The organism is Leclercia sp. 119287, from assembly GCF_009734485.1.
GTDB lineage: Bacteria > Pseudomonadota > Gammaproteobacteria > Enterobacterales > Enterobacteriaceae > Enterobacter > Enterobacter adecarboxylatus_C.
The window spans coordinates 2,636,089-2,865,148 of the sequence record NZ_CP046445.1 but is presented as its reverse complement, the minus strand read 5'-3'; the positions used below and the strand labels follow the sequence as shown (position 1 = coordinate 2,865,148).

The 229,060-nt window shown below is 57.3% G+C and carries 212 protein-coding genes, 2 tRNA genes, 2 other RNA genes, 5 pseudogenes and 1 other annotated feature (2 of these 222 running past the window's edge); of the genes and pseudogenes, 133 read left to right on the top strand and 88 right to left on the bottom strand.

Features of this window, described 5'->3' with window-relative positions; genetic code table 11:
* Positions 1-423: the beginning of a sodium/proton antiporter NhaB gene (gene nhaB, locus GNG27_RS13765; RefSeq protein ID WP_156264026.1), read on the bottom strand. It extends 1,116 nt beyond the left edge of the window; the window shows 423 of its 1,539 coding nt (coding positions 1-423); its start codon is at positions 421-423; its stop codon lies off the left edge, out of view.
* Positions 424-621: 198 nt separating this feature from the next.
* Here nhaB and fadR point away from each other — a divergent pair, with 198 nt between their 5' ends.
* Positions 622-1,341 carry a fatty acid metabolism transcriptional regulator FadR gene (gene fadR, locus GNG27_RS13760; RefSeq protein ID WP_142489916.1) on the top strand — a complete coding sequence of 240 codons (720 nt, stop codon included), beginning with the start codon at positions 622-624 and terminating at the stop codon, positions 1,339-1,341.
* Between the two features lie 102 nt (positions 1,342-1,443).
* Here the strand turns inward: fadR and GNG27_RS13755 are convergent, their stop codons facing one another.
* A complete protein-coding gene (locus GNG27_RS13755; protein ID WP_156264025.1) occupies positions 1,444-2,976 on the bottom strand; it encodes a SpoVR family protein in 1,533 nt (510 codons plus the stop codon).
* Positions 2,977-3,299: 323 nt separating this feature from the next.
* On the opposite strand from GNG27_RS13755, the gene GNG27_RS13750 reads away from it, so the two are divergent.
* Entirely contained in the window at positions 3,300-4,598 is a 1,299-nt protein-coding gene (locus tag GNG27_RS13750) for a D-amino acid dehydrogenase (RefSeq protein WP_156264024.1), read from the top strand.
* A gap of 12 nt (positions 4,599-4,610) precedes the next feature.
* Complete coding sequence (gene dadX, locus GNG27_RS13745) at positions 4,611-5,681, top strand: catabolic alanine racemase DadX (protein ID WP_142489913.1); 1,071 nt, start codon at positions 4,611-4,613, stop codon at positions 5,679-5,681.
* A gap of 85 nt (positions 5,682-5,766) precedes the next feature.
* Here the strand turns inward: dadX and GNG27_RS13740 are convergent, their stop codons facing one another.
* Together GNG27_RS13740 and ldcA are read right to left on the bottom strand one after the other, a co-directional pair.
* Positions 5,767-7,500, bottom strand: coding sequence for a potassium/proton antiporter (locus GNG27_RS13740; RefSeq protein ID WP_156264023.1), 1,734 nt, complete (start codon positions 7,498-7,500; stop codon positions 5,767-5,769).
* Between the two features lie 98 nt (positions 7,501-7,598).
* Entirely contained in the window at positions 7,599-8,513 is a 915-nt protein-coding gene (ldcA, locus tag GNG27_RS13735) for a muramoyltetrapeptide carboxypeptidase (RefSeq protein WP_156264022.1), read from the bottom strand.
* Positions 8,514-8,626: 113 nt separating this feature from the next.
* On the opposite strand from ldcA, the gene emtA reads away from it, so the two are divergent.
* Positions 8,627-9,238, top strand: coding sequence for a membrane-bound lytic murein transglycosylase EmtA (gene emtA, locus GNG27_RS13730; RefSeq protein WP_142489910.1), 612 nt, complete (start codon positions 8,627-8,629; stop codon positions 9,236-9,238).
* A gap of 36 nt (positions 9,239-9,274) precedes the next feature.
* On the opposite strand, the gene GNG27_RS13725 is transcribed toward emtA, so the two are convergent.
* Positions 9,275-10,006 (bottom strand): flagellar brake protein, encoded by a 732-nt coding sequence (locus tag GNG27_RS13725; RefSeq protein WP_156264021.1) that lies wholly within the window; start codon positions 10,004-10,006, stop codon positions 9,275-9,277.
* Positions 10,007-10,214: 208 nt separating this feature from the next.
* Between GNG27_RS13725 and GNG27_RS13720 the strand changes: the two genes are divergently transcribed.
* Positions 10,215-10,469, top strand: coding sequence for a GlsB/YeaQ/YmgE family stress response membrane protein (locus tag GNG27_RS13720; RefSeq protein ID WP_142489908.1), 255 nt, complete (start codon positions 10,215-10,217; stop codon positions 10,467-10,469).
* A gap of 202 nt (positions 10,470-10,671) precedes the next feature.
* Here the strand turns inward: GNG27_RS13720 and treA are convergent, their stop codons facing one another.
* Positions 10,672-12,513: an alpha,alpha-trehalase gene (gene treA, locus GNG27_RS13715; RefSeq protein WP_156264020.1), complete on the bottom strand. Its 1,842-nt coding sequence runs from the start codon at positions 12,511-12,513 to the stop codon at positions 10,672-10,674.
* A 228-nt stretch (positions 12,514-12,741) separates the two neighbouring features.
* Here treA and GNG27_RS13710 point away from each other — a divergent pair, with 228 nt between their 5' ends.
* From GNG27_RS13710 to GNG27_RS13700, 3 genes are all read left to right on the top strand, one after another.
* Positions 12,742-13,539: an OBAP family protein gene (locus GNG27_RS13710; RefSeq protein WP_156264019.1), complete on the top strand. Its 798-nt coding sequence runs from the start codon at positions 12,742-12,744 to the stop codon at positions 13,537-13,539.
* A gap of 12 nt (positions 13,540-13,551) precedes the next feature.
* Positions 13,552-14,388 (top strand): MBL fold metallo-hydrolase, encoded by an 837-nt coding sequence (locus GNG27_RS13705; RefSeq protein ID WP_142489905.1) that lies wholly within the window; start codon positions 13,552-13,554, stop codon positions 14,386-14,388.
* A 128-nt stretch (positions 14,389-14,516) separates the two neighbouring features.
* The gene (locus GNG27_RS13700; RefSeq protein WP_142489904.1) at positions 14,517-15,266 is read left to right on the top strand and encodes a phage antirepressor KilAC domain-containing protein; all 750 of its coding nucleotides are present in this window, start codon (positions 14,517-14,519) and stop codon (positions 15,264-15,266) included.
* A 16-nt stretch (positions 15,267-15,282) separates the two neighbouring features.
* Here the strand turns inward: GNG27_RS13700 and GNG27_RS13695 are convergent, their stop codons facing one another.
* Positions 15,283-16,239 (bottom strand): AraC family transcriptional regulator, encoded by a 957-nt coding sequence (locus GNG27_RS13695; RefSeq protein ID WP_156264018.1) that lies wholly within the window; start codon positions 16,237-16,239, stop codon positions 15,283-15,285.
* A gap of 115 nt (positions 16,240-16,354) precedes the next feature.
* Between GNG27_RS13695 and GNG27_RS13690 the strand changes: the two genes are divergently transcribed.
* Positions 16,355-17,551 (top strand): MFS transporter, encoded by a 1,197-nt coding sequence (locus tag GNG27_RS13690; protein ID WP_156264017.1) that lies wholly within the window; start codon positions 16,355-16,357, stop codon positions 17,549-17,551.
* A gap of 84 nt (positions 17,552-17,635) precedes the next feature.
* Here GNG27_RS13690 and hpaX read toward each other — a convergent pair whose 3' ends face one another.
* Positions 17,636-19,018, bottom strand: coding sequence for a 4-hydroxyphenylacetate permease (hpaX, locus tag GNG27_RS13685; protein WP_156264016.1), 1,383 nt, complete (start codon positions 19,016-19,018; stop codon positions 17,636-17,638).
* Between the two features lie 278 nt (positions 19,019-19,296).
* On the opposite strand from hpaX, the gene GNG27_RS13680 reads away from it, so the two are divergent.
* The 19 genes from GNG27_RS13680 (at position 19,297) to GNG27_RS13590 (ending at position 34,499) form a co-directional block, all read left to right on the top strand.
* Positions 19,297-19,761 (top strand): MarR family winged helix-turn-helix transcriptional regulator, encoded by a 465-nt coding sequence (locus GNG27_RS13680; RefSeq protein ID WP_156264015.1) that lies wholly within the window; start codon positions 19,297-19,299, stop codon positions 19,759-19,761.
* A 334-nt stretch (positions 19,762-20,095) separates the two neighbouring features.
* Positions 20,096-21,220, top strand: a complete 1,125-nt coding sequence (locus GNG27_RS13675; protein ID WP_156264014.1) for an amidase — start codon at positions 20,096-20,098, stop codon at positions 21,218-21,220.
* Positions 21,221-21,326: 106 nt separating this feature from the next.
* The gene (locus tag GNG27_RS13670; protein WP_156264013.1) at positions 21,327-22,454 is read left to right on the top strand and encodes an acyl-CoA dehydrogenase family protein; all 1,128 of its coding nucleotides are present in this window, start codon (positions 21,327-21,329) and stop codon (positions 22,452-22,454) included.
* Positions 22,455-22,475: 21 nt separating this feature from the next.
* Positions 22,476-22,832: an IacB protein gene (locus GNG27_RS13665; RefSeq protein ID WP_142489897.1), complete on the top strand. Its 357-nt coding sequence runs from the start codon at positions 22,476-22,478 to the stop codon at positions 22,830-22,832.
* 11 nt (positions 22,833-22,843) lie between these two features.
* Positions 22,844-23,395 (top strand): nuclear transport factor 2 family protein, encoded by a 552-nt coding sequence (locus GNG27_RS13660; protein ID WP_156264012.1) that lies wholly within the window; start codon positions 22,844-22,846, stop codon positions 23,393-23,395.
* Positions 23,385-24,698 carry a Rieske 2Fe-2S domain-containing protein gene (locus GNG27_RS13655; protein WP_156264011.1) on the top strand — a complete coding sequence of 438 codons (1,314 nt, stop codon included), beginning with the start codon at positions 23,385-23,387 and terminating at the stop codon, positions 24,696-24,698. The genes GNG27_RS13660 and GNG27_RS13655 overlap by 11 nt, the downstream gene beginning before the upstream one ends.
* Positions 24,698-25,177 carry an aromatic-ring-hydroxylating dioxygenase subunit beta gene (locus tag GNG27_RS13650; RefSeq protein WP_156265145.1) on the top strand — a complete coding sequence of 160 codons (480 nt, stop codon included), beginning with the start codon at positions 24,698-24,700 and terminating at the stop codon, positions 25,175-25,177. Before GNG27_RS13655 ends, GNG27_RS13650 begins: the two co-directional genes overlap by 1 nt.
* Positions 25,178-25,187: 10 nt before the next feature.
* Positions 25,188-25,928, top strand: a complete 741-nt coding sequence (locus tag GNG27_RS13645; protein ID WP_156264010.1) for an SDR family NAD(P)-dependent oxidoreductase — start codon at positions 25,188-25,190, stop codon at positions 25,926-25,928.
* Positions 25,929-25,937: 9 nt separating this feature from the next.
* A complete protein-coding gene (locus tag GNG27_RS13640; RefSeq protein ID WP_156264009.1) occupies positions 25,938-26,870 on the top strand; it encodes a PDR/VanB family oxidoreductase in 933 nt (310 codons plus the stop codon).
* Between the two features lie 10 nt (positions 26,871-26,880).
* Complete coding sequence (locus tag GNG27_RS13635) at positions 26,881-27,375, top strand: flavin reductase (protein WP_142489892.1); 495 nt, start codon at positions 26,881-26,883, stop codon at positions 27,373-27,375.
* A gap of 24 nt (positions 27,376-27,399) precedes the next feature.
* The gene (locus GNG27_RS13630) at positions 27,400-28,725 is read left to right on the top strand and encodes an MFS transporter (protein ID WP_156264008.1); all 1,326 of its coding nucleotides are present in this window, start codon (positions 27,400-27,402) and stop codon (positions 28,723-28,725) included.
* Positions 28,722-29,408, top strand: a complete 687-nt coding sequence (locus tag GNG27_RS13625; RefSeq protein ID WP_156264007.1) for a 3-oxoacid CoA-transferase subunit A — start codon at positions 28,722-28,724, stop codon at positions 29,406-29,408. The genes GNG27_RS13630 and GNG27_RS13625 overlap by 4 nt, the downstream gene beginning before the upstream one ends.
* Before the next feature lie 9 nt (positions 29,409-29,417).
* On the top strand, positions 29,418-30,080 hold the full coding sequence (locus GNG27_RS13620) for a 3-oxoacid CoA-transferase subunit B (protein WP_156264006.1): 663 nt from the start codon (positions 29,418-29,420) through the stop codon (positions 30,078-30,080).
* A complete protein-coding gene (gene pcaD / locus GNG27_RS13615; RefSeq protein WP_156264005.1) occupies positions 30,081-30,860 on the top strand; it encodes a 3-oxoadipate enol-lactonase in 780 nt (259 codons plus the stop codon).
* Complete coding sequence (locus GNG27_RS13610) at positions 30,844-31,959, top strand: muconate/chloromuconate family cycloisomerase (protein ID WP_156264004.1); 1,116 nt, start codon at positions 30,844-30,846, stop codon at positions 31,957-31,959. Before pcaD ends, GNG27_RS13610 begins: the two co-directional genes overlap by 17 nt.
* A gap of 11 nt (positions 31,960-31,970) precedes the next feature.
* Positions 31,971-32,258 (top strand): muconolactone Delta-isomerase, encoded by a 288-nt coding sequence (gene catC, locus GNG27_RS13605; RefSeq protein WP_156264003.1) that lies wholly within the window; start codon positions 31,971-31,973, stop codon positions 32,256-32,258.
* Between the two features lie 45 nt (positions 32,259-32,303).
* Entirely contained in the window at positions 32,304-33,230 is a 927-nt protein-coding gene (catA, locus tag GNG27_RS13600) for a catechol 1,2-dioxygenase (RefSeq protein WP_156264002.1), read from the top strand.
* 252 nt (positions 33,231-33,482) lie between these two features.
* Positions 33,483-34,043, top strand: a complete 561-nt coding sequence (locus GNG27_RS13595) for a hypothetical protein (RefSeq protein WP_156264001.1) — start codon at positions 33,483-33,485, stop codon at positions 34,041-34,043.
* A 99-nt stretch (positions 34,044-34,142) separates the two neighbouring features.
* On the top strand, positions 34,143-34,499 hold the full coding sequence (locus GNG27_RS13590; protein ID WP_156264000.1) for a DUF4440 domain-containing protein: 357 nt from the start codon (positions 34,143-34,145) through the stop codon (positions 34,497-34,499).
* Positions 34,500-34,664: 165 nt separating this feature from the next.
* Here GNG27_RS13590 and GNG27_RS13585 read toward each other — a convergent pair whose 3' ends face one another.
* Complete coding sequence (locus GNG27_RS13585; RefSeq protein WP_231600457.1) at positions 34,665-35,051, bottom strand: hypothetical protein; 387 nt, start codon at positions 35,049-35,051, stop codon at positions 34,665-34,667.
* A 301-nt stretch (positions 35,052-35,352) separates the two neighbouring features.
* Here GNG27_RS13585 and GNG27_RS13580 point away from each other — a divergent pair, with 301 nt between their 5' ends.
* The 4 genes from GNG27_RS13580 (at position 35,353) to GNG27_RS13565 (ending at position 38,132) form a co-directional block, all read left to right on the top strand.
* Complete coding sequence (locus tag GNG27_RS13580) at positions 35,353-36,420, top strand: FUSC family protein (RefSeq protein WP_197090528.1); 1,068 nt, start codon at positions 35,353-35,355, stop codon at positions 36,418-36,420.
* Between the two features lie 142 nt (positions 36,421-36,562).
* Positions 36,563-37,297, top strand: a complete 735-nt coding sequence (locus tag GNG27_RS13575; RefSeq protein WP_142489879.1) for an AzlC family ABC transporter permease — start codon at positions 36,563-36,565, stop codon at positions 37,295-37,297.
* 1 nt (position 37,298) lies between these two features.
* On the top strand, positions 37,299-37,622 hold the full coding sequence (locus tag GNG27_RS13570; RefSeq protein WP_142489878.1) for an AzlD domain-containing protein: 324 nt from the start codon (positions 37,299-37,301) through the stop codon (positions 37,620-37,622).
* Positions 37,623-37,730: 108 nt separating this feature from the next.
* A complete protein-coding gene (locus GNG27_RS13565) occupies positions 37,731-38,132 on the top strand; it encodes a DUF4440 domain-containing protein (protein ID WP_142489877.1) in 402 nt (133 codons plus the stop codon).
* A 9-nt stretch (positions 38,133-38,141) separates the two neighbouring features.
* Here GNG27_RS13565 and GNG27_RS13560 read toward each other — a convergent pair whose 3' ends face one another.
* The 4 genes from GNG27_RS13560 to GNG27_RS13545 form a co-directional block, all read right to left on the bottom strand.
* Positions 38,142-38,831 (bottom strand): RES family NAD+ phosphorylase, encoded by a 690-nt coding sequence (locus GNG27_RS13560; protein WP_156263997.1) that lies wholly within the window; start codon positions 38,829-38,831, stop codon positions 38,142-38,144.
* Positions 38,828-39,235 carry an MbcA/ParS/Xre antitoxin family protein gene (locus GNG27_RS13555; RefSeq protein ID WP_156263996.1) on the bottom strand — a complete coding sequence of 136 codons (408 nt, stop codon included), beginning with the start codon at positions 39,233-39,235 and terminating at the stop codon, positions 38,828-38,830. Before GNG27_RS13555 ends, GNG27_RS13560 begins: the two co-directional genes overlap by 4 nt.
* A 106-nt stretch (positions 39,236-39,341) precedes the next feature.
* On the bottom strand, positions 39,342-41,615 hold the full coding sequence (locus tag GNG27_RS13550) for an FdhF/YdeP family oxidoreductase (RefSeq protein ID WP_156263995.1): 2,274 nt from the start codon (positions 41,613-41,615) through the stop codon (positions 39,342-39,344).
* On the bottom strand, positions 41,608-42,180 hold the full coding sequence (locus GNG27_RS13545) for a HutD family protein (protein ID WP_156263994.1): 573 nt from the start codon (positions 42,178-42,180) through the stop codon (positions 41,608-41,610). The genes GNG27_RS13550 and GNG27_RS13545 overlap by 8 nt, the downstream gene beginning before the upstream one ends.
* Positions 42,181-42,447: 267 nt before the next feature.
* Here GNG27_RS13545 and GNG27_RS13540 point away from each other — a divergent pair, with 267 nt between their 5' ends.
* The gene (locus GNG27_RS13540) at positions 42,448-43,833 is read left to right on the top strand and encodes a cytosine permease (RefSeq protein ID WP_197090604.1); all 1,386 of its coding nucleotides are present in this window, start codon (positions 42,448-42,450) and stop codon (positions 43,831-43,833) included.
* A gap of 44 nt (positions 43,834-43,877) precedes the next feature.
* Here the strand turns inward: GNG27_RS13540 and GNG27_RS13535 are convergent, their stop codons facing one another.
* Positions 43,878-44,273: a rhodanese-like domain-containing protein gene (locus GNG27_RS13535; RefSeq protein WP_142489871.1), complete on the bottom strand. Its 396-nt coding sequence runs from the start codon at positions 44,271-44,273 to the stop codon at positions 43,878-43,880.
* A gap of 109 nt (positions 44,274-44,382) precedes the next feature.
* Here GNG27_RS13535 and ftrA point away from each other — a divergent pair, with 109 nt between their 5' ends.
* Complete coding sequence (gene ftrA / locus GNG27_RS13530) at positions 44,383-45,345, top strand: transcriptional regulator FtrA (RefSeq protein WP_156263992.1); 963 nt, start codon at positions 44,383-44,385, stop codon at positions 45,343-45,345.
* A gap of 58 nt (positions 45,346-45,403) precedes the next feature.
* Here ftrA and GNG27_RS13525 read toward each other — a convergent pair.
* Positions 45,404-46,393, bottom strand: a pseudogene (locus tag GNG27_RS13525) (LacI family DNA-binding transcriptional regulator); the annotation flags it as partial.
* A 342-nt stretch (positions 46,394-46,735) separates the two neighbouring features.
* Between GNG27_RS13525 and GNG27_RS13520 the strand changes: the two are divergent.
* Positions 46,736-47,968, top strand: coding sequence for an oligosaccharide MFS transporter (locus tag GNG27_RS13520; protein ID WP_156263990.1), 1,233 nt, complete (start codon positions 46,736-46,738; stop codon positions 47,966-47,968).
* Positions 47,969-47,979: 11 nt separating this feature from the next.
* Positions 47,980-50,037, top strand: a complete 2,058-nt coding sequence (locus GNG27_RS13515) for a beta-galactosidase (RefSeq protein ID WP_156263989.1) — start codon at positions 47,980-47,982, stop codon at positions 50,035-50,037.
* A 68-nt stretch (positions 50,038-50,105) separates the two neighbouring features.
* On the opposite strand, the gene ychF is transcribed toward GNG27_RS13515, so the two are convergent.
* Entirely contained in the window at positions 50,106-51,200 is a 1,095-nt protein-coding gene (gene ychF, locus GNG27_RS13510) for a redox-regulated ATPase YchF (RefSeq protein WP_032611353.1), read from the bottom strand.
* Positions 51,201-51,326: 126 nt separating this feature from the next.
* Positions 51,327-51,911 (bottom strand): aminoacyl-tRNA hydrolase, encoded by a 585-nt coding sequence (pth, locus tag GNG27_RS13505; RefSeq protein WP_156263988.1) that lies wholly within the window; start codon positions 51,909-51,911, stop codon positions 51,327-51,329.
* A gap of 275 nt (positions 51,912-52,186) precedes the next feature.
* On the opposite strand from pth, the gene ychH reads away from it, so the two are divergent.
* Both ychH and GNG27_RS13495 read left to right on the top strand, forming a co-directional pair.
* On the top strand, positions 52,187-52,462 hold the full coding sequence (ychH, locus tag GNG27_RS13500; protein ID WP_142489866.1) for a stress-induced protein YchH: 276 nt from the start codon (positions 52,187-52,189) through the stop codon (positions 52,460-52,462).
* A 120-nt stretch (positions 52,463-52,582) separates the two neighbouring features.
* A complete protein-coding gene (locus tag GNG27_RS13495) occupies positions 52,583-53,626 on the top strand; it encodes a MerR family transcriptional regulator (RefSeq protein WP_156263987.1) in 1,044 nt (347 codons plus the stop codon).
* On the opposite strand, the gene dauA is transcribed toward GNG27_RS13495, so the two are convergent.
* The 4 genes from dauA to lolB all read right to left on the bottom strand — a co-directional run bounded on the left by dauA (position 53,612) and on the right by lolB (position 57,957).
* A complete protein-coding gene (gene dauA, locus GNG27_RS13490) occupies positions 53,612-55,288 on the bottom strand; it encodes a C4-dicarboxylic acid transporter DauA (RefSeq protein ID WP_197090527.1) in 1,677 nt (558 codons plus the stop codon). The genes GNG27_RS13495 and dauA overlap by 15 nt on opposite strands.
* Positions 55,289-55,408: 120 nt before the next feature.
* Positions 55,409-56,356: a ribose-phosphate diphosphokinase gene (gene prs, locus GNG27_RS13485; RefSeq protein WP_003856663.1), complete on the bottom strand. Its 948-nt coding sequence runs from the start codon at positions 56,354-56,356 to the stop codon at positions 55,409-55,411.
* Positions 56,357-56,479: 123 nt separating this feature from the next.
* Positions 56,480-57,349: a 4-(cytidine 5'-diphospho)-2-C-methyl-D-erythritol kinase gene (ispE, locus tag GNG27_RS13480; protein WP_156263986.1), complete on the bottom strand. Its 870-nt coding sequence runs from the start codon at positions 57,347-57,349 to the stop codon at positions 56,480-56,482.
* Positions 57,346-57,957 (bottom strand): lipoprotein insertase outer membrane protein LolB, encoded by a 612-nt coding sequence (gene lolB, locus GNG27_RS13475; protein ID WP_142489863.1) that lies wholly within the window; start codon positions 57,955-57,957, stop codon positions 57,346-57,348. The genes ispE and lolB overlap by 4 nt, the downstream gene beginning before the upstream one ends.
* 221 nt (positions 57,958-58,178) lie before the next feature.
* On the opposite strand from lolB, the gene hemA reads away from it, so the two are divergent.
* From hemA to kdsA, 6 genes are read left to right on the top strand one after another with little or no spacing between them, the layout of a single operon-like run.
* Positions 58,179-59,435, top strand: coding sequence for a glutamyl-tRNA reductase (gene hemA / locus GNG27_RS13470; RefSeq protein ID WP_142489862.1), 1,257 nt, complete (start codon positions 58,179-58,181; stop codon positions 59,433-59,435).
* 42 nt (positions 59,436-59,477) lie between these two features.
* The gene (gene prfA, locus GNG27_RS13465) at positions 59,478-60,560 is read left to right on the top strand and encodes a peptide chain release factor 1 (RefSeq protein ID WP_106993217.1); all 1,083 of its coding nucleotides are present in this window, start codon (positions 59,478-59,480) and stop codon (positions 60,558-60,560) included.
* Positions 60,560-61,390, top strand: a complete 831-nt coding sequence (gene prmC, locus GNG27_RS13460) for a peptide chain release factor N(5)-glutamine methyltransferase (RefSeq protein WP_156263985.1) — start codon at positions 60,560-60,562, stop codon at positions 61,388-61,390. Before prfA ends, prmC begins: the two co-directional genes overlap by 1 nt.
* Entirely contained in the window at positions 61,387-61,779 is a 393-nt protein-coding gene (gene sirB2 / locus GNG27_RS13455) for an invasion regulator SirB2 (protein WP_142489860.1), read from the top strand. Before prmC ends, sirB2 begins: the two co-directional genes overlap by 4 nt.
* A 3-nt stretch (positions 61,780-61,782) precedes the next feature.
* Positions 61,783-62,592 (top strand): invasion regulator SirB1, encoded by an 810-nt coding sequence (sirB1, locus tag GNG27_RS13450; protein ID WP_142489859.1) that lies wholly within the window; start codon positions 61,783-61,785, stop codon positions 62,590-62,592.
* A gap of 35 nt (positions 62,593-62,627) precedes the next feature.
* A complete protein-coding gene (gene kdsA, locus GNG27_RS13445; RefSeq protein WP_142489858.1) occupies positions 62,628-63,482 on the top strand; it encodes a 3-deoxy-8-phosphooctulonate synthase in 855 nt (284 codons plus the stop codon).
* 122 nt (positions 63,483-63,604) lie between these two features.
* Here the strand turns inward: kdsA and chaA are convergent, their stop codons facing one another.
* Entirely contained in the window at positions 63,605-64,705 is a 1,101-nt protein-coding gene (gene chaA, locus GNG27_RS13440) for a sodium-potassium/proton antiporter ChaA (RefSeq protein WP_142489857.1), read from the bottom strand.
* Between the two features lie 268 nt (positions 64,706-64,973).
* On the opposite strand from chaA, the gene chaB reads away from it, so the two are divergent.
* Both chaB and GNG27_RS13430 read left to right on the top strand, forming a co-directional pair.
* Complete coding sequence (chaB, locus tag GNG27_RS13435) at positions 64,974-65,204, top strand: putative cation transport regulator ChaB (protein WP_142489856.1); 231 nt, start codon at positions 64,974-64,976, stop codon at positions 65,202-65,204.
* Between the two features lie 193 nt (positions 65,205-65,397).
* Positions 65,398-66,093 (top strand): gamma-glutamylcyclotransferase, encoded by a 696-nt coding sequence (locus GNG27_RS13430; protein WP_156263984.1) that lies wholly within the window; start codon positions 65,398-65,400, stop codon positions 66,091-66,093.
* A 42-nt stretch (positions 66,094-66,135) separates the two neighbouring features.
* Here GNG27_RS13430 and GNG27_RS13425 read toward each other — a convergent pair whose 3' ends face one another.
* The 3 genes from GNG27_RS13425 to ychN form a co-directional block, all read right to left on the bottom strand.
* Positions 66,136-66,378, bottom strand: coding sequence for a DUF1883 domain-containing protein (locus GNG27_RS13425; RefSeq protein ID WP_142489854.1), 243 nt, complete (start codon positions 66,376-66,378; stop codon positions 66,136-66,138).
* Positions 66,379-66,589: 211 nt separating this feature from the next.
* On the bottom strand, positions 66,590-68,374 hold the full coding sequence (locus GNG27_RS13420) for a methyl-accepting chemotaxis protein (RefSeq protein WP_156263983.1): 1,785 nt from the start codon (positions 68,372-68,374) through the stop codon (positions 66,590-66,592).
* A 107-nt stretch (positions 68,375-68,481) separates the two neighbouring features.
* Entirely contained in the window at positions 68,482-68,835 is a 354-nt protein-coding gene (ychN, locus tag GNG27_RS13415) for a DsrE/F sulfur relay family protein YchN (protein ID WP_142489852.1), read from the bottom strand.
* 72 nt (positions 68,836-68,907) lie between these two features.
* Here ychN and nasR point away from each other — a divergent pair, with 72 nt between their 5' ends.
* From nasR to GNG27_RS13380, 7 genes are all read left to right on the top strand, one after another.
* On the top strand, positions 68,908-70,062 hold the full coding sequence (nasR, locus tag GNG27_RS13410) for a nitrate regulatory protein NasR (protein ID WP_156263982.1): 1,155 nt from the start codon (positions 68,908-68,910) through the stop codon (positions 70,060-70,062).
* Between the two features lie 228 nt (positions 70,063-70,290).
* Entirely contained in the window at positions 70,291-71,538 is a 1,248-nt protein-coding gene (locus GNG27_RS13405) for a CmpA/NrtA family ABC transporter substrate-binding protein (RefSeq protein WP_156263981.1), read from the top strand.
* A gap of 1 nt (position 71,539) precedes the next feature.
* Positions 71,540-72,418: a nitrate ABC transporter permease gene (ntrB, locus tag GNG27_RS13400; RefSeq protein WP_156263980.1), complete on the top strand. Its 879-nt coding sequence runs from the start codon at positions 71,540-71,542 to the stop codon at positions 72,416-72,418.
* A 9-nt stretch (positions 72,419-72,427) separates the two neighbouring features.
* Entirely contained in the window at positions 72,428-73,216 is a 789-nt protein-coding gene (locus GNG27_RS13395) for an ABC transporter ATP-binding protein (protein ID WP_142489848.1), read from the top strand.
* Positions 73,217-73,227: 11 nt separating this feature from the next.
* Positions 73,228-77,208 carry a nitrite reductase large subunit NirB gene (nirB, locus tag GNG27_RS13390; RefSeq protein WP_156263979.1) on the top strand — a complete coding sequence of 1,327 codons (3,981 nt, stop codon included), beginning with the start codon at positions 73,228-73,230 and terminating at the stop codon, positions 77,206-77,208.
* Positions 77,205-79,715: a nitrate reductase gene (locus GNG27_RS13385; RefSeq protein WP_156263978.1), complete on the top strand. Its 2,511-nt coding sequence runs from the start codon at positions 77,205-77,207 to the stop codon at positions 79,713-79,715. The genes nirB and GNG27_RS13385 overlap by 4 nt, the downstream gene beginning before the upstream one ends.
* Positions 79,716-80,144: 429 nt before the next feature.
* Complete coding sequence (locus GNG27_RS13380) at positions 80,145-81,548, top strand: YchO/YchP family invasin (RefSeq protein WP_142489845.1); 1,404 nt, start codon at positions 80,145-80,147, stop codon at positions 81,546-81,548.
* 2 nt (positions 81,549-81,550) lie between these two features.
* Here GNG27_RS13380 and narL read toward each other — a convergent pair whose 3' ends face one another.
* Complete coding sequence (gene narL, locus GNG27_RS13375; RefSeq protein ID WP_142489844.1) at positions 81,551-82,201, bottom strand: two-component system response regulator NarL; 651 nt, start codon at positions 82,199-82,201, stop codon at positions 81,551-81,553.
* Entirely contained in the window at positions 82,194-83,990 is a 1,797-nt protein-coding gene (narX, locus tag GNG27_RS13370) for a nitrate/nitrite two-component system sensor histidine kinase NarX (protein ID WP_142489843.1), read from the bottom strand. The genes narL and narX overlap by 8 nt, the downstream gene beginning before the upstream one ends.
* 309 nt (positions 83,991-84,299) lie before the next feature.
* On the opposite strand from narX, the gene GNG27_RS13365 reads away from it, so the two are divergent.
* The 5 genes from GNG27_RS13365 (at position 84,300) to narI (ending at position 92,734) form a co-directional block, all read left to right on the top strand.
* Positions 84,300-85,694 (top strand): NarK family nitrate/nitrite MFS transporter, encoded by a 1,395-nt coding sequence (locus GNG27_RS13365; RefSeq protein ID WP_156263977.1) that lies wholly within the window; start codon positions 84,300-84,302, stop codon positions 85,692-85,694.
* Between the two features lie 380 nt (positions 85,695-86,074).
* Positions 86,075-89,818: a nitrate reductase subunit alpha gene (locus GNG27_RS13360; RefSeq protein WP_156263976.1), complete on the top strand. Its 3,744-nt coding sequence runs from the start codon at positions 86,075-86,077 to the stop codon at positions 89,816-89,818.
* Positions 89,815-91,350, top strand: coding sequence for a nitrate reductase subunit beta (gene narH / locus GNG27_RS13355; protein ID WP_142489840.1), 1,536 nt, complete (start codon positions 89,815-89,817; stop codon positions 91,348-91,350). The genes GNG27_RS13360 and narH overlap by 4 nt, the downstream gene beginning before the upstream one ends.
* Entirely contained in the window at positions 91,347-92,057 is a 711-nt protein-coding gene (gene narJ, locus GNG27_RS13350) for a nitrate reductase molybdenum cofactor assembly chaperone (protein WP_156263975.1), read from the top strand. Before narH ends, narJ begins: the two co-directional genes overlap by 4 nt.
* Positions 92,057-92,734, top strand: coding sequence for a respiratory nitrate reductase subunit gamma (gene narI, locus GNG27_RS13345; protein ID WP_106993195.1), 678 nt, complete (start codon positions 92,057-92,059; stop codon positions 92,732-92,734). Before narJ ends, narI begins: the two co-directional genes overlap by 1 nt.
* On the opposite strand, the gene GNG27_RS13340 is transcribed toward narI, so the two are convergent.
* Complete coding sequence (locus GNG27_RS13340) at positions 92,731-93,627, bottom strand: DMT family transporter (RefSeq protein WP_142490112.1); 897 nt, start codon at positions 93,625-93,627, stop codon at positions 92,731-92,733. The two genes, narI and GNG27_RS13340, sit on opposite strands and share 4 nt — an antisense overlap.
* 107 nt (positions 93,628-93,734) lie before the next feature.
* Here GNG27_RS13340 and GNG27_RS13335 point away from each other — a divergent pair.
* Positions 93,735-94,177 (top strand): annotated as a pseudogene (locus GNG27_RS13335) (Lrp/AsnC family transcriptional regulator).
* Between the two features lie 141 nt (positions 94,178-94,318).
* Here GNG27_RS13335 and GNG27_RS13330 read toward each other — a convergent pair.
* The 6 genes from GNG27_RS13330 to GNG27_RS13305 form a co-directional block, all read right to left on the bottom strand.
* Positions 94,319-94,445, bottom strand: a non-coding RNA gene (locus GNG27_RS13330) — RtT sRNA.
* A gap of 45 nt (positions 94,446-94,490) precedes the next feature.
* A tRNA-Tyr gene (locus GNG27_RS13325) sits at positions 94,491-94,575 on the bottom strand.
* Between the two features lie 35 nt (positions 94,576-94,610).
* A non-coding RNA gene (locus GNG27_RS13320) (RtT sRNA) lies at positions 94,611-94,737 on the bottom strand.
* A gap of 43 nt (positions 94,738-94,780) precedes the next feature.
* Positions 94,781-94,865, bottom strand: a tRNA-Tyr gene (locus tag GNG27_RS13315).
* A gap of 156 nt (positions 94,866-95,021) precedes the next feature.
* Positions 95,022-95,864: a formyltetrahydrofolate deformylase gene (purU, locus tag GNG27_RS13310; protein ID WP_142489837.1), complete on the bottom strand. Its 843-nt coding sequence runs from the start codon at positions 95,862-95,864 to the stop codon at positions 95,022-95,024.
* Between the two features lie 46 nt (positions 95,865-95,910).
* Positions 95,911-96,369, bottom strand: coding sequence for a YchJ family protein (locus GNG27_RS13305; protein ID WP_142489836.1), 459 nt, complete (start codon positions 96,367-96,369; stop codon positions 95,911-95,913).
* A gap of 114 nt (positions 96,370-96,483) precedes the next feature.
* Between GNG27_RS13305 and rssA the strand changes: the two genes are divergently transcribed.
* The 3 genes from rssA to galU all read left to right on the top strand — a co-directional run bounded on the left by rssA (position 96,484) and on the right by galU (position 99,602).
* On the top strand, positions 96,484-97,386 hold the full coding sequence (gene rssA, locus GNG27_RS13300) for a patatin-like phospholipase RssA (protein ID WP_156263974.1): 903 nt from the start codon (positions 96,484-96,486) through the stop codon (positions 97,384-97,386).
* A gap of 92 nt (positions 97,387-97,478) precedes the next feature.
* A complete protein-coding gene (gene rssB, locus GNG27_RS13295; RefSeq protein ID WP_142490111.1) occupies positions 97,479-98,492 on the top strand; it encodes a two-component system response regulator RssB in 1,014 nt (337 codons plus the stop codon).
* A gap of 201 nt (positions 98,493-98,693) precedes the next feature.
* Positions 98,694-99,602, top strand: a complete 909-nt coding sequence (gene galU, locus GNG27_RS13290; RefSeq protein ID WP_142489834.1) for a UTP--glucose-1-phosphate uridylyltransferase GalU — start codon at positions 98,694-98,696, stop codon at positions 99,600-99,602.
* A gap of 198 nt (positions 99,603-99,800) precedes the next feature.
* Here galU and hns read toward each other — a convergent pair whose 3' ends face one another.
* Complete coding sequence (gene hns / locus GNG27_RS13285; protein ID WP_039030686.1) at positions 99,801-100,214, bottom strand: histone-like nucleoid-structuring protein H-NS; 414 nt, start codon at positions 100,212-100,214, stop codon at positions 99,801-99,803.
* Between the two features lie 548 nt (positions 100,215-100,762).
* On the opposite strand from hns, the gene tdk reads away from it, so the two are divergent.
* Positions 100,763-101,377 carry a thymidine kinase gene (gene tdk / locus GNG27_RS13280; protein WP_156263973.1) on the top strand — a complete coding sequence of 205 codons (615 nt, stop codon included), beginning with the start codon at positions 100,763-100,765 and terminating at the stop codon, positions 101,375-101,377.
* A gap of 82 nt (positions 101,378-101,459) precedes the next feature.
* Here tdk and adhE read toward each other — a convergent pair whose 3' ends face one another.
* A complete protein-coding gene (adhE, locus tag GNG27_RS13275; protein ID WP_156263972.1) occupies positions 101,460-104,141 on the bottom strand; it encodes a bifunctional acetaldehyde-CoA/alcohol dehydrogenase in 2,682 nt (893 codons plus the stop codon).
* A gap of 477 nt (positions 104,142-104,618) precedes the next feature.
* Here adhE and GNG27_RS13270 point away from each other — a divergent pair, with 477 nt between their 5' ends.
* The 6 genes from GNG27_RS13270 (at position 104,619) to oppF (ending at position 111,626) form a co-directional block, all read left to right on the top strand.
* Complete coding sequence (locus GNG27_RS13270) at positions 104,619-105,266, top strand: YchE family NAAT transporter (RefSeq protein WP_106993184.1); 648 nt, start codon at positions 104,619-104,621, stop codon at positions 105,264-105,266.
* A 773-nt stretch (positions 105,267-106,039) separates the two neighbouring features.
* A complete protein-coding gene (oppA, locus tag GNG27_RS13265; RefSeq protein ID WP_156263971.1) occupies positions 106,040-107,671 on the top strand; it encodes an oligopeptide ABC transporter substrate-binding protein OppA in 1,632 nt (543 codons plus the stop codon).
* A gap of 85 nt (positions 107,672-107,756) precedes the next feature.
* A complete protein-coding gene (oppB, locus tag GNG27_RS13260; RefSeq protein WP_032611266.1) occupies positions 107,757-108,677 on the top strand; it encodes an oligopeptide ABC transporter permease OppB in 921 nt (306 codons plus the stop codon).
* A gap of 14 nt (positions 108,678-108,691) precedes the next feature.
* Positions 108,692-109,600 carry an oligopeptide ABC transporter permease OppC gene (gene oppC, locus GNG27_RS13255; RefSeq protein WP_142489830.1) on the top strand — a complete coding sequence of 303 codons (909 nt, stop codon included), beginning with the start codon at positions 108,692-108,694 and terminating at the stop codon, positions 109,598-109,600.
* Positions 109,601-109,611: 11 nt separating this feature from the next.
* Complete coding sequence (locus GNG27_RS13250; protein WP_156263970.1) at positions 109,612-110,625, top strand: ABC transporter ATP-binding protein; 1,014 nt, start codon at positions 109,612-109,614, stop codon at positions 110,623-110,625.
* Positions 110,622-111,626 (top strand): murein tripeptide/oligopeptide ABC transporter ATP-binding protein OppF, encoded by a 1,005-nt coding sequence (gene oppF, locus GNG27_RS13245; RefSeq protein WP_142489828.1) that lies wholly within the window; start codon positions 110,622-110,624, stop codon positions 111,624-111,626. Before GNG27_RS13250 ends, oppF begins: the two co-directional genes overlap by 4 nt.
* Positions 111,627-111,685: 59 nt before the next feature.
* Here oppF and GNG27_RS13240 read toward each other — a convergent pair whose 3' ends face one another.
* Both GNG27_RS13240 and cls read right to left on the bottom strand, forming a co-directional pair.
* A complete protein-coding gene (locus tag GNG27_RS13240; RefSeq protein ID WP_142489827.1) occupies positions 111,686-112,015 on the bottom strand; it encodes an HI1450 family dsDNA-mimic protein in 330 nt (109 codons plus the stop codon).
* A gap of 37 nt (positions 112,016-112,052) precedes the next feature.
* Positions 112,053-113,513, bottom strand: coding sequence for a cardiolipin synthase (cls, locus tag GNG27_RS13235; protein WP_142489826.1), 1,461 nt, complete (start codon positions 113,511-113,513; stop codon positions 112,053-112,055).
* 142 nt (positions 113,514-113,655) lie between these two features.
* Between cls and GNG27_RS13230 the strand changes: the two genes are divergently transcribed.
* Both GNG27_RS13230 and leuE read left to right on the top strand, forming a co-directional pair.
* Positions 113,656-113,829 (top strand): YciY family protein, encoded by a 174-nt coding sequence (locus tag GNG27_RS13230; RefSeq protein WP_098946243.1) that lies wholly within the window; start codon positions 113,656-113,658, stop codon positions 113,827-113,829.
* Between the two features lie 70 nt (positions 113,830-113,899).
* Positions 113,900-114,535 carry a leucine efflux protein LeuE gene (gene leuE, locus GNG27_RS13225; RefSeq protein WP_156263969.1) on the top strand — a complete coding sequence of 212 codons (636 nt, stop codon included), beginning with the start codon at positions 113,900-113,902 and terminating at the stop codon, positions 114,533-114,535.
* A 35-nt stretch (positions 114,536-114,570) separates the two neighbouring features.
* Here leuE and GNG27_RS13220 read toward each other — a convergent pair whose 3' ends face one another.
* Positions 114,571-114,867: a YciI family protein gene (locus GNG27_RS13220; RefSeq protein ID WP_032611245.1), complete on the bottom strand. Its 297-nt coding sequence runs from the start codon at positions 114,865-114,867 to the stop codon at positions 114,571-114,573.
* A 221-nt stretch (positions 114,868-115,088) separates the two neighbouring features.
* Here GNG27_RS13220 and tonB point away from each other — a divergent pair, with 221 nt between their 5' ends.
* Positions 115,089-115,820 carry a TonB system transport protein TonB gene (tonB, locus tag GNG27_RS13215; RefSeq protein ID WP_156265141.1) on the top strand — a complete coding sequence of 244 codons (732 nt, stop codon included), beginning with the start codon at positions 115,089-115,091 and terminating at the stop codon, positions 115,818-115,820.
* A gap of 42 nt (positions 115,821-115,862) precedes the next feature.
* Here tonB and yciA read toward each other — a convergent pair whose 3' ends face one another.
* The 4 genes and pseudogenes from yciA to GNG27_RS13195 form a co-directional block, all read right to left on the bottom strand.
* Positions 115,863-116,258, bottom strand: a complete 396-nt coding sequence (gene yciA, locus GNG27_RS13210; RefSeq protein ID WP_156263968.1) for an acyl-CoA thioester hydrolase YciA — start codon at positions 116,256-116,258, stop codon at positions 115,863-115,865.
* 104 nt (positions 116,259-116,362) lie between these two features.
* Positions 116,363-116,902 carry a septation protein A gene (locus tag GNG27_RS13205; protein WP_142489823.1) on the bottom strand — a complete coding sequence of 180 codons (540 nt, stop codon included), beginning with the start codon at positions 116,900-116,902 and terminating at the stop codon, positions 116,363-116,365.
* A gap of 56 nt (positions 116,903-116,958) precedes the next feature.
* Entirely contained in the window at positions 116,959-117,702 is a 744-nt protein-coding gene (locus GNG27_RS13200; protein WP_142489822.1) for a YciC family protein, read from the bottom strand.
* A 25-nt stretch (positions 117,703-117,727) separates the two neighbouring features.
* Positions 117,728-117,817 (bottom strand): annotated as a pseudogene (locus GNG27_RS13195) (YkgJ family cysteine cluster protein); the annotation flags it as partial.
* Between the two features lie 225 nt (positions 117,818-118,042).
* On the opposite strand from GNG27_RS13195, the gene ompW reads away from it, so the two are divergent.
* The gene (gene ompW / locus GNG27_RS13190) at positions 118,043-118,675 is read left to right on the top strand and encodes an outer membrane protein OmpW (protein ID WP_156263967.1); all 633 of its coding nucleotides are present in this window, start codon (positions 118,043-118,045) and stop codon (positions 118,673-118,675) included.
* Between the two features lie 31 nt (positions 118,676-118,706).
* Here ompW and GNG27_RS13185 read toward each other — a convergent pair whose 3' ends face one another.
* The 9 genes from GNG27_RS13185 to trpL form a co-directional block, all read right to left on the bottom strand.
* Positions 118,707-118,979 carry a YqjD family protein gene (locus tag GNG27_RS13185; protein WP_103179906.1) on the bottom strand — a complete coding sequence of 91 codons (273 nt, stop codon included), beginning with the start codon at positions 118,977-118,979 and terminating at the stop codon, positions 118,707-118,709.
* A gap of 106 nt (positions 118,980-119,085) precedes the next feature.
* Entirely contained in the window at positions 119,086-119,319 is a 234-nt protein-coding gene (gene yedF / locus GNG27_RS13180; RefSeq protein WP_039030671.1) for a sulfurtransferase-like selenium metabolism protein YedF, read from the bottom strand.
* Positions 119,316-120,527, bottom strand: a complete 1,212-nt coding sequence (yedE, locus tag GNG27_RS13175) for a selenium metabolism membrane protein YedE/FdhT (RefSeq protein WP_156263966.1) — start codon at positions 120,525-120,527, stop codon at positions 119,316-119,318. Before yedE ends, yedF begins: the two co-directional genes overlap by 4 nt.
* A gap of 156 nt (positions 120,528-120,683) precedes the next feature.
* Entirely contained in the window at positions 120,684-121,493 is an 810-nt protein-coding gene (gene trpA / locus GNG27_RS13170) for a tryptophan synthase subunit alpha (RefSeq protein WP_142489819.1), read from the bottom strand.
* Positions 121,493-122,686 (bottom strand): tryptophan synthase subunit beta, encoded by a 1,194-nt coding sequence (gene trpB, locus GNG27_RS13165; protein WP_156263965.1) that lies wholly within the window; start codon positions 122,684-122,686, stop codon positions 121,493-121,495. The genes trpA and trpB overlap by 1 nt, the downstream gene beginning before the upstream one ends.
* Positions 122,687-122,696: 10 nt before the next feature.
* The gene (gene trpCF / locus GNG27_RS13160; protein WP_156263964.1) at positions 122,697-124,055 is read right to left on the bottom strand and encodes a bifunctional indole-3-glycerol-phosphate synthase TrpC/phosphoribosylanthranilate isomerase TrpF; all 1,359 of its coding nucleotides are present in this window, start codon (positions 124,053-124,055) and stop codon (positions 122,697-122,699) included.
* Between the two features lie 3 nt (positions 124,056-124,058).
* Positions 124,059-125,654 (bottom strand): bifunctional anthranilate synthase glutamate amidotransferase component TrpG/anthranilate phosphoribosyltransferase TrpD, encoded by a 1,596-nt coding sequence (gene trpD, locus GNG27_RS13155; protein ID WP_142489816.1) that lies wholly within the window; start codon positions 125,652-125,654, stop codon positions 124,059-124,061.
* Positions 125,654-127,216: an anthranilate synthase component 1 gene (locus tag GNG27_RS13150; RefSeq protein WP_142489815.1), complete on the bottom strand. Its 1,563-nt coding sequence runs from the start codon at positions 127,214-127,216 to the stop codon at positions 125,654-125,656. Before GNG27_RS13150 ends, trpD begins: the two co-directional genes overlap by 1 nt.
* Before the next feature lie 24 nt (positions 127,217-127,240).
* Positions 127,241-127,335 (bottom strand) — a sequence feature (Trp leader region).
* The gene (trpL, locus tag GNG27_RS23880; RefSeq protein ID WP_106993556.1) at positions 127,312-127,356 is read right to left on the bottom strand and encodes a trp operon leader peptide; all 45 of its coding nucleotides are present in this window, start codon (positions 127,354-127,356) and stop codon (positions 127,312-127,314) included. It overlaps the preceding feature by 24 nt.
* Positions 127,357-127,494: 138 nt before the next feature.
* On the opposite strand from trpL, the gene rnm reads away from it, so the two are divergent.
* From rnm to rluB, 5 genes are all read left to right on the top strand, one after another.
* Complete coding sequence (gene rnm / locus GNG27_RS13140) at positions 127,495-128,376, top strand: RNase AM (protein ID WP_142489814.1); 882 nt, start codon at positions 127,495-127,497, stop codon at positions 128,374-128,376.
* Entirely contained in the window at positions 128,373-128,993 is a 621-nt protein-coding gene (locus tag GNG27_RS13135; RefSeq protein ID WP_142489813.1) for an L-threonylcarbamoyladenylate synthase, read from the top strand. The genes rnm and GNG27_RS13135 overlap by 4 nt, the downstream gene beginning before the upstream one ends.
* A 198-nt stretch (positions 128,994-129,191) precedes the next feature.
* Positions 129,192-129,713 carry a DUF2778 domain-containing protein gene (locus GNG27_RS13130; RefSeq protein WP_156263963.1) on the top strand — a complete coding sequence of 174 codons (522 nt, stop codon included), beginning with the start codon at positions 129,192-129,194 and terminating at the stop codon, positions 129,711-129,713.
* A 248-nt stretch (positions 129,714-129,961) separates the two neighbouring features.
* A complete protein-coding gene (locus GNG27_RS13125) occupies positions 129,962-130,453 on the top strand; it encodes a type VI secretion system tube protein TssD (protein ID WP_156263962.1) in 492 nt (163 codons plus the stop codon).
* 276 nt (positions 130,454-130,729) lie between these two features.
* Positions 130,730-131,608 (top strand): 23S rRNA pseudouridine(2605) synthase RluB, encoded by an 879-nt coding sequence (gene rluB, locus GNG27_RS13120; RefSeq protein WP_142489810.1) that lies wholly within the window; start codon positions 130,730-130,732, stop codon positions 131,606-131,608.
* A 31-nt stretch (positions 131,609-131,639) separates the two neighbouring features.
* On the opposite strand, the gene cobO is transcribed toward rluB, so the two are convergent.
* On the bottom strand, positions 131,640-132,230 hold the full coding sequence (gene cobO / locus GNG27_RS13115) for a cob(I)yrinic acid a,c-diamide adenosyltransferase (RefSeq protein WP_156263961.1): 591 nt from the start codon (positions 132,228-132,230) through the stop codon (positions 131,640-131,642).
* Positions 132,227-132,988, bottom strand: coding sequence for a YciK family oxidoreductase (locus tag GNG27_RS13110; protein ID WP_142489808.1), 762 nt, complete (start codon positions 132,986-132,988; stop codon positions 132,227-132,229). Before GNG27_RS13110 ends, cobO begins: the two co-directional genes overlap by 4 nt.
* 249 nt (positions 132,989-133,237) lie before the next feature.
* Here GNG27_RS13110 and sohB point away from each other — a divergent pair, with 249 nt between their 5' ends.
* On the top strand, positions 133,238-134,284 hold the full coding sequence (gene sohB / locus GNG27_RS13105; protein ID WP_156263960.1) for a protease SohB: 1,047 nt from the start codon (positions 133,238-133,240) through the stop codon (positions 134,282-134,284).
* Positions 134,285-134,318: 34 nt separating this feature from the next.
* Here the strand turns inward: sohB and GNG27_RS13100 are convergent, their stop codons facing one another.
* Positions 134,319-134,570, bottom strand: coding sequence for a YciN family protein (locus GNG27_RS13100; RefSeq protein WP_142489806.1), 252 nt, complete (start codon positions 134,568-134,570; stop codon positions 134,319-134,321).
* A 396-nt stretch (positions 134,571-134,966) separates the two neighbouring features.
* Here GNG27_RS13100 and topA point away from each other — a divergent pair, with 396 nt between their 5' ends.
* The 6 genes from topA (at position 134,967) to acnA (ending at position 142,448) form a co-directional block, all read left to right on the top strand.
* Positions 134,967-137,561: a type I DNA topoisomerase gene (gene topA / locus GNG27_RS13095; protein ID WP_156263959.1), complete on the top strand. Its 2,595-nt coding sequence runs from the start codon at positions 134,967-134,969 to the stop codon at positions 137,559-137,561.
* A 187-nt stretch (positions 137,562-137,748) separates the two neighbouring features.
* Positions 137,749-138,723, top strand: coding sequence for an HTH-type transcriptional regulator CysB (gene cysB / locus GNG27_RS13090; RefSeq protein ID WP_106993152.1), 975 nt, complete (start codon positions 137,749-137,751; stop codon positions 138,721-138,723).
* A gap of 318 nt (positions 138,724-139,041) precedes the next feature.
* Positions 139,042-139,203 (top strand): YmiA family putative membrane protein, encoded by a 162-nt coding sequence (locus tag GNG27_RS13085; RefSeq protein ID WP_156263958.1) that lies wholly within the window; start codon positions 139,042-139,044, stop codon positions 139,201-139,203.
* A 2-nt stretch (positions 139,204-139,205) separates the two neighbouring features.
* Positions 139,206-139,376 (top strand): hypothetical protein, encoded by a 171-nt coding sequence (locus GNG27_RS23515; protein ID WP_197090526.1) that lies wholly within the window; start codon positions 139,206-139,208, stop codon positions 139,374-139,376.
* Positions 139,377-139,502: 126 nt separating this feature from the next.
* Positions 139,503-139,604, top strand: coding sequence for a small membrane protein YmiC (gene ymiC, locus GNG27_RS23715; RefSeq protein ID WP_231312181.1), 102 nt, complete (start codon positions 139,503-139,505; stop codon positions 139,602-139,604).
* A 168-nt stretch (positions 139,605-139,772) separates the two neighbouring features.
* On the top strand, positions 139,773-142,448 hold the full coding sequence (acnA, locus tag GNG27_RS13080) for an aconitate hydratase AcnA (RefSeq protein WP_156263957.1): 2,676 nt from the start codon (positions 139,773-139,775) through the stop codon (positions 142,446-142,448).
* Positions 142,449-142,496: 48 nt separating this feature from the next.
* Here acnA and ribA read toward each other — a convergent pair whose 3' ends face one another.
* Positions 142,497-143,087 carry a GTP cyclohydrolase II gene (gene ribA / locus GNG27_RS13075; RefSeq protein ID WP_106993149.1) on the bottom strand — a complete coding sequence of 197 codons (591 nt, stop codon included), beginning with the start codon at positions 143,085-143,087 and terminating at the stop codon, positions 142,497-142,499.
* 197 nt (positions 143,088-143,284) lie between these two features.
* Here ribA and pgpB point away from each other — a divergent pair, with 197 nt between their 5' ends.
* The 5 genes from pgpB (at position 143,285) to yciH (ending at position 146,931) form a co-directional block, all read left to right on the top strand.
* Complete coding sequence (pgpB, locus tag GNG27_RS13070; RefSeq protein ID WP_156263956.1) at positions 143,285-144,049, top strand: phosphatidylglycerophosphatase B; 765 nt, start codon at positions 143,285-143,287, stop codon at positions 144,047-144,049.
* 151 nt (positions 144,050-144,200) lie between these two features.
* Complete coding sequence (locus GNG27_RS13065) at positions 144,201-144,509, top strand: LapA family protein (RefSeq protein ID WP_106993147.1); 309 nt, start codon at positions 144,201-144,203, stop codon at positions 144,507-144,509.
* 6 nt (positions 144,510-144,515) lie between these two features.
* The gene (gene lapB, locus GNG27_RS13060; protein WP_156263955.1) at positions 144,516-145,685 is read left to right on the top strand and encodes a lipopolysaccharide assembly protein LapB; all 1,170 of its coding nucleotides are present in this window, start codon (positions 144,516-144,518) and stop codon (positions 145,683-145,685) included.
* Positions 145,686-145,867: 182 nt separating this feature from the next.
* On the top strand, positions 145,868-146,605 hold the full coding sequence (gene pyrF, locus GNG27_RS13055; protein WP_156263954.1) for an orotidine-5'-phosphate decarboxylase: 738 nt from the start codon (positions 145,868-145,870) through the stop codon (positions 146,603-146,605).
* On the top strand, positions 146,605-146,931 hold the full coding sequence (gene yciH, locus GNG27_RS13050; protein WP_156263953.1) for a stress response translation initiation inhibitor YciH: 327 nt from the start codon (positions 146,605-146,607) through the stop codon (positions 146,929-146,931). The genes pyrF and yciH overlap by 1 nt, the downstream gene beginning before the upstream one ends.
* Positions 146,932-147,044: 113 nt before the next feature.
* Here the strand turns inward: yciH and osmB are convergent, their stop codons facing one another.
* The 3 genes from osmB to GNG27_RS13035 all read right to left on the bottom strand — a co-directional run bounded on the left by osmB (position 147,045) and on the right by GNG27_RS13035 (position 148,527).
* Positions 147,045-147,260 carry an osmotically-inducible lipoprotein OsmB gene (gene osmB / locus GNG27_RS13045; protein ID WP_106993143.1) on the bottom strand — a complete coding sequence of 72 codons (216 nt, stop codon included), beginning with the start codon at positions 147,258-147,260 and terminating at the stop codon, positions 147,045-147,047.
* 260 nt (positions 147,261-147,520) lie between these two features.
* A complete protein-coding gene (locus GNG27_RS13040) occupies positions 147,521-148,276 on the bottom strand; it encodes a DNA-binding transcriptional regulator YciT (protein WP_156263952.1) in 756 nt (251 codons plus the stop codon).
* 68 nt (positions 148,277-148,344) lie between these two features.
* Positions 148,345-148,527 carry a hypothetical protein gene (locus tag GNG27_RS13035; protein ID WP_106993141.1) on the bottom strand — a complete coding sequence of 61 codons (183 nt, stop codon included), beginning with the start codon at positions 148,525-148,527 and terminating at the stop codon, positions 148,345-148,347.
* A gap of 192 nt (positions 148,528-148,719) precedes the next feature.
* Between GNG27_RS13035 and GNG27_RS13030 the strand changes: the two genes are divergently transcribed.
* On the top strand, positions 148,720-149,589 hold the full coding sequence (locus tag GNG27_RS13030; protein WP_156263951.1) for a crotonase/enoyl-CoA hydratase family protein: 870 nt from the start codon (positions 148,720-148,722) through the stop codon (positions 149,587-149,589).
* On the opposite strand, the gene pdeR is transcribed toward GNG27_RS13030, so the two are convergent.
* From pdeR to pspF, 10 genes are all read right to left on the bottom strand, one after another.
* A complete protein-coding gene (gene pdeR, locus GNG27_RS13025) occupies positions 149,586-151,577 on the bottom strand; it encodes a cyclic di-GMP phosphodiesterase (RefSeq protein WP_142489796.1) in 1,992 nt (663 codons plus the stop codon). The two genes, GNG27_RS13030 and pdeR, sit on opposite strands and share 4 nt — an antisense overlap.
* A 324-nt stretch (positions 151,578-151,901) precedes the next feature.
* Positions 151,902-153,836: an exoribonuclease II gene (locus GNG27_RS13020; RefSeq protein WP_156263950.1), complete on the bottom strand. Its 1,935-nt coding sequence runs from the start codon at positions 153,834-153,836 to the stop codon at positions 151,902-151,904.
* 88 nt (positions 153,837-153,924) lie between these two features.
* Positions 153,925-154,932, bottom strand: a complete 1,008-nt coding sequence (locus GNG27_RS13015) for a CMD domain-containing protein (RefSeq protein WP_156263949.1) — start codon at positions 154,930-154,932, stop codon at positions 153,925-153,927.
* A 161-nt stretch (positions 154,933-155,093) separates the two neighbouring features.
* Positions 155,094-155,882 (bottom strand): enoyl-ACP reductase FabI, encoded by a 789-nt coding sequence (gene fabI / locus GNG27_RS13010; RefSeq protein ID WP_142489793.1) that lies wholly within the window; start codon positions 155,880-155,882, stop codon positions 155,094-155,096.
* Between the two features lie 123 nt (positions 155,883-156,005).
* The gene (gene sapF / locus GNG27_RS13005; RefSeq protein ID WP_142489792.1) at positions 156,006-156,812 is read right to left on the bottom strand and encodes a putrescine export ABC transporter ATP-binding protein SapF; all 807 of its coding nucleotides are present in this window, start codon (positions 156,810-156,812) and stop codon (positions 156,006-156,008) included.
* Position 156,813: 1 nt separating this feature from the next.
* Entirely contained in the window at positions 156,814-157,806 is a 993-nt protein-coding gene (gene sapD / locus GNG27_RS13000) for a putrescine export ABC transporter ATP-binding protein SapD (protein WP_142489791.1), read from the bottom strand.
* Positions 157,806-158,696: a putrescine export ABC transporter permease SapC gene (gene sapC / locus GNG27_RS12995; RefSeq protein ID WP_142489790.1), complete on the bottom strand. Its 891-nt coding sequence runs from the start codon at positions 158,694-158,696 to the stop codon at positions 157,806-157,808. Before sapC ends, sapD begins: the two co-directional genes overlap by 1 nt.
* Positions 158,683-159,648: a putrescine export ABC transporter permease SapB gene (gene sapB, locus GNG27_RS12990; protein ID WP_142489789.1), complete on the bottom strand. Its 966-nt coding sequence runs from the start codon at positions 159,646-159,648 to the stop codon at positions 158,683-158,685. The genes sapC and sapB overlap by 14 nt, the downstream gene beginning before the upstream one ends.
* Positions 159,645-161,285, bottom strand: a complete 1,641-nt coding sequence (sapA, locus tag GNG27_RS12985) for an ABC transporter substrate-binding protein SapA (RefSeq protein ID WP_142489788.1) — start codon at positions 161,283-161,285, stop codon at positions 159,645-159,647. The genes sapB and sapA overlap by 4 nt, the downstream gene beginning before the upstream one ends.
* A gap of 88 nt (positions 161,286-161,373) precedes the next feature.
* Positions 161,374-162,351, bottom strand: a complete 978-nt coding sequence (gene pspF / locus GNG27_RS12980) for a phage shock protein operon transcriptional activator (protein WP_142489787.1) — start codon at positions 162,349-162,351, stop codon at positions 161,374-161,376.
* Positions 162,352-162,518: 167 nt separating this feature from the next.
* Here pspF and pspA point away from each other — a divergent pair, with 167 nt between their 5' ends.
* From pspA to tyrR, 7 genes and pseudogenes are all read left to right on the top strand, one after another.
* The gene (gene pspA, locus GNG27_RS12975) at positions 162,519-163,187 is read left to right on the top strand and encodes a phage shock protein PspA (protein WP_156263948.1); all 669 of its coding nucleotides are present in this window, start codon (positions 162,519-162,521) and stop codon (positions 163,185-163,187) included.
* 54 nt (positions 163,188-163,241) lie between these two features.
* Positions 163,242-163,466 carry an envelope stress response membrane protein PspB gene (gene pspB, locus GNG27_RS12970; RefSeq protein ID WP_106993128.1) on the top strand — a complete coding sequence of 75 codons (225 nt, stop codon included), beginning with the start codon at positions 163,242-163,244 and terminating at the stop codon, positions 163,464-163,466.
* Entirely contained in the window at positions 163,466-163,825 is a 360-nt protein-coding gene (gene pspC, locus GNG27_RS12965) for an envelope stress response membrane protein PspC (protein ID WP_142489784.1), read from the top strand. The genes pspB and pspC overlap by 1 nt, the downstream gene beginning before the upstream one ends.
* Before the next feature lie 14 nt (positions 163,826-163,839).
* Positions 163,840-164,058 (top strand): phage shock protein PspD, encoded by a 219-nt coding sequence (pspD, locus tag GNG27_RS12960; RefSeq protein WP_142489783.1) that lies wholly within the window; start codon positions 163,840-163,842, stop codon positions 164,056-164,058.
* 111 nt (positions 164,059-164,169) lie between these two features.
* A complete protein-coding gene (locus tag GNG27_RS12955) occupies positions 164,170-165,567 on the top strand; it encodes a YcjX family protein (protein ID WP_156263947.1) in 1,398 nt (465 codons plus the stop codon).
* Positions 165,564-166,613, top strand: a pseudogene (locus GNG27_RS12950) (TIGR01620 family protein). The gene GNG27_RS12955 and the pseudogene GNG27_RS12950 overlap by 4 nt, the downstream one beginning before the upstream one ends.
* 128 nt (positions 166,614-166,741) lie before the next feature.
* The gene (gene tyrR / locus GNG27_RS12945) at positions 166,742-168,283 is read left to right on the top strand and encodes a transcriptional regulator TyrR (protein ID WP_106993113.1); all 1,542 of its coding nucleotides are present in this window, start codon (positions 166,742-166,744) and stop codon (positions 168,281-168,283) included.
* Between the two features lie 53 nt (positions 168,284-168,336).
* On the opposite strand, the gene GNG27_RS23510 is transcribed toward tyrR, so the two are convergent.
* The gene (locus GNG27_RS23510) at positions 168,337-171,084 is read right to left on the bottom strand and encodes a nucleoside hydrolase-like domain-containing protein (protein ID WP_197090525.1); all 2,748 of its coding nucleotides are present in this window, start codon (positions 171,082-171,084) and stop codon (positions 168,337-168,339) included.
* Between the two features lie 242 nt (positions 171,085-171,326).
* On the opposite strand from GNG27_RS23510, the gene GNG27_RS12930 reads away from it, so the two are divergent.
* The gene (locus GNG27_RS12930) at positions 171,327-172,478 is read left to right on the top strand and encodes a DNA-binding transcriptional regulator (RefSeq protein WP_197090524.1); all 1,152 of its coding nucleotides are present in this window, start codon (positions 171,327-171,329) and stop codon (positions 172,476-172,478) included.
* Positions 172,479-172,586: 108 nt separating this feature from the next.
* On the opposite strand, the gene tpx is transcribed toward GNG27_RS12930, so the two are convergent.
* The gene (tpx, locus tag GNG27_RS12925; protein ID WP_032611112.1) at positions 172,587-173,093 is read right to left on the bottom strand and encodes a thiol peroxidase; all 507 of its coding nucleotides are present in this window, start codon (positions 173,091-173,093) and stop codon (positions 172,587-172,589) included.
* A gap of 105 nt (positions 173,094-173,198) precedes the next feature.
* On the opposite strand from tpx, the gene ycjG reads away from it, so the two are divergent.
* The gene (ycjG, locus tag GNG27_RS12920; protein WP_156263946.1) at positions 173,199-174,164 is read left to right on the top strand and encodes an L-Ala-D/L-Glu epimerase; all 966 of its coding nucleotides are present in this window, start codon (positions 173,199-173,201) and stop codon (positions 174,162-174,164) included.
* Here the strand turns inward: ycjG and mpaA are convergent.
* On the bottom strand, positions 174,155-174,868 hold the full coding sequence (gene mpaA, locus GNG27_RS12915; RefSeq protein WP_142489777.1) for a murein tripeptide amidase MpaA: 714 nt from the start codon (positions 174,866-174,868) through the stop codon (positions 174,155-174,157). The two genes, ycjG and mpaA, sit on opposite strands and share 10 nt — an antisense overlap.
* 185 nt (positions 174,869-175,053) lie before the next feature.
* Between mpaA and GNG27_RS12910 the strand changes: the two genes are divergently transcribed.
* From GNG27_RS12910 to GNG27_RS12890, 5 genes and pseudogenes are all read left to right on the top strand, one after another.
* Positions 175,054-176,670 (top strand): ABC transporter substrate-binding protein, encoded by a 1,617-nt coding sequence (locus GNG27_RS12910; RefSeq protein ID WP_156263945.1) that lies wholly within the window; start codon positions 175,054-175,056, stop codon positions 176,668-176,670.
* Positions 176,671-177,044: 374 nt separating this feature from the next.
* On the top strand, positions 177,045-177,536 hold the full coding sequence (tssB, locus tag GNG27_RS12905; protein ID WP_156263944.1) for a type VI secretion system contractile sheath small subunit: 492 nt from the start codon (positions 177,045-177,047) through the stop codon (positions 177,534-177,536).
* 36 nt (positions 177,537-177,572) lie between these two features.
* Positions 177,573-177,887, top strand: a pseudogene (locus GNG27_RS12900) (type VI secretion system contractile sheath large subunit); the annotation flags it as partial.
* Positions 177,888-177,997: 110 nt separating this feature from the next.
* Entirely contained in the window at positions 177,998-178,453 is a 456-nt protein-coding gene (gene tssE / locus GNG27_RS12895) for a type VI secretion system baseplate subunit TssE (RefSeq protein ID WP_156263943.1), read from the top strand.
* Positions 178,454-178,679: 226 nt separating this feature from the next.
* Positions 178,680-180,065 carry a VasL domain-containing protein gene (locus GNG27_RS12890; protein ID WP_156263942.1) on the top strand — a complete coding sequence of 462 codons (1,386 nt, stop codon included), beginning with the start codon at positions 178,680-178,682 and terminating at the stop codon, positions 180,063-180,065.
* 159 nt (positions 180,066-180,224) lie between these two features.
* Here the strand turns inward: GNG27_RS12890 and GNG27_RS12885 are convergent, their stop codons facing one another.
* The 3 genes from GNG27_RS12885 to GNG27_RS12875 form a co-directional block, all read right to left on the bottom strand.
* On the bottom strand, positions 180,225-180,791 hold the full coding sequence (locus tag GNG27_RS12885; RefSeq protein ID WP_142489752.1) for a DJ-1/PfpI family protein: 567 nt from the start codon (positions 180,789-180,791) through the stop codon (positions 180,225-180,227).
* 44 nt (positions 180,792-180,835) lie between these two features.
* On the bottom strand, positions 180,836-182,068 hold the full coding sequence (locus GNG27_RS12880) for a sensor domain-containing diguanylate cyclase (protein ID WP_156263941.1): 1,233 nt from the start codon (positions 182,066-182,068) through the stop codon (positions 180,836-180,838).
* Between the two features lie 293 nt (positions 182,069-182,361).
* Positions 182,362-183,636: a diguanylate cyclase domain-containing protein gene (locus tag GNG27_RS12875; RefSeq protein WP_156263940.1), complete on the bottom strand. Its 1,275-nt coding sequence runs from the start codon at positions 183,634-183,636 to the stop codon at positions 182,362-182,364.
* Positions 183,637-184,235: 599 nt separating this feature from the next.
* Between GNG27_RS12875 and GNG27_RS12870 the strand changes: the two genes are divergently transcribed.
* From GNG27_RS12870 to dbpA, 4 genes are all read left to right on the top strand, one after another.
* A complete protein-coding gene (locus GNG27_RS12870; protein ID WP_231312205.1) occupies positions 184,236-185,204 on the top strand; it encodes a methyl-accepting chemotaxis protein in 969 nt (322 codons plus the stop codon).
* 169 nt (positions 185,205-185,373) lie between these two features.
* Positions 185,374-186,357, top strand: coding sequence for a zinc transporter ZntB (zntB, locus tag GNG27_RS12865; protein WP_142489748.1), 984 nt, complete (start codon positions 185,374-185,376; stop codon positions 186,355-186,357).
* A gap of 281 nt (positions 186,358-186,638) precedes the next feature.
* On the top strand, positions 186,639-186,815 hold the full coding sequence (locus GNG27_RS23830; RefSeq protein ID WP_285111870.1) for a hypothetical protein: 177 nt from the start codon (positions 186,639-186,641) through the stop codon (positions 186,813-186,815).
* Between the two features lie 28 nt (positions 186,816-186,843).
* Positions 186,844-188,217 (top strand): ATP-dependent RNA helicase DbpA, encoded by a 1,374-nt coding sequence (gene dbpA / locus GNG27_RS12860; RefSeq protein ID WP_156263938.1) that lies wholly within the window; start codon positions 186,844-186,846, stop codon positions 188,215-188,217.
* A 45-nt stretch (positions 188,218-188,262) separates the two neighbouring features.
* Here the strand turns inward: dbpA and ttcA are convergent, their stop codons facing one another.
* Entirely contained in the window at positions 188,263-189,198 is a 936-nt protein-coding gene (gene ttcA / locus GNG27_RS12855) for a tRNA 2-thiocytidine(32) synthetase TtcA (RefSeq protein ID WP_156263937.1), read from the bottom strand.
* A gap of 211 nt (positions 189,199-189,409) precedes the next feature.
* Between ttcA and GNG27_RS23710 the strand changes: the two genes are divergently transcribed.
* From GNG27_RS23710 to GNG27_RS12845, 3 genes are all read left to right on the top strand, one after another.
* The gene (locus GNG27_RS23710; protein ID WP_225759512.1) at positions 189,410-189,487 is read left to right on the top strand and encodes a hypothetical protein; all 78 of its coding nucleotides are present in this window, start codon (positions 189,410-189,412) and stop codon (positions 189,485-189,487) included.
* A 239-nt stretch (positions 189,488-189,726) separates the two neighbouring features.
* A complete protein-coding gene (locus GNG27_RS12850; RefSeq protein WP_156263936.1) occupies positions 189,727-190,233 on the top strand; it encodes a hypothetical protein in 507 nt (168 codons plus the stop codon).
* Between the two features lie 96 nt (positions 190,234-190,329).
* Positions 190,330-190,743: a GFA family protein gene (locus tag GNG27_RS12845; RefSeq protein WP_142489687.1), complete on the top strand. Its 414-nt coding sequence runs from the start codon at positions 190,330-190,332 to the stop codon at positions 190,741-190,743.
* Positions 190,744-190,788: 45 nt separating this feature from the next.
* Here GNG27_RS12845 and GNG27_RS12840 read toward each other — a convergent pair whose 3' ends face one another.
* The 3 genes from GNG27_RS12840 to nifJ form a co-directional block, all read right to left on the bottom strand.
* Positions 190,789-191,001 carry a KTSC domain-containing protein gene (locus GNG27_RS12840; RefSeq protein ID WP_142489686.1) on the bottom strand — a complete coding sequence of 71 codons (213 nt, stop codon included), beginning with the start codon at positions 190,999-191,001 and terminating at the stop codon, positions 190,789-190,791.
* A 135-nt stretch (positions 191,002-191,136) separates the two neighbouring features.
* Positions 191,137-192,258 carry a porin OmpC gene (gene ompC / locus GNG27_RS12835; protein WP_142489685.1) on the bottom strand — a complete coding sequence of 374 codons (1,122 nt, stop codon included), beginning with the start codon at positions 192,256-192,258 and terminating at the stop codon, positions 191,137-191,139.
* A gap of 402 nt (positions 192,259-192,660) precedes the next feature.
* On the bottom strand, positions 192,661-196,185 hold the full coding sequence (gene nifJ, locus GNG27_RS12830) for a pyruvate:ferredoxin (flavodoxin) oxidoreductase (RefSeq protein WP_156263935.1): 3,525 nt from the start codon (positions 196,183-196,185) through the stop codon (positions 192,661-192,663).
* A 267-nt stretch (positions 196,186-196,452) separates the two neighbouring features.
* Between nifJ and GNG27_RS12825 the strand changes: the two genes are divergently transcribed.
* Positions 196,453-196,719, top strand: a complete 267-nt coding sequence (locus GNG27_RS12825; RefSeq protein ID WP_142489683.1) for a DUF333 domain-containing protein — start codon at positions 196,453-196,455, stop codon at positions 196,717-196,719.
* Here the strand turns inward: GNG27_RS12825 and hslJ are convergent, their stop codons facing one another.
* Together hslJ and GNG27_RS12815 are read right to left on the bottom strand one after the other, a co-directional pair.
* Positions 196,720-197,133 carry a heat shock protein HslJ gene (gene hslJ, locus GNG27_RS12820; RefSeq protein ID WP_156263934.1) on the bottom strand — a complete coding sequence of 138 codons (414 nt, stop codon included), beginning with the start codon at positions 197,131-197,133 and terminating at the stop codon, positions 196,720-196,722.
* 135 nt (positions 197,134-197,268) lie between these two features.
* Positions 197,269-198,258, bottom strand: a complete 990-nt coding sequence (locus tag GNG27_RS12815; protein WP_142489681.1) for a 2-hydroxyacid dehydrogenase — start codon at positions 198,256-198,258, stop codon at positions 197,269-197,271.
* A 458-nt stretch (positions 198,259-198,716) separates the two neighbouring features.
* Between GNG27_RS12815 and GNG27_RS23505 the strand changes: the two genes are divergently transcribed.
* The 5 genes from GNG27_RS23505 to GNG27_RS12795 all read left to right on the top strand — a co-directional run bounded on the left by GNG27_RS23505 (position 198,717) and on the right by GNG27_RS12795 (position 203,688).
* Entirely contained in the window at positions 198,717-198,890 is a 174-nt protein-coding gene (locus GNG27_RS23505) for a hypothetical protein (protein ID WP_185902361.1), read from the top strand.
* Between the two features lie 83 nt (positions 198,891-198,973).
* Positions 198,974-200,331 (top strand): IS3 family transposase gene (locus GNG27_RS12810; protein ID WP_105318584.1). Its coding sequence is split into 2 segments (ribosomal slippage): positions 198,974-199,436 and positions 199,436-200,331, totalling 1,359 coding nucleotides; the frame shifts between segments, so codons are not numbered across the junction.
* A gap of 204 nt (positions 200,332-200,535) precedes the next feature.
* On the top strand, positions 200,536-203,172 hold the full coding sequence (locus GNG27_RS12805) for a YdbH family protein (protein ID WP_156263933.1): 2,637 nt from the start codon (positions 200,536-200,538) through the stop codon (positions 203,170-203,172).
* The gene (locus GNG27_RS12800; RefSeq protein ID WP_059307766.1) at positions 203,169-203,360 is read left to right on the top strand and encodes a YnbE family lipoprotein; all 192 of its coding nucleotides are present in this window, start codon (positions 203,169-203,171) and stop codon (positions 203,358-203,360) included. The genes GNG27_RS12805 and GNG27_RS12800 overlap by 4 nt, the downstream gene beginning before the upstream one ends.
* Before the next feature lie 7 nt (positions 203,361-203,367).
* Positions 203,368-203,688: a YdbL family protein gene (locus tag GNG27_RS12795; protein WP_156263932.1), complete on the top strand. Its 321-nt coding sequence runs from the start codon at positions 203,368-203,370 to the stop codon at positions 203,686-203,688.
* Here GNG27_RS12795 and feaR read toward each other — a convergent pair whose 3' ends face one another.
* The gene (gene feaR, locus GNG27_RS12790; RefSeq protein WP_156263931.1) at positions 203,689-204,597 is read right to left on the bottom strand and encodes a transcriptional regulator FeaR; all 909 of its coding nucleotides are present in this window, start codon (positions 204,595-204,597) and stop codon (positions 203,689-203,691) included.
* A gap of 236 nt (positions 204,598-204,833) precedes the next feature.
* On the opposite strand from feaR, the gene GNG27_RS12785 reads away from it, so the two are divergent.
* A complete protein-coding gene (locus GNG27_RS12785; protein WP_142489677.1) occupies positions 204,834-206,333 on the top strand; it encodes an aldehyde dehydrogenase family protein in 1,500 nt (499 codons plus the stop codon).
* A gap of 122 nt (positions 206,334-206,455) precedes the next feature.
* On the opposite strand, the gene GNG27_RS12780 is transcribed toward GNG27_RS12785, so the two are convergent.
* The 3 genes from GNG27_RS12780 to paaZ form a co-directional block, all read right to left on the bottom strand.
* Positions 206,456-208,432 carry an alkyl/aryl-sulfatase gene (locus GNG27_RS12780; RefSeq protein ID WP_156263930.1) on the bottom strand — a complete coding sequence of 659 codons (1,977 nt, stop codon included), beginning with the start codon at positions 208,430-208,432 and terminating at the stop codon, positions 206,456-206,458.
* A 323-nt stretch (positions 208,433-208,755) separates the two neighbouring features.
* The gene (gene tynA, locus GNG27_RS12775) at positions 208,756-211,023 is read right to left on the bottom strand and encodes a primary-amine oxidase (RefSeq protein WP_156263929.1); all 2,268 of its coding nucleotides are present in this window, start codon (positions 211,021-211,023) and stop codon (positions 208,756-208,758) included.
* Positions 211,024-211,199: 176 nt separating this feature from the next.
* Positions 211,200-213,245 carry a phenylacetic acid degradation bifunctional protein PaaZ gene (paaZ, locus tag GNG27_RS12770; protein ID WP_156263928.1) on the bottom strand — a complete coding sequence of 682 codons (2,046 nt, stop codon included), beginning with the start codon at positions 213,243-213,245 and terminating at the stop codon, positions 211,200-211,202.
* A 282-nt stretch (positions 213,246-213,527) separates the two neighbouring features.
* On the opposite strand from paaZ, the gene paaA reads away from it, so the two are divergent.
* The 13 genes from paaA (at position 213,528) to paaY (ending at position 224,703) form a co-directional block, all read left to right on the top strand.
* Entirely contained in the window at positions 213,528-214,457 is a 930-nt protein-coding gene (gene paaA, locus GNG27_RS12765; protein ID WP_231600397.1) for a 1,2-phenylacetyl-CoA epoxidase subunit PaaA, read from the top strand.
* Between the two features lie 11 nt (positions 214,458-214,468).
* Positions 214,469-214,756, top strand: coding sequence for a 1,2-phenylacetyl-CoA epoxidase subunit PaaB (gene paaB / locus GNG27_RS12760; protein WP_032611057.1), 288 nt, complete (start codon positions 214,469-214,471; stop codon positions 214,754-214,756).
* Positions 214,757-214,764: 8 nt separating this feature from the next.
* Entirely contained in the window at positions 214,765-215,511 is a 747-nt protein-coding gene (gene paaC, locus GNG27_RS12755; RefSeq protein ID WP_156263926.1) for a 1,2-phenylacetyl-CoA epoxidase subunit PaaC, read from the top strand.
* Between the two features lie 14 nt (positions 215,512-215,525).
* Positions 215,526-216,023: a 1,2-phenylacetyl-CoA epoxidase subunit PaaD gene (paaD, locus tag GNG27_RS12750; protein WP_156263925.1), complete on the top strand. Its 498-nt coding sequence runs from the start codon at positions 215,526-215,528 to the stop codon at positions 216,021-216,023.
* Positions 216,024-216,030: 7 nt separating this feature from the next.
* Positions 216,031-217,101 carry a 1,2-phenylacetyl-CoA epoxidase subunit PaaE gene (paaE, locus tag GNG27_RS12745; protein WP_142489670.1) on the top strand — a complete coding sequence of 357 codons (1,071 nt, stop codon included), beginning with the start codon at positions 216,031-216,033 and terminating at the stop codon, positions 217,099-217,101.
* Positions 217,098-217,865 (top strand): 2,3-dehydroadipyl-CoA hydratase PaaF, encoded by a 768-nt coding sequence (paaF, locus tag GNG27_RS12740; RefSeq protein ID WP_156263924.1) that lies wholly within the window; start codon positions 217,098-217,100, stop codon positions 217,863-217,865. The genes paaE and paaF overlap by 4 nt, the downstream gene beginning before the upstream one ends.
* A 2-nt stretch (positions 217,866-217,867) precedes the next feature.
* Positions 217,868-218,653, top strand: coding sequence for a 2-(1,2-epoxy-1,2-dihydrophenyl)acetyl-CoA isomerase PaaG (paaG, locus tag GNG27_RS12735; RefSeq protein ID WP_156263923.1), 786 nt, complete (start codon positions 217,868-217,870; stop codon positions 218,651-218,653).
* A 1-nt stretch (position 218,654) separates the two neighbouring features.
* On the top strand, positions 218,655-220,079 hold the full coding sequence (gene paaH / locus GNG27_RS12730; protein WP_156263922.1) for a 3-hydroxyacyl-CoA dehydrogenase PaaH: 1,425 nt from the start codon (positions 218,655-218,657) through the stop codon (positions 220,077-220,079).
* Positions 220,069-220,491, top strand: coding sequence for a hydroxyphenylacetyl-CoA thioesterase PaaI (gene paaI, locus GNG27_RS12725; protein WP_156263921.1), 423 nt, complete (start codon positions 220,069-220,071; stop codon positions 220,489-220,491). The genes paaH and paaI overlap by 11 nt, the downstream gene beginning before the upstream one ends.
* Positions 220,491-221,696 carry a 3-oxoadipyl-CoA thiolase gene (gene pcaF, locus GNG27_RS12720; RefSeq protein ID WP_156263920.1) on the top strand — a complete coding sequence of 402 codons (1,206 nt, stop codon included), beginning with the start codon at positions 220,491-220,493 and terminating at the stop codon, positions 221,694-221,696. The genes paaI and pcaF overlap by 1 nt, the downstream gene beginning before the upstream one ends.
* A 39-nt stretch (positions 221,697-221,735) precedes the next feature.
* A complete protein-coding gene (paaK, locus tag GNG27_RS12715; protein ID WP_142489664.1) occupies positions 221,736-223,073 on the top strand; it encodes a phenylacetate--CoA ligase PaaK in 1,338 nt (445 codons plus the stop codon).
* Positions 223,074-223,160: 87 nt separating this feature from the next.
* The gene (gene paaX, locus GNG27_RS12710; protein WP_142489663.1) at positions 223,161-224,096 is read left to right on the top strand and encodes a phenylacetic acid degradation operon negative regulatory protein PaaX; all 936 of its coding nucleotides are present in this window, start codon (positions 223,161-223,163) and stop codon (positions 224,094-224,096) included.
* Between the two features lie 10 nt (positions 224,097-224,106).
* Positions 224,107-224,703, top strand: a complete 597-nt coding sequence (paaY, locus tag GNG27_RS12705; RefSeq protein ID WP_156263919.1) for a phenylacetic acid degradation protein PaaY — start codon at positions 224,107-224,109, stop codon at positions 224,701-224,703.
* 657 nt (positions 224,704-225,360) lie between these two features.
* Here the strand turns inward: paaY and nadS are convergent.
* The 3 genes from nadS to azoR form a co-directional block, all read right to left on the bottom strand.
* Entirely contained in the window at positions 225,361-225,645 is a 285-nt protein-coding gene (gene nadS, locus GNG27_RS12700) for a NadS family protein (RefSeq protein ID WP_156263918.1), read from the bottom strand.
* Between the two features lies 1 nt (position 225,646).
* The gene (locus GNG27_RS12695) at positions 225,647-225,979 is read right to left on the bottom strand and encodes a type II toxin-antitoxin system RelE/ParE family toxin (RefSeq protein ID WP_156263917.1); all 333 of its coding nucleotides are present in this window, start codon (positions 225,977-225,979) and stop codon (positions 225,647-225,649) included.
* A gap of 237 nt (positions 225,980-226,216) precedes the next feature.
* Complete coding sequence (gene azoR / locus GNG27_RS12690) at positions 226,217-226,822, bottom strand: FMN-dependent NADH-azoreductase (RefSeq protein WP_142489659.1); 606 nt, start codon at positions 226,820-226,822, stop codon at positions 226,217-226,219.
* Positions 226,823-227,025: 203 nt separating this feature from the next.
* Here azoR and hrpA point away from each other — a divergent pair, with 203 nt between their 5' ends.
* On the top strand, positions 227,026-229,060 hold the 5' portion of the coding sequence (gene hrpA, locus GNG27_RS12685) for an ATP-dependent RNA helicase HrpA (protein WP_142489658.1). The gene runs 1,868 nt beyond the window's last position; the window shows 2,035 of its 3,903 coding nt (coding positions 1-2,035); its start codon is at positions 227,026-227,028; its stop codon lies off the right edge, out of view.

Sequence of the window (229,060 nt, the reverse complement as noted above, 5' to 3'; positions counted from 1 at the left end):
TAAAAAAGCGGCCGCGATGCAAAAGGCCAGCGACAGCATCGTTTTCGAGGGGATACTCAGCAGCAGGCGGGTGAAGATAAACAGCAGCAGCTGCTTCATAAAGTAGATCCCGGCCACCATAAACATTAGCAGCAGGAGCACTTCCAGATTATTCGCCAGCTCCTCTTTCACATGCTCTGCGCTGGTCATGCCGATCGCCACCGCCTCAAAGGCCAGCAGGCCACCCGGCAGCAGGGGGTAACATTTCAGCGCCATCGCCAGGGTAAATATGAACTCGGCGACCAGTAACCAGCCTGCAGCATACGGGCTCACTAGAAAGATAAGAGGATTGATAACCAGAAAAATAATAAGGGTCAGTTTGTACCAGTCAGGCGACTGGCCTAAAAAATTGCGCCAGAAGGCGCGGCTATAAGACATTTCCACAACAGATTTCCTTGCCCGTCACATAATTACGTTTTAAGTATACGCAAACTGACACATGGAGGGGGCGTCAGGCCTGACTTTTAAATGATAAAAATAAAACGGCGATCCCTTTTTTCTCGCCTCGCTGCGCTATCTGCCTCTGCCTGCCTCTGGTATGATGAGTGAATTTTGTAAAAAGCAGTTAATGGAAAACTCACTATGGTCATAAAGGCGCAAAGCCCGGCGGGTTTCGCGGAAGAGTACATTATCGAGAGCATCTGGAATAACCGATTCCCCCCTGGCTCGATACTTCCCGCAGAACGCGAACTCTCTGAACTGATTGGCGTCACACGTACCACCTTACGTGAAGTGTTGCAGCGACTGGCCCGCGATGGCTGGCTGACGATCCAACACGGCAAACCGACCAAAGTGAATAACTTCTGGGAAACGTCGGGCCTGAATATTCTTGAAACGCTGGCGCGCCTCGATCACGAGAGCGTACCGCAGCTGATCGATAATCTGCTCTCAGTGCGTACCAACATCGCCACCATCTTTATCCGTACGGCGTTTCGCCAGCATCCGGATAAGGCGCTGGAAGTGCTGGCCCGTGCTACCGCCGTGGAAGATCACGCCGATGCCTTCGCCCTGCTGGATTACAACGTCTTCCGCGGCCTGGCTTTTGCCTCCGGCAACCCGATCTACGGCCTGATCCTCAACGGCATGAAAGGGCTCTATACCCGCATCGGTCGTCACTACTTCGCCAACCCGGAAGCCCGGAGCCTGGCGCTCGGCTTCTACCATAAGCTGAGCGAGCTGTGCTCTGAAGGGTTGCACGACCAGGTGTACGAAACCGTGCGTCGCTACGGTCGTGACAGCGGCGAGATCTGGCACCGGATGCAGAAGTCCCTGCCGGGCGACCTGGTGATTCAGGGGCGTTAAAATAAAAAACCTCTCGCTTGAGAGGTTTTTTTTCGCCCGATGTCTGGATTTCGTAGGCCGGGTAAGGCGTAGCCGCCACCCGGCAAAACAGGCCGCACCGAACTACAACATATTGCCTTTCACCGGGCACCGCTCCAGCAGCTCCACGCTGCCGTCTTCGTTCTGCTGCTCAAGCATAATGTCAAAGCCCCACAGGCGGTGCACATGCTTCAGCACTTCCTTGCGCCCTTTATCCAGCGGCGCGCGGTTGTGCGGAATATAGCGCAGCGTCAGGGAGCGATCCCCGCGCAGATCCACATTCCAGACCTGAATATTCGGCTCAAGGTTGCTTAAGTTGTACTGGGCCGAGAGGCGGGAGCGGATCTCACGATACCCCTCTTCATTGTGGATCGCCGAAATCTCCAGGTAGTTGTTGTGATCGTCATCCAGCACCGTAAACAGGCGGAAATCACGCATCACCTTCGGCGACAGGAACTGGCTGATAAAGCTCTCATCCTTGAAATCGCGCATCGCGAAATGGAGCGTCTCCAGCCAGTCGGACCCGGCGATATCCGGGAACCAGTATTTATCCTCTTCCGTCGGGTTCTGACAGATACGCTTGATGTCCTGAAACATGGCAAAGCCCAGCGCATACGGGTTAATCCCGCTGTACCACGGGCTGTTGTAAGGCGGCTGGAATACCACGTTGGTGTGGCTGTGCAGGAACTCCAGCATAAAGCGTTCTGTCACTTTGCCTTCGTCATACAGGTGGTTAAGGATGGTGTAGTGCCAGAAGGTCGCCCAGCCTTCGTTCATCACCTGAGTCTGTTTTTGCGGATAGAAGTACTGGCTCACCTTACGCACGATGCGCAGGATCTCACGCTGCCACGGCTCCAGTAGCGGGGCGTTCTTCTCCATAAAGTAGAGCAGGTTCTCCTGCGGCTCGGAAGGGTAGCGGCGCGCTTCCACTACCGTTTTCTCTTCTTCACGTTTCGGCAGGGTACGCCACAGCGTATTCACCTGGCTTTGCAGATACTCTTCGCGGCTTTTCTGCCGGGCTTTCTCCTCCTGCAGAGAGATCTTCTGCGGACGTTTGTAGCGATCCACGCCGTAGTTCATCAGCGCATGGCAGGAGTCCAGCAGCTTTTCGACCTCATCCACGCCGTAGCGCTCTTCACACTGGGTGATGTAGTTACGGGCAAAGATCAGGTAGTCGACAATCGAACTGGCATCGGTCCAGCTGCGGAACAGGTAGTTATTTTTGAAAAACGAGTTATGTCCGTAGCAGGCGTGGGCCATCACCAGCGCCTGCATGGTGATGGTGTTCTCTTCCATCAGGTAGGCAATGCAGGGGTTGGAGTTGATAACGATCTCATACGCCAGCCCCTGCTGACCGTGTTTATACAGCCGTTCGGTTTCAATGAATTTTTTGCCAAACGACCAGTGGGTATAGTTAATGGGCATCCCGACGCTGGAGTAAGCGTCCATCATCTGTTCGGAGGTAATGACTTCAATCTGATGGGGATAGGCATCCAGACGGTAGAGTTTCGCCACCCGGTCAATTTCCGCCAGATAGGTGTCCAGCAGCTCGAATGTCCAGTCGGGTCCATCGCTCAGACGTGTGGTGTCCTTATTCATGGAATCAATAGTAGCCATTAGCGCGCCCTCATTGTTGGTAGCTCTCTCTGTCTGGAGAACCTCTTTTCAAGCATAGAACACGCCATTCAAAAGCGTGCTGGCACGCTATTTTTTTCTTTGCGATTTCCCGTTTTCCACATGACGAAAAAGGGGTGTCTCGCAGAATAATATGCTGGTTAAAAATGCCGCGCAGCAGGAGATGCCAAAACCGCGCTACCCGCGTCAGCAGGGGAAGGTGTGAGTTATGTCACCATAAAAAAGGCCTATGTTGAATAATATTTTCAGCTGGGTTATCAATATGTAATCAGAAGATTGTTCTTTTGCTTATTAAGGGAGTGGCTATGCGTGTTGTCATACTGGGAAGTGGCGTCGTTGGCGTAACCAGCGCCTGGTACCTGAGTCAGGCCGGGCACGACGTGACCGTCATCGATCGTGAGCCGGGTCCGGCGCTGGAGACCAGCGCCGCCAATGCCGGGCAAATTTCTCCGGGCTATGCGGCGCCCTGGGCGGCCCCGGGTGTGCCGCTGAAGGCGATTAAATGGATGTTCCAGCGCCATGCGCCGCTGGCGATCAGTCTCGACGGCACCCAGTTTCAGCTCAAGTGGATGTGGCAGATGCTGCGCAACTGCGACACCTCACACTATATGGAAAACAAAGGGCGGATGGTGCGTCTGGCGGAGTACAGCCGCGACTGCCTGAAAGCGCTGCGCGCCACCACCGGCATTCAGTATGAAGGCCGCCAGGGGGGCACGCTGCAGCTGTTCCGCACCGCCCAGCAGTACGAAAACGCCACCCGCGATATCGCCGTTCTTGAGGATGCCGGAGTGCCGTATCAGCTGCTGGAAGCCAGCCAGCTGGCGCAGGTCGAACCGGCGCTGGCGGATGTTGCCCACAAGCTCACCGGCGGTCTGCGTCTGCCCAATGACGAAACCGGCGACTGCCAGCTCTTCACCCAGAATCTGGCCCAGATGGCCGAGCAGGCGGGGGTCAAATTCCGCTACAACACCTCAGTCGATAAGCTGCTGTACGAAGGGGAGAATATCTACGGCGTGCTGTGCGGCGACGAGGTGGTAAAAGCCGACGCCTACGTGATGGCGTTTGGCTCTTACTCCACGGCGATGCTGAAGGGCATTGTAGATATTCCGGTCTACCCGCTGAAGGGTTACTCGCTGACGATCCCGGTGAAAGAGGACAGCGGTGCCCCGGTTTCAACTATCCTTGATGAAACATACAAAATCGCGATCACCCGTTTTGACAATCGGATCCGCGTGGGAGGAATGGCGGAAATCGTCGGCTTTAACACCGAGCTGCTGCAGCCGCGTCGGGAAACGCTGGAGATGGTCGTGGGCGACCTCTTCCCGCGGGGCGGTTTTATCGAACAGGCGACCTTCTGGACCGGGCTGCGCCCGATGACCCCGGACGGCACGCCGGTAGTGGGCCGCACCCCGTTTAAGAACCTGTGGCTTAACACCGGGCACGGTACTCTGGGCTGGACGATGGCCTGCGGTTCAGGGCAGTTGCTCAGTGATTTGATCTCCGGGCGCACACCGGCTATTCCGTTTGATGATTTAAGCGTCGCGCGCTACCGTCCGGGGTTTACTCCGTCACGTCCACAGCATTTACACGGCGCGCATAACTAACAAGGAGTCGTCATGTCCCGTCCTGTTGTGGCTCAGCTGGATCTGCAGGCCCTGAAAGATAACCTGCACATTGTCCGTCGCGCTGCGCCAGCTTCCCGGGTCTGGGCGGTGGTCAAAGCCAATGCTTACGGCCACGGTCTGGATCGCATCTGGAGCGCATTAAGCGCGACCGATGGCTTTGCGATGCTGAATCTGGAAGAGGCGATCCTGCTGCGCGAGCGCGGCTGGAAAGGGCCGATCCTGATGCTCGAAGGCTTCTTTAACAGCGATGAACTGCCGCTGTTTGATAAGTACCGCCTGACCACCAGCGTGCACAGCAACTGGCAGGTCAAGGCGTTGCAGAATGCAAAGCTGCACGCTCCGCTCGATATCTACCTGAAAGTGAACAGCGGCATGAACCGTCTCGGTTTCCAGCCGGATCGAGTTCACAGCGTCTGGCAGCAGCTGCGGGCGGTGAAAAACGTCGGCGAAATGACGCTGATGGCCCATTTTGCCGATGCAGAAAAGCCGGACGGCATCACGGAGCCGATGATGCGCATTGAACAGGCGGCGGAAGGGCTGAACTGTCCACGGTCGCTCTCTAACTCAGCGGCGACCCTCTGGCACCCGGAAGCGCATTTTGACTGGGTGCGACCGGGGATTATTCTCTACGGCGCGTCACCTTCCGGCCAGTGGCAGGATATCGCCAACAGCGGCCTGAAGCCGGTGATGACCCTGCGCAGTGAAATCATTGGCGTCCAGACCCTGAAAGCGGGGGATACCGTGGGCTACGGCAGCCGCTATCGTGCCTCGGGCGAGCAGCGCATCGGCATTGTCGCCGGGGGCTATGCCGACGGCTATCCGCGCATTGCCCCTTCCGGTACCCCGGTCTGGGTGGACGGCGTGCGCACCGGCACGGTGGGCACCGTGTCGATGGATATGCTGGCGATCGATCTCACCCCCTGCCCGCAGGCCGGGATCGGCACGCCGGTTGAGCTGTGGGGGAATGAGGTGAAAGTGGATGATGTCGCGGCAGCGGCGGGCACAATAGGGTACGAGTTGTTAACCGCGTTAGCCCCGCGGGTGCCCGTCATTACGGTGTAAAGTCGTTGTAGGCCGGGTAAGGCGTAGCCGCCACCCGGCATGAACGCCGGAGCCAAACGCCGGGTGGCGCTTACGCTTACCCGGCCTACTCCTCGATATCCTCCGCCACGCGCACGCCCACTTTCCGCACCCTGTTATCTTCTTTCTCCGCCACCGTCCAGATCATCCCGGCAAACTCCACCTGATCACCCACGACCGGCGCGGCACCGAGCAGCTTCTGGATAATTTCGCCCAGGGTCTGCTGGTTATCCCGATACTCCAGCCCTTCATCCAGCCCGTAGATCAACGCCACGTCGGCAAATTTGGCGCTGGCTTCGAGAATAAAATCCCCAAAGAAGCGCTGATCCAGCGCCACCGGCGGTGACTGGCTGAACAGCTTACCGAGGGCAGGGAGGTCGCGCTCGCGGCCAATCACGCAGAGAATATCCCCCTCGCGCAGCCGGGTGCTCCCGGTCGGGTGCAGCAGGGCATTATCTCGGAACAGGGCGGCAATGCGCGTCTCTTCAGGCATATGCAGATCCCGCAGCGAAGCCCCCACGCACCACTTGTCGGCGCTGAGCTGGTAGACAAACTGTTCCCACGGATTCTCCGGATGCAGATCCAGCCCCACGCGTGAGACCGGCCAGCCCACCGGCGGGATCACCACTTTGGCCTTTTTCGCTGCCCACGACAGGGAAGTCCCCTGGAACAGCAGCGACACCAGCACCACGAAGAAGGCCACGTTGAAGAACAGGCGGGCGTTGTCCAGCCCGGCCATCATCGGGAACACCGCGAGGATGATAGGGACCGCGCCGCGCAGCCCCACCCAGCTGATAAACACCCGCTCGCGCAGGTTAAATCCCTTAAACGGCAGCAGGCCGGCAAACACCGATAGCGGACGGGCAAAGAAGATCATCCATATCGACAGCAGCAGCGCCGGAATGGCAATCGGCAGCAGATCCGACGGCGTCACCAGCAGCCCCAGCACCAGGAACATGCCGATTTGCGCCAGCCAGGCGAGGCCGTCAAAGTTCTGCAGAATGCCAAAGCGGTTGCGGATCGGCCGGTTCCCGAGAAGGAAGCCACACAGGTAGACCGCCAGAATGCCGCTGCCGTCCATCGCGGTGGTGAGAGCGAAAATCAAAATCCCGCCGCTCAGCGCCAGCAGCGGGTAAAGCCCGGCAGGCAGTGAGATACGGTTGATCATCTGTTGCAGCAGGTAGCCGCCGGCGAGGCCAATGATAATCCCGAGGCCAAACTGCTGAATGATGTGCCAGGCGAACATCCAGCTCAGGCTGGTTTCATGCTGCTGGATCATCTCAATCAGGGTGATGGTAAGAAACACCGCCATCGGGTCGTTGCTGCCGGACTCAATCACCAGCGTCGAGCCGACACGTTCGTTCAGCCCTTTGCCGCCCAGCAGCGAGAAGACCGCCGCGGCATCGGTCGAGCCGACAATGGCGCCAATCAGCAGGCCTTCCATGATATCCAGCTTAAACAGCCACGCTGCCATCATCCCGGTCAGGCCGGAGGTGATGAGCACCCCGACCGTCGCCAGCGACAGGGCCGGCCCCAGCGCCACGCGAAACGAGCTGGCCTGGGTGCGCATCCCGCCATCCAGCAGGATCACCGCCAGCGCGAGGTTACTGATCATGTAGGCAAAGGGGTAGTTATCGAAGGGGATCCCCCCGACGCCATCAACGCCCGCCAGCATGCCGATGGCGAGAAAAATAACCAGAATGGGGATGCCGAGACGAGAAGAAAACGAACTCAATAATATACTGCAGGTTACAAGAACTGAACCCAGGATAAAAAGACTGATTATTGCTGCGGCATCCAATGTGTGCGTACTCCCTGCGTGACGCGATGACTGTTATTAAAACCCTAACATATTAATGCCCCTTACAGCGTGCTAATCCGGCGCTTAAGGGGCTTTTTTTATGCCTTAATCACCGGATGTCCGCTCAGGGTTAAACAGGTCTTACCTGCGGCATGAACAAGCGTAGCCTGCGCACCCAGCGGCAGAGTGACGGTCTTCTGTTCGTGGCCGAAATCGAGCCCGCTGATAATCGGCACCGACACCCGGGCGCGCAGATAATCGATCATGGTCGCCAGATCGTAGCCGGCATCGTAATCATTGGCAGTCGCGCCGCTAAAACTGCCGAGCACAATCGCCTGCTGACGGTCGAGAATGCCCGCGTGATGCAGCTGCAGCAGCATGCGCTCAACGCGGAACGGGTGCTCGTTGATATCTTCCAGCACCAGAATGCCGTTCTCAATGGCGGGCAGCCAGCGGGTGCCGATCAGCGACACGACCATCGCCAGATTGCCGCCCCACAGCTGGCCTGCGCGTTCACACGCCGGGCCCTCGCCCTGCCACTCCACGGAATAAGTGCTGTTTTGCAGCGCGCGCCAGAAGTGATCCAGGGTAAAAGCGTTCAGCTCCGGTGCGCCAAAGTTGCCCGCCAGCATCGGGCCGCTGAAGGTGATGACGTTATGCAACGCCAGCAGGCCGAGCAGGATGACGGTGAAATCGCTGTGGCCGCAAATCAGCAGCGGGTCCTGCTGCTGGCGTTCGGCCAGCCCCTGCCAGTCGATCTGCTCCAGCAGGCGGCTGGCGCCGTACCCCCCGCGCACCGCCAGTACAATCTGGTTGGCACCCGGCAGGCGAGCGAGGGCGTTTATGTCGCTCAGGCGCTGCGCCTCGGTTCCGGCAAATCGCTGCTGACGGCGGGGTATAATTATCTGATTTTGCACCTGATGCCCGTCGTCCAGTAAACGCGCAACGCCCCGGTGGGCCGCTTCCTGATTAATGCAGTAACCTGATGGTGCGATGAGATGAAACTGAGACATGGCATTTCCTTGCTGACTTATAAATCTAAATGTATATATCATGCCGCCTGAGCGCGTCCTTCATCAAGCGGAGGATAGGGTAACAGCGATGAATGACCATAAGGACAGATGACGTGAAATTGAGATGGTTTGCTTTTTTGATTGTGTTGCTTGCAGGCTGTAGTTCAAAGCAGGATTACAAAAAACAGGAATGGAACCCGGAAGTCCCGGTGAAACGGGCGATGCAGTGGATGCCGATCACTGAAAAAGCCGGTGCTGCCTGGGGCGTCAGCCCGCGTCTGGTGACCGCCATCATTGCGGTTGAGTCGGGCGGGAACCCGAATCTGGTCAGTAAATCGAACGCGGTGGGCCTGATGCAGCTGAAAGCCTCCACCGCCGGGCGGGAAGTCTACCGCCATATGGGCTGGAGCGGACAGCCATCCACCAGCGAGCTGAAGAACCCGGAGCGCAATATTTCGATGGGTACTGCCTATCTGAGCATTCTGGAGCACGGGATCCTGCAGGGAATTGAGGACCCGGAAGTGATGCAGTATGCGCTGGTGGTTTCCTACGTTAACGGGGCAGGCGCGCTGCTGCGCACCTTCTCCTCGGATCGCAAAAAGGCGATTGCCGAGATCAACGACCTGGACAAAGACGAGTTCTTTGAGCACGTTGTCAACAATCACCCCGCTCCGCAGGCGCCGCGCTATATCTGGAAAGTGCAGAAGGCGATGGACGCCATGTAATCCGTTGCCGGGCCGCCACGCGCTGCCCGGCCGCGATTAACGCACCTTGTTGGCGCGCTCCCGCGCTTCACGCTCGAGCGAGTAGATAATCCGCTGCAGTTCCCGCTCCGGGCCCGGCCCGACATTGAGAAAACGGAAGCTCAGACGCGGCGTGGTGATGGTTTCGTTTTTGCTGTCCACCACCTTACGTTCGCTCACCGTGATCAGCTGCGCATCGAAGAAGAAGCGACCCCAACCGCCCATATCCAGTTCGATTTGCGAGAAGCGCATCCCTTCGACCAGCGCGTCGGGTTTAGCGCTATCCATCAATGCCCCCATGCCGCCCAGGGAGAGATCGTGCAGGCGAAAACGGATCACGCTCTTGTCCGGCATTTTGGCTTTACAGAAGTAGGCCGGATGCAGCGGAGCATTGATGCGGAAATATTCCCGTCGCTGGATACACCATACCGATGCCGGCAGCGAGGTGATAAAGGCGGGCAGCCCCTGCCAGGTTCCCTGTTCCAGCCGCGGCAGATCGAACTCCACTTTCGCCCCCTGGGTGTCGGCGGCCACGGTGATGGTTTCTGCGCGCAGCACCGCACGGTTTTCGTACTCCTGGCTGCCTAAATCCATCACCAGCCGCTCTGGCGTTGCATCCAGAATTTTGCTGATGAACTGGTTGTTCCCCCAGCTGATACGCACGGGAACATTCTGTTTTTGCAGATCGCGTAATACCCCTAATACAGCCAGCGGATTAGTTTTCAGGAACTGCTCACTGTAATTACTCACGCCCCAGGGCTCCTCGATAAATGACAGTCTGTGGTTGCGTTATCGGCAGGCAACGGCGGAACTTAATACAAACCAGCAATTATTTTTTTTCGCCACAGCCGCAATTAAGTCAGTGTCCTCAATATGGTTTTCCGGCTATTGCCTATACTTATATGACTTGCGCGGGCGGGTGTTCTGCGCAAGCTTAACTCTGCAAGAGGGCATCACTATGGGTATTATCGCCTGGATTGTATTTGGTCTGATTGCTGGTGTTATCGCAAAATTCATCATGCCGGGACGGGATGGTGGCGGTTTTATTGTGACCTGTATCCTTGGGGTCGTAGGTGCGGTTGTCGGCGGCTGGCTGGCAACGATGTTTGGCATCGGCGGCAATGTATCCGGATTTAACCTGCAAAGTTTTCTGGTCGCCGTGGTGGGCGCTATTCTCGTGCTACTGGTTTACAGGATGGTACGACGCGCCTGACACACGTAAAAACGGCTCTTTTGTAAGAGCCGTTTTTTTGTGCGGTTTTCCCTGCAACATCGCCGGGTGGCGGCTACGCCTTACCCGGCCTACGTCCTGCCTTTGAACTTGTAGGCCCTGCAAGCGTAGCGCCGCCGGGCAGCAGGCCGCACCGGGGCCACATCGCCGGGTGGCGGCTACGCCTTACCCGGCCTACGACACCTTACTGCCCGACACTCTTCTGCGTTTCCGCCGGTTCATCGTTAGCGGCTGGCTGCGACGTGGCGTTGCCGCTGGTCGCCGGTGGCGTCGTTACCGAGGGTTGATCGCTTGTTGCCGCAGGTTGGTTACTGGTGGCCGGTGCGGGAGTGGCTGCCGGTTGATTGCTGGTGGCCGCCGGGGTGGTGGTAGTCGCCGGTTCATCATTAGCCGCAGGCTGCTTGGCTGGCAGTTTGTCGCAAGGGTTGGCCTGCGGGCAAACCAGATCCAGCATCTTCAGCGTTACGCCGTTAGTCCAGCCAAAGCCGTCCTGCAACGGATATTCGCCGCCACCGCCGCCCGTGCCGGTGGTGGACACATCATATTTCTCCACCAGCTTCTGCTCGCGATCGTAGGTGTGCTGGACGTTAGTAAGGAAGCGCCAGGTGACGTCCATCGCCACTTTTTTATGCCCGTAATTCTGCAGGCCTTCGGTGGCGACCCACTGCAGCGGTGCCCAGCCGTTTGGCGCATCCCACTGCTGGCCGCTGTTGACGTTGGTCGTCGCAATCCCGCCGGCTTTCAGCAGCTGGGCCTCGGCGGCCGTGGCCGTTTTGTCCGCACGCTCCTGCGAGGCCGCCTGCACGTACAGCGGGAACAGCGCCGCGGCGGTCAGCTGATCGCGCACCTGTTTGGTTTTCAGATCGTAATCCGCATACCAGCCTTGTTTGTCGTTCCACAGATAGCGCTCCATCGCTTTCTGGCGATCGGCTGCCAGACCCTCGTAACGGCTGGCCGCCGCGCTGTCCCCGCCGTCCTGACTGGCCTTCGCCAGCAGTTTTTCCATCTTGAACATCAGGGCATTCAGATCCACCGGCACGATGCTGGTGGTGCGGATCGTCCCCAGCTGCTGCGGATCGTCCATCCAGCGTGAGCTAAAGTCCCAGCCGGAGGCGGCGGCGGAACGCAGATCGCGGTAGATCTCGGTCGCCGGGCGGTTGGGGTATTTTTTCGCCGTGTTGATATCATCCAGCCAGGATTCCGGGCGTGGGGTATCGCGATTGTCCCAGTAGCGGTTCAGCACGGCACCATCGTCCAGCTTCACCACCCGCTGGCTGGCCTGACCCGGCTGGAGGGCATCCACCCCTTCCATCCAGTAGGCGTACTCTTTTTCCATCTGCGGACGGTATTTCTTCAGCGCCTCGCTGTCGTGGGTCGCCAGCAGCTCGACCATCAGGGAGAAGAACGGCGGCTGGGAGCGGCTCAGGTAGTAACTGCGGTTGCCGTTGGGAATATGGCCCCAGCTGTCCAGCTCATAAGCGAAGTTCGCCACCATATCGGCGACTTTGTCCCAGTGGCCGCTCTCGGCCAGACCCAGCATGGTGAAGTAGCTGTCCCAGTAGTAGATCTCGCGGAAACGCCCGCCCGGCACCACGTAAGGTTTCGGCAGCGGCAGCAGCGAATCCCACTTCCCGGCGCTGGAGGTGGTGCGCGTCAGCACCGGCCACAGGCCGTCGATATGCGCGCGCAGGCTCTGTCCGGCAGGCGGAACGTACTTTTCCTTTTCCGTCGGCAGGGTAAAGTTCATGTCAACAAAGTGACGCAGGTCGAAGCCGGACTGTTTGCGCTGCATGTGGTAATCGGCAAGGATCGCCTGGGGATCGTTTTTCGGTACGGCATCGGCAAAGGTTTTTTGATCGGGGAAGAGTTTGGCGCTTTGCACGTCGTTAAACAGCGGCCCGAACAAAATGTCCGGGGGTTGTTTCTGGGCGCTGGACGAGTCGTCCGCATAGCTGAAGGCGGTGATCCCAAGCAGGATGCCGCCAATCGCCAGCCGCAGTGTGGCGGGGCGTTGAGGTCTCATCATGGTTGTTCTCCTAAGTTCGCTGGGCAGCGTGGCCGCTGTCATCAATCACCTGAAAACCTTAGACGAATCTTAGCCATTTCGCGTGTCGGATAGCGCATTTTGCGCATATCCAGACAATTTACCGTTGCGGATGGATCGGAGCGAAGCCGCTGTTTTTTCACATATATGCCGGAACAATCCTCACATCTGCACTACCTTCATAACCAGGCTAAGTGAAAGGGAGTGCCAATGAAATCTTTACCTTTGATCGTTCCAGCCATCCTGCTTCTTGTCGGCTGCGGGGCAAACAACTCACCGCCGCAGGCCCCCATCCCCGGTGAAAGCACCTCCGCCAAAATGCGCACCCTGGAAACGGGCGCCCAGGTGATTCAGTCCCGCCCGCCGGTGGAGGCCATCAGCGCTTATCTCGACGGCTTTCATTTTTACAGCGGGGATAAAAACGGACAGATGGAGGCCCATCACTACGTGACGGTGCTCAATGAAGACGTGATGCAGGCGGTTATTTATGACGGTAATACGAAGGATGCCCGGCTGATGGGCGTCGAGTACATCATCAGCGAGCGCCTGTTTAATACCCTGCCGCCGGAGGAGAAAAAGCTCTGGCACAGCCATCAGTATGAAGTGAAATCGGGCAGCCTGGTGGCTCCCGGCCTGCCGGCGGTGGCGGACAAGGCGCTGATGAGCAAAATCGTCAACACCTACGGCAAAACCTGGCACACCTGGCATACGGATCGCGACAAAACCCTGCCGCTCGGCATCCCGGCCCTGATGATGGGCTTTACCGGGGAAGGGCAGCTCGACCCGGCGCTGCTGGCGGATCGCGATCGGCGTCTGGGGATCGATACGCAGGAGATTAAACGCCAGCGTGCCGATATCGTTGCCCACCCGGTGGCGAAGGGCGCCAATGCCTGGCAGCAGGGCGAGGTCATCCAGCTCCGGCGCGTGCAGGGCAGCGGTGAACACGGTCACGGCGACACTACGCATTTTGGCACGTCAGAGCAGAATCAGCAGACGCAATCACCTTGATGAGGAGGCGATATGAAGATCCATCACCTTAATTGTGGGTGCATGTGCCCGCTGGGCGGCGCGTTTTACGACGGTTTCAGCAAGGGGCTGCATGCGCACCTGGTCTGCCACTGCCTGCTGATCGAAACCGAGCGCGACGGGCTGGTGCTGGTGGATACCGGCTTCGGCCAGGGGGACGTGCGCGAGCCCTCCCGGCTGTCGGGCTTTTTCCGGGTGCTGAATAACATCCAGCGCCGGGAGTCGCTCACGGCTCGCGCCCGGGTCGAGGCGCTGGGCTTCAGCGTGGCGGACGTCCGCCATATTATTCTGACGCACCTCGATTTCGATCATGCGGGCGGGCTGACCGATTTCCCCCACGCGCGCATCCACTTAATGCAGCAGGAGATCGACACCGCGCAGCAGCGCCACAGCTGGCTGCAGCGGGAGCGCTATCGCCCCGGGCAGTGGAGTGCCACCTCTGGCTGGGAGGGCTATCAGGTGCAGGGCGAGCGCTGGTTTGGCTTCGACGCGGTAACGGCCCTGAACGGACTGCCGCCGGAGATCCTGCTGGTGCCGCTGGCCGGGCACACGCCGGGGCACGCCGGGATTGCCATCCAGCAGCCGCAGGGGTGGCTGCTCCACGGCGGCGACGCCTGGTTTTACCGGGATGAGATGCGCCAGCCGCAGCGCCACTGTACTCCCGGACTGCGCTTTTACCAGTGGATGATGGCAATGGACAACGATGCCCGGCGGCGCAACCAGCAGCGGCTGCGCGAGCTCTCCTGCACCCATGCCCATGACATCACTTTTTTCTGTAGCCATGATGCGCGGGAGCTGGAAAGTCTGTCGACGCAGCCAAAACCGTCCTGATTACCGGAACTTAGGCGTGGCCTGCTTTTGCGGGGATACGCTTAAAAATTATACTGGATATTTGAACAGGTATTTGTATACTATTAGAGCAAATTACCCGAGTAATGTATGAGTGAGGGGTGAAACCTATGGTAATTCCTGTTCAAAATTTCCAGTCCAACAACCAGCTTGCCACCATCAGCAGCCGTGAGATCGCAAAAATGACCGGCATTGCCCATACCGAGGTGAAGCGCATGGTGAAGAGTCTGGAAACAGCGCAGCGTCTTTCGCAGCCGGTAACGGCCAGTCTGTACGAGCGCGAAGGTGAAACGCGGCAGGAGTTTTTGCTGAACAAACGCGACTCCCTGCTGACGGTTTCACGCATCTCCCCGGGCTTCACGGCTGCCATGCTGGATCGCTGGCAGGAGCGTGAGAGAAACGCCAATATCCCGGACTTTACCAACCCGGCGGCGGCGGCACGCGCCTGGGCCGAGCAGTATGAAAAATGCCACCGGGCGGAGGAGCAGCTTGCGCTCTGGGCTCCAAAGGCGGTGTTTTTTGACCAGTTCGTCAGAGTGAAAGAGGCGATGGGTTTTCGTCAGCTCTGTAAGATGCTCAAGGCTAAAGAGCCGCAGTTCCGCGAGTTCCTGCTGGAACGCAATATCATGCAGCGCGTCGGCGGCAATCTGGTGCCGCCGCAGCACCATATCGACGCGGGCTATTTTACGCTGCACAGCGGCGTGGGCGAAAACCAGCACACCTGGTCTCAGGCGCGCTTTACCGCGCGCGGCGTGAAATGGGTGGCCGATCTGTGGTCAAAACATCTCTCCACGCTCACCATCGAACTGCCCCGCGAGGAGCGCAGCGAAGGCACACCGTCGCAGCAGAGCTGGCTTTAACCGCTAATCGAACCGGTCAGATCTCCTGTGGGGTCTGACCGGCTTCGCGTAATGCCCCCGGCGACTGGCCGACAATCCGCTTAAACGCCCGGCTGAAGGCCGCCAGCGAGCCGTAGCCGAGGCGCAGGGCCACGGTCTCAATCGCCTGATTCTCCTGGCCGATATACTGGATCGCCAGCCGCATCCGCAGCTCGGTCAGGTATTTCGCCGGGGTCGTGCCGGTAGCCGAGAGAAACCGCTCGGCAAACACCGACCGCGACGTTCCTGCCTCTTTTGCCAGCTCCGCCACGCTCCAGTTAACTCCCGGCTGCTGGTGCATGGCGTAGATCGCCCGGCTGAGGCGCGGATCGCGCAGCACCTGGATCCAGCCGGTGGCTTTTCCGCACCCGGCCTCGACCCAGCCGCGCACAATCAGCGCCGCCACCACGTCCGCCAGCCGGGCGAGGATCCCGGCAAATCCCACCTGACGGGTCATCGACTCGCGCTCCATCGCCTCCAGCAGAGGATGGATCTCCGGCCAGGTGGTCATCAAACGGCTGACCATCATCACCTCCGGCATCGCCTTGATCAGCGGCTGCATCCCGCCGAGATCGAAATCCATACACCCGCTGAATATCACCACGTTGTCGCTGTCCGGGCAGGGCTCGCAGTGGATATCGCAGACGCTGTTGCAGATCGGCTCGCTGGGAAAGGCCGAGACCGGGGTCACCGTCGCGTCGTCTCCGGAGAGCAGGGCATGAGCATCGCCGTTGGGGATAAACACCGCGTCGCCGCTGTTCAGCGCGAAGCGCGCTCCGCTGTGCATCCGCAAGACCGCCGGACCGCGGCTGATAAAGTGGAACTGGGCTTTTCCCGCGGCCGCGCCGAAGGCCACGCCAAAGGGCATGCTGGCCTCAATCCGGCGGTATTTCACCCCCGACAGGCGCATTCCGCGCAGTAACTCACTGATCAAATCAGGCGACTGGAGCGTCATTTCTCGATTCCCGGACGAATAATCAATAAGTGGAGATTATATGTCATAGATCGTCCGCGGTGAACTGCCTATGCTTTGCGACATACATCACATTTTCCTGACGGGAGTCGTACAAATGCATTCATCCATCGCCGCAAATGAGACCAGCGCCCCGGCCAGACCCGCCTGGCGCGCGGTCTGGTCGCTGGGACTGGGGGTATTCGGCCTGATTGTCGCCGAGTTTTTGCCTGCCAGCCTGCTGACGCCCATGGCTGCCAGTCTCGGCGTCAGCGAGGGGGTGGCCGGGCAGTCGGTGACCGCCACCGCGCTGGTGGCGCTGGTCACCGGCCTGCTGATCACCTCCGCCACCAAAAGCATCGACCGCCGCTGGGTGCTGATGTTCTTCTCGGTCCTGCAAATTATCTCCAGCCTGATGGTCGCCTTCGCGCCGACGCTGCACGTCCTGCTGATGGGCCGCTTGCTGCTCGGCGTGGCGATTGGCGGCTTCTGGGCAATGTCCACCGCCACCGCGATGCGCCTCGTGCCCGCCAGCGACGTGCCAAAGGCGCTGGCCATTATCTTCTCCGGGGTGTCGATTGCCACCGTGGTGGCCGCGCCGCTGGGTAGCTATCTCGGCAGCCTGATCGGCTGGCGTAACGTCTTTATCCTCTGCGTGGTGCCCAGCGCGCTGGCCCTGCTGTGGCAGCTGTGGGTACTGCCGTCGATGCGTCCGGAGAACAGCGGTAGCCTCAGCACGCTGTGGCGGGTTCTGCGTCGTCCGGGGATGATCGGTGGCCTGCTGGCGACTATTCTGATCTTCAGCGGCCATTTCGCCTTCTTTACCTATTTGCGTCCGTTCCTCGAGACGGTGGGGCAGGCGAGCGTGGAAACCATTTCCCTGATCCTGCTTGGCTTTGGCGTGGCAAACTTCGTCGGCACCTCTATTGCCGGGCATCTGCTGGCGCGCAACCTGCGCCTTACCCTGGCGCTGGTGCCGTTCGCGATGGGGATCCTGGCATTGCTGATGGTGGCCTTTGGGCATCTGGCGCTGGTCGACGGCCTGCTGGTGAGCCTGTGGGGCTTCGCCTTCGGTCTGGTACCGGTGGGCTGGTCAACCTGGCTGGCGACCACCGTCACTGACGAGGCCGAAAGCGCGGGCGGACTCATGGTCGCCGCGATCCAGCTGGCGATCGGCGCCGGTGCGGCAGGGGGCGGGGCGGTGTTCGATCTCAACGGCGCGAGCGGAGTATTTACCGCCAGCGGCGTGCTGCTGGTCTCAGCGATGGTGATGGTGTTTGCCGGGGTACGGGTGAAACCGGTCGCGGCGGAATAAGTTTGCATGCCCGGCGGTGCTGCGCTTGCCGGGCCTACAAAAACCGTAGGCCGGGTAAGGCGTAGCCGCCACCCGGCGATGCCACTACTGCTGCGCGGTATTTTTCATTGGAATCAACGAAATCACCACCGCGCCCAGCACCAGGAAACCAGCCACCATAAAGATCCCGGCGTTGAAGTTGCCGGTGACATCCTTCATCCAGCCCATCAGCAGCGGCCCCAGCGCGGCGCCGGTCATCCCGGTGGCGTTGATCACCGCAATCCCCAGGGCACGGGCGCGCAGCGAAATAGAACGGTCCGGCGTCGTCCAGAAGATCACCATCGCCGCAAAGGCACCGGAAGAGGCCATCACGATCCCGGTGAACTGCAGCATCGGATCGCTGCTGGTGGCGGTCAGGATCCAGCCTGCGGCGGCAAACAGGTACGGCAGCAGGGTGTGAACTTTACGCTCGTTGCGCTTATCGGAACGCTTGCTCCACCAGACCATCGCCACTATGGTACAGACCTGCGGGATGGCGCTCAGGATCCCGATGGTCACGTTGCTGCTCTCCTCGCTGATGCTGCGCAGGATCAGCGGCGTCCAGACGCTGAGGGCGCTCAGAGTGTTGGTCAGGCAGAAGTAGGCGAGGGTGTAGAGCATGATGGTCGGGGTGAACAGCTCCCGCATCAGGCTGCCCTGTTTCGGCGCCAGCGCGGCCCGCTCCCGCTGCTGGGTGCTCTCAGCATTCAGGCGATCCGCCTCCAGCATCTCCTTCAGGCAGGCTTTGTCATCCTGGGTCAGCCAGCGGGCTTTGTCCGGGCTGTCGTCCAGCCAGAACCAGACCACGAAGCCCAGAATCACAGACGGGAAGCCTTCCAGCAGGAACAGCCACTGCCAGCCCTTCAGGTTCATCACCCCATCGAGGTTCAGAATGTACCCCGAGGCCAGCGAGCCCAGCGCCATCGTCACCGGCATGGCAATCATAAACAGGGCGTTAGCGCGGGCGCGGTAGTGGGCCGGGAACCAGAAGGTTAAATAGAGCAGCAGGCCCGGCAGGAAGCCGGCTTCGGCGATCCCCACCAGCATGCGCAGCACATACAGGCTACCAGGGCCGGTGGCGAACATGGTGGCGGTGGATGCAATCCCCCGGACCACCATCAAAATCGCGATCCAGCGCCGGGCGCCCACGATACTCAACATCACGTTGCTGGGGATCCCGCAGATAACATACATCACGTAAAACAGGGTGGTCGCCAGGCCAAACATGGTGCTGGTGAGGCCCAGATCTTTGCCCATCGTTAGCCCGGCAAAGCCGATGTTGATCCGATCCAGGTACGAGAAGACGAACAGGATGAACAAAAAAGTGATTAGCCTGCGGAATAACTTTTTGATCACACGCTGTTGACGCGGATCGAGCGCGGCGTCAGCAGGCGAAGGTGGAGCCAGCACGTCAGCGCGTGTCTGTTCCAGCGATGGACTCTCGTTCATGAAAAGCTCCACATTGCGGTTATTGGTATTGTTGTTTCGTGCAACCTGAACACGTGCGCTAACGTATAGGAAATCGCACACATAAACGTCAATGTTATGTTTGAAAAATGATACGCAATTGTTAATCACGTAGCGTTTTCGAATCATATTGCGATATCGATCGGCTTTCGTGGCGCACAGGTAATAAGAGAAGGCATTGCCGGGCGTGAAGAGGCTATAGCGGGCGGACAATAGCGGGTATAATTGCGGCCATTGCATCACTTCTGGAACGTCATTTCATGAGTCAAACCACACCATCGTCAGACACCGGCTCCTCTTTTCATCGCGAAGAGTTCCCGTTCTACTGGATCGTTAATGTCTATGCGCGCTACACGCAAGTTATGGAAATCACACTGAAAAAGGTGCAGCTCGATGTTTCCCGCTTTCGGGTGCTGATGATTACCGAGCAGTACGGTAAGGCCAGCATCTCGCAGATCTCCGAATATGCGATGACCAAGATGCCGACCGTCACCAAAATCGTCGGTCGCCTGCGGGATGACGGCCTGGTGACCACCGCCAGCAGCGTCCAGGACGCCAGGGTGACCGAGGTGATGCTCACCGATGCCGGACGTGAAAAAGTGGCCGAGGCGCACCGCCTTACCAGTAAGGTTTTTGAGAAGGGTTTTAAAGGGATGACCGCCGCCCAGATGGAAAAAATGAACCTCTCGCTGGCGAAGGTACTCGATAACCTGAACGAGCTTTGAAGCGGCCGCAGGGAGAATTGCGGATTTGTGACAGCCTTAAAAATTTCAAATAATCTAATTTAAAACAATGAGTTAATAAAAAGCCGCGCTGAGTCCCAGCGCGGCTTTTTTTCATTTCCGTGCAGTTTTAATTGTTATTAATCATCATCATACCCCTCTCGCCTGCAAGTATTATAAAAATGTTTCCATGTTATTTTTACGTAAAAATAACGTGAAAAATTACTTGAATATTCATCTAAATATTCCATCATTGACCTGAGTTCACGTGGGTCGAATCGCAGCGAAGACTGCCCCGCCCGAATATGATTCGTTTTTTCTGTCTAAGGTGCGAATTATGCAGCCTGTTACTGAGAGCAATGGTTACGTAGCACGGTTTACCCTCGGCGAGGGCGACCTCAGCTTTGCGGTGAAAGACACCCTCGACATCGCAGGCTTCCCGACCCGCGCCGGCTGTCCGGCACTGGCGTCCAACCCGGCGGCGGAACAGCATGCTGAGGTGGTGGCGACCCTGCTCGGACAGGGCTGCGTCCTGACCGGAAAAACCACCCTGCATGAGCTGGCGTTTGGCGTCACCGGGATTAACCCCTGGGGCGGCACGCCGGTTAACCCGCGTTTCCCTGACCTGATACCCGGCGGCTCCTCCAGCGGCTCGGCCGCGGTGGTGGCTGCCGGAGAGGTGGATTTCGCCCTCGGCACCGATACCGGCGGCTCGGTGCGGATGCCCGCCGCCTGCTGCGGGATCCTCGGCTTAAAACCCACCTACGGCCGGCTTAGCCGGGCAGGGGTGATGCCCGCTCACAGCTCGCTGGACTGCGTGGGCATCTTTGCCCGCAGCAGCAGCGTCCTGCGCCGGGTGCTGACCCGTCTTGCCCTTCCGGTCGACGCGCCCGTGACCACGCTGCCCGCGATGGGCTTTATCCCGACGGCCACGAGCGACATAGACGCGCTGCTGCTGAATTTCCTCGCGCAGTGGGACCTGCGCCCGCAGCAGGTTGATCTCCCCCTGCTGGGCGATGCTCATCGCGCCGGACTGACCCTCATCAGCCGCGAAAACTGGCAGGCCTTTAATCCCTTACTGAGCGACGACAGAGTGTCTGCCGACGTGGCAACCCGCATTCGCGCCGGAGCCAGTATCGATGTTGCTGCCCTGAATGGCGCTGAAGATATCCGCCAGGCATTCACCGCCCAGGTCGATGCCCGGCTGGCGGAAACCCCGCTGCTGGCGCTGGCAACCCTGCCGGAACTGCCCCCGACCCTGGAAGAGGCGAAAGACCCGCTGAGCGTGGTCAACCTCACCCGGCTGGTGCGCCCGTTCAACCTCAGCGGCCATCCGGCGCTGACCCTGCCTGCGGGCACGCTTGGTGGCCGTCCGGTGGCGTTGCAGCTGATCGCCGCCAAAGGGCAGGAGGGCCTGCTGATCCAGGCCGCCGAATGGCTGGCTGAACGACGACGCCGCTAACCATCCCGTTTTACCGCGCCCGGTTTTAACAATAACTCAGTGAGTACCACTCATTGCGGCAGCGCTCGTCTCTCTGCGGGCCGCACACTCTTTTCGGGAGGAAGCTATGTCAGCCATTCATGTTCGTGAGGAGCTCGTTCCACTGCTGAATGACGTTGCGGCCCGCAGCGCCGATTTTGAGCAGCAGCGTCATATCTCTGATGACATCATCGCCCGGTTTAAGCAGGTCGGCGTCTACCGCGCGCTGGTCCCCAAAATCTATGGCGGCGAGGAGTGCTCTCCGGCGCAGTTCTGTGAGCTGATCGAGCAGATCGCCACCGCCGATGGCTCCGCAGGCTGGGTCGCCAGCTTCGGCATGAGCCCGTTTTATCTCGGGGCGTTGCCAACGGACACCCTGAAAGCGCTCTACCGCGACGGCCCGGACGTGGTCTTCGCTGGCGGTATCTTCCCGCCGCAGAAGGCGGTGCTGGCCGACGGCGGCTACCGCGTCAGCGGGCGCTGGGGCTTTGCCAGCGGCAGTATGGGCGCCTCGGTGTTTGGCGTCGGCATCCTGCCGGAAAGCGGCGAACCTCTGCCGCGGATGGCGGTTCTGCCGCGTGATTGCGTGCAGATCGACCCGGTGTGGAACACCGTCGGCCTGGCCGGAACCGGCAGCCACGATCTGGTGGTTAACGATGCCTTTGTGCCCCAGGAGTGGACCTTCGTGCGCGGCGGCGCCCTTAACCTCGACGGGGCGCTCTATCGCTATCCGGTGCTGTCTCTCGCCACTCAGGTACTCTCGGTGGTGGCGCTCGGCGTGGCCCGCGCCGCCCTGAATGAAATCTATGCCATAGCCCATCGTCAGCAGTCGGTAACCGGTGCCCCGCGGCTGGCCGACCGCCCGCAGGCCCAGATGCAGATTGCCCGCTGCGAAGCGGATCTGCGCTCCGCCCGGGCCTGGTTCTACGACGCCATCGACGATGTCTGGCAGTGCATTCTCGCCGGGGGTGAGCCTGCCAGCGAGCAGATCAACGCCCTGCGGCTCTCCTCTACCCACGTCACCCGCGTGGCCGCCGAGGTCACCCGCCAGGCGCTGGCGCTGAACGGCATGGGCGGCATCACCATGAAAAGCCCGCTGCAACGCTACGTGCGCGACACCATGGTGATCACCCAGCACGCCTTTATGGGCGACCTCTCTTATCTCAACGCCGGTACGGTCTATTTCGGTGGCCAGCCTCTGCCGGGTTATTTGTAATTTTGACGAAAGGAGCAACAGATGAGCCAGACAACAACCTTACGCGTGCTGTTTTGCATCGGCGTGAACCAGAACTTCTTTGATGCCACCCCGGCGGAAGCCAAACAGGTGTGGGGCGCGTTCGGCGTGATGATGAAAGGCATCGACGAAACCCAGGGCATCCGGGTGATCGGCAACATGGACGACGACCGTCTGATGGTTGGCCCGTCTACGACCTCCCCGTGGACCACCTACGTGCTGGCCGATGCCGACAACCTCGACAGCGTGGTGGCCGCCTGCAACCTGTTCCGCACCACCCCGGTGGGCGATGGCGAGAGCAAGCTGTGGAAGTACTGCAAGATCGAAGCCCGTGTCGGGCGTGAACTGATCATTCAGTAACGGAGCCCATCATGAGCCCACAGGATGCGCTGCGTTTACAGCAGCTTGAGGATCAGCAGGCAGCCCGGGTCTGTATCAGCAACTACATGCGGCTGTGCGATCGGCTGGACAGCATGGAGACGGTACAGGCCATCGGGGCGCTGTTCAGCGCAGACGCCTGCTGGGAAGGGGTGGGGGAACCCTACGCCACCCGGCTGGGCAGGCATCAGGGGCGTGCGGCGATTGAGGCGATGATGGCGAGCTATGTCCGCCACCCGGCGCACTTCGCCCTCAATGCCCATTTTCTCTGTTCCGAAGCCCTGTATCAGGATGCCGACGGCGAGCTGCACGGCCGTTGGCTGATGCTGCAAACCTCCGCCTTTACCGCCGGAGGGGCGCACCTGAACGCGGCCGAGTTGCAGATTATTTTCCGTCGCGAGGCGGGGGAGATGACCATCCACCATTTCACCACCCGCAACCTGTTCAGCAGGCCGGTAAGCCACTGGCAGGCGGCGGATGCGCTCCCGGTACCCGACAACAATCAGACCCCCGACGACGAGCAGGAGACAGATTATGCAGTGTGACCACATCATCAATGTCAAAAATATCGATACCACGGCGCAGCCCCTCCCGACCAGAGAAGAGATTGCGGCCCTGGTGAAGGCGGACCGCGTCCACACCTCGCTCTATACCTCAGATGAGCTGTTCCAGCTGGAGCTGGACCGTATTTTCACGAAAACCTGGGTCTGGGTGGCGCACGTCAGCGAGATCCCGGAGACCGGCAGCTTTAAAACCACCGAGATCGGCACCCAGCCGGTGATTGTGGTGCGCGACCGCAAAGGCACCGTCCACACCCTGCTGAACCGATGCCGACACCGCGCGGCCACCGTCTGCGAACACCGCACCGGCAAAACCAACAGCTTCGTCTGCCCGTACCACGGCTGGGGCTACGCCCTCGACGGCAGCCTGCGCGGCGTGCCGCACCCGGAAAGCTACGCCGATCAGCTGGAGAAGAACGAACTGGGGCTGGTGTCGCTGCGTACCGAGCAGTACGCGGGCATGGTGTTCGCCACCTTTAACGAGCAGATCGAACCCCTGGAGGATTTCCTCGGCGCGGCGAAGAAGTGGATGGATCTGTTTATGAAGCAGGGGGCGGGCTACCCGGTCAAGACCGGGCCTGCGCACCGCTTCCGCTTCCCGGGCAACTGGAAGATCCAGCTGGAGAACACCACCGACGGCTACCACTTCCCGGTGGTGCACCGCTCCTTCCTCAGTTCGGTCGATAAGCAGACCGAAGAGATGCTCAATTTTGTGGACGGCAGCGGCTATGTCGAAGATCTCGGCAACGGCCACAGCGTGATGGTGATGATCCCCGAGCTGGTGGATCTGGAAGCCAACCTCGATGCGCCGATCCCGGAACGCTTTATCGGGCTGGCGGACGAACTGCGCAAAGAGCACGACGAAGAGCAGGTCCGCCGCATCGTGCGGGCGGTGGGCGGCTCTGGCTTCAACCTCAACCTGTTCCCGAACATCGCCTGCTCGATGGCCTTCTTCCGCGTTCTGCAGCCGATCTCGGTGATGGAAACCGAGATTCACCACGCGGTGATCACCATGGACGGCGGGCCGGAGATTGCCAACCAGGCGCGTCTGCGTCTGCACGAACACTTCCAGGGCCCGATGGGCTTTGGCACCCCGGATGACTCCGAGGCCTGGGAACGGGTCCAGCGCGGGGCCACCGCGGGGGACGACCTGTGGATCATGCTTAATCGCGGCCTGGCCGGGGAGTACCGCACTGACGACGGCCTGCGCAGCGACGTCAGCGCCGAAACCGGGATGCGTGCGGCCTACCAGCAGTGGAAAAAGTTAATGACGGAGAGCGAAAAATGATGACGCCAGATTCTGTGCTGTTTGCGGCGATGTCCGTAATTAACCTCGAAGGCGATCTGCTGGACCAGGGCGAGTTCAACGCCTGGCTGGATCTGTGGCAGCGCGACGGCCTGTACGTAGTGCCGATCGACCCGAACGAGAACGATTTCAAAAACACCCTTAACTACGCCTGCGACGATCACCACATGCGCGAGCGCCGGGTGAAGCGCCTCTACAGCGGGGAGTCAATCTCCACTACGCCGCGGGCCAGAACGCTGCGCACCCTGTCGCGCTTCCGCCTGCTGGAGTCCAGCGAGGATCTGATCGTGGTGCGCGGGGCGCAATCCCTGTGGGAGCACCGTAAAGGCCACAGCCGCCACTACGCGGCGGACATCACCTGGCACCTCAAGCCGCAGGACGGCAGGTTGCTGATTACGCAGAAGGTGATCCGCCTGGTCAACAGCGACGATGTGCTGCACAGCATCGGCTACATCCTCTGAGGAGCCGTCCATGACGCAAACCGTATTAGTGACCGGCGCCGCCGCCGGTCTGGGCAACGCCATTGCCGCTCATCTGCTGAAGCAGGGTTATCAGGTGGTGCTGACCGATGTCGATGTGGATCGCGCCCGGGAGGCCGCAGATCGTCTCGATGACGGTCAGGGCAGGGTGCTGGCGCTGGGGCTGGATATCTGCCAGCCGCAGGATTTTACGCAGGCGCTGGAGGCCAGCGTTGAACGCTTCGGCAGCCTGGAGGTGCTGGTCAACAACGCCGCCCTGACCCTCGCCACCCCGGTGCTGGAGATTAACGTCGAGGAGTTCGACCGGGTGATCGCCACCAACCTGCGCGGCACCTTTGTCGGCTGTCAGACCTTTGGGCGCTACTTCGCCACCCGCGGCTACGGTCGCATCATTAACCTGGCCTCGCTGGCCGGGCAGAACGGCGGCACTGCCTCCGGGGCCCACTACGCGGCCTCGAAGGGCGGCATTGTGACCCTGACCAAAATCTTTGCCCGCGAGCTGAGCAAATCCGGCGTGACGGTCAATGCCATCGCCCCGGGCCCGCTGGATCTGCCCATGGTTCACGCCCTGGTGCCGGAAGAGAAGATGCCCGGGCTGCTGCAAACGATCCCGGTGGGCCAGCTAGGGGAAGCAGAGTTTGTCGCCCAGGCCGTGGCTTTGCTGGCATCCGAACAGGCGTCGTTTGTCACCGGGGCGACCTGGGACATCAACGGCGGTCTGTTTATGCGTTAAGGAGTCAACATGCTGACATTACAGGTTATCAGGCGGGAGTTGCAGGGCGAGGTGGTCCTGCTGACGCTGGCGCATGCTGAGGGTATCGACCTCCCGGCCTTCAGCGCGGGGGCGCATATCGATCTGCATCTGGCAGACGACGTGGTGCGACCGTACTCCCTGTGCGGCGACCCTGAGGATCGCCAGCACTACCAGCTCGGCATTCTGAAAGATACCCAATCCCAGGGGGGCTCCCTTGCCGCCCACGCCCTCAACGTGGGGGATCGGATCCCGGTCAGCGAACCGCGCAACCTGTTTGCACTGGATGCGTCAGCCAGCCACAGCCTGCTGATTGGCGGCGGGATTGGCATTACCCCGATGCTGGCGATGGCCGCCGAGCTGCACGCCAGCGGGCGCTCCTTCAGCCTGCACTACTGCGCCCGAACGCGCGACGGGGCGGCCTTTATAACGCAGCTGGAGCAGGCGGCCTGGGCCGACCGCGTTCAGCTGCACTTCAGCGACACCCGGCGGCTGAACCTGGCGGCAGTGCTGACCGACGTCCCGGCCAATACCCACGTCTACACCTGCGGCCCGACGCGGCTGATGGATGCCGTTACTGAACAGGCCGCGGCCCTGGGTTACTGCCCGGAGCAGGTGCATCTGGAGTGTTTCAGCGCCGAAGTCGAAACCGGCGGCGCGGCATTCGAAGTCTTCGCGGCAGCCAGCGGCATCACCGTGCAGGTGCTGGAGAGCCAGACCATCGTCGAGGCGCTGGCACTGGCCGGGCTGAAGGTGTGCGTCTCCTGCAAACAGGGGATCTGCGGCAGCTGCCTGACCGACGTGCTGGAGGGCGAGCCGGACCATCGCGACAGCTACCTGACCGACGAAGAGAAAGCCGACGGCGACCAGATTTTGTTGTGTTGTTCCCGGGCGAAAAGCGCCCGTTTAGTCATCGATCTGTGAGGAAACCCTTATGACACTGCAAACCGAATTTCGTAATGCGATGGCACAGCTGGGAAGTGCGGTCTCGGTGATCACCACCGACGGCCCGGCGGGCAAGTTTGGCTTTACCGCCTCCGCCGTGTGCAGCGTTACGGACTCGCCGCCGACGCTGCTGGTCTGCATGAACCGCAACTCCTTTGCCCACGCGCCCTTCAGGCAGAACGGGGCCCTGTGCGTCAACGTGCTCTCCAGCGACCATCAGGATCTCTCCGGGGTGTTCGCCAACGCCAGCCTGCGATCCGAGCAGCGTTTTGCGTATGACTCCTGGCAGGTGCTGGCCAGCGGCGCACCGGTACTAAGTTCGTCGGTTGCCAGCTTCGACTGCCTGATCGACACCTGCCATGAAGTGGGCAGCCACTCGGTTTTCTACTGCCAGGTGCAGGCGATACGCATCAGCGAAACGCCGCGCGGCCTCGTTTACTTTAACCGTCGCTACCATGCCGTCGGGCATGACCTGGAAGCGTAACACCCACAATAAAAGGTAACGCGGATGAGCCATGTTGAGACTCAAACAACTGCTGCCCCGGCTGCGGGCGCACAGGATGCCGGACAGCTGCGCAAGCTGGTGATCGCCTCGGTGCTGGGCAATGCCCTGGAATGGTATGACTTCTTCCTCTACGGCACCGCCGCGGCGCTGGTCTTCGGGCCGCTGTTCTTCCCGGTGGGCGGCGACCCGATGCAGGGCACGCTGCTGGCCTTCTCCGGCTTTGCGGTGGGTTTCCTTGCCCGTCCGCTGGGCGGGATCGTCTTCGGCCATATCGGGGATCGTTACAGCCGCAAGATGACGCTGATCATGACCCTGACCCTGATGGGAGCCACCACCTTTGTGATCGGCCTGCTGCCGGTCTATGCCCAGATTGGCATCTGGGCGCCAATCTCGCTCATCACCCTGCGCTTTTTACAGGGCGTGGCGTCCGGCGGCGAGTGGGGCGGCGGGGTGCTGATGTTGAGCGAGAACGCCCCGGCGTCGCGTCGCGGCTACTTTACCGCCTGGAGCCAGATGGGGGTGTCCGGCGGGTTTGTCCTCTCCGCCTTCGCCTTTTATCTGGTGCAGAAGCTGCCGGAAGACGACCTGATGAGCTGGGGCTGGCGCGTGCCTTTCCTGCTCAGCATCGTGATTTTCCTGGTCGGGGTCTATATCCGCAAAAACATCCGCGAGAGCAAGGCTTTCAGCCAGGCAAAACCGGAGGCGAAGCACGAGAAGATCCCGCTGATGGTGCTGATCCGCGAGCACCCGAAGGCGCTGTTTCAGGCCATCGCCCTGCGTCTGCCGGAGAACGGGGCCTCCTATATCTTCTTTACCTTCTCGGTGGTTTACGCCAAACACATCGGCATTGGCACCGGGGAGATCATCAGCGCCGTGACCCTGGCGATGCTGGTGGAGTTCTTCTCGATCCTGTTCTGGGGCGCGCTCTCGGATCGCATCGGCCTGAAGCCGGTCTACTACATTGGCGTCATCGGCCTGCTGGTGATGGCCTTCCCGTTCTTCTGGCTGCTCTCCACCGGGGACTACGGCTGGATCATGGTGGCGATGCTGCTCGGCCTGCCGTTCTGCCACGGGGCGATGATCGGCACTCAGCCCTGCATCATGAGCGACCTGTTCCCGGTGCGCGTGCGCTACTCCGGCCTGGCGCTGGGGCATGAGGTGGGCTCGATCTTCTCCGGCGGTCTGGGACCGATGCTGGCGGTGGCGCTGCTGATGCATTTTGACGCCTCCTGGCCGGTCTCCCTGCTGCTGATGGCCTATGCGCTGCTGGCGTGGATCGCCCTGCGCAGCCTGCCGTCCACGAATAAAAACAACGAGGTAAGCAAATGATTGATAAACGGATTGCCGCCGCCGATGCCGCCGTGGCGGACATTTTCGACGGCGCGGTGGTGATGGTGGGCGGATTTGGCGCGGCCGGACAACCCGCCGAACTGCTGGATGCCCTGATCCGCCGCCAGCCGCGGGATCTGACCCTGATCAGCAACAACGCCGGGAACGGCGATTATGGCCTGGCGGCGCTGCTGAAGGCCGGCTGCGTGAAGAAGGTGATCTGCTCCTTCCCGCGCCAGACCGACTCCTGGGTGTTTGACGACCTCTACCGCCGGGGCGAAGTCGAGCTGGAGCTGGTACCGCAGGGCAACCTTGCGGCGCGCATTCAGGCGGGCGGCAGCGGCCTGGGGGCAATTTTCACCCCCACCGGATTTGGCACCGAACTGGCGGCGGGCAAAGAGACTCGTCACATCGACGGCAAAGATTATGTCCTCGAGTACCCGCTCAAAGCCGATTTCGCCCTGATCAAAGCCCTGAAGGCCGACCGCTGGGGCAATCTGGTGTATGACAAAACCGGGCGCAACTTCGGGCCGATCATGGCTGCGGCAGCCAGCTGCACCATTGCCCAGGTGAGCGAGATGGTCGCCCTCGGCGAACTCGACCCGGAAGCGGTGGTGACGCCGGGGATTTTTGTTCAACGCGTGGTGACGGTCGCACCCGTTCGCCTGCCGCAGACGGCATAAGGAGATCCCGTGAATAAACTGACCCATCAACAGCTGGCCGAGCGCATCGCCCGGGACATCCCGGAAGGGGCCTACGTGAACCTCGGCATCGGCCTTCCAACCCGGATCGCCAACTACCTCCCGGCGGATCGCGAGATCTTCCTGCACAGCGAAAACGGCATTCTCGGCATGGGGCCTGCGCCTGCGCCGGGAGAAGAAGATCCGGAGCTGATTAACGCCGGGAAACAGCCGGTGACCCTGCTTCAGGGTGGCTGCTATTTCCACCACGGCGACTCCTTCATGATGATGCGCGGCGGCCACCTCGATATCTGCGTGCTGGGGGCCTATCAGGTCTCCGAGCGCGGCGACCTGGCCAACTGGAGCACCGGCGAACCGTCCTCCATTCCCGCCGTCGGCGGGGCGATGGATCTGGCGATTGGCGCGAAGCGCGTCTATGTGATGACCGAGCATCTGACCCGTCAGGGCGAGTGCAAAATCGTCCAGGCCTGCACCTATCCGCTGACCGGGATGGCCTGCATCGACCGGATCTACACCGATATGGCGGTGATGGATATCACTGCGCAGGGCATCCTGGTGCGCGAGCTGTTTGGCGACGTGACGGCGGAGTATCTCCAGTCCGTCACCCCGGTGGCGCTGACCTTTGCCCTCAACGCCGAAACCGAGGAGGCGTAAATGGATCTGGAATATCGCCTCGATGGCCCGGAAGAGGCCCCGGTGCTGGTGCTCTCTAACTCGCTGGGCACCACCTGGCAGATGTGGCAGGGGCAGATGACCGACTTTACCCGCCATTTTCGCGTGCTGCGCTACAACACGCGCGGGCACGGTCGCTCTCCAGCGTCGGCAGGGGGCATCACCCTCGATTCGCTGGGGCATGACGTGATTGCCCTGCTGGATCATCTGGATATTGAGCGCGCCTTCTTCTGCGGCATCTCCCTTGGCGGGATGACGGGGATGTGGCTCAACCGCCATGCTCCATCGCGCTTCCCGCGAATCGTGGTCGCCAACACCGCGGCGAAGATCGGCGAGGCGAAAAGCTGGTTGCAGCGTGCCGCCACCGTGCGTCAGCAGGGGATGGCTCCGGTCGCCAGCACCGCGGCGGATCGCTGGTTTACTCCGGCGTATCGCCAGCAGAACCCCGGGATGGTCCAGCTGCTGATCGACGATCTCGCCGATACCCCAACCGAAGGCTATGCCGCCTGCTGCGAAGCGCTGGCAACGGCGGATCTGCGCGATGAGGTCGCCGCCATGCTGCACCCGATGCTGGTGATTGCCGGTGCTGAAGATCCGGTCACCACCCCGCAGGACGCGGAATGGCTTGCCGCCCAGGCGAAGCAGACCGAATGCGTCACCTTGCCCGCCTCACACCTGTCGAACGTGGCCTGTCCATCCGGGTTCAACCACCACGTCGTGACCTTTTTAACCGCAGGAGCTGTACATGACCATCACCATTGAATCCCTGGCCTGCTGGCTGGTGGATATCCCGACCATTCGCCCGCACAAGCTGTCGATGGCGACCATGGGCTGCCAGACGCTGACCATTGTCCGCATGGAGTGCGCGAACGGCATCACCGGCTGGGGCGAAGCCACCACCATCGGCGGCCTGAGCTACGGCGCCGAAAGCCCGGAGGCGATCAAATCCGCCATTGAAACCTATCTGGCCCCACTCCTGTGCGGCCAGTCGTTCCACGGCGTGGCCGACCTGGCGGAGAAGATGAACGCCAGCGTGAAGGGCAACACTTTTGCCAAATCCGCCCTCGAAACCGCGTTTCTCGATGCCCAGGGTAAAGCGCTGGGTCTGCCGGTGAGCTCCCTGCTGGGCGGGGCATTGACTCAACGCCTGCCGGTGCTGTGGACCCTGGCGAGCGGCGACACGCAAAAAGACATTGAAGAGGGTAAACGCCTGCTGGCGGAAGGGCGGCACAACACCTTCAAGCTGAAGATCGGCGCCCGCGGGCTGGATGTGGACATTCGACACGCCCTGGCGATCAAAGCCGCGCTGGGGGATGAGGTGAGCGTGCGGGTCGACGTTAACCAGGCCTGGGATCTGACCACCGCCATCAAAGGGATGACCCTGCTGCAGAACGGCGGGATCGACCTGGTGGAACAGCCGATCCCGCTCTGGGATCGCCAGGGGCTTATCACTCTCAGCCAGCGTTTTGCGGTACCGATCCTCGCCGACGAAGCGGTGGCAACCAGCCATGACGGCTACGCCCTTGCAAGCGGCGGCTTTACCGGCGCGTATGCCCTGAAGATCGCCAAAGCGGGCGGCCCGGCGCAGGCCCTGAAGCTGGCGCACGTGGCGCAGGCGGCGGGTGTGGCGCTGTACGGCGGCACCATGCTGGAAGGGACGCTCGGCACCGTGGCCTCGCTGCATGCCTGGTCGACGGTAAACATGCAGTGGGGCACCGAGATGTTCGGCCCACTGCTGCTGAAGGATGACATCGTGGTACGTCCGCTGGAATTCAGCCAGGGAGAGGTGACGTTACCGCAGGGGCCAGGACTGGGCGTCGACATCGACGAAGACAAGCTGCGTCATTACGCACGTAACTAAAGGAAAACGCGATGCTTTTTAAAGTGGAAATGACGGTCAACATCCCGTCGTCGCTGCCTTCGGCAGAGGTTGAAGCGATCAAAGCGAAAGAGAAAGCCTACTCCCAGCGCTTACAGCGGGAAGGTAAATGGCCGCACATCTGGCGCGTGGTCGGGCAGTACGCCAACGTCAGCATTTTTGACGTGGCGGACAACCAGGAGCTGCACGACATCCTGACCGCGCTGCCGCTCTACCCGTGGATGGAAATCAGCGTGCAGCCTCTGTGCATGCATCCGTCCTCCATTCATAACGAACAGTAGTCGTCGACATAACAACAAACTGAACCCTACAAAGAGGAAGATGCAATGTCCGTGAATCCTGCACATCAAACCGAACTGGAATCCTTACTGGCGATCAGCAGCGGCTTAAACGCCACCAGCGGTAACGATCGTCTGAAAAACATCATGCACCAGCTGCTGAGCGACCTGTGCAAAACCATCAAGCAGTTCGACGTCACCGACGAAGAGTTCTGGGTGGCGGTGAACTACCTCAACGAGCTGGGCGGTCGCCAGGAAGCGGCGCTGCTGGCGGCTGGCCTGGGCCTGGAGCACTATCTGGATATGCGTGCCGACGAGAAAGAAGCGGCATCCGGCGAGAACCAGGGAACCCCGCGCACCATCGAAGGCCCGCTGTACGTGGCGAATGCGCCGCTGAGCGATGGCTTTGCCCGCATGGACGACGGTCGGGAGCAGGCGGAAACCATGTGGCTGCAGGGCCAGGTGACCGATCTGCAGGGTAAGCCGGTGGCGGGCGCGATTGTCGATATCTGGCACGCCAATACCCTCGGCGGCTACTCGTTCTTCGACCAGTCCCAGAGCGAATATAACCTGCGTCGCCGCATCCGTACCGGTGAAGACGGCCGCTATGCGGTGCGCAGCATCGTCCCGTGCGGCTACGGCTGTCCGCCGGATGGCCCAACCCAGAAGCTGCTGACAGCCATTGGCCGCCACGGTAACCGCCCGGCGCACGTGCACTTCTTTGTGTCAGCACCGGGGTATAAGCACCTGACCACGCAGATCAACCTGAACGGGGATGAGTATCTGTGGGATGACTTTGCCTTTGCGACGAGGGCGGAGCTGATTGCGGATCCGGTGAAGATTACGGACAGTGCCGTAGCTAAACAGCGGGATCTTGATGGGGAGCATACGGAGGTGAATTTTAGTTTTGCGTTGGTGGAAGCGGCGGAGAGCGAGGAAGAGCAGAGAGGGAAGCGGGCGCGGGTTAAGGAATGATTGCTGAGGATTGAAAGTGCCGGGGCCGGTTTGTGGCCCCGGTGTTCTATTGTATGGAGATATCACGTTTATGGCTGGGTATAGTGATGCCTCGCTTGAATGACTGTTAAGTGCCAGAAGCGGACGTTGCTAACACTTGAATGTACTCATCCGCGGGGCCCGGTCAGCGCAATATGGCAACCTAAGGCGCTGTCGTGACATCAGCTTGTAAAGTAGTATGTGTTCTTCTGCTGTTCACACTTTGGATACTCAATGACATTGCAAGCGACTTGGCATGAACAGCCTAAGCCCGGTGATGAAAGGGAAGGTGTTTCGATCATCGACGTCAATCCCTTTGGCGCTAATGGAGAAAAGGATCGACGACTGTTAATCAGTAAGGGCGGTGAGCCCATTGTGATTTTACAGTTATATATACGTGCCGACGAGGATGGCTGGCTGATTTCCAGCGCCTTTTGTGATTTCCTACTGAATGAATCCCAAGTGGCAATCATTTGTGGCGACCACTTTCATGTTGTTGAGGTGACCACACACTCGTTCAGAAGCCATCCACTAGGTGATTACGTTGGCCATATTTATTCGGTTCCTGACATCCATTCTGACAGGCTACATAATCGGGTTCTGGTCACCACTTACTGCCACGTTTTTCTGTTGGATATTGCTGCGGGCATTCTCTGGAAATCTAGGCAGTGCGCCATTGATGGCGTGATCATTACATCGATAGAGAATGAGACGGTGCTGGGCCTGGGAGAATGGGACCCGCCAGGAGGTTGGGAACCTTTTAAGCTCGATCTTAAAACGGGCATCCCGATTTGAAGAAGGGGGGCCCCTCACAGTCTTCGGCCGGCGCGGACGTTGCATTCCAGCAATTATTGCCTTAAGAGTTAATGTTCGATTGTGACGAGGACAAACACTATGCTCCTGGAGACGCTAAAAAGACTTGAATGCTCTCTTCATAGCAGCAGGCGGAAAGATCGGGTCAGGCTTGAACAGATACTCCACGAAAGATTTAGCGAAATAACACGCTCAGGTGTAGTCGTTGATCGTACTCAGACTATTGAAGCGCTTTTAAGTGAAGATAATGTTCCGGTTATTCTTAGTCGTGATTACCGCCTTATCAGCGTTGGAAATAATTTCGCAATATTGCACTACAGAACTGTTAATCCAGATGGCAGTCGTGCAACCCTACGTTCTTCATACTGGGAATTCTCTGCGAACGGGCAATGGAAATTGGTATTCCACCAGGGAACGCCAGAGGCAGGGAGCGTATAGATGCCAGATACAATGTCCGCTCCTCGCTCTTAACAGACATCCATTTATTCTTAACTTGTAAATACGGATGTCATAGCGTTGATTGAACCTTATAACTATCAACAACCCGGTCTTTTTGACCGGGTTACTTGTTATGAGAAAGCGTTCATCAACTGTCAGCCGCACTTAATGGGTTGCGATATAAGGCTCCTTCACAAACTCCGCCAACAACCACACCATATCATGCAGCAAACCCGTCAATTCCTTCGCCACGCCCGGCGGTAGCATGCCTGCCAGCAGCGCCTGCGTTAACGCCTGCGCATAGTCCACCTGTAGCGCAGTTTCCTGCCAGCACTCCGGTACGCAGGAGGTGACTTTCTCCCCCACGATAAGCTGTGTGACCAGGTACGGCGGCAGGTCGGCATCGCAGAGTTCTCGCAGCTGGCGCAGGCCATGTAGCAGACGCTCACAGAGCGCAGTACATGTTTCGCTATCGTCAGTTTCAAGCAACATGCTCATCAGCGCGGCGCAGCGAAGTGGTAGCGCTGACGGAGGTAGGAATACCGCCCACAAAGAAAACGGCCAGCCTTTCGGCTGCTCCGCCAGCGCCACCGTGATTTTAACGGGATGAGCGCTGTCGCGACAAAAATATTGCCGTGGCGTGAAAGTACGGGTTCCTGGGCCCGATTGCGGATGTGCCGCAACGCCGTCACTCTATGACGCCGAACCTCTGAAAAAAAGAGTTCACCCCGAATTACATAAGGTTGCTTAAGGCTTTGCGAGGCGCCTTCCAGAAAGGTCATACCGGGTGATTTGCTTGCCCTGCGCGGCTAACTACACTCCCTTTTAGCCACATAAAAAGAGGGAGAAGATCGTGAACATCAGCTTTCATTCACCGACCGCTCAACTCAAACAGTGGCTAAATCGTCTGGTCGCAGTAACGCTGAAAGAGATATTCGCGATTCAGGTCATCGCTGCCGTGTTGGTGTCGGTGCTGTTGTCCGATCTGGCGGGTTTTGATTACCCTGGCTGGGCAGCACTCAGTAGCTACGCGGTCATGAATACGTCAGTCAAGGCCTCGACGGTCCGGGCTTTCAACCGGGTGACGGGGACGGTACTTGGCGGTGTGCTGGCACTCCTGCTTAGCACCTATCTCATCCAGGACGCCGCGTTTCTGGTCCTGTTCTGCGCAATTGTCGGGGGCGTGGCGGTATGGCGGGCGGACGTCTCCCGCTGGTCATACTCCTGGGTACTGGGGGCGGTCACATCTATGATGGTGATGGCGGAAGCGCAGAAGAACAGTGAGTTTCGCCATCTGCTACGTTTTACGTTTAACCGCATCGAAGAGGTGGTGCTGGGTTGTGCAGTCTGTATTGCGATTACGGTACTCTTTTACCCGTTGAACCGACGCAGACAGGTTGCAACGCCGCAGCAAAATAGTCACCCTGAGCCGCCCCGCCGACCGCTGTTGCCCCTGCAGGCCGGGATCACCTTGTTACTGGTGACGCCGATACTGCTTGTTTTTCAGCTGACGGGATTCTGGCAGGCGATGGTTTCCGTGCTGGCGGTCTTTATTCTTCCGGCCTCAACTCAGCCCGTACAGCAGCAGGTCAGCCAGCGAATGCAGCAACGTTTATACGGCTGCATGGCCGCTACATTGCTGAGTTTGATCCTTTTACCCGTCATGCACCATTATCCCCCGGTTTATATCGCCACGCTGGTCGCGGGGTTATGGCTGGGGTGTCACCTGCAACAGGGAAAGCCGTCCATCAGTTATTTTGGTCGGCAGTTTACCGTGGCCTGGATCATCGTTTATATCCAGGAGTCGTTGTGGCTGACCGAGCCGATTCAGGCAGTCATGCGCTCTGTCAGCATCCTGATCGCCATTATTATCATTGGCATGGTGATGGCGGTGTTTCGCGCGTTAAAACTGAGTGTCTGAAATAGTGCGCATCGTGGCGGGGTGGAGCAATGCCGGGGGCGCTTCGCTTGCCCGGCCTACAAACCAGATCTCATTTTTACTCTGGCTTTTGGTGTTGATTCTTAAGATAGTTATCGCACTAAGCAATACAAGGGAAGCAATAATGTTAACGAAGATAAATACCGGGCACCCCGCGTCCGCGACGGGCGAATTTCGGGCCGGTATTGCCGCCTGTATCCCGACCATTGCGGGCTACTGGAGCATTGGCTTTGCCGCCGGGGCGATCGGCACGCTCTCGGGTTTTACCACCGGACAAATTGCCCTGCTGGCCAGTGCCCTCTACGCCGGGTCGGCGCAGTTTCTGTTTTACTCTCTGTGGGCGGCGGGAGCCGAAATGGCATCCGTGGTGCTGAGCGTGCTGCTGGTGAACCTGCGCTACCTGCTGATGAGCTCCTCCATGAGCGTCTTTTTTCGCGACTACACCACGCTGCAAAAAGTGGTCAGCGGGCTGCTGCTGACGGATGAAACCTTTGGCGTGGCGGTTCAGCGCGCCAGCCCACAGGGCAACATCAGCTATGCCTGGATGCTGGGCCTGAACGTGACTGCCTGGCTGAACTGGATCATCGCCTGCGTGACCGGTGCCTGGCTGGCGACCACGCTGCCTGCATCGCTGATGGAGGGGCTGGGCTTTAGCCTGGTGTCGATGTTTATCGGTCTGATCCTGATGATGTGGTTCGCCAGCCGCAGAAAGGTACTCGAAACCATCAATATCGCTGTCGCGGTGGTCATTACGCTGTTAACTGCCGGGAATGGCTCGCTCAGTCTGGTGGTGATTGTGGCCGCCTCTCTTGCCGCGACCCTGGCGACGCTGCTGTTACGCACCCGGAAAGGAAAATAAGATGGAACGACATATTCTGCTGACCATTCTCGCCTCGGCGCTGGTCACCGCCCTGATGCGTACCGTGCCGGTGTTATTGCTGTCCCGCTTCCGTCTGCCGGATGTGCTATTACAGTGGCTGAGCTTTATCCCCACCGCCATCATGGCCGCCCTGGTCGCCGCTGAACTGTTGAGCAAGCCCGCGATGACCGATTCCGGGATCAGCATTTCGCTGCTGGCGGCGGGATTTGCCACGCTGGTGGGCATTCTGACCCGGGGGTTATTTGCCACGGTCATTGCCGGGGTAGTGGCGTTTTGCGCGGCGGGGTATTTATTGGCGCATTAATCTTTGAATAGTAAAGGCATGCCGGGGACGCTTCGCTTGCCCGGCCTACACATTGCGCCGTCTGATGATAGAGTGAATACAGGCAGCCACTCACCAGGAGAAAAGCACATGAACGAACATCCGCTTCGCCAGATCATTAAGGCCTGTGACAGGGCGATCACAGCCAAAGATTTCGATTCGTTGATGGAGTATTACGCTGAAGACGCCGTGCTGGTGGTTAAGCCCGGTACGATCGTTAAGGGCAAAAACAATATCCGCAGCGCGTTTATCTCTATCTCTGATTATTTTCAGGATCGGCTCATCGTCAAACAGGGCGAAATGCAGATCATCGAAGGCGGCGGAGATGCGCTGGTGATCATGGAAACCCAGCTTTTTTATCCGGATGAACTGGGTGGAACTGCTGAGATAACGCGTCGGGCAACCTATGTCTTCCGCCTGGAAAATGACCGTTGGCTCTGCACCATCGACAACTCTTACGGCACTTCGCTTTTAGATGGTGATAATGCCTGAATATTGCTCTTACGTAGGCGTCACCAGCCCGACGCTGACCATGCCTTTGTCCCAGATGATTTGGTGCAGGGAGGTCTGAATAATGCTGGTGATAGGTTTCGGGGTTAGCAGCGCCCAGCAAATACCTTCCCGGTGGCGAACCGAGCGGTATGTTATGCCGGTCTCACCCGCGACGCGCAGGCTTGCGCCCAGCTGTTGCGGTGCGCGGTAGTCCGTTGGATGGTACCAGGGGTGCGTATCCGGCAGGCCGGAGATATCGGCAAAGGACGAGCCGCTCAGCTCCGTCTCCAGACAACGGTACTCGAACCTTTCGAACTTCAGTTCAGGCACGTTCTGCCAGTAGCGCTGGCAATGATAGACCACTTCGGCCAGCGCCGTTTCCTGGCTGTTCCCGAGATAGTAGACGCCAAAATCGCCATTCGAAAAACGGCTGCCGTCGGGGTTGATATGGGTGAAGGCCGCCATTGCATAATGTGCGCCGCGGATCCCCAGCACCCACTCCTCGCGAGGCAGCAGCGCCAGATTTCCCACTTCCTGCGACAAGCGTGGATTGGTTAATTTCTGGATGTCATAGAGAACGTCAAACTCTTCCGGGGTGGCAACATCCTCGAACACGTAAATGGCAGGGTACTTGGTATGGAGCAGGCGGTAGCCTTTGATGGGAGTTTGTGCCGTTCTGGGGATCTCAGGATGGATCATCCGGACAGGCCTCCGCGCAGGACATCAACCCGCTTGGCGACTTCATGCAGGTTGCCGAACTCCCCCCCCTCAATCAGGGACAATGGCGTTGCCCCATTGAAGTAAGCATTGTGATTTGCCATGGACATAAACCCGTAGACGTTCTCGGGGTTGCTGAACACGATCCGCAGCGCCGAGTGCATATTCAGCAGGTAGCTGATCCGGGTTAACTGATCGTGAGTCAGCGAGGCCGTCTTCGTCTCTTTCTGGCGGTATTTGTAGAGCGCCGCTCTGGAGAGTTGCAGAATGTTCTGCTGTTGCTCTGTCGTGCAGCCCCATTTATCCAGAATGTTCATTGCAGCTCTGATGGCGATGAGATCGCGATCGCCGCGGGCTTCAGAGTTAAGGTTCAGGTGCTTCGTCATGTGATCGCTCCCTCAGCTCAGCGTGACTGATATAGTCTTAGCATGAACCAAATAAGACAATCTGTCTACGCGAAGACACCTTTGCCTGATTAATGCGCATGGCGCGCTATAGCGTCCTCATCTCTTTTGAACGCAGGGTGATACGTACCGGCACCGATTTATACGATGGCGTGCCGCTCTCCTTATCAAGATAACTGAGCGGAACCAGCACGTTAGCCTCCGGGTAGTAGGCAGCCACCGTGCCCGGCGCAATGCTGTAGGCCACCAGGGTGATGTCGTCGAGGCGCTGCCGACTGTCGGGCAGGGCGGTGGTGATATCCACCCGGTCGCCATGCTCCAGTCCCAGCTGCTGCATATCCTCTTCATTCATAAACAACACGTCGCGGCGACCAAACACCCCACGATAGCGATCGTCCAGGGCGTAGATGGTGGTGTTGTACTGGTCGTGACTGCGCAGAGTGACCAGGCGCAGCACGTTTTCACCTTCCCCCGGGCTGTTCTCCGTTACGCCGTCAAACAGGGAGAACATCGCCTTGCCGCTGGCGGTAGGCCAGACGCGCTCGGTAGGCGGCAGCGGCATGCGGAATCCGCCGGGAATACGGATCCGTTCATTGAAGTTCTCAAAGCCGGGAAGAGTCTGTTCGATCCGGTCGCGGATGCGATCGTAATCGGCCACCAGCGCCAGCCAGTCGGTTTTACTGTTCGTCAGGGTGGCGTGGGCTATCCCGGCGACAATGGCCGGCTCCGAGCGCAGCCACGGCGAGGCCGGTTTCAGCTTCCCACTGGAGGCATGCACCATCGACATGGAATCTTCCACGGTGATCGACTGCTGGCCGCTGCGCTGTATGTCCAGCTCGGTGCGCCCGAGGCAGGGCAGCAGATACGTCTCTTTGCCGACAAGCAGGTGGGTGCGGTTCAGCTTGGTGGCAACATGTACGCTGAGATCGAGGCTTTTTAACGCCGGGAAAGCCTTGTCATGATCGGGCATCGCTACGGCAAAATTGCCCCCGAGGCAGAGCAGCGCTTTGGCCTCGCCGTCGATCATCGCCTGGGCGGCCTGCACCGCGTCGTGGCCTTGGGCGGCTGGCGGCGTAAAGCCAAACACCTCGCCCAGCCGGTTGAGGAAGGCGGTGGTCGGTTTTTCGGTGATCCCCACCGTGCGGTTACCCTGCACGTTGGAGTGGCCGCGCAGCGGGCAAATACCTGCTCCGGGCTTGCCGATATTGCCGCGCAGCAACAGCAGGTCGGCAATCAGGCGTACGTTGGCGGTGCCCTTGTTGTGCTGGGTGATCCCCATGCCGTAGGTGATGATGGTGGCGTGGGATTTGGCGTAGATCTGCGCCACGTTCTCCAGATCGGCGCGGCTGAGCCCGGACTCGCGTTCGATAGCCTCCCAGGTAGTGGCGGCGATGTCGGCGGCAAACTCCGCGAACCCCTGGGTCTGGGTGGCAATAAAGTCGCGATCCAGCGCGTCCAGCACCAGCAAGTGTTTGGCGATCCCTTTTAACGCGGCGGCGTCACCCCCGGCTTTCACCTGGTAGTAGGTCGAGGCGATATCGGTGGCGCTGTACGTCGCCATCTCGCGGACGTTTTGCGGATCGGCGAAGCGCTCAAGGGCGGTTTCGCGCAGCGGGTTAAAGACGATAATCGGCACGCCCCGGTGGGCAAGCTCGTGCAGGGTACCCATCATCCGCGGGTGGTTAGTGCCCGGGTTATGGCCGATGGAGATCACCAGCTCGGTGTGGTCAAAATCCTCCAGCGAGACGGTGCCTTTACCAATGCCGATGGAGCGGGGCAGACCGACGCTGGTGGCCTGATGGCACATGTTGGAGCAGTCGGGGAAGTTATTGGTGCCCAGTTCGCGGGCAAATAGCTGATACAGGAACGCGGCTTCGTTCGAGGCGCGCCCGGAGGTGTAAAACTCCACCTGATTCGGCGCCAGGCTGCGCAGTACCTCCCCGATACGGGTAAAGGCCTCGTCCCACTCTACCGGGCGAAAGGTGTCGCTCTGCGGATCGTACTTCACGGGATGGGTCAGACGGCCATAGCCCTCCAGCTCAAAATCGCTTTTCGCCCACAGGGTGCCGACGGTGTGCTCCGCGAAAAATTCAGGAGTAACGCGCTTCGTGGTCGCTTCCCAGGTCACCGCCTTGGCGCCGTTCTCGCAAAACTGAAAGGTGGACTTGTGCTCTTTGTCCGGCCAGGCGCAGCCCGGGCAGTCAAAGCCGTCGGGCTGGTTGGTGCGCAGCAGGGTCGCAGGGGCGTCAAAGGCATCCATCTGCGTGCGCACGGCAATGGCCGTGGCTTTTAAGGCTCCCCAGCCGCCCGCCGGCCCGGCGTAATGGCGGATCCCGGGAACCGCTCGTCTGTTGTTACTCATCTGCACTCCTGTCTGTTCTCTCATCATGACGGCGGATCTCCGCCAGCAGCAGCGACGCCTCCTCTGAGTGTGGCACAAGCTCGCCCGGCGTCTCCCCCTGCCACCAAATCCCGCTGGCAGGCGAACAATGATTTCCGGCTAACTGCCAGTGACCGTTCAGCACATATGCGATGCCCTCCGCCCCGGGTCGCAGGGCATGGCTTGCGATCGTCACCTGCGCACGGGCCCGGCTGCGCTGGGTCATGACGTTAAAATCCAGGCCCGGCCCGGTGACACCCTCGCTGGCAAGCGGCCACTCGCCAGGAAAGGCCCAGGGCACGCCGGGCTCAAGGCGGTGCAGCAGGTCGTCGCCGCGCAGCCACAGCCCGGAACCGCCGAGCAGCATAATCACCCGGTCGACACCGGGGAAGAGGGAGAAAGGTCCATCCTGGCCGAGCGTAGCGATGCTGGCTCGCCACAGAAAGGGGGCATCCGCCGAGGGAATACTGACGATTTCCCGGGTTTCGCCCGCCCCGTTTTTCCACGGGGTGACCGGCAGGGAAGCAAGCGTAAAGGGGGTAATCATGTCCGTCTGACCCTGATTGTGCTGGTTAATGATTCATATGTGCTACAGATAATTTTCAAAATAATTACAAATTATTCACAGTTCAGTTCACAAATCCATCATCAGATTCGTGTCGGCAGATGTCAATGGTTGTATATACATGATCTGTCATGTGGCGTTGCCCTGACGCAGGCAGGGTGTCTGGCGGTCATTCATTATCCATTCAGAGAGGAAGCTATGTCGTCTTTTTCGTCTTCAGAAACGCAGTCAAAGAAAAACGGGACGCGGTTGTCGGAAACGCGCTCCATCGATTACATCCCGGATAATGAACGTCATGGTCACCCCTTCAGTCAGTTCACGCTGTGGTTTGGCGGCAACCTGCAGATCACGGCCATTGTGACCGGCGCGCTGGCGGTGGTGCTGGGCGGCGATGTGGTGTGGTCCATTATTGGTCTGCTGGTGGGGCAGGTGCTCGGGGCGACGGTGATGTCATTCCACGCCCTGCAGGGGCCACGTCTGGGCCTGCCGCAGATGATCATCAGCCGCGCTCAGTTTGGCGTGCTGGGGGCGGTGATCCCGCTGGTGCTGGTATGCGTGATGTACGTTGGCTTCTCCGCCAGCGGAACGGTGCTGGCCGGACAGGCGATGGCGAAACTGCTGTCGGTATCGAACGTGGCGGGGATGATCCTGTTCAGCGCGATCATTATAGTGATTGCGGTGCTGGGCTATCGCGTGATCCACAAGCTCGGCAAGGTGGCGAGCGTGGTGGGCGTACTGGCGTTTGTGTACCTGTTTATCGCCCTGCTGATGTCCAGCGATCTGGGGGCGATTGCGCAGAACAACCACTTCTCGATGCCGATGTTCCTGCTGGCGGTGTCGCTCTCTTCATCCTGGCAGATCGCCTTTTGTCCCTACGTGTCGGATTACTCGCGCTATCTGCCGCGAGACGTCTCCGGGGTGAAAACCTTCTTCTCTGTCTTCAGCGGCACGGTGCTGGGCACCCAGGCCTCGATGACCCTCGGGGTGATCACCGCGGCGATTGCCGGCAGCGCTTTCAAGGGGCATGAAGTGAGCTACATTGTCGGGCTGGGCAAAAGCGAGGCGATGGCGATGGTGATCTATTTTGCGATCTGCTTCGGCAAAATCACCTTCACCACCCTGAACGCCTACGGCAGCTTTATGTCGTTGACCACCATCGTGTCGGGTTTCCGCAACCAGACCACGCTGAGCCAGAGAAGCCGGGTGATCTTTGTAGTGCTGATGGTGACTATCTCCTGCGTGATTGCGCTGCTCAGCGAACCGGCATTCCTGAAACACTTCACCCATTTCCTGCTGTTCCTGCTGGCGTTCTTCGTGCCGTGGAGCGCCATCAGCCTGACCGACTACTTTATTATTTCCCGTAAAGCGGTGGATATTCCGGCGCTGTTCGATCCGCGTGAACGCTACGGATACTGGAATATGTTTGGGATTAGCGTGTATGCCGTTGGTGTCCTGATCCAGCTGCCGTTCATTGAAAACCCGCTCTATCACGGCTCCCTGACGTGGATCTTCGCCGATAATGACGTGTCGTGGATCATCGGCTGGTTCTGTACGGCGGCGCTGTACTATGCGTTCAGACGTTTTGATCGCCGGGTGCTGCCGGAGCAGACCATCTATCCGGCGACGGGCAGGTAAGGGGAGTGCCAGCGACCCGCAGATGATACGGGGTCGCTGTTGCTTTACCGGTCGTTAAAAGCAAAACCTTCGTCGGCCCACCCGGTCATGCCACCAATCATAATTTTCACCGGGCGACCCAGCTGCGCCAGCTTCAGCGCCGCGCGATCGGCACCGTTGCAGTGCGGCCCGGCGCAGTAGACCACAAACAGGGTATCCGCTGGCCATTCCGCCATCCGCTGGGCGGTGATCTCCCGATGGGGCAGATGCAGGGCGCCCGGAATATGGCGCCGGGCAAAGATCTCCGGGCTACCCACCACGTGCAGCAACACAAAATCGGTATCCCCCTCTTTGAAGGCGCTCCAGACATCGGCACAATCTGTCTCCACGCTCAGTCGCTGTAAAAAATGGTTCACCGCGTTTTCTGCCGCCGCCGCAGGGTAATCAGTCACATAGCTCATAATTTCCTCCAGGATTGAGACTTTACTCTACGGCGGCAGCGCGCTTTTGACAGCTGGCAGAAATGCCATATACCATCGAGATCCTGACAAAAATACCCTGAGTGCGGTGATGAAAAATCCTCTGGTGGTTGCGCTGGCCTATGACGGCTTATGTACGTTTGAATTCGGCATCGCCGTGGAAATTTTTGGCCTTGCCCGCCCTGAAATGGGAGAGAACTGGTATCGCTTTGCGGTGGCGGGTGTCGAACCGGGGGAGCTGCGCGCCACGGGCGGCATCCGGCTTGTGGTCGACGGCGGGCTGGAGCTGCTGACGGAGGCCGGGACCATTATAATTCCTGGCTGGCGGGGCGCCGATGTCCCGGTACCCGCCGCGCTGTGTGAGCAGCTGGTCGCCGCCCATCAGCGTGGGGCGAGAATTTTATCTATTTGTTCTGGCGTCTTTGTGCTGGCCGCCGCAGGGTTGCTCGATAATCGTCAGGCCACCACCCACTGGCGTTACACCGACCTGCTGCAGCAGCGTTATCCCGCCATTCAGGTGACCCCTGACGTACTGTATATCGACAGCGGTGATGTGCTGACCTCCGCCGGCAGCGCCGCGGGTATCGACCTGTGTCTGCATCTGGTGCGCCGGGATTATGGCAGCGTGGCGGCTAACCAGGTGGCGCGTCGGCTGGTGGTGTCGCCGCATCGTGATGGCGGCCAGGCGCAGTTTATCCAGCAGGCAGTACCGGTCGCCTATGAGGGCCACCGGCTTGGCGCGCTCTTTGATTACCTGCTTGAAAACCTTGCCGCTCCGCACAGCGTCGATTCGCTGGCGAAATTTGTCGGCATGAGTCCCCGTACCTTTCTGCGCCGTTTTGCGGCGACCACCGGTAAAACGCCTGCCCAGTGGTTGCTTCATGCCCGCCTGACTCGTAGCCAGGATCTACTGGAGAACACCCAGCTGTCGATAGAGCGGATTGCTGAACAGGTGGGGTTTGGCAGCGTAGCGACCATGCGCCATCACTTCCGCAATCAGCTGTCGACCACGCCTGCGGCGTACCGGAGAGGGTTTGCGGAACCAGCGCGGTGACTCATTCAGGAGGACAGCCGCTTTCGCGGCTTTGTTATCCCTTTTAATTTACCGCAATCGAATCACGCAAAATAAATTCCGCAGGCAGAATGCAACTGTCGGGAGCGCTTTCCGGTGCTGCTGCGAGCACTCTGGCTACCGCCTCCTTTCCCTGCGCGTCTAAATCGAGGCGCACCGTGGTAAGGGAAGGGATGAAGAAGGCGCTTTCATAACTGTCATCATAGCCAATAATGGAAACCTGGCGGGGTACCGCGATGCCGGCTTTGTTCAATGCGCTCAATGCGCCCAGCGCCATCTGGTCGTTACCCACTAACAGGGCGCTAAACTCTATCTTATTGTCGATAAGCTGTTGTACACCGTCGTGACCGCTTTGGGCATCCCAGGTACCATAGATGATCGCCGCGGGCGTTTTGCCAAATGCGGCCAGGCTGCTTAACCAGTTTTCCAGGCGCAATTTTGCCGCAACAGAATTCTGCGGACCCGGCATCAGGGCGATGTCGTTATGCCCCTGGTCACATAAGCGCTTAACGCTCTCCTGGGTACCGTTAGCCGGGTCGAAGATAACATGAAACACGTCGCTGTCCGGGGCGACGTCGAGAAACAGGCAGGTCACATCGGCGTTGTGTTCCGCCAGCTCCCGGGCGAGGGGCGTCTCCAGCGGGACGTTAATCAGGATTTTTTCGATAAACTGCGATTTAAAGTCGTTGATCGACTGCTGGATCGACGTGGCGTCGCGCTCATCAATCATGGATATCAATACCTGATACCCCGCTTCACGGGCATGTTTTTTCACCGATGCGGCGATTTGCGACGGCGCGTGTAGCGCCAGGGAGGTGGTGATTAATCCCAGCGCCTGGGTGCGTTTCCCGACCAGCTGTTGCGCCAGACGGTTAGGAACGTAGCGCAGATCCTCAATCGCCTGCTCAACGCGAATCCGCGTTTTCTCGGCGACATTCACAGATTTATTGAGCACCCGGGAGACGGTCTGGTAGGAGACGCCCGCCTGGCGAGCAACATCTTCCAGCGTCGCATTTCTGTTTTTATTCACCCTCGATCCTTTCTTTCACGTGGCTAAAAATACGCGTTTCTCCGCAGTCTGAAGGCAACATTATATCAAAATGTCATACGTTCACATGTTGGAATTTAGCGATCTTGCTCACCTTTTTCCGCTTAAAAAATTGTGTTCTGTGATGGTGGTTGCAGTTTTCATCAGCGGGGGTTGTTTGCGACTTTTGTCAGGTATTGTATGTAACACATTGATGTGAACGTCATACATTTTCAGGCTGCGGACAATTATCCTGGCCCAGTCGTTCCAACGTGACCCAAAAGAACGCTATTCGCTGCACGCTCAGCGAAGCAACAACCCTGTTCCTTGATGAGGAAGAAAAATATGGTTACCGGTAAAAGGAACTACATCCTTTTAAGTATTTTCGATTTTCTCTATCTGTTTGCCTGGTCCTCGACGATGGCCTTTTTTGTTATCTGGACGACGCAACATCTGGGGATCAGCGCGACGAAAACAGGGTGGTTGTATGCCATAAATGCCTTTATTGCGCTAACCATGCAGCCGTTCTTCGGTTTTATCTCTGATAAATTCGGCACTAAAAAATCGCTCATCTTTTTAATTATTGCGCTGCTACTGCCGGTCGGCCCCTTCTTTATTTATATTTATGCGCCCTTGCTGGTCAGCTCCTTCTGGTTGGGGGCGATTCTGGGCGGGATTTATCTGGGGGTGATTTTTAACTCCGGGTGTGGCGTTATTGATTCCTATATCGACAAAATATCGCGCCGTTATTCTTTCGAATATGGACGGGTGAGAATGTGGGGCTCTTTGGGATGGGCAGCTGCGGCGTATATTGTCGGGCGTAATATTAACGATAATCCAAATCTCTCATTCTGGCTGGCCAGCATTGCCATCGTGTTAGCGGCTGTGTGCTTTATGCTGACGAAAATCACGGTCACGCTGGAAGAAGAAAAAATGACCTTGTCATTAAAAGCGGGGCATGTTTTTGAATTGATGAAAGACAAGCAGTTCTGGATGCTGATTATTTTTACGTTGTTTGTCACGCAAATCTATGACACCTACGATCAACAGTTCGCACAGTACTTCTCTTTACAGTTCCCAAGCGTTGACGAAGGGAATAAATGGTACGGCACCCTGGCGTCGATTCAGGTGTGCGGCGAGACCTTATTCCTTGGGCTGATGCCGTGGTTTGTTAACCGTGTCGGCGCGAAGTGGGCGCTGGTGATTGCCGGAACCATTATGTCGGTGCGTATTCTGGGCTCTGCGGTTCCGCTGGGTCCGGTATGGATCGCTGCGGTGAAGATGATGCACGCCATTGAAAAACCTTTAATCCTGATCTCTGTCTTTAAGTTTATTGCGCAGAATTTTGACCATAAATTATCATCCACGATCTATTTACTGGTGCTGTTTGCGGCGTCCATCGCCACGACGATCTACTCCCCGGTGGTCGGCCATTTATATGACACCATTGGGTTTGCCAATACTTATATCATTCTTGGCGTTATTTCAGGACTCTTTACGCTGTTCTCGGTGTTCTCTCTGAGGAACAAAAAAGACAAAGTTATTGCTCTTTCTCAAGAGAGAGAATCTTTAGCATAAGGGAGGTGGTTATGAGCAAGTTATTTACGCAACTCAATTTCTTACACGGTGCGGATTATAATCCTGACCAGTGGCTCAGTCAGCCCGATATTCTTGAGAAAGATATTGCCCTGATGAAAGAGACGAAATGCAACGTGATGTCGGTGGGGATATTCAGCTGGTCTACACTGGAGCCCGCCGAAGGTGAATACCAGTTTGAGTGGCTGGATGCGGTTCTGGACAGACTGTATGCCAACGGGATTTTTGTTTTTCTGGCAACTCCGAGTGGGGCAAGGCCGGCATGGGTATCAGAAAATTACCCGGAGGTATTGCGGACCAATAAAGACCAGACCAGGAACCTGCATGGAGAGCGGCATAATCATTGTGTTTCTTCCCCGGAATATTTACGGCTGACAGGGAATATTAATCAGCAGCTTGCCAGACGCTATGCGAACCACCCGGCAGTTCTGGCCTGGCATATCTCTAATGAGTATGGCGGCGAGTGCCACTGTGATATTTGCCAGCAGGCCTTCCGCGACTGGCTGAAGCAGAAGTACCAGACCTTAAAGAACCTGAACGAGCGCTGGTGGAGTGCATTCTGGAGTCACGAATATTCAAGCTGGAGCCAGATCCATTCGCCGGGGCCGCTGGGTGAACAGTCCGTTCATGGGCTGAATCTCGACTGGCGACGTTTTGTGAGCGAGCAGGTCGCGCTCTTTTGCCGCCATGAAATACAGGCGGTGAAAGCCTTTAATCCTGCGTTGCCCGCAACCACTAACTTCCATGGCGTATTCAGCGATTACGATTACTGGCGTCTGGCGCAGGAGGTGGATTTTATCTCCTGGGACAGTTACCCGGAGTGGCATAAACCCCGACAGCAGCAGGAGGTCGCCGCGTACACGGCCTTTACGTTTGACCTGATGCGAAGCCTGAAACCGGGTCTGCCGTTCCTGCTGATGGAGTCCACCCCCGGCACCACCAACTGGCAGGCGGTCAGCAAGTTAAAACGGCCGGGAATGCACCTGCTTTCGGCTCTGCAGGCGTTGGCCCATGGGTCTGACTCGGTGCAGTATTTTCAGTGGCGAAAAAGCCGGGGATCGGTTGAAAAATTACACGGCGCGGTTGTGGATCATGTCGGTCATCTCAATACCCGCGTTGGGCAGGACGTAAAGCAGGTCGGTGCAGCCCTGGAAAAACTGGCACCTGCGGCGGGAGCGGATTACCAGGCTGAAGTGGCGATAGTCTATAACTGGGACAATCGCTGGGCGGTAAACGACGCTGCCGGGCCCCGTAATTGTGGCATCAAGTTTGAAGAGACAGTGCAGAAGCATTATCAGGCGCTCTGGCACCAGAGTATCCCGGTGGATATCGTGTCTCAGCAGTCAGATCTCAGCGCCTACCAGGTCATCATCGCCCCGATGCTCTATATGGTGGATGAAGCCTTTGCCGAACGGGTCAATCAGTTTGTCGCGGCAGGAGGCATTTTTATTGCGACCTACTGGACGGGGATCGTCAATCCGGATGACCTGTGCTTCACAACCGGTTTCCCGGGACCGTTGCGCGACGTATTGGGTATCTGGTCGGAAGAGATCGACGCTCTGTACGATGGCGAAACCAATCATATCAGCATGACGTCATCAGGGTGGAGCAGTCCGGAGCATGGGTACGAATGTCGGGAACTCTGCGATCTTATTCACGCGGAAACGGCAGAGGTACTTGGTGTTTATCAGGATGATTTCTACGCCGGAAGGCCCGCGGTAACCCGTAATGCCTGGGGCAAAGGGCAGGCGTATTATCTGGCGGCAAGAACCGGAAGCGATTTCCTGCAGGATTTTTACCAGATGATTGCGTATCAACATGGCGTGACCGCCAGCACGGCGATGCAGCTGCCGGAGGGGGTGGTCGCCACGGCAAGACAAAGCGGGGAGAGGACCTACATTTTCGTGCAGAACTATGGTGACCAGGCCGTTACGCTGGATCTGACGGAAGAAAGCCGGGCGCTGAAACCGTTACTGAATGGCGACGTGCTTAACGGGTACCACTACCCGCTGCCAGCGTTCGGCGTTGAGGTGTTTTTAGCGGGAAATTAATAATCTGATGTTCCTTAATCAAAAAAAATCCACGCATTGGCGTGGATTTTAAGTGGGGTAGTTTAACCTTAAACGTTAAACAGGAAGTTCATCACATCGCCATCTTTAACGATGTAATCTTTCCCTTCAGCACGCATCTTGCCGGCTTCTTTCGCGCCTTGCTCACCCTTATAGGTGATGAAGTCTTCAAACGCGATTGTCTGCGCACGGATAAAGCCCTTCTCGAAGTCGGTGTGGATCTTACCCGCAGCCTGAGGAGCGGTCGCGCCAACAGGGATAGTCCATGCACGCACTTCTTTCACGCCAGCGGTGAAGTAGGTTTGCAGGTTCAGCAGTTCGTAACCGGCGCGGATCACACGGTTCAGACCTGGCTCTTCCAGACCCAGCTCGGCCATGAACTCTTCACGGTCGGCATCGTCCAGCTCGGCGATATCAGATTCCACCGCAGCACAGACAGCCACAACCACAGAGCCTTCGGCCGCCGCGATTTCGCGCACTTTGTCGAGGTATGGGTTGTTTTCGAAACCGTCTTCATTGACGTTAGCGATGTACATGGTTGGCTTCAGGGTCAGGAAGCTCAGGTATTTGATCGCCGCTTTGTCTTCTTCGGTCAGGTTTTTCAGCGCGCGCAGCATGCCGGCGTTTTCCAGCTGTGGCAGACATTTTTCCAGCGCAGCCTGTTCCGCTTTCGCGTCTTTGTCGCCGCCTTTGGCTTTCTTCTGCACGCGGTGCAGGGCGCGCTCGCAGGTGTCGAGGTCAGACAGCGCCAGCTCGGTGTTGATGACTTCGATATCGTCAGCTGGATCCACTTTATTGTTCACGTGGATGATGTTGTCGTTTTCAAAGCAACGCACCACATGACCGATGGCTTCGGTTTCACGGATGTTGGTCAGGAACTGGTTGCCCAGGCCTTCACCTTTGGATGCGCCTTTAACCAGACCAGCGATGTCCACGAACTCCATGGTGGTTGGCAGAATGCGCTGCGGCTTAACGATCTCAGCCAGCTGGTCCAGACGCGGATCGGGCATTGGCACGACACCGGTGTTTGGCTCGATGGTGCAGAACGGGAAGTTAGCTGCTTCGATGCCCGCTTTAGTCAGCGCGTTAAACAGGGTGGATTTGCCAACGTTAGGCAGACCAACGATACCGCATTTGAATCCCATTTCTGAATCACCTTAATATCTTGATATTCAACACGTTAACATTAACGAGTCGAAGAAAAGTAAATAACTTTGCCTATTATACACGTAACCCGCAGCCTGCGGGGCAAAAAAGGCGTCTCGCGCCGGTTATTGCGCTTTGAAAGCGTGCAGACGGTTGGTGGCCTTGGTTAAGCCATCCTGCAGCCAGATTTCGGTACAACGCACCGCTTCGTCTACCGCCTCGTCGATCAGCTTCTGTTCTGAAGCCGGGGGTTTACCGAGGACAAAGCCGACAACTTTGTTTTTATCGCCCGGATGACCAATACCGACGCGCAAACGGTGAAAATTGGGGTTATTGCCCAGTTTGCTGATGATGTCTTTTAAGCCGTTATGCCCGCCGTGACCGCCGCCGAGTTTGAATTTCGCTACGCCCGGCGGCAGATCCAGCTCGTCGTGGGCCACCAGGATCTCATCCGGGTTAATACGGTAGAAGGTCGCCAGCGCGGCAACGGCTTTGCCGCTTAAGTTCATAAACGTGGTCGGCACCAGCAGACGCACATCGGCTCCGGCCAGATTCACGCGTGAGGTATAGCCGAAGAATTTCGGTTCCTCGCGCAGGGGAGCGCGCAACCGCTCGGCCAGCAGATCAACATACCAGGCGCCCGCATTGTGGCGGGTGGCCGCATATTCCGCGCCGGGGTTGGCCAGGCCGACAATCAGTTTAATCGTCACGTTTTGGTTCCTGAAAGTGCTAAGTCTGGCGCGTAGTGTACTGTCTGCCGCGTCGCTTGACAAAATTCTGCGCGCCGTCACGGTGAATCAGAATAATTCCGTCTCTGAACCATTAGAATTTCATGCTACTCAAAGGCTTATTTGTAAAGTTTTGTTGCTCCGATGTGCGTAAATGTGATCCCTCACGCAATCAGCAAAAGGGGTGTTGTCTATACTTTACACACAAGGATTAGGGAGATTATTTCCCTGCAACCCAAAAGTTCCGGAGGTGACATATGAAACGCAGCAACGCTTCGTTACTCGGTAACGTGCTAATGGGGTTGGGATTGGTGGTCATGGTTGTTGGCGTCGGTTATTCCATTTTAAACCAGCTGCCGCAACTTGACCTGCCGCAATATTTTGCACATGGTGCGGTGCTGAGCATCTTTCTGGGTGCTGTATTGTGGCTGGCGGGTGCCCGCGTCAGCGGTCATGAGCAGGTCTGCGACAGATACTGGTGGGTGCGCCACTACGATAAGCGCTGCCGTCGCGATCAGCATAAGCACAGTTAATGTGCGAACCCAATGAATACCGAAACGGCTCCCTCTGGAGTCGTTTTTTTTGCATCATCTATTGACCCTAACGTAACGTAAGGCTCCAGAGTGACGCCACTGGCACAAGAAGGAGCCGTTATGTTAATTCAGGTCGGGGAACTGGCGAAACGCGCCGGGATTACCGTGCGCACCTTGCACTATTATGAGCAAACAGGGTTGTTGCTGCCTTCTGCCAGAAGCGCGGCAGGGTACCGGCTCTACAATCTGGCCGATGTTCAGCGTCTGCATATGATTCAGGCGCTGGCAAAGGCAGGGCTGGAACTTGCTGAAATCAGGGACTTTCTGGAGAAAGATTCACTCTCGCTATCGGAACTGCTCGAGGCGCAAATTCACCTGCTGGACAAGCAGGTGCGCAGCATCACCACGCTGCGCGACCGGCTTGTGGCGTTGCGCACCGGGCTCGATGCCCATGAGGATCTCGATCTGGAGTCCTGGCTACAGACTCTGGAGTTGATGAATATGTACGATCGCTGGTTTAGCAAAGACGAGTTGCAGCAGTTACCGTTTGCGCAACACAAGGAGGCGCTGGCGGATATCTGGGCCGCTCTGGTTGTGGAGGTGAAAAACCTGCTGGAGAACGACGTTACGGTTTCCGATCCCCGGGCGAGGGATCTGGCTACGCGTTGGATGGTTCGCCTCGAACAGGATACGGCGGGCAAACCGGAGTTTCTCACCCGTCTCAACGAGATGCACAGCGTTGAGCCGCAGATGCGCGAACAAACGGGCATCACGGCGGAGATGACGGATTACATTACGCGGGCGTTTGCCGAATCAAAGCTCATCATCTGGGAAAACTATCTCACGCCGGAGGAGATGGCCTTCACCCGGGCGCACTATTTTGATCGCATGATGGAGTGGCCACCGCTGGTGGCGAAGCTGCACCGGGCCCAGTCGGAGGCGTTAGATCCGGCATCCGACGCCGCGCAACAGCTGGCCGAAAACTGGCTGGCGCTGTTCCAGTCTTACGCCGGAACTGACCCAGTGACGCAGCAAAAATTCCGCCAGGCGATGCAGCAGGAGCCGCATCTGATGAAGGGCACCTGGATGACGCCTGCTGTGCTTGAGTGGCTCCAGCAGGCGATTGGCATCATGATGCAGCGGCGGATGTCACAGATCCGCTAACGCTGCCTCGCGGTTCGGATAGAACGCCAGACGACCGGCAATGGGTTGCACCCCTGCGCGCGCCATGGTGCGCAGGGGCTGGAACTCGAGATTGCTCACCCGCAGTTCACAGCCTTCCGGCAGGCGTTGCACAAACCGCTGGAAAGCGTCCAGCCCGCCCGCATCCAGTACCGGAACCGCATCCCATTTCAGGACCACAATTCGTTTCCCCGCGATGCGCGACTCGAGATCGCTGAACAGACCCTCGGCGGCGGCAAAGAACAGCGGGCCGATCACCCGCAATACCAGCACGTCGTCAGGCACCGTCACGTTGACCGTCGCCAGGCGGGTCATACGGGCAATGCGGCGCATAAACAGCAGCGAGGCCAGTACAATCCCGACGCTTATCGCAATTACCATGTCAAAGAGCACGGTCAGCGACATGCAGATAAGCATCACGATGATGTCGTCCTTCGGCGCGCGGCGCAGCAGGTTCACCACTTTATGCGCCTCGCTCATATTCCATGCCACCATCAGCAGCAGGGCCGCCATCGCCGACAGCGGCAGCCACGAGAGCAGGGGAGCCAGCACCAGCAGGGCGAGGATCACCAGTATCGAGTGGATCACCGCCGAGATCGGGGAGGTTGCGCCGGCGCGCACGTTCGCCGCCGAGCGGGCGATGGCTGCGGTGGCGGTGATCCCGCCGAAGAACGGCGCGATGATATTGCCCAGCCCCTGGCCGACCAGCTCGCTGTTGGCTTTGTGTTTGGTGCCGGTCATGCCGTCCAGTACGACCGCGCAGAGCAGGGACTCAATCGCCCCCAGCATCGCCATCGAAAAGGCGGCAGGCAGCAGGGCGCGCAGAGAGTCCCAGCTCAGGGTAAAGCTGGAGCCGGGCATATCCCACGGCAGCACCAGCTGCGGCAGAAGCTGCGGGATACCGTTACCCTGCGAGCCATCTGCCAGCACATAGTGGAACTGCGAGCCGATGGTGGCGACGTGTCCGCCCAGCAGATTAACCACCCCCATCACCGCACAACCCAGCAGCAGGGCGGGCAGATGTCCCGGCAGGCGGATGCCCAGTCGTGGCCAGAGGATCAGCGTGCCCAGCGTTACCACGCCGATCGCCGCATCGCCCAGGTTTGCTGTCGGCAGCGCCATGATGAGCGCCCCCACTTTTTGCAGGTAATGCTCCGGCACGTGGGCCATCTGCAGGCCGAGGAAATCCTTGATCTGCATGGTACCGATGGTGATGCCGATCCCGGAGGTAAAGCCCAGGGTCACGGAAAGTGGAATGTACTCAATCAGCCTGCCAAAACGCGCCAGGCCGAACAAAATCAAAAATACCCCGGACATCAGGGTCGCCACCAGCAACCCGGCGAGGCCAAACTGCTGGGAAACCGGATAGAGGATCACCACAAAGGCGGCGGTCGGTCCGGAGACGCTGAAGCGCGACCCGCCGGTCAGGGCGATGACAATCCCGGCGACGGCAGCGGTGTACAGGCCGTATTGCGGTGCCACGCCGCTGCCAATCGCCAGCGCCATCGCCAGCGGAATGGCAATGATACCGACGGTGATCCCGGCAATCAGGTCACGGGTAAAGCGTGACAGGGTGTATTTCTCTTTCCAGCAGGCGTCGATGAGGGCGCGGAAGGGCAGAACATGAGAGGAAGCGTTTTTCACAATCATCATCCATGTGCGCATCATCTGTCATATCAATGGCAGGTGAAGGAGGCATTAATCATACAAATAAATACCACAGACAAAAAAACCCGCCGTAGCGGGTTTTCAGACTGCGTCCGATTAGTGTTCGAACATTGCAGAGATGGATTCTTCGTTGCTGATACGACGAATCGCTTCGGCCAGCATCCCGGACAGGGTCAAAGTACGCACGTTTGGCAGCGCTTTGATTTCGTCGCTCAGTGGGATGGTGTCACACACCACAACTTCATCAATAACGGAGTTGCGCAGGTTGTTCACTGCATTGCCGGAGAAGATCGGGTGAGTTGCGTAAGCGAATACGCGTTTTGCACCACGCTCTTTCAGCGCTTCGGCGGCTTTGCACAGAGTGCCGCCGGTGTCGATCATGTCGTCAACCAGCACGCAGTCACGGCCAGCGACGTCACCGATGATATGCATCACCTGAGAAACGTTAGCGCGTGGACGACGTTTGTCGATGATCGCCATGTCGGTATCGTTAAGCAGTTTGGCGATAGCGCGTGCGCGAACCACGCCGCCGATGTCCGGAGAAACCACAATCGGGTTGTCCAGGTTCAGCTGCAGCATGTCTTCCAGCAGGATTGGGCTGCCGAATACGTTATCAACCGGAACGTCGAAGAAGCCCTGGATCTGCTCGGCATGCAGGTCAACCGTCAGAACGCGGTCAACGCCAACACTGGAGAGGAAGTCAGCAACAACTTTAGCGGTAATTGGCACACGTGCGGAACGGACGCGACGGTCCTGACGGGCATAACCAAAGTAAGGAATAACAGCAGTGATACGGCCAGCGGAAGCACGGCGCAGGGCATCGACCATGACAACCAGTTCCATCAGGTTATCGTTAGTTGGAGCACAGGTGGACTGGATGATGAAAATATCACCACCGCGTACATTTTCGTTAATTTGTACGCTGACTTCGCCATCGCTAAAGCGACCTACGGCGGCGTCGCCAAGAGAAGTGTACAGGCGGTTGGCAATACGTTGTGCTAGTTCCGGGGTGGCGTTACCAGCAAAAAGCTTCATATCAGGCACGAGAAGAACCTCAGGCATGCGTCCAGTGGTGGATAGTTCGCCGTAAACTGTGCGGGCCAGGCGAATGCTATCCAGGCGGTGTATTAAAGAGCGCGATGCAACGTCTGGAACAGGGTGACGTTGTCACCGAAACTCAGATTGCGCCAGAATGGCCTGCTGCAGCGGGGAGATGTTCATACCACGCGCTACGAAACCATGCAGCCACTCTGGAGCCAGCTCGAGCACCTGACGTGCAGCGGATTCCGTATCAAATTCAGCAAAGACACAGGCCCCTGTGCCAGTCAGGCGCGACGGCGCGTATTCTAACAGCCAGGAAAGCGCGACATCAACCTCGCGAAAACGTTTTCTTGCGATATCCTCGCAATCGTTGCTGAATTCACAGTTTAATAACGTTTCTATTGACCTTATTGGCGTATCGCGCGGAAGGTCCGGATCTTTAAAGATAACCGGGGTCGGAATGCTGACTCCCGGGTGGGCCACCAGATACCATTTTTCCGCAGGTTCTGCCGGGGAGAGGATCTCGCCCACCCCTTCAGCAAAGGCCGCATGTCCGCGGACAAACACCGGCACGTCGGCCCCGAGCGTCAGCCCGAGCGCGGCCAGCTCATCCACAGTGAGATCGCAGCCCCACAGGTGGTTGAGCACCACCAGCACGGTGGCGGCGTTAGATGATCCGCCGCCGAGTCCGCCGCCCATCGGCAGCCGTTTCTCGACGCTGATATCCGCGCCGCTGCCCGCAGTCAGACGTCCGGATTGTTGCGCGGCGCGCATCAGCAGACGGGCGGCGCGCACGATCAGGTTATCCTCATCGGCCACGCCTTCAACTGGCGTCAGCAGACGGATTTCTCCGTCCTGACGCAGTTCAATGGAAATCGTGTCGCCATAGTCAACAAACTGAAACAGCGTCTGCAGGGTGTGATACCCGTCAGCACGCTGGCCGGTAATGTATAAAAACAGGTTCAGTTTTGCGGGCGAAGGCCAGTGGGTCATCATTTGACAATCCAGTTATCCATTTTCAGCTTGATGCGCTGGCTGCCTTCGGTCAGTTCCAGGCTGGACGGCAGGGCCGGTTTGCTGTTGCTGTCGTAGCCGCCGTACACCACTTTCCAGGTTTTGCCGTTCTGGCTGTAGTTCACCTCGCTCAGGCGATACTGGTCGTCGAGCTTATAGTCGGTGGCGTCGCCCGGCAGGCCGAGGATCCACTGGCGCAGGCTGGTGATCGGAATCGGCATCCCGGTCAGCTTGCCGATCATCTCTTCGGCATCGGTACCGGTATATTTCTGCCCTTTATTGTCGGTGACCTGGGCGCTGCCAGGCTGGGCAATCAGCTCCATCTCCGTGCTGCCAAGCGGGTTCAGCAGCAGCAGGCGATAGCGATCCTGGCCGGTTTGCTGCCAGAAGAAGCGGGCGTAGACCTTCTGCTGATCCGACAGATAAGCAAAGGCGCCGCGGGTCTGATATTGGCTTAATGTGCGCACTTCCTGTTGATGCTGGCGCCACTGCGGTGAGTCCGGGCTTTTACCTGGCCCTTTAGGCGGCGTAATGGAACATGCGGTCAGCACCAGCGCGGCCAGGGGCAGCAGGCGAATCAGTCTGGTCATAATGAGGACAAATCCTTGAGATACGTGGCAGTTATAGTTCTTAATGCTAGCGCCCGGTAGCGGGAGCGTCTACGCTCAAGTTGTCCTAAATCATCAAATTAACGGTTAATAACAACTAATAACCTATTACTCCGAAAGGGTGCAGTCTCTTTTATTGATCTCGCGCATCCTGTATGATGCGGCCTGCTAACCTTATTAACGCTGGTACTACTCCCGCTCATATGACCCTTTTAGCACTCGGTATTAACCACAAAACAGCCCCGGTATCACTGCGAGAACGTGTGACGTTTTCGCCGGACACGCTCGACCAGGCGCTGGACAGTCTGCTTGCCCAGCCGATGGTGCAGGGGGGCGTGGTGTTGTCAACGTGCAACCGTACTGAGCTCTATCTCAGCGTTGAAGAGCAGGACAACCTGCACGAAGCGCTGGTCCGTTGGTTATGCGAGTACCACAACCTGAACGAAGAAGAGCTGCGCAACAGCCTGTACTGGCATCAGGATAACGATGCGGTCAGCCATTTGATGCGCGTGGCCAGCGGGCTCGATTCGCTGGTGTTGGGCGAGCCGCAGATCCTCGGTCAGGTGAAAAAAGCCTTTGCCGATTCGCAAAAAGGCCACCTTAAGGCCAGCGAGCTGGAACGCATGTTCCAGAAATCCTTCTCCGTCGCCAAGCGAGTGCGAACCGAAACCGACATTGGCGCCAGTGCCGTTTCGGTTGCTTTCGCCGCCTGTACCCTGGCGCGGCAAATCTTTGAGTCGCTCTCCACGGTCTCTGTGCTGCTGGTGGGCGCGGGCGAAACCATCGAGCTGGTGGCGCGCCATCTGCGTGAACACAAAGTTAAAAAGATGATGATTGCCAACCGCACCCGCGAACGCGCTCAGGTGCTGGCGGATGAAGTGGGGGCAGAAGTGATCGCCCTCAGCGACATCGACGCCCGTCTGAGCGAAGCGGATATCATCATCAGCTCCACCGCCAGCCCGCTGCCGATCATCGGTAAAGGCATGGTGGAGCGCGCCCTGAAGTCCCGCCGTAATCAGCCGATGCTGCTGGTGGATATCGCCGTTCCGCGCGATGTCGAGCCCGACGTCGGCAAGCTGGCGAATGCCTATCTGTACAGCGTGGACGATCTGCAAAGCATCATTTCGCACAACCTTGCCCAGCGTAAAGCGGCAGCGGTGCAGGCGGAAACGATCGTTGAGCAGGAAACCAGCGAATTTATGGCCTGGCTGCGCGCGCAAAGCGTCAGCGAGACCATTCGCGAGTACCGCGGTCAGGCGGAACAGGTCCGTAATGAACTGACTGCCAAAGCGATGGCGGCCCTCGAGCAGGGCGGCGATCCGCAGGTCATCATGCAGGAACTGGCATGGAAACTGACCAATCGCCTGATCCATGCCCCAACCAAATCACTTCAACAGGCCGCCCGTGACGGGGACGACGAACGCCTGAACATTCTGCGCGACAGCCTCGGGCTGGAATAGCGCGCCATACCCATTTTATTATTATAAGGTGCACTTACGCCTATGAAGCCCTCTATCGTCGCCAAACTGGAAGCATTGCACGAGCGCCATGAAGAAGTTCAGGCGCTGCTCGGCGATGCCGCAACCATTGCCGACCAGGAACGTTTTCGCGCCCTGTCGCGTGAATACGCGCAATTAAGCGATGTTTCAAAATGCTTTACCGACTGGCAACAGGTTCAGGAAGATATCGAAACCGCGCAGATGATGCTCGACGATCCGGAAATGCGCGAGATGGCGCAGGAAGAGTTGCAGGACGCCAAAGTCCGCGCGGAAGAGATGGAGCAACAGCTGCAGGTGCTGCTGCTGCCGAAAGATCCGGACGATGAACGCAACGCCTTTGTCGAAGTCCGCGCCGGAACCGGCGGGGATGAAGCGGCCCTGTTTGCCGGGGATCTGTTCCGCATGTACAGCCGCTATGCCGAATCCCGCCGCTGGCGCGTGGAGATCATGAGCGCCAACGAAGGCGAACATGGAGGCTATAAAGAGGTCATCGCCAAAATCAGCGGTGACGGCGTATACGGTCGCCTGAAGTTTGAATCCGGCGGTCATCGCGTGCAGCGCGTACCGGCCACCGAATCACAGGGGCGTATCCACACCTCCGCCTGCACCGTGGCGGTGATGCCTGAGCTGCCGGAAGCCGAACTGCCGGACATCAACCCGGCGGATCTGCGTATCGACACCTTCCGCTCCTCCGGAGCCGGCGGTCAGCACGTTAACACCACCGATTCCGCGATCCGTATTACCCACCTGCCAACCGGCATTGTGGTTGAGTGCCAGGACGAACGTTCCCAGCACAAAAACAAAGCCAAAGCGCTGTCGGTGCTGGGGGCGCGTATTCATGCGGCAGAGATGGCAAAACGCCAGCAGGCCGAAGCCTCTACCCGTCGCAACCTGCTGGGCAGCGGCGATCGCAGCGATCGCAACCGTACCTACAACTTCCCGCAGGGCCGCGTGACCGATCACCGCATCAACCTGACCCTCTACCGTCTGGATGAGACCATGGAAGGCAAGCTGGATTCCCTGATCGAACCTATCGTGCAGGAGTACCAGGCCGATCAGCTGGCGGCGCTGGCAGAGCAGGATTAATGGATTTTCAGCACTGGCTACAGCAGGCGATTAGCGGGCTGGCGGGCGGTGAGAGCCCCCGTCGCGATGCGGAGATCCTGCTGGAGCATGTGACAGGCAAAGCACGCACGTATATTCTCGCCTTTGGCGAAACGCAGCTTACTGCCGATCAGCAGGCTCAGCTTGACGACCTCCTGGCCCGCCGCAAGGCCGGCGAGCCTGTGGCCCACCTGGTGGGTGAGCGTGAGTTCTGGTCGCTGCCGCTGTATGTCTCCGCGGCGACCCTGATCCCCCGTCCCGACACCGAGTGTCTGGTGGAGCAGGCGCTGGCGAGACTGCCCGCCACGCCCGCGCGCATTCTGGATTTAGGCACCGGCACCGGGGCCATCGCTCTGGCGCTGGCCAGTGAGCGCCCGGATTGTCAGGTCACCGCCGTGGATGTCATGCCCGATGCGGTGGCGCTGGCACAGCGCAATCTTGCGCGTCTGGCGCTGCCAAACGTCACGGTGCTGCACAGCAGCTGGTTCACTGCCCTCGGCGATCGGCAGTTTGAGACCATCGTCAGCAACCCGCCCTACATCGATGAAGCCGATCCGCATCTCGCTGAAGGCGATGTGCGCTTCGAGCCGCGCAGCGCGCTGGTCGCTGCCGATCATGGCCTGGCCGATCTCAGCCATATCATTACTCAGTCCCGTCAGCATCTGGTGAGCGGCGGCTGGCTTCTGCTGGAACACGGCTGGACGCAGGGCGAAGCGGTGCGGGCACACTTCCTGCAGGCCGGTTTTAAACGCGTCGAAACCTGTCGCGATTATGGCGGCAATGAGCGTCTGACCGTGGGCAAGCTGCCATGAATAGCTTCTCCGTGCTGATCGCCCTGCATCTGACCGCTGTCACCCTGACCATCAGCTTTTTCGCGCTGCGTTACTGGTGGCGTTACAGCAATAATCAGCTGATTAACGCCCGCTGGGTGCGGGTGCTGCCGCACTGCATCGACACCGTACTCTTTGTGTCGGGCGCGGGGCTGATGTGGGTGACTGGCTATCTGCCGTTCACCGATGACGGCGCATGGCTGACTGAGAAGCTGTTTGGCGTTATCATCTACATCGTTTTGGGTTTTATTGCGCTGGGACGTCATCGTCCGCGCAGCCAGCAGGTGGGGTTTATCGCCTTTCTGCTGGGGCTGGTGGTGCTGTACATCATCATTAAACTCGCCACCACAAGAATACCGTTACTGGGGTAAGTCATGGAGTCCTTGGCCGATTTCGAATTTAACAAAGTGCCGTTGTGCGATGGAATGATCAAAGTATCAGAGATGATCCGTGATGATTTCATTTCACAATACGTCTACGACGAGCTGGAGAATCTGGTGAGTCTGGCGCGTGAAGAGATAAGTCAGGCGCGCCCGCAGGACTGGCAACTGGAGAAACTGATTGAGCTGTTCTACGGCGAATGGGGCTTTAGCGACACGCGTGGCGTGTATCGCCTCTCCGATGCGCTGTGGCTCGATCAGGTACTGAAAAACCGTCAGGGTAGCGCTGTCTCCCTGGGGGCCATTTTATTATGGGTGGCGCACCGCCTGGATATCCCGCTGGTGCCGGTCATCTTCCCGACGCAGATGCTGCTGCGCGCCGAGTGGCTGGACGGTGAAATGTGGTTAATTAACCCGTTCAACGGCGACACCCTTGACGATCACACGCTGGACGTCTGGCTGAAGGGCAATATCAGCCCGATGGCCGAGCTGTACAATGAAGATCTGGACGAAGCGGATAACGCTGAAGTGGTGCGCAAGCTGCTGGACACCTTAAAATCGGCGCTGATGGAAGAGCGGCAGATGGAGCTGGCGCTGCGTGCCAGCGAGGTGCTGTTGCAGTTTAACCCGGAAGACCCGTATGAGATCCGCGATCGCGGTCTGATCTACGTCCAGCTCGAGTGCGACCACGTCGCGCTGACGGATTTGAGTTATTTCGTTGAGCAGTGCCCGGAAGATCCGATCAGCGAGATGATCCGCGCGCAGATTAATTCCATCGCGCATAAACAGATTACACTGCATTAATCTTAACTCCGATTCACCCTGAATAAGGCGATCCTATGAAACAAAAAGTGGTTAGCATTGGCGATATCAACGTGGCGAACGACCTGCCGTTCGTGCTGTTCGGCGGCATGAACGTTCTGGAATCCCGCGATCTCGCGATGCGTATCTGCGAACATTACGTGACCGTGACCCAGAAGCTGGGTATCCCGTATGTGTTCAAAGCCTCTTTTGACAAAGCCAACCGCTCCTCTATTCACTCTTACCGTGGCCCCGGCCTGGAAGAGGGGATGAAGATTTTCCAGGAGCTGAAGCAGACTTTTGGCGTGAAAGTGATCACCGACGTGCATGAAGCCAGCCAGGCGCAGCCTGTGGCTGACGTTGTTGACGTGATCCAGCTGCCGGCGTTCCTCGCCCGTCAGACCGACCTGGTTGAAGCGATGGCGAAAACCGGCGCGGTCATCAACGTGAAAAAACCGCAGTTCGTAAGCCCTGGCCAGATGGGGAACATCGTCGACAAGTTTATCGAAGGCGGTAACGATCAGGTGATCCTGTGCGACCGTGGCGCTAACTTCGGTTATGACAACCTGGTGGTCGACATGCTGGGCTTCAGCGTGATGAAGAACGTCTCTAACCAGTCGCCGGTGATCTTCGACGTAACCCACGCTCTGCAGTGCCGCGACCCGTTTGGCGCCGCCTCCGGTGGCCGTCGTGCACAGGTGACCGAACTGGCGCGCGCCGGTATGGCAACCGGTCTGGCGGGTCTGTTTATCGAAGCGCACCCGGATCCAGCCAACGCGAAATGCGACGGCCCATCCGCACTGCCGCTGGATAAGCTGGAGCCGTTCCTGAAACAGATCAAAGCGATTGACGACCTGGTTAAGAACTTTGAAGAGCTGGATACCAGCAACTAAGCCAGAAAATAAAAAAACCCGCTTCGGCGGGTTTTTTTATGCCCGGCGGCGCTGCGCTTGCGCGGGCCTACGGGTTCAGTTGTAGGCCGGGTAAGACGTAGCCGCCACCCGGCATTACCGCATCACGCAAATATCGTCATCAGATAGGCTGCAAACAACGCCATATGCGCCGCGCCGTTGAGCACATTGGTGCGCCCGGTTGAAAACGAAATCTGGCACAGCAACAGCGACGCCACCATCACAATCATCTCCGGTGCCCCCAGGCTAAACACCAGGTCATTGCCGGTGATGAAGGCAATCAGCGTCACCACCGGAACCGTCAGGGAGATGGTCGCCAGTACCGACCCAAAGAACAGGTTCATCGCGCGCTGCACCTGATTGTTCAGCACCGCACGCAGCGCTCCCAGCCCTTCCGGGGAGAGGATTAACAGCGCCACCAGGAAGCCGGTAAAGGCTACCGGCGCGTTCAGCTCGGTCAGCAGCGTTTCGAGCGGGTTCGCATTCATTTTGGTGACCGCGATAACCGCAATCAGATGCACGATCAGCCAGACGGTATGCCACAGGCTGCTGTGCGCGGACGGCTTGCCGTGGTGCGGATCGTCGTCGTCGCTCTCGTCTTCGTGCTCATACACGAACAGGCTCTGGTGCGTTTTGGTCTGAATGAGAAGGAAAACGCCGTACATGGCCGCAGAAATCAGCGCCACCAGCAGGGCCTGGCCGGTAGTGAAGTTAGCGCCCGGCAGCGCCATCGGGAATACCAGCACGATAATCGCCAGCGGGAAGAGGGCGATCAGATACTGCTTAATACCAAACAGATTCATGTACTGGGTGGCGAATTTGCGTCCGCCCAGCAGCAGTGAGAAGCCGACCAGCCCCCCGGTCACAATCATAATAATGGAGTAGAGCGTATCACGCATCAGGGTGGGAGCCGCATCACCGGTCGCCATCAGTGCGGAAATAAGGCTCACTTCGAGAATAACGACGGAAAGACTTAAAATCAGCGAGCCGTAGGGCTCTCCCAGGCGGTGGGCCAGCACGTCGGCATGGCGAACAACGCTGAAGGCGCTGCTGAGAATACCAACAAGTGCCAGGACATTAATCCCGATAACCACTGGCAGTGACTGGCTACTTCCCCAGAAGAGCAGCACGGCCAGTGCCAGCACCGGGAAAATGAGAGAGGTCTCCTTATGACGGGTTTTCACCGTCTCGTGTGCGGTTGTCATGTAGTTCTCCAGAGTTGCAGGTGCTTGTCATTATAGATAGAAAAAGAGGACGTTAAATTAACAGATTGCCGCAGGTTACTGATTGTATTTTACTTAATTTTACGGTTTGAGGAGATTTTAAGTCGAAAACGACATAATAAGATATTTCTGTTAAATATATCCTTAATAACAGTAAATTAAATAAAATCATTATCCGATTATTAATTTGACTGGAAGCCTCCGGCATTGTCTACCACACTTATTAATTGATTAAAAATAGGGGGTTGATATGCCATACAAATCGAAAACTGATTTACCGGACAATGTTCAGCACGTGCTGCCGGCCCACGCGCAGGATATTTATAAAGAAGCTTTCAACAGCGCCTGGGATCAATACAAGGATGAAGAGGACCGCCGGGGCGATGCCAGTCGGGAGGAGACCGCGCACCGCGTGGCCTGGGCGGCAGTGAAGAATGACTATGAGAAGGGCGATGATGACAAGTGGCACAAGAAGAAATAGCGCCTGCCTGATTGCCTGTGCTTAATAGTTTGCACCCTGCGCTTTGACTTTTAAGGCGGTTGCGCTGTCCATCTGTTGCACCCGGCAAAATTATTGCATATCGTCACGGTACTGCTTTCTAATTGAGCAGTAAAAAGACTTGGAAGGTTCATAAAAGTGTGGGCAGGGAAGCAGGCAGTGGCGGAGGTGCATTATGTTAACGCGTGATTTTCTTATGAAGGCCGACTGTAAAACGGCCTTTGGTGCGATTGAAGAATCGCTTCTGTGGTCAGCCGAACAACGGGCGGCATCGCTGGCAGCAACGCTTGCCTGCCGTCCCGACAACGGTCCGGTGTGGCTCTTCGGCTACGGCTCGCTGATGTGGAACCCGGCGCTGGAGTTTGTCGAATCGGCAACCGGAACCCTGCCGGGCTGGCACCGCGCCTTCTGTCTGCGCCTGACCGCCGGTCGCGGCAGCGCCTGCCAGCCGGGGCGCATGCTTGCACTGAAAGAGGGCGGACGCACCACCGGGGTGGCCTATCGCCTGCCGGATACCACGCTGGAAGAGGAGCTGGCCCTGCTGTGGAAGCGCGAGATGATCACCGGCTGCTATATGCCGAGCTGGTGCAAGCTGGAACTCGATGACGGACGCACCGTCAATGCGCTGGTGTTCATTATGGATCCGCGCCATCCGCTGTTTGAAGCCGATACCCGGGCGCAGGTGATTGCCCCGCTGATTGCGGCGGCCAGCGGCCCGCTCGGCACTAACGCGCAGTACCTGTTCTCGCTCGATCAGGAGCTGACGCGGCTGGGCATGCGGGATGACTGTCTGAATGAGCTGGTGTCGCGCGTGCGGGCCTTGCTTGATGGCGCCCAGCCCGATAACCCGCTGAATGCGAGCTTCGCCTGAAAAAACGCCCGGTGGCTTTGCAGCGTACCGGGCGATTGCTCATCAGGCGGCGACGTAGCTGATGGAGTGCTCAAGCGACTGGCTGTGACTGTCGATGAGCACCTCCCAGGTGCCGGTGTAGGGTACCGTGAGCCAGGCGCTGTCCCTGTTCTGCACGCTCAGAATATCCGCCTGCGTTTTGCGTGCTGCTTTGTTACTCATCAGATGAATATGACAGCGCTCCGAGCAGCGCACCACCACCGTATCCCCGCCAAACAACTTCAGACTTGCTTTTACCAGTGCCATTTTTTACCCCGTATCTCAAAACAACGCTCTCCTTGCGGCCAATCCTGAGCGTGATGTTGTTCACAATTCACTCATGGCATAACACCAAAGGGGAAGGTCGGGGGTGCTGATTTTGATCAAAAAATGGCATAACCCTTAAACAAAAATGACAATATGCCTGAAAGCTTTCAGCGGACACCGCTTTACACCGCTTTCAGGCAGCGGATTAACATTAAATGCGGAAATGTCCGGCGGTTTCAGCCAGCTCGCCTGCCTGACCCTGCAGGGCGCTTGCCGCGGCGGCCGACTGCACCACCAGTTCGGCGTTCTGCTGCACCATGCTGTCCAGATGCGTCACCGCCCGGTTGATCTCCTGAATGCCTTTCATCTGCTCGCTGGTAGCGACGGTGATCTCCCGCATGATCCCCGACATACTGCCGATGCTGGTGACAATCTCATCCATGCTCTGTCCCGCCAGGTGCACATAGCGTGAACCGGTCGCCACGCTGTCGGTGGTGGAGTCGATCAGGCTTTTGATCTCTTTTGCCGCCTGGGCGCTGCGGCTGGCGAGATTACGCACTTCACCTGCCACCACCGCAAAACCACGACCCTGTTCACCTGCCCGCGCGGCTTCAACCGAGGCATTCAATGCCAGGATATTGGTCTGGAAGGCGATACCGTCGATCACGCTGGTGATATCGCCAATTTTAGTCGAGGCGGCTTCGATGGACTGCATGGTGGTGATCGCCTGGGAGACCACGCTGCCGCCGCGGGTTGCTGCCTCGGAGGCTTTGCCCGCCTGCTCGTTGGCGATGGCGGCCGATTCGGTCGACTGGGCGACGGAGGCAGTGATCTGCTCCACGGCGCTGGCGGTTTCGCGCAGGCTGGAGGCGGCCCGCTCGGTGCGGCCAGAGAGATCCTGGTTACCGGCGGCGATCTCCTGGGCGGCGTTTTTCACCGAGGCGCTGGCGTCGCGCAGCTGTACCATTACCACGGAGAGTTTGTCGCTGAAGGCGTTAAAGGCATGGGCGATCTGCGCTACCTCATCCTCGCCTTTCTCCGGCAGACGCTGAGAGAGATCGTTGGTGCCGTTGGCGATGGCGTGCATCGCATCGCGAATATCCGACAGGCGTTTAAGCAGACGGGCAATCACGAAGTGAACCACGACGGCGCTGAGCAGAACCAGGATCACCAGCGACAGGGAGGAGGCCTTCAGCAGGGTGCGCATCCCGGAGGTGGCATCATTGCTGTCGAGGGCGACAATCAGCTGCCACTGGGTGCCGGCAATCGGGGTGGCGGCAAAGGTTTTGGTCGCGTCGTTGACCTGGCCTTCGGCGTTCTTGCCGCTCTTGAGGACATTCAGATCGACGCCGCTGATGACATCGGTAAAGGCTTTCAGGGTCAGGGCAGGGTCGTTGGCGGCGATCACCGTCCCGTCGCTGTCAATCAACAGCCCGCTGCTGGCCGGGGTCGGACGAATACCGCGCACGTTGGCGATCACGCTGTCCATCGCTACGTCACCCGCCAGCACCCCTTTCAGCTCGCCGTTCTCTTTCACCGGCACCGCAAAAGTGACCACCAGCTTTTTGGTGCCGGTATCGACATAAGGCGCGGTGACGATGGCACGATCTTCTTTCACCGCCTGCTGATACCAGGGACGTATGGTGGGATCATAGTCGGCAGGTACGCCGTCAGGATTGGAGAACTTCGCGGTTTTGCTGGCATAACCCACATAGACGTTAATAAACCCGCCCGCCTGCGCCAGCTGTTTGAACATCGGCACCGGATCGTCGCTCAGGGCGACGTTCTGCAGGGAGTTGATTACCGCGGTTTTGCTGTTGACCCAGTCACCAATCGCCAGGCTGTGGCTGGCGCTGGTGCTGGCCAGCATGTCGCGTTGCGACTGTTGATTGTCCTGACGCGTGACCTGGAAATTAATCACGGTGTTCAGAAGGAGTGCGGCGATCAGACATCCGACCGTCGCCGCAATAATACGAGCGCGAATTGACCTGAACATAAATGTAATACCTGCTGTGTTGTTGTAAGAAGCCTATCGGCATCGGGCAGGCAAACTTGATGCTGGAACCGCGCTCATAAGAAAAAAATATTTTAGTTAAATCATTATTAGAAAGTTAATAGTTTATCTGCGGATAGCGTCCACTGCGCCAGCTCCACCAGAGTGCCGATTTCCACCCCCTCAATCAGCGGCAGGGCGCTGATACCGCGGCCGTCGGTGCAGGTCTTGCACAGCTTCACCGGCACGTTTTGTGCGGTGAGGATCTCCAGCATCTGCTGAATGTTATAGCCCTCGGCAGGCTTCTGGCCGCGCAGCCCGGCGGTCACCGCGTCGGACATCAAAAACAGGCGCAGATCTAGCTCGCTCTCCTGCTCGCGCAAGGCAATCGCCAGCCGCAGGCTGTTAAACAAGGATTCACTGCCATAGGCCGCGCCGTTGGCGACAATCACGATCTTCTGCATCTTGACTCCTGAAAAGTATAAAAGGCATGAAAATTGCTTCTCTCTGTCAAACACTGACCCGGGAGAGAAAGCATGACGAACATCACCGGCGCCACCGAATGGTTTCAGCACGCCAGGCTGATGCGTAAACAACAGCTGTGCAAACTGGCGCAGCTGGGCACGCTTGTCAGCCGAATCAGTCATCTTGCGCACATGCTACAGTGCGAGCGCGGGGCTTCCAACATCTGGCTCTGCTCCCGGGGCACGCTGTATGCCCTCGAATGTAAAGCCAGCCGCGCGCTGGTGGACGAACATCTCCAGGCGCTGCACCACGCGCTCGGCACGCCGCTGATGGCCAGCGGCGCCCTTAGCGAGCGGGTGGCGAACGCCCTGCAGAGCCTGGAACAGCTGCCCGCATTACGCGAGGTCATCACCGCCTGTACGCTGCCCGCCGACGTGGCGATGGAGCGCTACAGTCGCACCCTGCGCAACCTGCTCAGTATCGTACCCCAGCTCAACGACAGCATTGACGATCCGCAACTCGCCGGCAGGTTTGTTGCACTTTATAGCCTGATGCAGGGTAAAGAGCTGGTCGGCCAGGAGCGGGCGCTGGGGGCGATCGGCTTTACCCAGGGCTTTTTCAGCGATGAGATGCGCCAGACCCTGGTGGACCGCATCGACGGGCAGCAGGCCTGCTTCGAGGTCTTTCTCTCCCTGACCCCCGCCAGCGTGCACGACCATTTCACCCTCAGCGTGCCGGGAGCCGAAACCGAACAGCTGCGGCGGCTGGCCTGCACCCGCCAGCCCGCAGCGGATAAAGGCGTGCTGGCGCTGCACTGGTTCTCGCTGCAAACCGAACGTCTCGAACACCTGCGCGCCCTGGAAGAGATGCAAATTGCCGATCTGATGCTGGCGGTGGAGGCGCTGATTGGCCGGGCCGACGACGACCTGCCGGAGGAGCCATCCTCAGAAGAGCCGCTGGCCCTCTATCCGCAAAAGCCGCTCCTGCCGCTGGTGCGCCAGCAGGCGCGGGAGATCGAACAGCTCTCCCGCCAGCTGGCCTCGATGCGCGACACCCTTGAGGAGCGCAAGGTGATCGATAAAGCCAAAAGCGTACTGATGACCCATCAGCAGATGAGCGAGGAGCAGGCCTGGTGTCAGCTGCGCAAAATGGCGATGGACAAGAACCAGCGGATGGTGGATATCGCCCGGGCGCTGCTCACCGTCAAGGCACTCTGGCAGCAGTAGCTGCACCTCAGACGGGCAACCTGTGCATGGTTGAGGTGCGTTCTGGCTGCGGGTTGGCAGAAAAGGCCCGTAAACCAGGGCTTTAAAAGCTGGCATCCCCTTTGCATTAGCTAATTCACAATTTGAGACCACGCGCCAACGGCGGTGCGACGGTCTTCAGGATAAAGGCGTCCTGCAGTGCTTCGGCACTGCCGGGCGCTTTTTTTTGGCTTTTTTTCAGGAGTGAGCATGGTGGAATGGACAAGGCGGCGTTTTTTACAGGCCAGCGCGCTGGCAGGCGGGGCGCTGATGTTGCCGGGCGTGATGCAGGCCGCATGGGCAGCAGGCTCCGATAAACCGGAACTCGAGACGGTGCGCGTAGGTTTCATCCCGCTCACTGACTGCGCGCCGCTGGCGATCGCGGCGTATAAGGGCTTCGATAAAAAATACGGCTTCACCCTGGTGCCCACCAAAGAGGCCAGCTGGGCGGCGGTGCGCGACAAGCTGGTGGCCGGAGAGCTGGATGCCGCGCACATTCTCTATGGCCTGCTGTACGGCCTGGAGCTGGGCATCGCCGGTAAGCCCAAGCCAATGGCTAACCTGATGACCCTCAACCAGAACGGACAGGCGATCACCCTGTCGAGCGATCTGGCCCAGCAGGGCGTGCGTGACGTCGAGGGGCTGAAGAAGCTGATCGGCCAACAGGCGCCGGGCAGCTACACCTTCGCCCACACCTTTCCCACCGGCACCCACGCCATGTGGCTCTACTACTGGCTGGCCAGCGCGGGCATTAACCCCTTTGACGACGTGCGCACCGTAGTGGTGCCGCCGCCGCAGATGGTGATGAACATGCGCATCGGCAACATGGTCGGCTTCTGCGTCGGCGAACCGTGGAACGCCCGCGCCATCAACGATCGCATCGGCTTTACCGCCGCCACCTCCCAGTCCATCTGGCCGGAACACCCGGAAAAGATCCTCGGCACCCGCCGGGAGTGGGTTGAAGCCCACCCCAACACCGCCCGGGCGCTGGTCAGCGCATTGCTGGAGGCCCAGCGTTGGATCGATGCTTCGCCGCAAAATAAAGAAGAGACCGCCCGACTGCTGGCCCGGCGCGCCTGGCTTAACACCAAAGAGCAGTACCTCACCGGACGCATGCTCGGCGAGTACGACAACGGGGTGGGGCAACGCTGGCAGGACGCTCATCCGATCCGCTTCTTTGAGGACGGAGCGGTCAGCTACCCGTGGCACTCCGACGGGATGTGGTTCTTAACCCAGTTCCGTCGCTGGGGGTTGCTGAAAACCGACCCGGACTACGCCGCCATCGCTCAACGCATCAACCGCACCGACGTCTGGCAGGACGCCGCCACGGCGGTGGGCGGTATTCGCGCGCCATCGTCACCGCTGCGCAGCAGCACCCTGATGGACGGCACCGTCTGGAACGGCACCGATCCGCAGGGTTACGCCAACCGTTTCGCCATTCACCGTACAGGGGCCTGATATGAAAAAAGTTAACACCAAAGCGGCACCCGCCGCGCCGGTCAGCGGGGAAGTAATTGCCCTGCCGCCGATGCAGGTGCGCCGCCGCTCACCCGCGTTTGCCCGCCGGTTCAACGACCTGTTGCAACGTCTTATTCCGGCCCTGCTCGGCCTCGCGCTGCTGGTCATCGCCTGGCAGCTGGCGGCCATCAACAGCAAAGGCTTCCCGACGCCGCTCAGCACCCTGGATTCGGCCATCACCCTGTTTGCCGACCCGTTCTACCGCGACGGCCCGAACGACATGGGGGTGGGCTGGAACGTGCTGGCCTCGCTGCAGCGCGTAGCCATTGGCTTTGGCCTGGCGGCGCTGGTGGGGATCCCGCTGGGCTTTATGATCGGTCGCTTTACCTTTCTGGCGCGCATGTTTAACCCGCTGATCGCGCTGCTGCGCCCGGTCAGCCCCCTGGCCTGGCTGCCGATTGGCCTGCTGCTGTTCCAGAAGGCGGAGCCTGCCTCCAGCTGGACCATTTTCATCTGCTCCATCTGGCCGATGGTCATCAACACCGCCGAAGGGGTGCGCCGCATTCCCGAGGATTACCTCAACGTGGCGCGGGTGCTGCAACTCTCCGAGTGGACGGTAATGCGCCGCATTCTGTTTCCCGCCGTGCTGCCTGCGGTCCTGACCGGGGTCCGCCTCTCCATCGGCATCGCCTGGCTGGTGATTGTCGCCGCCGAGATGCTCACCGGGGGCCTGGGGATCGGCTTCTGGATCTGGAACGAGTGGAACAACCTCAACGTCGAAAACATTCTCATCGCCATCGTCATTATCGGCGTGGTGGGTTTGCTGCTGGAGCAGGGGTTGATGCTGATCGCCCGTCGTTTCAGCTGGCAGGAAAAATAAGGAGCGCACATGAAACCATTAATTCAGGTCCAGGCCGTCAGCCAGCGTTTTTCCACCGCCAGCGGCGAGTTTTTGGCGCTGCAAAACGTCTCTTTTGATATTCACGAGGGCGAGACCGTCAGCCTGATCGGCCACTCCGGCTGCGGTAAATCGACGCTGCTGAACCTGATCGCCGGTATCACCTTGCCCACCGAAGGCGGGCTGATCTGCGACAACCGCGAGATCGCCGGGCCGGGCCCGGAGCGGGCGGTGGTGTTCCAGAACCACTCCCTGCTGCCCTGGCTCACCTGCTTCGACAACGTGGCCCTGGCGGTGGATCAGGTGTTCCGCCGCAGCATGAGCAAGGCCGAGCGCCGGGAGTGGATCGAACATAACCTCGATCGGGTCCAGATGGGGCACGCCATTCACAAACGTCCGGGGGAGATCTCCGGCGGGATGAAGCAGCGGGTCGGCATTGCCCGCGCCCTGGCGATGAAGCCGAAAGTGCTGCTGATGGACGAGCCGTTTGGCGCACTGGATGCGCTGACCCGCGCCCATCTGCAGGATTCGGTGATGAAAATTCAGCAGGAGCTGAACACCACCATCGTGTTGATCACCCACGACGTTGACGAGGCGGTGCTGCTCTCGGATCGGGTCCTGATGATGACCAACGGCCCGGCGGCGACGGTGGGGGAGATTTTGCGCGTTGACCTGCCGCGTCCGCGTAATCGGGTGCAGCTGGCGGAGGATGGCCGCTATCACCATATGCGTCAGCAGATCCTCCATTTCCTCTACGAAAAACAGCCGAAAGCGGCCTGAGGAGCGCCACTATGCGCCTGGTCATCATTGGAAACGGTATGGCGGCAACGCGGCTGATTGAGTCGTTGACCGACCGTGCGCCCGGGCGCTTCGTCATCACCGTCATCGGTGACGAGCAGGCACCGGCCTACAACCGCATACAGCTCTCCCCGGTACTAGGCGGCGAGAAACAGGCCGCCGCCACGCAGCTGCACGATGACGCCTGGTATCGTGCGCGCGGCGTCACGGTGCTCTGCGGCGAGCGGGTGCTGGCGGTGGAGGGCGCGGCGCGGATGTTGCGCACCGATAAACGTCTGATGGGGTGGGATGAGCTGGTGTTCGCCACCGGATCCCAGCCCTTTGCGCCGCCGATCCCCGGAGTGGGCCTGCCGCACGTCTTTACCTTCCGCACCCTCGATGACGTCAATGCCATTCTGGCGACCCCCGGCCCGGCGGTAGTGCTGGGGGGCGGGGTGCTCGGCGTGGAAGCCGCTGCGGCGTTACGGTTGAGAGGTGACAATGTCACTTTAGTGCATCGTGGCCCCTGGCTGATGGAGCAGCAGCTGGATCGGCAGGCCGGTCTGCTGCTGGAGCAGGCGCTGAGCGAGCGGGGCATCGGCTGCGAGCTGAACGGCGGCCTGACGGCGATTGCTGCCGACAGCGTCACCCTCAGCAGCGGACGCACTCTGGCCGCCACGCGGGTGGTGCTGGCGACCGGCGTGACGCCCAACATCACCCTGGCGCAGGCAGGCGGCGTGCCGTGCGGGCGCGGCATTCTGGTGGATGACCAGATGCGCACCGCCCTGGATGGCATCAGCGCCATCGGCGAGTGCTGCGAAATTGACGGCCAGACCTGGGGGCTGGTGGCCCCGTGCCTGGCCCAGGCGGAGATCCTCGCCGCCCGTCTGGCCGGGGAAAACGTCACCCCCTTTACCCCGATGCAAAACGGCATGCGCCTGAAGGTGACCGGCGTTGAGCTGTTCAGCGTCGGGGAGGTGACCGCGCAACAACATGATGCGGTGTGGACCAGCTGGGATCCGCTGACCCGCCACTACCGCCGCTTACTGGTTCGCAACGGCACGCTGGCAGGCGTGCTGCTGATGGGGGAGTGTCGCAGCGCGGCCACCCTCACCGATTTACTGGCTACGTCAGAACCCGCCCAGGCGGACTGGCTGTTCGATCGATTCACTACGCAGCCGCAGGTTGCAGGACAAAACGCGATGACAAAACCTACTCTGATTGTGGTTGGGCACGGTATGGTCGGCCACCATTTTCTTGAAGACTGCGTGAACCGCGGTTTGCATCAGCAATACCAGATTGTGGTCTTCGGTGAAGAGCGCTATGCCGCCTATGACCGCGTCCATCTGTCGGAATACTTTGCCGGACGCAGCGCCGACTCGCTGTCGATGGTGGCCGGGGATTTCTTTGCCGATAACGGCATCGAGCTGCGCCTGTCCCAGCAGATTGTCGCCATCGATCGCGACGCCCGGGTGGTGCGCACCGCAGGTGGACATGAAACCCACTGGGATAAACTGGTGCTGGCGACCGGATCCTATCCGTTTGTACCCCCGGTACCGGGCCGCGACCTGCCGGGCTGCTTTGTCTACCGCACCCTTGACGATCTGGACCAGATTGCTGCCCATGCCAAAGGCTCCCGCACTGGGGTAGTGATTGGCGGCGGGCTGCTGGGGCTGGAGGCGGCCAACGCCCTGAAACAGCTCGGACTGGAGACCCACGTGGTGGAGTTCGCCCCGAACCTGATGGCGGTACAGCTGGATAACGACGGGGCCGCCATGCTGCGGCGCAAAATTGAAGCCCTTGGCGTGGGGGTGCATACCAGCAAAGCCACCACCGAAATTGCCGATACCGACGCGGGCAAGGTGCTGCGCTTCGCCGACGGCAGCGAGCTGGCCACCGACATGGTGGTCTTCTCTGCCGGGATCCGCCCGCAGGATGCGCTGGCCCGGGACTGCGGTCTGGTGCTGGGGGAGCGCGGCGGGATCAATATCGACAACCAGTGCCGCACCTCTGACGAGGACATCTTTGCCATTGGAGAGTGCGCACTCTGGGAGGGGAAAATCTATGGCCTGGTGGCCCCGGGCTATCAGATGGCGCGGGTAGCCAGCGCCGCGCTGGCCGGGGAGGCGAACGCCTTCACCGGGGCGGATATGAGCACCAAACTCAAGCTGCTGGGGGTGGACGTGGCCTCGTTTGGCGATGCCCACGCCCGCACGCCGGGGGCGCAGAGCTACCAGTGGACCCACGGCCCGCAGCAGATCTACAAGAAGATCGTGGTCAGCGCCGACAACAAAACCCTGCTCGGCGGGGTGCTGGTGGGGGATGCCAGCGAATACGCCACCCTGGTGCAGATGATGCTCAACGACATCCGCCTGCCGAAGGATCCCGAGACCCTGATCCTGCCCGCGGTGGCGGGCAGCGCCCCGAAAGCGCTGGGCGTGGCGGCCCTGCCGGAGAGCGCGCAGATCTGCTCCTGTCACAACGTCAGCAAGGGCGATATCTGCCAGGCGGTGAGCAACGGTGCTACCGACATCGGGGCGGTAAAACAGTGCACCAAAGCGGCCACCGGCTGCGGGGGGTGCAGCGCGCTGGTGAAACAGGTGATGGAGTTCCAGCTGGCGGCCCAGGGCGTGGAGGTGAAAAAGGATATCTGCGAGCACTTCGCGTACTCGCGCCAGGAGATCTACCACCTGGTACGCGTCAACCGCATCCACACTTTTGACCAGCTCATCAGCCGCTACGGCCAGGGCCACGGGTGCGAGATCTGTAAGCCGCTGGTGGGCTCGGTGCTGGCCTCCTGCTGGAACGAATACCTGCTGAAACCGGCCCATCTGCCGCTGCAGGACACCAACGACCGCTACTTCGCCAACATCCAGAAAGACGGCACTTACTCGATTGTGCCGAGGATGGCCGCCGGGGAGGTGACCGCCGACGGGCTGATTGCCATCGGCCAGATCGCCAAACGCTACCAGTTGTACAGCAAAATCACCGGCGGACAGCGCATCGACCTGTTTGGCGCCCGGCTGGAGCAGCTCCCGGAGATCTGGCAGCAGCTGATCGACGCCGGGTTTGAAACCGGCCACGCCTACGGCAAATCCCTTCGCACCGTGAAATCCTGCGTCGGCTCCACCTGGTGCCGCTACGGTGTGCAGGACTCCACCGGCCTGGCGGTGACGCTGGAGAACCGCTACAAGGGGCTGCGCGCCCCGCACAAAATCAAGATGGCCGTCTCGGGTTGCACCCGCGAGTGCGCCGAAGCCCAGAGCAAGGACGTGGGGGTGATCGCCACCGACAAGGGCTGGAACCTCTATCTGTGCGGCAACGGTGGGATGAAGCCGCGCCACGCGGATCTGTTTGCCAGCGATCTCGATGACGCCACCCTCCTGCGCTACGTCGATCGCTTCCTGATGTTCTACATCCGCACCGCCGATCGCCTGCAGCGCACCAGCACCTGGCGGGATAACCTCGAGGGCGGGCTGGAGTACCTGCGGGAGGTGATCATCGATGACAGCCTCGGCATTGCCGACGAGCTGGAGCAGGAGATGCAGCGGGTGGTGGATACGTACCAGTGCGAATGGCAGACCACCCTGCAGGATCCGGGTCGGCTGGCGCAGTTCCGCACCCTCGATGCCGCGCCGGTGACATCAAAGCGCTGGCAGGCGGTCTGTACCCTGGAGGAGATCCCCGAGCAGGCCGGGATCGGTGCCCGTCTGGGTGAGCAGCCCATTGCCCTGTTCCGCTTCGGCAAGTCGGTCTACGCCCTGGAGGACAGGGAGCCGGGCGGCAGCGTCAGCGTGCTGTCGCGCGGTATTCTGGGCGATGCCGGGGGGGAGCCGGTGGTGATCTCCCCGCTGTTTAAGACGCGGATCCGCCTGCGCGACGGGCGGCAGGTCGACACCGGCGAAGTGGCGGTGCGCGCCTGGCCGGTGAAGGTTGACGGCAATCAGGTCATGGTAGGCAGCGAAGAGCTGGTGATGCGTGCGGAGGCCTCATGAGTGAAACCCAGACGACCTGTCCTTACTGCGGCGTGGGCTGCGGCGTAATCGCCCGCGTCGACAACGGCGAGGTGAGCGTGCGCGGCGACGACAGCCATCCGGCCAACTTTGGGCGGCTGTGCGTGAAAGGTTCGTCGCTCGGGGAGACCACCGGGTTAGCGGGACGACTCCTGCATCCGGAGGTGGACGATCGGCCGGTGAGCTGGGACCAGGCGCTGGAGACGGCGGGTAGCCGTCTCCAGGCGATCGTCGACACCTACGGGCCGCAGGCGGTGGCCTTTTATGCCTCCGGCCAGCTGCTGACCGAGGATTACTACGCCGCCAACAAGCTGATGAAAGGCTTTATCGGGGCGGCCAATATCGACACCAACTCCCGACTCTGCATGTCCTCGGCGGTGGTGGGTTACAAGCGCGCCTTCGGGGAGGACATTGTTCCGTGCAGCTACGAGGACGTTGAGCATACCGACCTGGTGGTGCTGGTGGGCTCCAACGCCGCCTGGACCCATCCGGTGCTCTATCAGCGCCTGGTGCAGGCGAAAATTGATAATCCGGCGCTGAAGGTGGTGGTGATCGACCCGCGACGCACCGCGACCTGCGACATTGCCGACCTGCATCTGGCCCTGACGCCGGGCAGCGATGCCGGGCTGTTTGTCGGCCTGCTGAACGCCATTGACCCTGCGCAGGCCAGCGACTGGCCGCCTGAACGCGTGGCGGCGTTTTGCGGCCTGCCGCCCGAGCATGTCGCCGCCTTTTACGCCTGGTTTATCGCCGCCCCGCGGGCGGTGACGCTCTACACCATGGGGATCAACCAGTCCACCAGCGGCAGCGACAAGTGCAATGCCATTATCAATGTCCACCTGGCGAGCGGCAAAATAGGCCGCAAGGGCTGCGGGCCGTTTTCGCTGACCGGTCAGCCCAATGCGATGGGCGGGCGCGAGGTCGGCGGGCTGGCGAATCAGCTCGCGGCGCATATGAACTTCACGCCGGACGATCTCAGCCGGGTGGCGCGCTTCTGGGGGACGGAGCGGCTGGCCCAGACGCCTGGGCTGATGGCGGTAGAGCTGTTCGACGCCATTGCCCGCGGCGAGGTGAAGGCGGTGTGGATCATGGGCACCAACCCGGCGGTGTCGCTCCCGGACAGCCATGCGGTCTGTCAGGCGCTGGCGGCCTGCCCGCTGGTGATGATCTCGGAAGTGATACGCGACACCGATACCAGCCGCTTCGCCCACATTCGCTTTCCGGCGCTCGGCTGGGGAGAGAAAGAGGGGACGGTGACTAACTCCGAACGCCGTATCTCGCGCCAGCGCGCTTTTCTGCCCGCGCCCGGCGAGGCGAAACCGGACTGGTGGATCATCGCCCGACTCGCTGAAAAGCTGGGCTACGGCGCGGCCTTTGCCTGGGATCATCCCCACGCCATCTTTACCGAACATGCCGCGCTGACCGCCTTTGAGAACCAGGGCGAGCGGCAGCTGAACCTCGCGGCGCTGGCGCAGCTCACCCGCGCGCAGTGGGATCAACTGACCCCCTGGCAGTGGCCGATTAACCGGGAGGCGTTAACCCACGCCCGGCGGGTGCCGGTCACCCCACAGCCGCACGCCGCCGCGCCGAATCTGCTCTATCCCTTGCTGCTCAACAGCGGTCGACTCCGCGACCAGTGGCATACCATGACCCGCACTGGCTATGTCCCGCGCCTGATGCAGCACCGGGATGAGCCGACGGTGGATATTTCCCCCCAGGATGCCGCCCGGCTGGGAGTTCAGGACGGACAGCTGACGCGCATCAGCGCCCCGCGCGGGCTGATGGTGGCCCGGGCGCGGATCGGTGACGGGCAGCGCGCCGGGGAGCTGTTCGTCCCGATGCACTGGAACAGCTGTTTTTCGCGCCAGGGCAAGGTCAATGCGCTGGTGGAGGGGCGCTGCGATCCCCATTCCGGTCAGCCCGAAAGCAAGCAAACCGCGGTGCGGCTGATGCCGTGGCAGCCCGCCTGGCAGGGGGAGCTTTACAGCCGGGAGGAACTGGCGCTGCCAGTGCATGTCCACTGGTGGCGCAAGGCGACGGCCGGGGTGACGCGGCTGACCCTGGCGGGGGACAAACCGCTGCTGGAATGGCTGATGCATTACTGCACCGGGCAGGGCTGGCAGCTGCAAATCGCGCAAATCGGCGATCGCCGCAGCGTGCTGGCCTGGCATGACGGGACACTGATGCTGGGATTCTGGCAAGGCACCGGGTTGCCGGCGCTGGCGCACAGCTTTATCGAAGAGGCGTTTCGCATCGCGCCCGTACAGCTGGCCGAACGTCACGCTCTGCTGAACGGGCAGCATCCCGGCGAGCGCGTTGATCCCGGGCGCATTATCTGCAGCTGTTTCAGCATCGGTGAAAACGCGATCCGCGAGGCGATTGCGCAAGGATGCGACTCCGCGGCGGCGCTGGGGGCAAAACTGCGCTGCGGCACCAACTGCGGCTCCTGCGTGCCGGAGCTGAAAGCGATGCTTTCCGTGCGGGTGTAAAAGCCTGATGGCGCTAACGCTTATCAGGCCTACGGGTCCTGTGCGGGTGTAAATGCCTGATGGCGCTAACGCTTATCAGGCCTACGGGTCCTGTGCGGGTGTAAACGCCTGATGGCGCTAACGCTTATCAGGCCTACGGGTCCTGTGCGGGTGTAAACGCCTGATGGCGCTAACGCTTATCAGGCCTACGGGTCCTGTGCGGGTGTAAATGCCTGATGGCGCTAACGCTTATCAGGCCTACGTCCCGTAGGCCGGGTAAGCGCAGCGCCACCCGGCAAGCAGGCCCCACAGGTCGGTAAACGTCAGCGCCACCCGGCAATCAGGCTTCAGGATATTCCTGAAATTTCCCTTAGGGCTGAAATTTTTCCTCAATCACGCTAAGGTGTTAACTCTGTTTTCCATCAACACAGGCGCCCTTTCACGACGGTGATGGTTGTTTCTCCCCGCATTCGTTGGCTGTTTTTCCTCCTCTGTTCTGCCGGAGCCGTTCAGGCTGCTCCGAATTCCTTTCTCCAGCAGGCGCAAAATCCCTTTGATAATAACGGCGACAGCCTGCCGGATTTAGGCATGGCGACCCCGACGGGCGAGGGTGAAAAGCATCTGGCGGAGATGGCGAAAGCCTTCGGTGAGGCCAGTATGACCGACAACGGCCTGACCACCGAGGAGCAGGCCCGGCAGTTCGCCCTTGGCCAGGTGCGGGACGCGGTCAGCCAGGAGGTCAATCAGCATATCGAATCGTGGCTCTCCCCCTGGGGAAACGCCAGCGTCGATCTGCTGGTTAACGACGAGGGGCGCTTCACCGGCAGCAAGGGCAGCTGGTTTATCCCCTGGCAGGATAACAATCACTACCTGACCTGGAGCCAGCTTGGGCTCACCCAGCAGGAAGACGGCCTGGTCAGCAACGCGGGGATCGGCCAGCGCTGGGTGGCGGGCAAATGGCTGCTGGGTTACAACACTTTTTACGACAATCTGCTGGATGAGAACCTGCAGCGTGCCGGTCTTGGCGCTGAAGCCTGGGGCGAATACCTGCGCCTGTCGGCCAACTACTATCAGCCCTTTGCCAGCTGGCGTGACAGCTCGGCGGTGGAGGAGCAGCGCATGGCCCGCGGCTACGACGTCACCGCCAAAGCCTGGCTGCCGTTTTATCATCACCTCAATACCAGCGTCAGTTTTGAACAATACTATGGCGACAACGTCGATCTGTTTCACACCGGTACCGGCTATCGCAACCCGCTGGCGGTTAATCTGGGGCTCGATTACACCCCGGTGCCGCTGGTGACCTTCTCCGCCGCCCACAAGCAGGGGGAGAGCGGGGTGAGCCAGAATAACCTCGGCCTGAAGCTCAACTATCGCTTCGGGGTGCCGCTGAAAAAACAGCTCTCCGCCAGCGAAGTGATGGACAGCCGCTCCCTGCGGGGCAGTCGTTACGATCCGCCGGAACGCGAGAGCCTGCCGGTGCTGGAGTTCCGCCAGCGGAAAACGCTGTCGGTATGGCTGGCGACGCCGCCGTGGGATCTCAAGCCGGGTGAAACGGTGGTGCTGAAGCTGGATATTCGCAGCCGTCACGGGGTGCGGACGCTGCACTGGCAGGGGGATACCCAGGCGCTGAGCCTAACCTCACCGGCGCAGGCCAGTGATAGCGACGGGTGGAGTATTATTCTGCCGGCGTGGGATAACCGCGAGGGGGCGAGCAACCGCTGGAAACTGTCGGTGGTGGTGGAAGATAAAGCCGGGCAGCGTGTCTCTTCCAATGAGATCACGCTGGCACTGACGCAGCCGCTCCTGGCCCTGCCAGAAGAGGATCCGCGCTGGGCGCTGCTGCCGGACGAGTAAACTCAGAAAATGCGTTCCTGATGTACCCACACCGCGGCTTCCACCCGTGATTTCAGCTTCATCTTCTTCAGCATATGTTTCACGTGCACTTTGACCGTGCTTTCGGTGATATCGAGACGGCGGGCGATCATCTTGTTCGGCAGACCCTGGGCAATCAGCTTGAGGATATCGCGCTCACGCGGGGTCAGCTGGCTGACGTCGCGGTCGGAGGTGGCGCGGTTGGCGCGCAGGCTGGCCGCCAGCACCGGGGTCAGGGCTTCGCTCAGCACCATGTCACCGGCCGCCGCCTGCTGCAGGGATTTCAGCAACTCTTCCGGCTCCATGTCTTTTAACAGGTAGCCATCGGCGCCGCGTTTCAGGGCGGTGACCACGTCCTCTTCATGATTGGAGACGCTGAACACCACCACCCGCCCGGAAAGCGATTTTTCGCGCAGCCTGTCCAGGGTTTCGAGGCCGTTCATGCCGGGCATATTGAGGTCGAGCAGGATCAAATCAGGATCGAGAGCCTCGGCCAGTTCAATGCCCTGTTCCCCGTTGCTGGCCTCGCCCACGACGGTGATATCCGACGCCATGCTGATAAGTTGTTTTACGCCGGTGCGCAGCATCGGATGGTCGTCGATCAACAGGATTGTTGCCGGCTCCTGATTAGACATGGTGTTCTCCTTGGGCAGTGAAAAGAGGCTTTTCGGGAATAAAGGTGACGATAACGTCCGTTCCGCCAGATTCACCTGGGCGAACCTGACAATCTCCACGCAGACTTTGTGCGCGGTCGCGCATAATAATCAGACCGTAGTGGTTACTTCTTTCGGCGTTTGCCGGTATGCCGCAGCCGTTGTCGCGCACCACCAGTTTGACCTGATTATCGTGTTGGCTCACGGTGAGTGAGACCGCCGTCGCTCCGGAATGCTTCAGCGCGTTGCTCAACGCTTCGCGGGCGATCTGCAGCAGATGGATGGCCTGGTGCGAGGGCACAAACCGCGGCGGCAGCTGGTAGTCCAGCGACACGGTAAAGCCGAGTCGGGCGCTGAACTCCTGGCAACTGGCCTCCAGCGCAGGCCGCAATCCGGGCTCCGTCAGCTGCAGGCGGAAGGTGGTCAGCAGTTCACGCAGCTGCACCCAGGAGGTGTTCAGCTCGTTGCGGATCTGGCTTAACAGCTGTTTGCTGCTCTCCGGCAGGTCGGTATCCTGCATCTGCAGGCAGCTGACCTGCATCTTCATGCAGGAGAGCGACTGGGCGATGGAGTCGTGCAGCTCCCGGGCAATGGTGGCGCGCTCTTCCATCACAATCAGCTGCTGCTGTTTTTCCTGATGGCGATCGAGCGCCAGGGTGGCGGTCAGCTGCTCCACAAGGGTGTCGACCAGCTGCTGCTGATCGTGGCTCAGATGGCGTCCGGCGGGCAGGGTCGCCAGTAAAATGCCGTACTGCGTCAGGTTATCCGCCAGCCGCCACTTCAGGGTCGTGCCGCTGGTGGTCAACGGCGGCAGGCCGCGCGGACAGAGATGGCAGCCGATTTCATCGCAGCTCATATCTGACTGACAGGTAAATTCCTGATGATTCTCTTCATCTTCCAGGTCATACACCCGCAGCTCGATATCGTGCAGCAGGGTCAGATTCTGCAACCCGTTGAGCACCGGCGAGAGCCGCTCGCACATCGGCACCTGCGAGTGTAGACGGCGGTTAGCCTGCCAGAGGAAGGAGAGGATCTCGTTTTTCTGCTCCAGCCCGGCGGTTTTTTCCCGCACCCGCTGTTCCAGCACCGCGTAGCTTTCAGCCAGCTCGCCGGACATAGTGTTCAGCGCTTCGCCGAGCATGGCCATTTCGTTGCGCCCGTTGATGTGCGCGCGCTGGGTAAAATCGCGCTGGGTGACGGCGCGGGCCACCGCCAGCAGTTGCCGCCAGGGATGCAGCAGCCTGGCGCGTAGCCAGAGAATGGTGAATATCAGCAGCAGCGCCATAAATAGCACCATCAGCCGCTGCATCAGTACCACCCGCTCAATACGTTGTTCAGTGCTGCGGTCGAAGGCGGTGACCAGATTATCGAGGCGGCTGACAAAACCGGAGACATCACTGGCGACCGCGTCGGGGTTTTGTGCCTGACGGAGCCCCGGGGCCAGCTGATTTTGCCAGTAATCCTGCAGGGCTTTCAGCTGCGCCTGCTGGTTATCGCGCTGTGCCGCGCTTTGCAGTTCCGGGCTGAACGCCGTGGCGTTCATTTCATCGAGTAACGTCTGGTCTTTGGCTTCCAGCGGGATCGCCGCCAGCAGGCGGTAGCTCTGCATGCGCAGTGAACCGGCCTTGTTAATGGCGTGCGCGCTGCCCTGTACGCCCTGAACCAGCCAGCCGGAAATTGCCATTCCCGTCACCCCGATTGCGGTAGACAGCATGACAATAAGTACCAGTTGATTAACCAGCGTCAGCGGTGAAAAACAGCGTTTAAACATAGGGCAGTCTGGCTCCTGACAATGCCTGGACTCGGCAAGGGCTCTATTCTCAGGCATACCCTGGAGTATACCCATACCTAAAAAGGATTACCTACTAATTGCCATTTGTCGGACGAATGGGAGGAGGGGGTAAGCCGGGAGTAGCAGCACCGTGAAAAACCACACCTTTTTTAGCGGAATGCGCTACTCACGAGGGAGTAGCACGACTTTTCTTCGCGGAATTTGCCCACCTTCTCCTTGATTTATATCAACTTACCGCCAGCTTAAAACCCTGATCTTTGTAGCATCTTTTAAGAATCAGAGGTGTCTATGAGTCACTCAACTACCCCCGAAAGGGATTCTGGCCCGGTTATTACGGAGTGGCGTCCGGAAGATCCGGCGTTCTGGCAACAGCGCGGCCAACGTATAGCCAGTCGTAATCTTTGGATTTCCGTTCCCTGCCTGCTGCTGGCGTTTTGCGTCTGGATGTTGTTCAGCGCCGTCGCGGTTAACCTGCCAAAAGTGGGCTTCAAATTTACCACCGACCAGCTGTTTATGTTAACGGCGCTGCCGGCACTCTCCGGTGCGCTGCTGCGTGTGCCTTATGCCTTTATGGTGCCGCTGTTCGGCGGTCGCCGCTGGACCGCGTTCAGTACCGGGATCATGATTATTCCGTGTGTGTGGCTGGGCTTTGCGGTACAGGATACCTCTACTCCGTTTAGCGTCTTTGTGATTATCTCCCTGCTGTGCGGTTTTGCCGGGGCTAACTTTGCCTCCAGCATGGCCAACATCAGCTTTTTCTTCCCGAAACAGAAGCAGGGCGGGGCGCTGGGGATCAACGGCGGTCTGGGCAACATGGGCGTCAGCGTGATGCAGCTGATTGCGCCGCTGGCGATCTCGGTCTCTGTCTTTGCGGCCTTTGGCGGTGCGGGCGTTGAGCAGGCCGATGGCTCTTACCTGTTCCTGCAGAATGCCGCGTGGATCTGGGTGCCGTTCCTGGTGGTCTTAACCCTGGCCGCATGGTTCGGCATGAACGATCTGGCGGCGTCGAAAGCCTCCCTCAGCGAACAGCTGCCGGTGCTGAAGCGTGCCCATTTGTGGATCATGGCGCTGCTCTATCTGGCGACCTTCGGCTCCTTTATCGGCTTCTCCGCCGGGTTTGCGATGCTGTCAAAAACCCAGTTCCCGGACGTGCAGATCCTGCACTACGCCTTCTTCGGTCCGTTCATTGGCGCACTGGCGCGCTCCACCGGGGGGATGATCTCCGACCGTCTGGGTGGTACCCGCGTCACCCTGGTGAACTTTGTGGTGATGGCGATCTTCTGCGCCCTGCTGTTCATGACCCTGCCGGTAAACGGCGTGGGCGGTAATTTTGGCGCCTTCTTCGCGGTGTTTATGGTGCTGTTCCTGACGGCCGGGCTGGGCAGTGCTTCCACCTTCCAGATGATTTCGGTGATCTTCCGTAAGCTGACGATGGATCGCGTAAAAGCGCAGGGCGGCAACGAACAGCAGGCGATGCGTGAAGCGGCCACCGACACCGCAGCCGCGCTGGGCTTCATCTCTGCGATTGGCGCGATTGGCGGGTTCTTTATCCCTAAAGCGTTCGGCATTTCGCTGGATCTGACCGGCTCTCCGGCGGGTGCCATGAAAGTGTTCCTCGTTTTCTATATCGTCTGCGTGTTTGTCACCTGGCTGGTATATGGACGCAATTCTAATAAAAAGTAAGTAAGTGATTATCCGTTTGCGCGGCCTGGTGCCGCGCTTTTTTTATCCTGCATTTAGTTACAACATACTAAAGGCGGTACCCCCTGCCGTCGGGCAGCCACTGTGATCGCCATCGCTAATCAGGACGCTCTACCCCTTAATACCACTCTGTAAAACTTCCAGGCATACTTTTGTACGATAAATCACAAATAGACATATAAAACAGCAACTTGATGTGTTTCCTTCTGTACCGCTTTAGGGGTAGGAGAGAATTAGCCCCTCTAAACATCCCCCGTTCCTCTTGATCGTTATCAATTCCCGCCATCTTTCATAGCGTTACCTTCGCTGCAAATCAGCAATGTCGATTTAGAGAGCCACAGGCTCCACACAGGAGATACCCGATGAGCAAATTTTTGGACCGGTTTCGCTACTTCAAACAGAAGGGTGAAACTTTTGCCGATGGGCACGGCCAGGTTCTGGAGACCAACCGGGACTGGGAAGACGGTTACCGTCAGCGCTGGCAGCATGACAAAGTTGTCCGTTCCACCCACGGCGTAAACTGCACCGGCTCATGCAGCTGGAAGATTTTCGTGAAAAACGGTCTGGTGACCTGGGAAATGCAGCAGACCGACTACCCGCGCACCCGCCCGGATATGCCAAACCACGAACCGCGTGGCTGCCCGCGTGGCGCCAGCTACTCCTGGTATCTCTACAGCGCTAACCGCCTGAAATATCCGCTGATGCGTAAACGCCTGATGAAAATGTGGCGTGAAGCGAAAGTGCAGCACAGCGATCCGGTTGAGGCCTGGGCTTCTATTATCGAAGACGCCGACAAAGCGAAAAGCTTCAAGCAGGCGCGCGGTCGCGGCGGTTTTGTCCGCTCCTCCTGGCAGGAAGTGAATGAGCTGATTGCCGCCTCTAACGTTTATACCGTTAAAACCTACGGCCCGGACCGTGTCGCGGGCTTCTCGCCGATCCCGGCGATGTCGATGGTCTCCTATGCGTCCGGCGCGCGTTATCTCTCCCTGATTGGCGGTACCTGCCTGAGCTTCTACGACTGGTACTGCGACCTGCCGCCTGCGTCTCCACAGACCTGGGGCGAGCAGACCGATGTGCCAGAATCCGCCGACTGGTACAACTCCAGCTACATCATCGCCTGGGGCTCTAACGTTCCGCAGACCCGTACCCCGGACGCCCACTTCTTTACCGAAGTGCGTTACAAAGGCACCAAAACCGTTGCCGTGACCCCGGACTACGCCGAAATCGCCAAGCTGTGCGACCTGTGGCTGGCACCGAAGCAGGGTACCGATGCCGCGATGGCGCTGGCGATGGGCCACGTCATGCTGCGTGAGTTCCACCTCGACAAGCCAAGCCAGTACTTCACCGACTACGTGCGCAAATATACCGACATGCCGATGCTGGTGATGCTGGAAGAGCGTGACGGTTATTATGCCGCGGGTCGTATGCTGCGTGCCGCCGACCTGGTGGAAGCGCTGGGCCAGGAAAATAATCCGGAGTGGAAAACCGTTGCCTACAACAGCAATGGCGACATGATTGCGCCGAACGGCTCTATCGGTTTCCGCTGGGGCGAGAAGGGCAAATGGAACCTTGAGCAGCGCGATGGCACGTCCGGCGAAGAGACCGAACTGCGCCTGAGCATGCTGGGCAGCCAGGACGAGATCGCCGATGTCGGCTTCCCGTACTTTGGCGGCGAAGGTTCAGAGCACTTCAACAAGGTTGAGCTGCAGAACATCCTGATGCACAAACTGCCGGTGAAACGCCTGCAGCTGGCCGATGGTACTACCGCGCTGGTGACCACCGTTTACGACCTGACCCTGGCCAACTACGGCCTGGAGCGCGGTCTGAATGATGAAAACTGCGCCACTCACTATGACGACGTAAAAGCCTATACCCCGGCATGGGCGGAGCAGATCACCGGCGTACCGCGGGCACACATCATCCGTACCGCACGTGAATTTGCCGATAACGCCGATAAGACTCACGGCCGTTCAATGATCATCGTCGGTGCCGGTCTGAACCACTGGTATCACCTCGATATGAACTATCGCGGCCTGATCAACATGCTGATCTTCTGCGGCTGCGTCGGTCAGAGCGGCGGCGGCTGGGCACACTATGTCGGCCAGGAAAAACTGCGTCCGCAGACCGGCTGGCAGCCGCTGGCGTTTGCCCTCGACTGGCAGCGTCCGGCACGCCACATGAACAGCACCTCCTACTTCTATAACCACTCCAGCCAGTGGCGCTACGAGACGGTGACTGCCCAGGAGCTGCTGTCGCCGATGGCGGATAAATCCCGCTACAGCGGCCACCTGATCGACTTCAACGTGCGCGCAGAGCGTATGGGCTGGCTACCGTCTGCACCTCAGCTGGGAACCAACCCGCTGCGTATCGCGGAAGAGGCGAAGAAGGCGGGCATGACGCCGGTGGACTACACCGTCAAATCCCTGAAAGAGGGCTCCATTCGCTTTGCGGCGGAACAGCCTGAGAACGGTAAAAACCACCCGCGTAACCTGTTCATCTGGCGCTCCAACCTGCTGGGCTCGTCCGGTAAAGGCCACGAGTACATGCTGAAATACCTGCTCGGGACCGAAAACGGTATCCAGGGTAAAGATCTCGGCAAGCAGGGCGGCGTGAAGCCGGAAGAGGTGGAGTGGAAAGATAACGGTCTGGACGGCAAGCTGGATCTGGTGGTGACCCTGGACTTCCGTCTCTCCAGCACCTGCCTGTATTCCGACATCGTGCTGCCAACCGCCACCTGGTATGAAAAAGACGACATGAATACCTCGGATATGCATCCGTTTATTCATCCGCTGTCTGCCGCCGTTGACCCGGCCTGGGAATCGAAAAGCGACTGGGATATCTACAAAGATATCGCGAAGAAATTCTCCGAAGTCTGCGTGGGGCACCTCGGCAAAGAGACTGACGTAGTGACGCTGCCCATCCAGCACGACTCCGCTGCCGAACTGGCGCAGCCGCTGGACGTGAAGGACTGGAAAAAAGGCGAATGTGACCTGATCCCGGGTGTAACGGCGCCGCACATCATTCCGGTTGAACGTGACTATCCGGCAACCTACGAGCGCTTTACCTCTATCGGCCCGCTGATGGAAAAAATCGGTAACGGCGGGAAAGGGATTGGCTGGAACACCCAGACCGAAATGGACCTGCTGCGTAAGCTCAACTACACCAAAGCGGACGGCCCGGCCAAAGGTCAGCCAATGCTGAACACCGCGATTGATGCGGCAGAGATGATCCTGACCCTGGCCCCGGAAACCAACGGCCATGTGGCCGTGAAAGCCTGGGCAGCGCTGAGTGAATTTACCGGCCGTGACCACACGCATCTGGCGACGAATAAAGAGGAAGAGAAAATCCGCTTCCGCGATATTCAGGCCCAGCCGCGCAAAATCATCTCCAGCCCGACCTGGTCTGGTCTGGAAGATGAGCACGTCTCCTATAACGCCGGCTACACCAACGTTCACGAGCTGATCCCATGGCGTACCCTGACCGGTCGTCAGTCTCTGTATCAGGATCACCAGTGGATGCGCGACTTCGGTGAAAGCCTGCTGGTTTACCGTCCGCCAATCGACACCCGTTCGGTAAAAGCCGTAATGGGCGCGAAATCCAACGGAAACCCTGAGAAGGCGCTGAACTTCCTGACGCCGCACCAGAAGTGGGGTATCCACTCCACCTACAGCGACAACCTGCTGATGCTGACCCTGTCGCGCGGTGGTCCGATTGTCTGGATGAGCGAAGCGGACGCCAAAGATCTGGGTATTGAAGATAACGACTGGATCGAAGTGTTTAACAGCAACGGTGCCCTGACGGCGCGTGCGGTAGTGAGCCAGCGTGTCCCGGCCGGGATGACCATGATGTACCACGCCCAGGAACGTATCGTTAACCTGCCGGGTTCAGAGATCACCGAGCAGCGCGGCGGGATCCACAACTCCGTGACCCGTATTACGCCGAAACCGACCCACATGATCGGCGGCTATGCGCAGCTGGCCTACGGCTTTAACTACTACGGCACCGTAGGATCGAACCGCGATGAGTTCGTGGTGGTACGTAAGATGAAGAATATTAACTGGTTAGACGGCGAAGGTAATGACCAGGTACAGGAGAGCGTAAAATGAAAATTCGTTCACAAGTCGGCATGGTGCTGAATCTGGATAAATGCATCGGCTGTCATACCTGCTCAGTCACCTGTAAAAACGTCTGGACCAGCCGGGAAGGTATGGAGTACGCCTGGTTCAACAACGTCGAAAGCAAGCCGGGCACCGGCTTCCCGACCGACTGGGAAAACCAGGAGAAGTGGAAGGGCGGCTGGATCCGTAAAATCAACGGTAAGCTGCAGCCACGCATGGGTAACCGCGCGTTGCTGCTGGGTAAAATCTTCGCAAACCCGCATCTGCCGGGCATCGACGATTACTACGAGCCGTTTGATTTTGACTACCAGAACCTGCACAACGCGCCGGAGAGTAAACACCAGCCGATTGCCCGTCCACGCTCGCTGATCACCGGTCAGCGCATGGACAAGATCACCAGCGGGCCAAACTGGGAAGAGATTCTGGGCGGCGAGTTCGAAAAACGCGCCAAAGACCAGAACTTCGACAACATGCAGAAGGCGATGTACGGCCAGTTCGAAAACACCTTCATGATGTATTTGCCGCGCCTGTGCGAACACTGCCTTAACCCGGCGTGCGTGGCGACCTGCCCGAGCGGTGCCATTTACAAGCGTGAAGAAGACGGCATCGTGCTGATCGACCAGGACAAGTGCCGCGGCTGGCGTATGTGCATTACCGGCTGCCCGTACAAAAAGATCTACTTCAACTGGAAGAGCGGTAAGTCCGAGAAGTGCATCTTCTGCTACCCGCGTATCGAAGCCGGGATGCCGACCGTCTGTTCTGAAAGCTGCGTAGGCCGTATCCGCTACCTCGGCGTGCTGCTGTACGACGCGGATGCGATTGAGAACGCGGCGAGCACCGAGAACGAGAAAGATCTCTATCAGCGTCAGCTGGACGTGTTCCTCGATCCGAACGATCCGAAAGTGATCGCTCAGGCGCTGGCAGACGGCATTCCGCAGAGCGTGATCGACGCGGCGCAGCAGTCGCCGGTCTATAAAATGGCGATGGACTGGAAGCTGGCCCTGCCGCTGCACCCGGAATACCGCACATTGCCAATGGTCTGGTACGTGCCGCCGCTGTCTCCAATTCAGTCCGCAGCGGATGCGGGCGAGCTGGGCAGCAACGGTATCCTGCCGGATGTCGAAAGCCTGCGTATCCCGGTTCAGTATCTGGCGAACCTGCTGACCGCAGGTGACACCCAGCCGGTACTGCTGGCCCTGAAACGCATGCTGGCGATGCGCCACTTCAAACGCACCGAAACCGTTGACGGCGTGATTGATACCCGTGCGCTGGAAGAGGTGGGTCTGAGCGAAGCCCAGGCCCAGGAGATGTACCGTTATCTGGCAATTGCCAACTACGAAGATCGTTTCGTGGTGCCGAGTAGCCACCGTGAGCTGGCCCGTGAAGCTTTCCCGGAGAAAAGCGGGTGTGGCTTTACCTTCGGCGACGGTTGCCACGGTTCAGATAACAAATTCAACCTGTTCAACAGCCGTCGCATCGATGCGATGGATGTGACCAGCAAAACGGAGCCGCACCAATGATTGAACTCGTCATTGTTTCGCGTCTGCTCGAGTACCCGGATGCTGCCCTTGTGCAGCATCAACAGGAGCTCTTCGATGCACTCGCGTCATCGGAAAACCTGGATAAGGAGGATGCCCAGACGCTGGGCGTTTTCCTGCGCGACCTGTTAGCGCGCGATCTTCTGGATGCACAGTCTGACTACAGCCAGCTGTTCGATCGCGGCCGTGCCACCTCGCTGCTGCTGTTTGAACATGTACACGGCGAATCCCGCGATCGCGGTCAGGCGATGGTCGATCTGATGGCCCAGTACGAGCAGCACGGTTTGCATCTCGACAGCCGCGAGCTGCCGGATCACCTCCCGCTGTATCTGGAATATCTGGCGCATCTGCCAAAAGAGGAGGCGCTGGGCGGTTTGCAGGATATCGCGCCGATCCTGGCGTTACTGGGTGCGCGTCTTCAGCAGCGTGAAAGCCGCTATGCGGTGCTGTTCGATCTGCTGGTGAAGCTGGCCAACGCCTCGGTCGACAGTGAAAAAGTGGCGGAGAAAATCGCGGATGAAGCCCGGGATGACATCCCGCAGGCGCTGGATGCGGTCTGGGAAGAGGAGCAGGTGAAGTTCTTTGCTGACCAGAGCTGCGGCGAGTCGGAAATCTCTGCTCACCAGCGTCGTTTTGCCGGTGCCGTTGCCCCGCAATATTTGAATATCTCTAACGGAGGACAGCAATAATGCACTTCCTGAATATGTTCTTCTTCGATATCTATCCGTACATTGCGGGTTCGGTATTTCTGATTGGTAGCTGGCTGCGTTACGACTACGGCCAGTACACCTGGCGCGCCGCCTCAAGCCAGATGCTGGATCGCAAAGGGATGAACATGGCGTCGAACCTGTTCCACATCGGGATTCTGGGTATCTTTGCCGGCCACTTCCTGGGCATGCTGACCCCGCACTGGATGTATGAATCCTTCCTGCCGATGGACGTGAAGCAGAAGATGGCGATGATTGCCGGGGGGGCCTGCGGCGTGATGACCCTGGTGGGCGGCCTGATGCTGCTGAAGCGTCGTCTGTTCAGCCCGCGCGTGCGCGCCACCACTACCGGGGCGGATATTCTGATCCTCTCCCTGCTGATGGTGCAGTGTGCGCTGGGCCTGCTGACCATTCCGTTCTCCGCACAACACATGGACGGGAGTGAAATGCTGAAGCTGGTGGGTTGGGCGCAGTCGGTGGTGACCTTCCACGGCGGTGCGTCTGAGCATCTGGACGGCGTGGCCTTTGTCTTCCGCGTGCACCTGGTGCTGGGTATGACCCTGTTCCTGCTGTTCCCTTTCTCCCGTCTGGTGCATATCTGGAGCGCGCCGGTGGAGTACCTGACGCGCAGATATCAGATTGTGCGTGCCCGTCGCTAATCCGCTGTTTTAATCTGAACCCCGCTGTGGCGGGGTTTTTTTTCGCCCCAACCCAGGTTGTTGCCCGCTGCGGCCAGCAGAATCAAGGCCCCACCGGCCAGCTGAGTGAGGCTCAGCGAGTGGCCAAACACCAGATTATCGACAATCAGCGCAACCACCGGATAGATAAACGACAGCGAGCCGATAACAGGGGTAGGGAGCTTCTGAATGGCGCTGTAGAGCAGCTGATACATGATCCCGGTGTGGACAATGCCCAGCGTCAATAAAATCCCCCACGGGAAATCGGCGGAGAAGGTCGGCATATGCGCCAGCGGCAGAAGCATCACCACGCCGGTCAGGACCTGAATAAAGGCGATATGCTGCGGCGCGAGAGTCTTTAATTTCCGCGTGATGATGGCGGTGAGGGCATAGAAGAAAGCTGCGCCCAGCGCCAGGCCGATACCGGCCAGCCATCCCGCTTCATGCCCGCCGGTCAGTTCGCTGGAGAGCAGAATAACCACGCCGCCAAAGGCGAGGAATAACCAACCCCACTTCACCAGACTCACCCGTTCGCCCAGCAGCATGCCCATCAGCACCAGCATAAAGGGCTGGGTGTTATAAACCACCGTCGACAGGCCGATAGAGATCCGCTCAAAGGCGGCGAACAGCAGCAGCCAGTTCACCACCAGCGCGACGCCGCCAAGAATGGCGAGGCCCAGCGTGACTTTGGTTAACGGGCTGAAAGGCTGTTTACTGAGTCGAATAAAGAGAAACAGCGCAATGGCGCCAATCAGACAGCGCCAGAACACCACTTCCGTCACCGGTAAGCCCGAGAGTAAAACAAAAGCGCCAATAGAGCCGGATATCAGCATCGCCAGGCTCATTTGCCAGACGCCCTGTTGAATGTCACGCATCATACACCTCCTGATTAATGCCCTTATTGTTGAAAAAAAGTGTCCGGTTTTACAGCGCTGAATTAAGGTGGTAGGGGTGATTTGCTTTTATAAATTAGGTGGAAGTTATGGAATACCTTATCGATGAGATCGACCGCCGGATTCTGGCCTGTCTGGTGGAGGATGCGCGCATGTCGCTGAAGGTGTTGAGCGGTCGGGTGGGGCTCACGTCACCCAGCACGGCAGAGCGGTTAAAAAGGCTGGAGGAGCGGGGCGTCGTTCAGGGATACGGCGCCCGGGTGAACCTGGCGGCGTTAGGCTATACCCTGCAAGCGCTGGTGCGCGTGCGCCCGTTGCCGGGGTTATTGCATAAGGTAGATAAATATATCCAGGCGATGCCGGAGTGTATTGAAAGCGACAAAGTGACCGGCGAGGACTGTTTGTCATCAGGCTGGTGGTGCGCTCGATCGCGCAGCTGGATATGCTGCTTGATGGGCTGGCGGAACATGCCCAGTGCAATACGTCGATTGTGAAGAGTTCACCGGTCACCCGTCGGTTGCCACCGTTGTAGGTGGATGTCGCCGGGTGGCGGCTGCGCCTTACCCGGCCTACGGTTCGGTTTTGTAGCCCCGGTAAGCGCAGCACCACCGGGGAAAACAGGTGCGCAGAAGCCGGATAATGCCGTTGATTTGGTTTTTTTTCAGAGATGTGATGGTGGTGGGGGAAGGATAACTCGGCTGCGCCTCGCCCTTCGGGTCGTTGCCTGCGGCAACGCTTTCTCGCTGCGCTCGAATCGAACCTTAGTCGAAGCTTCTCATCCTTCCCTGCATCGGAAGAATATAAGGCAATGTGCTTGTTTGAGAGTCGGTATGCTTTGAAGGTGATGGTGGTGGGGGAAGGATTCGAACCTTCGAAGTCGATGACGGCAGATTTACAGTCTGCTCCCTTTGGCCGCTCGGGAACCCCACCAGGGGCAATTCACATTTTGAGGTAAAGCTTGAAGATGGTGGTGGGGGAAGGATTATTTGTCGCTCCGCTCCTCACCCTTCGGGCCGTTGCCTCTGGCAACGTTGTCTCGCTTTCGCTCGACCCTTAATCGAAGGTTCTCACCCTTCCCGATAAGTGCAAACTTCGCTATATCTCATCGGTGTTACCACATCGCTGTGGTGAATAATGGTGGTGGGGGAAGGATTCGAACCTTCGAAGTCGATGACGGCAGATTTACAGTCTGCTCCCTTTGGCCGCTCGGGAACCCCACCACGGGGTAATGCTTTTACTGGCCTGCTTCCTTGCGGGAAGCGGGGCGCATCATATCAAATGACGCGCCCCTGTAAAGACTTCCTTTGCTAAATTGAATCGTTTGCCTGATTTTTATGCATAAAGCCGCAAAGCTAATCAATTCATTTTATAAAGGATTAAAGAATTATCGTTCTGTTACCGTACACAAAGACACGCTGCGCCAGCACCTGATACAGCGCCCGGCTTAACACATTTTTCTCAACGTCGCGTCCGGCACGCATCATATCTTCTGCCGTGTAGGTGTGATCGACATGAATCACGTCCTGCATGATGATTGGGCCTTCATCCAGGTTGTCATTCACGTAGTGCGCCGTGGCGCCAATGATCTTCACGCCGCGCTCGTACGCCTGGTGATAAGGACGCGCCCCGATAAAGGCCGGCAGGAACGAGTGGTGAATATTGATGATCTTATTCGGGAACCGCGCGACGAAGGATGGCGTCAGCACGCGCATGTATTTCGCCAGCACCACGTAATCCGGGTTATGCGCTTCGATGGCCTGCGCCATTAAATTGTCATGCTCTTCGCGGGTGTGGCCCTCATGGCTGACCAACTCAAACGGAATATCAAAGCGCTCAACCAGGGTGCGCAGCGTCTCGTGGTTGCCAATGACCGCGGCGATCTCCACATCCAGACCGCCGTAGTTGGCTTTCATCAGCAGATCGCCCAGACAGTGGGCCTCTTTGGTGACCAGAATCACCACACGGCGACGACCGGCGGGAGTCAGCTCGCGCACGGAACCTTCCGGCAGCGCGCCGTCCAGATCGGCCAGCAGCGTCACGTCATTGAAAATCCCTTCCAGCTCGGTACGCATAAAGAAGCGGCCGGTACGGTGATCAACAAACTCGTTGTTCTGCACGATGTTAAGTTCATGCTTATAGCAGATGTTGGTAATACGGGCGATCAGCCCTTTCTGGTCGGGACAAATGGTGCGCAGCACTTTGCGTTGTGTTGATTGCATTGCCGGAAAATCCTTTGCATGTTTGCTGAAACGGTGTCGTCAGGCCTTATTGCCCGCAACACTTTTTAAATTTTTTACCTGAACCACAGGGGCAGGGGTCATTACGACCGAACTGCGGACGCGTACCATCAATATAGTACCACCGTCCGCCTTCCTTTAAGAAACGCGAGCGTTCGATGATGGCGCCCGCTTTCCCCTGCTCGGTAAAGCGGGCAACAAAACTGACAAATCCCTCGTTTTCGTCCTTGCCTACTGCCGTTTCGTACTGGGTCAGACCGGCCCATTGCGTATTCGCAAAACCGGCCTCGATCTCCTGACGAAAATCAACAGCATGGCACGATGGGTGCCAGGTCTTAACCAGGTAGTCTGCGTCCCGCATCACAAAAGCAGTATATCGGGACCGCATAAGTGAGGCCGGGTCCGGTGCAACCTGTTCACCAGTAAGATATCGCTGGCAACATAGGCTATACTCGTGAGCGCTACCGCAGGGACAGAGTTGAGACACGATGCTCTTCCTGAAACTAAAAATGAATGGCGCATTACGCCAGGGTGGCACTATGTTAACTGAGCGGTTGCAATGACGCTATGCCAGGAATCCAGGGGACGTTAAACAGGGCTAATGAGAAAAGTTAAAATCGGACTGGCGTTGGGCTCGGGAGCAGCCCGGGGCTGGTCACATATTGGTGTGATCAACGCCTTACAACGTTTAGGTATCGAAATTGATATTGTCGCAGGCTGTTCAATAGGTTCTCTGGTGGGGGCCGCTTATTCGTGTGGCAAACTCCCCGAGCTGGAAACCTGGGTACGATCCTTTAGCTACTGGGACGTCCTGCGCCTGATGGATCTCTCCTGGCAACGTGGTGGGTTATTACGCGGTGAGCGCGTCTTCAACCGTTTCCGCCAGGTTATGCCCCTGACAGAATTCTCCAGCTGCCAGATGCCTTTCGGTGCGGTTGCGACCAACCTCAGCACCGGCCGTGAAATCTGGTTCACCGAAGGCGATATCCATCTTGCCGTACGCGCCTCCTGCAGCATGCCGGGCCTGATGGCGCCGGTTCCGCACAATGGCTACTGGCTGGTGGACGGCGGCGTTGTTAATCCTGTACCGATTTCACTGACCCGCGCGATGGGGGCCGACATCGTGATTGCGGTCGATCTCCAGCATGATGCCCACCTGATGCAGCAGGACCTGATGCCGGTAAATACCCAAACGGATGATGGTGCACTTGACGATCTCGCCTGGCATGAACGCCTGCGCGGACGTCTGAGCCGTGTGGCGACGCGTAAACGGGTCGCTGCGCCGACGGCGATGGAGATTATGACCACCTCGATTCAGGTGCTGGAAAATCGCCTGAAACGCAATCGAATGGCGGGTGACCCGCCGGATATATTGATTCAACCTTTTTGTCCACAAATTTCAACGCTCGATTTCCATCGTGCAGAGGCGGCAATAACCGCTGGCGCACAGGCAGTCGAAAAGAAAATGGATGAATTATTACCTTTGGTGCGGGCTTCTGCCTGAGCACGCTTTTTTTGATTACTTCAGCAAAATCTGACAGGCGATAGTACCGATAGCATGCCACTATTGATCTATTGTCAGCGCCGGGAGAAACCATGACACAACCATTAGCCGGGAAACAAATTCTTATAGTTGAAGACGAGCCTGTTTTCCGCTCACTACTGGATTCGTGGCTTTCATCACTGGGAGCAACAACAGCACTTGCAGGGGATGGCGTGGACGCCCTGGAAAAAATGGCAGGGCTGAAGCCCGATCTTATGATTTGCGATATCGCCATGCCGCGGATGAACGGCCTGAAGCTGGTGGAGCATTTACGTAACGCGGGGGATCAGATCCCCATCCTCGTTATTTCCGCGACCGAGAATATGGCCGACATCGCCAAAGCGTTGCGTCTGGGGGTGCAGGATGTCCTGCTTAAGCCGGTGAAAGATCTTAATCGCCTGCGTGAAACTGTCCTCGCGTGCCTCTATCCCAATATGTTTAATTCGCGGGTAGAAGAAGAGGAGCGACTCTTTCAGGACTGGGATGCGCTGGTTAATAACCCCACTGCGGCGGCAAAGCTTTTACAGGAATTGCAGCCTCCGGTGCAACAGAACATCTCCGGTTGCAAAGTGAATTACCGTCAGCTGATGGCCGCCGATCAACCTGGACTGGTGCTGGATATCGCCCCGTTATCCGATAACGATCTGGCATTTTATTGTCTGGATGTTACCCGGGCGGGGGATAATGGCGTGCTGGCTGCGTTATTATTACGCGCCCTGTTTAATGGCTTGCTCCAGGAACAACTTTCTCATCAGGGACAACGCCTGCCAGAGTTGGGGAGTTTACTTAAACAGGTTAACCAGCTGCTGCGTCAGGCAAGTTTACCCGGACAATTTCCGTTACTGGTCGGTTATTACCACAGCGGCCTGAAAAATTTGATTCTGGTTTCTGCCGGTCTTAATGCCACGCTTAATACTGGCGAACATCATATTCAGGTCAGCAACGGCGTTCCGTTAGGAACCTTAGGCAATACCTATCTCAATCAAATAAGCCACCGCTGCACCTCATGGCAATGTCAAATTTGGGGAACAGGAGGGCGGTTACGCTTAATGTTGTCCACGGAATAATCAGTTGGAATTTAAACGGTAGATAGCTTTACCGCCGTTTCATTGGCAATGCTACTATCGGTGCAAGTTATCATTCGTATTTATCCTAATTAAGCGGTAGCGCGTCCTTTTCAGACCCGGACTTCACCCTCCGACTGATATACTGAACGCGTTATTAATGCAGACTAAAGTTCAAAACATGAACAGTTCAGGAGAGTTTCAATGGCTGCCGTAAATTCGAAAGTGACAAAGGCCGTTATCCCGGTTGCCGGGTTGGGAACCAGGATGCTGCCAGCAACGAAGGCAATTCCAAAAGAGATGCTGCCACTCGTTGATAAGCCATTAATCCAGTATGTGGTCAACGAATGTATTGCCGCCGGCATTACTGAAATTGTGCTGGTAACACATTCATCCAAAAACTCTATCGAAAACCATTTCGATACCAGTTTTGAACTCGAAGCCATGCTGGAAAAACGTGTTAAGCGTCAGCTTCTGCAGGAAGTGCAGTCTATTTGCCCGCCGCACGTTACTATTATGCAGGTTCGTCAGGGGCTGGCAAAAGGTCTGGGCCATGCGGTGCTGTGTGCTCATCCGGTTGTAGGTAACGAGCCGGTGGCGGTTATTTTACCGGACGTTATTCTCGACGAGTTTGAATCCGATCTGTCTCAGGATAACCTGGCAGAAATGATTAAACGTTTCGATGAAACCGGCAGCAGCCAGATCATGGTTGAGCCGGTTGAAGATGTGACCGCATACGGCGTTGTAGACTGCAAAGGCGTGGAGATGAACCCGGGCGACAGCGTGCCTATGGTGGGCGTGGTTGAGAAGCCAAAAGCCGACGTAGCGCCATCTAATCTGGCTGTGGTGGGGCGTTATGTCCTGAGCGCAGAGATTTGGCCGCTGCTGGCGAAAACGCCTCCAGGCGCCGGAGATGAAATCCAGCTGACCGACGGCATCGACATGCTGATCGAAAAAGAGACCGTTGAAGCCTACCATATGAAAGGTAAGAGCCATGACTGCGGTAATAAACTCGGTTACATGCAGGCCTTTGTTGAATATGGTATTCGCCACCAGTCACTGGGTGAGGAATTTAAAGACTGGCTGAAAGATACGCTGGACATTAAAAACTAACCAGACGCTGATGCGTAAGCAAAAACCGGTGATAGCCTGGCTACACCGGTTTTTTTATGCGCTTTTGATAGGGGCTCGGGCTCAGAGGAATAGTAGAGGATAAAATTTATATGACAGCATGTAACCGAATGTCACACCGTATAAAATACAGGCATAAAAAATCCCGCATTAAGCGGGATTTTCGGATAACTTGCTAACTTATTCCTGAATCAGGAAGTCGTCCAGTTGTTTACCTTGCTCGTCCATGGCTTTTTTGATAACAGCTGGAGTGCGACCCTGGCCAGTCCAGGTTTTAGATTCGCCGTTCTCATCGATGTAGCTATATTTAGCCGGGCGTGCAGCACGTTTAGCTTTGGTGCCTGTTTTAGCGGCAGCCATGCTGTTCAGCAATTCGTTTGGATCAATACCATCAGCGATCAGCATTTCACGATATTGCTGCAGTTTACGAGTACGTTCTTCGATCTCAGCAGCCGCGGCGTTTTCTTCTTCACGACGCTCATTAACCACGACTTCTAATTTCTCCAGCATTTCTTCAAGCGTTTCCAGAGTACATTCTCTCGCCTGGGCACGAAGAGTACGGATGTTGTTCAGAATTTTAAGTGCTTCGCTCATTGTAGTAATCTCAAACTTATAATGTGGGGGGTTTGTTGAAGTAATAATAGAGGCATAAATTGATATATGCAATAGGTCAGAATGTAAGGAATTCAAAAAACACCTAATATTTGTCACTATTATTAATATCGTTAACTTAAATTCCAGCGGCGAAAAGAGGGCTACGTTATCAACAGATGTGTAGTAAACCTGACGGCTAACTCTTTTTTTGTGGGTAATTTTATCTGCGATTATTGTTACTCAGGATAAATATCAACCTTTCGTATTAGTACTGGAAACACGGTTGACCGCTGAAACAGTTAATTATTCCTGCCTCATTTTTGACTCTGTTAGTCCATTAAAATAATAGATTTTTCCTGAACTTACCGATTTTAAAGCCGTTATTCATTTGATGTTTTAACCTGCCTTTGCCGCTGCCTGTTGTATATCCAGGCAGGGAAACAATGCCCCGAACTGCCGACAAAGCGCGCTGTAGCACGGAAGACCAGACAAAATATGGTACAATCGCGCATCGGTAATAATACACATTGATTAGGGTTTAACGGCCAATGGCACAACTGTATTTCTACTATTCAGCAATGAACGCAGGTAAGTCGACCGCATTACTGCAATCCTCCTACAATTACCAGGAGCGCGGGATGCAGACCCTGGTTTACACCGCAGAGATTGACGATCGTTTCGGTAGCGGAAAGGTTAGCTCGCGAATTGGTCTCTCGTCACCGGCAAAGCTATATAACCCACAAACCAATCTGCTGGAAGAGATCCGCGCAGAGGTTGCTACTCAGGCTGTGCATTGTGTGCTGGTGGATGAGAGCCAGTTTTTAACGCGCCAGCAGGTGCATGAGTTATCAGAAGTGGTCGACGAACTGGATATTCCGGTGCTCTGTTATGGCCTGCGTACTGATTTTCGCGGCGAGCTGTTTATTGGCAGTCAGTATTTACTGGCCTGGTCGGATAAACTGGTTGAATTGAAAACCATCTGTTTCTGCGGCCGTAAAGCGAGTATGGTGCTGCGTCTCGATCAGGCTGGCAAACCCTATGCTGAAGGCGAGCAGGTAGTGATTGGCGGCAATGAGCGCTATGTATCCGTCTGCCGTAAGCATTATAAAGAAGCGCTGGTTGTAGGCTCTCTGACGGCCATTCAGGATACCTGTCGTCGTTAACGACGCTATTTCATCTCTCTGTTATCCCTGGAGCACAGACATAAAAAAACCCGCCGGAGCGGGTTTTTTATTTAGCGATTAATTAAGCGCTTTTCTTCGCTTTCTTTTCCGCTTTGACTACGACGTCTACAGCAGGTGCAGCTGATGCCGCTACGCCTTCAGAGTATTCACGGCCGTAGTAAGTATCCAGCAGGATCTGTTTCAGCTCTGCGATCAGTGGGTAGCGCGGGTTCGCACCAGTACACTGGTCATCAAAGGCATCTTCAGACAGCTTGTCAACGTGTGCCAGGAAGTCAGCTTCCTGAACGCCCGCTTCACGGATAGACTTAGGAATACCCAGTTCCGCTTTGATGCTATCCAGCCATGCCAGCAGCTTCTCGATCTTCGCAGCAGTGCGGTCACCAGGCGCGCTCAGGCCCAGGTGGTCAGCGATTTCTGCATAGCGACGACGAGCCTGCGGACGGTCGTACTGGCTGAATGCGGTCTGCTTAGTCGGGTTGTCGTTAGCGTTGTAACGGATAACGTTAGAAATCAGCAGGGCGTTCGCCAGACCGTGAGGAATGTGGAACTGAGAGCCCAGCTTGTGCGCCATGGAGTGACACACACCCAGGAAGGCGTTAGCAAACGCGATACCGGCGATGGTGGCAGCACTGTGCACACGCTCACGGGCAACAGGGTTTTTAGAGCCTTCGTTGTAAGACGCTGGCAGGTTCTCTTTCAGCAGTTTAAGCGCCTGCAGAGCCTGGCCGTCAGAGAACTCAGAGGCCAGCACGGAAACGTAAGCTTCCAGGGCGTGAGTTACTGCATCCAGACCACCGAACGCACAGAGTGATTTCGGCATATCCATCACCAGGTTGGCATCAACAATCGCCATATCCGGGGTCAGCGCATAGTCTGCCAGTGGGTATTTCTGACCGGTTGCATCGTCGGTTACAACGGCAAACGGCGTCACTTCAGAACCGGTACCGGAAGTGGTGGTGACGGCGATCATTTTCGCTTTCACGCCCATTTTCGGGAACTTGTAGATACGTTTACGGATATCCATAAAGCGCAGCGCCAGCTCTTCGAAGTGCGTTTCCGGGTGTTCGTACATGACCCACATGATTTTGGCTGCATCCATTGGGGAGCCGCCGCCCAGCGCGATGATCACGTCTGGTTTGAAGGAGTTTGCCAGCTCTGCACCTTTGCGAACAACGGTCAGGGTTGGGTCAGCTTCTACTTCGAAGAACACTTCAGTTTCCACACCAGCAGCTTTCAGCACAGAGGTGATCTGGTCTGCGTAGCCGTTGTTGAACAGGAAACGGTCGGTCACGATGAGCGCACGTTTGTGGCCATCAGTAATCACTTCATCCAGCGCGATTGGCAGAGAGCCGCGGCGGAAGTAGATAGATTTCGGAAGTTTATGCCACAACATGTTTTCAGCTCGCTTAGCAACGGTTTTCTTGTTGATCAGGTGCTTAGGACCAACGTTCTCAGAGATGGAGTTACCACCCCATGAACCACAACCCAGAGTCAGGGAAGGCGCGAGTTTAAAGTTATACAGGTCACCGATACCACCCTGAGAAGCAGGGGTGTTGATCAGGATACGTGCAGTTTTCATCATCTGGCCGAAGTGCGCGACACGTTCAGGCTGGTTATCCTGGTCGGTGTACAGGCAGGAGGTATGACCGATACCGCCCATGGCAACCAGTTTCTCTGCTTTAACGACCGCGTCTTCAAAATCTTTCGCGCGGTACATTGCCAGCGTTGGAGACAGTTTTTCGTGAGCAAACGGCTCGCTCTCGTCAACGACACTCACTTCACCAATCAGGATCTTAGTGGTAGCCGGAACGGTGAAGCCTGCCAGTTCAGCGATTTTGTATGCTGGCTGACCTACGATGGCGGCGTTCAGTGCGCCATTTTTCAGAATGATATCCTGAACGGCTTTCAGCTCTTTGCCCTGCAGCAGATAGCCGCCGTGGCTGGCGAAACGTTCGCGAACGGCATCGTATGCGGAGTCAACAACCACAACGGACTGCTCGGAAGCACAGATAACGCCGTTGTCGAAGGTTTTAGACATCAGTACGGATGCAACAGCACGTTTGATATCGGCGGTTTCGTCGATAACAACCGGGGTGTTACCTGCACCTACGCCGATAGCCGGTTTACCGGAGCTATACGCGGCTTTAACCATGCCTGGACCACCGGTCGCAAGGATCAGGTTAATGTCAGGGTGGTGCATCAGTGCGTTAGACAGCTCCACAGAAGGTTGATCGATCCAGCCGATCAGATCTTTCGGTGCACCTGCAGCGATCGCCGCTTGCAGAACGATATCGGCCGCTTTGTTGGTCGCATCTTTAGCACGTGGGTGTGGAGAGAAAATGATTGCGTTACGCGTCTTCAGGCTGATGAGCGATTTGAAGATAGCAGTAGAAGTTGGGTTGGTTGTCGGAACGATACCGCAGATGATACCGATAGGTTCTGCAATGGTGATGGTACCGAAAGTGTCATCTTCAGACAGGACGCCGCAAGTCTTCTCATCTTTATAGGCGTTGTAGATATACTCAGAAGCGAAGTGGTTTTTAATCACTTTATCTTCAACGATACCCATACCGGATTCGGCAACGGCCATTTTAGCGAGAGGGATTCGAGCATCTGCAGCAGCCAGAGCGGCGGCGCGGAAGATTTTATCAACCTGTTCTTGGGTGAAATTGGCATATTCACGCTGGGCTTTTTTTACGCGCTCTACAAGTGCGTTAAGCTCTGCGACATTAGTAACAGCCATAATGCTCTCCTGATAATGTTAAACTCTTTTAGTAAATCAGCTGCTCGACACGAAAACAGTATAGTCAGCGCCTTTGCCACTTGCTTAACTTACATAAAAACAAGGTGTTAACGTTTTTATCGTTCCCCTGATTTACTAAAAGAGCCTCCCATCAGTAGCCTACGTTCAGATACTGAATCTCCGTGGTGGCGTAATCAAGATTACTCACTTCTGAGTACGGAAAACATGATCTGTATCAATTTATCCATAAGCTGATACCTTTCAGCAGGGGTATTTTGGGGCGTTTTATCAGATGTTAAATAATTGCAAAAGCAATTGAACCACAGGAATGCATTTAGTACACAAATATTTTACAGCGTCAAACCACTATAATTCGCAATATTGTGATGAAGTGCATGCGCAAAAAGCGTATCTTCTGCGCGGTTATTGGTGTTGCCACCTCTTTATCTTGAGTCTTGCTTATCAGCGGAGCTAACTGTGAGCCTATCGCTCTTTGATTTTCCTACCTATTTTAAGTTTTTTATCGGTCTGTTCGCGCTGGTTAACCCGGTGGGCATTATTCCTGTCTTTATCAGTATGACCAGCTATCAGACCGCGCTTGCCAGAAATAAGACCAACCTGACGGCAAACCTGTCGGTTGCGATCATCCTGCTGACCTCTCTTTATCTTGGCGACTCTATATTGCAGATTTTTGGCATCTCTATTGATTCGTTCCGGATTGCCGGCGGGATCCTGGTGGTAACCATCGCGATGTCGATGATCAGCGGCAAATTGGGTGAAGACAAACAAAACAAACAAGAAAAATCAGAGACGGCTATCCGCGAAAGTATTGGCGTGGTGCCGCTGGCGTTGCCCTTAATGGCGGGGCCGGGTGCCATCAGTTCCACCATCGTCTGGGGAACGCGCTACCACAATCTAATGCATCTGATTGGCTTCTCGATTGCCATTGCGCTGTTTGCGTTCTGCTGTTGGGGCGTATTCCGTATTGCCCCCTGGCTGGTGCGACTGCTTGGCCAGACCGGCATTAACGTTATCACCCGTATTATGGGTTTGCTGCTGATGGCGCTGGGGATTGAATTTATTGTGACCGGGCTGAAATCAATATTTCCGGGCTTATTGAGTTAACCATTTCAAATGAAAGCGCGGCGCCAGTGGCGCCGTTTTTTTTGTCATTATCAGCAAATCATATAATGAAAGTTGAAAATCGCTTTAACTATAATAAATTTTACTAATAATTTTGTTTTGTTAACTATCAAACACTTGGCTCCCACCCCGACAGCGTCCTGGTCACATTCCGCGCAATAAGACTGTTATTTTACTCACACGATACTCTGGGGCTTGCTGCGGGATAACTGAGATGATATTAGTAATTTGATGAATGAATTAGATGAATGTGCTAAATAATAGACAGTTGTTAATTTTTTGTACAAACAACACCTCGTCTTCAGCACTGCGACGCCACCGTCGAGCACACTTTCTACATCCCATTGAAAAGCGAAGGTTTTCTTGGCTTTTGATGCGCGGCAGGGTAGCCCACAGCTTAACGGTAACTTCCGTAAAAGAGAATTGGTTAACAAATTTGCAAAATGTATTGGCACCCGGGAAAGCCATTTGGTACTTTCCGGCCTTATATTTTCCGCAGAAATCTTTTAGATGAGAATCTTTTTCATTAACGATTCTGATCTAAAAGAATTAAGACGGGCCTCGACAGGGGAGGCCTGTTAAGAATCGACGCAAGGCGGCCAGACGAGCCGTTAGTAATAGTAAAGTCGGTGATAGCGAGAAGTAAAAACGCCTGACAGCAGCATAAACTCCTACGTTGTCAGGGAACCCCAAAAAAGGGGAATTAAACAGGCTGGTAAAAAACCAGTAATTATAAAGAGTGGAGTATCAACACAATGTCCAACATCACAAAAAAAAGTCTGGTCGCGGCGGGGATTTTAACTGCGCTAATCGCGGGCAACGTTGCAATGGCTGCTGACGTACCTGCTGGGGTTCAGCTGGCGGAGAAGCAAACGCTGGTGCGTAACAACGGTGCTGAGGTTCAGTCTCTGGATCCGCACAAAATTGAAGGTGTACCGGAGTCAAACGTTAACCGCGACCTGTTCGAAGGTCTGCTGGTTACTGACGTAGACGGTCACCCGGTTGCCGGGGTTGCTGAAAAATGGGAAAACAAAGACTTTAAAGTCTGGACCTTCCACCTGCGTAAAGACGCAAAATGGTCTGACGGTTCTCCGGTTACCGCACAAGATTTCGTTTATAGCTGGCAGCGCCTGGCGGATCCAAACACCGCCTCTCCGTATGCGAGCTATCTGCAGTATGGCCATATCGCCAATATCGATGACATCATCACCGGCAAAAAACCGATTACCGACCTCGGCGTAAAAGCGATCGATGACAATACCTTCGAAGTGACCCTGAGCGAGCCAGTCCCGTATTTCTACAAATTGCTGGTTCACCCGTCCGTTTCCCCTGTTCCAAAAGCAGCGGTTGAGAAATTCGGCGAGAAGTGGACCCAGCCTGCCAATATCGTTACCAACGGCGCCTACAAGCTGAAAGCCTGGGTTGTTAACGAGCGTATCGACCTGGAGCGTAATACTAATTACTGGGATAACGCGAAAACCGTAATCAATCAGGTCACCTACCTGCCAATCTCTTCTGAAGTGACTGACGTTAACCGCTACCGCAGCGGCGAAATCGACATGACCTATAACAACATGCCGATCGAACTGTTCCAAAAGCTGAAAAAAGAGATCCCGGCTGAAGTTCACGTTGACCCGTATCTGTGTACCTATTACTACGAAATCAACAACCAGAAAGCGCCATTCACCGACGTTCGCGTGCGTACCGCGCTTAAGCTGGCACTGGATCGCGATATCATCGTGAATAAAGTGAAAAACCAGGGCGACCTGCCGGCTTATAGTTACACCCCGCCGTATACCGATGGCGCGAAGCTGACCGAGCCAGAATGGTTCAAAATGACCCAGGAACAGCGTAATGCTGAAGCGAAGAAACTGCTGGCCGAAGCCGGTTATACCGCCGACAAGCCGCTGGCCTTTAGCCTGCTGTACAATACCTCCGATCTGCATAAAAAACTGGCTATCGCCGTCTCCTCCATCTGGAAGAAAAACCTGGGTGCGAACGTGAAGCTGGAAAACCAGGAGTGGAAAACCTTCCTGGACAGCCGTCATCAGGGCACCTTTGATGTGGCGCGTGCAGGCTGGTGTGCGGACTATAACGAACCAACCTCCTTCCTGAACACCATGCTGAGCGACAGCTCGAACAACACCGCGCACTATAAGAGCGCAGAGTTCGATAAGCTGATCGGCGATACCCTGAAAGTCACGGACGAAGCGCAGCGCGCTGAGCTGTATTCGAAAGCAGAACAGCAGCTTGATAAAGACTCTGCGATCGTGCCGGTTTACTACTACGTGAACGCCCGTCTGGTGAAACCGTGGGTAGGTGGTTATACCGGTAAAGACCCGATGGATAATATCTACGTTAAAAACTTGTATATCATCAAGCATTAATGGCAATGAGTGGGGCGGGCGATGCCTGCCCCACGGTGTCTACTCATCGTAATACTATATAGGCACACGCCAGAAGGTACGGGCAATGTTGAAATTTATCCTACGTCGCTGTCTTGAAGCGATCCCAACGCTTTTTATTCTCATAACGATCTCCTTCTTTATGATGCGTCTCGCGCCGGGCAGTCCATTTACCGGTGAACGTACGCTGCCGCCTGAAGTCATGGCGAATATCGAAGCGAAATACCATTTAAACGATCCGATCTCCACCCAGTATTTCAATTATCTGAAGCAGCTGGCGCACGGCGATTTTGGACCGTCATTTAAATATAAAGACTATTCCGTAAACGATCTGGTGGCGTCCAGCTTCCCCGTTTCGGCTAAATTAGGCGCCGCGGCATTTTTACTGGCCGTTATTCTTGGCGTCACGGCGGGCGTGATTGCCGCGCTGAATCAAAATACCAAATGGGACTACGCCGTAATGGGGGTGGCAATGACCGGGGTCGTCATACCGAGTTTTGTCGTCGCACCCTTGCTGGTCATGATATTCGCTATCACCCTTAAATGGTTGCCCGGCGGCGGCTGGAATGGCGGGGCGCTGCAGTACATGATTCTGCCGATGGTGGCGCTGTCACTGGCCTATATTGCCAGCATTGCGCGTATTACCCGTGGTTCGATGATTGAAGTCCTGCACTCCAACTTCATCCGTACCGCACGCGCGAAAGGGCTGCCAATGCGCCGGATTATTTTCCGTCATGCGTTGAAACCTGCGTTATTGCCGGTTCTCTCTTATTTAGGCCCAGCGTTCGTCGGTATCATTACCGGTTCAATGGTTATCGAGACCATCTATGGTCTGCCTGGTATCGGCCAGCTGTTCGTTAACGGCGCCCTTAACCGCGACTACTCTCTGGTATTGAGTCTGACCATCCTCGTCGGTGCGCTGACCATTTTCTTTAACGCGATCGTCGATGTGCTGTATGCCGTCATCGATCCGAAAATCCGCTACTGACACTGGAGCTCGCCATGATGTTAAGTAAGAAAAATAGCGAGGCGCTGGAAAACTTCAGTGAAAAACTGGAAGTCGAAGGACGCAGTCTCTGGCAGGATGCCCGCCGTCGCTTTATGCACAACCGCGCGGCGGTTGCCAGCCTGATTGTGCTGGTGATTATCGCCCTGTTTGTGACCTTAGCGCCGATGCTGTCGCAGTTCACCTACTTCGATACCGACTGGGGCATGATGTCCAGCGCACCGGATAGCGAATCGGGCCACTACTTCGGCACCGACTCCTCCGGGCGTGACCTGCTGGTCCGTGTGGCCATCGGCGGGCGTATCTCGCTGATGGTGGGTATTGCCGCGGCCTTCGTGGCGGTGATTCTGGGTACTCTGTACGGATCGCTGTCCGGCTATCTCGGCGGTAAAGTCGATTCGGTGATGATGCGTATCCTTGAGATCCTCAACTCCTTCCCGTTCATGTTCTTTGTGATCCTGCTGGTGACCTTCTTCGGTCAGAACATCCTGCTGATCTTCGTTGCTATCGGCATGGTTTCCTGGCTGGACATGGCACGTATCGTGCGCGGCCAGACCCTGAGCCTGAAGCGCAAAGAGTTTATCGAAGCGGCGCAGGTGGGTGGGGTCTCTACCGGCAATATCGTGGTCCGTCATATCGTCCCGAACGTGCTGGGCGTGGTGGTGGTGTATGCCTCCCTGCTGGTGCCGAGCATGATCCTGTTTGAGTCCTTCCTCAGCTTCCTGGGTCTGGGTACCCAAGAGCCGCTGAGCAGCTGGGGTGCATTGCTCAGCGATGGCGCGAACTCGATGGAAGTATCACCGTGGCTGCTGCTGTTCCCGGCAGGTTTCCTGGTCGTGACACTGTTTTGTTTCAACTTTATCGGCGATGGCCTGCGTGATGCCCTCGATCCGAAAGACCGTTAAGGAGCGCCGCCATGACCATTATTGAAACGGCATCTGCGCCACAAACCCAACAGCAGGGCAATGCGCTGCTGGATGTGAAAGATCTGCGCGTCACCTTTAAAACGCCGGATGGCGATGTCACCGCGGTAAACGATCTCAACTTCAGCCTGCGGGCGGGTGAGACGCTGGGGATCGTGGGTGAATCCGGTTCCGGTAAATCCCAGACGGCCTTCGCGCTGATGGGGCTGCTGGCACAAAATGGCGTCATCGGGGGGGCTGCCACCTTTAACGGCAAACAGATCCTCAACCTGCCGGAAAACGAGCTGAACAAGCTGCGCGCCGAGCAGATCTCGATGATTTTCCAGGATCCGATGACCTCCCTGAACCCGTATATGCGGGTGGGCGAGCAGCTGATGGAAGTGCTGATGCTGCATAAAGGGCTGGGCAAAGCCGAAGCCTTTGAAGAGTCGGTGAAAATGCTGGATGCGGTGAAAATGCCTGAAGCGCGTAAGCGTATGCGCATGTTCCCGCATGAGTTTTCCGGTGGGATGCGCCAGCGTGTGATGATCGCCATGGCCCTGCTGTGCCGGCCAAAACTGCTGATTGCCGATGAACCGACCACCGCGCTGGACGTGACCGTTCAGGCGCAGATCATGACCCTGCTGAACGAGCTGAAGCGCGAGTTCAATACGGCGATCATTATGATTACCCACGATCTGGGCGTGGTCGCCGGGATCTGCGACAAAGTGCTGGTGATGTATGCCGGTCGCACCATGGAGTACGGCAAAGCGCGGGATGTGTTCTACAACCCGGCACACCCGTACTCTATCGGCCTGCTGAACGCCGTTCCGCGTCTTGATGCGGAAGGGGAATCACTGCTGACTATTCCGGGCAACCCGCCAAACCTGCTGCGCCTGCCGACAGGCTGTCCGTTCCAGCCGCGTTGTCCGCACGCGATGGAGATCTGCAACAGCGCGCCACCGCTGGAAGAGTTTGCCCCAGGCCGTCTGCGTGCCTGCTTTAAGCCGTACGAGGAGCTGGTATGACTGTCATTGACGAAAAACGTAATGTCCTGCTCGAAATCGCGGATCTGAAAGTCCACTTTGATATCAAGGATGGCAAGCAGTGGTTCTGGCAGCCAGCCAAAACTCTGAAAGCGGTGGATGGTGTCACCCTGCGTCTGTACGAAGGGGAGACCCTGGGCGTGGTGGGTGAGTCAGGCTGCGGCAAATCTACCTTCGCGCGCGCGATTATTGGTCTGGTGAAAGCGACGGACGGCAAGGTGGCCTGGCTGGGCAAAGATCTGCTGGGGATGAAACCTGAAGAGTGGCGCGCGGTGCGTAGCGACATTCAGATGATTTTCCAGGATCCGCTGGCATCCCTGAACCCGCGTATGACCATCGGGGAGATCATCGCCGAGCCGCTGCGCACCTATCATCCGAAAATGCCACGTACTGAAGTGCGTGACCGCGTCAAAGCGATGATGATGAAAGTGGGCCTGCTGCCGAACCTTATCAACCGCTATCCGCACGAGTTCTCAGGCGGTCAGTGTCAGCGTATCGGGATTGCCCGCGCGCTGATCCTCGAGCCGAAACTGATTATCTGTGACGAACCGGTTTCGGCGCTGGACGTGTCGATCCAGGCGCAGGTGGTTAACCTGCTGCAAAAACTGCAGCGTGAGATGGGCCTGTCGCTGATCTTTATCGCCCACGATCTGGCGGTGGTGAAGCACATCTCCGATCGCGTGCTGGTGATGTATCTGGGTCATGCGGTAGAGCTGGGCACCTACGATGAGGTCTACCACAACCCGCTGCATCCTTATACCAAAGCCCTGATGTCTGCGGTGCCGGTCCCGGATCCGGATCTGGAGAAGAATAAAACTATTCAGCTTCTGGAAGGGGAACTGCCGTCGCCGATCAATCCGCCATCGGGCTGTGTGTTCCGTACCCGCTGCCCGATTGCCGGGCCGGAGTGCGCGAAAACACGTCCGGTGCTCGAAGGCAGCTTCCGCCATGCGGTTTCGTGCCTGAAGGTCGACCCGCTCTGAGTGGATAACAGGTATTAAAAAAGGCTGCATTCGCAGCCTTTTTTTATTCGCGCCATATTTTATTCACGCCAGAGTATGTGGCACAGCTTATGGTCTTTCTCGCGGCACAGCAGAACGCGGGCAAAGATGTCGTTAATCTCACCGCCATCTTCATCAGCCAGACCAATCACCACCTCAGCGAAGAAGTCCGGGTTCAGGTCATAATCGACGTGCTCTTCCCAGTCTTCAGACGGGTCGAACAGCTCTGCGCCGCCGCGCTCTTCAAACTGTAGATTGAAGAGGATCACATCTGCCGGGTCGAGATTATCGACGGCCAGTTCAAGAAAGATATCGTAGGCCTGCTCAAGCGTTTCGTCTTCGGTCAGGCGATTGTTCAGATCCATTTCCATGATGACTACCTGTTTAACATCGTTGGTTGGGCACGTTTTACAGCAACGGACTAAAGAAGTAAAACAGTCGTTCGGTAATTCGCTGCCACAGCGGTCTTTTCACCCACAAACGCGCGTCCAGCAAGCGGGAGCGGGAGATATAGTCGTCCTGGACGGCTGCCAAATCGCCGCCAAAACCGGCGTCATCGATCACCAGGGTGATCTCAAAATTGAGCCACAGGCTGCGCATGTCCAGGTTAACCGTGCCCACCAGGCTAAGTTCGCCATCCACCAGCACGCTTTTAGTGTGCAGCAGGCCACCTTCAAACTGGTAAATCTTCACCCCGGCAGCCAGCAGTTCGCTGAAGAAGGCCCGGCTGGCCCAGCCCACCAGCACCGAATCGTTCTTGCGCGGCAGGATGATGCTGACGTCGACTCCACGCTGGGCGGCGGTACAGATGGCGTGCAGCAGATCGTCGCTCGGCACGAAGTAGGGGGTGGTCATGATCAGGTATTCGCGGGCGGAATAGGCCGCAGTCAGCAGCGCCTGATGAATGAGATCTTCCGGGAAGCCCGGGCCGGAGGCAATGGTATGGATGGTATGCCCGCTGGCCTGCTCAAACGGCATGATGTTGGCATCCGGGGGCGGAGGCAGAATGCGTTTGCCGGTTTCGATCTCCCAGTCGCAGGAGTAGACAACCCCCATCGCGGTGGCGACCGGGCCCTCCATACGCGCCATCAGATCCACCCACTGGCCCACGCCGGCATCCTGTTTAAAGAAGCGAGGGTCAACCATATTCATGCTGCCGGTATAGGCGATGTAGTTGTCGATCAGCACCATTTTGCGGTGCTGGCGCAGGTCCATCCGGCGCAGGAACACACGCAGCAGATTGACCTTCAACGCCTCAACCACCTCCACCCCGGCATTGCGCATCATCGACGCCCAGTTGCTGCGGAAAAACGTCACGCTGCCGGCGGAGTCGAGCATCAGACGGCAGTGAATGCCCCGGCGCGCGGCGGCCATCAGGGATTCCGCAACCTGGTCGGCCATGCCACCCGGCTGCCAGATATAAAACACCATCTCAATGTTATGCCGCGCCAGCTGAATATCGCGGATCAAAGCATGCATAACGTCATCGGAGGTGGTCATCAGCTGCAGCTGATTGCCCTTGACCCCGGCAATGCCCTGGCGGCGCTCGCAGAGCTGAAACAGGGAGGCGGCGACGTCGCTGTTCTCTTCGGCAAAGATATGTTTGCAGGATTTCAGGTCGTTAAGCCATTTTGCCGTTGAGGGCCACATGGCGCGGGCGCGTTCCGCCCGGCGTTTACCGAGGTGCAGCTCGCCAAAGGATAAATACGCAATAATGCCAACCAGCGGGAGGATAAAAATAATCAACAGCCATGCCATGGCGGAGGGGACGGCTCTGCGCTTCATCAGGATGCGTAATGTTACACCTGCGATAATCAGCCAGTACCCCAGAATGAGCAGCCAACTCACCACGGTGTAGAAGGTTGTCATAATAAAAAATCCTTTTGAAAGCGTATTGTTAAGAGTTTACGCGTCAGGATTTTTCTGGCAAATAAAAACGGCAGATAAAAGCGCTGGTTTGCCGCAGGCAAGGGTCTATAATGAGCGCTCTGTTTTGGGAAGAGTTGTTAACATGAAGCGCAGTAGAACAGAAGTAGGGCGCTGGCGCATGTTGCGACAGACAGGTCGTCGCAAAGCGCGTTGGCTGGAAGCACAATCCCGCCGTAATATGCGTATCCACGCCATCAGAAAATGCAGTATGAACCGTCATCGCAATGCGTTGCTGTTCGCCGTTCAGGATTACTGAACGACACAAGGGCACCCTCTGAGGTGCCCGATGTTTTTTAAAGATTCGCTATTTCGAAAAGGAGGATGAAGTGTTTGCGGATTTTGGTGTGCTTAATTTCTGGACCTACGTTGTTGGAGCCATTTTCATTGTTCTGGTTCCGGGCCCAAATACCTTATTCGTCTTAAAAACCGGTATTGGTCACGGTGTGAAAAAGGGCTATCTGGCCGCCAGCGGCGTGTTTATCGGCGATGCGGTGCTGATGTTCCTGGCATGGGCCGGGGTTGCTGCACTGATCCAGACCACCCCGGTACTGTTTAATGTCGTGCGCTATCTCGGGGCATTCTATCTGTTATGGCTGGGCGGCAAGATGCTCTGGTCGGTGATCCGGCATAAACAGCAGGGCGAAGCCGGTGGTATCGAGCCGGCAAAAGCCATCATGAAACGCTCGCTGGTGCTAAGTATGACCAACCCGAAAGCGATCCTGTTTTATGTCTCGTTCTTTGTGCAGTTTATTGATGTTCAGGCGAAAAACACCGGTGTCGCCTTTATGATCCTCGCGGTCACGCTGGAGGTCATCAGCTTTATCTACATGAGCTTCCTGATTTTCTCCGGGGCGTTTGTCACCCGCTACCTGAAGACTAAAAAGAAACTGGCGAAGCTGGGGAATGGCTTGATAGGTTTGCTGTTTGTGGGCTTCGCGGCGCGGCTGGCGTCGCTGCACTAACGAGAAAAGGCTCCTGATAAGGAGCCTTTTTTATCCTAGAAAACTTTTTTAAACGGCTTCACCACGACGTTATCGTACACCCCAGCGGCCACATACGGATCGTCCTGCGCCCATGCCTGCGCTGCTTCCAGCGATTCAAACTCGGCAATCACCGTCGAGCCGGTAAAGCCGGCCGCACCCGGATCGTTGCTGTCCACAGCGGGCATCGGCCCTGCGGTGAGTAATCTGCCTTCGTCATGCAGCAGCTGTAAGCGCGCAAGATGGGCAGGGCGCACGGAGAGACGTTTTTCAAGAGAATCAGCAACATCTGCAGCAAAAATCACATAAAGCACGGCGGAGCTCCTAAACCAATAAAAGTGTGAATTACGTTATGTGAAAGTGCAGGGGACTGCAATGCAAAGATAGCGACATTGTTAAAACCCTGCTCACTACGTGCCTTTTTTCGCCAGCTGAACGGTTAATTCGGGCGAAGTTTAACTGGCTTATTGAATATGATTGCTATTTGCATTTAAAATCAGGGCCTGGCTTTTTAACTGAAACGATTATGACTTCAATGACCCTTGAACTCCCTCGCCGCTTTCCCTGGCCGACGCTATTGTCCGTCGGTATTCACGGAGCCGTCGTGGCGGGTCTGCTTTACACATCGGTACATCAGGTTATTGAAATGCCAGCGCCCGCGCAGCCGATTTCTGTGACCATGGTAACACCTGCGGAGCTGGAGCCCGTGCAGGTCGCACCACCACCAGAACCTGTTGCAGAACCCGAGCCGGAACCGGAACCCGAAATCGTTCCTGAACCGCCCAAAGAAGCGCCAGTGGTGATCCATAAGCCGGAACCCAAGCCAAAACCAAAACCTAAGCCGAAACCAAAACCGGTGAAAAAGGTGGAAGAGCGTCCGAAGCGTGAAGAGCGCCCGGTTGAACCGCGCACCACCCAGCCGGTGACGAACGCGGCTCCGGCTCGCCCGGTGATGAATTCTTCGCCAGCTACCGCTAAGCCGGTCGTCACGGCCCCTTCCGGCCCGCGTGCGCTGAGCCGTAATCAGCCGGTATATCCGGCGCGGGCGCAGGCGTTACGCATTGAAGGACGCGTTCGCGTGAAGTTTGACGTGACCGCAGACGGGCGGGTGGATAATGTCCAAATCCTTTCCGCACAGCCATCGAATATGTTTGAACGGGATGTGAAAACCGCGATGCGCAAATGGCGCTACGAAACCGGTAAGCCAGGCAGCGGCCTGATCGTGAATATCGTTTTCCGCCTCAACGGCGGGGCACAGATGGAATAAATAAAAAAGCCTCCTGACGGAGGCTTTTTTTTGGCCTGATTGTCAGACCTGCGGCAGAGGACGTGGTTTCCCGTCGTTATCCACCGCGACATAAATAAACAGCGCTTCGGTCGCTTTATAACGCTGGCCGATAGGCTCAGAAGAGACCTTTTTCACCCACACCTCAATGTTGATCGATACCGAGGTATTCCCACGTTTTACGCAACGTGCGTAACAGCAGACGACATCCCCGACCGCTACAGGGCGCAGAAAAGTCATGCCCTCGACCCGGACCGTCACCACGCGGCCATGCGCAATCTCTTTGGCGAGGATCGCCCCACCCATATCCATCTGCGACATCAGCCAGCCGCCAAAAATATCGCCGTTCGCATTGGTGTCGGCGGGCATTGCAAGTGTGCGTAAAACCAGTTCGCCCTGTGGGGCGTTCGTTGTTGTCATTATGGACTCTACTCATTACGGAGGACTTCAGGCGGGATGCTACTATGATTTACAGCCAGAGAGAACAGAAGAAAACGCCAGGCTGTTAAAGCCTGGCGGGAGGATTACTGCTTGTCGTCCTGCGGCATATGGCGATAGATGTAGATACCGCTCAACAGGGTGAAAATCAGCGTTAAGGCGGTCAGACCAAAGACTTTGAAGTTGACCCAGATATTCTGCGGCAGCCAGAAGGCGATATAGATATTCGCCAGACCGCAGAGAATAAAGAATACCGCCCAGGCGATATTCAGGCGCGACCAGACGCTCTGCGGCAGGGCCAGCTCTTTACCCAGCATGCGCTGGATGAGCGGCTTTTTCATCACCCACTGGCTGAACAGCAGGGCACCGGCAAACAGCACGTAGATGACGGTCACTTTCCACTTGATGAACTCATCGTTGTGGAAAAAGACGGTCAACCCGCCGAAAAAGGCCACCAGCACAAAGGTGATCAAGGCCATCTTTTCGACCTTGCGGTAGCGCACCCAGCTGTAGATCAGCACTATCGCGGTGGCGACGATCAGGGCGGTGGTTGCCGCATAGATGTCATACAGCTTGTAGAAGGCAAAAAAGACAACCAGGGGTAAAAAATCAAGAAACTGCTTCATTCTTCGATTCCATCATCTGCGACGGCCCGCGCGTGTTGCCCGGGCCGTCAGAAAAATTACTGACGAATTAACGTATACAGGCGGAACAAGTAGACGAGCAATACCGCTGAAATCAGGTTGCTCACCGTATTTGCCACTATAGCGCCGACGTTGGGGGTCAGTACGGCCAGGTTCGGGGCAAATAGCAGCAGCAAGGTTTTAGCCAGCAGCCAGCTCATCACCGCCGGAGCAACCAGACGCATATTAGACCATGCCAGACGAATGCTGCTACGCATGGCGACAAAAATGCCCATTCTGTCCTGCACCACCATAATCGGCGCAAAGGCGAGCACAATCGCTAACAGCACCCCCGGCACCACAACCAGCATAATCCCTAATTGCACCAGCATGGTGGTTAAAAAGATCAGGATAAACAGTTTTGGCAGCAGCGGTGCGCTGGCACCAATCGCCCGCAGGGCGCTGACGCGTTGTCCGGCAGAAACCAGCTGGATCATTAAGAGTACGCCACCTGCGAGAATGGCATTGCCAATCAAACCGGAAAAGGTGGTCGCGGCAGAGGCGCGCAACAGGATCTGCTGCTGCTCTGGCGTCATATTCTGCACCATCTCAAACAGCCCGACGCTGCTGGCGATCTGATCGCCCTGACTCAGGCTGGCAATCTGCTCCTCACTCGGCGAAAAGGCGTGACCAAGTACCACCGTGATTAATGCGCACAACAAGGCGATCAGTAAAAAGGTAATGAACTGATTGCGGAAGAAATTCCCCGTGTCACGGTAGACAGACTTCGCCGTGATAGACATGCACTCTCCTTGAGTATTGCAGGTGTTAATTAGCGGGCAATTGTACCCTGGATAACTGCCCGGTGGCAGTATCAAGGCTTGTATGGAAAAGCATATCTTTGTAAAGCGCCCGTAATGCGTCGCTCTAATTTTGCGCGGTTGATATCACGCTGCGCTTTATTCGCCTGAAACGACAAAATTGATCCAGGCACTAACTACCAATTTTTGCCAGAAGTTGAAAAAATTAATTTAGATCAATGAATGTTAAATCACTGAATCTAATGTGATCTGAGTGAGATCACTTAGTAATCATTTATGGGTATATTCCGTTCTCCAATAAAACCATAACGAGGGAATGGATATGAAAAAAGCAGCAGTGGCAGCACTGATTCTGAGCAGTTTATCCGGCGGCGCAGTTGCCCACGAAGCAGGCGAGTTCTTTTTCCGCCTGGGGTCCGCCACGGTACGTCCGACGGAAGGCTCGGACAATGTTCTGGGTTTGGGCGGCTTTAACGTCAGTAACAATACCCAGGCTGGGATGACCTTTACCTGGATGGCTACCGACAACGTCGGCGTTGAACTGCTGGCGGCGACGCCGTTTCGCCACAAGGTAGGTACAGGCCCAACCGGGAATATCGCCACGGTTCACCACCTGCCGCCCACCCTGATGGCCCAGTGGTATTTCGGCGATGCCGGTAGTAAGGTTCGCCCCTATGTTGGCGCCGGGGTTAACTACACCACCTTCTTTGATGAGAAGTTTAACGACACGGGTAAAGCGGCGGGCCTTTCCGACCTGAGCCTGAAAGACTCATGGGGCGCGGCGGGGCAGGTAGGATTGGATTACCTCATCAACCGCGACTGGCTGATTAACATGTCGGTCTGGTATATGGACATTGACACCGAAGTGCGCTTTAAGGCGGGCGATCAGCAGCAGAATATCAGCACCCGTCTGGACCCGTGGGTGTTCATGTTCTCGGCGGGATATCGTTTCTGAAGAGAAGAAGGCCCCGCAGGGCCTTCATTATTTATTTACGACCCAGCAACAGGCCGAGGACAATACCCACCGCACCTGCGGCAATGAGGCCGGTAAGGGGATTATTTTTAACCGCGTCGGTAACGTCAGTAACAACGTCACTGGCCTGAGCAGCATATTTACGCCCGGCACCCTTCAACTGATGTTTTGGCGAATCAACGGCCTCGCCAAACTGCTGCTGTGCAGCACCGGCGAATTCATCCAGTTTGTTCTTCGCTTTTTCACCTGCATATTGTGCATCATTATCAAGATTTTGGTCTGACATAACGTTCTCCTTTTGTAGTCAATGTAAAGCATAGACTCCTTGGGGATATCCTGAAGAAAATGGGATTAATACTTAAAAAAAGGGGTGGCCTGTCGCCACCCCCTTATTATTTTTGAATCAAATAACGGATGGTCGGCCCATCCTGTTGAATATCCAGCACCGTATAACCGTGGTTTTTGGCATCCAGTGGAATATTGTTGATGGATTGCGGACAGTCGCTCACCACCTCGAGGATCTCGCCTTTTTTCAGCTGCGGCATCGCTTCAAGGGTAGCGACAGCCGGGTAGGGGCAAGGCTCACCTACCATATCGAGGCGGTAATCGGGAACGATCTCTTTCATGCGGCTTCCTCACGTAATTCAGTTTTCACGGCAGCGCGACGGAAGAAGCGTTTCTCCTGCGCCAGTACCAGTAAAAAGGCGATTAACAGCATCAGATAGGTCACCAGCAACCCGCCGAGCGGACCAAAGGTGTTGAGAAGATTGACCTTGTCCCAGTTGGTCGCCAGCGCTGGCGCAAAATCATCCCAGTAGTAAGCCAGCAGGGTGGAGCCCAGCACGTTACCCAGACCGACCCACCAGTAGTGGACCTGGCCTTCCACCGCGCGGTACATCCAGCCCGTTTCGCAGCCGCCCGCCAGCACGATACCGAAGCCAAACAGCAGCCCGCCGATAATAGCGTTCGGGCCTGCCCACATGATTTTGGGCGCCACGCCCAGCTGGACGTAGCTGAAAATGCCGATGGCGCTTACCGCCATCCCGGCGATGATCGCTTTTGCCATCATCGTGCGTCCGGTTATCCACATGTCGCGAAATGCCGAGGTAAAACAGATCTGTGCCCGCTCAATCAGCAGGCCAAAGCCGACGCCGAACAGCATCGCCAGCCCGAGTTTGGGCTGATCCAGCGCGGTACAGAGCGCCCAGGCCAGCATGCCGAAGAAGACCAGCATCCCGAGGCGAAAGCGGCGGCGGGCCTGATCCGGCTTCTGCGTCAGCGGCGAAGCGGAACTTACCTTTTGCATTTTGATCGGAATACGGAACAGGGGCAGCAGCGTAAAGCGTGCGCCAAAGTACGAGCCCACGGCGGTGGCCAGGGCAAAGAACCAGGCGTGGAGTGAGAACTGCGGAATGCCGGTGAAAAAGGCGGCCAGATTACAGCCCATCGCCAGTCGCGCGCCAAACCCGGCGATGATACCCCCGACAACCGCCTGGGCGATGCGGATCCGGCTCTGCGGCATGCGCAGTTTCACGTTATTGGCCCACAGCGCCGCGGCAAAACAGCCCCCGAACATGCCAATGATCATCATGCCGTCGATACGGGTGAGCGGGGTCCCTTCAAGGTGAATCAGTTCAAAGTAGCCCCACTCTTCGGTGTGAACCCCCGCCAGCTGCAGGAGCTGACCGCCCCAGCGGGTGAATTCGCCGGTCACGGCCCAGAAGGTGCCGGTGATGCCGAAATAGTAGGTGGAGAGAATACCTGCTGCGATAACCGCAGGAACGGGAGACCAGAACTTAATTAAATAAGCCTGTTTAAAGTGTTGCCACGACATAGATAAGCCTCTGAACTCAGAAGGTTTAAGAAGGAAGAACTACAGGACGGGGGGATAATACGCCGGGAAACACATTTGACCAGCGTTAAATGCATTAAAGCTCGAAGGGATCAATTTACGCAGGACGCCGTCTGGCAAAACCAGACGGCGTTACTGTTATTGTGGACGGGTCGCCGCCTTCATGGCGCTGGCGAAGCTTTTCAGCTCGCTCAGCATTTTGTCAGGCGTATTGACGTTGTTCTCGATAATTTTCACGATCGCCGAACCGGAAATCGCACCGGCAGCACCGGCACCCAGCGCCGCAGAGACCTGCTCCGGGGCCGAAATGCCAAAGCCCTGCAGCGGCGGTGCAGCATTATACTCCGCCAGCTTCTCCACCAGATGATGCAGCGGCAGGGCGGCTTTGTTCTCCGCACCCGTCACTCCAGCGCGCGACAGCAGGTAGGTATATCCGCGACCGTGGGAGGCGATCTGGCGCAGCAGTTCGTCGTCGGCGTTCGGCGGGCAGATAAAGATTGGCGCGACGTTATGACGCATCGCCGCCTGGCGGAACGGGGCTGACTCTTCGACCGGCACATCGGCCACCAGCACCGAATCCACCCCCACGCGTGCGCACTCGGCGTAGAACTCGTCGATGCCGCGGTTAAACACCAGGTTGGCGTACATCAGCAGGCCGATAGGAATGGTCGGGTATTTCTGGCGAATCGTCGCCAGCAGCTCAAAGCACTGGGTCGGGGTCACGCCTGCGGCGAAGGCGCGCAGCGTAGCGGCCTGGATGGTCGGGCCATCGGCCAGCGGATCGGAGAAGGGAATGCCCAGCTCCAGCGCATCAGCACCGGCTTCTATCAGGGTGTCGATAATTTTCAGCGACTGCTCAGGAGACGGATCCCCCAGGGTGACGAAGGGAACAAAGGCGCCTTCCTTGCGGGCTTTCAGCTCAGCAAACACGTTATCGTAACGTTCCATCAAATTTCCCCTCGTGCTTTCAGAATATCGTGAACGGTAAAGATGTCTTTATCACCGCGACCGGAAAGGTTCACCACCAGCAGCTGCTCTTTTTCCGGGTTGTCTTTGATCATTTTCAGGGCATGGGCCAGCGCGTGAGAGGACTCCAGAGCCGGAATAATCCCCTCTTTACGGCACAGGGTTTTGAATGCTTCCAGCGCTTCGTCATCGGTGATCGACACATACTCGGCGCGACCGATGCTGTTCAGGTACGCATGCTGTGGCCCGACGGACGGGAAATCCAGCCCGGCAGAGATGGAGTACGACTCTTCAATCTGCCCTTCGTCGGTCTGCATCATCGGCGCTTTCATGCCGAAATAGATCCCCACGCGGCCATGCTTCAGCGGCGCACCGTGCTCGCCAGTTTCAATCCCATGACCGGCAGGCTCAACGCCAACCAGCCCTACGCTGGTGTCGTCGATGAAATCGGCAAACATACCGATGGCGTTAGAGCCGCCGCCCACGCAGGCGATCACCGCATCCGGCAGACGTCCCTCTTTTTCAAGGATCTGCGCTTTGGTCTCTTCGCCGATCATGCGCTGGAATTCGCGCACGATGGTCGGGAACGGGTGCGGGCCCGCGGCGGTACCCAGCATATAGTGGGCATTTTCATAGTTACCGGACCAGTCGCGCAGCGCCTCGTTACAGGCATCTTTCAGAGTCGCCGAGCCGCTGTGCACCGGGATCACTTCCGCGCCCATCAGACGCATACGGAAGACGTTCGGCGACTGACGCTCAACGTCTTTGGCACCCATGTAGATGCGGCATTTCAGGCCGAGCAGGGCGCTGGCCAGGGCCGAGGCAACTCCATGCTGGCCGGCACCGGTTTCGGCGATAATTTCGGTTTTACCCATCCGTTTTGCCAGCAGGGCCTGACCCAGTACCTGGTTGGTCTTATGCGCACCGCCGTGGAGCAGATCTTCACGCTTCAGATACAGCATGGTGTTCGTGCCTTCGGTCAGGTTGCGGCATTTGGTCAGGGCCGTCGGACGGCCGGCATAGTTTTTCAGCAGGTCGGTAAATTCAGCCTGGAAGAGCGGATCTTTTTGCGCGCTCACGAACGCCTCTTCCAGCTGGCGCAGGGCGGGCATCAGGATCTGCGGCACATACATACCGCCGAATTCGCCAAAGTAAGGGTTTAATAATGTGGTCATTTTCTCTTCCTTAATATGCACGCAGCGTTTTGAACACCGAAGCCAGCTTGCCAGCATCTTTGATGCCCGGCTGCGACTCAACGCCTGAATTGAAATCAAGACCTGCGCAGCCTGATTTGGCGGCTTCAACGCAGTTATCCGGGCTTAAGCCCCCGGCGAGCAGGACGTTGTCCAGCTTCTCGCCGTTGAGCAGCGACCAGTCAAAGCGCTGCCCGGTCCCGCCCTGGCCATTATCCAGAACATATTTATCGATATGTTGCAGCGTGTGTGGCGGCAGGGTCTCGCCCACGCTCAGCGCTTTCCAGATTTGCACCTGCGGGTTCAGTGTTTCACGCAGGGCATCGATATAGTTCTGATCTTCGCTGCCATGCAGCTGAACGGCAGCGAGCGAAAGCTGACCAGCAAGGGCTACCACATTCTCTATGGCCGCATTGCGGAATACGCCCACATATTGCAGTGGCGCGGCGGCGATCACCTCCCGCGCCTGGGTTTCGCTGACGTTGCGTGGGGAAGACTCAACGAAAATCAGCCCGCCGTAAATCGCGCCCGCTTCATGGGCCGCAGCGGCATCCTGAGGACGCGTCAGGCCGCAGACCTTGTTCTCACCCAGCAGGACGCGACGCACCGCCGCGCTGAGATCGGCCTGCTCCATCATCGCCGAACCAATCAGGAAGCCGTTGGCGAAGTGGCTCAGCTCGCGGACCTGGGCATAACTGTTGATGCCGGACTCGCTGATGACCGTCACACCAGCCCCCAGACGCGGCGCGAGCTGGCGGGTACGGTTGAGGTCGATAGAGAGATCGCGCAGGTCGCGGTTATTTATACCTACCACCTTCGCCTCCAGGGCGATGGCGCGCTCCAGCTCCTCTTCGTTGCTCACTTCGGTCAGCACGCCCATGTTCAGGCTGTGCGCCACCGCGGCAAGCTGACGGTACTGCTCATCATCCAGCACCGAGAGCATCAGCAGACAGGCGTCGGCCTGATAAAAGCGCGCCAGCCAGATTTGGTACGGGTCGATAATAAAGTCTTTGCACAAAATCGGCTGCGGGGCGATCCCGCTGACGATCGGCAGAAAATCAAAGCTGCCCTGAAAATATTTCTCATCGGTCAGCACGGAAATGGCCGAAGCGTGGTGCTTATAGATGGCGGCGATCTGTGCCGGGTCGAAATCATCGCGGATCACCCCTTTCGACGGGGAGGCCTTTTTGCACTCCAGGATAAACGCGGTGCGCGCACCCCGCAGGGCGTCATAAAAACGACGGCTGCTCGGCACCACCTCATTCTGGAAACTGGCGAGCGGTTGCTGCTCTTTACGGGCTTCAACCCAGATGGCCTTATCGGCAACGATTTTCGCTAATACGGTCTGCATTGTTTACCCTCTTGCCGCAAGTGCGGTCACTCGGTCGTAGGCTGCGCCAGAGCGCAGCACATCCATCACTTTTTGCACGTTGACCTGGAGATCTTCGTCGCCGTGCAGACGCATCAGCATGGCGACGTTAGCGGCCACAGCGGCCTCATGCGCAGGCTCACCTTTACCTTGTAACAGGCGCGTCAGAATGTCACGGTTTTCTTCCGGGGTGCCGCCTGCCAGCTGCTCCTGGTGATACGGCGTTAAGCCAAAGTCTGCCGCTTCAAGCTGATAGCTTTTGATTTCGCCGTTATTCAGCTCTGCCACCAGCGTTGGCGCATGCAGGGAGACTTCATCCATCCCGCCGCTGTGCACCACCGCGGCGCGCTGATAACCGAGCACGCGCAGGGTTTCGGCAATCGGCAGCACCAGCTCTGGGCTGTAGACACCAATTAGCGCCAGCGGCGGATGCGCCGGGTTGATCAGCGGGCCCAGCACGTTAAACAGGGTGCGGGTTTTCAGCTGCTGACGCACCGGCATCGCGTGACGGAATCCGGTGTGATACTTAGGCGCGAAGAGGAAGCAGACGCCCAGTTCGTCCAGCGCATCACGGGATTTCTCCGCGTTCATGTCCAGGTTGATGCCGAAGGCGGCCAGCAGATCCGACGAACCGGAACGGCTTGAGACGCTGCGATTGCCGTGCTTCGCCACCTTCAGCCCACAGGCTGCGGCCACAAAAGCGCTGGCAGTGGAGATATTGATACTGTTGCTGCCGTCGCCGCCGGTCCCGACGATATCCGCGAACAGATAGTCCGGGCGCGGGAAGGGGGCGGCATTTTCCAGCAGGGCAGTTGCGGCACCGGCGATCTCCTGCGGCTGCTCGCCGCGCACTTTCATACTCACCAGCGCGGCGGCCAGCTGCTCGGGCTTCAGCTCCCCGCGCACCACGGCGGAGAACAGCTGGTGGCTCTCCTGCTGGCTCAGGGTCTGCGCCTGATAGAGTTTTTCCAGAATCGGCTGCAGGCTGTTGGTCTGCTCCAGCTTCTGCAGCGCCCAGTTGAGTGTCTGTTCCAGCAGGCGTGCGCCCTGGGAAGTCAGAATGGATTCCGGGTGGAACTGCATACCGCATACCCGGTCTGCATCGTGGCGCACCGCCATCACCATCCCGTTGTAATGGGCATTGATGGTCAGGCCCGCCGGGATATTGCTGCCCACCAGCGAGTGATAGCGCGCCACCGGCAGCGGGTTCATCAGCCCGGCAAACATCGCCTGGCCGTCATGTTCAATGCTGGAAGCTTTCCCGTGCAGGATCTCACCGGCCTGGCCGACGTAACCGCCGTAGGCCTCAACAATCGCCTGATGACCCAGACAGATGCCGATGATGGGCAGCTTGCCGCGCATACGGGTTAACAGCTCCGGCATACAGCCCGCTTCGCTCGGCGCACCCGGGCCAGGGGAGAGCATCAGCACCGGGTTTTGCATGGTGGCCAGACGGTCGATTAAGGTCTGGGCCGGGACATGGTTACGGTAAATGACCACGTTGTGACCGTTAGCACGCAGCTGATCCGCCAGGTTATAGGTAAATGAGTCGATATTATCGAGCAGCAGAATGTCAGCCATCAGAAAATCTCCTGTGCGTGATGGGCGGTCGCAATCGCGCGCAGTACCGCGCGGGCCTTATTGCGGGTTTCGTCAGCTTCAGACTGCGGAACCGAGTCGAGCACAATGCCTGCGCCGGCCTGGACGGTGGCGATGCCTTCTTCAACGTAGGCGGAGCGGATCACGATGCAGGTATCCAGATCGCCGTGGGCGGTGAAGTAACCCACCGCACCGCCGTAGCTGCCGCGACGGCGACCTTCGGCCTGGGCGATAAGCTGCATGGCACGGACTTTCGGCGCCCCGCTGAGGGTGCCCATGTTCATGCAGGCGCGGTAGGCGTGCAGCACATCCAAATCCTGACGCAGCTCGCCGACCACGCGGGAGACAAGGTGCATCACGAAAGAGTAGCGGTCCACTTTGGTTAAGTCGGCTACGTAGCGACTGCCCGGGGTGCAGATGCGCGCCAGGTCGTTACGCGCCAGATCCACCAGCATCAGGTGCTCGGACATCTCTTTCTGGTCGGTGCGCATCTCCAGCTCGATACGGCTGTCGAGATCGCGATCCAGAGAACCGTCGGCGCGACGACCGCGTGGGCGGGTACCGGCAATCGGATAGATTTCAATCTGGCGGCTGGTGGCGTCGTACTTCAGGGAGCTCTCCGGCGAAGCGCCGAACAGCGTAAAATCGTTATCCTGCATAAAGAACATGTACGGGCTGGGATTGCTCTTCTTCAGCACGTCGTAGGCCGCCAGCGGAGACGGGCAGGGCAGGGAGAAGCGACGGGAGGGCACCACCTGGAAAATTTCACCCGCGCGAATCGCTTTCTGCATCTGGCGAACCACCACGCCGTACTCATCGTCCGTCTGGCTGACATCACAATGCATCTGCTCCACGCGCTGCACCGGCAGCTCCGGTGGGGCTTCATTCATTTGCTCCTGCAGCTGCGCGATACGCTGTTCAAGGCGCTGTTTCTCCGCCAGTAACGGCGTAAACAGGCTGGCCTGAATGCGGGTGTATTTTTTCTGGTGGTCGATCACCAGTAAGGTTTCTGCCAGGTAGAAGCAGTAGTCCGGGCAGCGGTTGCCTTGTTCAAGCTCCGGCAGCTCCTCGAAACCGGCGACCAGGTCATAGGCAAACAGCCCGCCGAAGAACATCGCTTCGCGCTCATGCTCCGGCACGTTCACCAGATTTTGCAGCAGGCGGAAGGCATCAAACACCGACAGCGAGCAGAGGCGGGCATCTTCGTCCAGCAGCTGGCTGACCGGTGGAAAGTGCAGGATCCGCTGGTCCGGGCGATGTTCATTCTCGATGCCTGCCGGCAGCACGTCATCCAGCAAACAGAGCAGCGCTGCGCCGTTTTCAGAGAGCGCCTGCAGGGTGACGGTGTTGCCCAGGGCGGTGATGCGCAGCGCGCTGTCGACCAGCAACAGGCTTTTCAGGTCATCCTTACTGTCGATATCCGCAGACTCCAGCAGCAGCGTGGCAGGGCGCGCGCCGCAGACCTGATGGAACAGGGCGGTAGGATTGTGGCGATACGCCGCCTCACGGGTCAGCAGTTCGAGGGTCGGTTTGGCTGTTTGCATTATGTTGTTCTCTTTATTCTGTTCATAAAAAAGCCCGCTCAGTGGCGGGCCAGGTATCTGTTTGCATGACGCAGACGTACGACACTGCCCGATAATCAGGAAGTGCGCCACCAGCCATGCAGAGTAAAATGTGCGGTCATTTTCAGATACCTCGTTGAGTGAACTTGCGTACTAGTTAACTAGTTCGATGGCGTAATGTCAACCCCCGGATTTCAGAATTTCACCACATACCGCTATTATGGCGGCGCAGATATTGAAGATGAGTGACGGGAGCCGCTTTGAGCGACACGAATTACGCAGTGATTTACGACTTACACAGCCACACCCAGGCCTCTGACGGCCTGCTTACGCCCGAAGATCTTGTCCATCGCGCCCATGAGATGCGCGTCGGTACGCTGGCAATCACCGATCACGATACCACCGAGGCCATTGCGGCCGCGCGGGCGGAAATTGCCCGCAGTGAATTGCCGCTTACACTGATAGCAGGCGTGGAAATTTCTACCGTCTGGGAAAATCATGAGATCCATATTGTCGGGCTGAATATCGATATTGAGAACCCGGCTATGCGCACGTTTCTGGATGAACAGAAGGCGCGTCGCGTGCTGCGCGCAGAACTGATCGCCGAAAGGCTGGATAAAGCCCATATTCCCGGTGCCTGGGAAGGCGCGCTGCGTCTGGCCAAAGGCGGCGCGGTGACCCGGGCGCACTTTGCCCGTTTTCTGGTTGAGGCCGGGAAGGCAAATAATATTGCGGATGTGTTTAAAAAATACCTTGCACGGGGGAAAACCGGATACGTTCCTCCCCAGTGGTGTACAATAGAACAAGCTATTGATGTCATTCATCATTCTGGCGGTAAGGCGGTGCTGGCCCATCCTGGGCGGTACGATCTTTCCGCCAAATGGCTGAAACGTCTGCTGGCCTACTTTGCCGAACACGGCGGGGACGCGATGGAAGTCGCGCAGTGTCAGCAGGCGCCCAACGAGCGCAGTCAACTGGCTGAGTATGCCCGCCAGTACGGCCTCCTTGGCTCCCAGGGTTCTGATTTTCATCAGCCTTGCCCCTGGATCGAGCTGGGACGCAAGCTCTGGTTACCCGCAGGCGTCGAGCCGGTGTGGCAACTCTGGGAGCAGCCAACGCCAATTGAAGAGAGGGAAGTATGAGCCAATTTTTTTATATCCATCCTGACAATCCGCAGCCGCGTTTGATTAATCAGGCCGTGGAGATCGTGCGTAAGGGCGGGGTTATCGTCTATCCAACCGATTCGGGTTACGCGCTGGGTTGTAAGATTGAAGACAAAAACGCGATGGAACGCATTTGCCGGATCCGTCACATCCCCAACGGGCATAACTTCACTCTGATGTGCCGCGATCTCTCTGAGTTATCGACCTACTCCTACGTGGATAACGTGGCGTTTCGCTTGATTAAAAATAACACCCCGGGCAACTACACCTTTATCCTTAAAGGGACGAAAGAGGTGCCGCGTCGCCTGCTACAGGAAAAACGCAAAACCATCGGGATGCGCGTACCGTCGAACCCGATTGCCCAGGCGCTGCTGGAGACCCTTGGCGAGCCGATGCTCTCGACCTCACTGATGCTGCCAGGTAGCGACTTTACCGAATCCGATCCGGATGAGATCAAAGACCGTCTGGAGAAGCAGGTGGAACTGATTATTCACGGCGGTTATCTCGGTCAACAGCCGACCACGGTGATCGATTTAACGGAAGATGCCCCGGTTGTGTTGCGTGAAGGGGTGGGGGACGTTAAACCTTTTCTGTAATGATGTAGTTTCCTTTCTTATGGGGCCATTTTATTAGCTTATATAATGGCCCTGATATTAACGCTTCGTTTCTTCCGCTCTGTATTAAAAATCTTATTATTATCTGAAAGTTATTCTTTTGCCGGAATAGTCTCATCCTGTCTGAATATGCGGATGTACGATAATAGAACACATATTTACAGATAAAGAGGATTATCTATGGCGTTACAAGGAACGTTAATTCTGAACGGGGCAGACTATGCGCCTTTTAATCTGTACGGCGTGGGTGTGTTTATGGCGCACTCGGGTAAAGGAATATGCCGTAACAATGGGGGGTGTCGAAATATTCCTGACAATGGCCCACTTCCTCCCGGCAAATACTGGATTGTGGATCGGCAGGAGGGGAACTGGTTTTCGCAAAAGAAACGCGAAATTATTGATTCAACCCGGAGAGCAATTAGTATCAGCGCATTTGGTAGATCGGATTGGTTTGCGTTGTGGCGAGATGATTGGGGAATCGACGATGAAACATGGATAGACGGTGTTAAGCGCGGTAGCTTCCGGCTGCATCCAGGCACTTCTTCAAAAGGCTGTATAACAATCGCTCATGCTTCTGATTTTGCAATGATTCATAATGCGCTTATGAATACATCTCTTGTTCAGGTGCCCTGTATGCGGTCGTTGATGGCGCGAGGATGGGTGGAGGTAGTAGCTGGTGACTATAAAAACATTTGTACGTAGGATAATTAAAACCATTTACTTTATTACACTATTTGTGGTTGTAGGCCGCATGATAGGTGATCCTGAACTCTGGATTAACGATAATGTGGCAACACGTATTGCTCATATTATTTATGGACCTGACGAAATTGGTGCAGATAATTTTTATGACCTTTATTTTTACATTCATATAATCACTATATTGCCTATCGTTATATTTATCTATGTTATAACAATGAAGTTACTCAAAAAATTAAGGAGCAAATAAAATGCCAATCCCTCCGTATATGTGGTTGAAAGACGATGGCGGCGCAGATATTAAAGGATCTGTTGACGTTGAAGATCGCGAAGGAAGTATAGAGATAATCGGGTTAAGTCACGGAATTAACCTGCCTGTAGACAGTGCCAACGGTAAAATTACCGGTACGCGCCAGCACTCCTCCATAATGATTGAAAAGGAAGTGGATAGCTCTACGCCCTACCTTTATAAAGCAGCATCTACAGGCCAGACGCTGAAAAGTGCGGAAATCAAGTTTTATCATATCAACGATGCCGGGCAGGAAGTCTGCTATTACACGGTGTTGATGGAAAACGTGAAGATCACCGGGGTTAATTGCGCTGTACCTAACGTTAAACTGTCGGGAAACGATAAAATGAACCACGTAGAAAGCATCAGTATCCAATATGAGAAGATCACCTGGCGCATAGTGGATGGCAACATTCAGCATACCGACGCCTGGAATGAACGCCCTACAGCATAACGAAATCTGACGGCCCCATCTGTACGAGAGAGCCGATCCGATGGGTTTGCTTCAGGTTATCCATGCCAGAACGCTGCTGCACAAAACTTGTTGAATCATTTAGTCTAAAATTCATGTAGTATGTGCGGCCATGAATCACTGGGTGTGACACATTGTCCGCCATTATGTGTACTATGAAAGAGTTGCAGATCAGTGAGTTAAGGTCTAACTAAACTTAACTCGTTGTTTTTGAAAGTATCCCAGACGCCTGTGAAGGCGACACCTGAAGGAAGCTCAATGAGCGAGAAATTACAGAAAGTGCTGGCCCGCGCCGGCCACGGTTCACGCCGTGAAATCGAAACCATTATCGAAGCAGGTCGTGTCAGTGTGGACGGTAAAATCGCCACCCTGGGTGACCGTGTGGAAATCGTGCCAGGCCTGAAAATTCGTATCGACGGCCACCTGATCTCGGTGAAAGAGTCTGCCGAGCAAATTTGCCGCGTGCTGGCCTATTACAAGCCGGAAGGCGAGCTTTGCACCCGTAACGATCCGGAAGGCCGTCCGACCGTGTTCGACCGCCTGCCAAAACTGCGCGGTGCGCGCTGGATCGCTGTAGGTCGTCTGGATGTGAACACCTGCGGTCTGTTGCTGTTCACCACCGACGGTGAGCTGGCAAACCGTCTGATGCACCCAAGCCGTGAAGTGGAGCGTGAATACGCGGTTCGCGTGTTTGGCGAAGTTGACGATAACAAAATCCGCGATCTGTCCCGCGGCGTACAGCTCGAAGATGGCCCGGCCGCCTTTAAAACCATCAAGTTTACCGGTGGTGAGGGCATTAACCAGTGGTACAACGTGACCCTGACCGAAGGCCGTAACCGCGAGGTGCGTCGTCTGTGGGAAGCCGTTGGCGTGCAGGTTAGCCGTCTGATCCGCGTGCGTTACGGTGACATCCTGCTGCCGAAAGGGCTGCCGCGTGGTGGCTATACCGAGCTGGATTTAACCCAGACCAACTACCTGCGTGAGCTGGTGCAGCTGACGCCGGAAACCACCTCGAAAGTGGCGGTGGAAAAAGATCGTCGTCGTATGAAAGCGAACCAGATCCGTCGGGCGGTCAAACGTCACAGCCAGGTCAGCGGCAATAATCGTCGCTCTGGCAGCCGTAACAACAACGGCTAAAAAACAAAACCCGGCATCGCCGGGTTTTTTCTTAATAGTCGATACCGATTTGCGCTTTAACGCCGGCATCAAAGGCATGTTTGACCGGGCGTAACTCGCTGACCGTATCCGCCATTTCCAGAATATCCCGATGACAGCCGCGTCCGGTGACGATCACCGTCTGGTGCGCCGGACGGTTGTTCAGCGCATCCACGACCTCCTGCAAGGGCAGGTAGTCGTAGGCCACCATGTAGGTGATCTCGTCCAGCAGCACCATGTTGAGCGCAGGGTCCGCCAGCATGCGTTTCGCCTGCTCCCAGACGGCCAGACAGGCGGCGGTGTCGGTATCGCGGTTCTGGGTATCCCAGGTAAACCCGGTCGCCATTACCTGAAACTCCACCCCGTGAGGCTCGAGCAGATTACGCTCGCCGTTCGGCCACTCTCCTTTGATGAACTGGATCACGCCCACCTTTTGTCCGTGACCGACGGCGCGGGTCGCCGTACCAAAGGCCGCAGTGGTTTTGCCTTTACCGTTGCCGGTGAAGACAATAATAATCCCGCGTTCATCCTGAGCTGCGGCAACGCGGGCGTCGACCTGTTCTTTCAGACGCTGCTGGCGCTGCTGATGACGTTCATCACTCATTGCGATATTCCTGGTTTACGGCCGGGTTGGGCATCAAAGGTCATGCCGGTTTTGCGGCGACTGTCGTCGCCCATCAGCCACAGATAGAGCGGCATGATGTCGGCAGGGGTTTTCAGTTTAAGCGGATCTTCCGTCGGGAACGCGCTGGCGCGCATACCGGTGCGCGTGCCGCCGGGGTTGATACAATTTACGCGCAGGTGGCGGCTTTGATACTCCTCCGCCAGCACCTGCATCATCCCTTCGGTGGCAAACTTCGAAGCGGCATAGGCGCCCCAGTTGGCTCGCCCCTGGCGCCCGACGCTGGATGAGGTGAATACCAGCGAGCCGGAATCGGACTGCAGTAATAAAGGAAGCAATGCCTGAGTGAGGAAAAAGGTGCCATTGACGTTCACCTGCATTACCTGCTGCCAGATCTCCGGGGTTTGCTCGTCCATCGGGCGCACTTCACCGAGAAAACCCGCATTATGTAATACCCCGTCCAGACGCGGATAATCCTCGGCGATACGCCGGGCAAGCTGCTGGCACTCCTCTGGGGTGCAGGTTAACAGGTCAAGCGTATATTCGTGCGTCGGTGCGCCACCCTCGCTGGCGATCGCCTGCGCCACGTCGTGCAGTTTTCCTTCATTACGTCCTAACAGAATGACGCGTGCGCCGTGGCGGGCGTAGGTCAGCGCCGCCTCACGGCCAATACCGTCGCTGGCGCCAGTGACCAGAATAATACGGTTTTGCAGTAGATCTTTTTTGGGTTGATAGTGCAAAGTCACTCCTCTGGCGCGCGTTGGCGCGGCCCATGCTGTGCGTTCTCTTTTCGGCTTTATGCCCGAAAGTGAACAGGATATCAATCAGTCATCCGGAGAGTTCACTGTAAAATTAACAATTTGCAAATATTTTTCCGTGAAATTCAAATTCCTGAAGACGCCTCGCAAGGGTATCGTCAGGTGCGAGACGCCTGGCGAAGGCTGTTGTACACTGGGTGTGAAAACAAGTGGTTAAACCAAGGTGGACGCGTGGAATTACTTTCTGAATACGGTTTATTTCTGGCCAAAATTGCAACGGTGGTGATTGCCATTGCGGTGATCGCCGTTCTGATTGTCAACCTGACGCAGCGCAAACGTCAGCGCGGCGAGTTGCGGATTACCCGGTTAAGCGAGCAGTACACGGAGATGCAGGAAGAGATGTCGGTGGCGTTGCTCGACGCGCATCAGCAAAAACTGTGGCACAAGGCGCAGAAGAAAAAGCACAAGCTTGACGCGAAAGCGGCTAAGCAAAAAGCAAAGCTGGAGCAGCGCCCGGAAGCGGCAAAACCGCGGGTTTATGTTCTGGATTTTAAAGGCAGCATGGATGCGCATGAGGTTACCTCCCTGCGCGAAGAGATCACCGCGGTGCTGGCAGTGGCCAGACCCGAAGACCAGGTTGTCCTGCGTCTCGAAAGTCCGGGTGGGGTGGTCCACGGTTACGGGCTGGCCTCCTCGCAGCTGCAACGCCTGCGCGACAAGCAGATCCCGTTGACGGTGGCGGTAGATAAGGTCGCCGCCAGCGGTGGTTATATGATGGCCTGCGTGGCCGATAAAATCGTCGCCGCACCTTTCTCTATTATTGGTTCGATTGGCGTAGTGGCGCAGATCCCCAACTTCAATCGTTTCCTGAAAAACAAAGACATTGACGTTGAGTTGCATACGGCGGGTCAGTACAAGCGCACCCTGACGCTGCTGGGCGAAAATACCGAAGAGGGTCGACAGAAATTCCGCGAAGATCTTAATGACACCCATCAGCTGTTTAAAAGCTTTGTGCAGCAGATGCGGCCAAAGCTTGATATCGAGCAGGTGGCGACCGGTGAACACTGGTACGGCACTCAGGCGCTGGATAAAGGGCTTGTGGACCAGGTGGGCACCAGCGACGATCTGCTGCTGGGGCTGATGGAGGACCGCGAGCTGGTCGGCGTGCGCTATACCCGGCGGAAAAAACTGATGGACCGGTTTACCAACAGCGCCGCAGAGAGTGCGGACCGACTGTTGCTACGCTGGCTGCAGCGTGGACAGAAACCCCTGCTATAAATAAAAACGCGAGGCCAGTGCCTCGCGTTTTGCATCAATCGACCAGGTGATACTTATCCGAGAGGGCATGGGCCAGGTATTTAAACATGTTAAATACCGCGGTGCTGCGTGGGGTAGGTAACCCCTGCTCATCGAGAAAGTAATCGCCGCTGAAGACCAGCACGCCATTACGCTGCTCCACACCTGTGGCTTCGATCCCTGCCAGAGTGTCGTCATGTTCACGAATGAGTTTATTTGCTTCGGCAAGCAAGGTTGCGCGGTCAATTGGTTGGGTAGTTTGCTGCATTATCCCCTCCTTAAACAGTGACATTAGTCTACGCCGCCGCGGTCCCGGGAGCAAATTTTCCCCGTTTTCAGGCATGCAGGGCAAGACGGACAGCGCTGGCGTGATTTGCTTTTGCATGCTAATAAAGTTGCGTAACGGATTTTATCAGGTAGAGTGTGCGCTTTCGTCATTCTGGCAATAGATTTGCTTGACATTCGACCTAAATCTCGTCGTGCAGTCACACCGGAGCGAGAAAAAGCCCGTAAACTCAACCACCTGGGTGAGGTCGTTTTTGGCGACTGGTCCGAAAGGGGGTTGATATCCACTGATGACGTCGTTATATAGATGTCTCGTCGCCAGTGGAAGGTGAACTCACGCGACGTATTCCTGGAAGAAACAAATTAGGTAAAGGTGAATATGGGTAAAGCTCTCGTTATCGTTGAGTCCCCGGCAAAAGCCAAAACGATCAATAAGTATCTGGGTAGCGACTACGTGGTTAAGTCCAGCGTCGGTCATATCCGCGATCTGCCGACCAGTGGCTCAGCCAAGAAGAGCGCCGACTCTACCTCCACCAAAGGGGCCAAAAAGCCTAAAAAGGATGAACGTAGCGCGCTCGTAAATCGCATGGGTGTTAACCCGTGGGATAGCTGGCAGGCACAGTACGAAGTGCTGCCGGGTAAAGAGAAAGTCGTCTCCGAGCTGAAACAGCTGGCGGAAAAAGCCGACCACATCTATCTCGCAACCGACCTTGACCGCGAAGGGGAGGCCATTGCATGGCACCTGCGGGAAGTGATCGGAGGGGATGACACCCGCTACAGCCGCGTGGTGTTTAACGAAATTACTAAAAACGCGATCCGTCAGGCCTTTGAAAAGCCGGGCGAGCTGAATATCGACCGCGTTAACGCTCAGCAGGCGCGCCGCTTTATGGACCGCGTCGTGGGTTACATGGTCTCTCCACTGCTGTGGAAAAAGATTGCCCGTGGCCTTTCAGCGGGCCGCGTCCAGTCTGTTGCCGTGCGTCTGGTGGTTGAACGTGAACGCGAAATCAAAGCGTTTGTGCCAGAAGAATTCTGGGAAATTGACGCCAGCGTGACCACGCTGGGCGGCGATACGCTGCCGCTGGAAGTGTCGCACCAGAACGATAAGCCGTTCCGCCCTGAAAACCGCGATCAGACGATGGCCGCGGTCGCGCTGCTGGAGAAAGCCCGCTATCAGGTGCTGGATCGTGAAGACAAACCGACCAGCAGTAAGCCGGGCGCGCCGTTTATCACCTCCACGCTGCAGCAGGCGGCAAGTACCCGACTGGGTTACGGCGTGAAGAAAACCATGATGATGGCTCAGCGTCTGTATGAAGCGGGTCACATTACCTACATGCGTACTGACTCCACCAACCTGAGCCAGGACGCAGTCAACATGGTGCGTGATTACATCGGCGATAACTTTGGTAAGAAGTATCTGCCGGAGAGCGCCAACCAGTACAACAGCAAGGAGAACTCTCAGGAAGCGCACGAAGCGATTCGTCCTTCTGACGTTGCTGTTCTGGCTGAATCCCTGAAGGATATGGAAGCCGACGCGCAGAAACTGTATCAGCTGATCTGGCGCCAGTTTGTCGCCTGTCAGATGACGCCTGCGCAATACGACTCCACTACGCTCACCGTCGGTGCGGGTGATTTCCGCCTGAAAGCGCGTGGTCGTATTCTGCGTTTCGATGGCTGGACCAAAGTAATGCCTGCGCTGCGTAAGGGTGATGAAGACAAAACCCTGCCAGCGGTCAACGCCGGGGATGAACTTTCCCTGGTTGAGCTGACGCCGGCTCAGCACTTCACCAAGCCACCGGCTCGCTTCAGCGAAGCCTCGCTGGTGAAAGAGCTGGAAAAACGCGGCATTGGTCGTCCGTCTACCTATGCGTCGATCATTTCGACCATTCAGGATCGCGGCTATGTGCGTACGGAAAACCGCCGTTTCTATGCAGAAAAAATGGGTGAAATTGTCACCGATCGTCTGGAAGCTAACTTCCGCGATCTGATGAACTACGACTTTACCGCGCAGATGGAAAACAGTCTTGACCAGGTGGCGAACCACGAAGCCGAGTGGAAGAAGGTGCTCGACAGTTTCTTCGGCGACTTCACCAACCAGCTGGAAAAAGCGGAAAAAGATCCTGAAGAGGGTGGCATGCAGCCGAACCAGATGGTGCTGACCAGCATCGACTGTCCGACCTGCGGCCGCAAAATGGGGATCCGTACCGCCACTACCGGCGTGTTCCTCGGCTGTTCAGGCTATGCCCTGTCGCCGAAAGAGCGCTGCAAAACCACCATCAACCTGGTGCCGGAAAACGAAGTGCTGAACGTGCTGGAAGGCGACGATGCGGAAACTAACGCATTACGCGCTAAGCGCCGCTGTAATAAGTGCGGCACAGCGATGGACAGCTACCTGATCGATCCGAAACGTAAACTGCACGTCTGCGGTAACAACCCGACCTGCGACGGTTACGAGATCGAAGAGGGTGAGTTCCGCATTAAAGGCTATGATGGTCCGATCGTGGAGTGTGAAAAATGTGGTTCTGAAATGCACCTGAAGATGGGGCGTTTTGGTAAGTACATGGCCTGCACCAACGATGACTGTAAAAATACGCGTAAGATCCTGCGTAACGGTGAAGTGGCACCGCCGAAGGAAGATCCGGTGCCGTTGCCGGAGCTGCCGTGCGAGAAGTCCGACGCTTACTTCGTCCTGCGTGACGGTGCGGCGGGCGTCTTCCTGGCGGCCAACACCTTCCCGAAATCACGTGAAACCCGTGCGCCGCTGGTGGAAGAGCTGTTCCGCTTCCGCGATCGCCTGGCTGAGAAGCTGCGCTATCTGGCCGATGCGCCACAGCAGGATCCTGAAGGTAATAAGACGATCGTGCGTTTTAGCCGTAAGACCAAGCAGCAGTATGTTGCTTCTGAGAAAGACGGTAAAGCGACCGGCTGGTCAGCATTTTATGTTGACGGAAAATGGGTTGAAGGCAAGAAATAAGCCTTAATTACCGTTACTTACCTTTGAAAGGGCCGGACTTCCGGCCCTTTTTTATTGGCGGGTTATTATTTTTTGTTACGGGCTATACAGCAATGATATAAATGATATAGTGGTTATAGTTAACCCTTTTCTTATTATCAAATCGTCTTAAGCGATTGCCCGTGTGCGCTCAATCGGATGGTCCGGCATGAAACTACAGCAGCTTCGCTATATCGTTGAGGTGGTCAACCACAACCTTAACGTCTCCTCGACCGCAGAAGGTCTTTATACCTCGCAACCCGGTATCAGTAAGCAGGTCCGTATGCTTGAAGATGAGCTGGGGATCCAGATTTTCGCCCGCAGCGGTAAACACCTCACTCAGGTTACGCCGGCGGGGCAGGAAATTATCCGTATTGCCCGCGAAGTGCTGTCGAAGGTCGATGCCATTAAATCCGTGGCGGGCGAGCACACATGGCCTGACAAAGGCTCCCTGTATATCGCCACAACCCACACCCAGGCGCGCTACGCTCTGCCGGGCGTGATTAAAGGCTTCATTGAGCGCTATCCTCGCGTTTCGTTGCATATGCATCAGGGCTCACCGACTCAGATTGCCGAAGCAGTATCTAAAGGCAATGCAGATTTCGCCATCGCCACCGAAGCGCTGCATCTTTACGACGATTTAGTGATGCTGCCTTGCTATCACTGGAACCGCTCGATTGTGGTGACGCCTGAACACCCGCTGGCGGCCAAAACCTCGGTATCGATCGAGGAACTCGCCCAGTATCCGCTGGTGACCTACACCTTTGGCTTTACCGGCCGTTCGGAACTGGACACCGCATTCAATCGCGCAGGCTTAACGCCACGGATCGTCTTTACCGCCACCGATGCCGACGTGATCAAGACCTACGTGCGGCTGGGGCTGGGGGTAGGGGTGATTGCCAGCATGGCGGTAGATCCGATAGCCGATCCCGATTTAGTCCGCCTGGATACCCAGGGCGTATTCGGCCACAGCACCACCAAAATTGGTTTCCGCCGCAGCACCTTCCTGCGCAGCTATATGTATGATTTTATTCAGCGATTCGCACCACATTTGACCCGCGACGTGGTGGATACGGCGGTTGCGCTGCGTTCTAATGAAGACATCGAAGCGATGTTTAAAGACATTAAGCTGCCAGAAAAATAATACCCTGCGGTATCTTTCCTGCGGGAAAGATACCGTTATTCCCGTTTGTAATCTGAATTAGAATCCTTCTCTTTTAACCATTCGTTTAACACAGTAACCATAGGGTTACAGCGCTTTGTGTCCGCGCCTGTCTCAAAAAGCCAACAAAAATAGAAAATAAATAGCCGCTACGCAAACTCCACGTTTCATTTATATATTTCCGCTCAAAAGATTAAATATTTCACCGTACAGGATTCGTAAATTCACTGGATTTTCAACTAAAGTTTCTTTAGGATTTATCTCAGTGATGATTACTTATACCAATTGTTTGGTAGCCAAATGATAAGCAAAGTCGATTGTACGAGGTTAGCAATGCCGTCAGGAAGTCATGAGCCGCAACGGGATCCAGGGCTCAAGCGCAAAGCCTGGCTGGCGGTATTTCTCGGTTCCACGCTGTTTTGGATCGTGGTGACGTTACTGGTCTGGAAATTCTGGGGTTAACTATGACGGTACAGGGGCGCAGTGAAGCAGTGAAACCTATGTGTCAGCAACGTGACACTCGCCGCAAAGTCCGTAAAGAAGTGACAAGCCAGGTTCCTGCTTCCTGGACGCTGTCGCCGCAGCAGCAAGCCTTCATCGATTCGTTCGCAGAAGACGATGCCAAAAAACAATAATTCTGCCGCTCAGGCGTAGTACATTAATAATCCGGTGCGCTTTTGTACTCTTTAATAAATACACTTCAGCAATACCGAACTGAGCCTGACTCAGCCGTAAACAAATAAATAAAGACGGGTGTCACAATGATGAATAATATATCCGGAGTCAAATACTGGTCGTGGATCGCCGCGTTCTCTCTGTCGATTCTCTTCTGGTCCCAGCTTATCTGGCTCTCCCTACACTGAAAAATAAAGCCTCGCTCAAGCGGGGCTTTTTCTTTTTGACCTCTCCTTTTCTCTGCAAATTTGTCCATTTGGGTTGTTATCAAATCGTTACGGTGACGATGTGTTATCTTTAATTACGGCCCTGATAAAGGTCAGGGTATCGCAATCCCGGTAATTAAGGAGGAGCTTATGTCGTTAACCTTACGCGAAGCCAGTAAGGACACACTGCAGGCCGAGAACAAAACCTATCACTACTACAGCCTGCCGCTGGCCGCCAGGGAGCTTGGGGACATCGACCGTTTACCCAAGTCGCTTAAAGTGTTACTGGAAAATCTCCTGCGCTGGCAGGATGAGGTCTCTGTCACCTCCGAAGACATCCACGCCCTCGCCGGGTGGCTGCAAAATGCCCATGCCGACCGGGAGATAGCCTATCGTCCGGCCAGGGTCCTGATGCAGGACTTTACCGGCGTTCCGGCGGTAGTCGATCTGGCGGCGATGCGCGAAGCCGTCAAACGTCTTGGCGGCGATACTGCCAAAGTGAATCCGCTTTCCCCTGTGGATCTGGTGATTGACCACTCGGTGACCGTGGACCACTTTGGTGACGATGAGGCGTTTGAAGAGAACGTACGCCTGGAGATGGAGCGTAACCACGAGCGTTATGTGTTTCTGAAATGGGGCCAGCAGGCCTTCAGCCGCTTCAGCGTTGTTCCACCCGGCACCGGCATCTGCCACCAGGTCAATCTCGAATACCTCGGCAAGGCGGTGTGGAGTGAACTGCAGGATAAAGAGTGGGTGGCCTACCCGGATACGCTGGTCGGCACCGACTCGCACACCACCATGATCAACGGCCTTGGCGTGCTGGGCTGGGGGGTAGGGGGAATCGAAGCCGAGGCCGCTATGCTCGGTCAGCCAGTGTCGATGCTGATCCCTGACGTGGTCGGTTTTAAGCTGACCGGCAAACTGCGTGAAGGCATCACCGCCACCGATTTGGTGCTCACCGTGACCCAGATGCTACGTAAGCACGGGGTGGTGGGCAAATTTGTTGAATTCTACGGTGACGGACTCGACTCACTGCCGCTGGCGGACCGGGCCACCATCGCCAACATGGCGCCGGAATACGGCGCGACCTGTGGCTTCTTCCCGATAGACGGCGTCACGCTGGAGTATATGCGCCTCAGCGGGCGCAGCAGCGAGCAGGTTGAGCTGGTTGAGGCCTATGCCAAAGCGCAAGGGATGTGGCGTAATCCGGGAGATGAACCGGTGTTTACCAGCACCCTGGCGCTGGATATGGGCGAGGTCGAAGCCAGCCTCGCCGGGCCGAAGCGTCCTCAGGATCGGGTCGCGCTGGGGGATGTGCCGAAGGCGTTTGCTGCCAGCAATGAACTGGAAGTTAATACCGCGCAGAAGGATCGTCGACCCATTGATTACGTCATGAACGGCCATCAGTATCAGCTTCCGGATGGCGCGGTAGCGATCGCGGCCATCACCTCCTGTACCAACACCTCAAACCCCAGCGTGCTGATGGCGGCGGGACTACTGGCGAAAAAAGCCGTTACGCTTGGCCTGAAACGCCAGCCGTGGGTAAAAGCCTCGCTGGCTCCGGGCTCCAAAGTGGTCTCCGATTACCTGGCCCAGGCCCGGCTGACGCCGTACCTGGATGAACTGGGTTTCAACCTGGTCGGCTACGGGTGTACCACCTGTATTGGTAACTCCGGGCCGCTACCGGAACCTATCGAGACGGCGATCAAGCAGGGGGATCTGACGGTCGGGGCGGTGCTCTCGGGCAACCGCAACTTCGAAGGCCGTATCCACCCGCTGGTGAAAACCAACTGGCTGGCCTCACCGCCGCTGGTGGTAGCCTATGCCCTGGCCGGGAATATGAATATTAACCTCGCGACCGAGCCGCTGGGGCACGACCGCAAAGGGGATCCGGTTTATCTGAAAGATATCTGGCCGTCAGCGCAGGAGATCGCCCTCGCGGTAGAAAAAGTCTCCACCGACATGTTCCGCAAGGAGTATGCCGAAGTGTTCGAAGGCACGGCGGAGTGGAAAAGCATTGAGGTGGCGCGCTCGGATACCTACAGCTGGCAGGATGATTCCACCTACATCCGCCTGTCGCCTTTCTTTGACGAGATGCTGGCGGAGCCTAAACCGCTGGAAGATATCCACGGCGCGCGCGTGCTGGCCATCCTCGGTGACTCGGTCACCACCGACCACATCTCTCCGGCGGGGAGCATTAAAGCGGATAGCCCGGCAGGGCGGTATCTGCAGAGTCGTGGCGTGGAGCGACGTGACTTCAACTCTTACGGGTCCCGTCGCGGTAACCATGAGGTGATGATGCGCGGCACCTTCGCCAATATACGCATCCGCAACGAGATGGTGCCTGGCGTTGAGGGCGGGATGACCCGACATCTGCCGGGCACGGAGGTGATCTCGATTTACGATGCTGCTATGAAGTATCAGCAGGAAGGTACGCCGCTGGCGGTGATCGCCGGGAAAGAGTACGGTTCCGGCTCCAGCCGTGACTGGGCAGCAAAAGGGCCACGGCTGCTTGGCGTACGCGTGGTGATCGCAGAGTCGTTTGAACGTATTCATCGTTCAAACCTGATCGGGATGGGGATTTTACCGCTGGAGTTCCCGCAGGGGACATCGCGTAAAACGCTGGGGCTGACCGGGGAGGAGCGTATTGATATTGCGGATCTGCAAAGTCTGACGCCTGGCGCCACCGTGCCGGTCAAGCTGACGCGAGCGGATGGACAAACCGAGGTGGTGGACTGCCGCTGCCGAATTGACACCGCTACCGAGCTGACCTACTACAAGAACGACGGTATCCTGCACTATGTGATCCGTAATATGCTGAATTAACACATAGTGACCAGCCCGGCGCGCATCGCGCTGCCGGGCTGTTTTTTTTTACTCGCTGAGCAGGTGTCCAAGCTTCGCCGCTTTGGTATCCAGATAGTGTTCGTTGTTCGGGTTACGGCCCACGATCAGCGGCACACGTTCAACGATGTTGATGCCGGCTTCGGTCAGGATCTCTACCTTACGAGGGTTATTGGTCAGCAAACGCACTTCATCCACGCCCAGCAGCTTGAACATATCGGCGCACAGGGTGAAATCACGCTCGTCTGCTGCAAAGCCTAACTGATGGTTCGCTTCCACGGTATCGTATCCCTGATCCTGCAGGGCATAGGCGCGGATCTTGTTCAGCAGGCCGATATTACGCCCCTCCTGGCGGTGATACAGCAGGATGCCGCGGCCTTCTTCCGCGATGTGCGACAGGGCGGCTTCCAGCTGAAAACCACAATCGCAGCGCAGGCTAAACAGGGCGTCACCCGTCAAACACTCGGAATGGACGCGAGCAAGCACTGGCGTCTGCCCGGAGGTATCCCCGAACACTAACGCAACGTGATCCTGCCCGGTTGCCAGTTCTTCAAAACCCACCATCAGGAAATCGCCCCAGGGGGTTGGCAGATTGGCTTCTGCCACACGTTTAAGCTGCATGTGATTCTCCAAAAAATGCTGACACGCCTTGTGTCTGTTGCCTGTTTGGCTGTCGGTATTGTCTTATTTTGCCACAAGCTCCACACGTTCACCTAATCACCGCCAGCTTAACGAACGTTAAACGCACAATCCGACATTTTTACGCAGCTCTCATTTTTCAGTTATGATTGTGAGGCTTATCGAAAAAAGGAGACGACATGCTTTCAATTGCCCGCCGTACGGCGGTTGGCGCAGGGATATTGCTTATTATGCCTGTGGCTGTATGGATGTCCGGCTGGCAGTGGCAGCCTGGCACGAACAGCGGATGGTTAAAGGCGCTGTTCTGGATCACGGAGACGGTCACACAACCCTGGGGCATTATTACGCACGCGCTGCTATGCGGCTGGTTTTTATGGTGCCTGCGTTTTCGTCTGCGGGCCGCCATCATGCTCTTTGCCATTCTTGCCGGCGTGATCCTTATCGGCCAGGGGCTTAAATCCTGGGTGAAAGATCGGGTTCAGGAGCCGCGTCCGTTTGTCGTCTGGCTGGAAAAAACTCACCATGTCCCGGTCAACGACTTCTACAATTTAAAGCGTAAAGAACGCGGTGAGCTGGTGAAAGAACAGCTTACTGAACAACAGGCTGTTCCGACATTTTTACGCAAACACTGGCAAAAAGAGACCGGATTTGCCTTCCCGTCCGGACACACGATGTTCGCCGCAAGCTGGGCATTGCTGGGGGTAGGGCTGCTGTGGCCGCGCCGGCGCACGCTGACCATCGCCTTCCTGCTGGTTTGGGCGACGGGGGTAATGGGCAGCCGCCTGCTGCTCGGCATGCACTGGCCGCGGGATCTGGTGGTTGCCACTCTGATGTCGTGGCTGCTGATCACCTGCGCCACCTGGCTTGCCCAGCGCGTTTGTGGTCCGCTCACGCCGCCGGCAGAAGAGAAGCGGGAAATAGCCGACAGGGACCAGGAAAGCTGACTGCGGTTGAAATTCTCATATTTAGCCGCAGATCCAGTCGTGGCGCGATGCTTTTTCCGTTTCGCGCCCGTCCTGAAAATGGTAGTTTATAAGGCTGGTTACGCTATGGTGAACACTCTTTATTCGCTCAAACCACATAACGGGAAGTAATGTGAAATATTTACTCATTTTCTTACTGGTGTTGGCGATTTTTGTCATTTCCGTCACATTAGGTGCGCAAAACGATCAACAGGTAACGTTCAATTATCTGCTGGCGCAAGGCGAATATCGGATTTCCAGCCTGCTGGCGGTACTCTTTGCGGCAGGATTTGCGATCGGCTGGCTTATTTGCGGCCTGTTCTGGCTAAAAGTTCGGGTTTCACTTGCCCGCGCCGAGCGTAAAATTAAACGTCTTGAATACCAAATTGCGCCCACGACCGACGTTCCGGTAAGTTCAGGTGTGCCGGTAGCGAAGGAATAATCGAAGATGCTGGAGTTGTTGTTTCTGCTTTTGCCTGTAGCCGCAGCCTATGGCTGGTATATGGGCCGCAGAAGTGCGCAACAAACAAAACAGGATGAAGCCAACCGTCTTTCACGCGACTATGTCGCCGGGGTTAACTTCCTTCTGAGCAACCAACAGGATAAAGCGGTAGACCTGTTCCTTGAGATGTTGAAAGAGGATACCGGCACCGTTGAGGCCCACCTTACTCTCGGCAATCTGTTCCGTTCCCGGGGCGAAGTTGATCGCGCCATCCGCATCCACCAGACCTTAATGGAAAGCGCCTCATTAACCTATGAGCAGCGCCTGCTGGCCGTACAGCAGTTGGGACGCGACTACATGGCGGCAGGGTTGTACGATCGCGCCGAAGAGATGTTCAATCAGCTGGTGGATGAAACCGATTTTCGCATCAGCGCTCTGCAACAACTCCTGCAAATTTACCAGGCCACCAGCGAATGGCAGAAAGCGATTGACGTTGCGGAACGTCTGGTGAAGCTGGGTAAAGACAAACAGCGCGTAGAAATCGCCCATTTCTATTGCGAACTCGCCCTGCAGCAGATGGGCAATGAAGACATGGACAAAGCCATGGCGCTTCTCCGGAAGGGCGCTGCCGCGGATCGCAGCAGCGCGCGCGTCTCTATCATGATGGGGCGCGTGTACATGGCGAAAGGCGATTACCAGAAAGCGGTAGAGAGCCTGCTGCGGGTCATCGACCAGGATAAAGAGCTGGTCAGCGAAACCCTGGAGATGCTGCAAACCTGCTATCAGCAACTGGATATGGTCGAAGAGTGGGTGGCCTTCCTGCGGCGTTGCGTGGAAGAGAACACCGGGGCCTATGCCGAGCTGATGCTAGCGGATGTCGTCCAGGAGCACGAGGGCAGCGACACCGCGCAGATTTACATCACCCGCCTGCTGCAGCGTCATCCCACCATGCGCGTGTTTCACAAGCTGATGGATTACCACCTCAACGATGCGGAAGAGGGGCGCGCCAAAGAGAGCCTGATGGTGCTGCGCGACATGGTCGGCGAGCAGATCCGCAGCAAGCCGCGCTATCGCTGCCAGAAGTGCGGTTTTACTGCCTACACCTTGTACTGGCACTGTCCGTCGTGTCGCGCCTGGTCAACCATTAAGCCGATTCGTGGCCTCGATGGGCAGTAATTTTTAAAAAAATCCTTTTTTAGTTACAACATACTGTTGGCGCCTTTTCAGTCTGAACGGTGCGCGCTGCAGTCTGGCAGGAATGAAAATGGAACCTGTTCATTTTCGTGATGCACAGGTAGAATGCACGCCGTTTAACATTCCCGCGCCGATGCGGCGCCCATCGACGAGAAGGTCCGGTCATGACGTCTGTAGCTCCCTCTTCATCCCGCGCAGTTACTGAATCTCCTGTTGTTGTCGCTCTGGATTACAACAATCGCGATAACGCGCTTGCGTTCGTTGATCGTATTGACCCGCGCGACTGCCGCCTGAAAATCGGCAAAGAGATGTTTACGCTCTTTGGCCCGCAAATTGTGCGTGACATGCAGCAGCGCGGTTTTGATGTCTTTCTGGATCTGAAATTCCACGATATTCCTAACACCACTGCCCATGCGGTAGCGGCTGCTGCCGAGCTGGGCGTCTGGATGGTTAACGTGCACGCCTCAGGCGGTGCGCGGATGATGACCGCAGCTCGTGAAGCTCTCCAGCCCTTTGGCAAAGACGCGCCGTTACTGATTGCGGTTACCGTGTTGACCAGCATGGAGTCCAGCGACCTGCTGGATCTTGGCGTGACACTGTCACCAGCAGAGCATGCCGAGCGTCTGGCGCGCCTGACGCACAGCTGTGGGTTGGACGGGGTGGTTTGCTCAGCTCAGGAAGCCGTGCGCTTCAAAAGCGCTATTGGCCAGGACTTTAAGCTGGTAACGCCAGGTATTCGTCCTCAGGGCAGCGATGCCGGCGACCAGCGCCGCATTATGACCCCGGAGCAGGCGCTGGCGGCGGGCGTAGACTATATGGTTATTGGTCGTCCGGTAACCCAATCTGCTGACCCGGCACAAACTCTGAAAGCCATCAACGCATCACTTCACAAGGGGGCGTAATGCGCGATAACAACAGTCGCTTGGTCTATTCGACCGACACCGGGCGCATAGATGAACCGAAAGAGGTAGCTGAGCGTCCGAAAGGCGACGGCATTGTACGAATTCAACGCCAGACCAGCGGGCGTAAAGGAAAGGGCGTATGCCTGGTGACCGGCATTGATGCTGACGATGCCACCCTGGCAGCCATTGCCGCTGAACTGAAGAAAAAATGCGGTTGCGGCGGGGCAGTTAAGGATGGCGTAATTGAGATCCAGGGCGACAAGCGGGATCTGATTAAATCCCTGCTGGAAGCAAAAGGGATGAAAGTGAAATTAGCGGGCGGTTGACGCGTGCCAGAAACAAATAAGCCACGGTCGAGACCGTGGCTTATTATTTTTATTTTGAGATAGCGCCAGAAACAAAAGGGCATTATCAAATGACTGCGGTGGAAATCGGTTAGTTATTTAACCTGATGACCGATGATACCACCCACTGCGGCACCACCCAGGGTCCCCAGCGTGCTTCCGTCAGTTAAGACGGAACCACCGATTGCGCCTGCACCCGCACCAATCGCGGTATTACGGTCTTGTCTGCTCATGCCGGAGCATGCGCTCAGGGACAATGCCAGCGTAACGGCCAGCATAGCAGCGGATAATTTTTTGCTGTTAATAGACATAACTCATTCTCCTGAAGTAGTGGTCCACGGAAATAACTCTGCTTAATTAAGTGTAAAACTCTTAAGCGTGTTTTCCATGAAACTGTTCGCGCAGGCGTTACAAAATCACGCAGGTGATAGTCACTTCCTGTTATATCGCTAACATTAATTTTACGTCTTTATCACTGATCCAACAGGTAAATAGTCTTAAAGGCTGCGTCAGAATAATCTCAGAGCGAAAGGGCAGGTAAACGCCCGGCGAACCGGGCGTTGGAGGGGAGTCAGGCTGGCTTTTTCACGATATCGACGATGAGCCCGTCGTGCTGCAGTTTCTCGCTGTGGGCCGCTTTGATGCCTTCGTCAGTAATAACCCGGCTGAAGCGGGAGACCGGGCCCATGGTGTAGGGATGCACCGCGCCAAATTTGGTGCTGTCGGTCAGCACAATAGCCTCACCGCCTTTTTCAAGCACCGCATTGACCACGTCTGAACGCATCATATCCCGCCCGGTAAAGCCGGTTTCAGGTTGCCAGCCATCGATGCCGATAAAGGCCTTGCTGAAATGAACCTGCTGAACATACTGACGTGTAAGAGGGCCAACCATGCTTTCGCTTTTTTTCTGATAGATTCCGCCCAACAAAATGACTTCGCTGCGCGTCTCTTTCAGAAGATGAGCAATGTAGCTGCTCACCGTCACGATGGTGACTTCCTCTTTCTGCTCGGCCAGGGTACGCGCCAGCAGGGCATTACAGCTGCCGTTCTCGATAAACAACGTTTCGCCGTTGTTGACCAGAGAAGCGGCAAACTCCGCCAGTTCACGTTTCAGGGCATAGTTGTTCATCATGCGCGTTTCGACATCTTCGCTGTCGAGCGGCACGGCATAGCCATGCGCGCGGCGCAGATAGCTCATTTTTTCCAGAAGATTGAGATCCTGGCGGATGGTGACTTCAGACACGCCGGTACTTTTAGCCAGATCAACGACGCTCACACGTCCTGTGTCGATCACCATCTGTAATATTATTTGTTGTCGGGAATTCATAGCATCCATATTAAAACGGCTGAGCCGTTAGTTGAAAACTGACATAACCACGGGAGCTGCTGCGACCCTTAAACTTCCCACGGCGATTTAGGCTGTGCGGCGTCGCCGTTTTTCTGCGCGCCCGCCTGGGTCAGTAATTCTGATTTTAATATCTCGAGATTACGCAGAGCAGAGTTCACATCACCTGCAACCAGAATATCCAGCACAGTATCAATACGTTGGGCAACTTTCAGTGCATCGATATCAGACATAATCTCATCCCTAAATGAAAAGTGAATAAATTCAATGATGCAGAAATTAACGGCAAAAGAGAAGGGAAAAAGTGTGCTAACGAAAGTACATTAATAGTAGTGATATTTTCATACATCTTTATACAGAGGACTTTGGTAGTGGATTAGTCTAATTCTGCGCGCAAGGCGCTTTTTTCTATGAGGAATTAGACTATGACAATTATCAATCAGGCTACCTGTAAACTGTTCACTGATTCTGTACGATTCACCCAACTCGCAGCTTACTACGAAGAGGAAAGACGCACCGTGTGGATGATGCTGCGAGCTCAGCCACGCCCATGCTTCAATCATGCCCTGATTGAGGAGATCATGAACCTGTCCTGGCTGGTAAGGCAGTCCGGGTTTGAGGTCGATTTTTGGGTGACCGGATCGCTGGTGCCAGAGATGTACAACACCGGCGGCGATCTACGTTTCTTTGTTGAGTGCATCGAGAATGGACGTCGCGAAGCGCTTCGGGCGTATGCCCGCGCGTGCGTGGACTGTGTCCATGCTGCGTCGCGTGGCTTCGATACCGGGGCAATCACCCTGTCGATGGTGGAGGGCAGTGCGCTTGGCGGCGGATTTGAGGCCGCGCTGGCGCACCACTTCCTGCTGGCACAACGGGATGCGCGTTTAGGCTTCCCGGAGATCGCCTTCAATCTCTTTCCCGGCATGGGCGGCTACTCGCTGGTGGCACGCCGTTCAGGCATGAAACTGGCAGAAGAGCTGATCTACAAAGGGGAGTCACACACTGCAGAGTGGTATCAGCAGCAGGGGCTGGTGGACGTGCTGTTCGAACCCGGTCAGGGCTACGTAGCGACACGGACCTTCATCGACACGTTACAGCCTAAAATGAACGGCGTCAGAGCCATGCTCCGCGCCCGTCAGCGGGTGTTGCAGCTGCCGCGTAGTGAGCTTATGGATATCACGGAAGACTGGGTGGATGCCGCATTCTGTCTGCAGCAGAAGGACGTGGCCTATATGCAGCGGCTGGTTCAGCTCCAGGACCGCCACACCGCATCAGGCTTGCGTAAAGCCAGCTAACGCGCGTTGCGTGCCTGATATCGTTTAAACCATCGCTCGAATGCGACAGCGGGCATGGGCTTAGCAAAGAGAAAACCCTGTCGTTCGTTGACGCCATTCTTTGTCAGAAAGGCGTCTTCTTTCGCGCTCTCCACCCCTTCGGCAATCACCTGCAAATTCAGCGCCTGGGCGACGGCAACAATCGCCCGCACCAGTGACTGCGACACCGACTGCTTATGGATATCCCGGACAAAGGCCTGATCGAGCTTAATAGCATCGATGGGGAAGCGGGCCAGCTGCGACAGCGACGAATAACCGGTGCCGAAGTCATCGAGATGGATCTGCGCCCCCAGCTGGCTGAACTGCTGGATAACCGACAGCGCCAGCTCTTCGTTTTCAATCAGGCAGCTTTCCGTCAGCTCCACATCTATCGGGCAATATTCAAAATTGAGATCCTTCAGCGCCTGTTTCAGATCGCTGAATATGGTCTGATCCGCCAGCTGGCGGGCCGAGACGTTGACCGCTACGCGTAAATTAATGCCTTTATCGCGCCATTTGGCAACCTGGCGCACCACATCGAGCATCACCCAACGGCCCAGCGGCACGATGAGCCCCGACTCTTCGGCATAGGAGATAAACTCCAGCGGCGGGATCAGGCCGCGCTCTGGCGACTGCCAGCGAACCAGCGCTTCGAGGGTTCTGACCTCGCCTCGCCAGGTGATCTTCGGCTGGTAGTGGATCACCAACTGATCATTATCCAGCGCCTTGCGCAGGTTAGTGTCCAGCCACAGATATTCAAAGACGCGCTGATTCATCTCCGGTGAGAAGACGCAAAACGTGCCGCGTCCGTTCTCTTTGGCGGTGTACATGGCGGTGTCGGCATTGCGGATCACGCTTTCACGATCGGTCCCATGCTGCGGGGCAAGGGAGATGCCCAGCGAGCAGCCGGTATAGACTTCAATCAAACCAATCCGGAAAGGCTGGCGCAGCCGGGTCAGGATCCGCGACGCCATCGCTTCCAGCGCACCCTGGGAAGTCCCGGTGGCCAGCACGATGAACTCATCGCCGCCCAGACGAGCCAGTACCTGGCCATCTTCCAGGCAGCTGAGGATCGCCAGCGCCACGGCCTGTAAAAGTTGGTCGCCAAACATATGCCCGTAGGCATCATTCACTTTTTTGAAATTATCGAGGTCAAGGTAGACCACGCCCACCTGGGTGTCGCCGCGCTTATCGATCGCTTCGCTGATCATATCGTGAATGGCATTGCGGTTTGGCAGGCCGGTAATGGTATCGGTATTGGCGAGTACCCGGAGCCGCTCCTGGGCACGACGCTCTTCAGTGATATCCGTACCGGAGCAGATAAGGAAAATTTCGTTTTTGCCGCTGCCGCTGTGCACAAATTTATTACGAAACAGGAACAGACGTTGCCCTTTGCGGGTTTTGATCCAGCGCTCAACTTCATAAGAGCTACCGTCACGGAAAAAACCGCTGATATTACGGCGGGAGGCAGCGGCTTCGCTGCGGCTCATAAACAGCTTAAAAACGTTCTGACCAATGACTTCGTGCTCTTTCATCCCGGTGTATTCTTCGCTCAGGCGGTTGAAGCGTTGAATATTGCCGTGCCGATCGAGAATGACGATGACCGAGTTGGCTTCAGAAACCACCTGTTCGGCAAAGGAGAGACCCTGCGCCAGATCGCGGGCGACAGCGGAGGTGTCATGCCAGGCGGAGGCGGTGCCGGCCCACTCTTTTTTATTGATTTTGCGGCCTACCAGGTGCACTGGCACATCGGTACCGTACAGGGAGAGCGTCATGGTAATGCTGGAGGTGATCACCGTCATCTGGCGAATATGACTGGCCTGTTCATCGGTCAACGCGACAACCTGTGTAGTATCTGCGCTTTCACTGGCCGCAAGATGGAGCGCATTACTGTCCGCCGTCAGCCGCCACCAGGGACTGTGGGTGCCCATGTAACGAAACAGCAAATTTTGCTCCAGATCGTCAATCATGCTCTCTCCCAGGCGCACTTAATTGCACAGATTGTGCATTTCCAGTCGGTTTAATCGCAATAAAACGGCGGTAAACCCGAACTAAACCTATTGTTTTTTCCCAGTATTCTTATATTAGAACGAGAATGGCGAAAAAGGATACAGACGAATGAATATTCCTGTAGCGCATTAAGACGTGAACCCGCCCGCCGTTAATAATTGTGATCGCTTTTTGCAATTTGTGGGAGGGAAAGGTACGTAAAAATGATGAGTATGAGGTTTTAGAGGTAATAAAAAAGTCGGATCACCCGGCGTGGGTGGATCCGACTTTTCAGCAGGCGACAATCAGACGGCAGGGCGGGCAATAACGCTGCGTGTTTCCATGCGTACTTCAGCGATAGTGACGTCGATAACCTCAGTCACCTTATAGGCCACTTCACCTTTAATCTGAACGGTGCCGTTCTCCTGGCTGCAAACCAGTTCGTCACGCACGGCGTGCAGGAACGGGGCCGGAATAAAAGCCACGGCGCCGTTATCCACCAGACGAACACGCATGCCGCCGCGGCTGATATCGATGATCTCGGCCGCAAAACGGGCATCAGTCCCGGCTTTGTCTTTCAGGAAGCGGGCATACAGCCAGTCACCGACGTCGCGCTCCGCCATGCGGTTAAGACGACGACGCTCTGCCATCTGCACGGTGGTTTCGTCCTGCGGACGGGCGATGGTTTCCCCTTTGACGATCGCTTTCAGCAGGCGGTGGTTAACCATATCGCCATACTTACGGATCGGGGATGTCCAGGTCGCATAGGCTTCCAGACCCAGGCCAAAATGCGGGCCAGGTTCGGTGCTGATCTCAGCGAAAGACTGGAAACGACGGATGCGGCTATCGAGGAAGCCGGACGGCTGTGCATCCAGCTCACGACGCAGCTTGCAGAAGCCGTTCAGCGTCAGGACTTCCTGCGGGTCGACGTGTACGTCATGAGTCTTCAGCAGGGCGGCCAGCGCCTCGCTGTTCGCCGGGTCGAAGCCGGTGTGCACGTTATAAATACCGAAACCGAGTTTGTCGCGCAGTACGCGGGCCGCACAGATGTTGGCCGCAATCATCGACTCTTCAACAATGCGGTTAGCAATGCGACGCGGTTCGGCAACAATATTCAGCACTTCACCTTTTTCACCGAGAATGAAGCGGTAGTCAGGGCGATCCTTGAACACCAGCGCGTGGGTCTTACGCCACTCGCTGCGGCTCAGGCAGACGCGCTGTAACAGACGGATCTGTTCAGCAATGGCGTCATTTGCAGGCTGCCAGCTGCCGCTGTTTTCCAGCCAGTCAGACACTTCGTCATACACCAGCTTGGCTTTTGACTCGATGGTGGCTGCAAAGAATTCGATGTTCTCTTCGATGGTGCCATCGGTGGCGATGGTCATGCGGCAGGCGAGAACCGGACGGACTTCGTTAGCGCGCAGTGAGCACAAGTCGTCAGACAGTTCGCGCGGAAGCATCGGGATGTTGAAGCCCGGCAGATAGTTGGTGAAGGCGCGAATTTTAGCAGAGTCATCCAGCGGCGTGCCTTCAGCAATCCAGGCCGTAGGATCGGCAATGGCCACGGTTAACAGCAGCTTGCCGTCAGCCTGCTCTTCCACATACAGCGCATCGTCCATATCTTCGGTGCTGGCGCTGTCGATGGTCACAAAATTGAGGGCGGTGAGATCGCGACGCGTCAGACCTTCGTCCAGCATCTCCGTCGCTGCACCTTCTGGCGCTTCTTTTTCCAGATTATGGCGTGCCAGCGTGACCCACCATGGCACGAAATGGTCGTCGCCGAAGGTAATAAACTGGGTCAGCTCGGCATAAAAACCGCGGTCGCCCTTGAGAGGGTGACGGCGCATTTCAGCCACGGCCCAGTCACCTTCTTTAAAATCATGTGCGACCCCGCGCTCGGCGCGGCAAGGGATGGCGTCTTTCAGCAGGGGATGGTCCGGAATGATGGACAGACGGTCATCTTTACGCAGCACCTTACCCACAAAGCGGGTCAGGAACGGTTCGATCAACGCTTCAGGCTCGGCAGATTCACGATCCTTTTCGCTATGGATCACGGCAGTAATACGATCGCCGTGCATCACTTTCTTCATCTGCGGAGGCGGAATGAAGTAACTTTTCTGTGCATCGACTTCAAGGAAGCCAAAGCCTTTTTCCGTGGCTTTTACGACCCCTTCAGCACGTGGCGTCTGGGAATGCAGTTGCTGTTTAAGCTGCGCTAGCAGCGGGTTGTCCTGGAGCATAGTGATCTATTTTCGTAGCCATTGAGCGGCTGACAGTTTTACGCGAATCTCACTGTTACGGCAAGCGCTCTTTAGGTAATGAGTAGGGTTATTCGCCTTTGCCGATGGCGATTTTCAGACGGCTCAACCAACCGCAAAAAGCGCTCCAGGTCAGCAGGTTGATAGCCTGAGCCGGGGAAAGACCCTCGTCCGTCAGCGGGGTAAACTGCGCGGCGCTGAACCGATCCGGGGAGCGCGCCAGCTGTTCTACGGCGCGTTTTACCGCCTCATCTGGCGCATCGGCTGGTTGCGCATTATGGATGCCGCTGACCAGAATTTCCCCCGTGTAATCGAGGATCGCCGGCTCATGGCACAGCACCGGCGTAAGCTGCTGCAATAGCGGCTCGGCCTGCCAGCGTTCAAGGGATGCCAGCTGCTGCGCGCTGGCGTTCCGTTGCTCAACGCCTGGCACGACAGACTCCCAGGCGTCCATGTTCAGCTCATTATCATCAATCAGGGCATGCGGGGGGATGTGGTGTCCGGGTAGCCAGCGGACAGGGTGCCCGAGCAGGGCCTGAAACACTGCGACAACCCGCGCCTGAAAACCGACAAAGCCGATAATCTGGTTGATGGTCACGATGTCATACACCGTCAGGCCCACCTCATCGAGCTCCTGCTGCGCCTTGGCGTCGATCACGTCAGGCGAGCTGGCAAGCTGGCGGGCATACTGGGTGATCTGGGCGAGGCGGCGATTACTTTCACGAGAGGAGTCAGGACCGGAGAGCGGGGCGAGAAGCGCAGCGTAGTGATTACACAGACGCTGCACGCCGCACACCTGCGCCACGGTCAGCGCGGTGCTGAATCGGTCGTACGCGCTCAGCGTGCGCAGGCGATTTACCGGCACGGCGCGCGGGAAAAAGAGGTCACACAGCGCCCGGGCCGGGGTTAACCAGCGTTCGCAGGCCGCCAGCAGCGTTGTCGGTAAAGTGAGGTTCAGCAAAAAACGATCCGCGACCTGTGCGGCTTCGGGAACCAAAGGCAGGACTTCCGTCGGGCTGCTACTGGACTGGGTCTCGTGATACCAGTGGCCTTTGCCAGAAATACGGCGTTGTTCCATGTGCGTTCCTTGATCTCAAAATGGCGATCAATATCCTGGCGTAAGGCGGATAAGCGGAAAAATATTGTTAGGTGATAACAAATAGCGGAACGGAATAACGAGGAGGAAAACGGGATGGAACGGCAGGCAAACCTTCCCGCCGCAGCGGGAAGGTGACGAACTTATTTGATTTCCAGCTCGTTCATTGCAGCGATGTTGAAACCGCCGTCAACGTGAACCACTTCGCCGGAGATGCCAGCCGAGAGGTCAGAGCACAGGAACGCCGCGGAGTTACCCACGTCTTCGATGGTGACGGTGCGACGGATTGGGGTAACCGCTTCGCAATGCGCCAGCATTTTACGGAAGTCTTTGATGCCGGAAGCGGCCAGGGTACGGATTGGACCCGCAGAGATACCGTTCACGCGCACGCCTTCAGGACCCATCGCGTTCGCCATATAGCGCACGTTAGCTTCCAGAGAGGCTTTTGCCAGGCCCATTACGTTATAGTTCGGGATAGCGCGCTCAGCACCCAGGTAGGAGAGCGTCAGCAGGGCTGCGCCCGGGTTCAGCATGGTGCGGCAGGATTTTGCCATCGCCACAAAGCTGTAGGAGCTGATGTCGTGAGCAATTTTGAAGCCTTCACGGGTGACCGCGTTCACGTAGTCGCCATCCAGCTGGTCGCCCGGTGCAAAACCGATGGAGTGAACGAAACCGTCAAATTTCGGCCAGGTTTTTGCCAGCTCAGCGAACATGCCGTCGATGCTTTCATCTTGTGCAACGTCGCATTCCAGAATAATGCTGGAACCCAGCTGCGCGGCAAACTCTTCTACGCGGCCTTTCAGCTTGTCGTTCTGGTAGGTGAATGCCAGCTCAGCGCCTTCGCGATGCATCGCCTGTGCGATACCGTATGCGATGGACAGTTTGCTGGCAACGCCAGTCACCAGAATGCGCTTACCGGAAAGAAAACCCATAGCTCTAATCCTTATATTCATTGTTGTGGCGGCTGTCATCTGTTGGACAACCGTCGTTAAAACGCGGCGATAATAGCATGTGTCGCGTACAGTGTTAATCCGACCACTCCATACAGGGGCAGGTCAGCGATCTTTTCGCCAGGCATCGGCGGTTAAGGCTTCGCCAAAATGGCCGGCAATTAAACGTTTTGTCAGATCGTGAAGCGGCGAGGCCAGCACCGATGCGGTACTGCCGCGCTCCACCACCGAGCCTTCATGCATCACCAGCACCTGATCGCTGATGTGCTTCATCATCCCCAGATGCTGGGTCACGTAGATATACGAAATACCCTGTTTCTCCTGTAACTCCAGCATCAGGTTGATTAACTGTGAACGCATCGACATATCCAGCGAGGCCAGCGCTTCGTCAGCGATGATCACCTTTGGCCGCAGGATCAACGCGCGGGCAAGGCCGAGACGCTGTTTCTGCCCCGGGGCCAGCATGTGTGGATAGTAACTGACGTGATCCGGCAGCAGCCCGACCATTCGCAGGGTTTCAATAATCTGCTTACGCCGCGCTTCAAACTCAAGATCGGTATTCAGACGTAGCGGAAAATCGAGGATCTGCGAGATACGCTGGCGCGGGTTCAGCGACGTCGACGGATCCTGAAAAATCATGCGGATCCGCTGACTGCGGAACGAGTAATCACCAAATTTCAGCAGATGGTCGTCAATCAATACTTCACCATCGGAGGGTTCGATCATCCCGGCCAGCATTTTCGCCAGCGTCGATTTCCCTGAACCGTTCTCACCGATGATGGCCAGGGTCTGCTTTTCCCGCAGGGTAAAGCTCAGCGGTTTCACCGCTTCGACGGTCTGGCGGCGGAACAAACCGGTACGGTAGCGAAAGGTCTTACTCAGGTTGCGCACTTCCAGCAAGGTTTCGACCATGTCACTCTTTCTCCATGTTCAGCGGGAAATGGCAGGCAAACAAATGGTTCCTCGGTCCGGCCAGGCGCGGGGTTTCAATGCATTTCCGCTGCGCATACGGACAGCGCGGTCCGAGGCGACAGCCGATCGGCAAATGTTCCAGCAGCGGAATTGCCCCCGGCAGGGTATTGAGGCGGCTTTTATGGGGCATAGCGCTGCCAAAATCAGGGATCGCGCGGATCAGCGCCTGGGTATAGGGGTGATGCGGCATGGTCACCAGCTCCTCGCTACCGGCGGTTTCCACGGTCTGCCCGCAGTACATCACGTCAATCTTATCCGCCCATTTGCTCAACATCTGCAGGTCATGGCTGATCAGTAATATGGTCGTGTTGTTGTTCTGGTTAAGCCTGGTAAGCAGACGGAAAATTTGCGCCTGGGTGGTGGGCTCCATCGCGTTGGTCGGTTCGTCAGCAATCAGCAGGCGCGGCTGGTTGGCGAGCGCAATGGCGATCATCACTTTCTGACACTCGCCGTCGGTCAGCTCATAGGGGAAGCTGCGCATGGCATCTTTATGATCCTTGATCCCCACCCGGTGCAGCAGCTCGATGGCCCGGCGTTTACGCCAGCCAAAACGCTGCCACCAGCGGCCTTTATAGGTCCAGGCGGGAATGTTCTGCATCAGCTGTTTCCCCACCCGCTCCGACGGATCGAGACAGGACTGCGGTTCCTGAAAAATCATCGACACGTTGTGGCCCACCAGCTTGCGTCGCTCGCGAACGGAGAGGCGCAGCAGGTCGATATCGTCAAAGCGCATGCGGTCAGCGGTGACGCGCCAGTTATCTTTCGCCACGCCGCAAATGGCCTTGGCAATTAAGCTCTTGCCCGAACCCGACTCGCCCACCAGGCCGCGGATCTCGCCTTCGCTCAGGGTAATGCTGACCCGATCCACCGCTTTCACCCAGCCTTCGCCGGTTTTAAATTCAATCGTCAGATTGCGAATATCCAGTAACGGCATTATTCCACCCCCGCCACAATGGCGCGACGAATGCCGTCGCCAAGCAGGTTAACCAGCAGCACGCTAATCATGATCGCCGCGCCCGGCAGCATCACCGTCCAGGGGGCTACGTAGATCAGCTCCAGCGCGTCACCCAGCATTGCCCCCCATTCCGGAGAAGGGAGCTGCGCGCCCAGATCGAGAAATCCGAGCGCAGCGATATCGAGGATCGCCATCGACAGGGCGCGAGTGATCTCGGTGACCATCCCGGAGGCGATATTGGGTAGCACTGCGAACCACAGAATGTTTAAGGTGGTGGCGCCATCCAGACGAGCGGCAACCACGTACTCTTTTTCCAGCTCATCGTGAACCAGGCTGTAGACCGAGCGCACCATGCGCGGCAGCAGCGCCAGCCACACCGCAAACATGGCGTGGATCAGGTGCGGCCCCGAGAACGCCACCACGATGATTGCCAGCAGCAGCGACGGAATCGACAGCAGGGTATCGAGAATATGGTTAGTGACCGCCGAACGCAGGCCGTGGGTCGCCCCGGCGACAATGCCCAGCCCCAGACCGCACAGGGTGGCCGCCAGGGTGACCACAAAGGCGCCGCCCACCGTGGGTGCCGCGCCGCTCAGCAGGCGGCTTAAAACATCGCGGCCGAGGTCATCGGTACCGAGGAAGAAGGAGACTTCGCCGTAACGCGACCAGGAGGGGGGTAACAGCTGATAGCCAAGAAACTGCTGGTCGATGCCGTAGGGGGCAAACCAGGATCCCAGGATGCAGAGCAGCACCAGGCCGCCGCAGCCGTACAGGCCGATCATTGCCGTGGCGTCGCCGTAGAAGTTACGCCACGCGGTGCGCAACGCGCCGGGCGTGCGCTTTTCACTGTATACGCTATCGTAAGGCATACCATTCCTTATGTTTCAGCGGGTTAGCCATAGCGCCCAAAATATCGGATATCACGTTAACAATAATCACCAGTGCGCCAATCACCATCACCCCAGCGGAGATGGCGGCGTAGTCCTGCTGGCGGATGGCGTTGATCAGCCAGCGCCCCAGACCCGGCCAGCTAAAGACCATCTCGGTAATCATCGCCAGCGTCAACATGGTGGAGAACTGTAGGCCAAGACGCGGGATCACCGGCGGCAGGGCGTTATGCAGGACATGGCGGCGTAAAATCGTCAGCCGCGACAGCCCGCGCGTGGCAGCGGCTTTAACATAGTTCTGATCAAACACCTCAATGGTGCTGATGCGCATCAGGCGAATGACCTCAGTCGTCGGCGCCACGGCCAGCGCCAGCACCGGCAACACCATGTGGCGCACGGCGCTGATAATCATCTCATGCCGCCAGACCGAATCTGAGAGCCAGGCGTCAATAATCGCGAAACCGGTGACCGTCTTCACCGCATACAGCAGGTCGAAACGCCCGGACACCGGCAACCAGCCAAGCGTGAGCGAGAAAAAGAGCGTCAGCAACAGCGCCAGCCAGAATACCGGTACTGAAAAGCCGAGCAGGGCGATGGCGCTGATAAGTTTATCCTGCCACTTGTTGCGGGTGATTCCGGCCAGCATCCCGACCGGGATCCCGACCACCAGCGCAAAGCCGAATGCCAGAATGCACAGCTCCATGGTCGCAGGGAACACCTCTTTCAGCTGCTCGGCGATCGGCTGGCCGTTGATGCTGGAGACACCGAAGTCCCAGTGCAACACGCCTTCAAACCAGAACCACCATGCATTCCACAGAGAGGCTCCCTGCAGCGGTGCATGGGGGGTGAAATAGCTCAGGCTGAAGCCGACAAAAGTCAGAAAGAAGAGGGTGATCAGCAGCAACAGCAGCCGACGTAAGGTAAAAATAATCACGGTTTTTTCACCTCTTCTTGATTCTCACGTGAAACGCCGGCAAAGGACGCGTTACCAAACGGACTGAGCACCAGGCCTTTAATATCGTAACGGTACGCCTGCAGACGCAGGGAAGAGGCCAGCGGCAGCACCGGCAGCTCTTTAGCCAGAATCATTTGCGCTTCATCATACGCATCGATTCGCGCCGCCAGCTGCTGAGTAGACAGCGCTTTGCGCAGAATGTCGTCAAACTCGCGGTGGCACCAGTGGGCGTAGTTGGTCTGCGAATCGATCGCCGCGCAGCTCAGCAGCGGCCGGAAGAAACTGTCCGGGTCGTTACTGTCGGTTGCCCAGCCGGCAAGGGTTAAATCATGGTTCATGTCCATCAGGCGCGCCTCCTGAAAACGGCCTTCCACCGGGATAATTACCACCTTGACCCCCACCTGGGCGAGGTCGGCCTGCAGCAGCTCGGCGGTTTTCAGCGGACTCGGGTTCCATGCCTGGGAGCTGGTGGGCACCCACAGTTGCAGGGTGAGGTTCTCCGCCCCCAGCGCCTTGAGCTGCTCGCGTGATTTATCCGGGTTGTATTCAGTAATTTTAGCCTCGCTATCGTAAGCCCACGAGGCGCGGGGCAGGATTGAGGCGGCGGTCTCTGCGGTACCGTAATAGATGGACTGCATCAGACGCTGGTTATTGATCGCCAGCGCCAGGGCGTGACGCACCGCCGGGTTGTTCAGCGGCGGCTTATTGGTATTAAACGCCAGATAGGCAATGTTCATTCCCGGGCGCAGCGTAAGGCGCAGACGCGGATCGTCGCGCAGAATGGTCAGCTGGCTGGCAGCAGGCCAGGCCAGCACATCGCACTCGCCGGTGAGAAGTTTCGATAAACGGCCTGTTCCGCCGGAGCCTAAATCCACCACCACCTGGGGCATCAGCGGTTTGCCGCGCCAGAATTTCTCATGGCGTTGCAGGCGCACATACTGCCCGGCGCGATATTCTGCGATCTGGAACGGTCCGGTGCCCACCGGCTGGCGGTCCATCTGCTCCTGTTTGTCCTGCAGGGTCAGCTGGGTGGCATATTCGGAGGACATCACCGAGGCATAGTGCGTCGCCAGATGCCACAGGAAGGAGGCATCCGGACGGGCGAGGGTGAACTCCACCGTGCGGTTATCCAGCTTGCGTACGTTTTTCACCGTATCGGCAAACTGCAGGCTGTCGAAGTAGGGGAAGCTGCCGCCGTTGACGTAGTGCCACGCATGGTCGCGGTTAAAAATGCGCTGGAAGGTAAAGACCACATCATCCGCATTGAGTTTACGGGTGGGTTTAAACCACGGCGTGGTCTGGAAGTTCACATCGTCGCGCAGACGAAAACGGTAGGTTGCGCCGTTGTCTAAAACTTCCCAGCTCTCGGCCAGCTCCGGCACCAGGCGGTAGGTATAGGGATCGACATCCAGCAGGCGGTCATACAGCTGCGCGGCGAGAGTGTCGACGATCAAACCGCTGCTCGCTTTTTGCGGGTTGAAGGTGTTGACCTGCCCACTGACGCAGTAGACAAAGCCGCTGTCGCGAATATCGGCGCGATCCGCAGGCACGGGGGCAGCAAAAGCCTGGCTACTTAACAGACCGAGCGCAATCAGGGACGAGAAAACCAGACGCATAATTTTTAAGGTTTTTAGTGACGATCTGCAAAGTGTATCGCACTTACACCTGCTTCGTAAAAATGTCTGCGGATAAGTGCTGATATTGTCAGCGCATTTGATGCTTTTTGAGCAATGCCCTGAGTTGATGATAGGTAAGACCCAGCAGCTCAGCCGCGCGTTTCTGATTAAATTTAGCCTGCCGCAGGCTCTGCTCCAGCAGCTGCTTTTCCTGCGTCTGCTGGAACTGGCGCAAATCCAGCGGCAGGGTGGGCGAAGCCGTGGCGTGGGGCTGAGCGACAGGGGATGGTGTGGAACGATTGAAGGGATCGATCACAATCTCATCGAGCTCGGTTTCGCTGCTGCCGTGGCGATAGACGGAACGCTCAACCACGTTCTTCAGCTCACGGATATTGCCCGGCCAGCGATAATCGAGCAGCGTTTCGCGGGCGCGCTGGCTAAAGCCAGGGAACAGCGGTAGCCCCAGCTCACGACACATCTGGATGGCAAACTGCTCCGCCAGCAGCATGATATCGCTGCGCCGCTCGCGCAGCGGGGGCAGGTTGACGACGTCAAACGCCAGCCGATCCAGCAGGTCGGCGCGAAACCGCTCCTGCTCCACCATCTCCGGCAAATTAGCGTTGGTAGCGCACACCAGCCGCACATTCACCTGTAGCGGCTGACTGCCGCCCACGCGCTCCAGCTCGCCATACTCTATGACGCGCAGCAGCTTTTCCTGCACCAGCATCGGGGCGGTAGCCAGCTCATCGAGGAACAGCGTGCCGCCGTCTGCGCGCTCGAAGCGCCCGGGATGACGACGTTGCGCCCCGGTAAAAGCGCCCGCCTCGTGACCGAACAGTTCGGTATCGAGCAGATTTTCATTCAGCGCGGCGCAGTTCAGGGAGATGAAAGGCCCGTCCCAGCGCCCGGATAAATAGTGCAGGCGGTTGGCTATCAGCTCTTTCCCGGTGCCGCGCTCGCCGATGATCAACACCGGTTTGTTCAGCGGTGCCAGCCTGGAAACCTGCTCCAGCACTTCGAGAAAGCTGTTGGCTTCCCCTAATAAGGTATCTTTAAATTCAGCCATGATGAAATTAACCATTTATTGGTGTGATTCACTAAGCGAGAGTAGGGTGGAACGGGCGAAAAAGCAATCACCTTGCGTAAAATCAATAAGATAAAAAGTTGGCACGGGATTTGTATTAGCTAAGCAGCAGGGCTTAGCCCGATAACAGAAAATGTGAGGATTCAATTATGGGTATTTTTTCTCGTTTTGCCGACATCGTGAACGCCAACATCAACTCGCTGCTGGAAAAGGCAGAAGATCCGCAGAAGCTGGTGCGTCTGATGATTCAGGAGATGGAAGATACGCTGGTCGAAGTGCGCTCCACCTCTGCCCGTGCGCTGGCTGAGAAGAAGCAGCTCTCACGCCGCATTGAACAGGCCACTGCCCAGCAGAACGAATGGCAGGAAAAAGCCGAACTGGCGCTGCGTAAAGACAAAGACGATCTGGCCCGCTCTGCGCTGATCGAAAAACAGAAGCTGACCGACATCGTGGCCACGCTGGAGCAGGAAGTCACGCTGGTGGACGAAACCCTGGCCCGCATGAAAAAAGAGATTGCGGAGCTGGAGAACAAACTGAGCGAAACCCGCGCCCGCCAGCAGGCTCTGGCGCTGCGTCACCAGGCCGCCAGCTCTTCACGCGACGTGCGCCGTCAGCTTGATAGCGGCAAGATTGACGAAGCCATGGCCCGTTTCGAGTCATTTGAGCGCCGTATCGATCAGATGGAAGCCGAAGCAGAAAGCCACAGCTTTGGCAAACAGAAGACGCTGGATCAGCAGTTTGCCGATCTGAAAGCCGATGATGAAATCAGCGAGCAACTGGCCGCGCTGAAGGCCAGAATGAAACAAGACAATCAATAATAATACCTGCGGCGCCGGCTGGCGCCGCCACTCATCGTAAGACAAGGAGTAGACATGAGCGCGCTTTTTCTTGCCATTCCGCTGACCATTTTCGTGCTGTTTGTATTGCCAATCTGGCTGTGGCTGCATTACAGCAACCGTTCCTCCCGGAGTGAGCTGTCGCAAAGTGAACAACAGCGCCTGGCGCAGTTAACCCAGGACGCAAATAAAATGCGTGAACGTATTCAGGCGCTGGAAGCCATCCTGGATGCGGAACATCCGAACTGGAGGGATCGCTAATGGCCGGACTGAACCTGAACAAAAAATTGTGGCGTATCCCCCAGCAGGGGATGGTGCGCGGCGTCTGCGCCGGGCTGGCGCACTACCTCGACGTGCCGGTGAAGCTGGTGCGCGTGGTAACGGTGCTCTCCATCTTCTTTGGCCTGGCGTTTATTACCCTGGTGGCCTACATCATTTTATCCTTTGTGCTGGATCCGATGCCGGACAGCGCGATGGGCGATGAAAATGCCCCCACCAGCAGTGAACTGCTGGACGCGGTGGATGCCCAACTGTCGGCAGGTGAACAACGCCTGCGTGAGATGGAGCGGTATGTCACCTCTGATACCTTCTCGCTGCGAAGCCGTTTTCGTCAGCTTTAACTGAGAGACCTGATATGAATCAACGCTGGCAACGTGCCGGGCAGCAGGTTAAGCCGGGCCTGAAATTTGCAGGGAAGCTGGTTTTACTGACCGCACTGCGGTACGGCCCGGCGGGCGTGGCGGGGTGGGCGATCAAATCTGTCGCCCGCAAACCCGTCCGCATGCTGCTTGCGGTGGCGCTGGAACCGATGCTGAAAAAGCTCGCCAACCGTCTTTCCGGTAAACTGAAATAGACCGCAACGGCACAGCGCTGGACGTGCCGTTGCGGCACTTTTATTCCCTTCTCCTTGTCCCCATGTCATATTTCTCAGAACAATAATTCCTTCAGGCAGAACAGGATGGCGATGAAGCGACTTAAAAATGAACTCAATTCTCTGGTTAATCGTGGGGTTGACCGTCATTTGCGCCTGGCGGTCACCGGACTGAGCCGCAGCGGCAAAACCGCCTTTATCACGGCAATGGTCAACCAACTGCTTAATCTGCATGCCGGGGCGCGTTTACCCCTGCTGAGCGCCGTGCGCGAAGAGCGCCTGCTTGGCGTGAAGCGCGTGCCGCAGCGCGATTTTGGCATTCCTCGTTTTACTTACGATGAAGGGCTGGCCCAGCTGTATGGCTCGCCGCCCACCTGGCCGACGCCGACCCGCGGGGTGAGCGAGATCCGCCTGGCGCTGCGCTATCGCTCCAACGATTCGCTACTTCGCCACTTTAAAGAGACTTCCACCCTCTATCTGGAGATCGTCGATTATCCTGGCGAATGGCTGCTCGATCTGCCGATGCTGACTCAGGATTACCTCAGCTGGTCGCGGCAGATGACCGGCCTGCTGCAGGGGCAACGCGCAGAGTGGTCAGCCCGCTGGCGCACGCTGTGCGAGGGGCTTGATCCGCTGGCACCCGCCGACGAAAACCGGCTGGCAGCCATCTCGGAGGCCTGGACCGATTATCTGCATCAATGCAAAAAAGAGGGGCTGCACTTTATCCAGCCGGGCCGCTTTGTGCTGCCAGGGGATATGGCGGGTGCCCCGGCGCTGCAATTCTTCCCCTGGCCGGACGTGGACGCCTTTGGGGAATCGAAGTTGGCCCAGGCGGATAAACACACTAACGCCGGGATGCTGCGCGAGCGTTTCAACTACTACTGCGAAAAAGTGGTGAAGGGGTTTTACACCAACCACTTTTTACGCTTCGACCGCCAGATCGTGCTGGTGGATTGCCTGCAGCCGCTTAACAGCGGCCCGCAGGCCTTCAATGACATGCGTCTCGCGCTTACCCAACTGATGCAGAGCTTCCACTACGGGCAGCGCACGCTGTTCCGCCGTCTGTTCTCCCCGGTGATCGATAAACTGCTCTTTGCCGCGACCAAGGCGGATCACGTCACGGTGGATCAGCACGCCAATATGGTGTCGCTCCTGCAACAGCTGGTTCAGGATGCCTGGCAGAACGCGGCGTTTGAAGGCATCAGCATGGACTGTCTGGGGCTGGCGTCGGTGCAGGCTACCCAGAGCGGCTTGATAGACGTCAATGGCGATAAAATCCCGGCGCTGCGCGGACATCGACTGAGCGATGGCTCCCCGCTGACGGTCTATCCCGGCGAGGTGCCCGCCCGGCTGCCTGGCCAGGCGTTCTGGCAAAAGCAGGGCTTCCAGTTCGAAGCTTTCCGTCCCCAGACAATGAATGTTGACCAGCCGCTGCCGCACATTCGCCTTGATGCCGCGCTGGAGTTTTTAATTGGAGATAAATTGCGATGACCGAACCCTTAAAACCGCGCATGGATTTTAACGGTACGCTGGAGCAGTAACAGCATGAGGCCTTTAAGGCGGCGCAGACTTTTAATCCGACTCAGGCAGAACAGTTTTCCCCGGTGGTAACCGATATGCTCCCCGCCGAAGAGGGGCAGGCCGAGGCCGTGGTGGAGGCTGCCCTGCGGCCTAAACGCAGCCTGTGGCGTAAAATGGTCAGCGCCGGATTGCTGCTGACCGGCGTCACGGTGGTGGGGCAGGGCGTGCAGTGGGCGATCAATGCCTGGCAGACCCAGGACTGGGTGGCGCTGGGTGGATGTGCGGCCGGGGCGCTGATCGTCGGGGCGGGCGTGGGTTCTGTCGCTACCGAATGGCGACGCTTGTGGCGACTGCGCCAGCGCGCGCACGAGCGTGACGAAGCCCGGGATCTGCTCCACAGCCACGGCACCGGCAACGGACGGGCGTTTTGCGAAAAACTGGCGAAGCAGGCCGGGCTCGATCAGTCGCATCCGGCGCTGCAACGCTGGTATGCCGCGATCCATGAAACCCAGAACGACCGGGAGGTAGTCTCGCTGTATGCCCATCTGGTCCAGCCGGTGCTCGACAGCCAGGCGCGGAGGGAGATCAGCCGCTCGGCGGCAGAATCGACCCTGATGATTGCCGTCAGCCCGCTGGCGCTGGTGGATATGGCCTTTATCGCCTGGCGTAACCTGCGTCTGATTAACCGCATCGCCACCCTGTACGGCATTGAGCTGGGCTATTACAGCCGCCTGCGTCTGTTCCGCCTGGTGCTGCTTAATATGGCCTTCGCCGGTGCCAGCGAGGTGGTGCGCGAGGTGGGTATGGACTGGATGTCGCAGGATCTGGCCGCACGTCTGTCGGCCCGCGCAGCCCAGGGGATTGGCGCCGGACTGCTGACCGCACGGCTGGGGATTAAAGCGATGGAGCTGTGCCGTCCTCTGCCGTGGACAGCGGACGATAAACCACGGCTGGGCGATTTCCGCCGGGAATTAATCGGCCAGCTGAAAGAAACGCTCAACAAAAAACCGCAGTAGCTCTTCCTTCTCGCACATAATTCCGCCGCTCGCTTCACAGGCTGTCAATATTTGTTGACAGCCTTCTTCCCGATCGCCGATATCTGGCTTATCATTTCAAGGTTACTGGCTTATAGAGTGATTTTCCCATGCGTCTGGAAGTGTTTTGTAAGGACCGTCTCGGCCTGACTCGCGAGTTACTCGATCTCCTTGTTTTGCGTAGCATTGATCTGCGCGGCATTGAGATCGACCCTATCGGGAAGATTTACCTGAACTTTGCCGAAATTGCATTCGATACATTCAGCAGCTTAATGGCTGAAATCCGCCGTATCGCTGGCGTTACGGACGTGCGCACCGTGCCGTGGATGCCCTCCGAGCGCGAGCATCTGGCCCTGAGCGCGCTGCTGGAAGCGATGCCTGAGCCGTTCTTATCTCTGGATCTGAAAGGTAAAATTGACCGGGCCAACCTGGCGAGCTGTCAGCTGTTTGCCCAGGAGCAGGACAAGCTGAGCAGTCACAATGCCGCCCAGCTGATCCCCGGCTTCAACTTCCAGCGCTGGCTGGAGAGCAATCCGCGGTCAACCCACAGCGAGCATGTGATCATCAACGGGCAGAATTTCCTGATGGAGATCACCCCGGTTTACCTGCAGGGCGATAACGACGACCGCACCCTGACCGGCTCGGTGATTATGCTGCGCTCCACCGTGCGCATGGGACGTCAGCTGCAAAACCTGTCGAGTCAGGATGTCGGCGCTTTCAGCCAGATTATTGCCGTCAGCCCGAAAATGCGTCACGTGGTAGAGCAGGCCCGCAAGCTGGCCAATCTGGCGGCACCTTTGCTTATCACCGGTGATACCGGAACCGGCAAAGATCTGCTGGCCCATGCGGTACATCAGGCGGGGCCGCGCGCGGCTAAACCTTACCTGGCGCTGAACTGCGCCTCTATCCCGGAGGATGCCGTCGAAAGCGAGCTGTTCGGCCACGCCCCGGAAGGCAAAAAAGGCTTCTTTGAGCAGGCCAACGGCGGCTCGGTGCTACTGGATGAGATTGGCGAAATGTCGCCGCGGATGCAGGCCAAGCTGCTGCGTTTCCTTAACGACGGCACTTTCCGTCGCGTGGGTGAAGATCATGAGGTGCATGTGGATGTACGCGTGATCTGCGCTACCCAGAAGAACCTGGTAGAGCTGGTGCAGAAGGGCGTCTTCCGCGAAGATCTCTATTATCGCCTCAACGTGCTGACGCTGAATATCCCGCCGCTGCGCGATTGTCCGCAGGACATCATGCCGCTGACCGAACTCTTTGTGGCGCGCTTTGCCGATGAGCAGGGCATTCCTCGACCGAAGTTTTCGGCCGATCTCAATACGGTGCTTACCCGTTACGGTTGGCCGGGGAATATCCGCCAGCTGAAAAATGCGATCTATCGGGCACTGACCCAGCTTGAAGGCTATGAGCTGCGGCCGCAGGATATTTTACTGCCCGATTACGACGCCGGTACGGTGGCGGTGGGCGAAGAGGCGATGGAAGGGTCGCTGGATGACATTACCAGCCGCTTTGAACGCTCGGTCCTGACGCAGCTCTATCGTAACTATCCCAGCACGCGTAAGCTGGCGAAACGGCTGGGCGTTTCTCATACCGCCATCGCCAATAAGTTGCGCGAGTATGGTCTGAGCCAGAAGAAAGGCGACGAGTAATCTGCATCTGAACCGAACTGACGTGGCAGGCATAATGCCTGCCACGCGGGTAGTTATGGCTCAACGTTAACAATCACTCGCTTGTAGCGGGTTAAGCGCGGCGTGCCATGATCGGTAACCGCCAGAATGATATGCATCGTACCGGTTCCCGGTGGCATCACCCGGGCGTCGGTCACATCGAACCAGGCTTTCGGCTGGTCGGCATTTTTAATGTCTAACATAATGCCGGTTGCCGCGTTCGACAGCACCCGCGTTCCTGCCTCTGCGTAGACAAACCACTCATATGAGAGGGCATCCCCGTCGGGATCGCTTGAACCTACCGCGCTGAGTTGCACGCGTTCGCCTTTTTTCACCGTTAGGGTGGCAGGATGATCGAGCTTCGGCACCGGCGGGTGATTCGCCTCACTGTAGGGCTTAACGGTCCAGTCCATTCGGGCGGCAAAATCATTTTGATACGCGCCGCGCCAGCGCCAGATTGTCGCATGGTTGGTGGTATGCCAGCGGTTATCAAACCCCAGCACTTCATCCTGCGTATTGGTCCAGATCGGGCGTGTCTCCTGCGCCATAAACCATCTCTCTTTATGTGGCGTGTAAAGCTCGTAGCGACCACCCCAGCCACCCCACTCCGGATGCTCAGGATCCGATAAGCCATTATTGATGAGGTTTAAAAATGAAGGCGTGTCGCCCTCCATCATAAACTTCCAGCGCGGATATTCTGCGCCTAACGGCCCTTTGCTGCGCACGTTTTTATCCAGCCATTCGTTGGTCACCAACTGATAATCGGCTCCGGCAAAACGACCATGAAAATAGTCGCCGCCAATACCTATCCAGGTTGCGTGGTGGAAGCCGCCTCCGGCGTTCTGACCCGGTGAGACGATATAAAACAGCGACGGGAATTCTTTGCGTATCCACGGGCCGCTGTCATCCTGATCGGAGATGGCATAGACACGAAGTTTGGCAACAAATTGTTCGAGTTGCTCAGCTGTGCGGGTGTGACGTACTTTCCAGAGCGCCTGCGCGAGAACGTTCGGGCCGCCCCAGACCGCAACCCACAAAGGACGATCGTCCTGGCGATCAACGGCCTTAATCAGCAGCTCGGATCCCGTCGAGTCTTTGCCTTCGCCCACCGCAGCCATATTGTGGATGGGTAATCCCTGGGCAACGGTTTTAAGCAGCGCCTCCGCTGACGGGAAACCTGGCTCGTGACGCTCCAGGTTGTCACGAACCTGGCCGTAGCCCTTAACGATGGCGACGATGCGTTCAGGCTCAACCTGATCTTTATTTTTGCCTGTCGAGGTGGCGACCAGCCCTTCGATGTTCATCTGGTTGGCGTAGGTCATCAAACGCACCATTGACATCTGGTCATCCGGATCGTCACCAATGTCTGTCAACACGAACAGGCGTTGTCTGGCCTCTTTTGCTGCAGACGAAGAAGGCAGCAGCCGGTCGGCACGTGCTGCAAAGTCGGCCAGATAGGTGGCTCGCCACTGGTTTATGGTCTTAATACCGTGCTGAGGACCAAAGGGGGCCACGTCCTCGCTCAGGGTGGGATCGGGATTGTCTGTCCACCAGTTTGGATAGCGGGCGGAGGGCTGCGTCGCCCGGGAAGCCGCAGGAGGAACTGAAGTGAAGCTGCCGCCAATCGGGTCTGCCAGGCTGGGCCAGTTTGACTCAATGGTGTATTTCCACGTTTGCGAGGCTTTGGAGACAAAACGGAAGTGCCAGCTTCCATCCGCTGCCGCAAAGCCAGGGAAGCGATCGCTTGCCGAGGCGGAGGTGGGTACTACCAGCTCTGCCTTAGTTCCCGCAGGTGCACGCCCGTCGGGATGAACGATCAGCTCAACCAGACCGTAGGTTTCCACCACATCGGCAGCGGTGGGCGTGGCGTTAAAACTGTACATCGGGCGATCCCATGCCCGCACGAACCGTCCTCCACCTTTGCTTTCCTGGGTGGGTTCTTCAGGGTTGGGGCCAAGAACATAAGCCACCGACGGGGTATCGCCCATCTTGAGCTGGCCATCGCCATAGGCGTTAAAGAAATCGCCAAGCGCGCCGTGGCCTTTCAGATGTTTTGCCACGAAAGTGGCACCATCGACGCCATTGCGTTGATCCCCTCCCGTGAACCAGCCGCGGTAGGTGGCGTTGTTTTCAATGATGTGCAGATCCGGGTGATGCCGGACGATGTAATTATACGCAGAAGTAGACCATTTCTTGTTCGGCCCGCCGATATAGTAGACGCGAATCTTCTGTTTGATGGTCGGGTCGTCGTGCAGGGCCTGCGCCAGATCGTCAATGCCTCCCCAGACCAGGATCCAGAGGGGACGGGGGTCAGGGCGCTTTGCCGCTTCAATAATGAGCTTCGAGCCATCGGTGGGCTGGCTAAAACCGTCGGGAGGCGCAGAGTCCATCCCGCCCTGACGGGTAATTGACCGCAGATAATCCGGAGTCGGATAATCGGCAGACCAGGTTTTCAGGTTCGGGTAATCCTGTGCGTACCGATCGATTGTCTTCAGGATCTCAGTCATGCGGTTGCGCACCGGGCCCCAGGGCGAAGAGATGAGCCCCTCAAGCTGCATGGCGTCCGCATACATGAGCAGGTGAACAAGCGACTGATAATCGTCGAAATCCGTCCCGCCAATATCCGTGGAGACGATCACTCGCGGTTTGGGCGTTACGACGTTTTCTGGCGAGCCAACCGCAGCGCTGGCCTGGCCGTGCGCATCATAAACGACGACCATTAAGGGCATCACCAGCGACATAAAAATACGCCGTCCTTTTGTTTTCAGTTTCAGAGCCGCCACATTTCCTCCAGAGGTTTTTATAGTTATGACACTTCAGGGATGAAAAGCAGCCTGGCATAAGTCTGGTGCAAAACCGGTTTATGATTTTTCTAAATTGCTCATTTAATTTTTTAATTACATGAAGTTAACTGCAAGAATACCTGTTCAGCCGTCGATCGGCTTGTGATAGGGTGGTGTTTCGCTCACTGTTCAGAGATCACGCCATGGCGTCGCGAAAACATGACATGTTTCGGGTTGCACTCATGCTGAAGGCCAAAGGGCGCTATGGCAGGAGCATTATTGAGGGCATCTGCGAGTACATGAAATCGACGCGGATCCACTGGGATTTCCTCCTTGAGGAAGATTTTCGCTCTTCGCCAGCCAGTCTGCTCGAATGGAAGGGGGATGGCGTCATCGCTGATTTCGACGACCCGATGCTCACCTCACTGCTGACGAAAGTGGATATGCCGGTGGTCGGTATTGGCGGCACCTGGCAGATGAACAGTCCTGCGATCCGCTCCCTTTCTTATGTGGCCTCTGATAACGTTGAACTGGTAAGGCTTGCCTATCAGCATTTGATCGACATGGGACTGCCGCGATTTGCCTGTTACTCCATCGAGTCGACGATTATGAATCCCTGGGCGGTGGAGCGGGCCCGCGCCTTTCGCCAGTTTGTGGAGGCGGACGGACACCAGGCGGAGATTTTTGAAGGGATCCCGACACACGCCCTGGTGTGGCAAAACATTCTTGAAGATTTAGCACGCTGGCTGGACAGGCTACCTAAACCCATTGGCATTATTGCGGTGACTGACTCCCGGGCCAGGCAGGTGCTGCAGGCGTGTTCTATAGCAGGCTACGCCGTGCCGGAAGAAGTCGCCATTATCGGTATTGATGACGATCCGCTGCTGCGTAGCCTCAGCCGTATTGCCATTAGCTCGGTCGCTCAGGGCACCCACCAGATGGGGCGTACCGCCGCGAAGATGCTGCACCGGCAGCTGACGGGCACCCCGCTGCGCGAGAGGCATATGGTGGTGCGACCCGAGGGGGTGAATGCCCAGGCGTCTACCCGGCATAGCTCTATAATGAATACCTATATTTTGCGTGCACGCTATTTTATCCGCCAGTTCGGCAGTCTGGGGATTAAGGCGGCTCAGGTCGCAGAGCATGTGGGCTGTTCCCGTGCGACGCTGGACATGCACTTTATGCGTACACTCGGAAAGACTTTGCACGACGAATTACTGAGCTTCAGGCTTGAACGCTCTCAACATTTGCTGAGCGAGACTAACCTGAGTTATTCAGATGTGGCTATGCAAAGCGGCTTTACGTCGCTTCAGTACATGTATTCTGTTTATCGCCGGGAAATGGGATGTACGCCGGTGGAGTATCGAAAGGCGCGTTGTGCAGGGTTGCTTTAGAGCTATATTGCCAGATGAATGGCATGAGCCCATGCTTCTCCGGGCTCATGCCATGTCGCTTTGTGCTGAGCTGGCTCGCGTGTGGAGTCAGCGCCGCAGAAGGCTTTTTTATGCTTTCAGCGCTTCCAGCGCAGCAGCATAGTCCGGCTCGGTGGTGATTTCATTCACCAGGTGGCTGAACACGACGGTGTCGTTTTCGTCGATCACGACAACTGCGCGAGCAGCGAGGCCTTTCAGGGCGCCTTCAGCGATGCCCACACCGTACTGCTCCAGGAATTCCGGGTTACGCAGGGTGGAAAGGGTAATAACGTTGCTCAGGCCTTCGGCACCGCAGAAACGGGACTGGGCGAACGGCAGGTCGGCGGAGATGCACAGCACAACGGTGTTGTCCATTTCTGTCGCCAGCTGGTTGAATTTACGCACAGATGCGGCACACACGCCGGTATCGATGCTTGGGAAAATGTTCAGCACTTTACGCTTGCCGGCAAACTGGCTCAGCACGACGTCAGACAGATCTTTTGCCACGAGCGTAAACGCCTGCGCTTTGCTGCCAGTCTGAGGAATGGATCCTGCAACAGAAACCGGGTTGCCCTGGAAATGAACGAGTTGTGACATAGTTATCTTCCTGTTTACATATAGTTAACGTCGCCGCTAGTGTATGTCATCAGCCAATAACACAGCAAACCCTATTTACGCGAAGCCGCTATACAGGAGTAAGTGATGAGAACCCTCAAGGTTTATGAAGAAGCCTGGCCACTGCATACACCCTTTGTGATCTCCCGGGGAACCCGGAGCGAGGCCTGCGTGGTGGTGGTCGAAATAGAGGAAGAGGGTGTCAAAGGGGTGGGGGAATGTACCCCTTATCCGCGGTATGGTGAAAGTATCGCCTCGGTGATGGCGCAGATCATGGCGCTGGCGCCGGAGCTGGAGCGGGGGCTCAGCCGGGAAGCGCTACAGGCCCTGTTGCCGCCCGGTGCGGCGCGCAATGCCATTGACTGCGCCCTGTGGGATTTGGCCGCGCGCCAGCAGGGGATCCCGCTGGCCGCCCTTGCCGGGATGACGATGCCGCAAACGCTGGTGACCGCCCAGACGGTAGTGATTGGCGAACCCGCGCAGATGGCCGCCAGCGCCAAAGCCCTGTATGCCGCCGGGGCGCGCCTGCTGAAAGTGAAGCTGGACGATCATCTCATCAGCGAGCGGATGGTTGCCATTCGCGCCGCCGTACCAGAAGCCACGCTGATTGTCGATGCTAACGAATCCTGGCGCAGCGAAGGACTGGCTGCCCGCTGTCAGCTACTGGCGGATCTGGATGTTGCCATGCTCGAGCAACCCCTGGCTGCGGGTGACGATGCCGCGCTGGCAAATTTCATTCACCCGCTACCCATCTGCGCCGACGAAAGCTGCCATACACGTGAGAGTCTTCCCGCCCTGAAAGGACGCTACGAGATGGTGAATGTGAAGCTGGATAAAACCGGGGGGATCACCGAAGCGCTGGCGCTGGCTGCCGAGGCGCGTCAGCAGGGTTTTGCGCTGATGCTCGGCTGTATGCTCTGCACCTCACGCGCCATTAATGCGGCTTTGCCGCTGGCGGGCGAGGTGCAGTTTGCCGATCTTGACGGTCCGACCTGGCTGGCGGTGGACGTATCACCGGCGCTGCATTACACCACCGGCATGGTTCATCTCTGAGGTTCCCAGCGCAGCAGATCGGTCATCGCTCTCAGGTACTTCTCGCTGGCCTCGTCGGACGAGATCGGCGGGAACTCGGCGGTGATGCAGTGCAGGCTTAAATCAGCGCACCAGCTACCGAAAGAGCCCGGCGTTTCATAGCCGACGCTGGTCACCAACGGCAGCGAAAAGGCATCCGCCAGCCAGCTTCCCAGCGCGCTGTGCGCGGGATCTTCAATGCAGGCCAGCGGATCGTGAAATGACACCACCCAGGCCGGATGCAGTTTGTGGATCAGGTGACATAGCGCCTCTGTTTCCGGTTCCGAACCGGGCTTTTCGCCGGTCAGCAATACCACATCCCGATCCTGTGCCGCACTGTTCCAGCGGTAGACCGTCTCGCCTTCCCGCCAGTTGGCCGCCGGGAAGTTACGGTTCAGGTCCACTCCGCGAGCGTTGGCGCGCAGTCCCAACTGACAGCCGTCCGGGTTGACGGTTAACACCACATGGTGGCGACGCAACTCCGGGGCCAGGGTGCGCAGGGCGCAGGAGAGGGTCACAATTGATGAGTTTTCATCCCCGTGAGTTCCGGCGATGATCAGGCCGCTGTGGCGATCGGCCTGTGGCGCAGGGAACCAGATCAAGGGCGCGCCGAGGAATGAACGGCCATAGTGTTCGGTTCCCGGCGGGAAAGCGCCACGTTCCGTTCTTGGACGAGTAAGGGACATAGACGTTCCTGAATCAGAGTTATACTACTGGCAGTGTTGTGCAAAACACACGGTTAATCAAATAGTTTCAGCTCCAGGGCAAAACCGGCAGATATCAACTTTCCGATGGAAGTTGTTTGCATTTCCCTGTTCAGAAACAAATAATTACGCATCTGCTCGTTACCCATCATTTCAAAGGGGATCTCATGAAGCATCCGGTTTCGTTGATTTGTTCTGCCTTGTGGTTGTGTGGCCTCTCTTCTTATTCCTTTGCTGCGGATGTTCCCTCCGGGACGACGCTGGCATCAAAGCAGGAGCTGGTGCGTCATATTAAAGATGAACCGGCGTCACTGGATCCCGCCAAAGCGGTGGGACTGCCCGAAATTCAGGTGATCCGCGATCTGTTCGAAGGTCTCGTCAACCAGAATGAAAAAGGGGAGCTGGTGCCGGGCGTTGCCACCCGCTGGCAGAGTAACGATAACCGTGCCTGGACCTTTACCCTGCGTGAGAATGCCCAATGGTCTGACGGCACCCCCGTCACCGCACAGGATTTTGTCTACAGCTGGCAGCGTCTGGTCGATCCGAAAACCACGTCGCCGTTTGCCTGGTTTGCGGCGCTGGCCGGGATCAACAATGCCCAGGCCATTATCGACGGCAAGGCCACGCCGGATAAGCTCGGCGTGACTGCGGTAGATAGCCGAACTCTGCGCGTCCAGCTGGATAAACCGCTGCCGTGGTTTGCCAATCTCACTGCAAGCTTCGCCTTCTATCCGGTACAAAAAGCCAACGTTGAGAGCAGCGCGGAGTGGACCCGTCCGGGTACGCTGGTGGGCAATGGCGCATACATTCTGAAAGACCGGGTGGTCAACGAGAAGCTGGTCGTCGAGCGCAACACCCATTACTGGGATAACGAAAAAACGGTGCTGCAGAAAGTGACCTTTATCCCGATCAACCAGGAGTCGTCTGCCACCAAGCGCTACCTGGCGGACGATATCGATATCACCGAATCGTTCCCGAAAAACCTCTACCAGAAGCTGTTGAAGGACATTCCGGGGCAGGTTTATACCCCGCCGCAGCTGGGCACCTACTATTACGCCTTTAATACCCAGAAAGGCCCGACGGCGGATGCCCGGGTGCGCCTGGCGCTGAGCATGACCATCGACCGGCGGATCATGGCCGAGAAAGTGTTGGGCACCGGCGAAAAACCGGCATGGCACTTCACCCCGGACGTGACCGCAGGCTTTACGCCGGAGCCATCACCCTTTGAGCAGATGAGCCAGGAGGAGATGAACGCGCAGGCCAAAACGCTCCTGCAGGCAGCGGGCTACAATGCACAGAAACCACTGAAACTGACGCTGCTGTACAACACCTCGGAAAACCACCAGAAGATCGCCATCGCGGTGGCCTCGATGTGGAAAAAGAATCTCGGCGTCGATGTGAAGCTGCAAAACCAGGAGTGGAAAACCTATATCGACAGTCGTAACACCGGCAATTTCGATGTGATCCGCGCCTCGTGGGTGGGAGATTACAATGAGCCCTCGACCTTCCTCTCGTTGCTGACCTCCACGCATACCGGCAATATTTCCCGCTTCAACGATCCGGCGTATGACAAGGTGATCAATCAGGCGTCGCTGGAGACCACCGCGAAGGCCCGCAACGCGGATTACAATACGGCGGAGAAAATCCTCGCGGAAAAAGCGCCGATTGCGCCGATCTATCAGTACACCAACGGGCGCTTAATCAAACCCTGGGTGAAAGGGTATCCGATTAACAACCCGGAAGATGTGGCATACAGTCGCACCATCTATATCGAGAAGCATTGATAGAGTATGTTTTCCTTATAACGGATGCTATAACCGGAACTGGCGCGAATTGCAGCGCCAGTTTTTATCTGATTTAGAATTATGCAAGAATCTACCGTAGCTCTAATTTTACGTTATTATCCTTTCTGTAAAAATCATAATTACCCATCGATATTTATTAAAGCATAGATTGAGTATTGATATGGTATTCGCCTCGCAAATACATAATTATTGTTTAATATTACTCACTGACAGGAATTAAAGTTAACTGTTTGATGGAAGTCTACTTTTGGACCAAGAGTTAGTTGATTACATGTAATTACTTGTTCTAATATCGCCTCTGCAAACAAATGTAGTTTTACTTAATAACTATTCCTTAAGGAAAAGGGACTGCTATGGCTGATACATTTCAGAATGAAGTGCCCAGGGCACGTATAAATCTCAAGCTGGCTCTCCATACGGGGGGCGCGCAAAAGAAAGTTGAACTGCCGCTAAAGCTCCTTACCGTTGGTGATTTCAGTAATGGCAAAGAAAAACGGCCGTTATCAGAGAGGGAAAAGGTTAACGTTAATAAAAATAATTTTGACAGTGTACTTTCAGAATTAAACCCGGAAATTAACCTGGCCGTCCAGAACACGCTGGCCGGCCAGGTTTCAGAAGAAAATATCCAACTGCAATTTTCATGTATAAAAGATTTCGAGCCCGAACAGGTTGCCCGTCAAATTCCTCAGCTTCGCGCCATGCTGGCGATGCGTAATTTATTACGCGATCTAAAATCCAATCTGCTTGATAACGCCACTTTCAGAAAAGAGCTCGAGAAAATTCTTAAGGATCCGGCGCTGTCTCAGGAATTACGCGACGAAATGAGCGCGCTTGCCCCGAAATAAAACGTGGGTATCTCTTTTAATGGATTAACCGGGAATATGCTGATGTCTGTAAATACTGAAACTGGCTCTGCTCAAGGGCAAACCACCGTACTTGAAAAAGAGGGCGTTTACGCCTCCCTGTTTGAAAAAATCAACCTCACCCCGGCGTCCAGCCTTGGGGATATTAATGCATTTCTGGACGACGCTGCGCTGGCGGATGCGCCTGCGGGCGAGCGCCTGACGGCTGCGATGCAGGTGTTTATGGACTGCATCCTTAAATCAGGCCAGCAGGTGGAAAAGCTCGATAAAACGCTGATCGATCACCATATCGCAGAGCTGGATTTTCAAATCAGCCGCCATCCGGATATGGTCAACAACACCTGGAAGCAGGTTCTCCAACGTGGAGATCTCGATCCGGATAAACCCCGTATTCTGGAGGCAGGGAATAATCATCTGACGTTACAACCGCTGAAGGATGACTGATGCCGCAGGGACACAATACGCCATCGTTGTATGAAATGCTGAGTGGTAATTTCTCCGGTGGCCTGAGCCTGCGCCAGGTCAGCGAGCAGAACCATGTGATTTTATCAGTACTCGATAACATGCAGCGCGTGCTCAACTGCCGCGCAGGTACGCTGGCGCTCCTGCCGGATTATGGGTTGCCGGATATGACCAAAATTCTGCAGGGGATGCCGGGTACGGCCCATGAACTGATGGGAACGTTATCGGCTGTACTGCTTAAATACGAGCCCCGGCTTAAGAAAATCGACGTGGTTCTGCTTGAGCAGAATATTCCCGGTGAATTGCGTTATGCCATTGATGCCGAACTGAAAGGCATTGGTCTGGTACGTTACGGCACGGAGTTTATGCCTGAAGGACGGGTGCTGATACGTCATCTCAAACAGCAGCAATATCTTGATGCTCAGACCCGCCTCTAATCTTCTGACGGACAGTAAAAGCATGTCGGCAAAATCACGATTTTTTAAAAAACTGCAGGATTAACACCCGAGCAACCTGGCCTTTGACACGAAGGCGGAAGCTGATATTGCGGCGTGGCTGGCTGCATGGAGGTCTGCCTGTTTACTGCAGCCGATGTCCCTTTGCTTCCTGAGTAAACCCTGAATCTGACTCAGGCTCGCTTTTATGCCCACGGACAACTAAAACATGCATGACGAACAACCACGCCAGGTAAAAACCGGCGGAGACCCGCGTTCACTGCCAGAGTTTATAGCGCTGCGCGATGAGGTGAGTAAGCTGACGCATCCGGCACGCCCGGACGTCGACTGGGAAAAGGTGGAAAAACTGTCGCTCTCCCTGTTTGAAATCAACGGCGTGGAGCTTCAGACAGGGGCGTGGTACACACTCGCTCGCAGCTATCTGGCGCGCGTCAGTGGGATCAATGAAGGGCTCAACATATTGGTGGCGTTGCTGAACCATCAATGGGCACAACTCTGGCCACAGCCGGCTAACGCCCGTGCGGAGATCCTGGATGGCCTTTTTCAGCGCTTACAGAAACTTTTCCGCACCTGGTCATTATCGCCTGCACACTTTACCGCACTTAAACTGGCTGAAAAGCGCCTGCTGGAGCTGGACGACATTCTGAAGCGTCGGGAACTCAGGCACGTCTGCAATCTGAGGCCCCTGTTGCAGCAAATACGCAGTGCCCTAAGTCGCCTGGAGAACAGTCCTCAGCAGTGGGAAGCAACTCTGGGCACCGCCTTGCCTGAACAAGCGCGGGTGAGGGAGAATGAAGTAGCCCCACCTGCCAGCCAACTGGTCTATGTCATCCATAAAGATCCAGCAATAAAGGGGCAGGTGACAGCGGCGGCACCGGTTAAACCCAAACGATGGTCAGCCTTTGTTGCCAGAATGGGAATCGTAGTAGGGCTGAGCGCCGCGATCGTCTTTGGATTGCAGGCTACGCATCGCCCGGAGGATGCCACAAAACCGATGGCCGCGTCTGTTGCCTGGCCGCCTGTACCCATGACCGCCTCGCAGATCGATGCTTTCCGGCAAACGGATAACAGCCGGACGCATTCGAGCATGTGGATCGGACGGATAGCGAATCAGGTCTACTGGATCATGAACCTTCCGCCAGGATGGCGTCTTCGCTATGGGCAGGGACTGATTGTGCAGGCAAAGGCTTTGTGGCCGAATGACCCGGCAACCCGGGTTTTAGTACAACGCTGGGAGCAATATCAGGTGGCCAGAACGCTGCCAGCAAGCCAGTTACGGGGCTGGCATGATGGAATGAAACAACTTCACGCCCTGTCGGCAAAGCTTGATGCGTTGGACCACCAAAAAGGAAAATACCTGACGGTTAGTGAGCTGAAGACGATGATCTGGCAGATAACCAACTCTTTTGCCAGCGCGGTTCCGGTCGAAGAACAGCTTCGACAACTGGTTACCGTCCCGGAGGACGTTACCGCACCCGGAGCGAATATTGTGCAGGCCGCGCAGCATCTTGATTCGTTGATCCATATGTTAGAACAACTGTCTGCACAGAAAGTCAATGTAGTGGAGAGCGGGCCGGTAGGCGAAACTGAGTAAACGGCTGGAGAGCGGGCTGGCGATATTGCGTGAGCAGAGAGATGTGGTGGATCAATGCCTGGATAACGGCATAACCAACAACAAGATCGTGGCAGCAAATAATAGCTATAGAACAGGCTGGCCTGAAACCACCGAGCCTGTCCGGCGTTGACTTAACCCTTACTTCTGCAACACTTCAGCAAACTTCGCCAGCCACTGCGGATGCGCAGGCCAGGCCGGAGCCGTAACCAGATTGTCATCGACATACGCCTCATCGATACCAATATCAGCGTAGTACCCGCCGGCGAGTCGGACTTCCGGCGCGCAGGCCGGGTAGGCGCTGCAGGTCCGTCCTTTCAGAACATCAGCGGCGGCCAGGAGTTGAGCCCCGTGACATACGGCGGCAATCGGCTTACGCGCCTGGTCAAAGGCCCGCACCAGTTCAAGTACCTTCTCATTGAGGCGCAGATATTCCGGCGCCCGTCCGCCCGGAATTAACAGGGCGTCATAATCCTCTTCTTGCACCTCAGCAAAATCGGCGTTGAGAATAAAACGGTGGCCAGGTTTCTCGCTGTAGGTCTGGGCGCCGTCAAAATCATGGATCGCCGTCATGATAAAGTCGCCTTTGGCTTTGTCAGGACAGACCGCGTCAACCTGATGGCCAATCATCTGTAATGCCTGAAACGGCACCATGGTTTCGTAATCTTCTGCATAATCCCCGACCAGCATCAGGATCTTTTTGCTCATCTTAACCACTCCTCAAGGAATACATTGAAAGACAGATGGCGACATCACGCCGCCAACACTTTATTACGACCATCATTCTTGGCGCGATACAGCGCATCGTCCACGCGCTTAAACAGATCGTCGATATTTTCCTCCGGGTTATGCCGCGCCACTCCGATGCTGACGGTGAAGCGGGGCAGGCCGGAGATGGCAATGCGGGCAACCGCGGCGCGTAAGGTTTCTGCGATCTGCATCGCCGCATCCAGCGACGTGCGGGGCAGCAACAGCACAAACTCCTCGCCGCCCCAGCGGAAAACGTAATCATCTTTTCGACAACAGCTTTCCAGCATTCGCGAGAGGGCAATCAACACCTCATCGCCTTTCTGATGTCCAAACACATCGTTGATGCGCTTGAAGTGGTCCGTATCCACCAGCAGCAGGCTGAACTCCTGCTGGGCCGGAAGATGATTCGGTGAGGCTTGATCGGTGAGGTTATAAAACTGACGGCGATTGAGCAGGCCGGTTAACGAGTCGCGCAGCGCGGCGTGTTCGAGCTCCTGTTCAAGTCGTTTTTGCTCGGTTATATCGTGAATGATGCACAGCATCAGTTTATCGCCGTAAATCTCAATCGGGCCGGCATAGGTCTGTACGTGACGGGTGGTGCCGTCAGCCAGTCGATGGACAAAGTTGAGCGGCTTATGGCCGCCGGGCAGGCGCGCGATCTCGGTCATTACCGGCAGAATATTGCGCCCGAGGGTGTTGATCTCCCAGGTGTGCTTGCTGCACATCTGTTCATGGGAGTAGCCATAAAAATTGAGTGCCGCGAGATTGGCATCCACCACCTGACCGTCCCGGGCGGGATCGATTAACAGCATTGGCGCACTGTTGGTCAGGAAAAAACGTGCGTAGAACCCCTGCTTTTTGCGCTGGTAAGTCCCGGAGCTGGTGGCTTTAAGACCCGTTACCGGTTGCCGGGCGATGCCCTCAAAAACAATCACCTCGCCGCAGGTATCAAAAAAGGCCAGCGACAGTCGGCAGCTGAGGCTGATCTGCTGGTTATTTACCGGCACGCTCCAGATTTCAATAATCTCTTGTTGGGTTTTTAAATCGGGCACATACATCGCAAGCGTTGCCTGCGCATGTGCCGAGCAGACTCCTTTGCGCAGGCTGTCCAGCGTCGCGTCCTGCATGATCTTTTTTGCTGCCGTATTGGCGAACAGAACATCCTCCGTGACCGGGGATACTACCCACACGGGCGTTTTAAGCATATCCAGCGCAGCAAACCCTGAAAGCGACATAGGCCAGTCTCAGTTATCAGCACGTCACGTGCCTGAGATCCACGACGGAGCGGCACGCGTGGGCTTCTCTGAAACATACTCTACTTCATCCGATCGGGCAGGATTTTTTTGTGATATCCGTGTGAAATTTGTATTAATTATACCAGCTGGAACAGTTTTATTTTCCGCCGATGTTAGTGCATTAAAAAAAGCTCACTTTTCCATTCGTTAATGACCTGCAAAATATATAGCGTTCCAGGGCGCAGGCATATTTTTGTCAGGCTTCAGCCCAAACCGGCACTATATTCTGTTGCTCACATCCCCGGATGGTAAACCGTCCAGCCATTGCGTCTCTCATTCCTGGCGTTAAACAACGCCATATCCGCTTTCAGTTTAAGCTCATGCAGGGTCAGGCCGTGTTCAGGGTAGAGACTTATCCCGGCGCTGAGGGATATATTCAACGCATGACCGCTAAGGTAAAAAGGCTGGGCAATATCACTCACCAGCGTTGTACAGAGTGCTGACATCTGGGCTTCGTCACAGTCTGGCCCCGAAATCACAAACTCATCCCCGCCCATACGGGCAAGGGTCATGGCGGGGTGCAATCTGGCCTTGATGCGTTTAACGACATTGATCAGCAATGCATCCCCGACAAAATGGCCCCAGGTGTCATTAATACTCCTGAAGCGGTCGAGATTGAGAAAAATAAGCGCAAAAGGGCGGTTGTTTTCATCTGCCAGGCGCAGACCATCCAGCAGCATGAGGTCCATTTGATGGCGGTTCGCCAGTCCGGTGAGGGCGTCGTAGCGCGCCTGGATCTCCAGCTGGTTGTTCAGCTGGCGCAGGTTCTCGGTCAGTTGGTGGGCGCGGTTATGTGAATCGATGTGAGAGATAATTAACATAATGCCGAGCAATAACAGCGTTGTGGCTGAAACCCAGACAGAGAGTCTCATTTCGCCGATCCCGGCGGATATGGCATGTGCGCCCGAATGGAAATCCGCGGCGGCCATGCCGGTATAGTGCATCGCGCACACGGCCGCACCCAGCACCCCGGCGGCGATAATCCGCTTCTTCACCACACCTTTGTGTTGATGGCGAAAATGAAAGGCCAGCCGCAAGCCGGTGCCAGAAGCGATGAGCGAAATCACCCCCGACAGCAGCACAACGGGCATATTCCAGCGGATCGCGCTATGGGCCAGCAGGGCAGACATCCCCACATAATGCATCGAGACGATGCCCGCACTGAGGATGACGGTGGCCAGCAGCAGGCGGGGCAGGGAGAGCGACCCCCCTGACACGGCAATATTGATAGCCAGCGTTGCCGCGACCAGCGAAATGCCGAATGAGGTGAGGGTGAGCTCCGGATCGTAGCTCATCATTACCGGCATGCGCATCGCCAGCATGCCGATAAAATGCATCGACCAGATCCCCGTGCCCAGCGTTACGCCGCCAGCGAAGCGCCAGAACAGCGAGGCTCGCGAGTTGGCGAGCCGTATTTTCCCTGCACTGTCCAGCGCGACAAATGCGGCGAAAAACGCGACCAGCCAGGAAACGCCTATGAGGATGGGATCCCACGCGATGTACATCATCAAAACTCTCACGCTTAACATTCACAGAAACACACTGGCGGCGTTAAAACGAACCGCACAGGTATACGAGGGTATCTATTTAATTCAGTATCGGATTAGCGCTGGGAAAACATTAATGTTTTTTTCAGTAAAAACGTAAAATATATTCCTTAATGCGTTAGTTAAGCGTGGCTAAATTGCCATCATCTGGAGTAGGAATAGGGCTTAAGTATGAAGGTCTGAATAGCTGCATTATCGCTCACCGCTTTGACATTCCCTGGTTACGGCAACATCAGCGTATAGTACTTTAATTATTGCTTTGGTGGGCGCATTTGTTCTACCTAACGCAAATAACTAGAGGTATACCATTTATGAGTTGTCTCTACGAAATGAAGATGAAAAATTAAAAAGGCAATGCTATATATTCCTTATCATCTAAAAATTCCGTTGTGGGATATATTATGCTCAGGAACATTAGCGTAAGGACTTTTATTCTTTCTTATCTGATGGTTGTCTTTCTCTTAATTGATGGGTTGGTCATTTCTTTAGCACCGCAAACATCTCTGTTAATTTCACTTAATATTCTATTTATCGTCGCGTTCATGTTCCTCCGGGTTTACATGACCCGGTACCTGGTTGTGCCCATCAATACGGTAAAAAGAAGCATCGAAGAAGTTGTCTCCGGCAATCTGGGCGTTACTATTCCTGAATTTGGTAATAACTGCGCGGGGCGATTGATCCCGGGCATTAACACCCTGTCGGGCAACATCGCCACGCTGGTGCGTGAGATCCGCTCCTCCTCCGCAACCGCAATGAGTCTGTCTGAACAGCTGGCCGCCCGCAGTTCGGCACTGGCAGCGAAAACGGAGCTGCAGTCCGCGTCGCTCATCCAGACCTCTGCCAGCATGGAACAGATGGCAGCCACCACTAAAAACACCGCTGATAACACTCGCCTCGCCAATGAAAAGGCAAACGTGGCGACTCTGCAGGCAAAGAGAGGAGGCGAGCTGATGGGGCAGGTTGCCAACAATATGCACTCCATTACTGAATGCGCCCAGCAGATGACCGAGATCATCACCATGATTGACGGTATCGCGTTCCAGACCAATATCCTGGCGCTCAATGCCGCGGTTGAAGCTGCCCGGGCCGGCGATCATGGCAAGGGCTTCTCCGTGGTGGCGGGGGAAGTGCGCAGCCTGGCGCATCGTAGTGCCGAGGCGGCAAAAAGCATTAAATCCCTGATTGCCGTGACCAGCAGCAACGTCAGTCAGGGGGCGATGGTGGTGGCCGAAGCCGAAAAGAACATGCATGAAATCGTCAGCGGCTCAGGACAGGTCAGCAAGCTGATGGATGAGATTTCCACCTCGACCTATGAACAGGAGAAGGGCATCGCGCAAATCACTCAGGCCCTGACCGATCTGGAAAACGTCACCCAGAGTAACGTGGGGATGGTGGAAGAGCTGTCCGGCTCCTCGACGGTGCTAAAAAATCAGGTGGTTGAGTTGCAGGCCCGTACGCGAAATTTCCATCTGGAACCGGCATCCTCTGCGCCATTATTCGATGGGCAACATCACCCCGCGCGTGCCTGACACGCCATCTGATATAAAAGCCTGGTTCGCCAGGCTTTTTTGTCCGCCGCAGTTGATTCAGGAATAGTCTCTTTTATGAATAAATTCAGCGCGATGGCGGGGTAAATGGTTGCTTAACTTGCCGGTGTGGCTAGACTGACAGCAAAGAACAGCTACTGGCGGAGGCGCTGTGGAAGGCTTAAAAGGATCGGAAGTTAACGTTCCTGACGCAGTTTTTGCGTGGTTACTCGATGGGAAAGGTGGGGCGAGACCGCTCACCGATAACGATATTATCGATCGGCAACATCCCTGCTGGCTGCACCTGAACTATACCCAGCCGGAGAGCGCTCACTGGCTGGCTTCAACCCCGTTATTGCCCAACAACGTGCGCGACGCGCTGGCGGGGGAAAGCCTGCGCCCGCGCGTGACCCGTATGGGCGAGGGGACACTCATTACCCTGCGCTGTATTAATGGCAGCACCGATGAGCGGCCGGATCAGCTGGTGGCGATGCGCCTTTATATGGATGAGCGACTGATTGTCTCGACCCGGCAGCGAAAAGTGCTGGCGCTGGACGATGTCGTCGGGGATTTGAAAGAGGGCACCGGCCCGGAGGATTGCGGGAGCTGGCTGGTGGATGTCTGCGACGCGCTCACCGATCATGCCAGCGAGTTTATCGAAGAGCTGCACGATAAGATCATCGATCTGGAAGATAATCTGATCGATCAGGTTATTCCGCCTCGCGGATTTCTGGCGTTGCTGCGTAAACAGCTGATCGTGATGCGCCGCTACATGGCCCCGCAGCGCGATGTTTATGCCCGGCTGGCAAGTGAACGACTGCCCTGGATGAATGACGATCAGCGCCGCAGAATGCAGGATATTGCCGATCGGCTCGGGCGCGGCCTCGATGAAATCGACGCCTGTATTGCCCGTACGGCGATACTGACAGACGAAATCGCGCAGGTCATGCAGGAGTCGCTCTCCCGCAGAACCTACACTATGTCGCTGATGGCGATGGTCTTTCTGCCCAGCACCTTCTTAACCGGGCTATTTGGCGTCAACCTCGGAGGGATCCCCGGCGGGGAGTTCCGCTTCGGCTTTTCGCTGTTTTGCATCATGTTAGTCGTTTTAATTGGTGGTGTTGCGTGGTGGTTACATCGCAGTAAATGGTTGTAAATTTACACTATTCTGGCGTTCAGATGCGCCTGAAACGCTATTTTAATTGAGCGAGGTCAATAAACCTTTTACCCATAAGGTGCACTATCTCTCCCGCAGGTGAATGCAACGTCAAGCGATGGGCGTTGCGCTCCATATTGTCTTACTTCCTTTTTTGAATTACTGCATAGCAAAATTGATTCGTACGACGCCGACTTAAATAAGTCGGCTTTTTTTTGCCTGCAACCCCGCAGCGACTACCCTAAAAGAGACAATCCATTCTTCTGGAGGGTACTATGGCTATGCTCTTGACACTGCTGCTGCAACAAACCCGGCAATCGGATCCGATACCCGTCGATCCAGTGCCCGTTCCTGAACCGATCCCACGCCCGCAGCCGATGCCGGATCCGCCACCGGATGAAGTCCCGATTAAAATGTCGCATCAAAGGCGGAGATCTGCGAGGATACGCGCCTGCTGACTGTGAGTTTTTTACCGCGAGAATAACTGTGACTGCTTTTTCAACGCTGAACGTACTGCCTGCCGCCCAACTCGATAATCTTAACGAGTTGGGTTACCTGACGATGACCCCTGTACAAGCTGCCGCGCTGCCAGCGATCCTGGAAGGACGCGATGTCCGCGTACAGGCGAAAACCGGCAGTGGCAAAACGGCGACATTTGGTCTTGGCCTGTTACAGCATATTGATGCCAGCCTTTATAAGACGCAGTCGCTGGTGCTTTGTCCAACGCGCGAGCTGGCGGATCAAGTGGCGGCAGAGTTACGTCGCCTGGCGCGTTTTCTGCCAAACACCAAAATTTTAACCCTCTGCGGTGGCCAGCCGTTTGGCGCCCAGCGCGATTCTTTACAGCATGCGCCGCACATCATCGTCGCCACGCCGGGGCGTTTGCTTGATCATTTGCAGAAAGGTACGGTCTCCCTCGACGCGCTCCAGACCCTGGTGCTGGACGAAGCCGACCGGATGCTGGATATGGGCTTTAGCGAAGCCATTGACGAGGTGACGCGTTTTGCCCCGCCGTCGCGCCAGACCATGCTCTTTTCGGCCACCTGGCCCGAGGCGATTGCCGCCATCAGCGGGCGCGTACAGCAAAACCCGATCGCCATCGAAATTGATACCGTCGACGCCCTCCCGGCGATTGAACAGCAGTTCTTCGATACCACCCAGCGGGGAAAAATCCCGCTGCTGCAAAAGCTGCTCAGCGTGCATCAGCCCGCCTCCTGCGTGGTGTTCTGTAATACCAAAAAAGATTGTCAGGCGGTGTGTGATGCCCTGACCGAGGCCGGACAGAGCGCGCTGTCGCTGCATGGCGACCTTGAGCAGCGCGACCGCGATCAGACCCTGGTACGTTTTGCCAACGGCAGCGCCCGCGTGCTGGTAGCGACAGACGTAGCCGCCCGCGGTCTGGACATCAAATCTCTGGAGCTGGTAGTGAACTACGAGCTGGCCTGGGACCCGGAAGTGCACGTACACCGCATCGGCCGTACTGCCCGTGCGGGTAATAGCGGTCTGGCGATCAGCTTCTGTGCCCCGGAAGAGGCGCAGCGGGCTAACATCCTGGCTGAAATGCTGCAAATCAAGCTGAACTGGGTCGATGCCCCGGCAAACGTCGGTATTGTGCCGCTGGCCGCCGAAATGGCGACGCTCTGTATCGACGGTGGGAAAAAAGCCAAAATGCGTCCAGGTGATGTGTTGGGCGCGCTGACCGGTGATATTGGCCTCGACGGCGCTGATATTGGCAAAATCGTGGTGCACCCGGCACATGTGTACGTGGCGGTACGTCAGTCGGTGGCGCAAAAAGCGTGGAAACAGCTGCAAAACGGCAAGATCAAAGGCAAAAACTGCAAGGTTCGTCTGCTGAAATAAGCGGGCGGAAGAGCGTCTCAGCGTTAGCGCTGAGACGCTTAAAGATTACTTCACTTCAATAACGTTCAGACGCATCTCATCCAGCTGAGTGTCATCCTCTTCCGGCTGCCAGCCCGCGGGCTGCATCGGGATCTCTTCGCGATCGAATGCCAGATCGCCGCCGTTCACCACTTCTGAACCGTGCTTAATCCCTTTGAAATCAAACAGGTTGATATCGCTCAGGTGCGAAGGCACCACGTTCTGCATCGCGCTGAACATGGTCTCGATGCGGCCCGGGTAGCGTTTGTCCCAGTCGCGCAGCATATCGCCAATCACCTGACGCTGCAGGTTCGGCTGGGAGCCGCACAGATTGCACGGAATGATCGGGAAGGCTTTGGCCTCGGAAAAACGCTCGATGTCCTTTTCGCGGCAGTAGGCAAGGGGACGGATCACAATGTGCTTCCCGTCGTCGCTCATCAGCTTCGGTGGCATGCCTTTCATTTTGCCGCCGTAGAACATGTTCAGGAACAGCGTCTGTAAAATGTCATCGCGGTGGTGGCCGAGGGCAATTTTGGTTGCGCCGAGCTCGGTGGCCGTACGATAAAGAATGCCGCGACGCAGACGCGAGCAGAGCGAGCAGGTGGTTTTCCCTTCCGGGATCTTCTCTTTAACGATGCCGTAGGTGTTCTCTTCGACAATTTTGTACTCAACGCCCAGCTGCTCCAGGTATTCCGGCAGGATATGCTCCGGGAAGCCCGGCTGCTTCTGATCCAGGTTGACGGCCACTAACGAAAAATTGACCGGCGCGCTTTGCTGAAGATTGCGCAGGATTTCCAGCAAGGTATAGCTGTCTTTGCCGCCAGACAGACAGACCATAATGCGGTCGCCTTCTTCAATCATGTTGTAATCTGCAATGGCTTCACCAACGTTGCGGCGCAGACGCTTTTGCAGTTTGTTGAGGTTGTACTGGTCTTTTTTGTTAATTTCTTGATTTTGCGACATTTAATAGTGGCTCAATTCGTTTGTGGCTAAAGCCGCCCAGGCGGCCCACCGCAAAGATGGGGGGCAGCAGGTCAACATGAAAAAGTATGGCGTGTATGGTACGGATTACGGCGGTGAATGTCAGCACGTTTTACAGCAAACGCCTGCCGCCTGGCTGGTTTTACGCAACAAGGCTATAGTTGTAGTCCATCCATAAAAACGGGAGGTAGTCATGCAGTATGTCGAAAAAGATGACCCGCGCGAGGCCCCGGAATCGGGCGATAAAAAGCCCCAACCCGTCAAAAAATAGCTGACCGTAGGTCATGCCCACGCCACCGGCATTTGCTGGTGGCTTTTTTATGCCTGCGCCCCGGCACGTTCCACCCTAACAACCTTCTACCCTGGCTCAGTAACTAGTGCTGTATCGGCCTTGCGCACTCATCAAAAAGGCCCATGTGTTGTTGAAGATCAATTCTGTACGATAGAGAAGAGACAGGTACTGAAGGCGATGGTCAGCAAAAACACGACTGATACGATGAGGTGCTAACGATGGGTAAACAGTGGCAATTACTATTGGGCTTGTTTGTTTTAATAGCAGTGTTTTCATCCGCAAAGGCGAACACGACGGCGATGGGGCTGACGTTAGGTAAAACCACGCTGCAGCAGTTCATCAAAGCCTATCCCACCGCCCAGCACGAGGGGCGCAGTAAGTGGAGCGACGGCGATATTTTCTCTATTCCGAATAACGAGCTGGGATTAGAGGGCGCCAAAAATAATGCAGTTATCTTCAATAAGTCGGGGCGGATCACCGCCATTATGCTTGAGCTGGATAAGCACCGGTTTGATGAAGTTGAGAGTATGCTCGAGCATAAATACGTGGCGGTGAAAAAACAGATCTCCTTTGCCGGGGACAAATATGCCAAATACCAGAATGAAAATGATTTAATTGAGCTTGATGCGCCCTATTTATCCTCCGTCATGAAACTCACCTATTCAGAACAACTCTTTCAGGAAGCCTGGCTGAAAAAGAGTGCGGAGGAGTTCAGCCGCCGGTGACGGCAGCGCAAACCTGGAGGCTGACTTACACTTAGCCGGTACGCGGCGTTCCGTCACGCCACCTGTGTGGGTCATGCTTACCTGAGAGGAGTCTGTATGGCGAACAAAGTCTCTGCCCAGTGTCACTGCGGAGCGGTCAGGTTTACCGTTGAACTCTCGGACGGGTTCAACACCATCCGGCGCTGCAACTGCTCATTCTGCCGGATGCGCGGGGCCATTGCCGTCTCCGCGCCCTTATCGGGTATCGAGATTGTTCAGGGCGAATCACTGCTGACCGAGTACCGTTTTAACACCCAGGCGGCGGTACACTATTTTTGTTCGGTCTGTGGGATCTACACCTTCCACCAGCGGCGCTCTAATCCGGAGCAGTATGGCGTCAACGTTGCCTGCATTGAAGGCGTCTCGCCGTTTGATTTCCCGGAGGTGCTGGTAATGGAGGGAAGGCATCATCCCAATGATGGCGGCGGCGGTGTGGCTGGCGTGCTGAGCTACCGCACTGCCGACAGCTAGCGTAGCTATTCATCTGGACAGGTCATGGGCACAGGGGATGTGCGCTCAGGCAATTTTTCTCTCTTTGAATTTGCCTTTTACCACGCCGTCATAGAAACGCCCTTTTGAAACCACATGCAGAAAATCATTAAAAATGCGCGCAGGTACGGGCTGATATTGCCAGGCACTGTGATCCCGAAAACGGACTTCCAGCGTTTCGTTGCATTTATCGTAGGCAATCGAGGCGATGCGCGAAGATTTAACAGCATGATGGTTCATAATAGCGAGTCCTATACAGCCCGGCAGACATGAGATTTATCTTGTATCAGAAAGGCTGAGCGGCGCAAGAAAATTTGAACGCCATGCTGAGGGAATATAAAGCATGAGCCCGCGCCGTAGCGCGGGCTAATTTCATCAGAACTGGTAAACCAGACCGACGGCGACGATGTCATCGGTGCCGATGCCATTGTCTTTGTAGAACCGATCGTCTTCGTCCAGCAGGTTGATTTTATAATCAACGTAGGTGGACATATTTTTGTTGAAGTAGTAAGTCGCCCCCACTTCAGCATATTTAACCAGATCCTGATCGCCCTGACCGTTGTCCAGGTCTTTACCTTTAGACTGCAGGTAAGATACCACCGGACGCAGACCGGAATCGAACTGGTACTGAGCGGTCACTTCAAAGTTCTGGGTTTTTTCTGCAACGGTATTTCCGTTGTCACCGTTACCGTATGGGGTCATGTTACGGGTTTCAGAGTACATGGCCGCCAGATAGATATTGTTGGCGTCATACTTCAGACCGGTGGTCCAGGCGTCAGCTTTGTCGCCGCCCGCAGTGGTATTTTTCACCTGATCGTTAGTACGGTCAGAAGAGGTATAGGCCGCTGCTGCGCTGATACCCATGCCGAAGTCGTAAGAGGTAGAGATACCGAAGCCGTCACCGTTTTCATTACGTACGCCACGGTCTTTACTGTTGTTGGTGCCTTCGTTACCGTTACCGGTGCCTTCGTTATTGCCCTGGTACTGCAGGGCGAAGTTCAGGCCTTCAACCATGCCGAAGAAATCGGTATTACGGTAGGTCGCCACGCCGTTCGCACGGCCGGTCATGAAGTTATCTGCTTTGGTGTAGGAGTCGCCGCCAAACTCTGGCAGCATATCGGTCCAGCCTTCCACGTCGTACAGGACGCCGTAGTTACGGCCGTAATCGAATGAACCATAGTCACCGAATTTCAGGCCAGCGAATGCCAGACGCGTCCAGGACTGGTTAGAAGAACCTTCGGTATTGTTTGCCTGGATATTATATTCCCACTGGGCGTAGCCGGTGAGCGTATCGTTGATCTGGGTTTCGCCTTTAAAGCCGAGACGCATATATGTCTGGTCGCCGTCAGCAGTGCTGTCGTCGGAGAAATAATGCAGACCATCTACTTTTCCGTAGAGATCTAATTTATTGCCGTCTTTATTATAAATTTCAGCTGCATTTGCTGCGCCAGCCATTAACAAGGCTGGGATCATCAGAGCCAGTACTTTTCTTTGCATTGTGACTATTCCTTATGCAGTTTTTATAGTTAATAATTTTTTAACTTTCCATGGAACTTTCTGTGTTGGAAAGAGGTCTCATGCTAAATCACTCTCTCTTATCCGCGATAAAACATAATTGTTACTAAGTAAGTAAATTCTCAAGCATTTGCTGCCGAAGAAATAGTGATAATTCTCGTGAATGTATTTAATAAAACCATATAAAATAAAAATTATTTCTCATTGCGATGACGCGCTAAACTTGGCTGCGTTATATGTCTCAAAACCTCTTATCCGTTATTTATTGAATCCACGTTAAATAGATAAACTATTATTTATTTGTGAACAGGATCGCCCGCCAGTATATGACTGGCGGGTTTTTTTATGCCCAAAGAAAAGCCCGGACATGCCGGGCTTTAAAGGTTATTCGCTTACCGATTTCTCGGCTTTTCCGGCTAACTGCGCCAGGAAGTCGTAGCGTTTTTGTAGATCGGCGGCGGCATCTTTCCACAGCTGCTCTGCCACTTCGGGCTGTTGGGCGTTAAGGCGACGGAAGCGTTGCTCCTGCATCAGCGTTTCTGCCAGCGCATCTGACGGTGGACGGGAATCCAGCGCCAGCGGCAGTTTGCCCTCATCGGCCCGACGCGGGTCGAAGCGGTACAGCGGCCAGAAGCCGGTTGCCGTCAGCTGGCGCATCTGATCGTGGCTTAATGCCAGGTCGTAGCCATGCTCCTCGCAAGGGCTGTAGGCGATGATCAGCGACGGACCAGGATAAGCTTCCGCCTCCTGAATGGCTTTTACCGTCTGGTTCAGCTGTGCTCCCAGCGAGATTTGCGCCACATACACATGACCGTACATCATCATGCTGACCCCCAAATCTTTGCGTGCCTTGCGTTTGCCGTGCTCGCCAAACTTGGTCACCGCCCCCAGCGGGGTCGCTTTCGAGGCCTGGCCGCCGGTGTTGGAGTAACACTGAGTATCCAGCACCAGAATATTGACGTTCTCGGTCAGGCTCAGGACATGATCCAGCCCGCCAAAGCCGATGTCATATGCCCAGCCGTCGCCGCCAATCAGCCAGATCGATTTCTCGACCAGCGCATCGGCATCGGTTAACAGCTGTTCTGCCCCTTCAACGCCCGCCAGTTGCTGACGCAGCTCCGCCACCTGCTGACGACGCACGTCCGGCGTGGCCTCGCTGTGCAGGGCGCTGTTCAGCTCTGCCGGGATCTTATCGGCAAACTGCTCCAGCAGGCGCATCACGCGCACCCGGTGCTGATCCACCGTTAAGCGGAAGCCCAGACCAAACTCAGCGTTATCTTCGAACAGTGAGTTCGCCCACGCCGGGCCGCGGCCGTTAGCGTCGGTGGTGTAGGGCGTTGACGGCAGGTTGCCGCCGTAGATGGATGAACAGCCGGTGGCGTTGGCGATCAGCATCCGATCGCCATACAGCTGGGTCAGCAGCTTGATGTACGGCGTTTCGCCGCAGCCGGAGCAGGCACCCGAGTATTCAAACAGCGGGGTGATCAGCTGCGAGGTACGAATATCGATGCGCTCAAGGCTGTTGCGATCGATTTCCGGCAGGTCGAGGAAGAAGTCGTAATTGACTTTCTCTTCCTCCACATGCTCAAGGCGCGACATCATATTGATGGCCTTGATCTCCGGGTTCTGGCGATCTTTCGCCGGGCAGACCTCGACGCAGAGGTTACAGCCTGTGCAGTCTTCCGGCGCTACCTGCAGGACATATTTCTGACCGCGCATGTCGCGAGATTTCACATCCAGCGAGTGCAGGCTGGCCGGAGCGCTCTCCATCGCCTCAGGCGAGACAACTTTGGCGCGGATCGCGGAGTGCGGGCAGGCCGCCACACAGTGGTTACACTGGGTGCACAGCTCCTCTTTCCAGATCGGGATCGCTTCGGCGATATTGCGTTTTTCCCAGCGGGTGGTGCCCATCGGCCAGGTGCCATCCGGCGGCAGGGCGGAGACGGGCAGGGCATCGCCGAGACCGGCCAGCATCGCGGCGGTAACGGTTTTGACAAAGTCCGGGGCGGCATCGGAGACCACCGGCGGGCGGTTCGGGCTGTGGGCATTCACCGGCTGCAGCGGCACTTCGGCAAGGGACTCCCGGGCCAGCGCCAGGGCCTGCCAGTTGCGTTCCACCAGCTCCTGGCCTTTGCTGCTGTAGCTTTTGGCGATCGCGCCCTGCAGCTCCATCAGGGCGCTGTCGCCCGGCAGGATGTGCGTCAGGTGGAAAAACGCCATCTGCATGACGGTATTGATACGTGCCGCCAGGCCGCATTCACGGGCGATTTTTGCCGCATTAACGATATAGAACTTCGCTTTTTTCTGGTTCAGTACCGCCTGCACTTCCTGCGGCAGGCGCCCCCAGACCTCATCGGCGCTGTACGGAGTATTGAGCAGGAAAATCCCGCCCGTCTTCAGGCGTTCGGCCATCTGGTATTTGTCGATAAACTGCAGCTGGTGGCAGCCCACGAAATCGGCCTGCGACACCAGATACGCCGAGCGGATCGGCTGCTCGCTGACGCGCAGATGGGAAACCGTCAGGCCACCGGCCTTTTTCGAGTCATAGACGAAATAGCCCTGGGCATACCACGGCGTGGAGTTACCGATAATTTTGATGTTGTTCTTGGTGGCCGATACGCTGCCATCGCTGCCCAGACCGTAAAACAGCGCTTCCAGCTTCGCGGTGGAGGGCAGGGTGTTTTCCGGCAGCGACAGGGAAAGGTTGGTCACGTCGTCATAGATGCCGACGGTAAAGCGCGGCTTCGGCTTCGCGGCGCTCAGCTCGTTAAAGATGGCCAGCACGCACTCGGGGCCAAACTCTTTTGACGAGAGGCCATAGCGTCCGCCAATCACCCGCGGCAGCGTTTCGCGCTCGCCGCCGTTAAAGGCCTCGGCCAGAGCGGTCATCACGTCCAGATAGAGCGGCTCGGCCTGGGCACCCGGCTCTTTAGTACGATCCAGCACCGCCACCGACCGCACACTCTCCGGCAATACCGCCAGCAGGTGTTTCGCGGAGAACGGGCGATACAGGCGCACTTTCAGCACGCCCACTTTCTCGCCCCGGCTCAGCAGCTCATCCACCACCTCTTCACAGGTGCCGATGGCGGAACCCATGATCACAATCACGCGCTCCGCCTGCGGATGGCCGTAATACTCGAACGGTTTGTACTCGCGTCCGGTGGCGGCGGCAAAATCGGCCATCGCCTGCTCCACGTGGTCATAGACCGCGTTGTACCAGGGGTTAGTGGCCTCCCGGGACTGGAAGTAGGTATCCGGGTTGGCGGAGGTGCCGCGGATCACCGGATGTTCCGGGTTCAGCGCGCGGGCGCGGTGGGCGTCGATCTCTGCCTGCGGGAGCAGGTTACGGATGGTGTCGTCGGAAATCGGCACAATCTTGTTAATTTCGTGCGAGGTGCGGAAACCGTCGAAGAAGTGGATAAACGGCACCCGGCTTTTCAGCGTTGCCATGTGGGAGATCAGGGCAAAATCCTGTGCCTCCTGCACGCTGCCGGAACAGAGCAGGGCGCAGCCGGTCTGGCGCACGGCCATCACGTCAGAGTGATCGCCAAAAATCGACAGGGCGTGGGTGGCGATGGTGCGCGCCGCGACGTGCAGCACGAAGGGAGTAAGTTGGCCCGCCAGCTTATACAGCGTCGGGATCATCAGCAGCAGCCCCTGCGACGAAGTAAAGGAGGTGGACAGCGCCCCGGTCTGCAGCGCGCCGTGAACGGTAGCAATCGCCCCGGCTTCGGACTGCATTTCGACCACGCGAGGAACATCACCCCAGACGTTTTTCAGCCCGTTACCGGCCCAGGCATCGGCCTGTTCAGCCATCGTCGAGCTGGGTGTAATGGGATAGATGGCGATCACTTCACTGGTGCGAAACGCGACGGACGCGACTGCGCCATTCCCGTCAATAGTTTGCATATGACACCCTTACATTGCGCAAAGAAAGAGAGACCCGTGACACATCGACAAGTCCTGTAGTTATCTTTTTATTTTAGCAAAGGGCCGCTGAAACGATTTTCGCTTTTGTGTCCTGCTTATTAGTGCCATCAATGGTTTGATCAAACTTTTGCCTGAAAATAGTCTGCAATTGTTTTGACAGCGCAGAAAACCGCGCTTCGGCTCTCGACGGCAGGCCGTGGGGTGCCTATTATGCATAGGTTTTGCAATTCAATATGGGGAGAGATTATGCGCGCAGCATTTTGGGTTGGGTGTGCCGCTTTGTTACTGTCGGCCTGTAGCAATGAACCTGTACAGCAGGCTACCGCCGCGCACGTCGCACCGGGGATGAGGGCGGCGATGTCCAGTTCCGGTCAGGCAAACTGCGCCATGATTGGCGGGTCGCTGTCCGTTGCGCGTCAGCTGGATGGCTCGGCCATCGGCATGTGCGCGCTGCCGAACGGCAAACGCTGCAGTGAACAGTCGCTTGCCGTCGGATCCTGCGGCGCGTACTGATTACTCTGCGCGTTTAAAGACCAGCGTCGTCTCAGCCGTCGCCAGGGTTAACACGTCTTCCGTCAGATCGACCTGGGTGCCGTTGCGCAGCATAGTGCCGATGGCGTGATCCAGGTCATTGAGCTGCGGCTCGGTACAGAGCTTACGCGTCATGGCGAGCGTTTTGACCTTGAGTTCGCCATCAGACAGCTTGCCCTGGCCGTTGAAGCGGTTACACATCACGCCTGACACCGCCAAGTCTTCACCAAAAGCGATCTCCGGCGGTGTATTGGCCGGGTTGATGGCGGTGCCGTTAATACTTTGCAGCACAAAGCGGTGCTGCTGAAGCTGTTCTTCCTGAACAGAGGCTTTCCCTGGATTGACACAGCCTGCCAGCGCCATGCTGAGGATCGTTACCGCGACGAGCGTTTTCATGGTTATTCTCAATATATTCACTTCATAAATAGCTAATGCATAGTCTATTGCGCTGGCGGGAATTGTCTTGCGGGATAATCTGAAAACAGGGCGGGAAAGTGTTTCCTCTCCCCGAAGGGAGAGGGGGATGTTCACTCAGAACAGCGCGTTCGGACTCGCTTCGCCTTTCTCAAGCTGGCTCAGATTGCCCAACGTGGTCTCTGAAATACTGATCAGCGCCTCGGCGGTTAAAAACGCCTGATGACCGGTAAACAGCACGTTGTGGCAGGCGGAAAGACGGCGGAACACGTCATCCTGGATCACGTCGTTAGACTTGTCTTCAAAGAACAGATCGCGTTCGTTTTCGTACACGTCCATCCCCAGTGCACCAATTTTCTGCGTTTTCAGCGCCTCAATGGCGGCCTGAGAATCCACCAGGCCACCGCGGCTGGTGTTAACAATCATCACGCCATCTTTCATCTGGTCGAACGCGCTCTGGTTCAGCAGATGGTAATTGTCTGCGGTCAGCGGGCAGTGCAGGGAGATGACGTCTGACTCCGCATACAGGGTCGACAGATCGACATACTCCACGCCGAGCTCCAGCGCGGCGGCGCTCGGATACGGATCGAACGCCAGCAGGCGCATACCGAAGCCTTTCAGGATCCGCAGCGCCGCGACGCCGATCTTACCGGTGCCGATCACCCCGGCAGTTTTGCCGTACATGGTGAAACCGGTCAGCCCTTCCAGCGAGAAGTTGGCATCACGGGTACGTTGATAAGCGCGGTGAATACGTCGGTTCAGCGACATCATCAGACCAATGGCATGTTCAGCCACCGCTTCCGGGGAGTAGGCCGGGACGCGCACGACCTGAAGGCCCAGCTCTTTGGCCGCCTCAAGATCGACATTGTTGAAGCCTGCGCAGCGGAGAGCGATGTACTTCACGCCCTGTTTTTTTAACTCCTCCAGCACTGGACGACTGCCATCGTCGTTAACGAAAATACAGACCGCATCGCAGCCGTGCGCGGTTTTGGCCGTCTTTTCGTTAAGCAGAAAGTCGAAAAATTCAAGTTCGAATCCATATCCCTCGTTAACATGTTGCAGATACTTTTTGTCGTACTGCTTTGTGCTATATACCGCGAGTTTCATAAGACTTTCTCCAGTGATTTTGGAACTACGTTAGCATGATTAAAATAATCATACAAATTTTAAAATATTATTGAATTCAATAAGTTCTGATAATGATTTTACAACATCTCTGCACAATAACCCTATGATCTTCAAACTGAACCGCTTTTTTGTGCAGCGCCATCCCGCGACAACCCGTGATGGGGGAGGTGAATTCTCTTTTTCTCTCGATAAAGCAATTAAAAACAGATGGTTAAATCTAATTGTCTGCCGTCGCGCTCGATATAAATATAAGCGTAACTTATAGTTTTAGGGTGGCGACTTGCTGCATCTACAACTGGAGTTTCAAAATGAAATCCACCGTACAACATGTTTCTAAAGAACAACCTAAGCAGCCGCAAAAGAATCAAGACGAAAAGAGCAAACAGAAACCGGGTAAATCGAAATAACCTTTCATAGCACAGTTTGACGGAGGCTTTATGGCTGATCGTCCAGATTATATTGATCCTGTTCCTGATGATGAACCGCTTCCCGGCGGAAGCGATCCGCTTTTTGATGAAGACGAAGATGAAGATGATCCCCTGACGGGTGATGACATACCTGACGTCAATGACCCGCTGGATCCTGATGACCCGGATGTGATCAGAAGATAGCTTCATACACCGCTTTTCTAAACCGCCTCCGTGAAGTGAACCCCGAAAGTTGGACATCCAACGATTAGGGGTTTTGCGTTTCAATGGGCAGAAAAAAATACTCACCTGAATTCAAGCAGCAAGTCGTACTCCACTATCTGTTCAGCAGTGATGGTGCAAAGAAAACAGCGCGGTTGTTCGGCGTTGATCACGGAGCGGTCAGACGCTGGACTGAGCACTGGAAAGTGAATGGGATGGACAGTTTTACCATTCCTACCAGGGCTTACTCTGCCGAGTTTAAAGAGTCTGTCGTGCTCTGGATGCAGCAACACAACAAATCATCCCGGAAAGCTGCGGCGGAGTTTCGTATTGCAGCCGCTTGTACTGTCAGCAAATGGGAGCGTCTTTACCGTACTGGCGGTATCATTGCCCTACAGGATAAACCCAGAGGACGCCAGATGAAGTCAGGGAAGAACGAAACTTCAGATAAAGAACTTAATAATCCCCGTCCAGCGTTCCAGAACGCTGAGGAAGAACTTGAATACCTGCGTGTTGAGAATGCCTACCTAAAAAAGCTTCAGGCCTTGATTCGGGAAAAGCAGAAGACAAAGCAAAAATAATTACCGAATTGAGGCGAAACCATAACCTGAGAATGCTGCTTCATATAGCAGGATTACCTCGCAGCACGTACTACTGGCATGTCAAAGCAGATAGCCGTGGAGAGCGCTATGAGGGCGAACAGCAAAGAATAGCCGCACTGTTCCACTATCATAAAGGACGATATGGTTACCGGCGCATTACCCTGGCGTTGCGTAATGAAGGCTATGGCATTAATCATAAAACAGTACGGAAACTGATGCGCAAGATGGGGCTGGCCTCATGCCTGAGAAGCAAAAAGTATCAGTCATACAAAGGCACCTACGGTAAAGTAGCGCCAAATACCCTTGCACGTGATTTTAAGGCCAGCAGTCCAAACCAGAAATGGGTCACGGATGTGACAGAGTTCAACGTAAAAGGGACAAAGCTGTATCTGTCACCAGTGCTTGATCTGTATAACAGCGAGATAATAGCCTGGAATATGACGACGCATCCGGGAATGAATCTGGTCGAAAACATGCTCAGCAAAGCCGTCAAGAGGCTGAAACCGGGTGACAGACCGGTACTGCACTCTGATCAGGGTTGGCAGTATCAGATGGCACGGTATCAGGAGAAACTTAAAGCTAAAGGCATAGAACAAAGCATGTCGCGCAAAGGGAACTGTCTGGACAATGCAGTGATAGAAAATTTTTTTGGTCTGCTGAAAACAGAATGTTGGTACCACGAAGAGTTTGAAAATACAGACCATCTACGAAAAACGGTGGAAGAGTATATCCACTACTACAACAACGAACGAATCAAGCTAAAACTAAACGGCCTGAGTCCGGTACAATACCGAACCCAGGCCATGTCAGCCGCCAGTTAAGAACGTGTCCAATATATGGGGTTCACTTCATCCGGGCGGTTTTTTATTTTCCTGAACGGGTTTGCGCGAAGCGTAAAAACGCTCACATTCAGGGTTATCACATCTATCCTTAAGCAGGCCTTCGCTTCACCTGCCTGACGAAACATGCCACAATATTCGATACTGTCGGCTAATTTTTTTGCTAAATCAGGATATTAACTGCCCATGAGGGGTAAATATAAAGCCGCAATCGCGCTACTGCTGCTGATCGTTCTCTTGCCGCTGACGCTGCTGCTGACCCTTGCGCAGTGGGTACCTACGCTTGCCGGCATCTGGCTGCCCGCCGGTACCCGGATAGCCTTTGAAAAAAGCCCGCGCCTGACCCGCAACGCGCTGGTGATTGCCGATCTGCGCTATCTGGTTGACGACTGCGAAATCGCCCGTGTCGAAGACGCTACGCTCAGCCACCCGAGCCGCTGGAAAATCGACATCGCCGGGCTGGATCTCAACAGCGCCTGCCTGAGCAAAATCCCCGCCAGCGAGCCTGCACCCGCCGCACCGCGAACCCTGGCCGAATGGCAGTCGCTGCTGCCGAATACCTGGCTGAATATCGATCGTCTTACGCTCTCTCCCTGGCAACAATGGCAGGGAAAATTAACCGCCTCGTTGACCCCGTCGCGACAGGATATTACTTACCACGGGGATCGGTTTAGCCTGCGTGGCACTCTCCGTGGACGTTCCCTGACCGTCAGCGACGTCACGCTCAATCTGCCCGATAACCCGCAGCCGGTGACTCTGGTGGGAGAATTTACCCTGCCGCTGGTGCCGGACGGCCTGCCGGTGCAGGGACATGCGGCTGCGACCTTCTCGGTGCCGCAGCTCCCGTCGCTGGTGGATGCCGATCTGGCATGGCAGGACAATCAGGGCCAGCTGGTGTTGGTTGAGCGGGAGAGCGGCGAGCAGCTGCTGGATCTCCCCTGGCAGATCACTCCCGAACAGCTGACCATCAGCGACGGGCGCTGGCGCTGGGATCAAGCCGGAATACCTCTGAGCGGTCGCCTGGGGCTTAAAATCGATAACTGGCAGCAGGGCACGGAAAACGCCGTTATCAGCGGGCGGATGAACGTTCTGACCCAGGGCGATGCCGGGAAAGGCAACGCGGTTCTCACCTTTGGTCCCGGCAAGCTGAGCGTCGACAACAGTGCCATGCCGCTACAGCTCACCGGCGTGGCTAAACAAAATGACCTCATTCTGTATGCCATGCTGCCCGCCATGCTGAGCGGCAGCCTGGCCGAGCCCCGTCTGGCGTTTGCGCCGGGGGCGCTGCTGCGCTCCCGCGGCAGGATCATCGACTCCCTCAATATCGACGAAGTACGCTGGCCGCTGGCCGGCGTGGCGCTGACCCGCAACGGCATAGACGGTCGCCTGCAGGCCATTTTACGCGCCCACGAGCAGGAGATGGGGGATTTCACCCTGCACCTGGATGGCCGGGCGAATGACTTTCTGCCGGATCGCGGCCTGTGGCAGTGGCGCTACTGGGGCGAGGGCAACTTTACCCCGATGCAGGCCCGCTGGGACGTGGCGGGCAGAGGCGAGTGGCGCGACAGCATGATTGAACTGCGCGAACTCTCAACCGGGTTCGACCAGCTGAAGTACGGCTCCATGCATGCCAGCGCGCCGCGCATGGTGCTGGAGAGTCCGATCCGCTGGCAGCGCGATCCCGCCCGGCCGCACTTCAGCGGTGCGTTAGCCTTTGAGGCCGGGGAAACCACCTTCACCGGCGGCAGCGTGCTACCGCCGTCGACGGTCAAATTCAGCGTCGATGGCAGCGACCCGACCCTGTTCCAGTTCAAAGGCACCCTCAACGCCGAAGCGATCGGCCCGGTACAGCTGAACGGGCGCTGGGACGGGGAGCGTCTGCGTGGCCAGGCCTGGTGGCCGAAGCAGTCCCTGACCGTCTTCCAGCCGCTGGTCCCGCCAGACTGGAAAATGACCCTGCGCGAAGGGGAGCTGTATGCCCAGGTGGCGTTCTCCGCTGCGGCCGATCAGGGCTTTGAGGCCGGCGGCCACGGGGTAGTTAAAAGCGGCAGCGTCTGGATGCCGGATAACAAAGTGAATGGTGTCGATTTTGTCCTGCCGTTCCGCTTCAGTCAGGGCACCTGGTCGCTGGGTACTCATGGCCCGGTAACGCTGCGCATTGGCGAAGTGATCAATCAGGTCACGGCCCGCAACATCACCGCCGATCTGCAGGGAGACTACCCCTGGAGCGAGGCGAACCCGCTGCTTTTGACTGACGTGAGCGTGGATCTGCTGGGCGGCAAAGTGACTATGCAGCAGCTGCGGATGCCGCAGCACGACGCGGCCCTGCTGCGGGTGAATAATATCTCCTCCAGCGAGCTGATTAGCGCCGTTAACCCGAAACAGTTTGCGATGTCCGGGCCGTTCAGCGGGGCGCTGCCGTTCTGGCTGGACAACGACAGGTGGATCATCAAAGATGGCTGGCTGACCAATTCAGGCCCGATGACCCTGCGTCTTGATAAAGACACCGCCGATGCTCTGGTCAAAGACAATGGGGCGGCGGGGGCGATTAACTGGCTTCGCTATATGGAAATTTCGCAGTCGTGGACAAAACTCAATGTAGATAACCTGGGTGAATTAACCCTGGCGTCAACCCTCCGTGGCGCCAGCCGCTCCGGGGGCCAGACGCAAGCCGTCAACCTCAACTACACCCATCAGGAGAACCTGTTTACCCTCTGGCGCAGCCTGCGTTTTGGCGACAATCTGCAGACCTGGCTGGAGCAACACGCAGCATTACCGGATAACCGCTGCCCGACAGGCAAGGAATGTAAGGAACAACCATGAAAAAGCTGGCCGGTGGGTTCACCGCGATTGTGATACTGACGCTGACAGGCTGCACGCCGAGGATCGAAGTCGCGGCGTCGAAAGAGCCGATCACCATCAACATGAACGTCAAAATTGAACATGAAATCCACATCAAAGTGGATAAAGACGTGGAGACGCTGCTGAAATCACGCAGCGATCTGTTCTGAGGCTGCCATGAGAAAACTGATTGCGCTGATGATGTTAACCCTGGGGCTCTGCGCGCCCGCGCTGGCGCTGACCCTCAACGAAGCCCGCAGTGCCGGGCGGGTCGGTGAAACCCTGAGCGGCTATATCGCGCCGCGGAGTCAGGATCGCGAGACGCTGGCGCTGGTGGAGCAGATTAACAAGGCCCGCACCGACAGCTATCAGAAACTGGCCGACAGCAATAATATTCCGGTGGATGAAGTGGCGAAAATGGCCGGGACAAAGCTGGTCGCGCGCGCCAACCCCGGCGAGTATGTCCAGGGGATTAACGGCAAGTGGTTGCAGAAGTGATCAGCGGTGGCGTTTGCGGTATTCGCCGGGCGAAATACCAAAACGCTGCTTAAAGGCCGTGGAGAAGTGGCTGTGGTCGGTAAACCCCCAGCTGTAGCCAATGCCCGCCAGCTTTTCATCGTCCCGGGCGCCGCGCAGCATCTGCGCGCACAGATCCAGACGACGATTTTTAATGTACTGCGCTACCACCAGCCCTTTCTCGGCAAACATCCGGTACAGGCTCCGCACCGTCATTCCACACTCCGAAGCGATCCACTCCGGGCGCAGGTGTTCGGCCTGAATATGATCGTCGATCAGGGTCAGCACGTTCGTAAACTGGCGCTCTTTGCGCGGCTGTACGCTTTCACGCTGCTGCAAGACCGGCCGCAGCAGGCAGACCATCGCCTCCAGCGCGGCTTCGCTTTCGGTTTCGCTCAACGCCGGGTTGCTCATGCTGTCCTGCAGCAGGCGGTAGCTGAGCTGGACGGTGGGCAGGCTGTGGGAGAGCTTTTGCGCGCAGGTCACCTCCTGAAAGCGAAAGTGCTGCTCGAGGATCTGACGCGGCAACAAGAGCGATATCTGGCGTGATTTTTCCGGCCAGTAGATTGAGCAGGGGCGGGAGGCGTCAATCAGGGTGATATCCCCGGCGTTCAACACGATCTGACGGTCGTCCTGCTCGAGCCCCGCTTCGCCTTCCAGCTGAAACACGGTGTAGAACCAGGCGTCGTTGCTGGTTTTGATCTCCTGACGGGAGCGAAACAGGTTCACGCCGCCTGCGGTGACGGTGCTGAGTTTCAGGTTGCCGGTCCAGGTCGATTCCAGCTCGCCATAAAACTCGCCGGACATGGGCCGGGCGGCAAAACTGCCGCAAACCTGGTTAATCTGCGCCAGCCAGTGCTGGTATTTGTCCTGTTCGTTTGCACATGCCATCGTCTTACCCGCTACGTCGTCAATGTTTAAACATTGTTGCATTTATGTTGCCAATTGCCCGTGACCTGGGGCGAAATCCCGGAAAAAACTCCGCCATACAGCAGAGCGAAACGGCGATATTGTCGCGTTTTGCGGTGCCTGTCACAGCGGACAAAGCGAATGTCACAGAGATAAAAGCGCATTCGGCAAAGCCATCTTAGACTGCGTTGACACCCTGCGAATAATAAGGAATCGCTATGTCTGATACACAGGTCGCCGTACTGCACAGCGTGCAGCAATTTCTGGATCGCCAGCATGGCCTCTGGATTGAGGGACGCCAGTCCGCCTCCGACAGCGAAAAGCGTCTGGAGATCTTTAACCCGGCCACCGGCCAGGTGATTGCCTCGACGGCCGATGCCAGCGCGCAGGATGTGGACCGCGCGGTGATGTCCGGCTGGCGTGCCTTCGTGGCCCGCAGCTGGTCAGGCAAACTGCCCGCGGAACGTGAACGTATTCTGCTGCGCTTTGCCGATCTGGTGGAGCAGCACACCGAAGAGCTGGCCCAGCTTGAAACCCTGGAGCAGGGTAAATCCATTAACATCTCCCGCGCTTTTGAAGTGGGCTGCACCCTGAACTGGATGCGCTACACCGCCGGGCTGACCACTAAAATTTCCGGTAAAACGCTGGATCTTTCTATTCCGATGCCGCAGGGGGCCCGCTATCAGGCGTGGACCCGCAAAGAGCCGATTGGCGTGGTGGCCGGGATTGTGCCGTGGAACTTCCCGCTGCTGATCGGCATGTGGAAGGTGATGCCCGCTCTGGCCGCGGGTTGCTCTATCGTTATCAAGCCGTCAGAGACCACGCCGCTGACCCTGCTGCGCGTGGCGGAGCTGGCAAGCGAAGCCGGGATCCCGGACGGCGTTTTCAACGTGGTAACCGGCAGTGGGGCGGTGTGTGGCGCTGCGCTGACCAACCATCCGCATATCGCCAAAGTGAGCTTTACCGGCTCAACCGCCACCGGCAAACAGATTGCGCGCTCCGCCGCCGACCGCCTGATGGGCGTGACCCTGGAACTGGGCGGTAAAAACCCGGCCATCGTCCTGAAAGATGCGGATCCGTCATGGGTTATCGAAGGGCTGATGACCGGCAGCTTCCTGAACCAGGGGCAGGTCTGTGCGGCAAGCTCGCGCATCTACATCGAAGCGCCGCTGTTTGATACCGTGGTGAGCGGCTTTGAGCAAGCGGTGAAATCCCTGAGCGTCGGGCCGGGTATGTCCCAGGAGGCGCACATCAACCCGCTGGTGTCCCGTGCCCACTGCGACAAAGTGCAGAGCTTCCTCGACGAAGCGCAGTCGCGTCAGGCCGAGCTGATCGCCGGTAACCGCGGCCCGAATGGCGAGGGGTACTACGTCTCGCCGACTCTGGTAGTCAACCCGGACGCCAGCCTGCGTCTGACCCGCGAAGAGGTGTTTGGCCCGGTAGTGAACCTGGTGCGCGTCGCCGACGGTGAAGAGGCCCTGCGCCTGGCAAATGACACCGAATACGGCCTGACCGCCAGCGTCTGGACGCAAAACATCAGTAAAGCGCTGGAGTACAGCGATCGCCTGCAGGCCGGCACGGTGTGGATCAACAGCCACACCCTGATCGACGCCAACCTGCCGTTCGGCGGCATGAAGCAGTCCGGCACCGGCCGCGATTTCGGCCCGGACTGGCTGGACGGCTGGTGTGAAACTAAATCGGTGTGCGTGCGTTATTGATGCCCGGCGCCGCCGCGCTTGCACGGGCCTACGGTTTCGTAGGCCGGGTAAGGCAAGCCGCCACCCGGCAGCAAACCGCACAATCCGTAGGCCGGGTGAGCGCAGCGCCACCCGGCAATAAGTTACGGTGTCACAATTTTGAACCAGAACTCAAACTTATCCATATAGCCCAGCATGGTATCCAGTTTCGCGCTGTCGCCGGTCACCTTCACCGCACCGCTCTCTTCAGCCTGTTTCAGGGTCGTCTCCTTGAGGATGATTTTATTCAGCGTGTCGTGATTAAGCGTAATGGTGGCATCCGCATTGGTCGCTTCGGCATTGGCGGTGTGGTTCAGCACGCCGTTTTCAAGCTCCAGCTTGTATTTCCCGCCGTCGCTGCCCAAATCGATGTTGAACACCGCTTTGTCTGATCCCGCTTTTTCACCGTTAATGTGCACCGCCAGATAGTCAAAGAACATCTCCGGGGTCATCGCCCGCACCGTATCCGGGCTGGCGGTGTTTGGCGTTGGGCCTTTCACCACGCCGTTACGCAGCTCCTGCGCGCCGGTGAGATAGAAGTTACGCCACGGGCCGGATTCTGCCTGATAGCCCAGCTGCTCCAGCGCATCCGCCTCCAGGTTGCGGGCTGCCTGGTTGTTCGGATCGGCAAACACCACTTTACTCACCACCTGCGCCACCCAGCGATAGTTCCCCTGGTCGAAGTCGGTTTTCGCCTTCTGCAGAATGGCGTCCGCGCCGCCCATGTACTCGACAAATTTCTTCGCCGCGTCTTCCGGCGGCAGCTCATCCAGGGTCGCCGGGTTGCCGTCGAACCAGCCGAGATAGAGCACGTAGGTCGCTTTCACGTCGTGGCTCACCGAGCCGTAGTAACCGCGGTTCGCCCAGGTGTGCGCCAGCGAGTCCGGCAGCTTGAAGTTGGCGGCGATCTCATCCCGGGTCAGCCCCTGATTAGCCATGCGCAGGGTCTGATCGTTGATATATCGGTACAGATCGCGCTGGCTTTTCAGCAGGTTATTGACGTTCTCTTTGCCCCAGGTCGGCCAGTGATGCTGGGCCATCAGCACCTCGGCCTTATCACCCCAGCGCACAATGGCTTCGTTGATGTATTTCGACCACGGCAGCGGCTCGCGGATCTTCGCCCCGCGCAGGGAGTAGGTATTGTGCAGGGTGTGGGTCACGTCTTCGGCCGATTCGATCAGCTTTTTCTCTTCGATAAACCACAGCATTTCCGACGGCGCTTCCGAGCCCGGCGCCAGCATAAAGTCATAGGTCAGACCGTCGATGGTCTCCTTCTGACCGTCTTTTTCGATGATATTGGTCGGGGCAATCAGGGTGACGGTCCCGGCGGAAGTGGTGGTGCCCAGTCCGGCGCCGACCTGACCTTTGGCATCCGGCTTCAGCAGGTTGCCGTACATGTAGCTGGCGCGGCGGCTCATCACGTTACCGGCCATAATGTTCTCTGCCACCGCGGCTTCCATAAAGCCGGCCGGGGCGTAGATTTTCACCTTCCCGGCTTTAACATCGGCTTCGTCCACCACGCCGCGCACGCCGCCGTAATGGTCCACGTGGCTGTGGGTGTAGATCACCGCCACCACCGGCTTTTGCCCGCGGTTTTTAAAATAGAGATCCATCCCGATTTTCGCCGTTTCCGCCGACACCAGTGGGTCAACGACGGTGACGCCGGTAGTGCCTTCGATAATGGTCATATTCGACAGATCGAGGTTACGGATCTGATACACCCCGTCCGTCACCTCAAACAGGCCGCTGATATTAATCAGCTGCGCCTGACGCCACAGGCTCGGGTTTACGGTGTCCGGCGCTTTATCGCCCTCTTTAATAAACGCGTATTGCTGCGGATCCCAGACCACGTTGCCCTGTTCGCCTCTGATCACCTCCGTGGGAAGCGGGGCAATAAAGCCTTTATGGGCATCGGTAAAGTCGGTGTTATCGGAGAAGGGCAGTTGACTAAAGAGGGCGTTATTGGCTTGTTGGGTGGCGGCGGCGGCTTCTTTGGGCGCTTCTGCGGCAAATGCAGGAATGCCAGCAGAAATAAAAAGCCCGGCGAGCGCAAGGCTTCTTGCTATCAAGTTGAATCTCATCCTGAAAACCTCTCAATGTGCATACAACGGCGTAGGGGAAAACTTCGCGTGATGTCCAGAAAAACGTTTTAAGAAAGGCAACCCAGGCGGAAAGGGGTTGATTAACTATAGGCAAGAATATCTGTTCAGAAAATAAACTACTTAACGGAAATTTAATGTCTGTCCTGGTCGGCAAACATAGCGCCGCCCGGCATTGCCCGGCGGCGCTGCGCTTGCACGGGCCTACGAAATCATGGTTTTGTAGGTCGGGTAAGGCGTAGCCGCCACCCGACACCGCAAACCGCACAGGCGTAAAAAAACCGGGCAATATGCCCGGTTGGTTGTTACTGCGCCTCTTTCTTCTTGCCCAAAGACGGGGTTTCGTCGAAGAAGTTCCAGGGTTTAAGCAGGGTATGCACCCACTCGGTCGGCATGATGGGCCACTCTTCCGCACGCGCCACGTGGGTGGTGCCGGTGGTCATCCATACTACGTTATCCTGATTATCCAGCGACTCGTTGTCCTTACTGAACTGGCCCAGACCGGTGTCCTGGGTAGAGCGGTTCGGGAATTTCCCTTCCGGGTACATCTCGTTTGGATGGTAGCGGGTCACCCACAGCTGTTTATCCATAAAGCTCAGGCGGTGATAGATCCACTCGTCCGGGGCGAATTTCGCGCCGGTGGCGACCGGGTGCGTACCGCCCGCGTACGGGATGATCTGGTAAGAGACCGGGTTGCCCATGCGGTTTTCTTTGCTGGTGTTGCTCAGCAGACGAATGGTGCCCGGGTCAAACTTCTGCGCCGCCTGCTGCTCGGTATCAATGTTGTACTGATTGATCTGCAGGGTACTGGTACGTGGGCCGCCGGCGGTGTTCGGCTTCACCTCCGGATCCATCGCCACCAGGCTGTTGTTCGTGCCATCCACGTCCATATCCAGACGGAAGTTATAGATATGCTGGTGGGTGGTGCCGACGATATTGTGGTCGATCAGGGTGCCGTACTTCGTATCCTCTTTCGCGCTCGGGTCGTGCATGGTTTTCGCCGTCACGCCTTTCACCGCTTCGATGCCGGTTGCCCCGGCATCAATGCCGATGGTGCCGTTTTCATGGAAGATCCAGTCGAAGATGTAGTCGTAGTTCCCCACGGTGCTGATCCAGCGCACCACCAGCTCACGACGTTCGGTGCTGACGTTCGGCTGGTTCATCTCCTGGTGCTTATACTCCGGCCCGGCGTAGCGTTCGAAAATCGCCATCGCCCGTGGGATTTCCATTGGTGCCCCGGTGTAATCCGGGATGGTCTGATTCAGCAGCACGGCGTTGGACGGCACATCTTTGCCGCGCACCAGCGGGGAGGTCAGGGTACCCATGCCGTAGTCGCCAGAGTCCAGATAGGCCTTGAAGTACCAGCCGACGTCCGGGTCGCCGTAAGGCACGATCATCCCGCCGAGCGATCCTTCGTACATCACCTGGCGTTTTTTGCCGTTGTCGTTAAAGGTGACGGTGGAGATGATGGGCCCGACGCGGGAGTCGAGGCTCAGGTGGAAGTCCCAGTTCTGCCAGTGGATCATGTTGCCGGTAATGGTGTAGTTCTTACCTTCCGGCTCGGTGATCTCCAGCGGCTTATGCGCGACTGGCTCGCGGTCGCGGCCGTCATAAGGGCGGGGCTCCATCGGCACCGGGACGATCGCCCCTTCTTCGATTTTGATAATTTTCTTCTCGACCAGGTCCACCACCGCGACCAGGTTTTCAATCGGGTGCGCCCAGTAGTTGCCGTCGCCAATATCCAGATAGCTCACCACTTTCAGCAGGCGATCTTCCTGCTTCAGGCCATCTTTACCGTCAAAGTAGCCGACGGTCAGCGGGGTGGTCATCACCTTGCTCGGGTCGTTGATCCCGCGTTTTTTCAGCGCGTCGGCATACTCCTGGCTGCCGGTGACGATCTTCTGTACCGCCATAAAATCATCCAGCAGCACCATGCCGTGCGCATCCTTGATCGGCTCCCAGTGCAGGATTTTCTTATCTTTCAAATCCACCCGTGCTTCGATAATGAATTTGCCGTCCAGCATGGTGATATTGGCTTCACGCGGCGCATCCACCGCCGTGCCGTTCAGCACGAAGTCCCACACTTTGGCTTTGTCTGGCTCGGCCAGCGCAATCTGGGTAAAGCGGGTGTTGGGTTTGAAGTCCGGCGAGGCTTTCACAATCCCGACGGCCTGTTTAATTTCATCCGGGGATAACGCATTCAGCGGGTGCGGTGTCTTTTCCACCTGGAAGGTCTGGTCGAGGCCGGACTGGAACACATCGTTAACAAAGGTATCAGAGATCCAGGCCTTATTGTCTTTCATCACTAACGGCGCCTGCAGGGTGAGCGACTTGCCGTTGACGATGGCGGTATTCGCACCTGGCTTCACTTTGATGAAGGCCCCGTCTTTGGTGATGGTGTAGATCTGGGCATAGTCGTCCCATTTCACATCAGCGCCGAATTCGGTCAGGGTTTTATCCATCTCGACCATATGCGCTTCACCACCGTGAGCCAGCACCTGACCGGAAAAGAGACAAGCAACGGCCAGGGCCAGCGCCGTTTTACGTGGAGAAAAGATTGAGGAGCTTCCCATGATTAACCTCTGTTGTATGTGTTGTTATCCACTCGGGACCGCTGTTCTGCGCGCGGTTTATTCAATGCCAACATAGCAATAACGCTGTGCGTACCGTTTGCCTGCATTTGCCAGATGTTTTGTCAGATGTGCCAGAAGCCGGGTAACGTGCGCGACGTTACCCGGAGGGAGGGGGATCAGGCGTTAAAATCGCCGTGCTGACGGGAGACGAGAGTCAGGATGGAGTAAAGGGCCACCGGCTGCTGGTGCTGGTTGAAGATCTCCACCGACCACTCCACCACGCCGGTCGGTTTCTCTTCCGCCGTGCGCTGTTTCTTCAGCGTTTTGCGCTTGCAGGTCAGACGCACCTGGATGGTATCGCCCGGTTTAACCGGCTCAATAAAGCGCAGGTTCTCCATGCCGTAGTTGGCGATCACCGGCCCGACGCCCGCATCGACGAACAGCCCGGCGGCAGCGGAGATCAGGAAGTAACCGTGCACCACGCGCTCGCCAAAAATCGACTCCGCCGCGCCAATCTTGTCCATGTGGGCGTAGAAATGATCCCCGCTCAGGCAGGCAAAGTTGACGATGTCGGTTTCGGTCAGGGTGCGGCGCGGGGTCAGCAGGCTGTCGCCCGGCTGCAGCTCCTCGAAATATTTGCGGAACGGATGGACGCGATCCTCCTGCACCTGGGCGCCGCGCACCCACTGCTGGCTGATGGCGGCCAGCATGCTCGGGCTGCCCTGGATCGCGGTGCGTTGCAGGTAGTGCTTCACCGCCCGCAGGCCACCCAGCTCTTCGCCGCCCCCAGCGCGACCGGGACCGCCGTGCACCAGCTGCGGCAGCGGGGAGCCGTGGCCGGTGGACTCTTTGGCCGACTCTTCGTTGAGGATCTGGATACGGCCGTGAGCGCGCGCGGCCCCGGCGATAAACTGACGCGCCAGGCGCAGATCGGCGGTCACCAGCGTTCCGGCGAGGCTGCCTTCCCCGGCACGGGCCAGCGCCATGGCATGGTCGCGGGTTTGATACGGCATCAGGGTCGCGACCGGGCCAAAGGCTTCGGTGGCGTGCACCGCCGGGGTTTCATCCGGCTGTGGACAGAACAGCAGTGTCGGCGGGAAGAAGGCCCCGGCGGCGTGCAGGTCGGCTTTACCGCCCAACAGGGCCTGGCAGCCCGCCGTCACTAAGGCATCCACTTTCTCCTGCACGTCAGCGCGCTGTTCGGCATTGACCAGCGAACCCATCTTGATCCCTTCCTGCGCCGGGTCGCCAACAGCCACTTTTTCCAGCCGGGCGATCAGCGCCTGGCTGACGGCCTCCACCTGCGCCTGCGGCACGATGATGCGGCGGATGGCGGTACATTTCTGTCCGGCTTTGGCCGTCATCTCCCGCACCACTTCACGGATAAACATGGCAAATTCCGGCTGCTCCGGGGTGACGTCATCCCCCAGCACGCAGCAGTTCAGGGAGTCGGCCTCCATGGTGAAGGGAATCGAACGGGCGACGATGTTCGGATGTACGCGCAGCATCTGGCCGGTGACCGCGGAGCCGGTAAAGGTCACCACGTCCTGGCTGTCGAGCTGATCGAGCAGATCCCCCGCACCGCCGCAGATCAGGCTGATGGCGCCGTCCGGCACCAGGCCGCTTTCAACAATCGCTTTCACCATCGCCTGGGTAACCTGCGCCGTGGCGGTGGCCGGTTTGATGATGGCCGGCATCCCCGCCAGCCAGGTTGGGGCCAGTTTTTCCAGCATTCCCCAGCACGGGAAGTTAAAGGCGTTGATATGGACGGCCACCCCAGATTTCGAGGTCAGGACGTGACGGGCGGCAAAACCACCCTCTTTCGACAGGGGGATCAGCTCATCTTCCGGCCACAGGGTATCGTCCGGCAGTTCACGACTGCCGAGGCTGGCGAAGGTGAAGAGGGTGCCGATCCCGCCCTCGATATCCACCCAGCTGTCGGCGCGGGTCGCCCCGGTCTGGGCAGAGAGGGCATAGAACACCTCTTTCTGGCTCAACAGATGTTTTGCCACCGCTTTCAGCATCGCGGCGCGCTCGATGAAGGTCATGGCGTGAAGGGCTTCACCGCCTTTCTCAATGGCGTAACGACGCGCGGCGGCCATATCCAGCCCTTCGCTGGTGACCTGCCAGAGGGTTTCGCCGCTGATGGCATGCTGAATAGTGCGCTCACGGCCCCGGCCAGACTGCCAGGTGCCGGACAAAAAGCTGGCTAACTGCTGCATTTTTCTCTCCAGGTGGTTCGTGATTTAGCTATAGATAGTTTGATTATGAATCATAAAATGCAAGTGATGTTTTAATGATTTGTTAACATTGTGATCTTGTCTGGCTATTCCCGTTCCAGGTTTCCTACCACCAAAGGGGCTTCGAAAAAGGCTTGCGAGCCACATCACAAAATAAGCAAACACTCCTTGGGGTTATATTTAACCTTTGTGTAACTTTTAAGAAACGAAGTGATTCATCATTTAGTGAAACTTACTGTTTATACGAATCATAAGGGTGATGACGTGACGGAAGAACAACGCTTTGAACAGCGAATCGCGCAAGAGACGGCCATCGAGCCGCAGGACTGGATGCCTGACGCGTACCGCAAGACGCTGATCCGCCAGATTGGTCAGCATGCCCACTCCGAAATTGTCGGCATGCTGCCGGAAGGCAACTGGATCACCCGCGCCCCGACGCTGCGCCGCAAGGCCATTCTGCTGGCGAAAGTGCAGGACGAAGCCGGGCACGGTCTCTATCTCTACAGCGCGGCGGAGACGCTGGGCTGCGCCCGGGAAGACATCTACCAGAAGATGCTCGACGGCAAGATGAAGTATTCCTCCATCTTCAACTACCCGACCCTGAGCTGGGCCGATATCGGCGTGATTGGCTGGCTGGTGGATGGCGCGGCCATCGTTAACCAGGTGGCGCTGTGCCGTACCTCCTACGGTCCCTATGCCCGGGCGATGGTGAAAATCTGTAAAGAAGAGAGCTTCCACCAGCGTCAGGGCTTTGAGGCCTGCATGGCGCTGGCCCAGGGCAGCGAAGCCCAGCGCCAGATGCTGCAGGACGCCATTAACCGTTTCTGGTGGCCGGCACTGATGATGTTTGGCCCGAATGACGACAACTCCCCGAACAGCGCCCGCAGCCTGGCCTGGAAGATCAAACGTTTTGGCAACGACGAGCTGCGTCAGCGCTTCGTCGACAACACCGTGCCGCAGGTGGAGATGCTGGGGATGACCGTCCCGGATGCGGATCTGCACTTCGATGCCGAAAGCGGTCACTACCGTTTTGGCGAGATCGACTGGCAGGAGTTTGACGACGTGATCAACGGTCGCGGCGTCTGTAATCATGAACGCCTGGCCGCCAAGAATAAAGCCTGGGAAGAGGGGACGTGGGTGCGCGAAGCCGCACTGGCGCACGCAGAAAAACAACATGCCCGCAAGGTTGCGTAAGGGGAATCACAATGAGCAAAACATACTGGCCGTTGTACGAAGTGTTTGTCCGTAGCAAACAGGGGCTGTCCCACCGTCACGTCGGCAGCCTGCACGCCGCCGATGACCGCATGGCGCTGGAAAACGCCCGCGATGCTTACACCCGCCGCAGCGAAGGCTGCTCGATCTGGGTGGTGAAGGCGAGCGAAATCGTCGCCTCGCAGCCGGAAGAGCGCGGCGAGTTTTTCGATCCGGCGGAAAGCAAGGTCTACCGTCATCCCACCTTCTACACCATCCCTGATGGCATCGAGCACATGTGAGGTCGGGGATGAAAATGTTAACGCACTATGTTCTGCGTCTGGGTGATAACGGCCTGGTGCTCTCCCAACGTCTGGGGGCCTGGTGTGGCCACGCCCCGGAGCTGGAGATCGACCTCGCGCTGGCCAATATCGGCCTCGACCTGCTGGGCCAGGCGCGCAACTTCTTAACCTACGCCGCCGAGCTGGAAGGGGTGGGCGACGAAGATACGCTGGCCTTCCAGCGCGATGAACGCCAGTTCAGCAACCTGCTGCTGGTGGAGCAGCCGAACGGCAACTTCGCCGACACCATTGCCCGGCAGTACTTTATTGACGCCTGGCACGTGGCGCTGTTTACCCGTCTGACCCAGAGTCGCGATCCCCAGCTGGCCGCCATTGCCGCCAAATCCATCAAAGAGGCCCGCTACCACCTGCGCTTCAGCCGCGGCTGGCTGGAACGCCTGGGCAACGGCACCGCCCTCTCGGCGCAGAAAATGCAGCAGGCGGTCAACGACCTGTGGCGCTTTACCGCCGAGCTGTTCGAGGCCGACGAGATTGACCAGGCCCTGGTGGCGGAAGGTATCGCCGTCGATCCCCGCAGCCTGCGCGAAGCGTGGGAAGCGGAAGTGTTTACCGGGCTGAACGCGGCGACGCTGAGCGTGCCGTCTGAGTCCGCCTACCGCAGCGGCGGCCGTAACGGGCTGCACACCGAACATCTGGGACCGATGCTGGCAGAGATGCAGTATTTGCAGCGCGTTTATCCCGGGCAGCAGTGGTAACGCAGGAGAGCACTATGCAACATGCCGTCGAACTCACACCCGCCGCCGTCCCGCAGATTTGGTCCCTGTTGAGCCAGATCCCGGACCCGGAGATCCCGGTGCTGACCATTACCGATCTGGGCATGGTGCGCAGCGTTACCCCGCAGGGTGAAGGCTGGGCTATCGGCTTCACGCCGACCTATTCCGGCTGTCCGGCTACCGACCATCTGATGGGGGCGATCCGCGACACGCTGACCACCCACGGCTATGCCCCGGTGCAGATCACCATCCAGCTCGACCCGACCTGGACCACCGACTGGATGACCCCGGATGCCCGGGAGCGCCTGCGCCAGTACGGCATCAGCCCCCCGGCCGGTCATAGCTGCCATGCGCATCTGCCCGCCGAGGTGACCTGCCCGCGCTGCGCCAGCACCCGCACCACCATGATCAGTGAATTTGGTTCCACGGCCTGCAAGGCGCTTTATCGCTGCGACAGCTGCCGGGAACCTTTCGACTATTTCAAATGTATCTGAGGTCGCCATGACAACGTTTCATTCCTTAACGGTGGCAAAAGTAGAACCCGAAACCCGCGATGCGGTGACCATCACCTTCGCGGTTCCCCGGGCGTTGCAGGAGGCGTATCGCTTCCGTCCCGGCCAGCATCTGACCCTGAAGGCCCATCTCGCGGGCGAAGAGCTGCGTCGCTGCTACTCCATCTGCCGCAGCGTTCAGCCGGGCGAGATCAGCGTGGCGGTGAAAGCCATCGACGGCGGCCGCTTCTCGCGCTATGCCCGGGATGAGATCAAACAGGGGATGGCGCTGGAGGTGATGGTGCCCCAGGGCCATTTTGGCTACCAGCCGCTGGCAGAACGGGAGGGCTGCTACCTGGCGATTGCCGCCGGCTCCGGCATCACCCCAATGCTGGCGATCATCTCCAGCACCCTGAAAACCGAACCGAACAGCCAGTTCACCCTGATTTACGGCAACCGCAGCAGCCAGAGCATGATGTTTCGCCAGGCGCTGGCCGACCTGAAGGACAGCTACCCGACGCGCCTCCAGGTGGTAAACATCTTCAGCCAGGAGACGCTGGACAGCGAGCTGCTGCATGGCCGCATCGACGGTGAAAAGCTCCAGGCGCTGGCGAAACACTTAATCGACTTCAGCCAGTTTGACGAAGCCTTTATCTGCGGCCCGGCGGCAATGATGGACGAAGCTGAGCTGGCGCTGAAAGCGCTGGGGATGCCGGAAAAATCGCTGCATCTGGAACGCTTTAACACCCCGGGCACCAGCGTGAAACGCGCCCACACCGTGCAGGTGGAAGGGCAGAAAGTGACGGTGCGTCAGGACGGACGCGACCGCGAGATCGTCCTCACCGCTGACGACGAAAGCATTCTCGACGCCGCCCTGCGTCAGGGCGCGGATCTGCCGTACGCCTGTAAAGGCGGGGTCTGCGCCACCTGCAAATGCAAAGTGGTGCGTGGAAAGGTGGACATGGTCACCAACTACAGCCTCGAGCCGGACGAACTGGCGGCGGGCTACGTTCTGAGCTGCCAGGCCCTGCCGCTGACCAGCGACGTGGTGGTGGACTTCGACGCGAAGGGGATGGCATGAGCGACCTGATTATCACCCGTCAGGGGCGGGTGCTGCACCTGACCCTGAACCGCCCGGCGGCGCGCAACGCCCTGAACAATGCCCTGCTGAGCGAGCTGGCGACCACCCTCGAAGCCGCGGCAACCGATAGCGAGGTTTCGGTGTGCGTAATTACCGGCAACGAACGCTGCTTTGCTGCCGGGGCCGATCTCAACGAGATGGCCGAAAAAGATCTGGCCGCCACCCTGAACGACATTCGCCCGCAGCTGTGGGCGCGGATCAACGCCTTCAGCAAACCGCTGATTGCCGCCGTGAATGGCTACGCGCTGGGCGCGGGCTGCGAGCTGGCGCTGCTGTGCGATGTGGTGATTGCCGGGGAAAACGCCCGTTTCGGTCTGCCGGAAATTACGCTGGGCATTATGCCGGGCGCGGGCGGGACCCAGCGCCTGATCCGCAGCGTCGGCAAATCCCTCGCCAGCAAAATGGTGTTGACCGGCGAAAGCATCACCGCCCGTCAGGCCCTGGCCGCAGGCCTGGTGAGCGACGTTTATCCCGATGCCCTGACCCTGGAATATGCCCTCCGGCAGGCAGGGCTGATGGCGCGCCACTCGCCGCTGGCATTGCAGGCGGCGAAGCAGGCGTTACGCCAGTCTCAGGAGGTGGCCCTGCAGGCCGGGCTGGCCCAGGAGCGTCAGCTCTTTACCCTGCTGGCGGCCACCGACGATCGCCGCGAGGGCATTGATGCCTTCCTGCAAAAACGCACCCCCGAATTTAAAGGACGCTAACCATGGATTTCATTCTGAGTCACGTTGAGCAGGGGGTCATGACGATCACCCTGAACCGCCCGGAGCGTCTCAACAGCTTTAACGAGGAGATGCATCAGCAGCTGGCGGCGTGCCTGACCCAGGCCGAGCGCGACGACAGCATCCGCTGCCTGCTGGTGACCGGGGCCGGGCGCGGCTTTTGCGCCGGGCAGGATCTTAACGACCGCAACGTCGACCCGAACAGCCCCGCGCCGGACCTCGGGATGTCGGTGGAGAAATTTTACAACCCGCTGGTTAGGCGCCTGGCAAAACTGCCTAAGCCGGTGATCTGCGCGGTCAACGGCGTCGCCGCCGGAGCCGGTGCCACCCTGGCGCTGGGCTGCGATATCGTCATTGCCGCCCGCTCGGCGAACTTTGTGATGGCCTTCAGCAAGCTCGGTCTGGTGCCGGATTCCGGCGGGACCTGGCTGCTGCCGCGCCTGACCGGCCGCGCCCGGGCCATGGGCCTGGCCCTGCTGGGGGAGAAAATCAGCGCCGAGCAGGCCCATGCCTGGGGAATGATCTGGCAGGTGGTGGATGACGCCGAACTCACCGACACCGCCCGCCAGCTGGCCGTGCATCTGGCATCGCAGCCAACCTTTGGCCTGGGACTTATCAAGCAGGCGATCAACGCCGCCGAAACCAACACCCTTGATGCCCAGCTGGATCTGGAGCGCGACTATCAGCGCCTGGCCGGACGCAGCGCCGACTACCGCGAAGGCGTCAGCGCCTTCCTCAACAAACGTGCGCCGCAGTTTACGGGGAAATAAGATGACGACAATTCATACCGTGGCGGTGATTGGCAGCGGCATCATGGGGGCCGGGATCGCCGAAGTGGCGGCCAGCTACGGCCATCCGGTGCTGGTGTATGACATCAATGCCGACGCGATTTCCCGCGCCATCGACGGGATCCGCACCCGGCTTGAGTCCCGCGTGGCGCGCGGTAAGCTGAGCGCTCAGGCGAGCGAGCAGACGCTCCAGCGCCTGATGCCGGTGACCGATATTCACGCCCTGGCGGCGGCCGACCTGGTGATCGAAGCCGCCTCCGAGCAGATGGCGGTCAAAAAAGCGCTCTTTGCCCAGCTGGCGGAGATCTGCCCGGCCAAAACGCTGCTGACCAGCAATACCTCCTCTATTTCCATTACCGCCATTGCCGCCGACCTGCGCCACCCCGAGCGCGTGGCCGGGCTGCACTTCTTTAACCCGGCCCCGGTGATGAAGCTGGTGGAGGTGGTGAGCGGGCTGGCGACCTCCGGGGAAGTGGTGGAACAGCTGAGCCAGCTGGCGGTGAACTGGGGTAAACAGCCGGTGCGCTGCCAGTCCACCCCGGGCTTTATCGTCAACCGCGTAGCGCGTCCGTACTATGCCGAAGCCTGGCGGGCCCTGGAAGAGCAGGTTGCCGCCCCGGAAGTTATCGACGCCGCGCTGCGCGACGGCGCGGGCTTCCCGATGGGGCCTCTGGAGCTGACCGACATGATCGGCCAGGACGTTAACTTCGCCGTCACCTGTTCGGTATTCAACGCCTTCTGGCAGGAGCGCCGTTTTCTGCCGTCGCTGGTGCAGCAGGAGCTGGTCCTGGCCGGGCGCTTCGGCAGGAAGAGCGGGCAGGGCGTCTACAGCTGGCGCAGCGAGAAGCCTGTCGTGAACTGGCTGGAGCCCGTCAGCGATACCTACAGTGCGATGCAGGTCCAGCGGAAAAGTGACGGTGTCACCGAAATTGACGGCCTGCTGCTGATCGAGACCCAGGGCGAGACCGCCCAGGCGCTGGCGAACCGTTACGGCCAGCCGGTGGTGGTGTGCGATCGTCAGGAAGGGGATGTCGCCGTCATTGCGGCTGCGGCCAGCAATCCGGCTTCCGCCACCCTGAAAGCGGTGTGGCACCTGCAACAGCAGGGCAAGCGCGTCCTGCAGGTGGCCGATTATCCCGGCCTGCTGATCTGGCGCACGGTGGCGATGATCGTCAACGAAGCGCTCGACGCCCTGCAAAAAGGGGTCGCCAGTGAACAGGATATCGATACCGCCATGCGCCTCGGAGTGAACTACCCGCGCGGCCCGCTGGCCTGGGGAGAACAGCTTGGCTGGCAGCGTCTGCTGCGCCTGCTGGAAAACCTGCAACGCCACTACGGTGAAGAACGCTATCGCCCGTCATCCCTGCTGCGCCAGCGTGCGCTTCTGGAGAGTAGCTATGAGTCATAACGCCTGGCGCAACGCCCGCGCCATGTATGAAAACGATGCCTGCGCCCAGGCCTATGGCATCGACATTATTGAGATGGACGAGGGCATGGCAGTACTGACCATGACCGTCACGCCGCAGATGCTCAACGGCCACAAAAGCTGCCACGGCGGCCAGCTGTTTACCCTTGCTGACACCGCCTTCGCCTACGCCTGTAACAGCCAGGGGCTGGCGGCGGTGGCCTCGGGCTGCACCATCGATTTTGTGCGTCCGGCCTTTGCCCACGACAGGCTCACCGCCACCGCGCAGGTGCGCCATCAGGGGAAACAGACCGGCGTGTACGACATTGAAATTGTTAACCAACAGCAGAAAACCGTTGCCCTGTTCCGTGGGAAATCCCACCGCATCGGCGGCACTATTACAGGAGAAGCATAATGCGTGACGCCTTTATTTGTGACGGGATCCGTACCCCCATCGGCCGCTATGCCGGGGCATTGTCCGGCGTGCGCGCGGACGATCTGGGCGCTATCCCGCTGCGCGAGCTGCTGGCGCGTAACCCGGGTCTGGACGCGGAACGCATTGATGACGTGATTTTTGGCTGCGCCAACCAGGCGGGGGAGGACAACCGCAACGTGACGCGCATGTCCCTGCTGCTGGCCGGGCTGCCGCAGACCGTCTCCGGCACTACGCTGAACCGCCTGTGCGGCTCCGGCCTCGATGCGCTGGGCTTTGCCGCCCGCGCCATTCGTGCCGGTGATGGCGACCTGATGATTGCCGGTGGCGTGGAGTCGATGTCGCGCGCGCCCTTCGTGATGGGCAAAGCCACCAGCGCCTTCCAGCGTCAGAATGAGATTTTTGATACCACCATCGGCTGGCGTTTTGTGAACCCGCTCATGGCCCAGCAATTCGGTTCTGACAGCATGCCGGAAACGGCAGAGAATGTAGCAGAATTGTTACGGATTTCCCGCGAGGACCAGGACGCCTTTGCTTATCGCAGCCAGCAGCGCACCGCCCAGGCCCAGGCCAACGGCATCCTGGCCCAGGAGATCGTCCCGGTGATGATTAAAGGCAAAAAAGGGGCAGTGACAGAAGTCATGCATGACGAGCATCTGCGCCCGGACACTACCCTGGAGATGCTGGCCGGGCTGAAAGCGCCGTTCCGCGCCGGGGGCGTGGTCACCGCGGGCAACGCGTCCGGCGTGAACGACGGCGCTGCGGCGCTGATCATCGCCAGCGAAGAGATGGCGGCAGCGCAGGGCTTAACGCCGCGTACCCGCATCGTGGCGATGGCGACTGCCGGTGTTGAACCGCGTCTGATGGGGCTGGGCCCGGTGCCTGCCACCCGCCGCGTGCTGGAGCGCGCCGGTCTGAGCATCAACGATATGGACGTTATCGAACTGAACGAAGCCTTCGCTTCGCAGGCGCTGGGCGTGCTGCGCGAGCTGGGGCTGCCGGACGATGCTCCCCATGTGAACCCCAACGGGGGCGCCATTGCCCTGGGCCATCCGCTGGGAATGAGCGGGGCCCGTCTGGCGCTGGCCGCCAGCAACGAGCTGCATCGTCGTAAAGGGCGCTATGCGCTCTGCACGATGTGCATTGGTGTCGGTCAGGGCATTGCCATGATCCTTGAGCGTGTCTGAACAATTATAAAAAGTGAGTACCCTACAATGACAATCACAATGACAGCAGCGACAACGACAACGACAGCGGCCACTCAGCTTGACCCGATCGAAACCGCCTCCCTGGATGAGCTGCAGGCCCTGCAAACCCAGCGCATGAAGTGGACGCTGGAACACGCCTATAACAACGTCCCGATGTACAAACGCAAGTTTGATGCGGCGGGGGTCCATCCTGACGATTTCAAAGAGCTCGCGGACATTCGCAAGTTCCCGTGCACCACCAAACAGGATCTGCGTGACAACTATCCGTTCGACACCTTCGCGGTGCCGATGGAGCAGGTGGTGCGTATTCACGCCTCCTCGGGCACCACCGGCAAACCGACCGTGGTCGGTTACACGCAGAACGACATCGATAACTGGGCCAACATTGTGGCCCGCTCCCTGCGCGCCGCCGGTGGGAGTGCGAAGGACAAAATCCACGTTGCCTACGGCTATGGCCTGTTCACCGGCGGGCTGGGTGCGCATTACGGTGCCGAGCGTTTAGGCGCGACGGTGATCCCGATGTCCGGCGGCCAGACCGAGAAACAGGCCCAGCTGATCCGCGATTTCCAGCCGGATATGATCATGGTGACGCCGTCCTACTGCCTCAACCTGATCGAAGAGCTGGAGCGCCAGATGGGCGGCGATGCCAGTAAATGTTCCCTGCGCGTCGGCGTCTTTGGCGCCGAGCCCTGGACCCTGGCGATGCGCCGCGAAATCGAGAAGCGCCTCGGGATCACCGCGCTCGACATCTACGGCCTGTCCGAAGTGATGGGCCCGGGCGTGGCGATGGAGTGTATCGAAACCGCCGACGGCCCGACCATCTGGGAAGATCACTTCTACCCGGAGATCGTCAACCCGAACGACGGCACGCCGCTGGCCGACGGTGAGCAGGGCGAACTGCTGTTCACCACCCTGACCAAAGAGGCGCTGCCGGTGATCCGCTACCGCACCCGCGACCTGACCCGCCTGCTGCCGGGCACCGCCCGCACCATGCGCAGGATGGATCGCATCAGCGGGCGCAGCGACGATATGCTTATCATCCGCGGCGTAAACGTCTTCCCGTCCCAGCTGGAAGAGGAGATCGTCAAGTTCGAACATCTGTCGCCGCACTACCAGCTGGAGGTGAATCGCCGGGGCCATCTTGATTCGCTTTCGGTGAAGGTGGAGCTGAAGGAGAGCAGCCTGACGCTGACCCACGAACAGCGTTGCCATGTGTGCCACGAGCTGCGCCACCGCATCAAATCGATGGTGGGGATCTCCACTGACGTAACCATTGTGAACTGCGGCAGCATCCCGCGTTCCGAAGGCAAAGCCTGCCGCGTCTTCGACCTGCGCAAGGCCGCCGCCAACGGCTAACCCCCGCCTGCTGACCCTCTCCGTATTGGGGAGGGTCAGGCTTTTGGCGCTATGCTATGATTCATCCGGAATAATAATCACAACAGAATGAATCATATGAGTAAACTCGACGCCTTTATTCAGCACGCGGTCAGCTCCGTTCCCGTCAGCGGCACGTCGTTGATCTCCTCCTTGTACGGTGATGCGCTCTCCCATCGCGGCGGGGAAGTCTGGCTGGGTAGCCTGGCGGCCCTGCTGGAAGGGATGGGATTTGGCGAGCGCTTCGTGCGCACCGCGCTGTTCCGCCTGAACAAGGAGGGCTGGCTGGATGTGATCCGCATCGGCAGACGCAGCTTTTACCGGCTAAGCGACAAAGGGCTGCGCTTGACCCGGCGGGCAGAGGCGAAAATTTATCGCGCCGAGCTTCCGGCCTGGGACGGCAAATGGCTGCTGCTGCTGTCCGAAGGGATGGACAAAGCCACGCTGGCGGATGTGAAAAAACAGCTCATCTGGCAGGGCTTCGGCACTCTGGCGCCCAGCCTGATGGCTTCGCCGTCGCAACAGCTGGCGGACGTACAGACCCTGCTGCACGAGGCGGGCGTGGCCGAGAACGTGATCTGCTTTGAGGCGCACTCGCCGCTGGCGCTTTCCCGCGCCGCGCTGCGCTCGCGGGTGGAGGAGTGCTGGCAGCTCAGCGAGCAGAACGTCATGTATGAAACCTTCATCGACTCGTTCCGGCCGCTGCTGCCGCTGCTGCGTGAAGCCACCCCGGAGGAGCTGACGCCGGAACGCTGCTTCCAGATCCAGCTTTTACTGATCCATTTTTACCGCCGGGTGGTGCTCAAGGACCCGCTCCTGCCGGAAGAGTTACTCCCATCGCACTGGGCAGGCCAGACGGCCCGCCAGCTGTGCATCAACATTTATCAGCGCGTGGCGCCAGGGGCGCTGGCGTTTGTCAGTGATAAAGGGGAGACCAGCGTTGGCGAACTGCCATCGCCGGGCTCTTCATACTGGCAACGCTTCGGCGGCCTGACGCCTGCGTAAAGGAGGTAATGTGCCTGTATATCAAATCGATGGGATGACCCCGGTCGTTCCGCCAGAGAGTTATGTCCACCCGACCGCGGTGCTGATTGGCGATGTGATCCTCGGCAAGGGCGTCTACGTGGGGCCCAACGCCAGCCTGCGCGGTGATTTTGGCCGTATTGTGGTGAAGGACGGGGCCAATATTCAGGATAACTGCATCATGCACGGTTTCCCGGAACAGGACACGGTGGTGGAGGAAGAGGGGCACATCGGTCATGGTGCCATTCTGCATGGCTGCATCATCCGCCGGAATGCGCTGGTGGGGATGAATGCGGTGATCATCGACGGGGCGGTGATTGGCGAAAACAGCATTGTCGGCGCCGCCGCGTTTGTGAAAGCGAAAGCGGAAATGCCAGCCGACCATCTGATCATCGGCAGCCCGGCCAAAGCGATTCGCGTCCTGAGCGAGCAGGAAAAAGAGTGGAAGAAGCAGGGCACCCGGGAGTATCAGACGCTGGTTGAACGTTGCAAACAGACGATGCACCAGGTCGAGCCGCTGCAGGAGGTGGAGCCGGATCGTAAGCGGCTGGTGTTTGATGAGAATCTGCGCCCGAAATCGTCCAGCTGAGCGGCTAAACGCCTTCCCAAACGAGATCGCGATCACGTAATTATCTGTTTTAATGATATTAAACAATAAAATATAACAGTGCGTGATTCGGGTGTTGACAGTGCATCTATAATGAGTAAATTAGAACTCAGCACCGGAGAGAAATAAATGCTTAACGGTGCGGTAATAAAGCAGTAATGAGATGCGATAAAGGCCACGAAGTAGTGTAGTTTGGGTCCTGGTAATAAGTAAACGCCAGTGTGAACACGCTTTCAGGCCATGCAGTAAATCAGTACGATCGCATGATGGGGAAGTCAACGCGATGATGTAAGGCCTTGTTTCAAAGAGTAATGGTCGCGATCCGGGGACGTAAGTATGGCGTTAAGAATATCGCGACGCAATTAAGGCAACGCATCAAGAGTATATATCGCGTGGGTGATGTACACGACAGGACATGATGTTATTTCACATACTTATCAAAGGAGGTAGCGTTAACTGGTTTAAACGGTAATCCTGTGAGAATACGTACATCTTTGAAGTTGTAGTGTGTAATTAAGTTGATGAATGTTAATTATTAATTTGGTAGTACCCTAAAAGCCCCGGCAATATAGCGCTAGGGCTTTTTCATTTCTGCGCGGTTATTTCCCGTTCCGCTGTTGATGGCGTAAAAACGACCATTTAATGTGCAGTCAGTTCGTAAAAGAATGCGGGGTTCGCCTGGATAGTGGCCAGTACTTTTGCCGCAAGGCCGGTTGGGTTACGCCGTCTGGATTCCCAGCTTTTGATGGTATCGACGCTGGTGCCCAGCGCTTTTGCCATTTCCGCCTGGGAAACGTTAAGCTGCTCTCTGATCGCTTTGACATCGGCAATCTCATAGCGGGTAACGCGGGCAGGGGCTTTGGTGCCGTTTTTGATGTCGACTGCCTCTTCCAGGGACGTTTTCAGCTCGTCAAAAAAATTCATTTTAGACCTCGTTTTTCAGTAAGGTTGTCAGCTTTTTTAGTTCAGCCTTTTCCGCATCAGTCAGATTCTCTTTGGCGCTTTTCGGATAAGCGAGCACCAGCCAGATAATCTCCCGTGTCGCCAGGAGGTAAATCACCCTGGCGCTACCGCTTTTACCCTGAGTACCCGTTGCCATCCGGACTTTTCGCAGCCCACCGGTATGCTGGATGACATCACCTTTGTCCGGAAATGCAATCAGCTCTCTCTGTAGCGCCAGGAGTTCATCATCTGTAGCAATCTGTTTGATCTGCCGTGTAAACAGTGATGTCTCGATAAATTCTATTGAATGGCACACGATTCTCACTCCATGTAAGGTACCATGTACACCTTTTAGTGTACATAGTACAGGTCCATAAATATTTTGCTGTCAGAGCTCGAGTCAACTCAAATGACCTCTGCTACTCGTCGGCATTGTATGAAGTGTGGGGATATCGTGCTGAAAAGCGTGCTGATTCTACGAGGCGTCTCGTAAAGATGCGGGGAAGGCAGGGGGAATAAAAAAACTCCCACCAGGCGGTGGGAGTGGGAAATCTTATGCAGCCACCAGGCTGTCGATCGCGGCTTTCGCGTCGTTCTGCGCTTTGGTCGCCACTTCCGGACCGTAAGCGATACCTTCAGCGAACACGAAGTTCACGTCGGTGATGCCGATAAAGCCCAGGAACACGGACAGGTACGGCGCAATCAGGTCGGTTGGGGTATCTTTGTGAATACCGCCGCGGCTGGAGAGCACAATTGCACGTTTACCGGTCACCAGGCCTTCAGGGCCTTTCTCGGTGTAGCGGAAGGTTACGCCAGCGCGCGCCACCAGGTCGAAGTAGTTTTTCAGCTGGGTCGGGATGTTGAAGTTGTACATCGGGGCGTTAATCACGATCACGTCGTGCGCTTTCAGCTCGGCAATCAGCTCATCGGACAGCGCCAGCGCTTCCTGCTGACGTGGGGTCAGTGGCGCATCGCTCGGACGCAGGGCACCAACCAGTTCACCATCCAGTACCGGGATTGGCTGAGCGGCCAGATCGCGGACGGTAATTTCATCACCGCTGTGCTGTTCACGCCACTGCTCAACGAAATAATCAGACAGCTGACCAGACTGAGAGTACCCTGCCAGAATACTGGATTTAAGAACTAATACTTTGCTCATGGGTGATTCCTTTTTTGTATTTGATGAGGGGGGTTGCCCCGTTGCTTGCTGACACTCTATTCACAATCCTGCCGCAGGGATAGCGCAATATATCGAAGTCTATGTTCGAATTTTTTGAATAAGGCGTAAAAATCGTCGATGTGGTACTCTATATCAATCATTAAAAAGAGATTTTATCCGGCAGTGCACTGCCCGTTAACGCTATGACAGAACAACAGAAATTAACCTTCCCGATGCTGATGCAACAGCTGGATCCGCTGATGCTGCGTGACAAACAGCGGTTTGCCCGCCGCCTGCATGGGGTCAAGAAGGTTAAAAATCCTGATGCACAACAGGCTATCTACCAGGAGATGGCGAAAGAGATCGAACAGGCGGCGGGTAAGGTCGTGCTGCGCGAAGCCGCGCGTCCGGCGATTACCTACCCGGAAAACCTGCCCGTCAGCCAGAAGAAACAGGAAATTCTCGAAGCCGTGCGCGACCACCAGGTGGTGATTGTGGCGGGGGAGACAGGTTCGGGTAAAACCACCCAGCTGCCGAAAATCTGTATGGAGCTGGGGCGCGGGATCAAAGGCCTGATCGGCCACACCCAGCCGCGGCGTCTGGCGGCACGTACCGTGGCGAACCGTATTGCCGAAGAGCTGCAAACCGAACCGGGCGGCTGTATCGGCTATAAAGTGCGCTTCAGCGATCACGTCAGCGACAACACCATGGTCAAGCTGATGACCGACGGGATCCTGCTGGCCGAAATTCAGCAGGATCGTCTGCTGATGCAGTACGACACCATCATCATCGATGAAGCGCACGAGCGCAGCCTTAACATCGACTTCCTGCTGGGTTATCTGCGGGAACTGCTGCCGCGTCGCCCGGATCTGAAAGTGATCATCACCTCGGCCACCATCGACCCGGAACGTTTTTCGCGCCACTTCAACAATGCCCCGATCATCGAAGTGTCCGGCCGTACCTATCCGGTAGAGGTGCGTTATCGCCCGATGGTCGAAGACGCCGACGATACCGAGCGCGACCAGCTACAGGCCATCTTCGACGCGGTGGACGAGCTGGGGAACGAAAGCCCGGGCGATATTCTGATCTTTATGAGCGGCGAACGCGAAATCCGCGATACCGCCGACGCGCTGAGCAAGCGCGACCTGCGCCATACCGAGATCCTGCCGCTGTATGCCCGTCTGTCTAACAGCGAGCAGAACCGCGTGTTCCAGTCCCACAGCGGCCGCCGCATCGTGCTGGCGACCAACGTGGCGGAAACCTCGCTGACCGTACCGGGCATTAAATATGTCATCGACCCCGGCACGGCGCGTATCAGCCGCTACAGCTACCGCACCAAAGTGCAGCGCCTGCCGATTGAGCCGGTGTCCCAGGCCTCTGCCAACCAGCGTAAAGGCCGCTGCGGACGCGTCTCGGAAGGGATCTGTATTCGTCTCTATTCGGAAGACGATTTCCTGTCGCGTCCGGAATTTACCGACCCGGAAATTCTGCGTACCAACCTGGCATCGGTCATCCTGCAGATGACCGCGCTGGGGCTGGGCGACATCGCCGCCTTCCCGTTCGTCGAAGCGCCGGATAAACGCAATATCCAGGACGGCGTGCGCCTGCTGGAAGAGCTGGGGGCGATCACCACCGACGAGCAGGCCACCGCCTACAAGCTGACCCCGCAGGGTCGTCAGCTCAGCCAGTTGCCGGTGGACCCGCGTCTGGCGCGGATGGTGCTGGAGGCGCAAAAACACGGCTGCGTGCGTGAGGCGATGATCATCACCTCGGCGCTCTCCATCCAGGATCCGCGCGAGCGCCCGATGGACAAGCAGCAGGCCTCCGACGAGAAGCACCGCCGCTTCCATGACAAAGAGTCCGACTTCCTCGCCTTTGTGAACCTGTGGAACTACATCGGCGAACAGCAGAAAGCCCTGTCGTCGAACCAGTTCCGCCGCCAGTGCAAGCTCGATTTCCTCAACTACCTGCGGGTGCGCGAGTGGCAGGATATCTATACCCAGCTGCGTCAGGTGGTGAAGGAGCTGGGCATTCCGGTGAACAGCGAGCCGGCGGAGTATCGCGAAATTCACATCGCGCTGCTGACCGGTCTGCTGTCGCATATCGGGATGAAAGATGCCGATAAGCAGGAGTTTACCGGCGCGCGTAACGCCCGGTTCTCCATCTTCCCGGGCTCCGGTTTGTTCAAAAAGCCGCCGAAGTGGACGATGGTGGCCGAGCTGGTGGAGACCAGCCGCC

Bases quoted from the DNA above. Each gene is read 5' to 3' on its own strand.
- fadR (WP_142489916.1), top strand. From the start codon at position 622: ATGGTCATAAAGGCGCAAAGCCCGGCGGGTTTCGCGGAAGAGTACATT.
- GNG27_RS13755 (WP_156264025.1), bottom strand. From the start codon at position 2,976: ATGGCTACTATTGATTCCATGAATAAGGACACCACACGTCTGAGCGAT.
- GNG27_RS13750 (WP_156264024.1), top strand. From the start codon at position 3,300: ATGCGTGTTGTCATACTGGGAAGTGGCGTCGTTGGCGTAACCAGCGCC.
- dadX (WP_142489913.1), top strand. From the start codon at position 4,611: ATGTCCCGTCCTGTTGTGGCTCAGCTGGATCTGCAGGCCCTGAAAGAT.
- ldcA (WP_156264022.1), bottom strand. From the start codon at position 8,513: ATGTCTCAGTTTCATCTCATCGCACCATCAGGTTACTGCATTAATCAG.
- GNG27_RS13720 (WP_142489908.1), top strand. From the start codon at position 10,215: ATGGGTATTATCGCCTGGATTGTATTTGGTCTGATTGCTGGTGTTATC.
- treA (WP_156264020.1), bottom strand. From the start codon at position 12,513: ATGATGAGACCTCAACGCCCCGCCACACTGCGGCTGGCGATTGGCGGC.
- GNG27_RS13710 (WP_156264019.1), top strand. From the start codon at position 12,742: ATGAAATCTTTACCTTTGATCGTTCCAGCCATCCTGCTTCTTGTCGGC.
- GNG27_RS13705 (WP_142489905.1), top strand. From the start codon at position 13,552: ATGAAGATCCATCACCTTAATTGTGGGTGCATGTGCCCGCTGGGCGGC.
- GNG27_RS13700 (WP_142489904.1), top strand. From the start codon at position 14,517: ATGGTAATTCCTGTTCAAAATTTCCAGTCCAACAACCAGCTTGCCACC.
- GNG27_RS13695 (WP_156264018.1), bottom strand. From the start codon at position 16,239: ATGACGCTCCAGTCGCCTGATTTGATCAGTGAGTTACTGCGCGGAATG.
- GNG27_RS13690 (WP_156264017.1), top strand. From the start codon at position 16,355: ATGCATTCATCCATCGCCGCAAATGAGACCAGCGCCCCGGCCAGACCC.
- hpaX (WP_156264016.1), bottom strand. From the start codon at position 19,018: ATGAACGAGAGTCCATCGCTGGAACAGACACGCGCTGACGTGCTGGCT.
- GNG27_RS13680 (WP_156264015.1), top strand. From the start codon at position 19,297: ATGAGTCAAACCACACCATCGTCAGACACCGGCTCCTCTTTTCATCGC.
- GNG27_RS13675 (WP_156264014.1), top strand. From the start codon at position 20,096: ATGCAGCCTGTTACTGAGAGCAATGGTTACGTAGCACGGTTTACCCTC.
- GNG27_RS13670 (WP_156264013.1), top strand. From the start codon at position 21,327: ATGTCAGCCATTCATGTTCGTGAGGAGCTCGTTCCACTGCTGAATGAC.
- GNG27_RS13665 (WP_142489897.1), top strand. From the start codon at position 22,476: ATGAGCCAGACAACAACCTTACGCGTGCTGTTTTGCATCGGCGTGAAC.
- GNG27_RS13660 (WP_156264012.1), top strand. From the start codon at position 22,844: ATGAGCCCACAGGATGCGCTGCGTTTACAGCAGCTTGAGGATCAGCAG.
- GNG27_RS13655 (WP_156264011.1), top strand. From the start codon at position 23,385: ATGCAGTGTGACCACATCATCAATGTCAAAAATATCGATACCACGGCG.
- GNG27_RS13650 (WP_156265145.1), top strand. From the start codon at position 24,698: ATGACGCCAGATTCTGTGCTGTTTGCGGCGATGTCCGTAATTAACCTC.
- GNG27_RS13645 (WP_156264010.1), top strand. From the start codon at position 25,188: ATGACGCAAACCGTATTAGTGACCGGCGCCGCCGCCGGTCTGGGCAAC.
- GNG27_RS13640 (WP_156264009.1), top strand. From the start codon at position 25,938: ATGCTGACATTACAGGTTATCAGGCGGGAGTTGCAGGGCGAGGTGGTC.
- GNG27_RS13635 (WP_142489892.1), top strand. From the start codon at position 26,881: ATGACACTGCAAACCGAATTTCGTAATGCGATGGCACAGCTGGGAAGT.
- GNG27_RS13630 (WP_156264008.1), top strand. From the start codon at position 27,400: ATGAGCCATGTTGAGACTCAAACAACTGCTGCCCCGGCTGCGGGCGCA.
- GNG27_RS13625 (WP_156264007.1), top strand. From the start codon at position 28,722: ATGATTGATAAACGGATTGCCGCCGCCGATGCCGCCGTGGCGGACATT.
- pcaD (WP_156264005.1), top strand. From the start codon at position 30,081: ATGGATCTGGAATATCGCCTCGATGGCCCGGAAGAGGCCCCGGTGCTG.
- GNG27_RS13610 (WP_156264004.1), top strand. From the start codon at position 30,844: ATGACCATCACCATTGAATCCCTGGCCTGCTGGCTGGTGGATATCCCG.
- catC (WP_156264003.1), top strand. From the start codon at position 31,971: ATGCTTTTTAAAGTGGAAATGACGGTCAACATCCCGTCGTCGCTGCCT.
- catA (WP_156264002.1), top strand. From the start codon at position 32,304: ATGTCCGTGAATCCTGCACATCAAACCGAACTGGAATCCTTACTGGCG.
- GNG27_RS13595 (WP_156264001.1), top strand. From the start codon at position 33,483: ATGACATTGCAAGCGACTTGGCATGAACAGCCTAAGCCCGGTGATGAA.
- GNG27_RS13590 (WP_156264000.1), top strand. From the start codon at position 34,143: ATGCTCCTGGAGACGCTAAAAAGACTTGAATGCTCTCTTCATAGCAGC.
- GNG27_RS13575 (WP_142489879.1), top strand. From the start codon at position 36,563: ATGTTAACGAAGATAAATACCGGGCACCCCGCGTCCGCGACGGGCGAA.
- GNG27_RS13570 (WP_142489878.1), top strand. From the start codon at position 37,299: ATGGAACGACATATTCTGCTGACCATTCTCGCCTCGGCGCTGGTCACC.
- GNG27_RS13565 (WP_142489877.1), top strand. From the start codon at position 37,731: ATGAACGAACATCCGCTTCGCCAGATCATTAAGGCCTGTGACAGGGCG.
- GNG27_RS13560 (WP_156263997.1), bottom strand. From the start codon at position 38,831: ATGATCCATCCTGAGATCCCCAGAACGGCACAAACTCCCATCAAAGGC.
- GNG27_RS13555 (WP_156263996.1), bottom strand. From the start codon at position 39,235: ATGACGAAGCACCTGAACCTTAACTCTGAAGCCCGCGGCGATCGCGAT.
- GNG27_RS13550 (WP_156263995.1), bottom strand. From the start codon at position 41,615: ATGAGTAACAACAGACGAGCGGTTCCCGGGATCCGCCATTACGCCGGG.
- GNG27_RS13545 (WP_156263994.1), bottom strand. From the start codon at position 42,180: ATGATTACCCCCTTTACGCTTGCTTCCCTGCCGGTCACCCCGTGGAAA.
- GNG27_RS13535 (WP_142489871.1), bottom strand. From the start codon at position 44,273: ATGAGCTATGTGACTGATTACCCTGCGGCGGCGGCAGAAAACGCGGTG.
- ftrA (WP_156263992.1), top strand. From the start codon at position 44,383: ATGAAAAATCCTCTGGTGGTTGCGCTGGCCTATGACGGCTTATGTACG.
- GNG27_RS13520 (WP_156263990.1), top strand. From the start codon at position 46,736: ATGGTTACCGGTAAAAGGAACTACATCCTTTTAAGTATTTTCGATTTT.
- GNG27_RS13515 (WP_156263989.1), top strand. From the start codon at position 47,980: ATGAGCAAGTTATTTACGCAACTCAATTTCTTACACGGTGCGGATTAT.
- ychF (WP_032611353.1), bottom strand. From the start codon at position 51,200: ATGGGATTCAAATGCGGTATCGTTGGTCTGCCTAACGTTGGCAAATCC.
- ychH (WP_142489866.1), top strand. From the start codon at position 52,187: ATGAAACGCAGCAACGCTTCGTTACTCGGTAACGTGCTAATGGGGTTG.
- GNG27_RS13495 (WP_156263987.1), top strand. From the start codon at position 52,583: ATGTTAATTCAGGTCGGGGAACTGGCGAAACGCGCCGGGATTACCGTG.
- ispE (WP_156263986.1), bottom strand. From the start codon at position 57,349: ATGATGACCCACTGGCCTTCGCCCGCAAAACTGAACCTGTTTTTATAC.
- lolB (WP_142489863.1), bottom strand. From the start codon at position 57,957: ATGACCAGACTGATTCGCCTGCTGCCCCTGGCCGCGCTGGTGCTGACC.
- hemA (WP_142489862.1), top strand. From the start codon at position 58,179: ATGACCCTTTTAGCACTCGGTATTAACCACAAAACAGCCCCGGTATCA.
- prfA (WP_106993217.1), top strand. From the start codon at position 59,478: ATGAAGCCCTCTATCGTCGCCAAACTGGAAGCATTGCACGAGCGCCAT.
- prmC (WP_156263985.1), top strand. From the start codon at position 60,560: ATGGATTTTCAGCACTGGCTACAGCAGGCGATTAGCGGGCTGGCGGGC.
- sirB2 (WP_142489860.1), top strand. From the start codon at position 61,387: ATGAATAGCTTCTCCGTGCTGATCGCCCTGCATCTGACCGCTGTCACC.
- sirB1 (WP_142489859.1), top strand. From the start codon at position 61,783: ATGGAGTCCTTGGCCGATTTCGAATTTAACAAAGTGCCGTTGTGCGAT.
- kdsA (WP_142489858.1), top strand. From the start codon at position 62,628: ATGAAACAAAAAGTGGTTAGCATTGGCGATATCAACGTGGCGAACGAC.
- chaA (WP_142489857.1), bottom strand. From the start codon at position 64,705: ATGACAACCGCACACGAGACGGTGAAAACCCGTCATAAGGAGACCTCT.
- chaB (WP_142489856.1), top strand. From the start codon at position 64,974: ATGCCATACAAATCGAAAACTGATTTACCGGACAATGTTCAGCACGTG.
- GNG27_RS13430 (WP_156263984.1), top strand. From the start codon at position 65,398: ATGTTAACGCGTGATTTTCTTATGAAGGCCGACTGTAAAACGGCCTTT.
- GNG27_RS13425 (WP_142489854.1), bottom strand. From the start codon at position 66,378: ATGGCACTGGTAAAAGCAAGTCTGAAGTTGTTTGGCGGGGATACGGTG.
- GNG27_RS13420 (WP_156263983.1), bottom strand. From the start codon at position 68,374: ATGTTCAGGTCAATTCGCGCTCGTATTATTGCGGCGACGGTCGGATGT.
- ychN (WP_142489852.1), bottom strand. From the start codon at position 68,835: ATGCAGAAGATCGTGATTGTCGCCAACGGCGCGGCCTATGGCAGTGAA.
- nasR (WP_156263982.1), top strand. From the start codon at position 68,908: ATGACGAACATCACCGGCGCCACCGAATGGTTTCAGCACGCCAGGCTG.
- GNG27_RS13405 (WP_156263981.1), top strand. From the start codon at position 70,291: ATGGTGGAATGGACAAGGCGGCGTTTTTTACAGGCCAGCGCGCTGGCA.
- ntrB (WP_156263980.1), top strand. From the start codon at position 71,540: ATGAAAAAAGTTAACACCAAAGCGGCACCCGCCGCGCCGGTCAGCGGG.
- GNG27_RS13395 (WP_142489848.1), top strand. From the start codon at position 72,428: ATGAAACCATTAATTCAGGTCCAGGCCGTCAGCCAGCGTTTTTCCACC.
- nirB (WP_156263979.1), top strand. From the start codon at position 73,228: ATGCGCCTGGTCATCATTGGAAACGGTATGGCGGCAACGCGGCTGATT.
- GNG27_RS13385 (WP_156263978.1), top strand. From the start codon at position 77,205: ATGAGTGAAACCCAGACGACCTGTCCTTACTGCGGCGTGGGCTGCGGC.
- GNG27_RS13380 (WP_142489845.1), top strand. From the start codon at position 80,145: ATGGTTGTTTCTCCCCGCATTCGTTGGCTGTTTTTCCTCCTCTGTTCT.
- narL (WP_142489844.1), bottom strand. From the start codon at position 82,201: ATGTCTAATCAGGAGCCGGCAACAATCCTGTTGATCGACGACCATCCG.
- narX (WP_142489843.1), bottom strand. From the start codon at position 83,990: ATGTTTAAACGCTGTTTTTCACCGCTGACGCTGGTTAATCAACTGGTA.
- GNG27_RS13365 (WP_156263977.1), top strand. From the start codon at position 84,300: ATGAGTCACTCAACTACCCCCGAAAGGGATTCTGGCCCGGTTATTACG.
- GNG27_RS13360 (WP_156263976.1), top strand. From the start codon at position 86,075: ATGAGCAAATTTTTGGACCGGTTTCGCTACTTCAAACAGAAGGGTGAA.
- narH (WP_142489840.1), top strand. From the start codon at position 89,815: ATGAAAATTCGTTCACAAGTCGGCATGGTGCTGAATCTGGATAAATGC.
- narJ (WP_156263975.1), top strand. From the start codon at position 91,347: ATGATTGAACTCGTCATTGTTTCGCGTCTGCTCGAGTACCCGGATGCT.
- narI (WP_106993195.1), top strand. From the start codon at position 92,057: ATGCACTTCCTGAATATGTTCTTCTTCGATATCTATCCGTACATTGCG.
- GNG27_RS13340 (WP_142490112.1), bottom strand. From the start codon at position 93,627: ATGCGTGACATTCAACAGGGCGTCTGGCAAATGAGCCTGGCGATGCTG.
- purU (WP_142489837.1), bottom strand. From the start codon at position 95,864: ATGCAATCAACACAACGCAAAGTGCTGCGCACCATTTGTCCCGACCAG.
- rssA (WP_156263974.1), top strand. From the start codon at position 96,484: ATGAGAAAAGTTAAAATCGGACTGGCGTTGGGCTCGGGAGCAGCCCGG.
- rssB (WP_142490111.1), top strand. From the start codon at position 97,479: ATGACACAACCATTAGCCGGGAAACAAATTCTTATAGTTGAAGACGAG.
- galU (WP_142489834.1), top strand. From the start codon at position 98,694: ATGGCTGCCGTAAATTCGAAAGTGACAAAGGCCGTTATCCCGGTTGCC.
- hns (WP_039030686.1), bottom strand. From the start codon at position 100,214: ATGAGCGAAGCACTTAAAATTCTGAACAACATCCGTACTCTTCGTGCC.
- tdk (WP_156263973.1), top strand. From the start codon at position 100,763: ATGGCACAACTGTATTTCTACTATTCAGCAATGAACGCAGGTAAGTCG.
- adhE (WP_156263972.1), bottom strand. From the start codon at position 104,141: ATGGCTGTTACTAATGTCGCAGAGCTTAACGCACTTGTAGAGCGCGTA.
- oppA (WP_156263971.1), top strand. From the start codon at position 106,040: ATGTCCAACATCACAAAAAAAAGTCTGGTCGCGGCGGGGATTTTAACT.
- oppB (WP_032611266.1), top strand. From the start codon at position 107,757: ATGTTGAAATTTATCCTACGTCGCTGTCTTGAAGCGATCCCAACGCTT.
- oppC (WP_142489830.1), top strand. From the start codon at position 108,692: ATGATGTTAAGTAAGAAAAATAGCGAGGCGCTGGAAAACTTCAGTGAA.
- GNG27_RS13250 (WP_156263970.1), top strand. From the start codon at position 109,612: ATGACCATTATTGAAACGGCATCTGCGCCACAAACCCAACAGCAGGGC.
- oppF (WP_142489828.1), top strand. From the start codon at position 110,622: ATGACTGTCATTGACGAAAAACGTAATGTCCTGCTCGAAATCGCGGAT.
- GNG27_RS13240 (WP_142489827.1), bottom strand. From the start codon at position 112,015: ATGGAAATGGATCTGAACAATCGCCTGACCGAAGACGAAACGCTTGAG.
- cls (WP_142489826.1), bottom strand. From the start codon at position 113,513: ATGACAACCTTCTACACCGTGGTGAGTTGGCTGCTCATTCTGGGGTAC.
- GNG27_RS13230 (WP_098946243.1), top strand. From the start codon at position 113,656: ATGAAGCGCAGTAGAACAGAAGTAGGGCGCTGGCGCATGTTGCGACAG.
- tonB (WP_156265141.1), top strand. From the start codon at position 115,089: ATGACCCTTGAACTCCCTCGCCGCTTTCCCTGGCCGACGCTATTGTCC.
- yciA (WP_156263968.1), bottom strand. From the start codon at position 116,258: ATGACAACAACGAACGCCCCACAGGGCGAACTGGTTTTACGCACACTT.
- GNG27_RS13205 (WP_142489823.1), bottom strand. From the start codon at position 116,902: ATGAAGCAGTTTCTTGATTTTTTACCCCTGGTTGTCTTTTTTGCCTTC.
- GNG27_RS13200 (WP_142489822.1), bottom strand. From the start codon at position 117,702: ATGTCTATCACGGCGAAGTCTGTCTACCGTGACACGGGGAATTTCTTC.
- ompW (WP_156263967.1), top strand. From the start codon at position 118,043: ATGAAAAAAGCAGCAGTGGCAGCACTGATTCTGAGCAGTTTATCCGGC.
- GNG27_RS13185 (WP_103179906.1), bottom strand. From the start codon at position 118,979: ATGTCAGACCAAAATCTTGATAATGATGCACAATATGCAGGTGAAAAA.
- yedF (WP_039030671.1), bottom strand. From the start codon at position 119,319: ATGAAAGAGATCGTTCCCGATTACCGCCTCGATATGGTAGGTGAGCCT.
- yedE (WP_156263966.1), bottom strand. From the start codon at position 120,527: ATGTCGTGGCAACACTTTAAACAGGCTTATTTAATTAAGTTCTGGTCT.
- trpA (WP_142489819.1), bottom strand. From the start codon at position 121,493: ATGGAACGTTACGATAACGTGTTTGCTGAGCTGAAAGCCCGCAAGGAA.
- trpB (WP_156263965.1), bottom strand. From the start codon at position 122,686: ATGACCACATTATTAAACCCTTACTTTGGCGAATTCGGCGGTATGTAT.
- trpCF (WP_156263964.1), bottom strand. From the start codon at position 124,055: ATGCAGACCGTATTAGCGAAAATCGTTGCCGATAAGGCCATCTGGGTT.
- trpD (WP_142489816.1), bottom strand. From the start codon at position 125,654: ATGGCTGACATTCTGCTGCTCGATAATATCGACTCATTTACCTATAAC.
- GNG27_RS13150 (WP_142489815.1), bottom strand. From the start codon at position 127,216: ATGCAAACAGCCAAACCGACCCTCGAACTGCTGACCCGTGAGGCGGCG.
- GNG27_RS13135 (WP_142489813.1), top strand. From the start codon at position 128,373: ATGAGCCAATTTTTTTATATCCATCCTGACAATCCGCAGCCGCGTTTG.
- GNG27_RS13130 (WP_156263963.1), top strand. From the start codon at position 129,192: ATGGCGTTACAAGGAACGTTAATTCTGAACGGGGCAGACTATGCGCCT.
- GNG27_RS13125 (WP_156263962.1), top strand. From the start codon at position 129,962: ATGCCAATCCCTCCGTATATGTGGTTGAAAGACGATGGCGGCGCAGAT.
- rluB (WP_142489810.1), top strand. From the start codon at position 130,730: ATGAGCGAGAAATTACAGAAAGTGCTGGCCCGCGCCGGCCACGGTTCA.
- cobO (WP_156263961.1), bottom strand. From the start codon at position 132,230: ATGAGTGATGAACGTCATCAGCAGCGCCAGCAGCGTCTGAAAGAACAG.
- GNG27_RS13100 (WP_142489806.1), bottom strand. From the start codon at position 134,570: ATGCAGCAAACTACCCAACCAATTGACCGCGCAACCTTGCTTGCCGAA.
- topA (WP_156263959.1), top strand. From the start codon at position 134,967: ATGGGTAAAGCTCTCGTTATCGTTGAGTCCCCGGCAAAAGCCAAAACG.
- cysB (WP_106993152.1), top strand. From the start codon at position 137,749: ATGAAACTACAGCAGCTTCGCTATATCGTTGAGGTGGTCAACCACAAC.
- GNG27_RS13085 (WP_156263958.1), top strand. From the start codon at position 139,042: ATGATAAGCAAAGTCGATTGTACGAGGTTAGCAATGCCGTCAGGAAGT.
- GNG27_RS23515 (WP_197090526.1), top strand. From the start codon at position 139,206: ATGACGGTACAGGGGCGCAGTGAAGCAGTGAAACCTATGTGTCAGCAA.
- ymiC (WP_231312181.1), top strand. From the start codon at position 139,503: ATGATGAATAATATATCCGGAGTCAAATACTGGTCGTGGATCGCCGCG.
- acnA (WP_156263957.1), top strand. From the start codon at position 139,773: ATGTCGTTAACCTTACGCGAAGCCAGTAAGGACACACTGCAGGCCGAG.
- ribA (WP_106993149.1), bottom strand. From the start codon at position 143,087: ATGCAGCTTAAACGTGTGGCAGAAGCCAATCTGCCAACCCCCTGGGGC.
- pgpB (WP_156263956.1), top strand. From the start codon at position 143,285: ATGCTTTCAATTGCCCGCCGTACGGCGGTTGGCGCAGGGATATTGCTT.
- lapB (WP_156263955.1), top strand. From the start codon at position 144,516: ATGCTGGAGTTGTTGTTTCTGCTTTTGCCTGTAGCCGCAGCCTATGGC.
- pyrF (WP_156263954.1), top strand. From the start codon at position 145,868: ATGACGTCTGTAGCTCCCTCTTCATCCCGCGCAGTTACTGAATCTCCT.
- yciH (WP_156263953.1), top strand. From the start codon at position 146,605: ATGCGCGATAACAACAGTCGCTTGGTCTATTCGACCGACACCGGGCGC.
- osmB (WP_106993143.1), bottom strand. From the start codon at position 147,260: ATGTCTATTAACAGCAAAAAATTATCCGCTGCTATGCTGGCCGTTACG.
- GNG27_RS13040 (WP_156263952.1), bottom strand. From the start codon at position 148,276: ATGAATTCCCGACAACAAATAATATTACAGATGGTGATCGACACAGGA.
- GNG27_RS13035 (WP_106993141.1), bottom strand. From the start codon at position 148,527: ATGTCTGATATCGATGCACTGAAAGTTGCCCAACGTATTGATACTGTG.
- GNG27_RS13030 (WP_156263951.1), top strand. From the start codon at position 148,720: ATGACAATTATCAATCAGGCTACCTGTAAACTGTTCACTGATTCTGTA.
- pdeR (WP_142489796.1), bottom strand. From the start codon at position 151,577: ATGATTGACGATCTGGAGCAAAATTTGCTGTTTCGTTACATGGGCACC.
- GNG27_RS13020 (WP_156263950.1), bottom strand. From the start codon at position 153,836: ATGCTCCAGGACAACCCGCTGCTAGCGCAGCTTAAACAGCAACTGCAT.
- GNG27_RS13015 (WP_156263949.1), bottom strand. From the start codon at position 154,932: ATGGAACAACGCCGTATTTCTGGCAAAGGCCACTGGTATCACGAGACC.
- fabI (WP_142489793.1), bottom strand. From the start codon at position 155,882: ATGGGTTTTCTTTCCGGTAAGCGCATTCTGGTGACTGGCGTTGCCAGC.
- sapF (WP_142489792.1), bottom strand. From the start codon at position 156,812: ATGGTCGAAACCTTGCTGGAAGTGCGCAACCTGAGTAAGACCTTTCGC.
- sapD (WP_142489791.1), bottom strand. From the start codon at position 157,806: ATGCCGTTACTGGATATTCGCAATCTGACGATTGAATTTAAAACCGGC.
- sapC (WP_142489790.1), bottom strand. From the start codon at position 158,696: ATGCCTTACGATAGCGTATACAGTGAAAAGCGCACGCCCGGCGCGTTG.
- sapA (WP_142489788.1), bottom strand. From the start codon at position 161,285: ATGCGTCTGGTTTTCTCGTCCCTGATTGCGCTCGGTCTGTTAAGTAGC.
- pspF (WP_142489787.1), bottom strand. From the start codon at position 162,351: ATGGCTGAATTTAAAGATACCTTATTAGGGGAAGCCAACAGCTTTCTC.
- pspA (WP_156263948.1), top strand. From the start codon at position 162,519: ATGGGTATTTTTTCTCGTTTTGCCGACATCGTGAACGCCAACATCAAC.
- pspB (WP_106993128.1), top strand. From the start codon at position 163,242: ATGAGCGCGCTTTTTCTTGCCATTCCGCTGACCATTTTCGTGCTGTTT.
- pspC (WP_142489784.1), top strand. From the start codon at position 163,466: ATGGCCGGACTGAACCTGAACAAAAAATTGTGGCGTATCCCCCAGCAG.
- pspD (WP_142489783.1), top strand. From the start codon at position 163,840: ATGAATCAACGCTGGCAACGTGCCGGGCAGCAGGTTAAGCCGGGCCTG.
- GNG27_RS12955 (WP_156263947.1), top strand. From the start codon at position 164,170: ATGAAGCGACTTAAAAATGAACTCAATTCTCTGGTTAATCGTGGGGTT.
- tyrR (WP_106993113.1), top strand. From the start codon at position 166,742: ATGCGTCTGGAAGTGTTTTGTAAGGACCGTCTCGGCCTGACTCGCGAG.
- GNG27_RS12930 (WP_197090524.1), top strand. From the start codon at position 171,327: ATGCTGAAGGCCAAAGGGCGCTATGGCAGGAGCATTATTGAGGGCATC.
- tpx (WP_032611112.1), bottom strand. From the start codon at position 173,093: ATGTCACAACTCGTTCATTTCCAGGGCAACCCGGTTTCTGTTGCAGGA.
- ycjG (WP_156263946.1), top strand. From the start codon at position 173,199: ATGAGAACCCTCAAGGTTTATGAAGAAGCCTGGCCACTGCATACACCC.
- mpaA (WP_142489777.1), bottom strand. From the start codon at position 174,868: ATGTCCCTTACTCGTCCAAGAACGGAACGTGGCGCTTTCCCGCCGGGA.
- GNG27_RS12910 (WP_156263945.1), top strand. From the start codon at position 175,054: ATGAAGCATCCGGTTTCGTTGATTTGTTCTGCCTTGTGGTTGTGTGGC.
- tssB (WP_156263944.1), top strand. From the start codon at position 177,045: ATGGCTGATACATTTCAGAATGAAGTGCCCAGGGCACGTATAAATCTC.
- tssE (WP_156263943.1), top strand. From the start codon at position 177,998: ATGCCGCAGGGACACAATACGCCATCGTTGTATGAAATGCTGAGTGGT.
- GNG27_RS12890 (WP_156263942.1), top strand. From the start codon at position 178,680: ATGCATGACGAACAACCACGCCAGGTAAAAACCGGCGGAGACCCGCGT.
- GNG27_RS12885 (WP_142489752.1), bottom strand. From the start codon at position 180,791: ATGAGCAAAAAGATCCTGATGCTGGTCGGGGATTATGCAGAAGATTAC.
- GNG27_RS12880 (WP_156263941.1), bottom strand. From the start codon at position 182,068: ATGTCGCTTTCAGGGTTTGCTGCGCTGGATATGCTTAAAACGCCCGTG.
- GNG27_RS12875 (WP_156263940.1), bottom strand. From the start codon at position 183,636: ATGATGTACATCGCGTGGGATCCCATCCTCATAGGCGTTTCCTGGCTG.
- GNG27_RS12870 (WP_231312205.1), top strand. From the start codon at position 184,236: ATGACCCGGTACCTGGTTGTGCCCATCAATACGGTAAAAAGAAGCATC.
- GNG27_RS23830 (WP_285111870.1), top strand. From the start codon at position 186,639: ATGCTCTTGACACTGCTGCTGCAACAAACCCGGCAATCGGATCCGATA.
- ttcA (WP_156263937.1), bottom strand. From the start codon at position 189,198: ATGTCGCAAAATCAAGAAATTAACAAAAAAGACCAGTACAACCTCAAC.
- GNG27_RS23710 (WP_225759512.1), top strand. From the start codon at position 189,410: ATGCAGTATGTCGAAAAAGATGACCCGCGCGAGGCCCCGGAATCGGGC.
- GNG27_RS12850 (WP_156263936.1), top strand. From the start codon at position 189,727: ATGGGTAAACAGTGGCAATTACTATTGGGCTTGTTTGTTTTAATAGCA.
- GNG27_RS12845 (WP_142489687.1), top strand. From the start codon at position 190,330: ATGGCGAACAAAGTCTCTGCCCAGTGTCACTGCGGAGCGGTCAGGTTT.
- GNG27_RS12840 (WP_142489686.1), bottom strand. From the start codon at position 191,001: ATGAACCATCATGCTGTTAAATCTTCGCGCATCGCCTCGATTGCCTAC.
- ompC (WP_142489685.1), bottom strand. From the start codon at position 192,258: ATGCAAAGAAAAGTACTGGCTCTGATGATCCCAGCCTTGTTAATGGCT.
- nifJ (WP_156263935.1), bottom strand. From the start codon at position 196,185: ATGCAAACTATTGACGGGAATGGCGCAGTCGCGTCCGTCGCGTTTCGC.
- GNG27_RS12825 (WP_142489683.1), top strand. From the start codon at position 196,453: ATGCGCGCAGCATTTTGGGTTGGGTGTGCCGCTTTGTTACTGTCGGCC.
- hslJ (WP_156263934.1), bottom strand. From the start codon at position 197,133: ATGAAAACGCTCGTCGCGGTAACGATCCTCAGCATGGCGCTGGCAGGC.
- GNG27_RS12815 (WP_142489681.1), bottom strand. From the start codon at position 198,258: ATGAAACTCGCGGTATATAGCACAAAGCAGTACGACAAAAAGTATCTG.
- GNG27_RS23505 (WP_185902361.1), top strand. From the start codon at position 198,717: ATGGCTGATCGTCCAGATTATATTGATCCTGTTCCTGATGATGAACCG.
- GNG27_RS12805 (WP_156263933.1), top strand. From the start codon at position 200,536: ATGAGGGGTAAATATAAAGCCGCAATCGCGCTACTGCTGCTGATCGTT.
- GNG27_RS12800 (WP_059307766.1), top strand. From the start codon at position 203,169: ATGAAAAAGCTGGCCGGTGGGTTCACCGCGATTGTGATACTGACGCTG.
- GNG27_RS12795 (WP_156263932.1), top strand. From the start codon at position 203,368: ATGAGAAAACTGATTGCGCTGATGATGTTAACCCTGGGGCTCTGCGCG.
- feaR (WP_156263931.1), bottom strand. From the start codon at position 204,597: ATGGCATGTGCAAACGAACAGGACAAATACCAGCACTGGCTGGCGCAG.
- GNG27_RS12785 (WP_142489677.1), top strand. From the start codon at position 204,834: ATGTCTGATACACAGGTCGCCGTACTGCACAGCGTGCAGCAATTTCTG.
- GNG27_RS12780 (WP_156263930.1), bottom strand. From the start codon at position 208,432: ATGAGATTCAACTTGATAGCAAGAAGCCTTGCGCTCGCCGGGCTTTTT.
- tynA (WP_156263929.1), bottom strand. From the start codon at position 211,023: ATGGGAAGCTCCTCAATCTTTTCTCCACGTAAAACGGCGCTGGCCCTG.
- paaZ (WP_156263928.1), bottom strand. From the start codon at position 213,245: ATGCAGCAGTTAGCCAGCTTTTTGTCCGGCACCTGGCAGTCTGGCCGG.
- paaB (WP_032611057.1), top strand. From the start codon at position 214,469: ATGAGCAAAACATACTGGCCGTTGTACGAAGTGTTTGTCCGTAGCAAA.
- paaC (WP_156263926.1), top strand. From the start codon at position 214,765: ATGAAAATGTTAACGCACTATGTTCTGCGTCTGGGTGATAACGGCCTG.
- paaD (WP_156263925.1), top strand. From the start codon at position 215,526: ATGCAACATGCCGTCGAACTCACACCCGCCGCCGTCCCGCAGATTTGG.
- paaE (WP_142489670.1), top strand. From the start codon at position 216,031: ATGACAACGTTTCATTCCTTAACGGTGGCAAAAGTAGAACCCGAAACC.
- paaF (WP_156263924.1), top strand. From the start codon at position 217,098: ATGAGCGACCTGATTATCACCCGTCAGGGGCGGGTGCTGCACCTGACC.
- paaG (WP_156263923.1), top strand. From the start codon at position 217,868: ATGGATTTCATTCTGAGTCACGTTGAGCAGGGGGTCATGACGATCACC.
- paaH (WP_156263922.1), top strand. From the start codon at position 218,655: ATGACGACAATTCATACCGTGGCGGTGATTGGCAGCGGCATCATGGGG.
- paaI (WP_156263921.1), top strand. From the start codon at position 220,069: ATGAGTCATAACGCCTGGCGCAACGCCCGCGCCATGTATGAAAACGAT.
- pcaF (WP_156263920.1), top strand. From the start codon at position 220,491: ATGCGTGACGCCTTTATTTGTGACGGGATCCGTACCCCCATCGGCCGC.
- paaK (WP_142489664.1), top strand. From the start codon at position 221,736: ATGACAGCAGCGACAACGACAACGACAGCGGCCACTCAGCTTGACCCG.
- paaX (WP_142489663.1), top strand. From the start codon at position 223,161: ATGAATCATATGAGTAAACTCGACGCCTTTATTCAGCACGCGGTCAGC.
- nadS (WP_156263918.1), bottom strand. From the start codon at position 225,645: ATGAATTTTTTTGACGAGCTGAAAACGTCCCTGGAAGAGGCAGTCGAC.
- azoR (WP_142489659.1), bottom strand. From the start codon at position 226,822: ATGAGCAAAGTATTAGTTCTTAAATCCAGTATTCTGGCAGGGTACTCT.